Source organism: Pseudogemmobacter blasticus, from assembly GCF_003071405.1.
GTDB lineage: Bacteria > Pseudomonadota > Alphaproteobacteria > Rhodobacterales > Rhodobacteraceae > Pseudogemmobacter > Pseudogemmobacter blasticus.
The window spans coordinates 169,159-389,781 of the sequence record NZ_CP020470.1 but is presented as its reverse complement, the minus strand read 5'-3'; the positions used below and the strand labels follow the sequence as shown (position 1 = coordinate 389,781).

At 66.2% G+C, this 220,623-nt stretch carries 220 protein-coding genes, 5 tRNA genes and 1 pseudogene (2 of these 226 cut by a window edge); 91 read left to right on the top strand and 135 right to left on the bottom strand.

Annotation, left to right across the window (positions count from 1 at the left end; translation table 11 throughout):
- The 4 genes in view from glgA to B6K69_RS01905 are tightly spaced (at most 43 nt apart) and all read right to left on the bottom strand, a layout consistent with a single transcriptional unit that may run on beyond the window.
- Positions 1–1,411 carry the 5' portion of a glycogen synthase GlgA gene (glgA, locus tag B6K69_RS01920; protein ID WP_108642579.1) on the bottom strand. It extends 17 nt beyond the left edge of the window, so 1,411 of the gene's 1,428 nt are visible here — the first part of the coding sequence; its start codon is at positions 1,409–1,411; the stop codon falls past the left edge of the window.
- 43 nt (positions 1,412–1,454) lie between these two features.
- A complete protein-coding gene (glgC, locus tag B6K69_RS01915) occupies positions 1,455–2,726 on the bottom strand; it encodes a glucose-1-phosphate adenylyltransferase (RefSeq protein ID WP_108642578.1) in 1,272 nt (423 codons plus the stop codon).
- Between the two features lie 27 nt (positions 2,727–2,753).
- Positions 2,754–4,928, bottom strand: coding sequence for a 1,4-alpha-glucan branching protein GlgB (glgB, locus tag B6K69_RS01910; RefSeq protein ID WP_108642577.1), 2,175 nt, complete (start codon positions 4,926–4,928; stop codon positions 2,754–2,756).
- Positions 4,929–4,961: 33 nt separating this feature from the next.
- On the bottom strand, positions 4,962–7,355 hold the full coding sequence (locus tag B6K69_RS01905) for a glycogen/starch/alpha-glucan phosphorylase (RefSeq protein ID WP_108642576.1): 2,394 nt from the start codon (positions 7,353–7,355) through the stop codon (positions 4,962–4,964).
- A 483-nt stretch (positions 7,356–7,838) separates the two neighbouring features.
- Between B6K69_RS01905 and B6K69_RS01900 the strand changes: the two genes are divergently transcribed.
- The gene (locus tag B6K69_RS01900; protein WP_107672773.1) at positions 7,839–8,273 is read left to right on the top strand and encodes an RrF2 family transcriptional regulator; all 435 of its coding nucleotides are present in this window, start codon (positions 7,839–7,841) and stop codon (positions 8,271–8,273) included.
- A gap of 4 nt (positions 8,274–8,277) precedes the next feature.
- Here B6K69_RS01900 and cueR read toward each other — a convergent pair whose 3' ends face one another.
- Complete coding sequence (gene cueR, locus B6K69_RS01895) at positions 8,278–8,679, bottom strand: Cu(I)-responsive transcriptional regulator (RefSeq protein ID WP_108642575.1); 402 nt, start codon at positions 8,677–8,679, stop codon at positions 8,278–8,280.
- Positions 8,676–11,072 carry a heavy metal translocating P-type ATPase gene (locus B6K69_RS01890; protein ID WP_108642574.1) on the bottom strand — a complete coding sequence of 799 codons (2,397 nt, stop codon included), beginning with the start codon at positions 11,070–11,072 and terminating at the stop codon, positions 8,676–8,678. The genes cueR and B6K69_RS01890 overlap by 4 nt, the downstream gene beginning before the upstream one ends.
- Before the next feature lie 131 nt (positions 11,073–11,203).
- Between B6K69_RS01890 and B6K69_RS01885 the strand changes: the two genes are divergently transcribed.
- The 3 genes from B6K69_RS01885 (at position 11,204) to B6K69_RS01880 (ending at position 12,058) form a co-directional block, all read left to right on the top strand.
- The gene (locus B6K69_RS01885; protein ID WP_108642573.1) at positions 11,204–11,395 is read left to right on the top strand and encodes a heavy-metal-associated domain-containing protein; all 192 of its coding nucleotides are present in this window, start codon (positions 11,204–11,206) and stop codon (positions 11,393–11,395) included.
- A 130-nt stretch (positions 11,396–11,525) separates the two neighbouring features.
- Positions 11,526–11,648 (top strand): hypothetical protein, encoded by a 123-nt coding sequence (locus tag B6K69_RS18525; protein WP_257791673.1) that lies wholly within the window; start codon positions 11,526–11,528, stop codon positions 11,646–11,648.
- A gap of 68 nt (positions 11,649–11,716) precedes the next feature.
- Positions 11,717–12,058, top strand: coding sequence for a TfoX/Sxy family protein (locus B6K69_RS01880; protein WP_107672777.1), 342 nt, complete (start codon positions 11,717–11,719; stop codon positions 12,056–12,058).
- 39 nt (positions 12,059–12,097) lie between these two features.
- Here the strand turns inward: B6K69_RS01880 and ndk are convergent, their stop codons facing one another.
- Positions 12,098–12,520, bottom strand: a complete 423-nt coding sequence (gene ndk, locus B6K69_RS01875; RefSeq protein ID WP_108644732.1) for a nucleoside-diphosphate kinase — start codon at positions 12,518–12,520, stop codon at positions 12,098–12,100.
- Here ndk and B6K69_RS17970 point away from each other — a divergent pair.
- From B6K69_RS17970 to B6K69_RS01860, 4 genes are all read left to right on the top strand, one after another.
- Positions 12,513–12,701: a hypothetical protein gene (locus B6K69_RS17970; protein ID WP_123876514.1), complete on the top strand. Its 189-nt coding sequence runs from the start codon at positions 12,513–12,515 to the stop codon at positions 12,699–12,701. The genes ndk and B6K69_RS17970 overlap by 8 nt on opposite strands.
- A gap of 32 nt (positions 12,702–12,733) precedes the next feature.
- Positions 12,734–14,584 carry an ABC-F family ATP-binding cassette domain-containing protein gene (locus B6K69_RS01870; protein WP_108644731.1) on the top strand — a complete coding sequence of 617 codons (1,851 nt, stop codon included), beginning with the start codon at positions 12,734–12,736 and terminating at the stop codon, positions 14,582–14,584.
- Positions 14,585–14,637: 53 nt separating this feature from the next.
- The gene (locus tag B6K69_RS01865) at positions 14,638–15,270 is read left to right on the top strand and encodes a MarC family protein (protein ID WP_108642572.1); all 633 of its coding nucleotides are present in this window, start codon (positions 14,638–14,640) and stop codon (positions 15,268–15,270) included.
- A 66-nt stretch (positions 15,271–15,336) separates the two neighbouring features.
- Positions 15,337–15,912 (top strand): retropepsin-like aspartic protease family protein, encoded by a 576-nt coding sequence (locus B6K69_RS01860; RefSeq protein ID WP_108642571.1) that lies wholly within the window; start codon positions 15,337–15,339, stop codon positions 15,910–15,912.
- Here the strand turns inward: B6K69_RS01860 and B6K69_RS01855 are convergent.
- Together B6K69_RS01855 and B6K69_RS01850 are read right to left on the bottom strand one after the other, a co-directional pair.
- Complete coding sequence (locus B6K69_RS01855) at positions 15,909–16,382, bottom strand: DNA polymerase III subunit chi (RefSeq protein WP_107672780.1); 474 nt, start codon at positions 16,380–16,382, stop codon at positions 15,909–15,911. The two genes, B6K69_RS01860 and B6K69_RS01855, sit on opposite strands and share 4 nt — an antisense overlap.
- Positions 16,383–16,407: 25 nt before the next feature.
- A complete protein-coding gene (locus tag B6K69_RS01850) occupies positions 16,408–17,877 on the bottom strand; it encodes a leucyl aminopeptidase (RefSeq protein WP_108642570.1) in 1,470 nt (489 codons plus the stop codon).
- A gap of 194 nt (positions 17,878–18,071) precedes the next feature.
- On the opposite strand from B6K69_RS01850, the gene lptF reads away from it, so the two are divergent.
- From lptF to rsmA, 6 genes are all read left to right on the top strand, one after another.
- Complete coding sequence (gene lptF / locus B6K69_RS01845) at positions 18,072–19,238, top strand: LPS export ABC transporter permease LptF (protein ID WP_108644730.1); 1,167 nt, start codon at positions 18,072–18,074, stop codon at positions 19,236–19,238.
- Positions 19,235–20,329: an LPS export ABC transporter permease LptG gene (gene lptG / locus B6K69_RS01840; RefSeq protein WP_107672782.1), complete on the top strand. Its 1,095-nt coding sequence runs from the start codon at positions 19,235–19,237 to the stop codon at positions 20,327–20,329. Before lptF ends, lptG begins: the two co-directional genes overlap by 4 nt.
- A gap of 9 nt (positions 20,330–20,338) precedes the next feature.
- Complete coding sequence (locus tag B6K69_RS01835) at positions 20,339–22,498, top strand: LPS-assembly protein LptD (RefSeq protein WP_228156786.1); 2,160 nt, start codon at positions 20,339–20,341, stop codon at positions 22,496–22,498.
- 78 nt (positions 22,499–22,576) lie between these two features.
- Positions 22,577–23,812: a peptidylprolyl isomerase gene (locus tag B6K69_RS01830; protein WP_164681860.1), complete on the top strand. Its 1,236-nt coding sequence runs from the start codon at positions 22,577–22,579 to the stop codon at positions 23,810–23,812.
- Positions 23,809–24,783 (top strand): 4-hydroxythreonine-4-phosphate dehydrogenase PdxA, encoded by a 975-nt coding sequence (pdxA, locus tag B6K69_RS01825; RefSeq protein ID WP_108642568.1) that lies wholly within the window; start codon positions 23,809–23,811, stop codon positions 24,781–24,783. The genes B6K69_RS01830 and pdxA overlap by 4 nt, the downstream gene beginning before the upstream one ends.
- 59 nt (positions 24,784–24,842) lie before the next feature.
- Positions 24,843–25,679, top strand: coding sequence for a 16S rRNA (adenine(1518)-N(6)/adenine(1519)-N(6))-dimethyltransferase RsmA (gene rsmA, locus B6K69_RS01820; RefSeq protein WP_108642567.1), 837 nt, complete (start codon positions 24,843–24,845; stop codon positions 25,677–25,679).
- A 98-nt stretch (positions 25,680–25,777) separates the two neighbouring features.
- On the opposite strand, the gene B6K69_RS01815 is transcribed toward rsmA, so the two are convergent.
- The 7 genes from B6K69_RS01815 to B6K69_RS01785 form a co-directional block, all read right to left on the bottom strand.
- The gene (locus B6K69_RS01815; protein WP_108642566.1) at positions 25,778–26,560 is read right to left on the bottom strand and encodes a DUF4167 domain-containing protein; all 783 of its coding nucleotides are present in this window, start codon (positions 26,558–26,560) and stop codon (positions 25,778–25,780) included.
- A gap of 233 nt (positions 26,561–26,793) precedes the next feature.
- Positions 26,794–27,627 (bottom strand): peptide chain release factor N(5)-glutamine methyltransferase, encoded by an 834-nt coding sequence (prmC, locus tag B6K69_RS01810; RefSeq protein ID WP_108644728.1) that lies wholly within the window; start codon positions 27,625–27,627, stop codon positions 26,794–26,796.
- On the bottom strand, positions 27,627–28,682 hold the full coding sequence (gene prfA, locus B6K69_RS01805) for a peptide chain release factor 1 (RefSeq protein ID WP_108642565.1): 1,056 nt from the start codon (positions 28,680–28,682) through the stop codon (positions 27,627–27,629). The genes prmC and prfA overlap by 1 nt, the downstream gene beginning before the upstream one ends.
- Positions 28,683–28,761: 79 nt before the next feature.
- Complete coding sequence (locus B6K69_RS01800; RefSeq protein WP_108642564.1) at positions 28,762–29,220, bottom strand: DUF1499 domain-containing protein; 459 nt, start codon at positions 29,218–29,220, stop codon at positions 28,762–28,764.
- Positions 29,217–30,182 carry an agmatinase gene (speB, locus tag B6K69_RS01795; protein ID WP_108642563.1) on the bottom strand — a complete coding sequence of 322 codons (966 nt, stop codon included), beginning with the start codon at positions 30,180–30,182 and terminating at the stop codon, positions 29,217–29,219. Before speB ends, B6K69_RS01800 begins: the two co-directional genes overlap by 4 nt.
- Before the next feature lie 119 nt (positions 30,183–30,301).
- Positions 30,302–30,724, bottom strand: coding sequence for a DUF6636 domain-containing protein (locus tag B6K69_RS01790; protein ID WP_108642562.1), 423 nt, complete (start codon positions 30,722–30,724; stop codon positions 30,302–30,304).
- 109 nt (positions 30,725–30,833) lie between these two features.
- Entirely contained in the window at positions 30,834–32,003 is a 1,170-nt protein-coding gene (locus B6K69_RS01785; RefSeq protein WP_108642561.1) for a M20 aminoacylase family protein, read from the bottom strand.
- Positions 32,004–32,154: 151 nt separating this feature from the next.
- Here B6K69_RS01785 and mazG point away from each other — a divergent pair, with 151 nt between their 5' ends.
- The 3 genes from mazG (at position 32,155) to B6K69_RS01770 (ending at position 35,050) form a co-directional block, all read left to right on the top strand.
- Complete coding sequence (gene mazG / locus B6K69_RS01780) at positions 32,155–32,910, top strand: nucleoside triphosphate pyrophosphohydrolase (protein WP_236939039.1); 756 nt, start codon at positions 32,155–32,157, stop codon at positions 32,908–32,910.
- A 93-nt stretch (positions 32,911–33,003) separates the two neighbouring features.
- Positions 33,004–34,008, top strand: a complete 1,005-nt coding sequence (locus B6K69_RS01775) for a Fe(3+) ABC transporter substrate-binding protein (protein ID WP_108642559.1) — start codon at positions 33,004–33,006, stop codon at positions 34,006–34,008.
- A gap of 97 nt (positions 34,009–34,105) precedes the next feature.
- Positions 34,106–35,050 carry a nucleoside hydrolase gene (locus B6K69_RS01770; protein WP_108642558.1) on the top strand — a complete coding sequence of 315 codons (945 nt, stop codon included), beginning with the start codon at positions 34,106–34,108 and terminating at the stop codon, positions 35,048–35,050.
- Between the two features lie 64 nt (positions 35,051–35,114).
- Here the strand turns inward: B6K69_RS01770 and B6K69_RS01765 are convergent, their stop codons facing one another.
- The 3 genes from B6K69_RS01765 to fabD all read right to left on the bottom strand — a co-directional run bounded on the left by B6K69_RS01765 (position 35,115) and on the right by fabD (position 37,265).
- Positions 35,115–35,348 carry an acyl carrier protein gene (locus tag B6K69_RS01765; RefSeq protein WP_107672796.1) on the bottom strand — a complete coding sequence of 78 codons (234 nt, stop codon included), beginning with the start codon at positions 35,346–35,348 and terminating at the stop codon, positions 35,115–35,117.
- 166 nt (positions 35,349–35,514) lie between these two features.
- Entirely contained in the window at positions 35,515–36,252 is a 738-nt protein-coding gene (gene fabG, locus B6K69_RS01760) for a 3-oxoacyl-[acyl-carrier-protein] reductase (RefSeq protein ID WP_108642557.1), read from the bottom strand.
- 77 nt (positions 36,253–36,329) lie between these two features.
- The gene (fabD, locus tag B6K69_RS01755; RefSeq protein ID WP_107672798.1) at positions 36,330–37,265 is read right to left on the bottom strand and encodes an ACP S-malonyltransferase; all 936 of its coding nucleotides are present in this window, start codon (positions 37,263–37,265) and stop codon (positions 36,330–36,332) included.
- Between the two features lie 158 nt (positions 37,266–37,423).
- On the opposite strand from fabD, the gene B6K69_RS01750 reads away from it, so the two are divergent.
- Complete coding sequence (locus tag B6K69_RS01750) at positions 37,424–38,635, top strand: cytochrome b/b6 domain-containing protein (RefSeq protein WP_108644727.1); 1,212 nt, start codon at positions 37,424–37,426, stop codon at positions 38,633–38,635.
- Positions 38,636–38,672: 37 nt separating this feature from the next.
- Here the strand turns inward: B6K69_RS01750 and B6K69_RS01745 are convergent, their stop codons facing one another.
- Both B6K69_RS01745 and B6K69_RS01740 read right to left on the bottom strand, forming a co-directional pair.
- The gene (locus tag B6K69_RS01745) at positions 38,673–39,215 is read right to left on the bottom strand and encodes a hypothetical protein (RefSeq protein WP_123876513.1); all 543 of its coding nucleotides are present in this window, start codon (positions 39,213–39,215) and stop codon (positions 38,673–38,675) included.
- Positions 39,216–39,406: 191 nt separating this feature from the next.
- Entirely contained in the window at positions 39,407–39,982 is a 576-nt protein-coding gene (locus B6K69_RS01740) for a YceI family protein (RefSeq protein ID WP_107672913.1), read from the bottom strand.
- A 280-nt stretch (positions 39,983–40,262) separates the two neighbouring features.
- Here B6K69_RS01740 and rpsF point away from each other — a divergent pair, with 280 nt between their 5' ends.
- The 5 genes from rpsF to B6K69_RS01715 all read left to right on the top strand — a co-directional run bounded on the left by rpsF (position 40,263) and on the right by B6K69_RS01715 (position 43,762).
- On the top strand, positions 40,263–40,712 hold the full coding sequence (rpsF, locus tag B6K69_RS01735; RefSeq protein WP_107672800.1) for a 30S ribosomal protein S6: 450 nt from the start codon (positions 40,263–40,265) through the stop codon (positions 40,710–40,712).
- 20 nt (positions 40,713–40,732) lie between these two features.
- Positions 40,733–40,960: a 30S ribosomal protein S18 gene (rpsR, locus tag B6K69_RS01730; protein ID WP_103256213.1), complete on the top strand. Its 228-nt coding sequence runs from the start codon at positions 40,733–40,735 to the stop codon at positions 40,958–40,960.
- 12 nt (positions 40,961–40,972) lie between these two features.
- Positions 40,973–41,542 carry a 50S ribosomal protein L9 gene (rplI, locus tag B6K69_RS01725; RefSeq protein WP_107672801.1) on the top strand — a complete coding sequence of 190 codons (570 nt, stop codon included), beginning with the start codon at positions 40,973–40,975 and terminating at the stop codon, positions 41,540–41,542.
- Between the two features lie 197 nt (positions 41,543–41,739).
- Positions 41,740–42,753 (top strand): nucleotidyltransferase family protein, encoded by a 1,014-nt coding sequence (locus tag B6K69_RS01720; protein ID WP_108642555.1) that lies wholly within the window; start codon positions 41,740–41,742, stop codon positions 42,751–42,753.
- 55 nt (positions 42,754–42,808) lie between these two features.
- The gene (locus B6K69_RS01715) at positions 42,809–43,762 is read left to right on the top strand and encodes a DMT family transporter (protein ID WP_108642554.1); all 954 of its coding nucleotides are present in this window, start codon (positions 42,809–42,811) and stop codon (positions 43,760–43,762) included.
- Here the strand turns inward: B6K69_RS01715 and B6K69_RS18090 are convergent.
- The 4 genes from B6K69_RS18090 to B6K69_RS01700 form a co-directional block, all read right to left on the bottom strand.
- A complete protein-coding gene (locus B6K69_RS18090) occupies positions 43,759–43,908 on the bottom strand; it encodes a hypothetical protein (RefSeq protein ID WP_164681859.1) in 150 nt (49 codons plus the stop codon). The two genes, B6K69_RS01715 and B6K69_RS18090, sit on opposite strands and share 4 nt — an antisense overlap.
- Positions 43,905–44,402, bottom strand: coding sequence for a hypothetical protein (locus tag B6K69_RS01710; RefSeq protein WP_123876512.1), 498 nt, complete (start codon positions 44,400–44,402; stop codon positions 43,905–43,907). Before B6K69_RS01710 ends, B6K69_RS18090 begins: the two co-directional genes overlap by 4 nt.
- A 153-nt stretch (positions 44,403–44,555) precedes the next feature.
- Positions 44,556–45,965, bottom strand: a complete 1,410-nt coding sequence (gene glnA, locus B6K69_RS01705) for a type I glutamate--ammonia ligase (protein ID WP_107672805.1) — start codon at positions 45,963–45,965, stop codon at positions 44,556–44,558.
- 82 nt (positions 45,966–46,047) lie between these two features.
- On the bottom strand, positions 46,048–46,386 hold the full coding sequence (locus tag B6K69_RS01700) for a P-II family nitrogen regulator (protein ID WP_107672806.1): 339 nt from the start codon (positions 46,384–46,386) through the stop codon (positions 46,048–46,050).
- Between the two features lie 170 nt (positions 46,387–46,556).
- Here B6K69_RS01700 and B6K69_RS01695 point away from each other — a divergent pair, with 170 nt between their 5' ends.
- Positions 46,557–48,107, top strand: coding sequence for an NAD(P)H-hydrate dehydratase (locus tag B6K69_RS01695; RefSeq protein ID WP_108644726.1), 1,551 nt, complete (start codon positions 46,557–46,559; stop codon positions 48,105–48,107).
- Between the two features lie 5 nt (positions 48,108–48,112).
- On the opposite strand, the gene B6K69_RS01690 is transcribed toward B6K69_RS01695, so the two are convergent.
- Positions 48,113–48,421, bottom strand: coding sequence for a Hint domain-containing protein (locus tag B6K69_RS01690; RefSeq protein ID WP_228156785.1), 309 nt, complete (start codon positions 48,419–48,421; stop codon positions 48,113–48,115).
- 261 nt (positions 48,422–48,682) lie between these two features.
- On the opposite strand from B6K69_RS01690, the gene B6K69_RS01685 reads away from it, so the two are divergent.
- Both B6K69_RS01685 and tig read left to right on the top strand, forming a co-directional pair.
- Positions 48,683–48,767: transfer RNA gene (locus tag B6K69_RS01685), tRNA-Leu, on the top strand.
- Between the two features lie 25 nt (positions 48,768–48,792).
- Positions 48,793–50,127, top strand: a complete 1,335-nt coding sequence (gene tig / locus B6K69_RS01680) for a trigger factor (protein WP_108642552.1) — start codon at positions 48,793–48,795, stop codon at positions 50,125–50,127.
- A 62-nt stretch (positions 50,128–50,189) separates the two neighbouring features.
- Here tig and B6K69_RS01675 read toward each other — a convergent pair whose 3' ends face one another.
- Positions 50,190–50,798 carry an NAD(P)H-dependent oxidoreductase gene (locus tag B6K69_RS01675; RefSeq protein ID WP_206340531.1) on the bottom strand — a complete coding sequence of 203 codons (609 nt, stop codon included), beginning with the start codon at positions 50,796–50,798 and terminating at the stop codon, positions 50,190–50,192.
- Positions 50,795–51,583, bottom strand: a complete 789-nt coding sequence (locus B6K69_RS01670) for a heme-dependent oxidative N-demethylase family protein (RefSeq protein ID WP_108642551.1) — start codon at positions 51,581–51,583, stop codon at positions 50,795–50,797. Before B6K69_RS01670 ends, B6K69_RS01675 begins: the two co-directional genes overlap by 4 nt.
- Before the next feature lie 230 nt (positions 51,584–51,813).
- Here B6K69_RS01670 and B6K69_RS01665 point away from each other — a divergent pair, with 230 nt between their 5' ends.
- Positions 51,814–53,841 carry an elongation factor G gene (locus B6K69_RS01665; protein ID WP_108642550.1) on the top strand — a complete coding sequence of 676 codons (2,028 nt, stop codon included), beginning with the start codon at positions 51,814–51,816 and terminating at the stop codon, positions 53,839–53,841.
- Between the two features lie 103 nt (positions 53,842–53,944).
- Here the strand turns inward: B6K69_RS01665 and B6K69_RS01660 are convergent, their stop codons facing one another.
- On the bottom strand, positions 53,945–55,189 hold the full coding sequence (locus B6K69_RS01660; protein WP_108642549.1) for an Hsp70 family protein: 1,245 nt from the start codon (positions 55,187–55,189) through the stop codon (positions 53,945–53,947).
- A gap of 127 nt (positions 55,190–55,316) precedes the next feature.
- Here B6K69_RS01660 and B6K69_RS01655 point away from each other — a divergent pair, with 127 nt between their 5' ends.
- Complete coding sequence (locus B6K69_RS01655; protein WP_108642548.1) at positions 55,317–55,904, top strand: 3'-5' exonuclease; 588 nt, start codon at positions 55,317–55,319, stop codon at positions 55,902–55,904.
- Between the two features lie 28 nt (positions 55,905–55,932).
- Here the strand turns inward: B6K69_RS01655 and B6K69_RS01650 are convergent.
- The 6 genes from B6K69_RS01650 to tgt form a co-directional block, all read right to left on the bottom strand.
- Positions 55,933–56,008, bottom strand: a tRNA-Val gene (locus B6K69_RS01650).
- A 370-nt stretch (positions 56,009–56,378) separates the two neighbouring features.
- Positions 56,379–56,453: transfer RNA gene (locus B6K69_RS01645), tRNA-Val, on the bottom strand.
- Positions 56,454–56,466: 13 nt separating this feature from the next.
- Complete coding sequence (locus tag B6K69_RS01640; RefSeq protein WP_107672814.1) at positions 56,467–56,886, bottom strand: HU family DNA-binding protein; 420 nt, start codon at positions 56,884–56,886, stop codon at positions 56,467–56,469.
- 159 nt (positions 56,887–57,045) lie between these two features.
- Positions 57,046–59,454 carry an endopeptidase La gene (lon, locus tag B6K69_RS01635; protein ID WP_108642547.1) on the bottom strand — a complete coding sequence of 803 codons (2,409 nt, stop codon included), beginning with the start codon at positions 59,452–59,454 and terminating at the stop codon, positions 57,046–57,048.
- Between the two features lie 202 nt (positions 59,455–59,656).
- Positions 59,657–60,214, bottom strand: coding sequence for a hypothetical protein (locus B6K69_RS01630; RefSeq protein ID WP_123876511.1), 558 nt, complete (start codon positions 60,212–60,214; stop codon positions 59,657–59,659).
- 149 nt (positions 60,215–60,363) lie between these two features.
- Entirely contained in the window at positions 60,364–61,494 is a 1,131-nt protein-coding gene (gene tgt / locus B6K69_RS01620; protein ID WP_108644723.1) for a tRNA guanosine(34) transglycosylase Tgt, read from the bottom strand.
- Positions 61,495–61,658: 164 nt separating this feature from the next.
- Here tgt and B6K69_RS01615 point away from each other — a divergent pair, with 164 nt between their 5' ends.
- Genes B6K69_RS01615 through B6K69_RS01605 form a run of 3 tightly spaced genes read left to right on the top strand, consistent with a single transcriptional unit; the run spans position 61,659 to position 66,809 of the window.
- The gene (locus tag B6K69_RS01615) at positions 61,659–62,270 is read left to right on the top strand and encodes a TetR/AcrR family transcriptional regulator (RefSeq protein ID WP_107672817.1); all 612 of its coding nucleotides are present in this window, start codon (positions 61,659–61,661) and stop codon (positions 62,268–62,270) included.
- Between the two features lie 5 nt (positions 62,271–62,275).
- Positions 62,276–63,472 (top strand): efflux RND transporter periplasmic adaptor subunit, encoded by a 1,197-nt coding sequence (locus B6K69_RS01610; RefSeq protein WP_108642544.1) that lies wholly within the window; start codon positions 62,276–62,278, stop codon positions 63,470–63,472.
- A 13-nt stretch (positions 63,473–63,485) separates the two neighbouring features.
- Positions 63,486–66,809: an efflux RND transporter permease subunit gene (locus tag B6K69_RS01605; RefSeq protein ID WP_108642543.1), complete on the top strand. Its 3,324-nt coding sequence runs from the start codon at positions 63,486–63,488 to the stop codon at positions 66,807–66,809.
- Between the two features lie 120 nt (positions 66,810–66,929).
- On the opposite strand, the gene B6K69_RS01600 is transcribed toward B6K69_RS01605, so the two are convergent.
- The 13 genes from B6K69_RS01600 to B6K69_RS01540 form a co-directional block, all read right to left on the bottom strand.
- Positions 66,930–68,606: a hydantoinase B/oxoprolinase family protein gene (locus tag B6K69_RS01600; RefSeq protein WP_108642542.1), complete on the bottom strand. Its 1,677-nt coding sequence runs from the start codon at positions 68,604–68,606 to the stop codon at positions 66,930–66,932.
- Positions 68,603–70,624, bottom strand: a complete 2,022-nt coding sequence (locus B6K69_RS01595) for a hydantoinase/oxoprolinase family protein (RefSeq protein WP_108642541.1) — start codon at positions 70,622–70,624, stop codon at positions 68,603–68,605. Before B6K69_RS01595 ends, B6K69_RS01600 begins: the two co-directional genes overlap by 4 nt.
- 131 nt (positions 70,625–70,755) lie before the next feature.
- Positions 70,756–71,457, bottom strand: coding sequence for an ABC transporter ATP-binding protein (locus tag B6K69_RS01590; protein ID WP_164681991.1), 702 nt, complete (start codon positions 71,455–71,457; stop codon positions 70,756–70,758).
- The gene (locus B6K69_RS01585; protein WP_108642539.1) at positions 71,444–72,151 is read right to left on the bottom strand and encodes an ABC transporter ATP-binding protein; all 708 of its coding nucleotides are present in this window, start codon (positions 72,149–72,151) and stop codon (positions 71,444–71,446) included. Before B6K69_RS01585 ends, B6K69_RS01590 begins: the two co-directional genes overlap by 14 nt.
- Positions 72,148–73,080 carry a branched-chain amino acid ABC transporter permease gene (locus B6K69_RS01580; protein WP_108642538.1) on the bottom strand — a complete coding sequence of 311 codons (933 nt, stop codon included), beginning with the start codon at positions 73,078–73,080 and terminating at the stop codon, positions 72,148–72,150. The genes B6K69_RS01585 and B6K69_RS01580 overlap by 4 nt, the downstream gene beginning before the upstream one ends.
- A complete protein-coding gene (locus B6K69_RS01575; protein WP_108642537.1) occupies positions 73,077–73,958 on the bottom strand; it encodes a branched-chain amino acid ABC transporter permease in 882 nt (293 codons plus the stop codon). Before B6K69_RS01575 ends, B6K69_RS01580 begins: the two co-directional genes overlap by 4 nt.
- A gap of 83 nt (positions 73,959–74,041) precedes the next feature.
- Entirely contained in the window at positions 74,042–75,313 is a 1,272-nt protein-coding gene (locus B6K69_RS01570; RefSeq protein WP_108642536.1) for an ABC transporter substrate-binding protein, read from the bottom strand.
- 88 nt (positions 75,314–75,401) lie between these two features.
- Positions 75,402–76,766: a hypothetical protein gene (locus B6K69_RS01565; RefSeq protein ID WP_108642535.1), complete on the bottom strand. Its 1,365-nt coding sequence runs from the start codon at positions 76,764–76,766 to the stop codon at positions 75,402–75,404.
- The gene (locus B6K69_RS01560) at positions 76,763–77,344 is read right to left on the bottom strand and encodes an amino acid synthesis family protein (protein WP_108642534.1); all 582 of its coding nucleotides are present in this window, start codon (positions 77,342–77,344) and stop codon (positions 76,763–76,765) included. Before B6K69_RS01560 ends, B6K69_RS01565 begins: the two co-directional genes overlap by 4 nt.
- On the bottom strand, positions 77,337–78,176 hold the full coding sequence (locus B6K69_RS01555; RefSeq protein WP_108642533.1) for a UPF0280 family protein: 840 nt from the start codon (positions 78,174–78,176) through the stop codon (positions 77,337–77,339). Before B6K69_RS01555 ends, B6K69_RS01560 begins: the two co-directional genes overlap by 8 nt.
- The gene (locus B6K69_RS01550) at positions 78,173–79,624 is read right to left on the bottom strand and encodes a 6-hydroxynicotinate reductase (protein WP_108642532.1); all 1,452 of its coding nucleotides are present in this window, start codon (positions 79,622–79,624) and stop codon (positions 78,173–78,175) included. The genes B6K69_RS01555 and B6K69_RS01550 overlap by 4 nt, the downstream gene beginning before the upstream one ends.
- Before the next feature lie 85 nt (positions 79,625–79,709).
- Positions 79,710–82,391 carry a molybdopterin-dependent oxidoreductase gene (locus B6K69_RS01545; protein ID WP_108642531.1) on the bottom strand — a complete coding sequence of 894 codons (2,682 nt, stop codon included), beginning with the start codon at positions 82,389–82,391 and terminating at the stop codon, positions 79,710–79,712.
- Positions 82,388–83,200 carry an FAD binding domain-containing protein gene (locus B6K69_RS01540; RefSeq protein ID WP_108642530.1) on the bottom strand — a complete coding sequence of 271 codons (813 nt, stop codon included), beginning with the start codon at positions 83,198–83,200 and terminating at the stop codon, positions 82,388–82,390. Before B6K69_RS01540 ends, B6K69_RS01545 begins: the two co-directional genes overlap by 4 nt.
- An 86-nt stretch (positions 83,201–83,286) precedes the next feature.
- Between B6K69_RS01540 and B6K69_RS01535 the strand changes: the two genes are divergently transcribed.
- From B6K69_RS01535 to B6K69_RS01495, 9 genes are all read left to right on the top strand, one after another.
- Complete coding sequence (locus B6K69_RS01535; RefSeq protein ID WP_108642529.1) at positions 83,287–83,721, top strand: MarR family winged helix-turn-helix transcriptional regulator; 435 nt, start codon at positions 83,287–83,289, stop codon at positions 83,719–83,721.
- Positions 83,722–83,845: 124 nt separating this feature from the next.
- Positions 83,846–85,885 (top strand): NADH:flavin oxidoreductase, encoded by a 2,040-nt coding sequence (locus B6K69_RS01530; protein ID WP_108642528.1) that lies wholly within the window; start codon positions 83,846–83,848, stop codon positions 85,883–85,885.
- A gap of 48 nt (positions 85,886–85,933) precedes the next feature.
- The gene (locus B6K69_RS01525) at positions 85,934–86,815 is read left to right on the top strand and encodes a DMT family transporter (RefSeq protein WP_108642527.1); all 882 of its coding nucleotides are present in this window, start codon (positions 85,934–85,936) and stop codon (positions 86,813–86,815) included.
- 95 nt (positions 86,816–86,910) lie between these two features.
- Positions 86,911–88,050 carry an OmpP1/FadL family transporter gene (locus tag B6K69_RS01520; protein ID WP_107672835.1) on the top strand — a complete coding sequence of 380 codons (1,140 nt, stop codon included), beginning with the start codon at positions 86,911–86,913 and terminating at the stop codon, positions 88,048–88,050.
- A 112-nt stretch (positions 88,051–88,162) separates the two neighbouring features.
- A complete protein-coding gene (locus tag B6K69_RS01515) occupies positions 88,163–89,050 on the top strand; it encodes an ATPase (RefSeq protein WP_107672836.1) in 888 nt (295 codons plus the stop codon).
- A gap of 25 nt (positions 89,051–89,075) precedes the next feature.
- The gene (gene metA, locus B6K69_RS01510) at positions 89,076–89,993 is read left to right on the top strand and encodes a homoserine O-acetyltransferase MetA (protein ID WP_108642526.1); all 918 of its coding nucleotides are present in this window, start codon (positions 89,076–89,078) and stop codon (positions 89,991–89,993) included.
- Positions 89,983–90,927 (top strand): alpha/beta fold hydrolase, encoded by a 945-nt coding sequence (locus B6K69_RS01505; protein ID WP_228156784.1) that lies wholly within the window; start codon positions 89,983–89,985, stop codon positions 90,925–90,927. Before metA ends, B6K69_RS01505 begins: the two co-directional genes overlap by 11 nt.
- 41 nt (positions 90,928–90,968) lie before the next feature.
- The gene (gene ppk2 / locus B6K69_RS01500; protein ID WP_108642524.1) at positions 90,969–91,841 is read left to right on the top strand and encodes a polyphosphate kinase 2; all 873 of its coding nucleotides are present in this window, start codon (positions 90,969–90,971) and stop codon (positions 91,839–91,841) included.
- Positions 91,838–92,455 (top strand): TetR/AcrR family transcriptional regulator, encoded by a 618-nt coding sequence (locus B6K69_RS01495; protein ID WP_107672840.1) that lies wholly within the window; start codon positions 91,838–91,840, stop codon positions 92,453–92,455. Before ppk2 ends, B6K69_RS01495 begins: the two co-directional genes overlap by 4 nt.
- Positions 92,456–92,600: 145 nt before the next feature.
- Here the strand turns inward: B6K69_RS01495 and B6K69_RS01490 are convergent, their stop codons facing one another.
- From B6K69_RS01490 to B6K69_RS01470, 5 genes are all read right to left on the bottom strand, one after another.
- Positions 92,601–93,674 (bottom strand): ABC transporter ATP-binding protein, encoded by a 1,074-nt coding sequence (locus tag B6K69_RS01490; protein ID WP_206340552.1) that lies wholly within the window; start codon positions 93,672–93,674, stop codon positions 92,601–92,603.
- 23 nt (positions 93,675–93,697) lie between these two features.
- On the bottom strand, positions 93,698–94,507 hold the full coding sequence (locus B6K69_RS01485; protein ID WP_108642522.1) for an ABC transporter permease: 810 nt from the start codon (positions 94,505–94,507) through the stop codon (positions 93,698–93,700).
- A complete protein-coding gene (locus B6K69_RS01480) occupies positions 94,504–95,397 on the bottom strand; it encodes an ABC transporter permease (protein ID WP_108642521.1) in 894 nt (297 codons plus the stop codon). Before B6K69_RS01480 ends, B6K69_RS01485 begins: the two co-directional genes overlap by 4 nt.
- Before the next feature lie 150 nt (positions 95,398–95,547).
- Positions 95,548–95,808, bottom strand: a complete 261-nt coding sequence (locus B6K69_RS01475) for a hypothetical protein (protein ID WP_107672844.1) — start codon at positions 95,806–95,808, stop codon at positions 95,548–95,550.
- A 138-nt stretch (positions 95,809–95,946) separates the two neighbouring features.
- A complete protein-coding gene (locus tag B6K69_RS01470) occupies positions 95,947–97,347 on the bottom strand; it encodes an aminotransferase-like domain-containing protein (RefSeq protein WP_228156783.1) in 1,401 nt (466 codons plus the stop codon).
- 95 nt (positions 97,348–97,442) lie between these two features.
- On the opposite strand from B6K69_RS01470, the gene B6K69_RS01465 reads away from it, so the two are divergent.
- The gene (locus B6K69_RS01465; protein ID WP_228156782.1) at positions 97,443–97,664 is read left to right on the top strand and encodes a DUF1127 domain-containing protein; all 222 of its coding nucleotides are present in this window, start codon (positions 97,443–97,445) and stop codon (positions 97,662–97,664) included.
- Positions 97,665–97,791: 127 nt separating this feature from the next.
- Here the strand turns inward: B6K69_RS01465 and rpsI are convergent, their stop codons facing one another.
- The 4 genes from rpsI to B6K69_RS01445 form a co-directional block, all read right to left on the bottom strand.
- The gene (gene rpsI, locus B6K69_RS01460) at positions 97,792–98,280 is read right to left on the bottom strand and encodes a 30S ribosomal protein S9 (RefSeq protein ID WP_107672845.1); all 489 of its coding nucleotides are present in this window, start codon (positions 98,278–98,280) and stop codon (positions 97,792–97,794) included.
- 3 nt (positions 98,281–98,283) lie between these two features.
- The gene (gene rplM / locus B6K69_RS01455) at positions 98,284–98,748 is read right to left on the bottom strand and encodes a 50S ribosomal protein L13 (RefSeq protein ID WP_107672846.1); all 465 of its coding nucleotides are present in this window, start codon (positions 98,746–98,748) and stop codon (positions 98,284–98,286) included.
- A 203-nt stretch (positions 98,749–98,951) separates the two neighbouring features.
- Positions 98,952–99,740 carry an SseB family protein gene (locus B6K69_RS01450; RefSeq protein ID WP_108644722.1) on the bottom strand — a complete coding sequence of 263 codons (789 nt, stop codon included), beginning with the start codon at positions 99,738–99,740 and terminating at the stop codon, positions 98,952–98,954.
- A gap of 5 nt (positions 99,741–99,745) precedes the next feature.
- Positions 99,746–100,333: a uracil-DNA glycosylase family protein gene (locus tag B6K69_RS01445; protein WP_108642519.1), complete on the bottom strand. Its 588-nt coding sequence runs from the start codon at positions 100,331–100,333 to the stop codon at positions 99,746–99,748.
- Positions 100,334–100,485: 152 nt separating this feature from the next.
- On the opposite strand from B6K69_RS01445, the gene B6K69_RS01440 reads away from it, so the two are divergent.
- The 4 genes from B6K69_RS01440 (at position 100,486) to kdsA (ending at position 105,148) form a co-directional block, all read left to right on the top strand.
- The gene (locus tag B6K69_RS01440) at positions 100,486–101,697 is read left to right on the top strand and encodes a Na+/H+ antiporter NhaA (RefSeq protein ID WP_108642518.1); all 1,212 of its coding nucleotides are present in this window, start codon (positions 100,486–100,488) and stop codon (positions 101,695–101,697) included.
- A gap of 220 nt (positions 101,698–101,917) precedes the next feature.
- On the top strand, positions 101,918–102,568 hold the full coding sequence (locus tag B6K69_RS01435) for an ABC transporter ATP-binding protein (protein ID WP_107672848.1): 651 nt from the start codon (positions 101,918–101,920) through the stop codon (positions 102,566–102,568).
- Complete coding sequence (locus B6K69_RS01430; RefSeq protein ID WP_108642517.1) at positions 102,555–104,306, top strand: KpsE/RkpR family capsule polysaccharide export protein; 1,752 nt, start codon at positions 102,555–102,557, stop codon at positions 104,304–104,306. The genes B6K69_RS01435 and B6K69_RS01430 overlap by 14 nt, the downstream gene beginning before the upstream one ends.
- Before the next feature lie 11 nt (positions 104,307–104,317).
- Complete coding sequence (gene kdsA / locus B6K69_RS01425) at positions 104,318–105,148, top strand: 3-deoxy-8-phosphooctulonate synthase (protein WP_108642516.1); 831 nt, start codon at positions 104,318–104,320, stop codon at positions 105,146–105,148.
- A gap of 56 nt (positions 105,149–105,204) precedes the next feature.
- On the opposite strand, the gene B6K69_RS01420 is transcribed toward kdsA, so the two are convergent.
- Positions 105,205–105,897, bottom strand: a complete 693-nt coding sequence (locus B6K69_RS01420; protein WP_108644721.1) for an aspartate/glutamate racemase family protein — start codon at positions 105,895–105,897, stop codon at positions 105,205–105,207.
- Positions 105,897–107,072: a BaiN/RdsA family NAD(P)/FAD-dependent oxidoreductase gene (locus tag B6K69_RS01415; protein ID WP_164681857.1), complete on the bottom strand. Its 1,176-nt coding sequence runs from the start codon at positions 107,070–107,072 to the stop codon at positions 105,897–105,899. Before B6K69_RS01415 ends, B6K69_RS01420 begins: the two co-directional genes overlap by 1 nt.
- 81 nt (positions 107,073–107,153) lie before the next feature.
- Between B6K69_RS01415 and B6K69_RS01410 the strand changes: the two genes are divergently transcribed.
- Positions 107,154–107,228: transfer RNA gene (locus B6K69_RS01410), tRNA-Gln, on the top strand.
- Positions 107,229–107,290: 62 nt separating this feature from the next.
- Here the strand turns inward: B6K69_RS01410 and aroB are convergent.
- Both aroB and B6K69_RS01400 read right to left on the bottom strand, forming a co-directional pair.
- Positions 107,291–108,394 (bottom strand): 3-dehydroquinate synthase, encoded by a 1,104-nt coding sequence (gene aroB / locus B6K69_RS01405; protein ID WP_108642514.1) that lies wholly within the window; start codon positions 108,392–108,394, stop codon positions 107,291–107,293.
- A complete protein-coding gene (locus tag B6K69_RS01400; protein ID WP_108642513.1) occupies positions 108,391–108,951 on the bottom strand; it encodes a shikimate kinase in 561 nt (186 codons plus the stop codon). Before B6K69_RS01400 ends, aroB begins: the two co-directional genes overlap by 4 nt.
- A gap of 178 nt (positions 108,952–109,129) precedes the next feature.
- On the opposite strand from B6K69_RS01400, the gene B6K69_RS18520 reads away from it, so the two are divergent.
- Genes B6K69_RS18520 through B6K69_RS01385 form a run of 4 tightly spaced genes read left to right on the top strand, consistent with a single transcriptional unit; the run spans position 109,130 to position 113,109 of the window.
- On the top strand, positions 109,130–109,264 hold the full coding sequence (locus B6K69_RS18520; RefSeq protein ID WP_257791671.1) for a hypothetical protein: 135 nt from the start codon (positions 109,130–109,132) through the stop codon (positions 109,262–109,264).
- Positions 109,254–110,831: a hypothetical protein gene (locus B6K69_RS01395; protein WP_108642512.1), complete on the top strand. Its 1,578-nt coding sequence runs from the start codon at positions 109,254–109,256 to the stop codon at positions 110,829–110,831. Before B6K69_RS18520 ends, B6K69_RS01395 begins: the two co-directional genes overlap by 11 nt.
- A 5-nt stretch (positions 110,832–110,836) precedes the next feature.
- A complete protein-coding gene (locus tag B6K69_RS01390) occupies positions 110,837–111,787 on the top strand; it encodes a site-specific tyrosine recombinase XerD (protein WP_108642511.1) in 951 nt (316 codons plus the stop codon).
- Between the two features lie 32 nt (positions 111,788–111,819).
- Positions 111,820–113,109 (top strand): HlyC/CorC family transporter, encoded by a 1,290-nt coding sequence (locus B6K69_RS01385; protein ID WP_107672856.1) that lies wholly within the window; start codon positions 111,820–111,822, stop codon positions 113,107–113,109.
- Between the two features lie 7 nt (positions 113,110–113,116).
- Here B6K69_RS01385 and B6K69_RS01380 read toward each other — a convergent pair whose 3' ends face one another.
- Positions 113,117–114,733 carry a helicase HerA-like domain-containing protein gene (locus B6K69_RS01380; RefSeq protein ID WP_108642510.1) on the bottom strand — a complete coding sequence of 539 codons (1,617 nt, stop codon included), beginning with the start codon at positions 114,731–114,733 and terminating at the stop codon, positions 113,117–113,119.
- A 425-nt stretch (positions 114,734–115,158) separates the two neighbouring features.
- Between B6K69_RS01380 and B6K69_RS01375 the strand changes: the two genes are divergently transcribed.
- Positions 115,159–115,869, top strand: coding sequence for an invasion associated locus B family protein (locus B6K69_RS01375; protein ID WP_335602078.1), 711 nt, complete (start codon positions 115,159–115,161; stop codon positions 115,867–115,869).
- A 5-nt stretch (positions 115,870–115,874) separates the two neighbouring features.
- Here B6K69_RS01375 and B6K69_RS01370 read toward each other — a convergent pair whose 3' ends face one another.
- Genes B6K69_RS01370 through B6K69_RS01355 form a run of 4 tightly spaced genes read right to left on the bottom strand, consistent with a single transcriptional unit; the run spans position 115,875 to position 120,039 of the window.
- Positions 115,875–117,074, bottom strand: coding sequence for a beta-ketoacyl-[acyl-carrier-protein] synthase family protein (locus tag B6K69_RS01370; protein ID WP_108642509.1), 1,200 nt, complete (start codon positions 117,072–117,074; stop codon positions 115,875–115,877).
- Positions 117,071–117,334: an acyl carrier protein gene (locus tag B6K69_RS01365; protein WP_107672859.1), complete on the bottom strand. Its 264-nt coding sequence runs from the start codon at positions 117,332–117,334 to the stop codon at positions 117,071–117,073. Before B6K69_RS01365 ends, B6K69_RS01370 begins: the two co-directional genes overlap by 4 nt.
- An 11-nt stretch (positions 117,335–117,345) precedes the next feature.
- On the bottom strand, positions 117,346–118,437 hold the full coding sequence (gene lpxD / locus B6K69_RS01360) for a UDP-3-O-(3-hydroxymyristoyl)glucosamine N-acyltransferase (protein ID WP_108642508.1): 1,092 nt from the start codon (positions 118,435–118,437) through the stop codon (positions 117,346–117,348).
- 30 nt (positions 118,438–118,467) lie between these two features.
- Positions 118,468–120,039: a L,D-transpeptidase family protein gene (locus tag B6K69_RS01355; protein WP_228156781.1), complete on the bottom strand. Its 1,572-nt coding sequence runs from the start codon at positions 120,037–120,039 to the stop codon at positions 118,468–118,470.
- Between the two features lie 368 nt (positions 120,040–120,407).
- Here B6K69_RS01355 and mepK point away from each other — a divergent pair, with 368 nt between their 5' ends.
- A complete protein-coding gene (mepK, locus tag B6K69_RS01350; RefSeq protein WP_107672862.1) occupies positions 120,408–120,977 on the top strand; it encodes a peptidoglycan L,D-endopeptidase MepK in 570 nt (189 codons plus the stop codon).
- A 64-nt stretch (positions 120,978–121,041) separates the two neighbouring features.
- On the opposite strand, the gene B6K69_RS01345 is transcribed toward mepK, so the two are convergent.
- Both B6K69_RS01345 and B6K69_RS01340 read right to left on the bottom strand, forming a co-directional pair.
- Complete coding sequence (locus B6K69_RS01345) at positions 121,042–121,797, bottom strand: RlmE family RNA methyltransferase (RefSeq protein ID WP_107672863.1); 756 nt, start codon at positions 121,795–121,797, stop codon at positions 121,042–121,044.
- Positions 121,794–122,933 (bottom strand): Ppx/GppA phosphatase family protein, encoded by a 1,140-nt coding sequence (locus tag B6K69_RS01340; protein ID WP_107672864.1) that lies wholly within the window; start codon positions 122,931–122,933, stop codon positions 121,794–121,796. Before B6K69_RS01340 ends, B6K69_RS01345 begins: the two co-directional genes overlap by 4 nt.
- A gap of 240 nt (positions 122,934–123,173) precedes the next feature.
- Between B6K69_RS01340 and B6K69_RS01335 the strand changes: the two genes are divergently transcribed.
- From B6K69_RS01335 to B6K69_RS01325, 3 genes are read left to right on the top strand one after another with little or no spacing between them, the layout of a single operon-like run.
- Entirely contained in the window at positions 123,174–123,476 is a 303-nt protein-coding gene (locus B6K69_RS01335; protein WP_108642506.1) for a virulence factor, read from the top strand.
- 53 nt (positions 123,477–123,529) lie between these two features.
- Positions 123,530–124,456 (top strand): methylenetetrahydrofolate reductase, encoded by a 927-nt coding sequence (locus B6K69_RS01330; protein WP_108642505.1) that lies wholly within the window; start codon positions 123,530–123,532, stop codon positions 124,454–124,456.
- A 26-nt stretch (positions 124,457–124,482) separates the two neighbouring features.
- A complete protein-coding gene (locus tag B6K69_RS01325) occupies positions 124,483–125,463 on the top strand; it encodes a methyltetrahydrofolate cobalamin methyltransferase (protein ID WP_108642504.1) in 981 nt (326 codons plus the stop codon).
- Between the two features lie 13 nt (positions 125,464–125,476).
- Here the strand turns inward: B6K69_RS01325 and B6K69_RS01320 are convergent, their stop codons facing one another.
- Positions 125,477–126,193 (bottom strand): GNAT family N-acyltransferase, encoded by a 717-nt coding sequence (locus tag B6K69_RS01320; protein ID WP_108642503.1) that lies wholly within the window; start codon positions 126,191–126,193, stop codon positions 125,477–125,479.
- Positions 126,194–126,246: 53 nt separating this feature from the next.
- On the opposite strand from B6K69_RS01320, the gene msrB reads away from it, so the two are divergent.
- On the top strand, positions 126,247–126,642 hold the full coding sequence (gene msrB, locus B6K69_RS01315; protein ID WP_108642502.1) for a peptide-methionine (R)-S-oxide reductase MsrB: 396 nt from the start codon (positions 126,247–126,249) through the stop codon (positions 126,640–126,642).
- A 55-nt stretch (positions 126,643–126,697) separates the two neighbouring features.
- Here msrB and B6K69_RS01310 read toward each other — a convergent pair whose 3' ends face one another.
- A complete protein-coding gene (locus B6K69_RS01310) occupies positions 126,698–127,132 on the bottom strand; it encodes an outer membrane protein assembly factor BamE (protein WP_107672870.1) in 435 nt (144 codons plus the stop codon).
- A 215-nt stretch (positions 127,133–127,347) separates the two neighbouring features.
- Between B6K69_RS01310 and B6K69_RS01305 the strand changes: the two genes are divergently transcribed.
- From B6K69_RS01305 to B6K69_RS01270, 8 genes are all read left to right on the top strand, one after another.
- Positions 127,348–127,929, top strand: coding sequence for a YceD family protein (locus B6K69_RS01305; protein ID WP_108644719.1), 582 nt, complete (start codon positions 127,348–127,350; stop codon positions 127,927–127,929).
- 187 nt (positions 127,930–128,116) lie between these two features.
- Positions 128,117–128,323, top strand: a complete 207-nt coding sequence (gene rpmF, locus B6K69_RS01300; protein WP_107672871.1) for a 50S ribosomal protein L32 — start codon at positions 128,117–128,119, stop codon at positions 128,321–128,323.
- A gap of 26 nt (positions 128,324–128,349) precedes the next feature.
- Positions 128,350–129,477 (top strand): phosphate acyltransferase PlsX, encoded by a 1,128-nt coding sequence (plsX, locus tag B6K69_RS01295; RefSeq protein ID WP_108642501.1) that lies wholly within the window; start codon positions 128,350–128,352, stop codon positions 129,475–129,477.
- Positions 129,474–130,445 carry a beta-ketoacyl-ACP synthase III gene (locus B6K69_RS01290; protein ID WP_108642500.1) on the top strand — a complete coding sequence of 324 codons (972 nt, stop codon included), beginning with the start codon at positions 129,474–129,476 and terminating at the stop codon, positions 130,443–130,445. The genes plsX and B6K69_RS01290 overlap by 4 nt, the downstream gene beginning before the upstream one ends.
- A gap of 111 nt (positions 130,446–130,556) precedes the next feature.
- Positions 130,557–130,862: an integration host factor subunit alpha gene (gene ihfA / locus B6K69_RS01285; RefSeq protein ID WP_107672874.1), complete on the top strand. Its 306-nt coding sequence runs from the start codon at positions 130,557–130,559 to the stop codon at positions 130,860–130,862.
- A 12-nt stretch (positions 130,863–130,874) separates the two neighbouring features.
- Positions 130,875–132,032 (top strand): MerR family transcriptional regulator, encoded by a 1,158-nt coding sequence (locus tag B6K69_RS01280; protein WP_108642499.1) that lies wholly within the window; start codon positions 130,875–130,877, stop codon positions 132,030–132,032.
- Between the two features lie 101 nt (positions 132,033–132,133).
- A tRNA-Pro gene (locus B6K69_RS01275) sits at positions 132,134–132,211 on the top strand.
- Positions 132,212–132,281: 70 nt separating this feature from the next.
- Entirely contained in the window at positions 132,282–133,364 is a 1,083-nt protein-coding gene (locus B6K69_RS01270) for a 2'-deoxycytidine 5'-triphosphate deaminase (protein ID WP_164681856.1), read from the top strand.
- Here the strand turns inward: B6K69_RS01270 and B6K69_RS01265 are convergent.
- The 11 genes from B6K69_RS01265 to epmA form a co-directional block, all read right to left on the bottom strand.
- Positions 133,361–133,573, bottom strand: a complete 213-nt coding sequence (locus B6K69_RS01265; RefSeq protein ID WP_107672876.1) for a hypothetical protein — start codon at positions 133,571–133,573, stop codon at positions 133,361–133,363. The two genes, B6K69_RS01270 and B6K69_RS01265, sit on opposite strands and share 4 nt — an antisense overlap.
- A 5-nt stretch (positions 133,574–133,578) precedes the next feature.
- Positions 133,579–134,184 (bottom strand): SMC-Scp complex subunit ScpB, encoded by a 606-nt coding sequence (gene scpB, locus B6K69_RS01260; protein WP_108644718.1) that lies wholly within the window; start codon positions 134,182–134,184, stop codon positions 133,579–133,581.
- 50 nt (positions 134,185–134,234) lie between these two features.
- Positions 134,235–135,044 (bottom strand): segregation and condensation protein A, encoded by an 810-nt coding sequence (locus B6K69_RS01255; RefSeq protein WP_107672877.1) that lies wholly within the window; start codon positions 135,042–135,044, stop codon positions 134,235–134,237.
- On the bottom strand, positions 135,044–136,054 hold the full coding sequence (nagZ, locus tag B6K69_RS01250) for a beta-N-acetylhexosaminidase (RefSeq protein ID WP_108642497.1): 1,011 nt from the start codon (positions 136,052–136,054) through the stop codon (positions 135,044–135,046). The genes B6K69_RS01255 and nagZ overlap by 1 nt, the downstream gene beginning before the upstream one ends.
- Positions 136,051–136,998 carry an SPOR domain-containing protein gene (locus B6K69_RS01245; protein WP_108642496.1) on the bottom strand — a complete coding sequence of 316 codons (948 nt, stop codon included), beginning with the start codon at positions 136,996–136,998 and terminating at the stop codon, positions 136,051–136,053. Before B6K69_RS01245 ends, nagZ begins: the two co-directional genes overlap by 4 nt.
- Before the next feature lie 72 nt (positions 136,999–137,070).
- Positions 137,071–138,813 carry an arginine--tRNA ligase gene (gene argS / locus B6K69_RS01240; protein WP_108642495.1) on the bottom strand — a complete coding sequence of 581 codons (1,743 nt, stop codon included), beginning with the start codon at positions 138,811–138,813 and terminating at the stop codon, positions 137,071–137,073.
- 51 nt (positions 138,814–138,864) lie between these two features.
- Positions 138,865–139,350, bottom strand: a complete 486-nt coding sequence (locus B6K69_RS01235) for a holin family protein (protein ID WP_108642494.1) — start codon at positions 139,348–139,350, stop codon at positions 138,865–138,867.
- A complete protein-coding gene (locus tag B6K69_RS01230) occupies positions 139,341–139,952 on the bottom strand; it encodes a holin-associated N-acetylmuramidase (protein WP_108642493.1) in 612 nt (203 codons plus the stop codon). Before B6K69_RS01230 ends, B6K69_RS01235 begins: the two co-directional genes overlap by 10 nt.
- A gap of 88 nt (positions 139,953–140,040) precedes the next feature.
- A complete protein-coding gene (gene ccmE, locus B6K69_RS01225; RefSeq protein WP_108642492.1) occupies positions 140,041–140,535 on the bottom strand; it encodes a cytochrome c maturation protein CcmE in 495 nt (164 codons plus the stop codon).
- Between the two features lie 106 nt (positions 140,536–140,641).
- Complete coding sequence (argC, locus tag B6K69_RS01220; RefSeq protein WP_108642491.1) at positions 140,642–141,670, bottom strand: N-acetyl-gamma-glutamyl-phosphate reductase; 1,029 nt, start codon at positions 141,668–141,670, stop codon at positions 140,642–140,644.
- 159 nt (positions 141,671–141,829) lie between these two features.
- Positions 141,830–142,855, bottom strand: coding sequence for an EF-P lysine aminoacylase EpmA (gene epmA, locus B6K69_RS01215; RefSeq protein ID WP_108642490.1), 1,026 nt, complete (start codon positions 142,853–142,855; stop codon positions 141,830–141,832).
- A gap of 93 nt (positions 142,856–142,948) precedes the next feature.
- Between epmA and efp the strand changes: the two genes are divergently transcribed.
- A complete protein-coding gene (gene efp / locus B6K69_RS01210) occupies positions 142,949–143,515 on the top strand; it encodes an elongation factor P (protein ID WP_107672886.1) in 567 nt (188 codons plus the stop codon).
- A 56-nt stretch (positions 143,516–143,571) separates the two neighbouring features.
- Here the strand turns inward: efp and B6K69_RS01205 are convergent, their stop codons facing one another.
- Together B6K69_RS01205 and B6K69_RS01200 are read right to left on the bottom strand one after the other, a co-directional pair.
- Positions 143,572–144,315 carry a DUF1684 domain-containing protein gene (locus B6K69_RS01205; RefSeq protein WP_108642489.1) on the bottom strand — a complete coding sequence of 248 codons (744 nt, stop codon included), beginning with the start codon at positions 144,313–144,315 and terminating at the stop codon, positions 143,572–143,574.
- Positions 144,316–144,354: 39 nt separating this feature from the next.
- Positions 144,355–145,167 carry a glutamate racemase gene (locus B6K69_RS01200; protein ID WP_108642488.1) on the bottom strand — a complete coding sequence of 271 codons (813 nt, stop codon included), beginning with the start codon at positions 145,165–145,167 and terminating at the stop codon, positions 144,355–144,357.
- A gap of 197 nt (positions 145,168–145,364) precedes the next feature.
- On the opposite strand from B6K69_RS01200, the gene B6K69_RS01195 reads away from it, so the two are divergent.
- From B6K69_RS01195 to grxD, 6 genes are all read left to right on the top strand, one after another.
- Positions 145,365–146,258: a LysR family transcriptional regulator gene (locus B6K69_RS01195; protein ID WP_108644717.1), complete on the top strand. Its 894-nt coding sequence runs from the start codon at positions 145,365–145,367 to the stop codon at positions 146,256–146,258.
- Between the two features lie 358 nt (positions 146,259–146,616).
- The gene (gene purL / locus B6K69_RS01190; RefSeq protein WP_108642487.1) at positions 146,617–148,779 is read left to right on the top strand and encodes a phosphoribosylformylglycinamidine synthase subunit PurL; all 2,163 of its coding nucleotides are present in this window, start codon (positions 146,617–146,619) and stop codon (positions 148,777–148,779) included.
- Positions 148,779–149,249, top strand: coding sequence for a GNAT family N-acetyltransferase (locus B6K69_RS01185; protein ID WP_108642486.1), 471 nt, complete (start codon positions 148,779–148,781; stop codon positions 149,247–149,249). The genes purL and B6K69_RS01185 overlap by 1 nt, the downstream gene beginning before the upstream one ends.
- Positions 149,246–149,740 (top strand): GNAT family N-acetyltransferase, encoded by a 495-nt coding sequence (locus tag B6K69_RS01180; protein ID WP_164681855.1) that lies wholly within the window; start codon positions 149,246–149,248, stop codon positions 149,738–149,740. Before B6K69_RS01185 ends, B6K69_RS01180 begins: the two co-directional genes overlap by 4 nt.
- Positions 149,741–149,805: 65 nt before the next feature.
- The gene (locus tag B6K69_RS01175) at positions 149,806–150,048 is read left to right on the top strand and encodes a BolA/IbaG family iron-sulfur metabolism protein (RefSeq protein WP_107672891.1); all 243 of its coding nucleotides are present in this window, start codon (positions 149,806–149,808) and stop codon (positions 150,046–150,048) included.
- A gap of 11 nt (positions 150,049–150,059) precedes the next feature.
- Positions 150,060–150,419, top strand: a complete 360-nt coding sequence (gene grxD / locus B6K69_RS01170) for a Grx4 family monothiol glutaredoxin (protein WP_108642484.1) — start codon at positions 150,060–150,062, stop codon at positions 150,417–150,419.
- A 90-nt stretch (positions 150,420–150,509) separates the two neighbouring features.
- Here grxD and B6K69_RS01165 read toward each other — a convergent pair whose 3' ends face one another.
- The 3 genes from B6K69_RS01165 to B6K69_RS01155 are packed head-to-tail and all read right to left on the bottom strand — an operon-like array spanning position 150,510 to position 151,712.
- Positions 150,510–150,845 carry an MliC family protein gene (locus tag B6K69_RS01165; protein WP_108642483.1) on the bottom strand — a complete coding sequence of 112 codons (336 nt, stop codon included), beginning with the start codon at positions 150,843–150,845 and terminating at the stop codon, positions 150,510–150,512.
- Positions 150,842–151,216, bottom strand: a complete 375-nt coding sequence (locus B6K69_RS01160) for a cell division protein ZapA (protein ID WP_107672894.1) — start codon at positions 151,214–151,216, stop codon at positions 150,842–150,844. Before B6K69_RS01160 ends, B6K69_RS01165 begins: the two co-directional genes overlap by 4 nt.
- Positions 151,209–151,712, bottom strand: coding sequence for a hypothetical protein (locus tag B6K69_RS01155; RefSeq protein ID WP_108644716.1), 504 nt, complete (start codon positions 151,710–151,712; stop codon positions 151,209–151,211). The genes B6K69_RS01160 and B6K69_RS01155 overlap by 8 nt, the downstream gene beginning before the upstream one ends.
- Positions 151,713–151,929: 217 nt before the next feature.
- On the opposite strand from B6K69_RS01155, the gene tkt reads away from it, so the two are divergent.
- Positions 151,930–153,945 carry a transketolase gene (gene tkt, locus B6K69_RS01150; RefSeq protein WP_108642482.1) on the top strand — a complete coding sequence of 672 codons (2,016 nt, stop codon included), beginning with the start codon at positions 151,930–151,932 and terminating at the stop codon, positions 153,943–153,945.
- A 120-nt stretch (positions 153,946–154,065) separates the two neighbouring features.
- Entirely contained in the window at positions 154,066–154,425 is a 360-nt protein-coding gene (locus tag B6K69_RS01145) for a hypothetical protein (RefSeq protein WP_108642481.1), read from the top strand.
- Between the two features lie 18 nt (positions 154,426–154,443).
- Here the strand turns inward: B6K69_RS01145 and B6K69_RS01140 are convergent, their stop codons facing one another.
- Positions 154,444–154,923 (bottom strand): VOC family protein, encoded by a 480-nt coding sequence (locus B6K69_RS01140; protein ID WP_108642480.1) that lies wholly within the window; start codon positions 154,921–154,923, stop codon positions 154,444–154,446.
- A gap of 32 nt (positions 154,924–154,955) precedes the next feature.
- Entirely contained in the window at positions 154,956–156,080 is a 1,125-nt protein-coding gene (locus B6K69_RS01135; protein WP_108642479.1) for an anhydro-N-acetylmuramic acid kinase, read from the bottom strand.
- 57 nt (positions 156,081–156,137) lie between these two features.
- On the opposite strand from B6K69_RS01135, the gene tyrS reads away from it, so the two are divergent.
- On the top strand, positions 156,138–157,391 hold the full coding sequence (gene tyrS, locus B6K69_RS01130) for a tyrosine--tRNA ligase (RefSeq protein ID WP_108642478.1): 1,254 nt from the start codon (positions 156,138–156,140) through the stop codon (positions 157,389–157,391).
- Positions 157,392–157,393: 2 nt separating this feature from the next.
- A complete protein-coding gene (locus B6K69_RS01125; protein WP_108642477.1) occupies positions 157,394–157,900 on the top strand; it encodes a hypothetical protein in 507 nt (168 codons plus the stop codon).
- Between the two features lie 28 nt (positions 157,901–157,928).
- Here B6K69_RS01125 and B6K69_RS01120 read toward each other — a convergent pair whose 3' ends face one another.
- Together B6K69_RS01120 and B6K69_RS01115 are read right to left on the bottom strand one after the other, a co-directional pair.
- A complete protein-coding gene (locus B6K69_RS01120) occupies positions 157,929–158,486 on the bottom strand; it encodes a peptidylprolyl isomerase (protein WP_108642476.1) in 558 nt (185 codons plus the stop codon).
- On the bottom strand, positions 158,476–158,985 hold the full coding sequence (locus B6K69_RS01115; RefSeq protein WP_108642475.1) for a peptidylprolyl isomerase: 510 nt from the start codon (positions 158,983–158,985) through the stop codon (positions 158,476–158,478). The genes B6K69_RS01120 and B6K69_RS01115 overlap by 11 nt, the downstream gene beginning before the upstream one ends.
- Positions 158,986–159,121: 136 nt before the next feature.
- Here B6K69_RS01115 and B6K69_RS01110 point away from each other — a divergent pair, with 136 nt between their 5' ends.
- The 6 genes from B6K69_RS01110 (at position 159,122) to B6K69_RS01085 (ending at position 165,644) form a co-directional block, all read left to right on the top strand.
- Positions 159,122–160,312 carry a phosphoglycerate kinase gene (locus B6K69_RS01110; protein WP_108642474.1) on the top strand — a complete coding sequence of 397 codons (1,191 nt, stop codon included), beginning with the start codon at positions 159,122–159,124 and terminating at the stop codon, positions 160,310–160,312.
- A gap of 142 nt (positions 160,313–160,454) precedes the next feature.
- Positions 160,455–161,348, top strand: a complete 894-nt coding sequence (locus tag B6K69_RS01105) for a fructose bisphosphate aldolase (protein WP_108642473.1) — start codon at positions 160,455–160,457, stop codon at positions 161,346–161,348.
- Positions 161,349–161,459: 111 nt separating this feature from the next.
- On the top strand, positions 161,460–161,762 hold the full coding sequence (locus B6K69_RS01100) for an FtsB family cell division protein (protein WP_107673100.1): 303 nt from the start codon (positions 161,460–161,462) through the stop codon (positions 161,760–161,762).
- Positions 161,763–161,945: 183 nt separating this feature from the next.
- Positions 161,946–162,932 carry a pyruvate dehydrogenase (acetyl-transferring) E1 component subunit alpha gene (gene pdhA / locus B6K69_RS01095; RefSeq protein ID WP_108642472.1) on the top strand — a complete coding sequence of 329 codons (987 nt, stop codon included), beginning with the start codon at positions 161,946–161,948 and terminating at the stop codon, positions 162,930–162,932.
- A gap of 14 nt (positions 162,933–162,946) precedes the next feature.
- Positions 162,947–164,326 (top strand): pyruvate dehydrogenase complex E1 component subunit beta, encoded by a 1,380-nt coding sequence (locus B6K69_RS01090; RefSeq protein WP_108642471.1) that lies wholly within the window; start codon positions 162,947–162,949, stop codon positions 164,324–164,326.
- A 13-nt stretch (positions 164,327–164,339) separates the two neighbouring features.
- Complete coding sequence (locus tag B6K69_RS01085; RefSeq protein WP_108642470.1) at positions 164,340–165,644, top strand: pyruvate dehydrogenase complex dihydrolipoamide acetyltransferase; 1,305 nt, start codon at positions 164,340–164,342, stop codon at positions 165,642–165,644.
- Between the two features lie 87 nt (positions 165,645–165,731).
- On the opposite strand, the gene B6K69_RS01080 is transcribed toward B6K69_RS01085, so the two are convergent.
- The 24 genes from B6K69_RS01080 to B6K69_RS00965 form a co-directional block, all read right to left on the bottom strand.
- Positions 165,732–166,361, bottom strand: a complete 630-nt coding sequence (locus tag B6K69_RS01080) for a CDP-alcohol phosphatidyltransferase family protein (RefSeq protein WP_108642469.1) — start codon at positions 166,359–166,361, stop codon at positions 165,732–165,734.
- A complete protein-coding gene (locus B6K69_RS01075) occupies positions 166,358–167,239 on the bottom strand; it encodes a phosphatidate cytidylyltransferase (RefSeq protein WP_108644715.1) in 882 nt (293 codons plus the stop codon). The genes B6K69_RS01080 and B6K69_RS01075 overlap by 4 nt, the downstream gene beginning before the upstream one ends.
- Positions 167,240–167,313: 74 nt before the next feature.
- On the bottom strand, positions 167,314–167,976 hold the full coding sequence (locus tag B6K69_RS01070; RefSeq protein WP_108642468.1) for a lysophospholipid acyltransferase family protein: 663 nt from the start codon (positions 167,974–167,976) through the stop codon (positions 167,314–167,316).
- A 9-nt stretch (positions 167,977–167,985) separates the two neighbouring features.
- Positions 167,986–168,792: a serine O-acetyltransferase gene (gene cysE / locus B6K69_RS01065; RefSeq protein WP_107673094.1), complete on the bottom strand. Its 807-nt coding sequence runs from the start codon at positions 168,790–168,792 to the stop codon at positions 167,986–167,988.
- A gap of 92 nt (positions 168,793–168,884) precedes the next feature.
- Complete coding sequence (locus B6K69_RS01060; RefSeq protein ID WP_108642467.1) at positions 168,885–172,769, bottom strand: baseplate multidomain protein megatron; 3,885 nt, start codon at positions 172,767–172,769, stop codon at positions 168,885–168,887.
- A gap of 2 nt (positions 172,770–172,771) precedes the next feature.
- Positions 172,772–173,215 carry a C40 family peptidase gene (locus B6K69_RS01055; protein ID WP_108642466.1) on the bottom strand — a complete coding sequence of 148 codons (444 nt, stop codon included), beginning with the start codon at positions 173,213–173,215 and terminating at the stop codon, positions 172,772–172,774.
- A complete protein-coding gene (locus B6K69_RS01050; RefSeq protein WP_108642465.1) occupies positions 173,212–174,126 on the bottom strand; it encodes a DUF2163 domain-containing protein in 915 nt (304 codons plus the stop codon). The genes B6K69_RS01055 and B6K69_RS01050 overlap by 4 nt, the downstream gene beginning before the upstream one ends.
- Positions 174,123–174,755 (bottom strand): DUF2460 domain-containing protein, encoded by a 633-nt coding sequence (locus B6K69_RS01045; RefSeq protein ID WP_108642464.1) that lies wholly within the window; start codon positions 174,753–174,755, stop codon positions 174,123–174,125. Before B6K69_RS01045 ends, B6K69_RS01050 begins: the two co-directional genes overlap by 4 nt.
- Positions 174,756–174,760: 5 nt before the next feature.
- Positions 174,761–175,414 carry a phage tail tape measure protein gene (locus B6K69_RS01040; RefSeq protein WP_108642463.1) on the bottom strand — a complete coding sequence of 218 codons (654 nt, stop codon included), beginning with the start codon at positions 175,412–175,414 and terminating at the stop codon, positions 174,761–174,763.
- Positions 175,401–175,610 (bottom strand): rcc01693 family protein, encoded by a 210-nt coding sequence (locus B6K69_RS01035; protein WP_108644714.1) that lies wholly within the window; start codon positions 175,608–175,610, stop codon positions 175,401–175,403. The genes B6K69_RS01040 and B6K69_RS01035 overlap by 14 nt, the downstream gene beginning before the upstream one ends.
- Positions 175,610–175,930 (bottom strand): gene transfer agent family protein, encoded by a 321-nt coding sequence (locus B6K69_RS01030; protein ID WP_108642462.1) that lies wholly within the window; start codon positions 175,928–175,930, stop codon positions 175,610–175,612. The genes B6K69_RS01035 and B6K69_RS01030 overlap by 1 nt, the downstream gene beginning before the upstream one ends.
- Positions 175,930–176,343: a phage major tail protein, TP901-1 family gene (locus B6K69_RS01025; protein WP_108644713.1), complete on the bottom strand. Its 414-nt coding sequence runs from the start codon at positions 176,341–176,343 to the stop codon at positions 175,930–175,932. The genes B6K69_RS01030 and B6K69_RS01025 overlap by 1 nt, the downstream gene beginning before the upstream one ends.
- A gap of 40 nt (positions 176,344–176,383) precedes the next feature.
- Positions 176,384–176,779, bottom strand: a complete 396-nt coding sequence (locus B6K69_RS01020; protein ID WP_108642461.1) for a DUF3168 domain-containing protein — start codon at positions 176,777–176,779, stop codon at positions 176,384–176,386.
- Positions 176,776–177,114: a head-tail adaptor protein gene (locus B6K69_RS01015; RefSeq protein WP_107673086.1), complete on the bottom strand. Its 339-nt coding sequence runs from the start codon at positions 177,112–177,114 to the stop codon at positions 176,776–176,778. The genes B6K69_RS01020 and B6K69_RS01015 overlap by 4 nt, the downstream gene beginning before the upstream one ends.
- Complete coding sequence (locus B6K69_RS01010) at positions 177,111–177,713, bottom strand: head-tail connector protein (protein ID WP_108642460.1); 603 nt, start codon at positions 177,711–177,713, stop codon at positions 177,111–177,113. The genes B6K69_RS01015 and B6K69_RS01010 overlap by 4 nt, the downstream gene beginning before the upstream one ends.
- A gap of 81 nt (positions 177,714–177,794) precedes the next feature.
- Complete coding sequence (locus B6K69_RS01005; protein ID WP_108642459.1) at positions 177,795–178,991, bottom strand: phage major capsid protein; 1,197 nt, start codon at positions 178,989–178,991, stop codon at positions 177,795–177,797.
- Between the two features lie 39 nt (positions 178,992–179,030).
- Positions 179,031–179,585: an HK97 family phage prohead protease gene (locus tag B6K69_RS01000; protein WP_107673083.1), complete on the bottom strand. Its 555-nt coding sequence runs from the start codon at positions 179,583–179,585 to the stop codon at positions 179,031–179,033.
- Between the two features lie 4 nt (positions 179,586–179,589).
- Entirely contained in the window at positions 179,590–179,835 is a 246-nt protein-coding gene (locus B6K69_RS00995; RefSeq protein WP_107673082.1) for a GTA head formation protein, RCAP_rcc01685 family, read from the bottom strand.
- Positions 179,832–181,016, bottom strand: coding sequence for a phage portal protein (locus tag B6K69_RS00990; RefSeq protein WP_418260151.1), 1,185 nt, complete (start codon positions 181,014–181,016; stop codon positions 179,832–179,834). Before B6K69_RS00990 ends, B6K69_RS00995 begins: the two co-directional genes overlap by 4 nt.
- Positions 181,017–181,148: 132 nt before the next feature.
- Positions 181,149–182,492: a DNA-packaging protein gene (locus B6K69_RS00985; RefSeq protein ID WP_164681854.1), complete on the bottom strand. Its 1,344-nt coding sequence runs from the start codon at positions 182,490–182,492 to the stop codon at positions 181,149–181,151.
- The gene (locus B6K69_RS00980) at positions 182,443–182,769 is read right to left on the bottom strand and encodes a hypothetical protein (protein ID WP_107673080.1); all 327 of its coding nucleotides are present in this window, start codon (positions 182,767–182,769) and stop codon (positions 182,443–182,445) included. The genes B6K69_RS00985 and B6K69_RS00980 overlap by 50 nt, the downstream gene beginning before the upstream one ends.
- Before the next feature lie 206 nt (positions 182,770–182,975).
- Complete coding sequence (gene mltG, locus B6K69_RS00975; RefSeq protein ID WP_108642457.1) at positions 182,976–184,157, bottom strand: endolytic transglycosylase MltG; 1,182 nt, start codon at positions 184,155–184,157, stop codon at positions 182,976–182,978.
- 3 nt (positions 184,158–184,160) lie between these two features.
- A complete protein-coding gene (gene fabF, locus B6K69_RS00970) occupies positions 184,161–185,420 on the bottom strand; it encodes a beta-ketoacyl-ACP synthase II (protein WP_108642456.1) in 1,260 nt (419 codons plus the stop codon).
- A 205-nt stretch (positions 185,421–185,625) separates the two neighbouring features.
- Positions 185,626–186,573: an arginase family protein gene (locus B6K69_RS00965; RefSeq protein WP_108642455.1), complete on the bottom strand. Its 948-nt coding sequence runs from the start codon at positions 186,571–186,573 to the stop codon at positions 185,626–185,628.
- Positions 186,574–186,781: 208 nt separating this feature from the next.
- On the opposite strand from B6K69_RS00965, the gene B6K69_RS18085 reads away from it, so the two are divergent.
- The 4 genes from B6K69_RS18085 to B6K69_RS00950 all read left to right on the top strand — a co-directional run bounded on the left by B6K69_RS18085 (position 186,782) and on the right by B6K69_RS00950 (position 189,956).
- A complete protein-coding gene (locus tag B6K69_RS18085; RefSeq protein ID WP_164681853.1) occupies positions 186,782–186,949 on the top strand; it encodes a hypothetical protein in 168 nt (55 codons plus the stop codon).
- Positions 186,950–187,014: 65 nt separating this feature from the next.
- A complete protein-coding gene (locus tag B6K69_RS00960; protein WP_108642454.1) occupies positions 187,015–188,091 on the top strand; it encodes a flagellar motor switch protein FliG in 1,077 nt (358 codons plus the stop codon).
- An 84-nt stretch (positions 188,092–188,175) separates the two neighbouring features.
- Positions 188,176–189,066 carry a DMT family transporter gene (locus B6K69_RS00955; RefSeq protein ID WP_108642453.1) on the top strand — a complete coding sequence of 297 codons (891 nt, stop codon included), beginning with the start codon at positions 188,176–188,178 and terminating at the stop codon, positions 189,064–189,066.
- Positions 189,063–189,956: a lysophospholipid acyltransferase family protein gene (locus tag B6K69_RS00950; protein WP_107673074.1), complete on the top strand. Its 894-nt coding sequence runs from the start codon at positions 189,063–189,065 to the stop codon at positions 189,954–189,956. Before B6K69_RS00955 ends, B6K69_RS00950 begins: the two co-directional genes overlap by 4 nt.
- Positions 189,957–190,130: 174 nt before the next feature.
- Here B6K69_RS00950 and B6K69_RS00945 read toward each other — a convergent pair.
- A pseudogene (locus B6K69_RS00945) lies at positions 190,131–190,778 on the bottom strand (DUF1223 domain-containing protein); the annotation flags it as partial.
- A gap of 280 nt (positions 190,779–191,058) precedes the next feature.
- On the opposite strand from B6K69_RS00945, the gene acnA reads away from it, so the two are divergent.
- Positions 191,059–193,827, top strand: a complete 2,769-nt coding sequence (gene acnA, locus B6K69_RS00940) for an aconitate hydratase AcnA (RefSeq protein WP_108642452.1) — start codon at positions 191,059–191,061, stop codon at positions 193,825–193,827.
- A 90-nt stretch (positions 193,828–193,917) separates the two neighbouring features.
- Here acnA and B6K69_RS00935 read toward each other — a convergent pair whose 3' ends face one another.
- The 5 genes from B6K69_RS00935 to ccmA are packed head-to-tail and all read right to left on the bottom strand — an operon-like array spanning position 193,918 to position 196,674.
- Positions 193,918–194,448, bottom strand: coding sequence for a DsbE family thiol:disulfide interchange protein (locus B6K69_RS00935; protein WP_228156779.1), 531 nt, complete (start codon positions 194,446–194,448; stop codon positions 193,918–193,920).
- A complete protein-coding gene (gene ccmD / locus B6K69_RS00930) occupies positions 194,441–194,602 on the bottom strand; it encodes a heme exporter protein CcmD (protein WP_418260145.1) in 162 nt (53 codons plus the stop codon). The genes B6K69_RS00935 and ccmD overlap by 8 nt, the downstream gene beginning before the upstream one ends.
- The gene (locus B6K69_RS00925; protein WP_108642451.1) at positions 194,602–195,333 is read right to left on the bottom strand and encodes a heme ABC transporter permease; all 732 of its coding nucleotides are present in this window, start codon (positions 195,331–195,333) and stop codon (positions 194,602–194,604) included. The genes ccmD and B6K69_RS00925 overlap by 1 nt, the downstream gene beginning before the upstream one ends.
- A 55-nt stretch (positions 195,334–195,388) precedes the next feature.
- Positions 195,389–196,045, bottom strand: a complete 657-nt coding sequence (ccmB, locus tag B6K69_RS00920; protein WP_107673071.1) for a heme exporter protein CcmB — start codon at positions 196,043–196,045, stop codon at positions 195,389–195,391.
- Positions 196,042–196,674, bottom strand: a complete 633-nt coding sequence (ccmA, locus tag B6K69_RS00915; protein WP_107673070.1) for a heme ABC exporter ATP-binding protein CcmA — start codon at positions 196,672–196,674, stop codon at positions 196,042–196,044. Before ccmA ends, ccmB begins: the two co-directional genes overlap by 4 nt.
- A gap of 109 nt (positions 196,675–196,783) precedes the next feature.
- On the opposite strand from ccmA, the gene B6K69_RS00910 reads away from it, so the two are divergent.
- Positions 196,784–197,770 carry an aldo/keto reductase gene (locus B6K69_RS00910; RefSeq protein ID WP_108642450.1) on the top strand — a complete coding sequence of 329 codons (987 nt, stop codon included), beginning with the start codon at positions 196,784–196,786 and terminating at the stop codon, positions 197,768–197,770.
- Positions 197,771–197,845: 75 nt separating this feature from the next.
- Here the strand turns inward: B6K69_RS00910 and B6K69_RS00905 are convergent, their stop codons facing one another.
- Genes B6K69_RS00905 through yajC form a run of 4 tightly spaced genes read right to left on the bottom strand, consistent with a single transcriptional unit; the run spans position 197,846 to position 201,217 of the window.
- Positions 197,846–198,202 (bottom strand): Mth938-like domain-containing protein, encoded by a 357-nt coding sequence (locus B6K69_RS00905; protein WP_107673131.1) that lies wholly within the window; start codon positions 198,200–198,202, stop codon positions 197,846–197,848.
- A 22-nt stretch (positions 198,203–198,224) separates the two neighbouring features.
- Positions 198,225–199,196 carry a protein translocase subunit SecF gene (gene secF / locus B6K69_RS00900; RefSeq protein WP_108642449.1) on the bottom strand — a complete coding sequence of 324 codons (972 nt, stop codon included), beginning with the start codon at positions 199,194–199,196 and terminating at the stop codon, positions 198,225–198,227.
- Between the two features lie 13 nt (positions 199,197–199,209).
- The gene (gene secD, locus B6K69_RS00895; RefSeq protein ID WP_108642448.1) at positions 199,210–200,877 is read right to left on the bottom strand and encodes a protein translocase subunit SecD; all 1,668 of its coding nucleotides are present in this window, start codon (positions 200,875–200,877) and stop codon (positions 199,210–199,212) included.
- A gap of 10 nt (positions 200,878–200,887) precedes the next feature.
- Positions 200,888–201,217 (bottom strand): preprotein translocase subunit YajC, encoded by a 330-nt coding sequence (yajC, locus tag B6K69_RS00890; protein ID WP_107673066.1) that lies wholly within the window; start codon positions 201,215–201,217, stop codon positions 200,888–200,890.
- 260 nt (positions 201,218–201,477) lie between these two features.
- Here yajC and serS point away from each other — a divergent pair, with 260 nt between their 5' ends.
- Together serS and B6K69_RS00880 are read left to right on the top strand one after the other, a co-directional pair.
- Positions 201,478–202,767: a serine--tRNA ligase gene (serS, locus tag B6K69_RS00885; protein WP_108642447.1), complete on the top strand. Its 1,290-nt coding sequence runs from the start codon at positions 201,478–201,480 to the stop codon at positions 202,765–202,767.
- Positions 202,768–202,776: 9 nt separating this feature from the next.
- Positions 202,777–203,583 (top strand): glycosyltransferase family 25 protein, encoded by an 807-nt coding sequence (locus B6K69_RS00880; RefSeq protein WP_108642446.1) that lies wholly within the window; start codon positions 202,777–202,779, stop codon positions 203,581–203,583.
- Positions 203,584–203,594: 11 nt separating this feature from the next.
- On the opposite strand, the gene B6K69_RS00875 is transcribed toward B6K69_RS00880, so the two are convergent.
- The 6 genes from B6K69_RS00875 to B6K69_RS00850 form a co-directional block, all read right to left on the bottom strand.
- Complete coding sequence (locus B6K69_RS00875; protein WP_108642445.1) at positions 203,595–204,569, bottom strand: glycosyltransferase family 8 protein; 975 nt, start codon at positions 204,567–204,569, stop codon at positions 203,595–203,597.
- 15 nt (positions 204,570–204,584) lie between these two features.
- Entirely contained in the window at positions 204,585–206,060 is a 1,476-nt protein-coding gene (gene der, locus B6K69_RS00870; RefSeq protein ID WP_107673062.1) for a ribosome biogenesis GTPase Der, read from the bottom strand.
- Positions 206,061–206,103: 43 nt separating this feature from the next.
- Positions 206,104–207,489: an outer membrane protein assembly factor BamB family protein gene (locus B6K69_RS00865; protein ID WP_228156778.1), complete on the bottom strand. Its 1,386-nt coding sequence runs from the start codon at positions 207,487–207,489 to the stop codon at positions 206,104–206,106.
- A 50-nt stretch (positions 207,490–207,539) separates the two neighbouring features.
- Positions 207,540–208,211 carry a hypothetical protein gene (locus B6K69_RS00860; protein ID WP_108642444.1) on the bottom strand — a complete coding sequence of 224 codons (672 nt, stop codon included), beginning with the start codon at positions 208,209–208,211 and terminating at the stop codon, positions 207,540–207,542.
- Between the two features lie 72 nt (positions 208,212–208,283).
- Positions 208,284–211,640: a caspase family protein gene (locus B6K69_RS00855; protein WP_164681852.1), complete on the bottom strand. Its 3,357-nt coding sequence runs from the start codon at positions 211,638–211,640 to the stop codon at positions 208,284–208,286.
- A 110-nt stretch (positions 211,641–211,750) separates the two neighbouring features.
- Positions 211,751–213,583, bottom strand: coding sequence for an ABCB family ABC transporter ATP-binding protein/permease (locus B6K69_RS00850; protein ID WP_108642442.1), 1,833 nt, complete (start codon positions 213,581–213,583; stop codon positions 211,751–211,753).
- A gap of 84 nt (positions 213,584–213,667) precedes the next feature.
- On the opposite strand from B6K69_RS00850, the gene B6K69_RS00845 reads away from it, so the two are divergent.
- Positions 213,668–214,072 carry an ArsR/SmtB family transcription factor gene (locus B6K69_RS00845; protein ID WP_228156777.1) on the top strand — a complete coding sequence of 135 codons (405 nt, stop codon included), beginning with the start codon at positions 213,668–213,670 and terminating at the stop codon, positions 214,070–214,072.
- Here the strand turns inward: B6K69_RS00845 and B6K69_RS00840 are convergent.
- A complete protein-coding gene (locus tag B6K69_RS00840; protein ID WP_108642441.1) occupies positions 214,042–215,142 on the bottom strand; it encodes an Ig-like domain-containing protein in 1,101 nt (366 codons plus the stop codon). The genes B6K69_RS00845 and B6K69_RS00840 overlap by 31 nt on opposite strands.
- An 81-nt stretch (positions 215,143–215,223) precedes the next feature.
- Here B6K69_RS00840 and B6K69_RS00835 point away from each other — a divergent pair, with 81 nt between their 5' ends.
- Entirely contained in the window at positions 215,224–215,775 is a 552-nt protein-coding gene (locus tag B6K69_RS00835; protein ID WP_108642440.1) for an LOG family protein, read from the top strand.
- A gap of 75 nt (positions 215,776–215,850) precedes the next feature.
- Here B6K69_RS00835 and B6K69_RS00830 read toward each other — a convergent pair whose 3' ends face one another.
- The 4 genes from B6K69_RS00830 to B6K69_RS00815 all read right to left on the bottom strand — a co-directional run.
- Positions 215,851–216,453, bottom strand: coding sequence for a superoxide dismutase (locus B6K69_RS00830; RefSeq protein WP_108642439.1), 603 nt, complete (start codon positions 216,451–216,453; stop codon positions 215,851–215,853).
- A 181-nt stretch (positions 216,454–216,634) separates the two neighbouring features.
- A complete protein-coding gene (locus B6K69_RS00825; protein WP_108642438.1) occupies positions 216,635–217,051 on the bottom strand; it encodes a hypothetical protein in 417 nt (138 codons plus the stop codon).
- 99 nt (positions 217,052–217,150) lie between these two features.
- On the bottom strand, positions 217,151–217,702 hold the full coding sequence (locus B6K69_RS00820; protein ID WP_108642437.1) for a sarcosine oxidase subunit gamma: 552 nt from the start codon (positions 217,700–217,702) through the stop codon (positions 217,151–217,153).
- Positions 217,695–220,623: the 3' portion of a sarcosine oxidase subunit alpha family protein gene (locus B6K69_RS00815; protein ID WP_108644708.1), read on the bottom strand. Its footprint extends 83 nt past the window's final position; 2,929 of the gene's 3,012 nt are visible here — the last part of the coding sequence; its start codon lies off the right edge, out of view; it ends in the stop codon at positions 217,695–217,697. The genes B6K69_RS00820 and B6K69_RS00815 overlap by 8 nt, the downstream gene beginning before the upstream one ends.

Below are 220,623 nucleotides of genomic sequence, written 5' to 3'. Positions count from 1 at the left end.
CGTACAGGGCCGCATAGGCGGCGGCGCTGGTCTGCCAGCCCACCGGCGCGGCCATGGCATTCTGCTGCACGCGGCTCCAGGCCTTGCGGTCGCCATGCAGCGCCACCAGACGGCGCAAGGCCTGGCCCAAGGCCAGCGCATCCGTCGGCCAGAAGGTGATGCCGGTGGCCACACCCGTGGCCAGCGCGGCAGGCGAGGCGTTGATGACCGTATCGGCCAGCCCGCCCACCGCCGAGACGACCGGCAGCGCCCCATAGCGCAGCCCGTACATCTGCGTCAGGCCGCAGGGTTCGAACCGGCTGGGCACCAGCACGGCATCGGCGCCCTGGAACATGCGGTGGCTCAAGGCCTCGTCATAGCCGATGCGCACGCCGACCCGCCCGGCAAAGCGCGCGGCCAGCCCGCGCATCGCGGCCTCAAGCCCCGGATCGCCGGTGCCGATCACCGCCAGCCCGCCGCCGGCGGCCACGAAATCGGGCAGCACGGCAGGCAGCAGGTCAATGCTCTTCTGGTCGGTCAGCCGCGACACGACAATCGCCAGCGGCCCTGGCACCTCAAGCCCGAATTCGGCGCAAAGGGCGGCGCGGGCGGCGGCCTTGCCGGCCATGGCTTTCGGGGAATAGGGGTTCGCGGGTTCGATCTCGGGCGACCAAACCTCCAGATCGACGCCGTTCAGGATGCCCGAAACCACGCCCGCCCGCTGGGCGATCACCCCTTGCAGGCCCATGCCGAATTCCGGCCGCATCAGTTCGGCCGCATAGGTGGGCGAGACGGTGGTGATCCGGTCCGCGGTCACAAGGCCCGCCTTCAGGCTGGACAGCCCGCCGTAATATTCCAGCGCGCCGGGGTGGAAGGCGCCGAAGGGCAACCGCAGATCGCCCAGCAGCGCCGCCGGGCACTGGCCCTGAAAGGCGATGTTGTGGACGGTGATCACCGAACTGCACCCGCCGCTGCCGTGATAGGTCAGATAGGCCGGGGCCAGCGCCGCCTGCCAGTCATGCGCGTGCAGGATGTCGGGCCTCCAGCCCTCGATCCCTTCGCGGGCGATGCGCGCGCCGATCCAGCTCAGCGCGGCAAAGCGCTGGGGATTGTCCCAGTAATCGCCGCCCGGCCCGCTGTAGGGGCCACCTTCGCGGTCATACAGGTGTGGCGCGTCCAGCAGCAGCAGCGGCACACCGGCCACCTTGCCCTCAAGCACCCGGCCGGGGCCGCCCCACAGGGTTTCGTCGCGCATCACCTCGGGCCAGTCGGCCGCCATGCCGCGCAAGGGACGGTAGGCCGGGATCAGCACCCGCATGTCCCAGCCCGCCCCGGCCAGCGCGGCGGGCAAGGCGCCCACGACATCGGCCAGCCCGCCGGTCTTGATCAACGGCACACATTCCGATGCGACCGAAAGCACCCGCCCGCCCATCTGCTTTGGCCCCCTTGCCCGTTTCACGCCGCCTGCCCGGCCCTTACCCCAGGGCCCGGGCGCGCGCGTCCAGCATATCCTGCGTGATCAGCACGATACCAGTGTCGGTGCGGCGGAACCACCTGGCATCTTCCTTGGCGTCCTGCCCCACGACCAGACCTTCGGGCACGATCACCCCGGAATCGATGACGCAGTTCGACAGTTCCGCCTTGCGGTTGACGATCACGCGCGGCAGCGCCACCACATATTCCAGGCTAGAGAAGCTGTGCGTCCGCACCCCGGTGAACAGCAGCGAATTGCGGATTTCCGAGCCGGACACGATGCAATCGCCCGACACCAGCGATGAAATCGCCTGTCCGCGGCGGCCATCCTCGTTGTGGATGAACTTGGCGGGCGGCACGATTTCCGAATAGGTCCAGATCGGCCAGCTATTGTCGTAGATGTCCAGCTTCGGCACGAAATCGGTCAGGTCGATATTGGCCTGCCAGAAGGCATCAATCGTGCCCACATCGCGCCAGTAGGGTTCATCCTCAAGCCCGCTGGTCACGCAACTGTCGGCGAACTTGTGCGCCATCGCCTTGCCGTTCTTGACGATGTCGGGGATCAGGTCATTGCCGAAATCGTGGCTGGAGTTTTCATCCACCATGTCGCGGATCAGCAGGTCGCGCAGGAAGGCCCAGTCGAAGACATAGATCCCCATCGAGGCCAGCGCGTGATCGGGATCGCCGGGAATACCGGGCGGATCTTTCGGCTTTTCCAGAAACTGCGTGATGCGCATGTCCCGGTCGACGTGCATCACGCCGAAGGCGGTTGCTTCCATCCGGGGCACCGTCAGGCAGCCGATGGTCACGTCTGCGCCGGTCTCGACATGCTCGCGCAGCATGATTTCGTAATCCATCTTGTAGATGTGGTCGCCGGCCAGCACGACGACATACTTGATCCCGTAGCTGTCGATGATGTCGATGTTCTGCGCCAGCGCATCCGCCGTGCCGCGATACCAGTTCACCTCGTCCATGCGCTGCGATGCGGGCAGGATGTCCAGGTATTCGTTCCGCTCGGCCCGGAAGAAGCCCCAGCCGCGCTGGATGTGGCGGATCAGGCTGTGCGCCTTGTATTGCGTGGCAATGGCCATCTTGCGGATGCCGCTGTTCAGCGCATTCGACAGGGCAAAGTCGATGATGCGGGTCTTGCCGCCGAAATACACCGCCGGCTTGGCACGCCGGTCTGTCAGTTCCTTGAGCCGCGAACCGCGCCCCCCGGCCAGCACGAAGGCCATGGCCTGCGACGACAGTCTCTGGTTCGATCTTGGCTTCATCTGCGCACTCCCCCTGACAGATACCCGTCAACCCTGCATGAAATACACTGCCGACAAAGGCGGAAGCGTGACAAGCGCCGAATAGGGCCGTCCCTGCGACGGAACCGCCTCGGCCTTCACGCCGCCCATGTTGCCCCGGTTGCCCCCACCATAGACGGCGGAATCGGTGTTCATCACCTCGACCCATTTGCCCGCGGCGGGCAGGCCCAGCCGATAGCTGCGTTCGACCGGCGTCATGTTCACCGCCACCGCGACCATCGGGTCGCCCGCCCTGCCCTTGCGCAGCCAGGCATAGACCGACGCTTCGGCGTCATTGGCCTCGATCCACTCGAACCCCTCGGGGCGGCAGTCGTTGACATGCAGCGCCGGGGTCTTGCGGTAAAGGTGGTTCAGATCGCGCACCAGCGCCTGCACCCCGGCATGGGGCGGCAGGTCAAGCTGGTGCCAGTCCAGGCTTTGATTGTGGTTCCACTCGGCGCCCTGGGCGAATTCCTGGCCCATGAACAACAGCTTCTTGCCCGGATGGCCCCACATGTAGCCGTAGAAGGCCCGCAGGTTGGCGAATTTCTGATCGCCGTCGCCGGGCATCTTGGCCAACATGCTGCCCTTGCCGTGCACCACCTCGTCATGGCTGATCGGCAGGATGAAGTTCTCGGACCAGGCATAGACCAGCCCGAAGGTCATCTTGTGGTGGTGGTATTTGCGGAACAGCGGGTCTTTCTGCATGTAGGACAGGGTGTCGTTCATCCAGCCCATGTTCCACTTGAAGCCGAAGCCCAGCCCCCCCCAGTTGGCCGGCCGCGACACGCCCGGAAAGGCGGTGGATTCCTCGGCCACCGTCATCACGCCCGGACATTCGCCATAGGCGGTGATGTTCATCGCGCGCAGCACGTCGATGGCTTCGTAATTCTCGCGCCCGCCATCGCGGTTCGGGATCCATTCGCCCGCCTTGCGGCTGTAATCGCGATACAGCATCGAGGCCACCGCATCGACGCGCAGCCCGTCAACGTGGTATTCTTCCAGCCAATACAGGGCGTTGGAGACAAGAAAGTTCTTCACCTCGACCCGGCCATAGTTGTAGATCAGGGTGTTCCAGTCCTGATGGAACCCTTCGCGCGGGTCTTGATGTTCATAAAGCGCGGTGCCGTCGAACTGCGCCAGACCATGCGCGTCCGAAGGGAAATGCCCCGGAACCCAGTCCAGCAGCACGCCCAGCCCCTTGCGATGCGCCGCATCGACAAAGGCGCGGAATTCGGACGGCGTGCCGTGCCGGATGGTGGGCGCGAACAGCCCGACCGGCTGATAGCCCCAGCTTCCGTCGAACGGAAATTCGGAAACCGGCAGACATTCGATATGGGTGAACCCCATGTCGGCCACATAATCCACCAGTTGCTCGGCCAGTTCGGTATAGCTCAGCATCCGGTCCCCCGGCGCGCGGCGCCATGACCCCAGATGCACCTCATAGACCGAAATCGGCGCATCAATGCTGTTGTGGTTGTGCCGCGCCGCCATCCAGTCGGCATCGTGGAAGGCACCGCCGATCCGCCGCACGACCGAAGCCGTGGCCGGCGGATGTTCCGACCCGAACCCCGCCGGATCGGCCTTGAGCGGCAGCAGCACCCCACCGGGGCCGCGGATTTCGTATTTGTAGGCCTCGCCTTCGGTCAGACCGGGGACGAAGATTTCCCACACGCCCGTCGGCCCGCGCCGCCGCATCGGGTGGCGGCGGCCATCCCAGATGTTGAAGTTGCCAACAACGCTGACGCGCTCGGCGTTCGGGGCCCAGACAGCGAAATGCACGCCTTCAACGCCTTCATGCGTGATGCAATGCGCGCCCAGCACCTGCCAGAGCCGTTTGTGCGTCCCCTCGCCCAGCAGGTATTCGTCCATCTCGCCCAGCACCGGGCCAAAGCGGAACGGGTCTTCAAACTCCCATTCCGTGCCATGGCCCGAGGCGCGCAGCCGATAGGCCGCCTTGCGGGGCTGACGGTGGGTGAACAGCCCGGCGATGCCCGGATAGGGCGTGGCTTCCTCAACCTTCTTGCCGCTCAGCACCCAAAGGCGCTCGGCCCCCGGCACGAAGGCGGTGATGACCCAGTCGCTGCCCCGCTTGTGCGGCCCCAGCACCGAGAACGGATCGCCATGCCGCCCTTCGGCAATCGCCCAGGCGGCATCACTGTCCACATACTCTTCGCCCGTCATCCGCCGTCCCCCCAGCCCGTGCGTATGCCCCTGTCACAGGGCAGGCGTCACATCCCACACATCCTTCATGTAGCCGCGAATGGTCCGGTCCGACGAGAAGAATCCCGAACGGGCCGTATTCATCGCCGCCATGTGATACCAGCGCTGCGGGTCGGCATAGGCGGCCGAAACCCGGGCTTGCGCCGCGTGATAGGCGTCGAAGTCCGAGGCGACGAGGAAATAGTCGCTGTGCCACATGCCATGCACCAGCCCGTGATAGCGTTCGGGCTCATCGGGGCTGAACCGCCCTTCGGCAATCATCTGCAACACATCCTGCAACGGCTGGCTGGCCTCGATCGCCTTGCGGGCATGATCGGGGTCTTCGCGCCGTTTCCAGACCTCCTCGGCGGTCAGGCCGAACAGGAAGAAGTTGTCGGCCCCCACTTCTTGCAGGATTTCCACATTGGCCCCGTCCAGCGTGCCGATGGTGGGCGCACCGTTCATCATGAACTTCATGTTGCCGGTGCCCGACGCCTCTTTCCCCGCGGTCGAGATCTGTTCGGACAGGTCCGAGGCCGGGATCAGGTTTTCCGCCATGCTGACGTTGTAGTTCGGCGGATAGACGATCTTCAGCAGATCGCCGGTCTTTGGGTCGTTGTTCACCACCTGCGCCACGTCGTTGATCAGGCGGATGATCTCTTTCGCCACCGCATAGCCCGGCGCGGCCTTGCCGCCGAAGATGCGCACGCGCGGCACCGGGTTGCTGACCGCGCCGTTGCGGATGGCGTGCCAGTGGGCGATGCACTCCAGAATGTTCAGCAATTGGCGCTTGTATTCATGGATGCGCTTGACCTGAACGTCGAACAGCGCGTCCGGGCTGACCTTGACGCCGAATTCGCGGCCGATCCAGTTGCCCACCTCAACCTTGTTGGCCCGCTTGGCGGCGGCAAAGGCGTTACGGAAGCCCGCGTCATCGACATGGGTCTTCAGCCCGTCCAGCCGGTCAAGATCATCCTCCCAGCCCTCGCCGATGGTATCGGTGATCAGCCGCGCCAGACCGGGGTTCGACATTCGCAGCCAGCGACGCGGGGTCACGCCGTTGGTTTCATTGATGATCCTGCCGGGATGCAGGGCGTTCAACTCGGGGAACAGGGTCTTCTTCACCAGATCGGAATGCAGCGCCGAAACGCCGTTCACCTTATGGCTCATGATGAAGGCCAGTTCGCCCATCCGCACCTCATGGTGCTTGACGATGCCCACATAATGCGGGCGCGACGGATAGGTGCGGCGGTGCCAACTGTCGATCCGCTCGACAATCTGCATGTGGCGCGGCAGCACCGTGCCGAAGGTGAAGGTCGCCCATTTCTCCAGCGCCTCGGGCAGCAGCGTGTGGTTGGTATAGCCAAGGCAGGCCCGCGCGGTGTTCAGCGCATCCTCGAACGGCATCCCGTGCTCATCGGACAGAAGCCGTATCAGCTCCGGCCCGGCAATCGCCGGGTGGGTGTCGTTCATCTGGATGGCGACGTGCTTCGGCAGCGCCATCAGGTCGCTGTGCCGGTACAGATAGCGGCGCAGAATATCCTGCAGCGCGGCCGAGGTCAGGAAGAATTCCTGTTTCAGCCGCAGTTCCTTGCCCTGATAGGTGGTGTCGTCGGGGTAAAGCACCCGGCTCAGCGTGCGGGCCAGGTTTTCGGGCTCGGCCGCGGCGGCGTAGTCGCCGCGATTGAACCGCTCAAGGTCGAACATCGTGGTGGGCTTGGCGGCCCAGAGGCGCAGCGTATTGGCCCATTTGCCGCCCCAGCCGATTACCGGGGTGTCATGCGCCTCGGCGATCACCGTTTCGCCGGGCACCCAGATGTCCTTGCCGTCGCGGGTTTCGATCTGGCCCTTGAAGCCCACGGTATACGCGCTTTCGGGGCGCGGGAATTCCCAGGGGTGGGCCTGTTTCAGCCAGTCTTCCGGCGTTTCCACCTGACGCCCGCCCTCGAACCGCTGGCGGAACAGGCCGTGTTCATAGCGGATGCCATAGCCATAGGCCGGGCAGCCCACCGTGGCCATGCTTTCCATGAAGCAGGCCGCCAGCCGGCCCAGGCCACCGTTCCCAAGCGCGGCGTCGGGCTCATCCTCGATCAGCGATTTCAGATCCTGGCCGAAGCCGGCCATGGTCTGTTCGGCCGCCTCGTAAAGACCCAGGTTGATCGTGGCGTCTTCCAGCAACCGGCCGATCAGATATTCCATCGACAGGTAGTAAACGCGCTTGTGGTCCTCGGCCCAGGTGCGGCGCGTGCTGGCGAACCAGGGTTCGACGATCCGGTCGCGGATCGCATAGGACAGCGCCATCCGCCAGTCATAGCGGCTGGCGTTCGGGGCGTCCTTGCCCAGCGTGAAGGTCAGGTGATGAAGAACAGAGGCTTGCAGGCGTTCGGGGGAAAAGCTGAGATCGTTCACTTGGTTTCCTGCGAAGGGTACGGGTCAGGCCGCAGCCTAGGACGGACAGAAGGCCGGTCAAGCACAACAAGGCATCCCGCGCCGTCTGCCGGACCGTGGCAGCCCAAAGCGGTTTGATCCTAGCGCAGGACTTTCCGCAACGCATCAACAATTATCCATGTTGTTTCAAGGCAGGCCAGCGATCAAAACGGTTTGACCCCCGGCCGCAGGGATGCGGTGCCCTGCCCGATCCGTAAGCATCACGGCGCAAGACGTGGCGAGTCGCGAATGCATCCGCTGCCGGCTCCGGGCCGACGCCGCCCAGCCGGGGACGCGCAAACAGGCGCGGCATCTGGCCGCAATGCCCTTAAATTGCTGCGTGTTAGCGCAATATGACGCATCCCCTGCTCAGGAATCTTCCGTCATTAGTGAGGTAACTGATCTGCATCATTGTTCCCGCGCAGGCTGTTTTACATGCTTGCCAAGAAACCCTAGGAGAGGCCCATGCGCCTGACCATCCGAACCAGCCTTGCGATGCGCGCACTGATGTTCTGTGCGGTGAACGACGGCCGAACCGTGCGCCGTCAGGAAGTGGCCGAGGCCACCGGCGCCTCGGAAAACCATCTGGCGCAGGTGATCCACCTGCTGGCCCAGAAGAAGTTCCTGCACACGGTGCGGGGCCGCACCGGCGGGCTGACGCTGGCCCGGCCCGCCTCGATGATCACCGTGGGCGAGGTGTTCCGCGCCTTTGAAAAGGTCATCCCCTTTGCCGAATGTTTCAAGGGCGGCCCGCCGGATTGCCCGCTGGCGGAAGGCTGCCGCCTGAACTGCGTGATGGCCGAGGCGCTGGATGCGTTCTACGCGCGGCTGGACAAGACCACGGTGGCCGACCTGATCACCGAAAACGCCACGCTGGACCGCATCCTGCGCGTCGCCTGACCCGTCAGGCGCAGCAGGCCGGCCCTGTGGCCAGACCTGCCAGGATCGGGCAATCGGGCCGCGCATCGCCGGCGCAGGCATGGACAAGCTGCGTCAGCGTGGCCTGCATCGCCTGCAATTCGGCCAGCTTGGCCTCGATCCGTTCCAGATGCCGGCCGGCCAGTGCCTTCACATCGGCGCTGGCGCGATCCTTGTCCTCATACAGCGCCAGCAGCGACCGGCAGTCCTCGATGGAAAACCCCAGCGACCGCGCGCGGCCGATGAAGGCCAGCTTGTGCAGGTCGCTGTCGCGGAAGGCGCGATAGCCGTTCGAAGACCGCAGCGGCCGGATCAGCCCGATGTCTTCGTAATAGCGGATGGTCTTGGCCGGCAGGCCAGACTGCCGCGCCACTTCCGTGATGTTCATTCCACCCCCCTGACAAAGCGCAGACGCAAGGCATTGGTCAGCACCAGAACCGAAGACAGCGCCATGGCCCCCGCCGCCAGCATCGGCGAAAGCTGCGGCCCGCCAAAGGGCACAAGCACCCCGGCGGCCACCGGAATCAGCGCCACATTGTAGCCAAAGGCCCAGAACAGGTTCTGCCGGATGTTGCGCATCACCGCCCGGCTCAGGCGGATCGCGGTGGCCACCGCCAGCGGGTCGCCCCGCATCAGCACCACCTCGCCCGCCTCGATGGCGACATCGGTGCCGGTGCCCATGGCGATGCCCACCTCGGCCGCCGCCAGCGCCGGGGCATCGTTGATGCCATCCCCGACAAAGGCCCCGCCCCCGCGGCGGATCAGATCCAGCTTGCCTTCGGGCAGCACGCCTGCCTCAACCTCGGCAATGCCCAGACGGGCGGCCACCGCGCGGGCGGCGGCCGGCGTGTCACCGCTGATCATGGCCGGGGTCACGCCCAGCTCCTGCAAGGCCGCCACGGCGCGGGCGGCGGATGCGCGCGGCGCGTCGGCCACGGTGATCAGCCCCTGCACCTCGCCCTCGCGGGCGACGAACAGCAGGCTTTCCCCCTGCCCCGCCGCCGCATCGGCCAGCACCTGCAACCGCGCGGGAATGGCGGGGAACATCCGCGCCGCGCCCACCGACAGCCGCGCGCCCGCCACCCTGGCCTCGGCCCCCAGCCCCGGCAGGGCGCGGAAATCGCTGGCCTCGGGCACCTCGCCCGCCGCCGCCAGCACCGCCGCCGCCAACGGATGTTCGCTGTGCTGCTCGACCGCCGCCGCACCAGGCAGCACCCAGCCCGGCCCGTGTACCGCCGTCACCCTTGGCCGCCCTTCGGTCAGCGTGCCGGTCTTGTCGAAAGAGACGCGCGTCACGCCCGCCAGCCGCTGCAAGGCCTCGCCCCGGCGGAACAGCACGCCCAGTTCCGCCGCCCGGCCCGATCCGACCAGGATCGAGACCGGCACCGCCAGCCCCATGGCACAGGGGCAGGCAATGATCAGCACCGACACGCCCGAAACCAGCGCTCGCGCCATGTCGCCGGTCACCGCCAGCCAGACCGCCGCCGTCAGCAGCGCCACCGCCATCACCACCGGCACGAACCAAAGCGTCACCCGGTCCACCAGCGCCTGCACCGGCAGTTTCGACCCCTGCGCTTCTTCCACCAGCGCCACGATCCGCGCCAGCACCGTGCCCGCGCCCACCGCCCGCACCTCGGCCACCAGCGCGCCGGTGCCGTTGACCGTGCCCGCGCTGACCGCATCGCCCGGGATCTTGGCCACCGGAACCGGCTCGCCGGTCAGCATGGATTCGTCCACCGCCGACCCGCCCGAGACCACGACGCCATCCACCGGCACCCGTTCCCCCGGCCGCAGCGCAATGCGCATCCCCGGCATCAGGCTGGCCACCGGCACCTCGGTGCCGTCCTCCAGCCGGGCGACCTTGGGCTGCAGGCCCACCAGCCGCGCAATGGCCGCCCCCGCCTGCTCGCGCGCCCGCGCCTCCATCGCGCGGCCGATCAGGATCAGCACCACGATCACCGCCGCCGCCTCGAAATAGACGGCCCGAGAGGCCGCCGGCACCAGCGCCGGCGCGAACAGCACCACCGTGGAATAGGCCCAGGCCGCGCCGGTGCCCACCGCGACAAGGCTGTTCATGTCGGGGGCCCCGCGCAAAAGCGCCGGCACGCCTTTCAGATAGAACCGCCGCCCCGGCCCGATCAGCACCAGCGTAGCCAGCACGAACTGCATCAGCCACAGCACCTGCATCCCGATCTGCGCGTGCAGCCACATATGAAAGGCCGGGATCAGATGCCCGCCCATTTCGGTGACAAAGACCGGGGCCGCCAGCACCCCCGCCAGCGCCGCCGCGCCCCATAGCCGCCGTTCTTCGGCCCGCGGATCGGCAGGTGCGGCTTCGGCCAGTGGCGTGGCGGCAAAGCCCGCCTTGCGCACCGCCGCCGCCAGCGCCTCGGGCACGACGGGTTCCCACAGCGTCACCTGCGCGCGGCGGGTGGCAAGGTTGGCCACCGCCGCCGCCACGCCGGGCTGCGCCTTCAGCACCCGTTCCACCCGGCCGGTGCAGGCGGCACAGGTCATGCCGTCAACCGACAGGTCCACCACCACCGGACGCACCGGATAGCCCGCCTTCGCCAGCGCCGCCGCCATGCCCTCGCGCGTGGCGGGGGCGTGGAAGCGCACCACCGTTTCGCCCGTGCCGAAATTGGCGGCGGCCTTTTCCACACCGGGCTGCGCCTGCAACACCCGTTCGACCCGCGCCACGCAAGAGGCGCAGGTCATCCCCTCAAGCGTCAGCCGGGCGGTGTCTGAGGGCGGGTGGGAAATCGGGCCGGGCGCGGTCATGGAATGTCTCCTTGCCCAGCCCATATGGGGGTTCCAGTCACGGGAAGGTCAAGGCCCGCCGGGCCACAAAACTGGTGCTTGACCTTCCAGCGGCAGGAACCCCCATATGACCGGCAAGAAGGAGCCTGCCCATGACCACACTTTCCGTTCCCGACATGTCCTGCGGCCATTGCAAGGCCAGCGTCGAAGCCGCCCTTGCCCCGATCGCCACCGCCGTCACGGTGGACCTGACCACCCGTCAGGTCACCGCCGAAGGCGCCCCGGCCGAGAGGCTGGTTCAGGCGCTGGCCGAAATCGGCTTTCCGGCCACCGCGCTGGGCTAGATTTCCATCAATTTCCGGCGAGGAATGGCCGGCCCGGGCGGTATCCGTAGTATTGCCCACTTGACCGGGCCGCCGCGAAGGATTCATGCAATGCGACACCTTGAAGCAAGAGCCAGCGCGGAGCAGTCACATGGCCTCGAAACAGATTCAGCAAGGGTCCACCCCGGCCCCTTCGCAGCCGCAGCAGCAGGGCACCCCGATGCCGCAGCCGCAGGCCGGCAAGCCCGTCTATACCGACTGGGCGTCGATCTGACATCCCGTCCTTGACGGAACCGGGGCCAGCCGCAAGGCTGGCCCTGTTGCATTTCCGGGCAGATGACCATGGCCGATCCCGTTTCCTCGATCCCGAACCTTGGCCCCGCGTCGGAAGCGGCCTTTGCCCGCGCCGGCATCCATTCCGCCGACGAGATCCGCGCGCTGGGCGCGGACGAAGCCTATCGCCGCCTGCTGCTTTCGGGCGCGGCGCCGCATTTCATTGGCTATTACGTTCTGGTGATGGGCCTGCAGGGCCGGCCCTGGAACGATTGCCAGGGTGACGAGAAGAAGGCGCTGCGGCAGCGTTTCGATGCGATCAAGGCCAGCATGGCCGGAACCAAGGAAAAGGGCCGCTCCGATCTGGAGGCGGCCCTGTCCTATTTCGGTGTGGTGGAACGCCGGGGCTAGGGCCAAATTTCTTCGAAGAAATTTGCCCGGCGATCCCGCTCAGCCCACCAGTTCAAGGCCCGAGAAGAAGAAGGCGATCTCGCGCGCGGCCGAAGCCGGGCTGTCCGACCCGTGGACCGAGTTTTCGCCCTTGGACAGCGCGAATTCCTTGCGGATGGTGCCGGCATCGGCCTGCGCCGGATCGGTCGCGCCCATCACTTCGCGGTTCTTGGCAATGGCGCCTTCGCCTTCCAGCACCTGCACCACGACCGGCTCGCTGGCCATGTAGGCCACCAGCTCGCCATAGAAGCCGCGCTCCTTGTGCTCGGCATAGAATTCGCCGGCTTGCGCGGCGGTCAGGTGGATGCGCTTGGAAGCGACGACGCGCAGGCCGGCGTCTTCGAACTTGGCAACGATCTTGCCGGTCAGGTTGCGCTTGGTCGCATCGGGCTTGATGATCGACAGGGTGCGTTCGGTGGCCATCTGGCTCTCCATGATCTGGGGGCCGCTGTGGCCCGTTCGGATGGCGCGGCTGCTATCACGGGTTTCCGACAAAGGAAAGACAGCCGAAAAAGACCTGCCGCCGCCGGAAGACGTCAGGAAGACAAAAGGAAGACGCAGGAAAGACGGCCTTTTTGCCCCTGTCACCACCGGGTTCGATTGACCTTGCCCGCCGCCTGCGGCAAGGCAGGCGCCATGCTGCGCATCGAAGACATCACCTATTCCGTTGAAGGCCGCCCCCTGTTCGAGGGCGCCTCTGCCACCATTCCCACCGGCCACAAGGTCGGGCTTGTCGGCCGCAACGGCACCGGCAAGACCACGCTGTTCCGGCTGATCCGGGGCGAGCTGTCGCTGGAAGGCGGCGCAATCCAGTTGCCGGCCCGCGCCCGCATCGGCGGTGTGGCGCAGGAAGTGCCGTCCTCCGAAGTGTCGCTGCTGGATACGGTTCTGGCGGCGGATACCGAACGCGCGGCGCTGCTGGCGGAATCCGAAACCGCCACCGATGCCCACCGCATTTCCGACATCCAGACCCGGCTGCATGACATCGACGCCTGGTCGGGCGAGGCCCGCGCCGCCTCGATCCTGCGCGGTCTTGGATTCGAGCCAGAAAAACAACTTATGCCCTGTTCTGCCTTCTCTGGCGGCTGGCGGATGCGGGTGGCGCTGGCGGGCGTGCTGTTTGCCCAGCCCGACTATCTGCTGCTGGACGAACCGACCAATTACCTTGATCTGGAAGGGGCGCTGTGGCTGGAAAGCTATCTGACGAAATACCCCCATACGGTCATCGTCATCAGCCATGACCGCGGCCTGCTGAACCGCGCCGTGACCGGAATCCTGCATCTGGAAGACCGCAAACTGACCTATTACTCCGGGTCTTACGATACGTTTGCCGAAACCCGCGCCGCCCGGCTGGCGGTGATCGAGGCCGAGAACCGCAAGGCCGAAGCCCGCCGCGCCCATCTGCAAGGGTTCGTTGACCGCTTCCGCTATACCGCCTCGAAGGCGCGGCAGGCGCAGTCGCGGCTGAAGATGATCGAACGGCTGAAATTCGCCACCTCCCCGCAAGAGGCGGCGCTGGCCAAGTTCACCTTCCCCGAACCCGAAGAACTGTCGCCCCCCATCGTGACGCTGGACGGCGCCTCGGTCGGTTATGGCGGGCCGCCGGTGCTGCGCCAGCTTTCGCTGCGCATCGACCAGGATGACCGCATCGCCCTTCTGGGCCGCAACGGGGAAGGAAAATCAACCCTTTCCAAGCTGTTGGCGGGCAAACTTCAGACGACCACAGGCCGACTGACCAAATCTTCCAAGCTGCGGATCGGCTATTTCGCGCAGCATCAGGTGGATGAGCTCTACATCGACGAAACGCCGCTTCAACACATCGCGCGGCTGCGCCCGGCCGAGAACGGCCCACGCCATCGCGCGCGGCTGGCCGGGTTCGGCCTGCGGGCGGATCAGGCCGATACCAAGGTCGGGCGGTTGTCCGGTGGGCAGAAGGCGCGGCTGTCGCTGCTGCTGGCCACCATCGACGCGCCGCATCTGCTGATCCTTGACGAACCGACCAACCACCTGGACATCGAAAGCCGCGAAGCCCTGGTCGAGGCGCTGACCGACTATACCGGCGCGGTCGTGCTGGTCAGCCATGACATGCACCTGCTGAACCTGGTGGCCGATCGGCTGTGGCTGGTCAAGGATGGCACGGTCACGCCCTATTCCGAAGATCTGGAAACCTATCGCGCGCAGCTTCTGGCGGGCGAAGACGGTGTGAAATCTGCCGCGAAACCTGCTGAAAAGACAAAGAAAATCTCGCGCGATGATCTGCTTGCCCTGCGGGCCGACCTGCGCAAATGCGAGGAACGGCTGGAAAGGCTGGCCGAGATGCGCACCAAACTGACCCGGAAGATGGCCGAGCCCGATCTTTACGACGATGCCCGCAAGGCCGAGCTGGACCAGTGGACCGCCAAGTTCGCCGAGCTGGAAGAGGCCGAGGTCAAGGCCGAGGCGCTGTGGCTGGCCGCGCAGGAACGGCTGGACGCCGCCAAGACCTGAGCGCCCCAAGGTTCCGCTTTCCAAATCGCCCTGCCGCAGGCTAGCCTTTGGCCATGCTGGACAGTGCCTTCCTCATCACCGCCTTTGCCACGCTTTTCGTGGTGATCGACCCGCCGGGACTTGTGCCCATGTTCATTGCCCTGACACGGGGCAAATCCCCGGCACAGCGGCGGACGATGGCCCGCCGCGCCTGCCTGATCGCGGCCTTCCTGCTGACGGTTTTCGGGCTGGCCGGCGAATCGATCCTGAATTTCGTCGGCATTTCGATGTCGGCCTTCCGCATCGCGGGCGGCATCCTTTTGTTCCTGACCGCGCTGGACATGCTGTTCGAACGCCGCACCCAGCGGCGCGAGGGCCAGACGGCAGAACCCGACCACGACCCTTCGGTGTTCCCGCTGGCCACGCCGCTGATCGCCGGTCCGGGGGCGATTGCCACCATGATCCTGTTGGTGGGTCAGGCCGAAACGCAATCTGGCCCCGACTGGCGCGGTGCGGCCACGGTGATTGCGCTGATGCTGGTGATGATGGCCGTCACCTTCGCCTTCCTCCTTGCCTCGCCCCCGATGGAGCGGCTGCTGGGCCGGACCGGCACCATCGTGATCACCCGGCTGCTGGGGATGCTTCTGGCCGCGCTGTCGGTGCAGTTCGTGATCGACGGCATCCGCCAGACCGGGATTGTCGGCTGATCTTCCCTTTGCCGCCGGCCTTCCCCATATCGCTTCGGCCCCACTCGCTTCGGCAAGGAGACCCCGATGGATGGTGATACCCTTGGCCGGATGGCCTATCTCGTGCTGCTTCTGGTCGCCGTCGGCGGTTGGGTCATGGTGGAATACCGCAAGCGCCTTGGCATGGCGCTGCGCACGGCAATGGCCTGGGGGCTGATCTTTCTGGGTGTGATGGCGGGCTATGGGTTGTGGAACGACATCCGCCAGGACGTGCTGCCGCGCCAGATGATGACCGAAGGCGGCACGGTCGAACTGCCGCGCGCCCTTGACGGGCATTATTACGCCCAGGTCGACATCAACGGCACCGGCGTGCTGTTCCTGGCCGATACCGGGGCCAGCAACATGGTCCTGTCGCGCCGCGATGCCGAACGGCTGGGCATCAAGACCGAGTCGCTGGTCTTTGCCGGCCAGGCCTCAACCGCGAACGGCACGGTGCGCACGGCGCGGGTCACCCTGCCCGAAGTGGTGCTTGGCCCGTTCCGGGACAGTGACTTTGCCGCCTATGTGACCGACGGCGAGATGGATGTCTCGCTGCTGGGGATGGATTACCTGCGCCGCTTCCGGGTCGAGATCGACGGCGGCAAGATGATCCTGTCGCGCTAGGCGCCCGATGGGGCCGGGCTTTCGGCCTTCTTTTCCCACTTGCCGCTGGCATCGGCCCAGTATTGCGCCGGCAGGCCCGCGGCGGTAACGGCCTTCCATTGAACCCGCGCCGCCGCGACCTGGGCTTCGTCGGCGCCTTCGAACAGCAACCAGACCCGTTCCATCGCCTGCGCTTCGGCCAGATCCACCGGCAGGGCACGCAGCAGAAGCACCGCACAGGCGCCATTCACCGCCGCGCCCTGCCCCAGCAGCACCGGCTGATCGGCATCCTGCGGCCCGCCCGCCAGACCGTGCGGCAGGAAGCCGTCTTCGGGTTCCAGCCACAGCCGGCCGTCCAGACGTTCCAGCGCCGCGCGGTCGGCGTCGCGCACCATCACCCGCCAGCCCTGTTGCAAGGCGCGGTCGCACAGCATGGTGACAACCTCGTCCAGCGAAAAGCGCGTCAGGTGGTAGAAGTTCACGATGCCCATGGCGCGGTGTCCGGGTCAGGCCGGGTCAGCGTTCATAGCGGTCGCGGATCAGCCGGTTCAGCGCCAGAACGCCCCAGCCGGTGGCCCCCTTGCGCGACAGGGTCTGATCGGATTTCGCCAGCGTCACCCCGGCAATGTCGAGGTGAATCCAGGGCACGTCCGGCTTGACGAAACGCGCCAGGAACTGCGCGGCGGTGATCGCGCCGCCTTCGCGGCCGCCCACGTTCATCATGTCGGCGATCCGGCTTTTCAGCCGCGCGTCATAACCTTCGCCCATCGGCATCCGCCAGGCGCCCTCGCCCTCGGCCATGGCGGCCTTGAGGAAGGCCCCGCAGAGCGTATCATCGTTCGAAAAGACGCCGGCATTTTCGCCGCCAAGCGCCACGATGATGGCTCCGGTCAGCGTGGCCAGGTCGATCACCGCCTGCGGCTGGAAGCGTTCCTGCGCGTACCACAGCACATCGGCCAGCACCAAACGCCCCTCGGCATCGGTGTTGATGACCTCGATCGTGTCGCCCTTCATGCTGCGCACCACATCGCCCGGCCGCTGCGCGCGGCCATCGGGCATGTTCTCGACCAGCCCGACCAGACCCACGACATTGGCCTTGGCCTTGCGCAGCGCCAGCGCCCGCATGACGCCCGCCACCACGCCCGCGCCGCCCATGTCCATGGTCATCTCTTCCATGCCGCCCGCGGGCTTGATCGAGATGCCGCCGGTGTCGAAGACCACGCCCTTGCCCACCAGCGCCAGCGGCGCGACCGAAGCATCGGCGCCCTTCCACTGCATGACCACCACCTTGGAGGGGCTTTCCGATCCCTGCCCCACCCCAAGCAGCGCGCCCATGCCCAGACGGGACAGGTCTTCCTCCTCAAGCACCTCGACCTCGACCCCAAGCGCGGACAGGGCCGACAGCCGTTCGGCGAATTCGAAGGTGGTCAGCACATTGGCCGGTTCGTTCACCAGATCGCGGGTGAAACAGATACCTTCGGCCACCGCGAACAGAGGCGCGGCCTCGGCAGCGACCACCTCGGGCGAGGAAACCATCATCTGAACCGGACCAGCCGGCTTCTGCTCGCCACTTTTGTGTGCGGTGAAATCATAGGCCCGCAGCGCCAGGGCAAAGGCCACTTCGGCGGCGCGCGGATGCGTGTCGGCCAGCACGGTCAGCGGGGCTTCGCCCAGGGTGCGGCCAATGCTGCCGCCGGCGCGGCGGGCGCTGGCGGTATCGGTGCGCTTGGGCAGACGCACCAGTTGCAGCGCCTCGCAGGCCAGGCCGGCGGGAAAGGCCAGTTCCAGCGCATCGCCGGGCTTGAGCTTGCCGAAGGCATCGGAGGCCAGCGCCCGTGCCACCGCGCCCCGGCTGGCCCGGTCCAGCCGCCGCGCCGCCGCCCCCAGTGCCGTGCCCGGCTCGGCCAGCAGGGCGATGCGCCCTTCGGCCGTCAACAGGGCCTCGGCATCAACCTCACGGAACGGGATGGCAATGGGATGGGACATATCGGGTGTACCTTGCGGCTGAAGGATCATGGATGGCTTTGCGGCAATCCTGACACCGGGTCGGGGTCGGCGGGCCATTGCCGCAACGCTATCCAAGCGGCCCGGCAATGACCAGATAGGAGTTTTCCCTTGCCGGCAATTCGGCTAGGGTCCGGCCACCTCAACCGCAACATCTTGTGGAACCGCGGGCGGCCTTGTCCAGATTCGACCGTTACTTGTTGTCCAACCTGCTGCAGCTCTTCGGCTTTTTCAGCCTGGTGCTGGTGGCTGTCTATTGGGTCAACCGTGCCGTCGGCCTGTTCGACCAGTTGATCGGTGACGGACAATCGGCGCTGGTCTTTGTCGAGTTCTCGCTGTTGTCGCTGCCCAATGTCATTCGGCTGGTGCTGCCGATTTCTGCTTTTGCCGCCTGCCTTTACGCGGTGAACCGGCTGGCCCAGGAATCCGAGCTTGTGGTGATGCAGGCCACCGGCTTTTCCTCAATGCGGCTGGCGCGGCCGGTGCTGTTCTTCGGCCTTTGCGTCATGGCGATGCAGCTTGTGCTGTCCAACGTGCTGGTGCCGATGGCCCAGACACGGCTTCAGGAACGCAGCGCCGAGATCAATCAGGACATCACCGCGCGGTTCCTGAACGAAGGGCGCTTCATGCACCCGTCCAATGGCGTGACGCTGTATATCCGCGAAATCACCCCCTTGGGCGAATTGAACGACCTGTTCCTGTCGGACGAACGTATTCCTGAAGACACAGCCGAAGGCGCAACGCCGCCCGTGCGGTCGATCTACACCGCCCGCCGGGCCCTGATCGTGCGGGGGGTGAGCGCGCCGCAACTGGTGATGCTGGACGGGTCGATCCAGCAACTGACGCGCGACACGCCGCCCCGGGTGTCGATCACCCGGTTCACGACCTTCACGCTGGATCTGTCGGGCATCGTCCAGACCGGGGCGGACCGCCGCAAGGTGGTGGACGAGTTGTCCACCGCCGACCTTCTGGCCGCCGATCCCGCGCAGATCGAGGCGATGGCGACCAGCCGCGCCGCCTTTCTGGAAGAGGCGCATAGCCGCATTTCCACCCCGATGCTGGGCCTTGTCGCGCCGCTTGTCGGTTTTGCGGCGCTGATGCTGGGCGGCTTTTCCCGCTTTGGCCTGTGGCGGCAGATCGGGTTTGCCGTGCTGCTGATCATCGGGCTGCAACTTGTGAACACCGCCGCCTCGGGCGTGGTGCTGCGCAACGCCGCGGCCTGGCCGGTGATGTATGCAGCCCCGCTGGCGGGCGGCGTGGTGGCCTATGCCCTGCTGTGGCTGTCGCAGCAGCCCCGGCGGCGCCCGCGCCCCGGCGCAGCCAGCGAAGGGGCAGCGGCATGACACTTTCGCTTTATATCGCGCGGCGCTTCCTGATGGTCGTGGCCCAGGTGTTCCTGATCTTCTTCGGCATCCTGATGCTGATCGACATGATCGAGCAGTTGCGCAAGTTCTCGGGTCAGAACATCGGTCTGGGCGAAGCGGCGCATCTGTCGCTGCTGAACGTGCCCGAAACGCTGTATCGCATCCTGCCGCTGATCCTGATCATCGCCGCCATCACGCTGTTCCTTGCGCTGGCACGGTCCTCCGAACTGGTGGTGGTGCGCGCGGCGGGCCGGTCCGGGCTGCGCTTTCTGGCCACGCCGGTCATCGTGGCAACGGCCCTGGGCATGTTGACCGTGGCCGTCCTGAACCCGCTGGTGGCAGCCACGTCGAAAACCTACGAAGACCTCCGGTCGCGCTATCTGTCGGGGGGCGCGGTGTTGTCGGTGTCGGACACCGGGCTTTGGCTGCGGCAGGGGGGCGACTATGGCCAGACCGTCATCCAGGCGGCGCGGTCCAACCTGGACGGGACGGAGCTTTACAACGTCAGCTTCCTGACCTTCGGCCCTGCCGGCACCCCCGTCGCCCGGATCGAGGCCCGCGAGGCCCGGCTGGAAACCGGCGCTTGGCGGCTGGACGGGGCCAAGCACTGGGATCTTGACGCGCCGAACCCCGAACTTTCCGCCGAAAGCTGGCCGGATGGGACCAAACTTCCGTCAGACCTGACGCCCGAGCGAATCCGCGACAGTTTCGGCACCCCGTCGACCGTGCCGATCTGGCAGCTTCCCGGCTATATCAGCGGGCTTGAACGGGCGGGGTTTTCCTCGCGCTCTTACAAGCTGTGGTTCCAGATGGAACTGGCACAGCCGCTGCTGCTGACCGCGATGGTGCTGGTGGCGGCCGGGTTCACCATGCGCCCGACCCGCTTTGGCGGCACAGGAAAAATGGTGTTGCTGGCCATGCTGGCCGGGTTTGCCCTGTTCTTTTTGCGCAACTTTGCGCAGGCTCTGGGGGAAAGCGGCCAGATCCCGCTGGCGTTGGCGGCCTGGGGCCCGCCTGCGGCGGCGGTCATGCTGGCGCTTGGACTTCTCCTCCATCTGGAGGACGGCTAGAGCATGGGTATGGGACTAATCCGATTCCTTCGAACCCGCCTTCTCACGGCCGCTCTGGCCGCCCTCCTGCCGTTTGCCGCAACGGCGCAGGATGCGGACCGCGCCACCCTTGTCTCTGACCAGTTGGAAATTGCCGGCGACAGCCAGTTGATCGCGACCGGCAATGTCGAGGTGTTTTACCAGGGCTACCGGCTGCGGGCCAGCCGGGTGGTCTATGACCAGACCGGCGACCGGCTGGTGATCGACGGCCCGATCACCATGACCGATGCCAGCGGCGAGACGCTGATCCTTGCCTCGGCCGCCGATCTGTCGGCCGACATGACCGAAGGCATCCTCGACAGTGCCCGTCTGGTTCTGAACCAGCAGTTGCAACTGGCATCCAGCCGGATGATGCGGGTCGCCGGGCGCTATACCGCGCTGGACCGCGTCGTTGCCTCGTCCTGCAAGGTCTGCGCGTCAAGCCCGGTGCCGCTGTGGGAAATCCGCGCCCGCCGGGTGGTGCATGACGAGGTGGAGCGTCAGCTTTACTTCGATCACGCCCAGTTCCGCGTCGCGGGCGTTCCGGTGTTCTACATCCCGCGCCTGCGGATGCCCGACCCGACGCTTGAACGGGCACGGGGTTTCCTGTCGCCGACAATCCGCACCACGTCCGATCTGGGTTTCGGGATCAAGGTTCCCTATTTCATCCCGATCGGAACCAGCCGCGACCTGACGCTTGCGCCCTATATCACGTCGAAGGGCGCGCGGTCTGTTGACCTGCGCTATCGTCAGGCGTTCAGCAGCGGCTGGATCGAGCTGAACGGTGCGTTGTCGCGTGATGACCTGATGCCGGGCGACACCCGCGGTTATCTGAAGGCCATCGGCTATTTCAATCTGCCGGACAGTTTCATCCTGAGCTTTTCGGGCATCACCACCACCGACCCGGCCTATCTTCTGGATTACGGCATCACCGATGCCGACCGTCTGGACAGCCGGATCGAGTTGAGCCGCACTCGCCGCAACGGGTTCTTCTCGGCCCGGATCATCAGCTTCCAGACCCTGCGGGACACCGAAACGGCGGCGACCCTGCCGTCGCTGATGACGGATGTCACCTTCCATCGGCGCTTTTCGCTGGGCCCTCTGGGCGGCGAAGGCGGGCTTCGCCTGCAAAGCCACAGCCACCTGCGCAGTTCGTCCGATCCGCTGGATGGCAATGGAGACGGCATCGCCGACGGGCGCGATGTCAGCCGGCTGTCGGCCCGGATCGACTGGCGTCGCAGCTTCATCCTGCCTGCCGGGATCGAAGCCTCGCTTCTTGGCGAGGCGCAGGCCGATGCCTATACCATAGGGCAGGATGCCATCTATGCCGGCGAATACACCCGCGGCCACACCACCGCCGGAATCGAGCTGCGCTGGCCGCTGGTCAAGACTACCACCGCCGGTGCAACACATGTGATCGAGCCGGTGGTGCAACTGGTCTGGTCTTCGCGCAGCCGTGCCAACATCCCGAACGAAGACAGCACCCTGGTCGAGTTCGACGAAAACAGCCTGTTCTCGCTGGACCGCTTCCCCGGGGCCGATGCGGTTGAAAAGGGTGCGCGGCTGAACCTGGGCGTGACCTGGACGCGATATGACCCCGACGGCTGGTCCACGGCCGTCACTCTGGGCCGGGTGCTGCGGGAAAGGGATTACGGGCAGTTCGGCACCGCCTCGGGTCTGGATGGCCGGAATTCCGACTGGCTTCTGGCCGCAACGGCCGAATGGCAATCGGGGCTGGTCGTGACCGGGCGCATGGTCTTTGACGACAGCTTCAGCCTGTCCAAGGGCGAGGTGCGGCTGACCTTGGGCCGGGAACGGCTGGGGGTGTCGACCTCGGCCCTGTGGGCCGAAGCCGACCTGACCGAGAACCGCCCCGACCGGACGCGCGAATTCCGGTATGACGCGCGCTGGCGGATGACCGATGCCTGGACGCTGACCACCTCGGGCAGCTACGACTTCGAGGCCGAGCGCGGCACGCTGGCGGGCCTGGGTTTGGAATTCCGCAACGAATGTGTGGCGGTCGATCTTTCCCTCTCGCGTCGGTTCACGACCTCGACTAGTGTAACCCCGACGACGAGCTTCGACCTTTCGGTCGATCTTATCGGCTTTGGCGGCGGCAAGACGGCAGGCCCGTCGCGGCGCTGCTATTAGGGCAAAGACCCGCGGTTCAGGCGGGCGAACAGGTTGAACGGCGGGCGATCGATCAGGATGCAACGCAAGGCGGCACGGGTGAAGCAGACGAAACGGGTGGCAATGGCCGCCGCGCTGGCCGGAGTCATGGCCGGCCTTGGGATGGGCGCTCCGGTCGGAACCGGCAGCACGGGGGCCGCCCTGGCGCAGAACCTGTTCGCGCCCCGGCTTTATGTGAACGATCAGGCCATCTCGGAATACGAGATCCAGCAGCGCGTGATGTTCATGAAGGTGCTGCGCGCACCCGGCAACCTGCAGGAAGAAGCCGTCAAGGAGCTGATTTCCGACCGCCTTCGGATGTCCGAAGCCAAGCGTCTTGGCGTGAAGGCCACGGCAGAAGAAGTGACTGCCGGGATGACTGAATTTGCCGGCCGGGCCAACCTGACTGCCGAGCAACTGGTTGCCGAATTGCAGAAGGTGGGCATCGCGCCGGAAACCTTCCGCGATTTCGTCACGGCTGGCGTGGTCTGGCGCAAGATCGTGCGCGACCGCTTCCGCGGCCAGGTCTCGGTGTCCGAAGCCGACATCGACAAGGCGCTGGAGGCCACCGCCCGGCCCCGCGCCCTGCGGGTGCTGATGTCCGAACTGGTGATCCCGGCAGAACCCGGCAAGGAAGACGCCGCCCTGGCGCTGGCCACCCGGCTGAGCGGCGAGATCAAGACCGAAGGCGCCTTCGCCGCCGCCGCGCGCAGCTATTCCGCAGCGCCGACCGCCGCCAATGGCGGCCGGCTGGACTGGCTGTCGCTGTCGAACCTGCCGCCGTCGATTGCCGGGCAGATCCTTGGCCTTGGGCCGGGCGACACCTCGGCCCCGGTCGAAGTGCCCGGTGCCGTGGTGCTGTTCCAGCTTCGCGACGTGGCGCGCGACACCACCGCCGAACCTGTGAAGGTCTCGGTCGAATGGGCGGAATACCTGATCCCCGACGATGCGGCCGAAGTGGCCCGCCTGAAGGGCACGATCCGCACCTGCAACGAGCTGAACCGGGAAGCGCGCGGCCTGCCCGCGGACCGGCTGACCATCACCAAGGCCCCGATGTCCGAGGTGCCTAAGGATGTGGCGCTTGAGCTGGGCAAGCTGGATCTGGGTGAAATGTCCAGCGCGCTGACCCGTTCTGGCTATCGCCGGCTGATCATGCTGTGCGGCCGCCAGCAGGTGATGGACCCCGAACCCACGCGCGATCAGGTCCGCGATCAGGTGATGAACCAGAAGCTGTCCGGTCTGGCCGAAGGCTATCTGGCCGAATTGCGCGCCGCGGCCTTCATCCGCGAACCGTGAGCCGCGCCCCCGTTGTCCTGACCTCGGGCGATCCGTCCGGGATTGGCCCTGAACTGGCCGTCAAGGCGCGCGCCGTTCTGGGCGATAGCCTGCCCTTTGTCTGGCTGGGCGATCCGCGCCATCTGCCGGCCGGAACCGCGTTTCAGGAAGTGGCCAGCCCGGCCGCGGCGGCGGATGTGCCGCCGGGGGCGTTGCCGGTGCTGCCCCATCGTTTTGCCGCCCCGGCCCTGCCCGGCCAGCCTGACCCGGCCAATGCTTCGGGCGTTATCGAGGTCATCGCCCGCGCGGTGGACCTGGTGCAGTCAGGCGCGGCGCGGGCGTTGTGCACGGCGCCGATCCACAAGAAGGCGCTGAAGGATGGCGCCGGCTTCGCCTTTCCCGGCCATACCGAATATCTGGCCCATCTGGCCGGTGTCGGGCGCGTGGTGATGATGCTGGCCTGCCCCGGCCTGCGCGTGGTGCCGACCACCATCCATATCGCGCTGTCCGAGGTTCCGACGGCTCTGACCGAAGATCTTCTGGAAGACACGATCCGCATCACCCATGCCGCGCTGAAGGCCGATTTCGGCCTTGCCGCGCCGCGTCTGGCGGTGGCGGGGCTGAACCCCCATGCCGGCGAAGGCGGCGCCATGGGCTGGGAGGATGAGCGGATGATCCGCCCGTTGGTCGCCCGTCTGGCGGCCGAAGGCATGGCGATCCGTGGCCCGTTGCCGGCGGACACGATGTTTCATGCCGCCGCACGCGCCGGCTATGACGCGGCGATCTGCGCCTATCACGATCAGGCGCTGATCCCGATCAAGACCATCGACTTTGCCGGTGGGGTGAATGTGACGCTTGGTCTGCCCTTCGTGCGCACCTCGCCCGATCATGGCACGGCCTATGACATTGCGGGCAAGGGGGTGGCCGATCCGTCCAGCCTGATCGCGGCGCTGCGTCTGGCACAAGACATGGCCACGGCCCGCGGGCGGTAGCCGCCGGGGCACAGCCCCGGACACCGGGGTATTTGGACCAACTGGAAGGAGGCGGACAGATGGCGACGATCGACGGGCTGCCGCCCCTGCGCGAGGTGATCGCGGCGCATGATCTGGTGGCGAAGAAGCAGCTTGGCCAGAACTTCCTGCTGGACCTGAACCTGACGGCCAAGATCGCGCGCTGTGCGGGCGATCTGACCGGCTGCGATGTGCTGGAGGTGGGGCCGGGCCCCGGCGGGCTGACCCGTGGCCTGCTGGCCGAAGGCGCGCGGCATGTGGTGGCGGTGGAAAAGGACGCACGCGCCCTGCCCGCCCTGGCCGAGATTGCCGCGGCCTATCCGGGCCGGCTGACCGTGCTGCATGGCGATGCGCTGGACCTGGACCTGTCGGCCCATCTGAGGCCGCCGGTCAAGGTGGTGGCCAACCTGCCCTATAACGTGGGAACAGAGCTTCTGGTGCGCTGGCTGACGCCGTCTGTCTGGCCGCCGTTCTGGTCGTCGCTGACGCTGATGTTCCAGAAGGAAGTGGCCGAGCGTATCGTGGCGCGGCCCCGGGACGACCATTACGGACGGCTGGCCTTGCTGGCCCAGTGGCGGGCCGAAGCGAAGATCGTGATGAGCCTGCCGCCAGAAGCCTTTGTTCCCGCGCCAAAGGTTCATTCGGCGGTGGTGCACCTGACGGCCCTGCCCGCGCCGCGCTATCCGGCGACGGAAAAGCTGCTGATGCGGATCACCGCCATGGCCTTCAACCAGCGCCGCAAGATGCTGCGATCCTCGCTCAAGGGGCTGTCACCCGACATCGAGGACCGGCTTCTGGCGGCCGGAATCCCGCCCACGGCGCGGGCGGAAGAGATTTCTCTGGAAGCGTTCTGCACGCTAGCGCGCAGCTTCGACTGAGGCGCTGTCTTCAGCGAGAACCCGAAGATTTCCCCACAAGACTCTGACTTTTAAAAGCAATGGCGCGCGTCCCATTCAGACGCGCGCCACCTTTGGTGTCATTCTGCCGCTTCGGCCTTGGGCTTTCGCGGGCGCCGCGTCTTGGCTGCCGCGGCCGGTTCGGCCTCGGGGGCCGGGTCAGTAGCGGGGGCTGGCGCAAGGGCCGGTCCGCCGGTGATGAACTCGGGCAATGCGGGTGCGGCGACGGCGGTCTCGGCCTCGGGGCGGCGATTGTCGCGCTCGCGCCGTTCATAGGGCGGCGGCCGGTCGCCTTGCGGGCGGTTTTCGCGGGGGCGATCATCGCGCACGCGGTTGCCCTGCTGCGGACGGTCTTCGCGCGGGCGATCCTCGCGCGGACGGTTGTCCTCGCGGCGGTCGCGGCGGGCGGTTTCGGGGGTTTCGACCAGACCCGCCTCATCGGTCGCGCCGAACTCCACCACTTCGACGGCGGGCTGTTCTTCGGCCGCCGGATCACGGAAATCGGGCCGGTCGCGATAGTCGCGGTCACGATCCCGGAATTCGCGGTCACGGTTCTGGTTGCCGCCGTTGCCGTTCTGCTGGAACTGCGCCTGACGCGCCTCCTGCTCGGCGGCCATTTCCCGCTGCGCCTCGGCCAGAAGCCGCGTGTAATGCTCGGCATGTTGCGAGAAATTCTCGGCAGCCACACGGTCATTCGAGAGCTGCGCATCGCGGGCGAGCATCTGGTACTTCTCGATGATCTGCTGCGGCGTGCCGCGCACCTTGCCTTCCGGCCCGGAGCTGTCGAACACTCGGTTGATGATATTGCCAAGGGTGCGCGGGCGGTTCTGGTTGGAACGCGAGCGTTTCTTCGAAGAGCGCATCTTTGCCTTTGGTCCAGTGATCTGCCTTGGCCCGTTCTATGGGCCGCAGGGGGCCCTTGGAAATTCCGGCAGGATCGGGTTGATGCAGGGGCCGGGCCAATCGTGCCGAGCCGTCCTTGCATGACGCCTGCATAAACGCGCGGCTGGCGCAGTGGCAAGGTGATTCTGCCTCTCCGGTGCCAGATCGGCGGTTTTTTGACAGGATTCTTCGATTTGTCGCAGGATTTCGCAGGTCAGCGGCCCGCTGTGGCCAGGACCACCCGGTCGCGACCGTCGAAATCGGGCAGGATGCGGATCTGCCGCAGCCCCTGCCCGGCCAGCAATGCCGCCACCGACGCGCCTTGCGTCGGGCCGATTTCCAGTAGCAGCCGCCCGCCGGGCGTCAGATGCGCCGCCGCCCCGGCCGCAAGAGCGCGGTAGGCCGCCAGCCCGTCGCCGCCGGGTGTCAGCGCCATGCGGGGTTCGTGGTCGCGCACTTCGGGCGCCAAGCCGGGCATTTCAGCCTCGGCGATATAGGGCGGGTTCGATACGATCAGGTCAAACCGGCCCTCGATCGCGGAAAACCAGTCGGACAGCCCGAAGGCGGCGCGGTCTTCCAGCCCCAGACGGCGGGCATTGTCGGCCGCCACCTTCAGCGCGGCGGCCGAGGCATCGACGCCAAGGCCCGTCGCGCCGGGCCGGTCGGCCAGACAGGACAGCAGGATGCAGCCGGTGCCGGTGCCAAGGTCCAGCAGCCGGTCGAAGGGCTGCGACAGCGCCTCGGATATAAGGATTTCGGTTTCGGGGCGTGGGTCCAGTGTATCGGGGGTGACGCGGAAGCTGCGGCCCCAGAACAGACGCGCGCCCGTAATCTGGGCCACGGGCTTTCGGGTCAGCCGCGCCGCAAGCGCCGCCTCATAGGCCGCCACCTGCGGCGGGGTCATCGGGTCGGGCAAGGCCAGCGTCAGCCGTTCGGGCGGCAGGGTCAGGGCATGGGCCAGCAGACGGCGGGCATCGCCGGGGGCATCGTCAATTCCGGCGGCCCGCAGCCGGGGGATCGCAGCCCGCAGCGCCTCGGCCGCCGTGATCACGAGTCCATCTCCGCCAGTTTCGCGGCCTGATCATGCGAGATCAGCGCCTCGATCACCTCGGACAGGTCGCCAGCCATGATCTGCGGCAGGGCGTAAAGCGTCAGGTTGATGCGGTGATCGGTCATCCGGCCTTGCGGGAAGTTGTAGGTGCGGATGCGTTCGCTGCGGTCGCCCGAACCGACCTGCGCCTTGCGGTCAGCGGCGCGGCTCTGGGCCAGCCGTTCGCGTTCCGCCTCATACAGGCGGGCGCGCAGCACCTGCATGGCGATGGCGCGGTTCTGGTGCTGCGATTTCTCGGACGAGGTGACGACGATGCCGCTGGGAATATGGGTGATCCGCACCGCCGAGTCGGTGGTGTTGACGTGCTGTCCGCCCGCCCCCGAGGACCGCATCGTGTCGATGCGGATGTCCGAGGCGGGAATGTCGATGTCCACTTCCTCGGCTTCTGGCAGAACGGCGACGGTGGCCGCGCTGGTGTGGATGCGGCCGCCGGCTTCGGTTTCGGGCACCCGCTGAACGCGGTGAACACCGGATTCGTATTTCAGCCGGGCATAGACCCCTTCGCCCTGCACATGGGCGGTGAATTCCTTGATGCCCCCCAGATCCGAGGCGGTGCTTTCCAGCACCTCGAACCGCCAGCCCATGCGTTCGGCAAAGCGCTGATACATGCGGGCCAGATCGCCGGCGAACAGGCTGGCCTCTTCGCCGCCGGTGCCGGGGCGGATTTCCAGGATGGCCGGGCGGGCGTCGGCGGCGTCTTTCGGCAAGAGCGCGATGCGCAGCGCCTGTTCCATTTCCGGGATGCGGGCCTTGAGCCGGGGGATTTCCTCCTCGGCCAGCGCCTTCATCTCGGGGTCGGCCAGCATGGCTTCGGCCTCGGCCAGATCTGTCAGCGCCTGCCGATAGGCGCTGATCTCGTCCACCACAGGTTTCAGGTCGGAATATTCGCGGCTGATCCGGGCGATCTCGGCCGGGGCGGCCCCGGCGTTGAGCTGCGCTTCGAGAAACTCGAAACGCTGGGTGATCTGGGCAAGTCTGTCGAGCGGAACCATGGGCTGGGGGTTTGGCCCGGAAGCCCCCGCCGGTCAAGGGGCGGCAGGGGCACCGCGCCCCAAGGCTCCGGCGAAAGCGTCAGAGCCGCGACAGCCAGTCGGTCAGCCGTGCCGCGTTGACCCCCATGTCCGAGCGGCCGAAGCGCAGGCGGGCGTGGATGTAAAGACCATCGGGGCGAACCTCTGCGGTGGTATAGTCGGGGAACCCCCAAAGCAGGCTGCGGGTGATCCAGGTGATGCGCCCCTCGGACACGCTGCCGGCCAGCCGTTCGGTGCGCGGGCTGGCCATGGCCACGGCATCCAGCTTTGCCAGCAGGTCGGCGGGCGCGCCTTTGGTGGCCGAAAGCCGCAGCGTGGCCGCGCCTTCGGCGGGAACCACCTGATCCCAGGGGGTGCCGTCGGCCCACAGCGTGGCGGGCGGCGAGACGTTCCATTGCGCTGGATCGCTGGGCGCCAGCCGGACATAGGCCGTCAGCCCCAGAAAGGCGATGATCAGGAAAGCAAGCGTCAGTCCCATGGTGCGCACCAGCCGTTTCATCGTTGCGTCCTTGCCCAGTGATAAAGGCAGATCAGTTCATAGGCGACATGGGCGCCGGCGATGGCGGTCGCGCCGGTCGTGTCATAAGGGGGCGAGACTTCCACGATGTCGCCGCCAACCATGTTGATCCCGGCCAGATCGCGCAGCATCGCCGCCGCCTGCCAACTGGCCAGACCGCCCCAGACCGGCGTGCCGGTGCCGGGAGCGAAGGCCGGGTCAAGCGCGTCGATGTCGAAGGTAACATAGGTGGGCGCGTCACCCACGATGTCCCTGGCAGTGGCCACCACCCGTTCCACGCCCCATTCATGCGCCTCGCGGGATGTGATGACATTCACGCCAAGGTAATCCTCGGTCGTGGTGCGGATACCGATCTGCACGCTGCGTTTCGGATCGACGTAGCCCTGCTTCACCGCCTTGTACATCATCGTGCCGTGGTCGATGCGGGTCAGGTCGTCATCGGGCCAAAGGTCGGAATGGGCGTCGAAATGGATCACGCCCAAGGGGCCGAACTTCTCGGCATAGGCCTTGAGGATGGGGAAGGTGATGTAATGGTCGCCGCCCAGCGTGACCGTGCCCGCCCCGGCGGCCAGGATGGTGCGGATATGGGCGGTCAGGGTTTCGGGAAAGTCCGAGGTCTTGGCATAGTCGAAGGCCAGATCGCCGTAGTCGATCACCGCCATGTCTTCCAGCGGGTTGGTCGGCCAGCCATGCGGCGGGTCATAGGGTTGCAGGCTGGAGGCCTCGCGGATCGCGCGGGGGCCGAAGCGGGTGCCGGTGCGATGGGTCACCGCCTGATCGAAGGGCACGCCGGTGATCGCCAGATCAACGCCGGTCAGATCCTTGGTATAGGTCCGGCGCAGAAAGCTGGTCGCGCCGCCGAAGGCGTTTTCAAAGGCATAGCCGCGCAGCCCCTTGCGGGTGAAGGCGCTGTCCACTTCGGTCTTGGCATCTTCAAGGGCCATGGTCGGTGTCTCCGCTTGGCAGGCGTCGTCATTGGGTCAGGCGGAGACGTCGCGGATCCGGCACGGGAACAAGGCTTGCCGCCTTGGCGGGGCAAGGTCAAGCGCCCGTTCCGGCGGCGTCAGAACAGTTTCTGCTTCGCCTTGGCGACCGAGAAGCCGTGGCCCGCGGCATTGGTGCAGGTGATGCCCGTCTTGGCCGAGACACAACTGATGCCGCCCAGCGACAGCGCCTGGCCATAGGGCAGAACCGGATTGCGGGGGTCTTGAACCGTGTCACCCACACAGGCCAGAACGCCCTTGCCGGTGTTGTCCACCGCGAAGGAATGGCCCCAGTCCAGATCGCATCCCGCCGGAGCCTTGCGGTAGGTGGGGGTCAGTTCGATCACGTCACAGCGCGCCTCTGCGCCACCGTTCCATGTGTAAAGGGCGCAATGGATGTTGCCGGTGGGCGAACGGAATCCAAGGTAATCATCGGCGGTGGCAAGACCGGCTGACGCCGTGACAAGACCGGATGCAATGGTAAGGACGGCACAAAAACGCATGTCTGAAACCCTTCCCGGAAAAGAGAGGGCAGCGCGGCGCGCTGCCCTTCTGATCAGTGTCGCATGATAGTCCAGATCCGGGCAAGTCAGCCGGGCCTGACCTGCTGCCTTATTTTGCCGCCAGCGGCTGAGCCCGCTCGACCAGACGCACGAAGAAGCTGGCGCCAACAGGCGAGGCTTCATCGTTGAAGTCGAAGGCCGAATGGTGCAGCCCTGCCCCCGGCCCGGTGCCAAGGAACAGATAGGCGCCGGGGCGCGCCTCAAGCATGTAGGAGAAATCCTCGCTGCCCATCTCGCGGTTGGACCGGGCGTTGACGGCCTCGGCCCCCGAAATCTCGCGCGCGACTTCGGCGGCGAACTCGGCCTGGTCTTCGTGGTTGATGGTGGCGGGATAGCCCCAGTCATAATCAATCCGGGCCGTCACGCCATAGGCGGCGGCATGGCCTTCGACGATCTCGTAAAACCGCTTCTTCAGCAGCGCGCGCACATCGGGCTTGAAGCAGCGGATGGTGGCGCAGAACATCGCCTCTTCGGGGATGATGTTCGAGGCCGTGCCGGTGTGGATCTGGGTGACAGAGATCACCGCCTCGTCCAGCGCATAGACGTTGCGCGGGATGATGGTCTGGATCGCCTGCACCATGCCGACCACGGCCACCACCGGATCGACACATTCATGTGGCGTGGCGCCATGGCCGCCCTTGCCGGTGAGATAGACGAAGGCGGTGTCCACGCTGGCCATCAGCGGGCCGGGCGTGGTCTGGAAATGGCCGAAGGGCACGTTGGGCGAATTGTGGATGCCGTAGACCTGCGAGATGCCGAAGCGATCCATCATGCCTTCCTGCACCATGACCTGGCCGCCGCCGCCGTCTTCTTCGGCCGGCTGGAAGATCAGCGCCACCTTGCCGGCGAAATTCCGCGTCTCGGCCAGATACTTGGCAGCCCCCAGCAACATGGTGACATGCCCGTCATGGCCGCAGGCGTGCATCTTGCCCGGCACCGTGCTGGCATGGGGCGCGCCGGTGGTTTCCTCGATCGGCAGCGCGTCCATGTCGGCGCGCAGCCCGATCACCGGGCCGGGCCCCTTGCCGTTGATGATGGCAACGATGCCGGTCTTGGCGATTCCCTCGTGGATTTCGTCCACGCCGATCTCGCGCAGCCGGGCCGCGATCCAGGCCGCCGTATTGTGGCAGTCGAAGGCCAGTTCGGGGTGCTGGTGCAGATACCGCCGCCAGCCCTTCATTTCCTCGGCATAAGAGGCGATACGGTTGAGAACGGGCATGGTCGGGATTCCTTCTTGGGGTCGTCGTGTCAGGCTTTGATCAAATCGGAAAACAGGGTTGCCTGCAATGTCACTTCCCCCCCTTGACCGTGCCAAAAGCGACGCTCTGGTGCAGACACCCGGCGGCGACATCCGCCGCCTTCTGGAAATCATGGCGCGTCTGCGCGACCCGGAAACCGGCTGTCCCTGGGATGTGGAGCAGACCTTTGCCAGCATCGCCCGCTACACGCTGGAAGAGGCGCATGAGGTGGTGGACGCCATCGAGCGCGAGGATTGGGCCGAATTGCGCGGCGAACTGGGTGATCTGCTGCTACAGACGGTGTTCCACGCCCGAATGGCCGAAGAAGCCGGGCTGTTCGGCTTTTCCGATGTTGTGGCGGCGATCAGCGACAAGATGGTCGCCCGCCATCCGCATGTGTTCGGCGACGAAAGCCGCGACAAGACGGCCGAACAGCAGACCGTGGACTGGGAGGCGCTGAAGGCCCGCGAACGCGGCGCGCGGGCCCGGGTGCTGGACGGCGTGGCGCTGGCCCTGCCCTCCCTGACCCGCGCTGTCAAGTTGCAGAACCGCGCGGCACGGGTGGGCTTCGACTGGCCCTCGACCGAAGAGGTGCTGGACAAGCTGACCGAAGAGGCGCGCGAGGTGGTCGAAGCCCGCGAAACCCTGACGCAGGACGAGGTCAGCGAGGAAATCGGCGATCTTCTGTTCGTGATGGCCAATCTGGCCCGGCACCTGAAGGTGGACCCCGAAGCCGCCCTGCGCGCGGCCAACCAGAAGTTCACCCGCCGCTTTGCCCGCATCGAGGACTGGCTGACCGAGGCCGGCAAGACGCCCGCCCAATCGGATCTGACCGAGATGGATGCGCTGTGGAACCGCGCCAAGGCCGAGGAAAAGGCCCCGCGCTAGGGCGGCAAAATATCCGACCAATACACTCAGGCATTGACCCGTGGCGGAAAGTCATGTTTACCGGGCGCGAATAACCGACCAAAGGAGTCAACCATGTCTTTCCGCCTGCCGGCGCTTGCGCTGCTTCTTTCCTCGGCCCTGCCTGCCCTTGCCGATGAGATCAATGTCTATTCCCACCGCCAGCCGGAACTGATTCAGCCGCTGGTCGATGCCTTCACCGCCGAAACCGGCATCACGGTGAATGTGGCCTTCATCGACAAGGGCATGGCCGAACGTCTGGTGGCCGAGGGCGACCGCTCGCCGGCGGATGTGGTGCTGACCGTGGACATCGCGCGCCTCATGCAGATCGTCGAGGCGGGCGTGACGCAGCCCGTCACCTCGGCCGTGCTGGAGGCCGATATTCCGGCCACGCTGCGCGACCCGGAAAACCGCTGGTTCGGCCTGACGACGCGCGCGCGTATCGTCTATGCCGCCAAGGACCGCGTGCAGCCCGGCGACGTGACCACCTATGAAGACCTAGCCGATCCCAAGTGGAAGGGGCGCATCTGCACCCGTTCGGGTCTGTCCGACTATAACGTCGCCCTGACCTCGGCGATGATCGCCCATCACGGTGAGGATTACACCAAAGGCTGGCTGGAAGGCCTGAAGGCCAATCTGGCGCGCAAGCCGGAAGGTGGCGACCGGGATCAGGTGAAGGCCATCGCCGCCGGCCTGTGCGACATCGCCATCGGCAATACCTACTATATCGGCCAGATGCTGGCCGACCCCGAACAGGCCCCGGCTGCCGAAGCGGTGAACGTGCTGTTCCCGGTGTTCGAGGGCGACGGCACCCATGTGAACATTTCGGGCATGGCCATGACCAAGGCCGCCCCGAACCGCGAGGCGGCGCTGAAATTCATGGAATGGCTGACCACCGACGCGGCGCAGAAGATCTATGCCGAGACCAACAATGAATACCCGGTCAAGCCGGGGGTCGAACGGTCGGCGCTGGTGGCAAGCTGGGGCGATTTCACGCCCGACAGCAAGACCCTGGCCGAAATCGCCTCGTTGCGGCCCGCTGCGCTGAAACTGGTCGAAACGGTTGATTTCGACGGCTGACGCCGGGCGATCGCCCTGAACGCAACCACCGGGGGCCGCAGGCTGGACAAGCCGCGGCCCTTCGGCTTTCTTGGGCGGTCTGAGGAAGGACCCGCCCATGAAACACCCCCGCAAGATCATCATCGACACCGACCCCGGCCAGGATGACGCCGTGGCGATTCTGCTCGCCCTCGCCTCGCCCGAGGAGGTGCAGGTGCTGGGCATCACGGCGGTGGCTGGCAACGTGCCGCTGGCGCTGACGCAGAAGAACGCCCGCGTGATCTGCGAACTGGCCGGCCGTACCGAGGTGCCGGTCTTTGCCGGCTGCGACGCGCCGATGCAGCGCAAGCTGGTGACGGCGGAACATGTGCATGGCAAGACCGGGCTTGACGGCATCCCGCTGCCCGATCCGCAGATGCCGTTGCAGGACCAGCACGCCGTCGATTTCCTGATCGAGACCCTGCGCCGCGAAGCCCCCGGCAGCGTGACGCTGTGCCCGCTGGGGCCGCTGACCAATATCGCCACCGCCTTCGCCCGCGCGCCCGACATCGTGCCGCGCGTGGCCGAGATTGTGCTGATGGGCGGCGCCTATTTCGAGGTGGGCAACATCACCCCCGCAGCCGAATTCAACATTTACGTTGACCCGGAAGCCGCTGAAATCGTGTTCAAATCCGGCGTTCCAATTGTGGTGATGCCGCTGGATGTCACCCACAAGGCGCTGACATCGCGCGCCTGGGTCGAGGAGATGCGTGGCCTTGGCACCCGCGTCGGTCAGGCGGTGGCAAGCTGGACCGATTTCTTCGAACGCTTCGACACCGCGAAATATGGCAGCGAAGGCGCCCCGCTGCATGATCCTTGCGTGATCGCCTATCTGATCGACCCCGGCCTGTTCGCGGGGCGTCATATCAATGTCGAGATCGAAACCAAGTCCGCGCTGACGCTTGGCATGACGGTGGCCGACTGGTGGCGCGTCACCGACCGGCCGGCAAATGTGCTGTTCGTGGGCTCGGTTGATCGGGACGGTTTCTACCGCCTGCTGTCAGACCGTCTGGCGCGGTTCTGACGACTGCACAAATGAAAAGGGGCACCCGATACGGGTGCCCCGATCAGGCCCGAAGGGCCTTTAATCACACGGCCTTCGAGATGAAGCCGACGGCGTCGCCGAAGGTCTGGATGGTTTCGGCGGCGTCATCCGGGATCTCGATCCCGAACTCTTCCTCGAAGGCCATCACCAGTTCGACGGTGTCCAGCGAGTCCGCGCCGAGGTCGTCGATGAACGAGGCGTTCTCGACGACCTTGTCCTCTTCCACGCCCAGGTGCTCGACCACGATCTTCTTCACGCGCTCGGCGATATCGCTCATGTCTTCCTCTGCTTTCGTTCTCGGGGAGACCCCGGCTGATTATCCTGCCCGAAGCGGGCCGTCCTATTGCCCCGCTATGGGAGGCGCAGTTCCGGGCAACCGCCCGGGAATCTGGCGCGCGCTATAACAACAGCGCCGCGCCATGGCAAACCCTTTCGGTCTGCCGTCACACCATGGCCATGCCGCCGTTCACATGCAGCGTGGCCCCGGTCACATATCCGGCCTCCGGCGATACCAGATACAGCACCGCGGCGGCAATCTCCTGCGGGGTGCCCATACGGCCCGCCGGCACCGCGCCCAGGATGCCGGCCCGCTGCGCCTCGTTCAGCTTGTCGGTCATCGCGGTCTCGATAAACCCCGGCGCGACGCAATTCACCGTGATGCCACGGCTGGCCACCTCGGCCGCCAGCGACTTCGACATCCCCACCATGCCGGCCTTCGAGGCGGCATAGTTCACCTGCCCCGCGTTGCCGGTCTGGCCCACGACCGACGAGATGTTCACGATCCGGCCCCAGCGCGCCTTCATCATGCCTCGGATGGCGGCACGGCACAGCCGGAAGGTCGCGGTCAGGTTCACGTCGATCACCGCCTGCCAGTCAGCATCCGACATCCGCATGACCAGACCGTCACGGGTGATGCCGGCATTGTTCACCAGAATGTCGACAGCCCCCATCGCCTCGGCCGCGCGCTTGACCAGACCTTCCACCGCCTCGGCATCCGACAGGTTGCAGGGCAGCACATGCGCCCGCCCCCCCAGTTCGGCCGCCAGTGCCTCCAGCGGCTCGACCCTTGTGCCCGACAGGCCAACCGTCGCCCCCGCCGCATGAAGGGCGCGCGCGATGTCCGCGCCGATCCCGCCCGAAGCGCCGGTCACCAGCGCAGATTTTCCCGTCAGATCGAACATGTCCGAATCTCCTGCCTTCCAATTGGCTCAAATACCCTGGGGGTCCGGGGGCAAGGCCCCCGGCCTGCGCGCCGGCGTCAGCCCCTGACCGCCGCCACATCCTCGGGCGTGCCGATGGCCTTCAGCACCACCTCGCCCGAAGTGATGCGCTTGATCATTCCCGACAGCGCCTTGCCGGCCCCGATTTCCCAATATTCGGTGACGCCTGCGGTTTCCATCCACAGCACCGATTCCCGCCAGCGGACCGATCCGGTCACCTGCGCGACCAGCAGGTCGAAGAAACGGTCCGGCTCGGTCACCGCCTCGGCACGGACGTTCACCACGACCGGCACGCTGGGTTTGGAGATCACCACCGCCGACAGTGCCTCGGCCATGCGATGCGCGGCCGGCTGCATCAGGGCGCAATGGAAGGGGGCGCTGACCGGCAACAGAAGCGCACGCTTTGCGCCTTTGGCCTTGGCAATCTCGATCGCCCGCTCGACCGCGCCCTTGTGGCCGGAAACCACCACCTGTGCAGGGTCATTGTCATTCGCCGCCTGGCACACTTCGCCCTGCGCGGCCTCTTCCGCCACCGCCTGCGCGGTGGCGAAGTCCAGCCCCAGAAGCGCGGCCATCGCGCCCACACCCACCGGCACGGCTTCCTGCATCGCCTCGCCGCGCAGACGCAGCAGGCGGGCGGTGTCGCTCAGCGACAGGGCCCCCGCGGCACAGAGCGCGGAATATTCGCCCAAGCTGTGCCCGGCCACGAAATCGGCATGGCTTGCAACCGAGATACCTTCCGCCTCCAGCGCCCGCAGCGCCGCGATCGAGGTGGCCATCAGCGCCGGCTGGGCGTTCTGTGTCAGCGTCAGTTCGGCGATGTCGCCTTCCCAGATAAGCGCCGACAGCTTTTCGCCAAGCGCCGCATCCACCTCGTCGAACACCGCTTTTGCGGCGGGATAGGCGTCAGCCAGCGCGCGGCCCATGCCGATGGTCTGGGCGCCCTGACCGGGGAAAACGAATGCACGGCTCATGCTTGACCTCTTGAAACCTGTTTTCCCCGGCATAACCTGCGGCCGCCGGTCCCGCAATCGTGCAAAGCCGCGCACAGGGACTGTGCCCCGCCGCGCATGGCCAGTTCCGCAAAGCCTGCTACCTTGCGCCGAAACCGATTGCCAAGGACCAGCACCCCATGCCCGTACCGAATACGCCGCACAGCTACGGCAGCGTTGCCCGCACCTTTCACTGGCTGACCGCGCTTCTGATCATCGCGGCCTTTCCGCTGGGCATGATCGCCAGCGACATGCCCTATGACACGGCCGAGGCGCTGGCACGCAAGGCGCAACTGTTTTCAATCCACAAGACGCTGGGCGTGGCGGTCTTCCTGGTCGCCTCGGCGCGAATCCTCTGGGCCCTGACCCAGCCGCGCCCCGCGCCGCTGCACCCCGAGCGCCGGCTGGAAACCTTCCTGGCCGAACTGGTGCATTGGGCGCTTTACCTGTCGCTGGTCGTGGTGCCGCTGTCTGGTTGGATACACCATGCCGCCGTAGACGGTTTCGCCCCGATCCTGTGGCCGCTGGGCCAGGGTCTGCCCTTCGTTCCCAAGTCCGAGGTGATCTCGCATGGCGCCTCGACCGTGCATGGCATCTTTACCAAGGTGCTTCTGGCCTCGGTCGCGCTGCATGTTCTGGGCGCGCTGAAACATGTGCTGATCGACCGCGACGACACCCTTGCCCGGATGACCCGCGGCACGGCCTCAACCGCAACGACCGCGGCCCGGCATGGCCGCGCGCCGATGCTGGCCGCGCTGGCGATCTTTGCCGCCGGTCTTGGGCTGGCCTGGGCCGCATCCGAGCCGCCCGCCACGCCGCCGGTCCCCCCGGCCCCGCAGGCAGCCGCCGCGCCGGCGCCGGCCGGCAACTGGACGGTGGAGTCGGGCAGCCTGACCTTTGCGGTCAAGCAGATGGGCAGCGCCGTCAGCGGCACCCTGCCCGCCTGGACGGCCGACATCACCTATGATGACGCAACCGGCAGCGGCCGGGTGAGCGTCGGCATCGACACCAGGCAGATGACGCTGGGCGCCGTGACCGATCAGGCCAAGGGGGCCGATTTCTTCGACGTGGCCCAGCACCCGACCGCCACCTTCACCGCCGACATCGCGCGGACGGCTGACGGGCAAACGGAGAACGGGCACACGGCGACCGGCACCCTGACCCTGCGGGGGGTGGAACACCCTGTCACCCTGCCCTTCACGCTGACGCTGGACGGCGACACGGCCACCATGTCGGGCGAGACCACGCTGGACCGGCGCGATTTCGGCATGGGCGCAGGCTACAAGGACGAAAGCCAGGTCGGTTTTTCCGTCACCGTCTCGGTCAAGCTGACCGCGCGCAAGGCGCCCTGACCGAACGGCGGGCAGGCGCCCCCCCGGGTGCCTGCCGTCACCCCGTGATGCCGGCCTTGGCCTGACATTCGCTGGCCACGCTGGCGGCGGCGACATTGGCCGATCTGAGCGCATCGCTCGACGGGCTCAGCCGCAGCTCTTCGCGCTGGTTCCGGGTCAGGGCCATGGGCAAGGTCTCGACCATGCAGCGCTGCAACTGCCGCAACTGTCCGTCGCTTGCCGAGAATTGCCGCCCGGCCAGCAGCACGGCCGCATTGGCCTGTGCTTCGATGAAGGCCACATCCGCCTGCGGGGCCTCGAAGTCATAGTGCAACTGGCAGGTGGGCGGCGGCGCGGCGTGCGCACCCGCCATGGCCTGGCCCTGCCGGTCGATCAGCGTCTTGCACCCCCAGGCCTGCGCCACCGCAGGCATCAGGGCGTTGAGGTTTTCCCAGACCAGAAGATGGCTGTTGCCGCGAACCCCGTCGGTCGGGCTGATTTCGCTTGTGGTGGTGAACCGATACCAGTCGGCCACGGCATAGGTGATTGCCGCAGAGGCACCAACAGCCAGCAACCCGACCCCTATGGCAAAACGCGCCATTTGCCTCACCTTCACCAACACCAAGCCAAGGGCACCAAACACACGGCGCCGTTACATCATTTAACGCCAGCACGGGCCCGCAATCAACCGGCTTGCACGGCCACACGGGCGGATTTCACAGGGAAAAGGCCACCGGATCGCTCCGGTGGCCCCTGTTGTTCCGGTGTCTTGCCGGTGCGCAGGTCAGGCCGTCACTCGGCCTTCATCGCCTCGACCGAAATCTGGATCTGCACTTCGTCGCTGACATAGGGCGCGAACATGCCCAGATTGTAGTCCGACCGCAGCACGGTGGTCGTGGCCGAGAACCCGGCCCAGGGCTTTTTCTCCATCGGGTGTTCACCCGCCTGGTTCAGCACCGCCTCCAGCACGACCGGCTTGGTCACGCCGTTCAGCGTCAGGTCGCCGGTGATCTTGGCGGTCTTCTCGCCGGTCACTTCAATGCCGGTCGAGGTGAAGCTGACGGTCTTGTCCTCGGTCGCGCCGAAGAAATCGGGCGACATGAGGTGATCGAAGCGGGCCTGCCAGCCGGTCAGCATGGTGGTCACCGGGAAGCTGACCTTCACCGAGGATGCGGCCGGGTTGGCCTGATCGAACTGGATCTCGCCTTCAAAGCCCGAGAACATGCCGTAGCCGGTGGAAAAGCCGAGGTGGTTGTAGGAAAACACGATCTGGCTGTGGCTGGGGTCCAGCACATACTTTTCAGCCTCGGCAAAGGCCGGAGCCGAAACCAGCGCGGCGGCCAGCGCAAGGGGGGCGAAACGGATCATCAGAAACTCCTGCTGGATGATGCACATGCAGCATACCTGCCCGCACAGGCCGCACCGGGCAATCCGGCACACCCGAACAGGTCTTGCGCGGTGGTGAACATCACCTTGGCGTCAGATGCGCTGGACAGGGTGCCGCCCCCGCAGCCCTTGCATCCCGGCCGCCGATCTGTATAAGGCCCCATCCTTCCTGCATTCCCATGAACCGGCGATGCCTCTCGTGGACGGGCCGCAGGAAGGTTGGCCCGTTCTTTGAAGCCGCCCCGAGACGAAGGAAGACCGCATGCCGCTTTACGAGCATGTCTTCATTGCGCGTCAGGACTTGTCCAACACGCAGGCCGAAGGCCTTGTCGAACATTTCTCCACGGTCCTTTCGGACAACGGCGGCAAGGTCGTCGAATCCGAATACTGGGGCGTGAAGACCATGGCCTACAAGATCAACAAGAACCGCAAGGGCCACTATGCCCTGCTCCGGTCCGACGCTCCGGCGGCGGCTGTGCAGGAAATGGAACGCCTGATGCGCCTGCATGACGACGTGATGCGCGTGCTGACCATCAAGGTCGACAAGCACGCCGAAGGTCCGTCGGTCCAGATGCAGAAGCGCGATGAGCGTGAAGGCCGTGGCGACCGCGATGGCGACCGTGGCAGCTTTGGCGGCGAACGCCGCGAGCGCAGCTTTGGCGACCGCCCCGACCGTGGCGAACGCCCGTCGTTCGGCGCTCCGCGTCGTTGATCTGAGAAAGGACCACACCCATGGCGAACAAACCGTTTTTCCGCCGCCGCAAGGTTTGCCCCTTCTCGGGCGACAATGCTCCGGCGATCGACTACAAGGACACCCGTCTTCTGCAGCGCTACATCTCTGAGCGCGGCAAGATCGTGCCGTCCCGCATCACCGCAGTCTCGGCGAAGAAGCAGCGTGAACTGGCTCAGGCCATCAAGCGCGCCCGCTTCCTGGCCCTGCTGCCCTATGCCGTGAAATAAGGAGCACGACCGATGCAAGTGATCCTTCTTCAGCGCGTGGCCAAACTTGGCCAGATGGGCGAAGTCGTCAACGTCAAGGACGGCTATGCCCGCAACTACCTGCTGCCGCAGGGCAAGGCGCTGCGCGCCAACGAATCGAACGTGAAGGCGTTCGAGGCGAAGAAAGCCCAGTTGGAAGCCAACAACCTGGAAACCCGCAAGGAAGCCGAAGGCGTTGCCGCCAAGCTGGACGGCCAGACGTTCATCGTCATCCGTTCGGCATCGGAATCCGGTGCGCTTTACGGTTCGGTTTCGGCCCGTGACATTTCCGAAGCTGCGACCGCCGCCGGTTTCACCGTCGAGCGTGGCCAGGTCGAGATGGACAAGCCGATCAAGGACCTGGGTATCCACCCGGTGACCGTGGTTCTGCACCCCGAAGTGTCGGTCAAGGTCAGCGTGAACGTTGCCCGTTCGCCGGAAGAAGCCGAACTGCAAGCCTCGGGCAAGTCGATCCGCGATGCGGCGGCCGAAGCCGATGCGGCGGCCGACTTCGAGATCGCCGAACTGTTCGACGACATGGGTTCGGCCGCTTCGGACGAATAATCCTTTCCGGCCCTGCCGGATTGAAGCCGCGCCCCGGGCAACCGGGGCGCGGTTTTCGTTTGCGCGGGGCTGCGTGGGTTACAATTCTGGAATTCGTATCCCACACTATGTACTACACTGAGGCTGCACTGTAGTACACGATTGCCGAACGGATCGGCTTCATGTACTACACGGACATGACAGTGTAGTACAAAGCCATGCAGCGCCTTTCTTCCATTGCCCATGCCGCCTATCACGACTTGCTGATCTCGTTGCAGGACGATCAGGCCGCCGGCATCACCGGCATCCCGCGGCTGGAAACCCGCAATGGCCGCGCCTATTGGTATGAAATGTTCCGCATCGGCAGCGATGTACGCAAACGCTACATCGGGGAAGATACACCCGAAGTTGCGGCACGCATTGCCCGCCATAGAGAACTGGCCGAACTGGGCAAGGCCCGGGCCGAGGATCGAACCCGCCTGATCCGAATCCTGCGGGCCGAAGGGGCGCAGCCGATTGACCCGGCAACAGGGTCGATCCTGTCCGCGCTGGCGCGGGCGGGTACGTTCCGCCTGGGTGGCACCCTGGTCGGGACCAATGCCTTTCGTCTGTATGAAGGCGAGCTTGGCCTGCGCCTGCGCCAGACCGACCTGATGGCGACCGGGGACATCGACATCGCCCAGTTCGAACACCTGTCGCTGGCGCTGGAGGACCGGGTCGAAACCCCGCTTGCCGAGACCTTCCGCAGACTGGAATTCGAGCCAGCCCCATCACTGGACAGCCGCGCGGTCTGGCGCTGGCGGCAAACCCGGTCGAACACGATGGTCGAATTCCTGACCCCATCGTTCCGGCCCGAGGAGGACATCCGCGACCTGCCGGCGCTTGGCGTTTCGGCGCAGTCGCTGCATTTCCTGAACTACCTGATCGCGCAGCCGATCAAGGCGGCGGCGCTGTATCGGTCGGGGGTTCTGGTGCAGATCCCCCGCCCCGAGGCTTTTGCCATTCACAAGCTGATCGTCGCCGACCGCCGCCGGGGCGGGCCGGACCAGATCAAGTCGCGGAAGGACCGTGCGCAGGCGGCGCTGCTGGTCGAGATTCTGGCCGAGGACCGGCCCGATGAACTGCGCGAAGCCCATGAGGACGCGCTGTCGCGCGGCCCGCATTGGCGCGACCACATCGCCCGCAGTCTGGCGCGGATGCCGGAAACCGCCGCGCGTCTCGCCGCGCTTTGACCGCCGGTGTCGGCGGCAGGACAGAATCGGCCACCGGCGCGGCTAGCCTGCCTGAATGCGCGCCTCGGTCATCACCCAAGGCATCCTGGCCCTGTGCGCCGGGATCGCCATCTTCTCGGTTCAGGATCTGATCCTGAAACGGCTGTCGGGCGATTATCCGCTGCATCAGGCCATGGTCCTGCGTAGCCTGACCGCCCTGCCCTTTCATCTGGCGATCGTCTGGTGGTTCGACGGGCGGCTGTCCACCATCACCACCCCCGGCTGGTGGAAGATGCTGGCGCGCGGTCTGCTGAATTTCACCGCCTATACGGCCTATTACCTGGGCCTTGCTGCCCTGCCGATAGCCACGACCGTGGCGCTGTTCTTCACCGCGCCGCTGTTCATCACCCTGTCCACGGCGCTGTTCTTCCGCGAAAAGGTGCCCTTCGCCTCGGGCCTTGCGGTGGTGCTGGGGTTTACCGGCGTGCTGCTGATCGTGCGGCCGGGCGCGTCGGGCCTTGGCTGGACCGCGCTGCTGCCGATCCTGGGGGCGCTTGGCTATGCGCTGTCGATGGTGGTCGCCCGCCCGATGGGGCGCACGGAATCGGCCGCCGCCATGGCGTTCTGGGGCAATAGCTGCTTTCTTATCTGCGCGCTGGCCCTGTCGGCGGTCTTTGGCAGCGGCACCATGGTCGAGACAGCCGACCCTTCGCTGGCCTTCCTGACACGGGGCTGGATCATGCCGCCGCTGCGCGATCTGGCGCTGATGGTGTCCTGCGGCGTGATCGCGGCGGTGGGGCTGACCCTGCTGACCCATGCCTACCGGATTGCACCTTCGGCAGCGATTGCGCCCTTTGAATACAGCTTCATGTTCTGGGGGCTGCTCTGGGGCTGGAAGTTCTGGGGCGACCTGCCCGATGCGCTGGCCTGGGTTGGCATCGCGGTGATCATCGCCGCAGGGATCTACGTCATCCGCCAGCCTGCCCCCGAGACCGCGGCCCCGCCGGTGCCCGGGGGCGACCCGGCCTAGCCTTCTTCAACCAGCTTGCGGAGATCTTCGCCGTTCAGATGCGCCAGACCCGCGCGCACGGCGCCATAGGGCACGGCCAGCACCAGAAGGCCGTATCCAAGGCCCGTCGCTGCAATCCGGTGCGGCAGGCCGGGACTGTCGGTCAAGGGCGCCCCTTCGACCGGGAAATCCTGGGGAACACCGGGGCTTCCGCCGCGGCCTCTGCCGGGGTCGTCATCAAGGCCCGGATCGCGGCAAGATCGGGATCGGCCGAAGGATCGGCCCCCGTTGGCGCTGAGACAGTCCTGTCAGGAGCGGACAAAGCGATCAGGGGTTCGCCGGGCGTGGCGGTCTGCGGGTGGACAGTCTGCGCGGCCGTCTCCAGCAGCGCCGCCCCTGCCGCGATGCCCCGGCTGACCTGCTGATAAGTCGGCAGAACCCGCCCGATGCGGCCAAGCCGCGCCTCGGGGATCTGCCAGCGCCCGCTTGCCACCGTTTCCGAAAAGCCATGGCTCCAGACCGAGCAGCGCCGCAGCAGCCGGCCCAGGCTTTCACGCGCGAACAGCACGGACGCCAGCGCGAAAGCCCGTGGCTGCAAGGGCGGGTGCTGGCTGCCCTCGGCCCAGATACGGGGCCTTTTATCGGGTGATTTTCGGCTCATCGGATCAACCGCAAGCATGTGACGACGCCAGACTGCCACGGATGTTCCACAAAAGGCAGGCGGAAAATCATACCCCGGCCCGTGCGGCGGCCGGAAATGCGAAGGGCCGCCCTTGCGGGGCGGCCCTTGCTGCCGGTCCGGGGAAACCCCGTCTCAGCAGGAATAATACATCTGGTATTCCACCGGATGCGGGGTGTGTTCGAAGGCGTAAACCTCTTCCCACTTCAGCGCGATATAGCCTTCGAGCTGGTCCTTGGTGAACACGTCGCCGGCCAGCAGGAAGTCGTGATCCTTCTCCAGCTCTTCCAGCGCCTCGCGCAGGCTGCCGCAGACGGTCGGGATTTCGGCCAGTTCTTCCGGCGGCAGATCATACAGATCCTTGTCCGAAGCCGGACCCGGGTCGATCTTGTTCTTGATGCCATCAAGACCGGCCATCAGCAGGGCGGCGAAGGCCAGATAGGGGTTGGCCGCCGGATCGGGGAAGCGGGCTTCCACACGCTTGGCCTTGGGCGATTCGGTCCACGGAATACGGACGCAGCCACTGCGGTTGCGGGCCGAATAGGCGCGCAGAACCGGGGCCTCGAAGCCGGGGATCAGGCGCTTGTAGCTGTTGGTCGCCGGGTTGGTCAGCGCGTTCAGCGCCTTGGCGTGCTTCAGGATGCCGCCGATGAACCACAGGGCTTCCTGGCTCAGGTCGGCATACTTGTCGCCGGCGAACAGCGGCTTGCCGTTCTTCCAGATCGACATGTTGACGTGCATCCCGCTGCCGTTGTCACCCTTCATGGGCTTGGGCATGAAGGTCACGGTCTTGCCGTAGGCGTGGGCCACGTTGTGGATCACATACTTGTACTTCTGGATGTTGTCGGCCTGCTCGACCAGTCCGCCAAAGATCATCCCCAGCTCATGCTGGGCGGTCGCCACTTCGTGGTGGTGCTTGTCCACGCGCATACCCATGCGCTTCATGGTGGACAGCATCTCGCTGCGCAGGTCTTGCGCCGCATCGACCGGGTTCACCGGGAAGTAGCCGCCCTTGTGGCCGGCACGGTGCGCAAGGTTGCCGCCTTCAAAGGCCGCGTCGGTGTTCCAGGCAGCATCTTCCGAGTCGATCTGGAACGACACCTTCTGCGGCGTCACCGAATAGCGCACGTCGTCGAAGATGAAGAATTCGGCTTCCGGCCCGAAATAGGCCGCGTCGCCCACGCCCGAAGACTTGAGATAGGCTTCCGCCTTGACCGCGGTCTGACGCGGGCAGCGCGAATAGGCTTCGCCGGTGTCGGGTTCGACCACGTTGCAATGCACGCAGAGGGTTTTCTCGGCATAGAACGGGTCGATGTAGACGCTGGTCGGATCGGGGATCAGCTTCATGTCGGACTGGTCGATCGACTTCCAGCCGGCGATCGACGAGCCGTCGAACATGAAGCCTTCCTCGAAGAAGTCTTCATCCACAAGATCGGCCACCAGCGTGACGTGCTGCAGCTTGCCCTTGGGGTCGGTGAAACGGATGTCGACGTATTCGACTTCCTCGTCCTTGATCAGTTTCAGAGCTTTCGCAACTGCGCTCATCTGACTGCCTTTCGGTGCTTGGGTTACAGGTTCAGGCCGCGAAGGCCAGTTCAGGGATCATCTTTCGCGCGTCGTGCTGCGCTCAGACGGCATCATCGCCGGTTTCGCCGGTGCGGATGCGGATGGCTTGTTCGACAGGGGTGACGAAGATCTTGCCATCGCCGATCTTGTCGGTGCGCGCGGCCGAGACGATGGCCTGCACGGCGGCATCAACCATGTCGTCGGTCAGCACGACCTCGATCTTCACCTTGGGCAGGAAATCGACCACATATTCGGCACCGCGATAAAGTTCGGTATGGCCCTTCTGACGACCGAAGCCCTTGACCTCGGTGACGGAAAGACCCTGGATGCCGGCTTCCTGAAGCGCCTCCTTAACTTCATCAAGCTTGAACGGCTTGATGATCGCCTCAATCTTCTTCATGCGCCGACTCCCCCGTTTCTCGCTCTGTCTCTCACAGCACTTCCCTTGCAGGCCGACAATTGACTAGGGTGACAGCAAGGTCGCCCCGACTTGGAAATCCTTGGTGACTGCCTGTTTTTTAGGCAATGCGGCGCGAGAATGAGCAAGATGCGAACAGCTCGGAAAAGCCGATGACCGATCTTCTGACTGCGGCCCAGATGCGTGCACTTGAACAGGCTGCCATCGCCAGCGGCCGGGTGACCGGCCTTGAGCTGATGGAGCGCGCGGGCCGCGGCGTGGTCGAGGCGATCTTTCAGGAATGGCCCGCGTTGCGCGCCACCTCACACCGCGCGGTGGTGCTGTGCGGCCCCGGCAACAATGGCGGCGACGGCTTTGTCGTGGCCCGCCTGCTGCGGGAATCGGGTTGGGATGTGGCGGTGTTCCTGCACGGCGCCCCCGACCACCTGCCACCCGATGCGCGGGCGAATTACGACCGCTGGCGGGCGATTGGCACGGTCGCCCCGATTGACGCGCTGGACTGGCCGCTGCTGCGCCGAACCGACATCACCATTGACGCGCTGTTCGGTATCGGCCTGCAACGCCCGCTGGCGGCTGGTCTTTGGGGCGCGCTGGAAATGGCAAAAGAGGCCGGCACCCGGCTGGTGGCCATCGACCTGCCCTCAGGCCTGTGTGCCTGGTCAGGGCGGATGCGGGTCGAAGGGATTGGCCCAGATCACCCCGCCGACCTGACTGTGACGTTTCACAGCCGCAAGCCCGGCCATTTGCTGGCCGAAGGGCCCGCGCGCTGTGGCCGGCTTGTGGTGGCCCCGATCGGGCTTGAGGCCACCGCAGACCAACTGTCGCGGGATGACTCCGCCTGGTCCCCGATCGAGGAAACAGCCGTCGATCCCGGCGCGCTGGCCAAAGGCGCCGGGCACAAGTTCACCCATGGCCACTCCCTGATCCTGTCCGGTCCGCCCGGCCATGGCGGCGCCGCGCGACTTGCCGCCCGTGGCAGCCTGCGGATAGGGGCGGGGCTGGTGACGCTGGGCTGCCCGCCCGATGCCCTGCCCGAGACTGCCGCGCGGCTGGACGCGGTGATGCTGCGCCCGATTGCCGATGCCAATGCTTTGGCAAGGGTGCTGGAGGACCGGCGGATCAACGCGCTTTGCCTTGGGCCGGGGCTGGGAACGACCGCGCGTGAAGCCGCGCTGGTGGCCACCGCGCTGCAAGCGGCGCGGCCGCTGGTGCTGGATGCCGATGCGCTGACCCTCCTGTCACAGCGCCCTGACCTTTTCTCCGCCTTGCACGGTGGCTGCGTCCTGACACCGCACGCGGGAGAGTTCGCCCGTCTGTTCCCCGACATTTCAGAAAGGCTGGCCGCGCCGATAACCAGCGGACCGGCTTTCTCGAAGGTCGAGGCCACGCGCGAGGCGGCCGCGCGGGCGGGCTGTGTGGTTCTGTTCAAGGGGGCCGATACGGTGATCGCCGCGCCGTCGGGCCGGTGCGCCCTTAACGCGGCGGCCTATGACCGCGCCGCGCCCTGGCTGGCCACGGCCGGATCTGGCGACGTGCTGGCGGGGTTCCTGTGCGGGTTGATGGCGCGCGGCTTTCCCCCGTTCGACGCCGCCTGTACGGCGGCCTGGCTGCATGTGGAAGCCGCACGCAGCTTCGGCCCCGGCCTGATTGCCGAAGACCTGCCCGAAGTACTGCCAAGGGTCTTCCGCGCTTTGGGCGTCTGACTGCGCTAGCCCCGGCTTTCGGGACGGCAGCCCAATTCTCTTCCACCGGCATAGACGGTTTCTGCGCCATCAAAATGCAGGGCATAGACCCGCCGCATGGCGGCGACCTTGGGCAGGAAAGCCAATACAGGCGCGGCCTCGATCCGCATTTCAACCCCGCGCAACACCCGCGCGCCCGACCGGGTGATGATCCGGTCGCCGGGACACAGGAACTGCACCGGCAATTCACCGTCCAGCGTCAGCACCGGGGTGCCGGACAGGATGCCGGGCCAGGTGGCGGAACTGCTGACAGAAGCCGGGATGCGCTGGCCCATGATGCCGGTCCGTTGCGGGCGGGATTGCCCTTTTTGCCACCCTTCCCCCGGATGGTGGCAGCACTGGGCCACGGTCGGGCCGAAACGCAGGCCATTTCATGCCGAACCGCGGCGGTTGCGGCGAAAAAGCGGCAAACTTTTCCTCTCGCATCCGCCCCCCGCCTTTGTTAGAAGGACGCCGGATTTTCCGGGCCGCGCGGACCGTGCCTCCTGACCCAAAGGGGGCAAGGTGGCTTTGCGCGTTTCGGAAGGGCAAGACATGCGGGTGTGGCGGAATTGGCAGACGCACTGGATTTAGGTTCCAGCGCCGCAAGGCGTGGGGGTTCAAGTCCCTTCACCCGCACCAGGTTTGGACAGGAAGGACGACACGAATGCAGGTCACCGAGACCCTGAAAGACGGCCTGAAGCGCGGCTACACCATCACGGTGCCGGCGGCCGAGCTGGAGGCCAAGGTTCAGGAGAAGCTGGTCGAAGCCCAGCCCGACATTGAAATCAAGGGCTTCCGCAAGGGCAAGGTGCCGCTCGCGATCCTGAAGAAGCAGTTCGGCGCCCGCCTGATGGGCGACGCCATGCAGGATGCGATCGACGGCGCCATGAAGGGCCACTTCGAGGCCACCGGCGACCGTCCGGCGCTGCAACCCGAAGTCAAGATGGTTGGCGGCGAAACCTGGGCCGAAGGTCAGGATGTCGTGGTTGAACTCAGCTACGAAGCCCTGCCCGAGGTGCCGGAATTCGACGCCTCCAAGATCAAGCTGGAAAAGCTGATCGTGAAGGCCGATGACGCCGCCGTTGAAGAGGCGCTGAAGAATCTTGCCGAAAGCGCGCAATCCTTCGACGACCGCAAGAAGGGCGCCAAGGCCAAGGACGGCGACCAGATCGTGATCGACTTCAAGGGTTCGGTCGACGGCGAGGAATTCCAGGGCGGCAGCGCCGAGGATTACCCGCTGGTGCTGGGCTCCAAGTCCTTCATCCCCGGCTTCGAGGACCAGCTTGTCGGCGCCAAGGTCGGCGACGAGGTTTCGGTCAAGGTCACTTTCCCGGCCGAATACGGTGCCAAGCATCTGGCCGGCAAGGACGCGGTCTTTGCCTGCACCGTCAAGGCGGTGAAGGAACCGAAAGCCGCCGAGATCGACGACGAACTGGCCAAGAAGTTCGGCGCCGAGGATCTGGCCGCGCTGAAGACGCAGATCACCCAGCGTCTTGAAGCCGAATACACCGGCGCCTCGCGCGCCGTGCTGAAGCGGGCCCTGCTCGACAAGCTGGACGAACTGGTCAAGTTCGAACTGCCCTCGAAGCTGGTTGAAGCGGAAGCCGCCCAGATTGCGCACCAGCTGTGGCATGAAGAGCATCCCGAAGAGCATGGCCACAACCACGGCTCGATCGAGACCACGGATGAGCACAAGTCGCTGGCCGAACGCCGGGTTCGCCTTGGCCTGTTGCTTGCCGAAGTCGGCCGCAAGGCCGAAGTCACCGTGACCGACGCCGAAATGACCCAGGCCGTGCTGGCCGCTGCCCGTCAGTATCCGGGTCAGGAACGCCAGTACTTCGAATTCGTGCAGAAGAACCAGCAGGTGCAACAGCAACTGCGCGCGCCGATCTTCGAAGACAAGGTCGTGGACCTGATCGTCGGTCAGGCCAAGGTGACCGAGAAGGAAGTCTCGAAAGAGAAGCTCCAGAAGGCCATCGAGGCGCTGGACGAACTCTGATCGCGGGTATGGCCCTGCCGTGACCGAAAGGCCGCCCGACCGGGCGGCCTTTTTCATATTCGTCAGCCCAGCCGGGCCGCCAGCGCCGCGATCTGCCGGCGCATGTCGGCCTTGAACCGGGTCAGACGGGCCGGGGCAACCGACTCGGCCCGGTACAGCGCCCGCCAGACCAGCCGCGCCTTGGGGGCACAGGGCGCGACGATCCCCAGCCGCAGCACCCGCCGCAGCGGACGCCGCATCACCAGCCAGTCGAACCAGCCGGGCGCCCCCATGGTGGTGATCGCCAGCACCGCCTTCAGCCCGATCAGCCGCGGGATCATCGGCCCGAACCCCGGCGCATGGTCATAGGCCAGGCCGGGCGCCCAGACCCGGTCGAACCAGCCTTTCAGGATCGCGGGAAAACCGAACCACCAGGTCGGGAACACCAGGATAACCACTTCGGCCCAAGCCAGCTCTTCAAGTTCTCTGGAAGCCTCGCCACGGAAACCACTGTAATAGCTTTCCCTTTCGCCCCTTCTGAGACGCGGATCGAAGTCGCGCTCGTAAAGATCGCAGCGACGGACCTGCCATCCCGCAGACAGCGCCGCCGCCTCGGCTTCGGCCGCCAGATGCGCGCAAAGGCTGGCGTCTTGCGGATGGGCCAGCACCAGCAGGCAGCGGCGCCCGCTCAATGCACCGCCTCGCGCAAGGCGGCCTGCTCGGCCGGGCTCAGGGTGTCGGCCTTGACCACATAGGTGTGGATGCTGAACACGACCGCCCGCGTTTCCGGCAGCCGCAGCAGGCATTGCCGTTCACAGCGCACGAAGAAATGCCCCTCGGGGCGTGGCCGTTTCTCGCCCTCGCGCCGGGGCTGGTGCAATGCCCAATCGTCATAGGTCAGATAGTTCATCCGCCACAGCGGCTGTTCGGGGCGGATGGCATCAAACAGCCGCTGCACCCGGCGGGCCAAACCTTCGTCATAGGGCGGCACCGGCTCATGGATGCCCAGCAGGCCGCGCCCCAGCTTCTGCGCCAGCGTCCAGCTTGCCGGGAAGCACAGGATCGCCCCGGTCAGCCGGTGTTCGCCCCCTTCACCCGCCTCCAGCAGACACAGGTCTTCCTGCACCAACCGCCCCAGCGTGCGCAGCGGCATCGCCGGGTCCAGCGGCACCGCAACGCCATCCGGCCGCAGCGCTGCCGTTGGGCCGACCGTATAGCCCGGCGTCCGCGTCAGCCGGTCCAGCACCCGCCCATACAGCTCATCCGCCGCCGGCCGCCCTTCGGGCAGCAGCGCGTGAACGCGCGGTTCGGCTTCGCCAATCAGCCGGTCGCGCAGCGCCATCTGGCCGGCAAAGGCATCGTCCACCGCCAGCCAGTCATCGCCCTCGACCGGCAGAATTCCCGGCAGGCGGGCGGTGCGCGGGTCCATCCAGGGCAGGAACGGCAGGCGGGACTGGAAAACAGGTTCGTCTTGCATGACGGCACCCTAGCCGCGCCATAGGCAAACACAACCACACCCGCCACCCGCGACCTTGCGCCACGGCGTGCCGATTTCACGCGACACCGCCGTCTGGCGGATGCAAAGATACATCCATGGGACCGCAAGAACGGCGGCCCCCGAACCGGCGGCCGGGCAACGGGCCGCCAGAGATGCTCTGGATCCCGCGCCCTGCCCTCGCGCCGCCCCCGGCTCAAGGGAGGGACCAAATGAGCCACGATAGCCACGGCACCCGATGCGCCGCGCTGGTCGGCGCGCATGGCAGCGGCAAGACGACATTGTTCGAATCGCTGCTACATGCCGCCGGAACCACCGACCGGCGCGGAACCGTCAAGGAACGAACCACCGTGGGCGATGCCGCGCCCGAAGCGCGCGCCCGCGGGATTTCCACGGAGATGACCGTCGCCAACTGCCGCTTCATGGATGAGGACTGGACGCTGATCGACTGCCCCGGCTCGGTCGAACTGCTGTCCGACACCCGGGCTGCGATGTGCGTGGCCGACATCGTTGTCGTCGTTGCCGATCCCTTTCCCGACCGCGCGGTGGCGGTTTCACCGCTGTTGCGCTTTCTGGATGACCGGCGCATCCCGCATATGGTTTTCATCAACCGGCTTGACGCGCCCGAGGCGCATGTCCGCGCCACGTTCCACGCCTTGCAGGCACTGTCCGACCGCCCGCTTGCGCTGCGCGAGATCCCGATCCGCGACGAACACGGTCAGGTCACGGGGCTGATCGACCTGGTGTCCGAACGCGCCTGGCGCTGGAACCCGAACAAGCCGTCCGACCTGATTCCCCTGCCTGAAGCCATCCGCGCCGATGAAAGCCGGGAACGCGGCGGCTTGCTTGAGGCGCTGGCCGATTTCGATGACAGTATCATGGAACAGGTGCTGGACGACATGACCCCGGCCCCGCAAGAGATTTACGGCTCGCTTGCGCGCGATCTGGAGCAGGATCTGGTGGTGCCGGTATTCTTTGGCGCGGCCGAATTTGAAAACGGCGTGCGCCGGCTTTGGAAGGCGCTGCGGCATGACGCCCCCTCGCCCGCCGCCACCGCCGCCCGGCTGGGCCTGCCCGAAGGCAGCGGCCCGATGGTGCAGGTGTTCAAGACCTTCCAGTCCGGTCAGGCCGGCCGGTCTGCCCTGGCGCGCGTCTGGCGCGGCGAGGTGAAGGATGGCCAGACCCTTGGGCAGGATCGGGTCGGGTCCGTGTCGTCGGTGCTGGGCCGCAAGACCACACCGAAGGGCAGCGCCGGCCCCGGCGAGGTGGTGGTGCTGGGCCGCATGGCACAGGCCCGCGCCGGCGAAGTGCTGACCGAAGGCGCGTCGCAAGCGGTGGACTGGCCCGAACCGCCCGCCCCGCTGGCCGCCCTTGCCATCCGCGCCGAACACCCTTCGGACGAGGCGAAGCTGTCAACCGCGCTGGCGCGGCTGCTGGACGAAGACCCGGCCCTGTCCACCACCTGGGCCGCCGATACAGGGGAAACACTGTTGCAGGGCCAGGGTGACATCCATCTTCAGATCGCCCTGTCGCGACTGAAGTCCGAGGCGGGTCTTTCGGTGAAGACCGCCAAGCCAACGGTTTCCTACAGGGAAACCATCAGCAAGGCCGTCACCCAACATTCGCGGCACAAGAAACAGTCGGGCGGCCATGGCGAATTCGCCGACATCGTGGTCGAAATCGCGCCCCGGGCGCGCGGCGAAGGCTTTGCCTTCTCGGACCGGATCACCGGCGGCGTGGTGCCGAAGAACTATATCCCCGCCGTCCAGAAGGGCGCCGAGGCGGCATTGCAGCGCGGGACGCTGGGCTTTCCGGTCGTCGATGTCTCGGTGGTGCTGACCGATGGCAGCTACCATGCCGTCGACAGTTCGGACTTCGCGTTCCAGAAGGCAGGGGCAAAGGCGCTGCAAGAGGCGCTGCCCGGCTGCGGCCCGGTCCTGCTTGAGCCGGTGATGGAGGTGATCCTGTCTATCCCGTCCGAGTTCACCCCCCGCGCGCAGCGCATTGTCACCGCGCGGCGCGGCCAGTTGCTTGGCTTTGACGCCAAGGCCGGCTGGAAAGGTTGGGACGAGGTTTCGGCGCTGATCCCGCAAGGCGAACTTGACGGGATGATCACCGAGATCCGGTCGCAGACGCTGGGCGTGGGCTTCTACACCGCAGGCTTCGACCATCTGGAACAGCTTGCCGGCCGCGAGGCCGACCAGGTGATCGCGGCACGGGCCGAGGCGCTGAAGGCCTGAGCCGGCGGCGCCCTTGCGCCGGCACAAAGCGCATATCCTGACCGGGGGGCGGTTTCCCGCCCTCCGGCATGTTCTGGCGCCCGCCACGCGAAGCCGTGCGGCCTCAGCTCGCCAGGCCCGGCTCCCGCGCCGCCAGCGCAAGGCCATCGACCACGGCGGTGAAAGCCTCGGCGGTGCGGATCGCGGCGGCGGGGAACAGCGCCTGCATCTCTTGCCGGACCAGCCGCATCAGGCTTGAACCTCCAACAAGGATCACTTCGCCTACCGCCGCAGGATCGGCCCCGGCTAAGACCAGCGTTTCGGCCGCGGCCGCGCGCAGCGCGCTGCGATGGCGTGCCAGGGCAGCGTCCAGACTGTCGGGCGTCACCAGTGCAAAAAGACCCGGCTCTATCTCCGCCATGTCGATCCGGCCCGGCCCATCGTCGCGGTTCGCCGCGATCTTGCCGCGCTCAACCGCGAAGGCCAGCCCATGGCCCAACTCCCGATCCAGCACATCGCGAAACCGGGCCATCACGGCCGGCTCGACCGCCATCCTGACCAGATCGGCGGCCATCCGGCGGGTTTCCGGCGTATACAGGAACGGGATCTTGGCCCAGGTCGCAAGATCCACATAGGGCGCGCGCGGCACCGGCAGCAGGCCCGCTCCCATCTGCCGCCGCAACTGTCCCTCAAGCCCCAAGAGCGGCATGGCATGGGCCAGCGAGACCGCCTGATCGAAATCGGTCCCTCCCAGACGGATGCCATGGCTGGCCAGAATCTCGGGCTGACCGTCGCGGCTGCGGAACACCGAGAAATCCGAGGTGCCGCCACCGATATCAACGATCAGCCCCAGCCCCGTACCGGGCCGGTGGCTGGCCAGGGCGGCGGCTTCGGGTTCGGCCAGAAAGGCAACCTCTTCGAACCCGGCGGCGTGATAACAGGCCCGCAGATCGGCCTCGGCCTGCGCGTCCTTGGCGGGATCGGCGGTGTGGAAATGCACCGGGCGCCCGGACAGGGCCCGCCGCAGCCGCAAGCCCGTGGCCGTCTCGGCGCGGTCGCGGATCTCGGTCAGAAAGGCGGTGATGACATCGGCCAGCGTGCGCCGGCGTCCGGCAATCAGCCGCGATTCGTGCAGCAACGGCAGGCCAAGCACACTTTTCAACGCCCGCATGTAGCGCCCCTCGTCGCCGGCGATCAGGGCCTCGGCCGCTGCCGCGCCAATGCGCATCGGCCCGCCCTCCGCCGGAAAGAACACGGCCGTGGGCAGCGTGTCGGCCCCCTGTTCCAGCGGGATCCGATAGACCCCGCCGGGATAGGGCAGCGCCACCGCGGAATTCGAGGTGCCGAAGTCGATTGCCAGCCTGTGCATCCCAAGCCCCTGTGCGCGGAAAGCGCCCCGCGTAATCCAGCCGCCCCGGCGACGCAAGCGCCGAAGGGGCCGGGCTTGATCCCGGAACGGGCGGTGTCTAGGGTGCGCCATCGCAGAAAGGCCGCCGATGCCCCCCGTTTCAGACGCCCAGCCGTCGCTGCCCCAGGGCCCTTATCGTTTTGTCGCGCTGGATGTCGAAACCGCAAACGGCGATGCCGCAAGCATCTGCCAGATCGGCATCGCCTGCGTCACCGGGGACGACCGGATTGATGGCTGGTGCACCTATGTGAACCCCCGTGCGCCCTTTTCCCCGTTCAACACCCAGCTTCACGGCATCGGCCCGAACCATGTGCGCAATGCGCCGGACTTTGCCACGGTGATCGGCTGGCTGGCCCCATTGCTGGCGCGGCAGCCGGTGATCCAGCACAGCAGCTTTGACCGCCGGGCGATTCAGGGCGCCTGTGCCCTGTTGGGCCGCGAGGCCCCGCCCTGGCAATGGGGCGACAGTGTGCGGATCGCCCGCCGCGCCTGGCCCGAATTTACGGGCAATGGCGGCCATGGGCTGGCGCATCTGAAACAGCGGCTTGATCTGTGTTTCGACCATCATGACGCCGGCGAAGATGCGCGCGCCGCAGCCCTGGTGGTTCTGAAGGCCGAAAGGCACACCGGCGAAAGCTGCGACAGGTTTTTCGGATGGATGCGCGCTGAGGCGTAACAGCGGCGCGTCATTCGATGCCGCGAAATGGTGGGTGGTGAGGGACTCGAACCCCCGACATTCTCGGTGTAAACGAGACGCTCTACCAACTGAGCTAACCACCCGCGACGGTCCGTTTAACGGGGCGCAGCGCCGGACGCAAGCATGGCGCCGGAACATTGCGGGTGCGGCGTCAGGGCGAATGGACGGGCCGGCTACGGCGGTGTCATGCTGCCCGACATGGCGCGAAGGCCAAGCAGAACGCGGATCATCGTGGAAACCCTTGTGGTGGCCGCGATCTTCATCATCGTGCATCTGCCTATCTACCCGCCCTATGGCGAAAAGCCCGCAAGGACGCCGGCATCCGCCGAAGCCTGTGGCGCAAGCCTGGCCACACCCTGCCCTCCGCCCCCTAACCCGGACTGACCGAAGCCGGCATGACAGAGTGGCACAAAGACAAAGGCGCCCCCGGACAGGAGGCGCCTTTGAAAATAATGGTGGGCGATAACGGATTTGAACCGCTGACATCTTCGATGTGAACGAAGCGCTCTACCGCTGAGCTAATCGCCCGATGGGGCGGCTTTTAGCTATCCTCGCCGTCGTCCGCAAGAGCATCATTGTCATTGTTTTCGCGCTTCTTGTGCGGTCCGCGACGGATCTTCAGCGTCAGATGCGACGCGCCGTCCTTTTCAACCGTGCGCGCCACGCGCGAACGGCCGAATCCGGGCAGGTTCAGCTCTTCGCTGCGGCCAAGCGCATCGCCAAGCGCGGCAAGCGTTGCCTCGACAACGGCCTTCACGTCCTTTTTCTTGACGCCGGTTGCCTCTGTCACCTGGTCAACCAGACCCTTGATGCGAAGGCTGGGGCCGCGCACACGGACGACAGGCGTATCATCGACCTTTTTCGCCGCAGCCGCGGTTGCAGCAGGCTTGGCTGCGGGCTTGGCACGCACCGGCTTGGCCGCAGCTTTGGCAGCGGCTGGTTTCTTGGTGGTCGGAGCCATACTTCAGGAATCCTTTGCACATACAGATGCCGCGAAGACTACCTCTGTCGTGCAGGCGACGCCACCAGTTTAAGGCGGCATCCGCAGGCCTTGGGAAAAAATGAAAAGATGTGCCGGTTTCCCCGGCACATCTTCACCTTACAGTAAGATCGGCTTGCGCTAATGCGCGGTCTGCCCTGCCGCCCCTTCGGCCGCCTTCATGCGCGCCGCAGCCGCAGCCTCTTCGGCCACCTCATCCCACTCCACCGGCTCGGGCTGACGGACCAGAACCTGAGCCAGCACTTCGCGCACATGGCTGACGGGAATGATCTTGAGCCCTTCCTTCACGTTTGCGGGAATCTCGGCCAGATCCTTCTCGTTCTCTTCGGGAATGAAGACGGTCTTGATCCCGCCGCGCAGCGCGGCCAGCAGCTTTTCCTTCAACCCACCGATGGCCATGGCATTGCCACGCAGCGACACTTCGCCGGTCATGGCAATGTCCTTGCGCACCGGGATGCCGGTGATCACCGAAACGATCGACGTCACCATGGCAAGACCGGCCGACGGGCCATCCTTGGGCGTCGCGCCATCGGGGACGTGGACGTGAATGTCCATCGTCTCGAACTTGGGCGGCTTGACGCCAAGCTGCGGGCTGACCGAGCGGACATAGCTGGAGGCCGCCTCGATCGATTCCTTCATCACGTCGCCCAGCTTGCCGGTGGTCTTCATCCGGCCCTTGCCCGGGAGCTTCAGTGCCTCGATCTGCAGAAGATCGCCGCCGACGCTGGTCCAGGCCAGCCCGGTGACCACACCGATCTGGTCCTCCTTCTCGGCAAGACCATAGCGATAGCGCTGGACGCCAAGGTATTCCTCGGCCTTCTCGGGCGTCACCGTGACGGTCTTTTCCTTGCCTTTCAGGATCTCGGTCACCGCCTTGCGGGCCAGCTTGGCGATTTCACGCTCCAGGTTCCGCACCCCCGCCTCGCGGGTGTAATAGCGGATGACATGGGTCAGCGCCTCGTCCGTGACCGAGAACTCGCCCTTCTTCAACCCGTTGGCCTTGATCTGCTTGGTCAGCAGGTGCTGGCGGGCGATCTCGCGCTTTTCGTCCTCGGTGTAGCCGGCAAGCGGGATGATCTCCATCCGGTCCAGAAGCGGGCCCGGCATGTTGTAGCTGTTGGCCGTGGTGATGAACATCACGTTCGACAGGTCGTATTCCACCTCAAGATAGTGGTCGACGAAGGTGTTGTTCTGTTCCGGGTCCAGCACCTCAAGCAGGGCACTGGCCGGGTCGCCACGGAAATCCTGCCCCATCTTGTCGATTTCATCGAGCAGGATCAGCGGGTTGTTGGTCTTGGCCTTCTTCAGCGACTGAATGATCTTGCCGGGCATGGAACCGATGTAGGTCCGCCGGTGGCCGCGGATTTCGGATTCGTCCCGCACACCGCCCAGGCTGATGCGGATGAATTCGCGCCCCGTGGCCTTGGCGACAGACCGGCCAAGCGAGGTTTTCCCCACGCCGGGCGGGCCGACAAGGCACAGGATCGGTCCCTTGAGCTTGGTCGAACGGGCCTGCACGGCCAGATATTCGACGATGCGTTCCTTGACCTTTTCAAGACCGTAGTGATCGGTATCCAGCACCGCCTGCGCGGCGGTCAGGTCTTTCTTCATGCGGCTCTTGACGCCCCAAGGCACGCCCAGAAGCCAGTCAAGGTAGTTGCGAACCACGGTCGCCTCGGCCGACATCGGCGACATCGACTTCAGCTTCTTGACCTCGGCCTCGGCCTTCTCGCGGGCTTCCTTGGAAAGCGCGGTCTTGCGAATCCGCTCTTCCAGCTCGGCCACTTCATTCTGGCCGTCCTCGCCATCACCCAGCTCGCGCTGGATCGCCTTCATCTGTTCGTTCAGATAGTATTCGCGCTGCGTCTTCTCCATCTGGGTCTTGACGCGGCTCTTGATCTTCTTCTCGACCTGCAGGACCGACAGTTCGCCCTGCATCTGGCCGAAAACCTTTTCCAGACGCTCGGCCACGTTCAGCGTTTCCAGGATTTCCTGCTTCAGCGCCACGTCGATGCCCAGATGACCGGCCACAAGGTCGGCCAGCCGCGCGGGCTCGCGGGTTTCGGCAACCGCGGCAAGCGCCTCTTCGGGGATGTTCTTCTTGACCTTGGCGTAGCGTTCGAATTCCTCGCCCACAGCGCGCAGCAGCGCCTCGACGCTGGTCTTGTCGCCGGCGGTTTCTTCAAGCCGCTCGGCGCTGGCTTCGAAATAGGCCGGGTTGTCGATGAATTCGGTGATGCGCACGCGCACCTTGCCCTCGACCAGCACTTTCACCGTGCCATCGGGCAGTTTCAGCAGTTGCAGCACATTGGCCAGAACCCCGGTGCGATAGATGCCGTCCGAGGACGGATCGTCGATCGTCGGGTCGATCTGGCTGGACAGCAGGATCTGCTTGTCGTCCTGCATGACCTCTTCCAACGCGCGCACCGATTTCTCGCGGCCGACGAACAGCGGAACGATCATGTGGGGGAACACCACGATGTCACGCAGCGGCAGCACGGGGTAGCTGGAAGACAGGGATTCGTTCATTATCTATCCTTCGCTTTCGGCAGAAATGCCCGGCCCCGATCATCGGCAGCCACACATTCTCCAACGGATCTGGTCCACAAACTTGTTCCTACCGGCCCAAGAGTTCAAGGGCCAGCATGGTGTGCGCAATGCGTTTATTCATCGCTTTTGCGCGATCCCTTGGGGCGGGCCTGACTTTCGGCAGACCGCCTCTCCCCACATCTCAACCGGCGCGGCCGGCTTTGCGGATGCGCTCCAGCTCTTTCTCGATCACCTGCCGGCAGGTCGGACACACGCCGTAGTCAACAACTTCGGGATGCCGCAACCCGGTTTCGAACGGGTCCACCCACCCGTCCGTGCGGCGAAGGAAGCCGCAGAAGCTGCACTTGCAGTCCCAGGCGCCCTTTTCCCACCGCCAGCCGGGCCCCACCGCCGGAAGCGACCGCGCATCGCGCAGATCATGCGTCACCATCAGCCGGTCATGCCGCATAGGGGTGACGGTCATCCGCATGTCCCGCCGCTGCTCGGGGCTGTCGCAGCGGTATTCCATGCGAAAGCTGCGCTTGGTTTCCTGCACATCGTTCAGGATGTCCGCCATCACTTCTTGCGCTTCGGCGCCGGCGACATGGTCCATCAGATTACTGCCAAGAACCCGCGACGCCCGTGCCGGTCCACCAAGGTTTTCTGCGGCAAAATCATCCCAGTCGCCGCCGACCCACAGCAGGCGATACGCGCTGTCGAGCACATAAAATACTTGTTGAAACTTGACGATAGCGGCCACCCTCGGACGAAACCCGGTATGGCCGGGCTGTTTTCCGAGAAAGGGTAGAACGGGGAAAAGGGATTTCCAGAGTTGCCGGCGAAGTTTTTGAAACGGCTTGGAAAGCGCCGGAAATGCCTGCCTTCGGGGGGGCAGAAACGGGCGGCAGACTACAGCGGGGGAATGTCGCCCTCGGCCCGGCGGGCATGGAATTCCGCAACGAAGGCGGCCAGCCGCCCGGCGTCGATGGCATCGCGCAGGCCCTGCATCAACTGCTGGTAATAATGCAGGTTGTGCCAGGTCAGCAGCATCGAGGCGATGATCTCCTGCGCCTTGAACACATGGTGCAGATAGGCGCGCGAATAGCTGCGGCAGGCCGGACAGGTGCAACCTTCGTCCAGCGGGCGGGGATCGTCCTGGTGGCGGGCATTCTTGATGTTGACCTGGCCGCGCGGCGTCCAGGCCTGCCCGGTGCGCCCTGATCGCGACGGCAGCACACAATCCATCATGTCGATGCCGCGTTCAACCGCCCCGACAATGTCATCGGGCTTGCCCACCCCCATCAGGTAGCGGGGGCGGTCCTCGGGCAGGAAGCCGGGGGCGTAGTCCAGCACGCCGAACATCGCCTCCTGCCCCTCGCCCACGGCAAGGCCGCCGACGGCATAGCCGTCAAAGCCGATGGCTTTCAGCGCCGTCGCCGATTCCTCGCGCAGGTCGCGGTTGACGCCGCCCTGCATGATGCCGAACAGCGCATGGCCGGGCCGGTCGCCAAAGGCATCGCGCGACCGCTGTGCCCACCGCATCGACAGCCGCATGGATTTCGCCACCGCCTCATCGGTCGCCGGCAGCGCGGGACATTCGTCGAAACACATGACGATGTCGCTGCCCAGCAGCCGCTGGATTTCCATGCTGCGTTCGGGCGACAGGTGATGTTTCGATCCGTCCACATGGCTGCGGAAGGTCACACCGTCCTCGGTCAGCTTGCGCAGGTCTGCCAGGCTCATCACCTGGAAGCCGCCGCTGTCGGTCAGGATCGGACGCTCCCAGTTCATGAAGCGGTGCAGTCCGCCCAGCCGGGCGATGCGTTCGGCGGTGGGGCGCAGCATCAGATGATAGGTATTGCCCAGCAGAATGTCGGCGCCGGTGGCGCGCACGCTTTCGGGCAGCATGGCCTTGACGGTGCCTGCCGTGCCGACCGGCATGAAGGCCGGGGTGCGCACTTCGCCCCGCGGGGTCGAAATCACGCCGCTGCGGGCCCGGCCATCGCGCGCTTTGACCGTGAATCCGAACCGTTCCGTCATCGTCTTCCCCTGCTGAGCCGGCAAGGTCATGCGCGAAATCACGGCATTTGCCAAGGGCACGTCGCTTGCGCGCCTTTTGGCCCGGCAGGACACTTGACGTTTTGATTGGCTCCGATATGTCAATGAATGAACGTTCATTCCCTTGCCGGATACCTTCCCCACCCATGAATACGCTTGCCACCCTGCCCCAGGCCAATGATGCCCGCAGCGCCGAGATTCTGGCGCGCATCCGGGGTGCCTTTGCCGAAAAGGGTTTCGACGGCGCCTCGATGCAGGATCTGGCCCGCGCGGCCGGGATGAGCGTTGGTAACTTCTATCGCTACTTCCCGTCCAAGGACGCCATCGTCGCCGCAATGGTGGCCTTCGACATGGAAGAGATGCGCCGCGAGCTTGACGAGATTCACCGCTCTCCGGCGCCGATGGCGGCCATCCGCGCCAAGATCGTGACCAAGCTGGGGGAAGGCTGCCCGTCCGAGAATGGGCACCTCTGGGCCGAAATCAGCGCCGCCGCACAACGCAAGGGCGAAATCGCCCAGATCTGCGGTGGGTTGGAAGACATGGTGGCCGAGAACCTGCTGAAGATCTTTGCCCGCGTGACCGGCCTTGCCCCCGAAACCACCCGGGCGCGCTTTGGCGCCCATGCCCGTTTCGTGGTGATGATGGTGAAGGCTGCGGAAACGCGGAATCCTTCCGCAAAAGACCCCGACCTTGATGCCCTGATCCTGCGCAGCATTGACGCCACGCTGAACGAAATCACCGCAAGCACCGGACCCTGAACGCCATGCGCCTTCGCCCCCACGCCTTTGTTGCCGCCCTTGCCGCCGCTGCGCTGTCCTCGGCCCTGCCGGTTCGGGCCGAGACCGGCCCCGCAGACTCGGCAGCGGAGGCCGCCACCGAAATCAGCCTGCCAGCCATCACCGTTTCGACCGCGGCATCGCGCCGGATGTCGGACAGGATCATCGCATCCGGTCTGGTCGCCCCCATCGAGGAAGTGAATGTCCAGCCGTTGATCGAAGGCCAGCCGATCCAGTCGCTTCTGGCCGATGTCGGCGATGATGTGGCCGCCGGCCAGGTTCTGGCGCAGCTTTCAACCTCGACGCTGGAACTGCAACGCGCGCAGGCGATCGCCGGGGCGGCTTCGGCCAAGGCCACCATCGCGCAGGCCGAAGCGCAGCTTCTGGATGCTGAATCCTCCGCCGCCGAAGCCCAGCGGGTGGCCGACCGGACGCGCAAGCTGCATGAACAGGGCTCTGCCAGCCAGGCCGCGCTGGACACCGCCAATGCGACAGCGGTTTCGGCCACAGCGCGGGTCACCGTGGCGCGGCAATCGCTGGAAGCCGCCCGCGCGCAACTGGCGCTGACCGAGGCGCAGCTTGCAAATGTGGAACTGCAACTGACGCGCACCGATGTGAAGGCCCCCTACGCGGGCCGCGTCACCGCCCGCAACGCCACCATCGGCGCCATCGCCACCGCCGCGGGCCTGCCGATGTTCGTGCTGGAACGCGACGGCGCGCTGGAACTGCGCGTCGATGTGGCCGAGGCCGATCTGCTGCGGCTGAAGCCGGGCCAGCGTGCCAACCTGCGCGCGGCCGGCCTGTCCGTGCCGCTCAGCGGCACGGTGCGGCTGGTCGAGCCGTCGATTGACGCCACCACCCGGCTGGGCCGGGCGCGTCTGGCTGTCGATGCCCCGGCCAACCTGCGCGCCGGAATGTTCCTTGAGGCCGAGATCCTTGTCGCCGAGCATGACGCGCTGGCGGTGCCGGTCACCGCCGTCGGGTCGGAAGACGGCGCCTCGACGGTGATGCGGGTCAAGGACGGCACGGTCGAGCGGGTGATCGTCGAGACCGGCATCCGCGACGGCGGCTTCGTGGAAATCCTCTCGGGCCTTGGCGACGGTGACACGGTCGTCACCAAGGCGGGGTCTTTCGTGCGCAGCGGCGACCGGATCACCCCGGTCGACGCCCCGGCAACCAACTGAGGAGCGGCCCGCGATGAACTTCTCCGCCTGGGCGATCCGAAATCCGGTCGCGCCGCTGCTGGCCTTCTTCATGCTCCTGATCCTGGGCCTGCAATCGTTTCAGGCGCTGCCGATCACCCGTTTCCCGAACATCGACTTCCCGCTTGTCTCGGTCACCATCACCCAGTCTGGTGCCGCCCCGGCCGAACTGGAAACCCAGGTGACGAAAGAGGTCGAAGATGCGGTCTCCGGCATCACCGGGGTCAAGAACGTGGTTTCGAACATCTCGGACGGGGTTTCGACCACGCTGATCGAATTCCGCATGGAAAAGTCGACGGATGAGGCGGTTCAGGACACCAAGGACGCCATCGACCAGATCCTTGGCGATCTGCCCGCCGATGCCGATACGCCGATCGTCACCAAGATCGACGTGGAAGGTCAGGCGATCATGACCTTCGCCGTCACCGCACCCGCGATGACCTTTGAAGAGCTGAGCTGGTATGTCGATGACACCGTCACCCGCGCCCTGCAATCGAAACAGGGCATCGGCCGCATCAGCCGCTATGGCGGGGCCGACCGCGAGGTGCAGGTGCTGCTTGACCCGGTGAAGCTGGGCAGTTTCGGTCTGACGGCGCAGGCCGTGTCGGGGCAGTTGCGCGCCACCAACACCAACCTTGGCGCGGGCCGGGCCGAACTGGGCGAAGGCGAACAGGCGATCCGCCTGCTGGGCGATGCGCAGGATGTGGACCGGCTGTCGGCCACCACCATCGCCACGCCCTCGGGCCGCCATGTCAAACTGTCGGACCTGGGCCGGATCGTCGACACCTATGAAGAACTGCGGTCCTTCGCCAAGGTGAACGGCGAACAGGTGGTGGTCTTCGCAGTCTATCGGGCCAAAGGCGCCTCGGAAGTGTCGGTTGCTGAAACGGTCAACAAGACCATTGACGAGCTGAAGGCGCAAAGCCCCGGCGTGGGCTTCAAGCTGGTGGACGAGACGGTCTTCTACACCTACGGCAATTATGAAAGCGCGCTGAACACGCTGGTCGAAGGGTCGCTTCTGGCGGTTCTGGTGGTGCTGGCCTTCCTGCGCAACTGGCGGGCCACGCTGATTTCCGCCATTGCGCTGCCGCTGTCGGCCATTCCCACCTTCTGGGTGATGGACCTGATCGGGTTCTCGCTGAACCTGGTTTCCTTCCTGGCGCTGACGCTGGCCACGGGGATTCTGGTCGATGATGCCATCGTGGAAATCGAGAACATCACCCGGCACATCCGCATGGGAAAAACGCCCTATCGCGCGGCCATAGATGCGGCGGATGAAATCGGGCTGGCGGTGATCGCCACCACATCAACCATCATCGCGGTTTTCGTGCCGGTCAGCTTCATGGCCGGGATTCCGGGTCAGTATTTCCGGCAGTTCGGCCTGACGGTCGCCATTTCGGTGATGTTCTCGCTGTTAGTGGCGCGGCTGATCACGCCGATGATGGCAGCATATCTGATGCGGGCCAAGGATGCCGGCACCGAACATGCCCACCGTGACGGGCCCTTCATGCGCGGCTATCTGCGCGCCGTGCGGGCCGCGACCGGAACCTGGCGGATTTCGCGCAAGGTTTCCTTCGGCCGCTATTACCTGACGCTGCTGGGCGCGCTGGTCGTGGTGGTGATCTCGGTCATGGCGATGATGCGGGTGCCCGGCAGCTTCATGCCGCCGGAAGACGTGAGCCGCGTCTCGATCTCGGTCGAACTGCCACCCGGATCGACCCTGGACGAGACCGACCGCACCACCCAGGCCATGGTGGACAGCATCAGGGATATGGAGGGGATCGAGAACATCTTTGTCCTTGGCGGCGCCTCGCCCAAAGGCGACCGTGACATCCGCCGCGCCTCGATCACGGTGACCCTGGTCAAGATCGACCATTCCCTTCTGCTGAAACTGTCGCAACTGGGCCGAAAGATCCCCGTGCTGGGGGCCCTGGTGCCCGAGGTCGAAAACAAGGGCCGCAGTGTGCCGCAGAACGTGATCGAGGCCGAAATCTTCCGCCGTCTGGCCGCCGTGCCCGATGTGCGCGTGGTCAAGCTGAATGACCGCGGCGAACGCGACATTTCCTATTCCGTACTGGCCGCCAACGAGGCCGACCTGAACGGCGCGGTCAAGGCGCTGGAAGAGGCGCTGCGCGGCGATCCGAAACTGGCCAATGTCGCCAGTGAAGGCGCCCTGCCCCGCCCGGAAATCCAGATCACGCCCCGCAAGGACGAAGCCGCGCGGCTGGGTGTCACCACCTCGGACATTGCCGCCGTGGTGCGGGTGGCCACCATTGGCGACGTGGATGCGGCGCTACCGAAGATCTCCATCGACAACCGGCTGATCCCGGTGCGGGTGCGGCTGGCGGATTCCTCGCGCGAGGATCTGACGCGGATTTCCAGCCTCAAGGTCACCACCGCGACCGGGGCGCAGGTGCCGCTGTCGGCGGTGGCCGACATCCGCATCGCCGAAGGGCCCAGCACCATTGAACGGCTGAACAAGGAACGCCGCGCCACCCTGGGCGCGAACCTTCCCGTGGGTGTGGCCCTGGGGGAAGCCTCGGCCCGATTCAAGGAAATCGCCGATGCAACCAGACTGCCCCCGACCGCACGGCTCAAGGAATCCGGCGATGCCGAAATCCAGCAGGAACTGAACTCCAGTTTCGTCAAGGCCATGGTCCTGGGCATGATGCTGATGCTGACCGTGCTGATCCTGCTGTTCGGGTCGGTCATCCAGCCCTTCACCATCCTGTTCTCACTGCCGCTGGCCATCGGCGGGGTGGCCATCGCGCTGCTGTCCACCGGGTCGGCGCTGTCGATGCCGGTGCTGATCGGCCTGCTGATGCTGATGGGGATCGTGTCGAAGAACGCCATCCTGATCATCGACTTCGCCATCGAAATGCGCCGCCGCGGGTTTGACCGCTATCAGGCCGTGGTCGAGGCCGGGCACAAGCGGGCACAGCCCGTGGTGATGACCTCGATCGCCATGTCGGCGGGGATGCTGCCCTCGGCTCTTGGCGTGGGTGAAGGCGGCGCCTTCCGCGCACCGATGGCCACGGCGGTGATCGGCGGCATCATCGTCTCAACGGTGCTCAGCCTTGTCATCGTGCCGGCGTTCTATCTGGTGATGGACGACATCAGCCGGGTGCTGGGTCTGGTGTTCCGCCGCCTTGTCGGCAGCAAGGAAGAAGAACCGGACTCGCCTGCCCCCGACGTTCTGGCCGACCGCATCGCCCGCAACCGTGAAGAGATGGACCGGCTGGGCAACCGGCTGGCGGCGGTCGAGGATCGTCTTGGCGGCGCCCCCCGCTCCGGCACCACCCTGCATGTCGCGGAATAGACGCGGCCAACAGCCCAGACTTCGCCCGGAGTTTTCAAAACTCCGGTGCGGAGCCTTTGAAAGCTCCGGCCCGATTTCTTGCAAGAAATCGGGCTTGGGGCTGAAACCTTGGTGGTTACGTCATCGCGGCCAAAGGCGCGCGGCCTCATCCGCCGTGTAGCGGCCCAAGGCAACATCTTCGGCAACCCGGGCCGCATCACGCGCCGCCGGATCACCATAGCCACCGCCGCCGGGCGTGCGCACCCGCACACGGTCGCCGGGCTGCAGCACGATGTCCTGCGCCTTGGACAGGTGTTCTGGAATGACCACCCTGCCGCCCTGATGGATTTCCACCCGGTTCACCGCACCATCCTGCCCGCCAAGTGCCCCCTGCGGCCCGGTGCGGCCATGGTCCATCACGAAGGAGGCGCGTGCTGTGCCGCGCAGAAGCTCGATCTCGTAATCCAGCCCCATGCCGCCCCGGAACTGCCCCACCCCGCCGCTGCCTTCGTGCAGCGCGTAGCGGCGGTAAAGCACCGGGTATTTCTGTTCCATGATCTCGACCGGCGGCGCCTTGGAAATGCCGATTGTCGAACAGCCGTTCGCAATCCCGTCACCGCCGGCAAAACCGCCATAGCCACCGCCCGAGATCTGATACATCACATATCCCGATCCGGTTTCCGGGTCGTTGCCACCAAGGCCGAAGTTGCCGCTGGTGCCGGCGGGCGCCGCCGTCACCCGGTCCGGGATCGCCTGCACCAGCGCCGCGAACACCGCCTCGGCAATGCGCTGGCTGACCTCGGCCGCGCAGCCCGACACCGGGCGCGGATATTGCGCATCCAGAAAGGTGCCCTCGATGCCGGTCACGTTCAGCGGTTCAAAGGCCCCGGCGCTGATCGGCACATCGGGGAAGATATGGCGCATCGCCAGATAGACCGACGACAGCGTGGTCGCCCGGACCGAATTCATCGGGCCCATGCAGAGCGGCGACGACCCCGCGAAATCGAACGTCAGCCCGTCCCCCCGCCGGGTGACGGTCAACGCGATGGTCAGCGGTTCGTTCACCACGCCATCGCTGTCGATAAACGCCGTGGCCTGGTAGCTGCCAACGGGGATCAGCCCGATCATCGCCCGCATCTGCCGTGCTGCCAGATCGCGCATCCGCGCCACGGCCTCGGTCACGGTGTCGTCGCCATAGCGGTCCAGCAACTGGCCCAGCCGTTCGGCCCCCACCATCAGCGCGCTGGCCTGCGCCTTCACATCACCGATGCGCTGGTCAGCCACGCGGATGTTCGACTGGATGATGGCCCAGATTTCCGCGTCCAGTTGTCCCTTCTTGAACAGCTTGACCGGCGGCAGCCGCAGCCCTTCCTGTTCGGCGCTGATGGCGCTGGCCGAAAACCCGCCCGGCACCATGCCGCCGGTATCGGGCCAGTGCCCGGTGTTCGAAAGCCAGCACCAGATGCGCCCCTGCCGCCAGACCGGCATGGCGAAACGCACATCCATCAGATGCGTGCCGCCCAGATAGGGATCGTTGACGATATAGATGTCGCCGGGCTCGGGCGCGGCGGTGATACCGTCGCGGATGCGCTTCACCAGCGTGCGCGTTGAAAACTGCATCACCCCGACAAAGACCGGCAGACCCTTCGATCCTTGCGCGATCAGACTGCCGTCTTCCGCCGAATAGATCCCGTCCGAACGGTCGTCGGCCTCGGCAATCACCGGCGAAAACGCGGCGCGCGAAAAGGTCAGATCCATCTCGTCGCAGACCTGCTGCAAGCCCGCCTGAATCACGGCCAGTGTTACGGGGTCGATCATGCGCCCACCTCCACGATCAGGTTGCCATCGGCATCCGAGGTGACATGACAGCCCGGGTCAACCACCAGCGTCGTATCCATCTGCTCGATGATCGCCGGTCCTGTCAGCGACAGGTCCAGTGGCAGGTGATCGCGCCAGTAGACCGGGGTTTCCACCCACCCGCCGGCGAACCAGACAGGGCGGCTGCCCGCCGGTTCGGCCTTTGGCTTGCGCCCGGCCGGGTCGATCAGCCGTGACAGGTCCAACTCGGCCCGCCGTCCCGTCACACTGACGTTCAGGTTCATCACGCTGGCGCGGATTTCCGGCAGATCCACCTTGAACCGGGCATGATAGGCCGCCTCGAACAGGCGTTGCAGGTCTTGCCGCGTGGGGCGGGCGGTGGGCAAGGCCACCCGCAGCAGATGGGTCTGGCCAACGAACTGCATGTCGGCCGAATACTCGGCACGGATGTCGCGGACCTCGATCCGTTCTTCACCGATCAACCGCCGCCCCTCGGCCTCTTGCGCGGCCAGAACGGCGTGAACCTCGTCCATCTCCAGCGCATCCAGCGGCCGGTTCAGCGTGCGAACGAAATCGTGCCGCAGGTCGGCCACCACGCAGCCAAGCGCATTGGTGATGCCGGGCCGGGCCGGCACCAGCACCTTGGGAACCGCCAGTTCGCGGGCCAGCGCCACCGCGTGCAGCGGCCCCGCACCGCCGAAGGCGAACAGCGCGAAATCGCGCGGATCGGCGCCCAGCGAAATCGACACCATCCGCACGGCGCCCGCCATATGGGTATTGGCGATGCGCACCACCGCCTCTGCCGCCGCTTCGATTGACAGGCCCAGGGGCCGCCCGATCTGGTCGGCCATGGCCTGCCGCGCGGCCTCGGCCGCCTGGCCGAAGCGGGTGGCGGGCAAGCGGCCAAGGATCAGGTTCGCGTCCGAGATGGTGACGCGCGTGCCACCCCGGCCATAGCAGATGGGTCCGGGCGTGGACCCCGCGCTTTCCGGCCCCACCCGCAACATGCCGCTTTCATCGACCCGCGCGATCGACCCGCCCCCGGCGCCCACCGTCCGCACATCCACCATCGGCACATGGATCGGCATGGCATATTCCACCTCGATCTCGTTCGAGACCGGGGCCACCCCGTTGCGGATCATGGCAACATCCGTGCTGGTGCCGCCCATGTCATATGTCAGCAGGTTCGCCACACCGGCCCGCCGCCCGGTGGCGACCGCCGCCATCACGCCCGAGGCCGGGCCCGACATCACGGTCTTCACCGCCTCGCGCGCGACATGGGCCGCGCTAACCATGCCGCCGTTGCCGTTCATCACCAGCAGGTCGCGGGCATAGCCGCGCGCCTTCAACTCCCCCGCCAGACGCGCGATGTACCGCTCAAGAATGGGCTGAACGCTGGCGTTCACCGCGGCGGTCACCCCGCGCTCATATTCCCGCGCCTCGGACAGCAGGGCGTGGCCCAGGGTGATATAGCCATTCGGCCAAAGGCTTGCGGCAAGCTCGCCAGCCCGCAGTTCATGCGCGGGGTTGGCATAGGCATGAAGGAAATGGATCACCAGCGCCTCGCAGCCCTGATCGCGCAACTGCACGACGGCGGCTTGCAGCGCATCCTCATCCAGCGTCGTGACCACGCGGCCACGGGCATCCATCCGTTCGGGCACCTCCAGCCGCAGGTTGCGCGGAATGATGGGAACGAAGCCGCCCGACATGCCATAGGCGTTCGGCCGGGTGCGGCGCCCCAGTTCCAGCACATCGCGGAAGCCGGCTGTGGTGATCAGCCCGGTTTTCGCCAGTTGCCGTTCAAGCACCGCATTGGTGGTGGTGGTTGTGCCGTGGACGATCAGGTCAAGATCGGCCAGCCGCGCCCCGGCCGCGTCAAACGCAGCCAGCACACCGGGGGCCTGATTGGGCAGGCTGGTGGGCACCTTGGCCAGTTTCACCCCACCCGAGGCCGGATCGAAAATCACCAGATCGGTAAAGGTTCCGCCGACATCGACGCCGGCGACAAGGCCGGTCATCGGGTCTCTCCTGATTGGTGCGCGCGGCGATCAGACCGGCGACGATTACCCCCGGGAAATCGGGCCGGACCCTTCAAGGCGTCCGTGCCGGAGTTTTCGAAAACTCCGGGCTTGCGCGCACCGGCTGTCATTCAGACCCCCACATAGTCAAGAAACTGCCGCGCGCCCGGTTCCAGACGGCGCGCCTCGACCATCTCTTCCACCCGGCCATGCGCCATGAAGGCCAGGCGGTCGGCCATCTTCAGCACCGCCTCGACCCGCTGTTCGACCAGCACCACCGCCACCCCTTCGGCGCGCAGACGCAGCACGGCATCGCGGATCAGCGCGATCATGCTGGGCTGCAACCCTTCGGTCGGTTCGTCCAGCAGCAGCACCTTCGGTTCAAGACACAGCGCCCGGCCAATGGCCAGCATCTGCTGTTCGCCGCCTGACAGCGTGGTGGCGGGCTGGGCCAGACGTTCGCGCAACCGGGGAAACAGCGTCAGAACATGCTCGCGCACCTCGGCCCGGTTGCCACGGGTCAGGCCCCCGACCTCAAGGTTTTCGGCCACGGTCAGCGGGCCGAACAGGCGGCGGCCCTGCGGCACCCAGGCCAGCCCATGGCACGGAATCCGATGTGCCGGCAGCCCTTGCAGATCAACGCCGCCAAGCCGGACGCTGCCCTCGGCCAGCTCGACCAGCCCCATGATCGCCTTCAGAAGCGTGGTCTTTCCAGCGCCATTGCGGCCCATGAGACAGGTCACCTGCCCGGCCCGCGCCTCGAAATCGACACCGCGCAACACGGTCACCGGGCCATAGCCCGCAGTCAGCCCCTTCACCTCAAGCGCCAAGATAGGCCTCCTGCACGGCGGGGCTGGCGCGCACCTCGGCGGGCGTGCCGCGGGCCAGCACCTGACCGAAGTTCAGCACGGTGATCCGGTGGGCCAGGTCCATCACCACCTCCATGTTGTGCTCGATCAGCAGGACGGCCACCTCGGGCACCAGGCTGCGGACCAGATCCTTGAAATTGCCGATCTCGCCCGCGGCCAGCCCCTGTGTCGGTTCATCCAGGATCAGCACGCGCGGTTGCAGCGCCAGCCCCATGGCCAGTTCAAGCAACCTCTGGTGGCCGTATGACAGGGTTCCGGCGGTCTCGGCCGCCATGGACTCCAGCCCGACGCGGGCCAGCGCCACCGCCACCGCGCCGCGCAGGTCGCGCGCCGATCCGCGCCCGCCCTGCACCGCCAGCGCCACGTTGTCAAAGACCGACAGCCCCGGAAAGACCGAGGTGATCTGGAAGGTATAGGCAATGCCCTTGCGCACCCGGGCATGGGCCGGCAGGCGGGTGATGTCCTCGCCAACCAGCCGGATACTGCCCGCCTGCGCCGGCACCCGTCCGGACAGGAGCGAGACGAAGGTGGTCTTGCCAGCGCCATTGGGGCCGATCAGGGCGTGAATCTCTCCCGCCGCAAGGTCGAAATCCACCCCGTCCACGGCGCGCAGGCCGCCGAAATGCCGGGTCAGGCCGCGGGCTTCCAGAAGGCTCATGGCAGCCCCCGGAAGAAACGGTCGCGCAGCGCGCCAAGAATCCCCTTGGGCGCGAACAGGACAACAATCACCAGCACCGCACCCACAATGAACAGCCAGGCCGAGGTCAGGTCGTTTGCCACCTCGATCAGGGCGAACATCAGGACGGCCCCCAGCAGCGGCCCGGCCACGGTGCCCGCGCCACCCAGCAGAACGTAAAGCATTGGCAGGATGGAATACTGGATGGTGGCAAAGCTGGCCCCGGCATAGCCGAACAACACGCCATAGGCCGCCCCCGCCAGACCCGAGGCCGCCCCGGACAGCGCCAGAACCGCCAGCTTGGCGGTGAACGGGTTGATGCCCAGCATCCGCGCGCGTTCCTCATTCTCGCGCAGCGCCACCATCACGCGGCCAAAGCGCGACCGCACCAGCGCCAGCGTGGCAAGGAAGGTGGCCGAGAACAGCGCCCAGGCCGTCAGATAGCGCGGCAGGTCGGTGGAAAGATCGGCGCCGAACAGCATCCGCCCCGAGGCGGGCAGCGCAAAGCCTTCGTCCCCGCCGGTCACACCGTTGAAGTAAAGCAGCGTCAGATACCCCGCCTGCGCGAACATCAGCGTCACGATCATGAAGCTGACACCGGCAGTGCGCAGCGCCAGCAGCCCCGTGACCCCGGCGACGACACCGCCGCCCAGCAGGCCAAGGATCAGCCCCGGCGCGGCCCCAAGGCCCCAGTGCCAGATCGGCAGCCCGGCGGCATACATGCCGGCAGCGAAGAACAGCGCATGGCCCAGCGACAGCAGGCCGGTGTAGCCGAAGGCCAGATTGTAGCCCATGGCGAACACCGCCAGCACCATGATCCGCGCCATGTTGGTGGCATGATAGGGCGGCAGCAGGAAGCCAAGCGCCAGCAGCAGCGCAACAACAGCCAGATGGGACGCCCAGACCTTCATGCGCTGCGCGTCCCGAACAGGCCCTGCGGGCGAAAGACCAGCACCATCGCCACCAGCAGCGTGGCCAGGATCTTGGCCAGAGTCGGTGAAAAGAACATGCTGATCACACCATCCGACAGCCCGATCACCAGCGCCGCCACCAGCGTGCCGCGCAGGCTGCCAAGGCCGCCGATGATGACCACGATGAAGGACAGAAGCAGCGGGTCGCCCCCCATCAGGTAATGCGCCTGGGTGATCGGCACGATCAGCACGCCCGCCAGCGCCGCCAGCCCGGCGCCAAGCGCGAAGGTGCCCATATAGACGCGATCCACGTTGATGCCGAAGGCACGGGCCACGTCGCGGTCAACCTGCGTGGCGCGCATCACCAGACCGGCCTTCGTCCGGGTCATCAGCGCCCAGATGCCGGCCAGCACCACGCCGGCGGCCAGTACGACGAACAGCTTGTAGCCGGAATAGCCGAACCACGGCGTCTGCAGCCGCAGATCGAACGGCGCCGCCACGGGCCGGGCATCGGGGCCATAGAAGGTCAGCGCCGCCTGTTGCAGCATGTATAGCAGGCCGATGGTGGCGACGATGGTCGCCTCAGGGTCGTAGTTCAGCCGTTTCAGCACCAGCGCATCGGCCAGTGCCGCCAGCACCGCCACGGCCAGGGGTGCCACCGCCACGGCCACGGCAAAGGCCAGCCAGGCCGGCCCCGGCACCATCCCGGTCACGAACCAGGCGATCACCGCGCCCAGCATGAAGAACTCGCCATGGGCGACGTTCACCACCCGCATGACGCCGAACACCAGCGACAGGCCGGAAGCCGCCAGCGCAAGTACGGCGGCGGTCACCAGCCCTTCCATCAGGGCGAGCAGCAGGAAAGGTCCGAAGGCCATGGATCAGGACAAACCGTTGAGCGGAGAATAGGCGTGGGCAAAGGCGGAAGGGGCCATCACCCCCACCGCCCCGCCTGGCGGGATCAGAACGACATCGCGGTGTAATCCACCGCATCGGGGTAAAGCCCCTCGTCGATGGTGGTCGCGTGCACCTTGATCAGTTTGCCTGACTGAATCTGGCTGATGTACTGGCTGCCGAAAACCTGGTGCGTCTTGCCGTTGAACCGCTTGGCGCCCTGCGGATGTTCCAGCCCATAGGGCAGATCGGTGATCGCCTCCATCGCCTCAACCAGTTTCTGCCGGTCGGCCGGGCCGGTATAGCCCGCGGCCTCCATCGCGTTCTTGATGAAGTAAAGCGTCTCCCAGGTGCTGAACATATGGGCGTAGGTTGAGACATCCTTGGCGTCGCTCACGCTGGCGCCGTTGTCGTCCACCCCCACGGCGGCGCGATAGGCGGCCTCGTGTTCGCCGGCATCGGCCGGTTTCACCCGCGGATGGCCTTCCCAGAAATGGCTGCCCTCAAGGAACTCCAGCCCCGGAGTGGCGGTATCCACCGCCTCAAGGCTGTCGACGAAGCCGAACAGAGCCGGTTTCGCGCCGGTGCCGTAGAATTCGCCCAGCTCCTTGACGAAGGTCAGAACGGCCGGCCCGACCATGACGTGATACAGCACCTCGGTCTCGGCCGGGATCTGCGGGAAATAGCGGGTAAAGCTGGTTTCGGTCGGCGGAATGGCGATCTGTGCGATCACTTCGCCGCCCTGTTCGGCCATGGCCTTGGTAAAGAAATCGCGGTGATCGTGGCCGAAGGCATAGTCGGGGAACACCATGGTCACCTTCTTGCCCAGGTTCGCCGCCACCCAGGGCGCCATGGTGGAAATCTGCGCCCGCACATCAGTGATACCGGGTTGCAGCGTCCAGCGGTTCAGCGCGCCGCTGGCAACGTGGTAGCCTTCGGAACAGACCAGATAGGGCACCTTCAGCTCGCCCGCGCGCGGGGCAGACCCCATGACGACATGGGAAAACAGCGTGCCCATGACCAGATCGCAGCCCGCCTGCTGGGTCAGCTTGTCCACCACCTCGGCGCCGCGCTTGGGATCGGTCGCGTCATCTTCGAACACGATCTCGACCGGACGCCCGGCGATGCCGCCCGCATCATTGATCAGCTTCAGCGCGGCGGTCGCGGTGCGTTCATACCAGCGGCCATAGCTGGCGCCGATGCCTGTGCGGTGCAACTGGAACCCGATCTTGATCGGCGCGGCCTGCGCGCCCACCACGGCCGGCAGTGCCGAAGCCAGAAGCCCCGCCCCCGCACCTTTCAGCAGCGCCCGCCGCGACGGCATCAGGAAATTCGTCATCTCGTCTCTCCTCGTGTTGGGCGGGCCCCTCTTTCCGGGTGGCCTCGCGGTCAAGATTGTAGGTGCGCAAACGTCCTGTCCACAAAAATCACCCGACCCTTGCCGTGGACAGCAGCCACAGGCCAAGAACTGTATATCCGACCATCAATCCGGTCATCGGCAGATGCGCCAGCGCCCGCGTGCCCGGCCCCGCCAGCTTGCACGACAGCAGGACGGCCAGAAGATGCGCGCCCAGGATGGCCATGAACTGCGCGCCATAGATCAGCGGCATGATGCGCGGATCGGTCAGGAAGCCGAAGGACACATAGAACGGCGGCAGACCAAGGAAGCTGTCGCCGGTGAAGAACGGGTCATTCAGCGCGGCCAGCGTGTATTGCCCGGCGGTCAGCAGCATCACCAGATAATGCGCGGCATGATAGCCCGCCGCGATGGCCAGAAAGGACAGCATCAGCGGCCCCAGCGCAAAACCCGACCCGCCAAGGACGCGGCCCAGCCAGACCATGCCCGGCACGGCCAGCAGCGTGATGGCCCAGACCGCCAGCAGCCCCAGCGTATTGACCCAGACCACCGCCGACCGCCCCGTCGGTTCCAGCGGGTTTTCCCCGATCAGGGCCTGCCACCAGAAGGTTTCGTTCAGCCCGTCGAAGGTCAGCGCCGCAAGGACAAGGCACAGGAACACCACCGCCGAAGGCGCCAGCGGCGCCATGCGCAGCACCTGTGCGCCGGGCGGGCCAGCCATCAGCCGGGCGCGGTTTCCGTCAACCTCCAGCCACAGCGGCGCGATGCGGGCGATGAAGCCGAACAGAACGGTCAGGAACTCGCCCTTCTGCAACCAGTCCTCGCCTTCGGCCACGGCAAGAAGGAAGATCACGCCGTAATAGCAGGCGGCCACCGTCGCCAGCACCGCCGGATCGTCCGGGTAAAGCGAGATCATCTGGAACCAGGCAAACCCCGCATAGCCCAGCACTGCCGGAACATACCCCAGCCGGGCCAGTCCGATACTGCCGGTCCGCCCCAGCAGAAGCCGCGCAATCCGCACCGGCCCGGTCCAGGGGTTGATCGGCCGCCAGAGATTGCCGAAACCCATCGATCCCAGCGGCACCACGATCCAGACGCCGGTCCAGAACACCAGCGTCATCAGGTTGTGCATCGGGTCGCGGCTGCCGGTCCAGCCGATGAACAGCAAGGCCAGAAAGCCCAGGAACCCCAGATAGGAAGACAGGGTTTCCGGCACCAAAACCGGACGGTCCCACATCAGATGCGGCCGAAACGCCGGCAGGCGCGGCGCCACCGCCGCCAGAAGCGCGGTCAGCGCCACGGTCAGCGCGGCGGCGGTGATGTAATGCCCGGTCGGCAGCGTCAGAATGACCGAAGGCGGCAGGGCGCAGGCAAAGGCCACGCCGGGAACAAGCGCAAGGATCAGTGTCGGGGTCAGCAGGCCCCTCTGGATCATCGCAACCCGTCCTCTCCCTTGACCTGATCCACCTCCAGCCCGCCCATGCGGGAATGGACCCGGCCGCCGCGCGCCATGGCAAGCGCGAACAGCACCTCGTTCGCGCGCGGCCCATCCTCGCAGGCGATGGTGATCACGTCGAAGCGTGACCGGACATAAGCCGCGTTCAGATGGCCCAGCGGAATGTCCAGCGTGCTGCCAAGCCCGCCCACCTTCATGGCGCTTGGCACGATGGCGCGACATTCGCCCAGCCGGTCGCGCATCCCGTAGCCGCCCGAGACATGCCAGATCGCGCCGTGCTCATGTTCGCCGGCTTCGCCCACGATGGCGCCCTTGCCATAGGCATCAATGCCCTCGCGCCCGCCAAGCGCTGCGACCAGCCGGTCGGTCAGGCGCAGCGCCAGCGGCTTCAGCCATTCCATCGCCGGCTGAAGGTCGGGCTCGAAACGGCCGGCGAAAGGGTTGGAACAGATGGCATAGACCGCCCCCTTGACCGGGGCCGGGTCGGCCACGGGCCCGCCTTCGTGGAAGATTTCCTCCACCTGCACCACGATCTTGCGCAGCTTGAATTCAGACACCTGTCGCCTCCCTTTCCGGCAGCGCCAGCGCGCCGGTCATCCTGCACTCACCCTGAAGGAAAAGGGCCGCCCCTTCAATCAGCCCGCGCGCGGCAAAGTCCTGCGCCGCGCGAAGGCCGGCATCCAGCGCCCGGCCCCGGTCATCCGGCGACAGGGCCGGCACCGCGATGGTCACGGCCCGCGCTCCAAGATCGCTGTCGGTCTGCACCATGCAGGCCGGGCGCCGGCTAATGCCTGGATGCCCCGGCAGATCAACCGCATTGGCAATCATCGTCGCCGCCGCATCCGCCGCCGCCGCGCTGCGCGCCACCACCGTGACCGCCTCGGCAATGCCCAGCGACAGGCTGCGCCCGCGCCAGCCCGAGGTGGCGATGCCGCGCACAGGGTCTGCCGCGCGCACCGTCACCCGATCCATCCCCCCGGTCACCGCCAGCGCGCATGTCAGCGCCTGATCGGGGGCCAGCCAAAGCGCGATGTCGCCGCCATTGTTGGCATAGGCCCGCAAGATCCCGGGGCCGGCCAGCGCCGCGACGATCTCATCCGCCACCGCGCCCGCAACCGCGGCCATCGGGGTGATGAAGGCCGGGCGGAACGGCGCCACAGCCGCCGCCATGCACCGGGCAATGCGGCCCGACACGGCGGCTTCGGGCGACCGCAGCGCGGCAAGCTCTGACACCAGTTCCTCAAGCACGGTTGCGAAGCGTGCGGCAGCGCGGGCATGGGCGGCCTGCACCGCCGCCGCCGGCCCGAAGGCGGCCGCCACAATGTCGATCGGCCCGTGCTGCAAATGCAGCCGCCCGTCGGGCAGGCGCGCGGCAATCGCCCCGCTCATTGCCGGGGCCAGGGTTGCAGATGGGCCTCGGTCGGATATTCGCCGCCTTCGGCCATGGTTTCAGAGAGGCTGCGGATGCTGCCCTCATGCCCGCCCATGGCAATGTAATCGGCCCGAGGCAGGGTGAATTCCAGCGGGGCCACCAGCGCCGGCGTCGGCACATAGCCGAAGGCGCCCTTGGGCAGGCGCGTCACATCGACCATGAAGGTGATGCCGCCGCCCGGCCAGACATAGGTTTCGGCGCCGCCGCTGGTCAACCGGGTGATGCCGCCCTGCACCGATCGGGTCAGCCGCACCGGGTTCTTCGTCACCCCGGCGCGCAGACTGCCCCCCGCGCCCCCCATGAACAGCACGGTGCAAAGCGACGGTTCGCAATTCTCGTCGATCAGATCCACCGTCCGGCGCAGGCCTTCGGGCAGGTCGCGCGGCTGCGGACTCAGGTCGGCGTCCAGTTCGTAATAGGCAAACTCCTCGCCGGTGGTCGAGACCATCAGCAACGTCAGCCCCGGACGCGCCCCTTTTTTCGGGTTCCACTCACCCAGAATCTCCAGCGGATCGGTCAGCCGGGTGCCCCCCCAGCCAAGGCCCGGTTCCGAGACCCTGAAATAGCGCCCCGGCGTTGACCTCTGGCCCTTGATGCGGATGCCGGTCGGCGCCCAGCCCAGCACTTTGCCGGCCTGATGTTCACTGACCACGCCGGTGATGTGGTCATCGACCACCACCACCTCATCGACCAGCCCCTTCCATTGCGCCGCGAACATTCCGATGGTGGCCGAACCGCAGCCAACCCGCATCCGCCGTTCGGGCGTGCCGTCCACCACCGGCGGCTGGCCTGCCTGCACCACCACGATGGAACCGTGGTCAATCCGCATCTCGACCGCCTCGCCATTGCACAGCCGCAACAGCGCATCACAGGTGACCCGGCCTTCCGCCTTGGTGCCACCCGTCAGATGGTGCACACCGCCCAGCGACAGCATCTGGCTGCCGTATTCGGCGGTTGTGACATGGCCAACCGCCTCGCCGCCCACCCGCACGGTCGCGCCTTCGGGGCCAAGGAAACGGTCGGTGTCGATCTTCACCTTAACCCCGCAATAGGAAAAGATCGCCTCGGTGACCACGGTCACCATATCGGCCCCGTCGATGATGGAAGAGACGATGAAAGGCGCGGGCTTGTAATCCGGGTAGGTGGTCCCTGATCCGATGCCGGTCACGAAAGCATCGGCGGGCACGGGGCTGCCATCCCAGTCGCGCGCAGCAAAGGGCACGATGCGGCTGCCCGCGTCCAGCGCGTGGCTCAGCATCACCACCGGATCGCTGCGCACGATCCGGCCTGCGTGATTGGCATAGCGGTCGCAGGCGCCGGTCTGCCCGGGGGCGATGTAGCACATCACCGGGCAGGCATCGCAGCGGATCTTCTCGGCGGCCTCAGACAGTGGCGCATCGGTCATGGCGCAGCTCCGGGTGCGGCCGGAAGCCGGGGGTTTCACACCCCCGGACCCCCGTGGGATATTTGAGGACAGATGAAAGGGGCCTTCATTCCTGCCCCTCCATCGCGGCAAGGATGCGGTGCGGCAACGCAGGCGTGCGGGTCAGGACGGCGCCGGTGGCGTGGCGAATGGCGTTCAGGATGGCCGGGGCGGTGGGGATCAGGACGTGTTCCCCCAGACCCTTGGCCCCGAACGGACCTTCGGGATCGGGGATTTCCAGCAGGATGCTGTCGATGGGCGGCACATCGCCCGCGGTCGGGATCAGGTAGTCGTGCAGGTTCTCGGTCCGGCCGGACAGGTATTCCTCCATCAGTGCAAGGCCGATGCCCTGCGCGATTCCGCCCTCGATCTGGCCGGTCACCAGTTGCGGGTTGATCGCGCGGCCCAGATCATGCGCGGCGGTGATATGGTGCAGGGTGACCGTGCCAAGCGCGCGGTCCACCGAAAGCTCAACCAGTTGGGCGCCGTAGCCGTAAACGGCATAGGGCGTGCCCTGGCCATTCGCATCCAGCCCCGTTGTGGGCGGGTCATAGGTTTCTTCGGCAGACAGGGCATAGCCGCGGGCGTCAACCGGCAGAGCGGTAAGGTCGATGCGGCGCCGGACCGGGCCATCGGTAACGGTGATGCACCCCGGCGCAAGGTCTAGACGGGCACCCTGCCCCGCATTGGCCAGCCGCAGGGTCGCATGGCGCAAGGCGCGGCCCGCCTTTTCCGCCGCCCGCCCCGAAACGAAGGTCTGACGCGAGGCGCTGGTCTTGCCGGCGTCCGGCGTGATCGCGGTATCGCCGCCCAGCAGGCGCAGCGCGGCAACCGGCAGCCCCAGCGCATCGGCAGCGATCTGCGCAATCACCGTGTTCGAGCCTTGCCCGATGTCGGTTGCGCCCTGATGCAACACCACCTCACCGCCCGGCGTCATACCGATGCGGATGGTTGACGGGTTGGGCAAGGCGGTGTTGCCGCAGCCATACCAGCACGAGGCGACCCCCACCCCGCGCCCCGGCCCCTGCGCGGCCCAGTCCAGCGCGGCGCGCCAGCGCGGACGCAATGCCTCAAGACAGGGGCCGATGCCGACCGCCTGCAGGATCTGGCCCGTGGCGCTGCACTGACCGTCGCGCAGCGCGTTCAGGATGCGGAACTCCAGCCGGTCCAGCCCGGCCTTTTCCGCCAGCCGGTCATACAGCGTTTCCTGCCACAGCGCGCCCTGCGGCACGCCGAAGCCGCGAAACGCGCCCGAGACCGGGCCATGCGTATGCACGGCGCGGGCGCGGGCGGTGATGTTCGGCGTCAGATAGGGGCCGGACACATGAACCGGCACCCGGTTCGCCACAGTCGGCCCCCAACTGGAATAGGCCCCGGTGTTGAATCGCCCCTCGAACACGATGCCGGTGATGCGGCCACTGGCATCGCAGCCGATCCGCCCCGTCATCTCGGCCGGGTGGCGCTTGGTGGTCGAGGCCATGCTTTCGGCGCGGGAATAGATCATCCGCGCCGGCCGTCCGGTGCGCAGCGCCACCAGCCCGATCAGCGGCTGCACCGACAGATCAAGCTTCGAGCCGAAGCCGCCCCCCACGGCAGAGGGGATGATGCGCACCCGTTCGACCGGCAGGCCAAGGATCAGCGCGGTATCCTCGCGGTCCATCCCCGGCGCCTGGGTGCAGGCCCGGATCACCAGCGTGTCGCCCTCCATCCAGGCGACGCCGGCCTCGGGTTCGATATAGGCGTGTTCGACGTAAGACGTGGCGAAGCTGCCCTCGACCACATGCGCGCTGGCGGCCAGCGCCGCCTCGGCATTGCCCTTCTGCACCCGCCCCTCGATCAGCAGGTTCGCCTTGCGGTCGGGGTGCAGCAGGTGCGCACCTTCGGATTCGGCCTCGGCGGGTGTCAGCACCGGCGGCAGTGGCGTCCAGTCCACGGGAAAGCCGTCAAGGCTGGCCTCGGCACCCGGTTCAAAGGCCACCAGCGCCACACATTCGCCCCGGAACCGCGCGGGGGAACGGGCAATGGCGGGCTGGTCGGCAAAGGGCGGGATGACGGAAAAGGCGTTGCGGCCGGGAATGTCGGTAGCCGTAAAGACACCGGCCACGCCGGGCCGGGCCGCGAACCCGGCCAGATCGCCGAAGCGGAACGCCGCATGGGGATGGGGCGACCGCACCGCCCTGACCGTCAAGGCCCCGTCGGGGGCATGGTCGGCGCCGAAGCTGTCGCCCGCGACCTTGGCCGCACCATCCAGCCGGACCAGCGCCGCCCCCACCGCCTGCCCGGCCGGCGGCGCATCGGCGGCAACCGCGGGCGCCGCATCGCAGACGGCAGCAAGGATCTTGCGGTATCCGGTGCAGCGGCACAGCACACCGCCAAGCGCGTCCATCGCTTCGGCCTCGGTCGGGGTCGGGTTGCGGGCCAGCAGCTCTGCCCCCGCAATCAGCATCCCCGGCGTGCAGATGCCGCATTGCGCCGCGCCATGGCGCAGGAAGGCCGCGCGCAGCCGGGTCAGTTCCGGCGTTTCCCCTTCCACCGTCACGATCTCGGCCCCGTCGGCCTGCGCCGCCGGCACCAGACAGGAACAGACCGAGCGGCCGTTCAGCAGCACCGAACAGGCGCCGCAATCGCCGGCGTCGCACCCTACCTTTGTGCCCCGCGCCCCCAGCCGTTCGCGCAGCACTTCGGACAGCCGTTCGCCGGGGGGCGCCGCGACCTGCACCGCACGCCCGTTCAGGCGAAAGCCGATCATGCGCAGCTCTCCACCGCCCGGGCCACCAGCTCCCGCGCGGCGCGCCGGCGATAGGCCGCCGTGGCGCGCACATCGTCAATGGGCGACAGCGCCGCGTAATCCGCCTGTCGAGCCCGGTCCGCCGCCCCGGCCACCGGGCCAAGCAGCGCCGCCTCGACCGCAGGCAACCGGCTGGCCACCGGCCCGCAAGCGCCAACCGCCACTGCCGCCCGGGTGATACGGCCGCCGTCCACGGTCAGGCGCACCGCCGCCATGGCGATCGAAATCACCAGATAGGCCCGCGCCCCCAGCTTCTGAAAGGCCGACCGCCCGGTCAGGGCCGCTTCTGGGATCAGCACGGCGGCAAGAATTTCTCCGGCGCGCAGGTCCACCTTGCGCGGCCCCAGCAGGAACCGCGCCAGCGGCAGACGCCGTGCCCCGGCCGCAGTCAGCAGTTCAACCTCGGCGTCCAGCGCCAGAAGCGGCGGCACCCCATCAGCCGCGGGCGAGGCATTGCAAAGATTGCCGCCGATGGTGCCGACATTCTGGATCTGCCGCCCCCCCACCTGACGCGCCGCCTGTTGTAACGCCGCGCAGGCGGGCGGAAGGGCGGCCTCTGCGATCTCACTCCAGCTTGTGCAGGCCCCAAGGCGCAGGCCGCCCGAAAGGCTGATCCCGCGCAGCGCAGCCACCGAAGTCAGATCAACCACCGGCCCGACCATACGCGAACCCTGCCCCGGATACAGGTCTGTGCCGCCCGCCAGCACCCGTGCGCCGGATGCCACTGCGGGGAACACCTCGCTCAGGGTTGCGGGACGGAGATAGCCCATCTTGCCACCGGCTGGATTGTTCGCACACCAACAGGCTTCACGATCCGGCGGCACGCTGTCAACAGTCTTGCGCAAACGGGGAAGGCATGGGTATTTCTGATGCAATGGCCCTGCCCGGATATGACCTTGATGCACAGATCGGCTACCTGCTGCGGCGGGTCACGCAGCGGCATCTGGCGCTGTTCGGCCAGGCCATTCCAGAACTGACCACGATGCAATTTGCCGTTCTGGCGCGTCTGGCCGAACTGGGCCCCCTGTCGCAAAACCATCTGGGGCGCGAGGCGTCGATGGATGCCGCCACCATCAAGGGCGTCGTCGACCGGCTGATCCGGCAGGGGCTTGTGATCACCACACCCGATCCTGACGACCGCCGCCGCCTTACGGTCAGCCTGACAGAGACTGGCGCCACGCTGGTTACCTCTCTTGTTCCGGCCGCGCTTGCGGTGACCGAGGCCACGCTGGCCCCGCTGACGGCCGAAGAACGCGCGACGCTTTCCGCCCTTCTGGCACGTCTGGCCTGACAGCCGCCGCAGCGCAGCGCGAAATCCGACGCCCATCGGTCGTATTCCGCCATGAGCCGGGGCGCCCGCCGCGTCTAACCTGACCCGGCAACACCAGACCGCACGCACAGACCCGGGGGGTCCAATGTCGAACGATCCACTTCTGCAACCCTTCCAACTGCGCCACCTGCGCCTGCGCAACCGGATTCTGACCACCAGCCACGAGCCGGCCTATACCGAGGACGGTATGCCCAAGGATCGCTACCGGCTGTATCATCTGGAACGGGCAAAGGCCGGGGTTGCCATGGTGATGACGGCCGGTTCTGCCAGTGTCAGCCGCGACAGCCCGCCCGCCTTCGGCAATGTGCTGGTCTGGAAGGATGAGGTGGTGCCGTGGATGAAACGGCTGGCAGACGACTGCCACGAGGCCGGCGCGGCGGTGATGATCCAGGTAACGCACCTTGGCTATCGCACCCGCTGGGACAAGGGCGACTGGCTGCCGGTTCTGGGGGCAGGCCCGGCCCGCGAACCCGCGCACCGCGCCTTTCCCAAGGTGATCGAGGATTGGGACATCGACCGCATCATCACCGACTACGCCGATGGCGTGGAACGGATGCAGGCCGCCGGTCTGGACGGGGTGGAGTTCGAGGTCTACGGCCATCTGATGGACCAGATGTTCAGCCCGCTGACCAATGCGCTGGAGGGTGACTATGGCGGCAGCTTCGACAACCGCCTGCGCTTTGCAACCCAGGTTCTGGACGCCTGCCGCCGCCGTGTGGGACCGGATTTCCTTTTGGGAATCCGCTATGTGGCGGACGAAGATCATACAGGTGGCATCACCACCGAAGATGGCGTGGAACTGGCGCGGCGGTTCCGGGACGCCGGGCTGATCGACTTCGTGAACGTCATACGGGGGCGTATCCATACCGATGCCGCCCTGACCGGGGTGATCCCGGTGCAGGGTATGCGCAGCGCCCCGCATCTGGATTTCGCCGGCCGTATCCGGGCCGAAGTGGGGCTGCCCACCTTCCATGCCTCGCGGATTCCCGATGTGGCCACGGCCCGCCATGCGGTGGCGAATGGTCTGCTGGATATGGTCGGCATGACCCGCGCCCATATCGCCGACCCGCATATCGTGCGGAAGATCGCTGAAGGGCGCGAACATGACATCCGCCCCTGCGTCGGGGCCACCTATTGCCTGGACCGCATCTATCAGGGCGGCATGGCGCTGTGCATCCACAACCCCGCCACCGGACGCGAGGTCGAGGGGATGCCCCATGAGGCAGCCCCTGCGGCGGTCCGCAAGAAGGTTGTTGTCGTCGGGGCCGGCCCCGGGGGGCTGGAAGCCGCACGCGTTGCCGCCGAGCGCGGCCATGACGTGACCGTGTTCGAAGTGGCCGACCGCGCCGGCGGCCAGGTCCGCCTGACCGCGCAGACCAAACGACGGTCCGAAATGATTGGCATCATCGACTGGCGGATGGAGCAATGCGAGGCGAAGGGGGTAAAGTTCAACTTCAACACATGGGCGGAAGCCGATGATGTTGTGTCACTTTCTCCGGATGTTTTGATCGTTGCGACCGGCGGCCTGCCGCAAAAACCCACGCTGACAGCGGGCGATGACCTGACCGTGACCGCCTGGGACATCCTGTCGGGCGACGTGAAGCCGGGCAATTCCGTGCTGGTCTATGATGATGCCGGCGACCACGCCGCCTTGCAGGCCGCCGAAGTGCTGGCCGAAGCCGGTGCCACGGTCGAGGTGATGACGCCAGACCGCACTTTCTCGCCCGAGGTGATGGGCATGAACCTCGTACCCTATATGCGTGCCCTGCAAGGGAAATCCGTCACCTTCACCGTGACCTACCGCCTACAATCGGTGGCGCGCGACGGCAACCGGCTGAAGGCGGTGATCGGCTCGGACTACCTGCGTGATCTGGCGCAGGAACGTCATTTCGACCAGATCGTCGTGAACCACGGCACGGAACCCAATGCGGGGCTCTACTTCGATCTCAAGCCCCGGTCGGAAAACCTTGGTGCGGTTGATTATTCCGCCCTGATCGACGGCCGTCCTCAACCCCCCGGAAAAGGACCGAAAGGGTTTCGCCTCTACCGTATCGGCGATGCGGTCGAAGCGCGCAACACCCATGCCGCGATCTATGATGCCCTGCGCCTGATGAAGGACATCTGACCCGTCGCGACTCGACAAATGGCTGCGTGGCGGGCACATCTGCACGCCATGTCCGACCCGCACCGCCCCCTTGCCGCCGCCCTGTGGATGACAGGCTCCATCGCCTCGTTCTCGGCCATGGCGGTCGCGACGCGGGCGGTGAAGGTGCGGCATGAAACCTTCGAGATCCTTGCCTACCGCTCGATCCTGGGGCTGATGATCGTGCTGCTGGCGGCCACCCTGCTGGGCCGGCTGAACCGCATCAGCGCCAGGCGCTTTCCCAGCCATGTTCTGCGCAACGGGTTCCATTTCACCGGGCAGGCCCTGTGGTTCTGGGCGGTGACTCAAATCCCGCTGGCCCAGGTCTTCGCGCTGGAATTCACCTCGCCGCTCTGGGTCATCCTGCTGTCGCCGCTGGTGCTGGGCGAACGGCTGACGCGCCCGCGGCTTCTGGCGGCGGGGCTTGGCTTTGCAGGCATCCTGATCGTCGCCCGCCCCGACTTTGGCCACATCGAACCGGGCGTGATGGCCGCCGCCGGCTGCGCGGTGTTCTTTGCCGCCACCATGCTGATGACCAAGAAGCTGACGCGGGGCGAGGATATCCTGTCCATCCTGTTCTGGCTGACACTGCTGCAGGCGATCTTCGGCCTGGCGCTGTCCTTCCGCGATGGCGCCATCACCCTGCCCGACAGTGCCACCCTGCCCTGGCTTTTGCTGATCGGCCTTGCCGGGATCGTGGCGCATCTGTGCCTGACCACGGCGCTGTCGCTGGCACCGGCCAGTTTTGTGGGCCCGGTGGATTTCGCCCGCCTGCCGGTCATCGCCCTGATCGGCGCCGCCTTTTATGAAGAGCCGCTGGTCTGGACGCTGGCCCTGGGCGCGGCCCTGATCCTGACGGCAAACTACATCTCTCTCCGGGCGGAATCCCGTGCACCCAAGCCACAGCTATAATCTCACAAACCCGTGACGTTGCGTCATTGATTGACCCGTTTTGTCGTGCCCCCTAGCGTCAGCATCAGGGGAAATCCTTTCCAGGGATGAGGACAATGAAAAAACTGATGACAAGCGTCGCCGCACTGGCGGCAGCGGCGGGGATGGCAGAAGCAGGCGGGGTGGACCGTTCGGGCCAGTCCATCGGCATCATCTTCGAAAAGGGCAATTACGTCGAACTTAGCTACGGCGTGATCAATCCCAATGTGAGCGGCACTGATGTGGCTTCTCGCCCCACCGGCAGCGTGGCCGACAAACACACCCTTCCGGGACTGGCGCTGAATTACAAGTTCAACGACAACTTCTCGGCCGCGCTGATCTACGAACACGCTTATGGCGCCGACATCAACTATCCAATGGGTCAATCAATCTTGTTGGGCGGCACGTCGGCAGTGCTCGACTCTGAAGTTATCACCGGGATCCTGCGCTACAAGTTCGACGAGAACTGGTCAGTCCATGGCGGTATACGCGCTTCCAAGGCTTCGGGTGAAGTAACCCTGTCTGGCCTCGCCTACGACCCGCAGGGTCCGGCGAACCTGTCGGGCTACAACGTCTCATTCGACCCGGCTTGGGGCACCGGCTATCTGGTTGGCGCGGCCTATGAACGGCCTGACATCGCCCTGCGCGTCGCTTTGACTTACTTCTCCAAGGTGACCCATGATCTCGATACGGTCGAGACATTTGCATCGCCATTGGGGCCGATTCCGGCCGGCGTGCCTCTCGCCAGCGTATTGTCGGTCGATACGCCGCAGGCTGTGAACCTCGACTTCCAGTCGGGGGTGGCAAAAGACACACTGGTCTTCGGTACGATCCGTTGGGTGGACTGGTCAAACTTCCTGATCGACCCTGCCACATTCACTGCGGCAACTGGCGGCGGCCTTGTCAGCCTTGAAGATTCGACCACCTACACCCTGGGTGTCGGCCGCAAGTTCAGCGACAACTGGTCTGGCTCGGTCTTTGCCACCTACGAAGCCGGTGGCGATCCGCTGGTGTCGCCGCTGGCGCCGACCAATGGCTACAAGGGCATTGGCGTTGCTGCGGTTTACACGCAGGACAACATGAAGGTCACCATGGGCGTGCGCTATCTGAAACTGGGCGATGCCCAGCCTGAAACCGGCACCCCGGACGTGGCCCGTGCCAACATGACCGACAATGACGCCGTCGCTGTCGGTGTGCGGGTCGGCTTCAGCTTCTGATCGCTCTGCGCCTCACGCAGACCGGACCCGCCCCTTCGGGGGCGGGTTTTTCGTTGCGCCCCCCGGCCGGCAGCAGTAGCAAGACCCCGGACAGGCGGGCAAGGACGGTGCCATGATCTACAGCTCGGGGCAGGATTATCTTTCGGCATCGCACAAGCGGATCATGCTGTTCGGCATGTCTGGCCTGGGCAAGACCTACCTGTCGAACATGCTGCGCGACGAACCCTTGTCCAAGGGCGGCGGCTGGTTCCATTACTCGGTCGATTACCGCATCGGCACGCATTACATGGGCGAATTCATCGCCGACATGTTCAAGCGCGAAGCGATGAAGGTGCCGCTTCTGCGCGAGCTGATGATGACCGACAGCGTCTTCATCGCCTCCAACATCACCTTCAACAACCTGGCGCCGCTTTCCACCTATCTGGGCAAACCCGGCGATCCGGCCAAGGGCGGCCTGCCCTTTGCCGAATACATGAAGCGGCAGGACCAGCACCGTGAGGCCGAGGTGGCCGCCACGCTGGACAGCGCTCGCTTCATCGCGCGGGCCGAAGACATCTATGGTTACCGGAACTTTGTCTGCGATACCTCGGGCTCGATCTGCGAGGTGGTGAACCCGCATGACGCGCATGATCCGGTGATGACGCAGCTTGCCAGCACATTGCTGATGGTCTGGATTCGCGGCTCTGATGCCCATACGGCAGAACTGGTCCGCCGGTTCGACCGTGCGCCGAAGCCGATGTATTACCAGCCCGCCTTTCTTCATGAAATGTGGGAGGAATATCGGTCAGCCTTCGGAAAAACCGAAGAAACATGCGATCCCGATCACTTCGTGCGATGGACCTATGCCCGCGCTCTGGCGCACCGTCAGCCGCGCTATGCGGCCATGGCGAAATGGGGCGTCACCGTCACTGCCGAAGAAGTGGCCGAGGTGCGCAGCCCCGGCGATTTCGATGCCTTGATCGCCCGCGCCATTGACCGGCGCCTGCCGGTGCATATCTGACCCGCATCAAGGACCAGATCCCGAAATGCCCATCACCCTGCCTGAAACCCTGCCCGCGTTCGACGTTCTCCGAAAGGAAGGCGTCAGCGTCATGTCGCCCGAACGTGCGGCCCGGCAGGACATCCGCCCGCTGCGCATCGGCCTGCTGAACCTGATGCCGAAGAAGATCCAGACCGAGAACCAGTTTGCCCGGCTGATCGGCGCCACGCCGTTGCAGATCGACCTGCAACTGATCCGCATGACCGAACATCAGACCAGGAACACCGCCGCCGAGCATATGGCGACCTTCTACCGCCCTTTTCAGGAGGTGAAGCACGAGAAGTTCGACGGCCTGATCATCACCGGCGCCCCGATCGAGCATCTGCCCTTCGAGCAGGTCACCTACTGGGACGAACTGCGCGAGGTGATGGACTGGACCCAGACCAATGTCCATTCCACCTTCGGCGTCTGCTGGGGCGGCATGGCAATGATCTACCACTTCCATGGTGTGCAGAAACACATGCTGCCCGCCAAGGCCTTCGGCTGCTTCCGCCACCAGAATCTTGCCCCGACCTCGCCGCTGCTGCGCGGGTTTTCGGATGATTTCGTGATTCCGGTCAGCCGTTGGACCGAGATGCGCCAGTCGGAAATCGACGCCGCCCCCGGTCTGCGCACCCTTCTGGGCAGCGCCGAGACCGGGCCTTGCCTGGTGGACGATACCGGGCATCGCGCGCTGTATATCTTCAACCACTTCGAATACGACAGCGACACGCTGAAACAGGAATATGATCGCGACGTGGCAAATGCCACACCGATCAACGTGCCGCTGAACTACTATCCCGACGATGATCCTACGCGCCGCCCCCTGAACAGATGGCGGTCACATGCACATCTGCTGTACGGAAACTGGATCAACGAAATCTATCAGACAACGCCCTATGACATTGACAAGATTGGCCTTTAGCGGCGCCATCGGCGCGGTTGGGGCGGGCGTCCTGACCGCCGCCACCACCCTCCGCCTCCGCGCCCGCGACAAGCGCGCCTTGGTGGCCCACCCGCCGGAGGGCCGGCTGCTGACGGTCAACGGGTTGCAGGTTCATGCGGTGGAACGCGGGCGTGGCCCCGATCTACTGCTGATCCACGGCGCCTCCGGCTCATCGCGGGATTTCACCTTCTCGCTGCTGGACCGCCTGGCGCAGGATTTCCGCGTCATCGCGTTTGACCGGCCCGGGCTTGGCCATTCCGACCCGCTGCCGGGCGGCGACGCCAGCATCGCAGGCCAGATCGCGGTGCTGAAAGCCGCGGCCGACCAGTTGGGTGTGACCAACCCGCTTCTGGTGGGCCAAAGCTATGGCGGCACCGTGGCAACCGCTTGGGCGTTGCAGCATCCGGCCGCCGCGCTGGTCACGCTGGCCGCGCCTTCGCTGCCCTGGCCCGGGCATCTGGACATCTGGTATCGCCTGACCGCCCGACCGGTGCCGCGTGCGCTGCTGGTGCCGCTCGCCTCGGCCTGGGTGCCGGACATCTATGTCCAGCGCCAGATCGACGCCGTCTTTGCCCCGGCCCATGCCCCGGCGGGCTATCTTGACCACCTTGGCACCGACCTGACGCTGCGCCACAGCCAGCTTGCGGCCAATGTGGCCCAGATCAATGCTCTGCGCGACCAGATCGTCGCGATGGAGCCGCGCTATCCCGGCCTGACCCTGCCGATCGAGATGGTTCACGGCACCGCCGATACCATCGTGCCGCTCTCCATCCACTCCGGCCCGCTGGCCCCACGCCTGTCATCGGCCAGGCTGACGGTGATTGAGGGCGCCGGCCACATGCCGCACCACACCCACCCGCAGGTGGTGCTGGATGCCATCGCCCGCGCCGCCACCCGCGCCGGATTGCGATAGGCACGCGCCCCCGCCATACTGCCGGAAAAGGGAGACACGCCATGGACCTGCCGTTCGACGGTGCAATCAGCCGCTACTTCCAGGAAGGCGCCCCGAAAGAGGTGCGCAAGACCATTGAAAAGGCCGGCAAGGACGACATCCTGACCAAGTCCTACCCCTACAAGACCGACCTCAAGGGCAAGGATTACATCGCCCAGATGGACCGGCTGCAGATCGAACTTGCCAAGATGCAGAACGGGCTCAAGATCAGCGGCCAGCGTCTGATGGTGGTCTTCGAGGGCCGCGATGCCGCCGGAAAGGGCGGCACGATCAAGGCGGTAACAGAAAACCTGAACCCGCGCTCTGCCTATGTCGTGGCCCTTCCCAAGCCGACCGAACGCGAATCCCAGCAATGGTATTTCCAGCGCTATGTCGACTGGTTCCCCGCCAAGGGCGAAATCGCGCTTTATGACCGTAGCTGGTACAACCGCGCCATGATCGAACATGTCTTCGGCTTCTGCAAAGCCGAGGACCGCGCCCGCTTCTTCCGGCAATTGCCCGAGTTCGAACAGATGATCGTCGATGAAGGCATCATCCTGCTGAAGATCTGGCTGGAGGTCGGTCGGGCCGAGCAGCTCAAGCGCTTCCTTGACCGCGAGGGTGACCTGCTCAAGCAATGGAAGCTCAGCCAGATCGACGTGGACGGGCTGGCCAAATGGGATGACTATTGCAAGGCCATCGACGAGACGATGGACAAGACCAGCTTCAAGCACACGCCCTGGACGGTGATCCTGTCTGACGACAAGAAGCGCGCCCGTATCGCGGCGATCCAGACCATTCTTGGCGCCGTCGATTACAAGGGCAAGGACAAGGATGCCATCGGCAAGATCGACGGCAAGATCTGCGGCGGCCCGGACCTGCGGCCCAAGGACTGACGGTGAAACGCGGCTATCACCACGGTAACCTGCGTCAGGCGCTGGTCGAGGCGGCATTGGCGCTGATCGCGGAAAAGGGACCGCAGGGCTTTACCCTGTCCGAAGCGGCCAAGGCGGCGGATGTCACGCCGGCCGCCGTCTATCGCCACTTCACAGGCCGTGACGAACTGCTGGCCGAGGTGGCCCGGCAGGGCTTTGACATCTTCGCCGCCCTGCTGGAATACGCCCATGACGACGGCCGCCCCACCCCGATGGCCGCCTTCGAATCCACCGGCCGCGCCTATCTGGCATTTGCCCGCAAGTATCCCGGTCATTATCAGGCGATGTTCGAAAGCGGCCTGCAGCCGGGCAATCATCCCGACCTGGCCGTCGTCTCATCCAAGGCCCGCGCCATCATGGAACGCGCCGCCGAAACCCTGCTGACCACCCTGCCCGCCGACCGCCGGCCCCCCGCCCGCATGGTGGCGGCGCATGTCTGGGCGGCAAGCCACGGTGTTGTCGAACTGTTCCTGCGCGGCAACGGCGGCCCGCAACCCTGGCCGCCAGAAGACCTGCTGGAATCCGCCATTGGCATCTACCTGCGTGGCCTTGGCGTCCTGCCTGCGGATCGTTGAACACGGGCCGCAAGGCCCGCGCCTTTCATCTGTCGGCAAATATCCCCGCCGGAGGCACGCGCCCCAAGCCGGTTGTCGCGCGCCTTGCGCGCGACAGAGGCGAGAAACAATCGCACGGCCGCATTTTGCGGCCGCACGATTTTCCTCAGCGGAACAGGACCAGCGCCTCGGGGCTCCAGGCGACGCGCACTTTCGTGCCGACGTCCAGAACCGGGCGGCCCGGCACGTTTCGCATCGACAGCCGCACCTCGACATCCGTGCCGCCCAGATAGACATCGTAATAGGTCATGTCGCCGAAGTAGATCACCTCGTCGATCACGCCATCGGTCTCGCGATCATTCGCGGACTGGCCGGGATAAAGCAGCGTCAGCGTCTCGGGGCGCAGGCCGACGACCGGGGTTTCCCCCTTCGCCGGCGGGGCCTGATGGATGTCCAGCGCGACCTTGCCCAGCCCCTTGGCATCAACCTCGACCTTGTCGCCCGATTCCGACAGGATCGTGCAGGGGATGAAGTTCATCGTGCCGATGAAATCCGCCACCTTCTTGGAATTGGGCCGGCGATAAAGCGTCTCGGGATCGGCCAGTTGCGCGATCTCACCCTCGAACATCACCGCGATCCGGTCCGACATGACCAGCGCCTCTTCCTGGTCATGGGTGACCAGAATGAAGGTGATGCCGACCTGACGTTGCAGCTTGATCAGCTCAACCTGCATATGTTCGCGCATCTTCTTGTCCAGCGCGCTGAGCGGTTCATCCAGCAACAGCACCTTGGGCTTCAGGATCAGCGCCCGCGCCAGCGCAACCCGCTGCCGCTGCCCGCCCGACAGCGCATGTGCCGCCCGCTTGCCATAGCCCTTGAGGCCGACCATCTCCAGCGCCTCTTCCACCGCCTTGGCCTTTTCGGCCTTGGATCGCGGGTCGCGGCGCAGGCCGAAGCCGACGTTCTCTTCCACGCTCATATGCGGGAAGATGGCGTAGCTCTGGAACACCATGTTGGTCGGCCGGACGTTGGCCGGCACATCGGCCATGCTCTTGCCGTCGATCATCACCACGCCGGACGAGATGTCCTCGAAGCCTGCGATGGTGCGCAGAAGCGTGGTCTTGCCACAGCCGGACGGCCCCAGCAGCGAGAAGAACTCGCCTGCCTTGATGGTGCCATTGATGCCCCGCAGCGCATGGTAGTCGCCATAGTATTTATGGACGTCCTTGAACTCGATCATCGTGGGTTTGTCGGCGGAAAACGTCACAGGAAACCTCCGGAGTCCTTGCCACCCACGCGGGCAACGCCCCGGCGGCGGAAATATTCAGCGATTGTCAGAAGCAGGATCGACATGGCGACAAGGCATGTCCCCAGGGCCAGAACCATCGGCACCTTCGCCGGGAACCGGAACTGGCCGTAGATATAGACCGACAGCGCGGTGTCATTGCCGCCAAGGAAGTTGGCGATGATGTATTCGTCGATCGAGATGGTGAACGAGATCAGGAAGGACGAGATGATCCCCGGCATCACCAGCGGCAGCGTGATCAGCCGGAACGACGAGAGCGGGGTTTCGCCCAGGTCCAGCGCCGCCTCCTCGAAGGACACGTCGATGCTCTGGAACGCGGCCGTCATGATGGTGACCGAGAAGGGCAACGTGATCAGCACATGGCCCAGGATCACGGTGAACCACATCTGCGGCGCGCCCAGCCAGATCAGCACGATCAGCATCGACATCGCGATGATGATCTCGGGCAGCACCAGCGGCAGCAGGATCAGCCCCATCACGCCGGGCTTGCCCGGCCAGCGGTAGCGCACCGCCGCCCGTGCCGCCATGACACCAAGCGCGGTGGCGATCACCGCCGTCGAAAGCGAGATCTGAAGGCTGGTGCGCAACGCGCGCCACAGCGCCTGATCGGCCATCATTTCCGAGAACCACTTGGTGGTGAAGCCCGACAGCGGGAACGACACGACGGTGGCGTTGTTGAAGGCAAACAGCGGGAGGATCAGGATCGGGCCATAGAGGAACACCAGATACAGGATCGCATAGCTGCGCAGACCGGGAGCTGATTTCATTTCTTGCTCCCGATGAAGCGGCGGTTGAGCAGGACAAACAGGATGCTGATCACCGCGACCGTCGCCATGGCCGTTACGGCAACGGCCGAACCCATGGCGTGGTCGCGCTTCTTCAGCATCTCGACCTCGACAAGGTTGGCGATCATCGGGGTGGTCGAACCGCCCATCAGCTTGGCGGTCACATAGTCGCCGACCACAGGGATGAACACGATCAGCACCGCCGCCATCACCCCGGGCATCGACAGCGGCAGCGTCACCCGCAGGAAGGTGGTCCAGCGCGTTTCGCCCAGATCCTGCCCCGCCTCAAGCAGCGAGCGGTCAACCTTTTCCAGCGCGACAAAGATCGGCAGCACGGCAAAGGGGGCGAAGGCATGGCTCAGGGTGATGGTGATGGCCAGCGCCCCGTTCGACAGCAGGTTCATCGGTTCGATTCCGAAGATGCCGACGAAGTTGTCGAAGATGCCGTTGTAGCCAAGAATCGTGCGCCACAGGGCCAGACGGATGATGTAGCTGGTCCAGAACGGGATGGTGATCAGGAAGATCCACAGCGCCTTTTTCGAAGGCGCCACATAGAAGCTGACGAAATAGGCAATGGGATAGGCCATCAGCACGGTTGCCAGCGTGACGCAGACCGCGATGATCAGCGAGCGCAGCAGAACGACCCGATAGATCGGCTCGGACAGCACACGGGCAAAATTCTCGAAGGTGAAGTAGAGCTTCTCGGCATCGCCCGGCGCCAGCGGAACCCGCGCGCGGCCGCCTTCAAGCCCGGCGAAGGACAGCCCGACGATGACGATGAACGGCACCGCAAGAGCAAGCAGCGTGTAAAGGAATGGCGGAGAAACAAGCACCCAGCCTGCCCGCTTCTCGGCCTCGATCGAGTTCGCCATTACCCCCCCTACTGTACTGGCCCTTGCGGCCCTTGGTTTGATCAAATCCTGACGCCGGAAATTCGACTTTGCAACGGTGTTTTGCGGACAGACCGTGCAATAGCAAAGGGGCGGCTCAGGCCGCCCCCTGTATAACCGCTTGAATGACGATCAGCCTGCGATTTTTTCGATGGCGATCGCCCGTTTTTTCAGCTCGTCATAAAGCGTCGGCACGATGCGATGGCTGCCGACCGCCACCCGCAGCGCATCGGACAGGCGGGCTTCGCTGGCCTCAAGCCCGGCCACGCGCCAGACCATGCGGCGGGTCACGCCGTCATCATAGACAATTTCGGTGGCTCCGGCGCGTGTCTTGCGCCAGCCAAGAAAGTCTGCACCGCCATGCGGGGCGTGGAAAGACGCCTGTTGTCCCATGATCACTCACTTTACTGCTCATCGCCCGTTCGGGCTGTTGTTTGCGTGATCATGCGGGTGCCCGACCGTGCCGGTCAACGGTCAAGGGCGCAATTCGGCGTGAGCGAGTCCTTGGCGCAACAGTCGGTCGGTGTCGGCCTAGACAGCCAGATCGCCGGGCGGATTTGCCAGAAGCTTCACAAGCCGGTCGATGGCATCGGCATAAACCTCTTCCGGCAGGTTTCCGGCGACCGCGATTCGCACCGCATTGGGCGCGCGCCCCCCGACCAGCGCATATTCATCCGCCGGGCGCACCAATACGCCCGCAGCCTCGGCGGCCCGTGTGAAGGCCGACGCCCGCCAGCCGCGCGGCAATCCCAGCCAGACGAAGGGAACACCGGGCTGCCAGGCCAGATCAAAGGCGCCCAGCCGGTTCACCAGGGCTTGCAGGCGCTGCGCGAATTCGGCCTGCGCGCGGGCGCGGATCGTTTCGGCAGCACCGGTGCGAAACAGGTGCAGGCACAGGTCGGAGACCGGACGCGACAGCGCAAAATAGCCATGTTGCGCCGCAAGCCGCCCCGCCTCGCCCATGCCGGCGGGACAGACCACATAGCCGAACCGCAGCGCGGCCGAAATGGTCTTGGACAGGCCGCCGACATGCCATACCCGTTCCGGCGCCAGGGCGCGAAGGCTGGGAATGTTGCTTTCCGCCACCGAATAGCAATCGTCCTCAAGGATCTGCAGGTCGAAGGCGCGGGCGATCCGGGCCAGATCGGCCCGCCGTTCCAGCGGCATCCGCCCTGTGGTCGGGTTCTGCGCCTCGGTCGTCAGACACAACACCTGGGGACCATGGCGGCGGCAAGCGGCCTCCAGCGCCTCGGGCACGACGCCGTGGCGGTCGATCTCGACTCCCACCACCTCGGCCCGTGCCGCCCGCGCCGCCGAACGGAAGCCGGGATAGGCCAGTTCCTCGATCAGCACGACAGGCCGGTCGCCGCGCAGACAGCAATCGAAGATCAACCCGATGGCATTCTGCCCGCCATGGGTCAGCGCCACGTCCTCGGGGCCGATGGGGCCAAGGATCCGGTCGCCCAGCCAGCGCACGATTTCCGTCCGCAACGGCAATTCGGCGCGTTGCGAGGTGTAATCCAGCCAGCCCTGCCCGGTGGTTTCCGCCATGGCCCGCAAGGCGGTGCGAAAGGCTTCGGTCTGCCCGACCTCGGGCACTTGCGGCGGGCGCAGGTCCACCAGCCCGGTCGTGCCGCCCGAGACCCGCTCGGTATAAAGCGGCTGCGTCGGCCCCAGCCGGGGCGAGGTCGAGGCGACGAATGTGCCCCGGCCAACGGTCGCCTCAAGCAGCCCTTCCTGCGTGGCCAGCGCATAGGCGCGGGCCACGGTGCCCGGCGTCATGTTCAGCCGCCAGGCCAGATCGCGCACCGTTGGAAGCTGGGTGCCCGCCGGCAGATGCCCGGCCCGGATCGCTTCCCGCAGGGCGCGGCTCAGGCCCTGATACTTGGGCCCCGGAAAAGCCGCCAGGTCAGGTTTCCAATTTGTATCCATCACAAAGTATCTCTGGCGACTCATTCACGGACTTTGTTATAAAATTTGCAGCAGAGACACAAGATTGTATCAATACAAAAAGGATGGAGGCCACCGTGCCCCGCAGTTCAAGCCTCGCCCCTGCCCTGATCGCGCCCATGGCCCTGCCGCCGGCTTCGCGTCTGTTGGTCGGCCTTGCCCTGATCCTTGCTCGCTGGGACGACCGCGTCCGCAGCCGCCGCGCCCTGTCGAGGCTTGACACCCACATGCTGCGCGACATCGGCCTGACCGACGCCGCCCGGCAGGCCGAATGCCGCAAGCCGGCCTGGGCCGCCTGAAATTCCTTACGCTCCCCTGAGCGACTTCGGGCCGGGAAACCGGCCCGTTTTTTTTTGGCCAGTTTGGGCCGCACAAAACAAAAGGCCCGCCGGACGGCGGGCCTTTCGTATTTCGGATCGGGAAAGATCAGCGCTTCGAGAACTGGAAGCTGCGGCGAGCTTTCGGCTTGCCATACTTCTTGCGTTCCACGACGCGGCTGTCGCGGGTCAGGAAGCCGGCCGCCTTGAGCGCAGCGCGCAGGGACGGTTCATAGACCTGAAGCGCCTTCGAGATGCCGTGCTTCACCGCACCGGCCTGGCCGGACAGACCGCCGCCGGTCACGGTGGCCATCACGTCGAACTGGCCCTCCACATTGGCAACCGTGAACGGCTGCTTGAGGATCATCTGCAGCACCGGACGGGCGAAATAGGCCGCCATGTCCTTGCCGTTGACGGTGACCTTGCCCGAGCCGGGCTTGACCCAGACGCGGGCGATGGCGTCCTTGCGCTTGCCGGTGGCATAGCTGCGGCCGAACTTGTCGCGCACCGGGGCGCGCGGCGCGGCGGCCTCGGCCTCGACCGGGGCGGCGGCACCGACGGCGGCCTTCAGATCGTCGAGAGACTTGATGTCGGCCATGGTTTACGCGCTCCGGGTGTTCTTCGGGTTCAGCGCCTTCACGTCCAGGACGGTGGGCTGCTGGGCTTCATGGGGATGGGCGGCGCCGGCGTAGACGCGCAGGTTCGACATCTGCTGACGACCCAGACGGTTGCGGGTGATCATCCGCTCGACGGCCTTTTCGACCACACGCTCGGGGTGCGGGCCTTCCAGCACGGCCTTGGCGGTACGGCTCTTGATGCCGCCCGGGTGGCCGGTGTGCCAGTAGTAGACCTTGTCATTGCGCTTATTGCCGGTCATCTGCACCTTGTCGGCGTTGATGACGATGACATTGTCGCCCATGTCCATGTGGGGGGTGAACGTCGGCTTGTTCTTGCCGCGCAGGATGTTTGCGACGATCGTGGCAAGGCGGCCCAGAACGACGCCCTCGGCGTCGATCAGGATCCACTTCTTCTCGATGTCCGCAGGTGTTGCGGTATAGGTCTTCATCGGTGGTCCCATAAGGGTTGAGGCGAGGGAGCATCCCCCGCGAATTCGGATGCGGGCTTATCGCTGAACCCGCCGCCCCCGTCAAGCGCGGCACGGAACATAATATCAAGCGAATTCAATACCTTTGCATAAGCGGTATCATTATACCCCATACGCAGCCCACTGTTTTCCGCACAAATTCTGCTTTCGCCCTGTGGAACAGGTCAGCGCAGCTTCGGCGGGCTGTCGGGGTCCATGCCGGGCGGGACGGGAACCGTCTCGCGCCGAACCTCGGGCGCCTCGGGTTCCGGCAGGTCGAAGCGCAAGGCACAGTCTGCCATGGCCTGGGCGGCCGGATCACCAGCGGACAGGAAGGCCACGTCCACCTGCCCCGCTTCCAGACCCGAGAATACCAGCGTTTCCTGCACGGCCCGGGCCAGCGCCGGCTCGGCCCCCGGCACTGCGTCCAGAAAGGCCAGCATATGCCCCAGCCGCCCGCCGGAATGGCGCACCCCGGCCAGCAGCGCCGCCGTTGCCAACCCGCCGGCCCGTGCCAGCTTGGCATCCAGCCCCAGAACGAAGCCTTCGGGCAGCGAGGGCGCCACGAAGGACTCCGCCCGCAACTCGGCTTCTTCCGGCTCTGGCTCCAGCGCCTCGGCCAGCCAATCCAGCGCCTCGGGTGGCAGCAGCATTTCCGACGGGGCCACGCCAAGGTTGACCCCCAGCCCGATCCCCTGCCCCTTCAGCAGCCCGGCGATCACCCGCCCGGGCAGCGCCGCATAGGGCGCGATCCCGCCGGAAAACTCGGCCATCCGTTCTTCGCGGTCGAAAACCAGCACGACCGGGCCGGACTCAAGTTCGAACACGCGGGGGTCCAGCACCTCGGCCTCGGCCTCGCGTTCAAGCAGAAGGAACAGCTCACCATCCGCCAGCCGTTCATAGAAGCGCAGCAGCGCGGTTTCGTCCTCGGGATGGGCCGAAACCGCGGCATGTGCGGCGTCCAGCAGGGTCACAACGGTCATGGGGCCTCCAACACGGCGCGCACCCGGGCCCGCAACACGGGCAGAAGGTCGGCCGCGAACCAGGGATTGCGCGTCAGCCACCCGGTATTCCGCCAGGACGGATGCGGCAAGGGAAAGATGCCGTTTTCCGAATGTCTGCGCCAGTCCGCCACCGCCGCCGTCACGTCGCGCAGGCCCAGATGCCAGCGGATCGCATGGCCGCCCACCAGCAGACGCAACCGGACCTGAGGCAGCACGTCCATGACGCGCGCCCGCCAGGTCGCCGCGCACAGCGGCGGCGGCGGCAGATCGGCGCCGCGGGCATTGTACCCGGGAAAGCAGAACGCCATCGGCACAATCGCGACCCGTGTCCGGTCATAGAACTCGGGAGCCGACAGCCCGGTCCAGTCGCGCAGCCGGTCGCCAGAGGCATCGGTGAAGGGCCGTCCGCTGGCGTGAACCCGCGCGCCCGGCGCCTGCCCTGCGATCAGCAGCCGCGTCGTGGATGCGAACCAGACGACAGGGCGCGGCTCATGCGCCGTGGCGGTGGCGGCAAAGCGCGCGGCACAAAGCCTGCAGGCGCGAATGTCCTTGGCAAGGTCCATGCCGCGCAGGATAGCGCTGCCACCGCGCCAGCGCAAAACCCCGGTTTTGCCTTCCCCTGTGCAGCCCCGCCACAGCACACGACGATCCCGCCCCGCCCGCTTGCGAGGTGGGGTCGCAGAAGCTAGCGAGAAGGTCAGGAGACCCGCGGCCCATGTATCGAATCTCGCCCTTTGTCCGTCATTTCGCCCTGGCCCTGCTGGGGGGCGCCGGGATTGCCACGCTTTGGGTCAACCTGTCGCCGGGCAGCTATTACGACTTTGTCGAATGGCACATGGCCGAACTGTCCCTGCCGGGCTGGATCTGGGCGGGCACGGTGACGCTGACGCCCTTCATGGTGGTGACAGACATCCTGATGGCGCTGTTCTTCTTCTTCATCGGCAAGGAACTTTGGGAAGCGCTGATCCTGGAGCGCGGCGCGCTGTCGGGCGGGCGGGCGCTGCTGCCGGCAGGACTGGTGGTTTCGGGCATGATCGGGGCCGCGCTGATGTGGATCGTGCTGTCGGCCCTGATCGAAACCGCCGAGGAGGCCGGCTTCGCGACCGGCTGGCAGGTGCCGCTGGGGTCTGATGTGGTGTTGGCCTACCTGTTCGGCCGCCTTGCCTTCGGGTCGGGACATCCGGCGCTGCACCTGTTGCTGCTGCTGGCCATCGGCACCGATATTCTGGCGTTGCTGGTTCTGGGCCTGTCCAGCCCGCATCTGTCGTTGCGTCTGCTCTGGCTGGTGCTGCCTGTGGCGGCCTCGGGGGCGGTCTGGGCGCTTTACGGGCGCCGTCCGCCGCCCGGCACCAGCGAATTGCGCCGCCGGGCCGGCATGGCCCTGTGGCCCTATATGCTGGCCGGCGCGGCCAGTTGGTTCGGCGTCGCCGCCTCGGGCCTGCCCGCCACACTGGGCCTGTTGCCGGTGATTCCGGCCATCGCCCATGCCGACCGCAGCTTCGGCCTGTTCGCCGAGGCCGAAACCTTCCTGCACGATCCGCTGAACCGGCTGGCGCATCTTCTGATCCGGCCGGTCGCGGTGGTGCTGTTCCTGTTCGGGCTGGTGCGCGGCGGCGTGGACCTGCTGGCCTTTGCACCGACCACGCTTGTCACGCTGGGCAGCCTGTGGATCGGCCGCCCGCTGGGCATGGCGCTTGGGGCACTTGGTCTTGCCCTGGTCTTCGGCCTGCGCCTGCCGCCGCAGGTCAGGCTGCGCCACCTTGGGCTGATCCTGGTTATCCTTGGCTGCGGCTTCACCGTGCCGGCCATCGCCTTGGCCGCCGCCCTGCCTGGCGGCGCGATGCAGGAAGCGGCGCGCATGGGCTTGGCTCTCAGCCTGCTGGCAGGCCCGCTGGCCCTGCTTCTGGCGCGCAGCGGCGGACGGTGACGCTGCGGTCCCTGTTCACATTATCCTGACCGGCCATTGCCGTAACGCCCGTTTCAAGACATACTGTTGCCCAAATATCCGGTCACAGGAGTTGCCCGGACAGGCCGGGCAGTGGCTTTGATCCGGCTTTCTTGAGGGAACAAGGTCATCGCGAAATCAGGCGTGAATCCAGCCAGAATGACAAGGCGTTCAATGCCGCCCCGCGGTGCAAGACAGTGACATGATCGAGTTCAATAACGTCTCAAAATCCTTCTGGACCGGCGTCCAGCGCAAGGTCATTCTCGACCGTGCTTCCTTTCGCGTTGAAATGGGTCGGTCGCTGGGAATTCTGGCCCAGAACGGCACCGGAAAAACCACCCTCATCCAGATGATGGCCGGGCTGGAAAAGCCCGACGAAGGCACGATCACACGCACCTGCCGGGTGTCTTTTCCCCTTGGTTTCATGGGGGGCGTGTCGCGCCGACATTCCGCACACGAAAACAGCCGCTACATCGCCCGTCTTTACGGGCTTGACCCCGACTATGTCGAAAGTTTCTGCCGCTGGGTCTGCGACCTGGGCGAATATTTCGAGATGCCGATGTCGGTCTATTCTTCGGGGATGAAGGCGCGGTTCACCTTCTCGTTGATGCTGGCGCTGGAATTCGACATCTACCTGATCGACGAGGGTATGCCCTCGACGGCGGATGTTGCCTTCAACCGCAAGGCCGGCGCGATCCTGCGCGAACGGCTGCAGAAGGCGACCGTGGTGATCGTTTCACACTCGCCGCAAACGATCGAAAAGTTTTGCAAGCAGGCGGCCGTGTTGAAGAATGGCCGTCTTTATCAGTTCGACACCCTGGAAGAAGCGAGAAGCCTTTATGACTACGCTTAAGGTTCCCCGTTTCAACCTGAACCGCCCCGACCCGGATGCCGCGGCAGATCCCGCGCCGCGGCCCGCCGCTTCTGCAGCCTCTCCGGCTTCGACCTCGAAGGACAGCGACATGTCCTTCGATACGTTTGATGACGGGTTCGGCGATCAGGTCTTTCCGGGGTCTGCCGCGGCCGAACGTGCGGCTGCGGCCGGCGCAACGGCCCCACAGCCCGGGCCAGCGGATGCGGCCGAGGATGACGCCAACGTATCGCCGGAGGTTGCCGCAGAACTGGCCGCGATCCGCGCTGAAGGCCTGACGGGCCGGCAGTTGCGGGTTGCCCGCCGGTTGGCCCAACGGCGCAACATCGCGGCAACATCGGATTATGACGCCGTCCGCCTGCTGCGCGCTGCGGGCATCGACCCGTTCCAACGGCGTGCCATGCTGGAACTTGTCGGCACCGAACCCGCAACCGAGGCGGCCCCGGGCGGGGGGGGCGGCCAGCCGCCGGCCTCTGAAGGGCGCGCCCTGACACCGCTGCCCGGTGATGGCGTGAAGCTGCCGCAACGGACACGGCCGCCACAACCGCCGTCGACCGAGCGTGTCGAGGTGAACCACGCGGCCGAAATCCTGAAGATGCAGCAGGAAATCGCGCGCCGGCGCCGTCGCAAGCTGATGATGCTGGGTGGACGGCTGTTTGCTTTCGTGCTGCTGCCCACCATCGTTGCCTTCTGGTATTTCTCGCAGATTGCCACGCCGCTTTATGCAACCAAGTCGGAGTTCGTGATCCAGGCGGCCGATCCGCCGCAGGCCTCGGGTATGGGGGGGCTTCTTTCGGGAACGCCCATGGCCCATGCGCAGGATTCCATTGCCGTGCAGGGCTATCTGCAAAGCCGTGAGGCGTTGCAGCGACTTGAGGCCGACCATGGTTTCAAGGAGTATTTCCAGGGCAGCAACATCGACGCGCTGACGCGCCTGCCGCCGGATGCCTCGCTTGAGGATGCCTACGCGCTTTACAGCAAATATATCCTGATCTCCTACGACCCGACAGAAGGTCTGGTGCGGATGGAGGTTATGGCGGCCGATCCGAAGGTTTCGGCGGACTGGTCCAAGCAGTTGATTTCCTATGCGGAAGAACAGGTCGACAAGATGTCCCTGCGTCTGCGTGAGGATTCGATGAAAGGCGCGAAGGAACAGTATACCGAGGCCGAAACCGCCGTGATTGATGCCCAGCAGCGGCTGGTCGCACTGCAGGAGAAGTTCAACGTTCTTTCGTCTGAAACCGAGGTTCAACTGATTGCCACGCAGATCAGCCAGCTTGAATCGCAACTGACCACCGAGCAGTTGAATCTGGCGCAGATGGAGGCGAACGCAAACCCGAACCAGGCCCGGATGGAGCCCGTCAAGCGCCGGATCGCAACTCTGGAAGAGCAGATCGGCAACCTGCGTGCCAAGATGACGGTCAACGGTGAGGACAGCCAGTCGCTGGCCCGGATTCAGGGTGAGTTGCTGGTCGCCAAGGCCGATGTCGAGACCCGTCAACTGGTCCTGGCACAGGCGCTGCAATCCATGGAAAACTCGCGGATCGAGGCCAATCGTCAGGTGCGCTACCTGTCGCTGTCGGTCTCGCCGGTGCCGCCGGACGAGCCGACCTATCCGCGGGTGTTCGAGAACACGCTGGTTTCCATGCTGATCCTGCTGGGCATCTATCTGATGATCTCGATGACCGCCGCGATCCTGCGCGAACAGGTTTCTGCATAAGGAGCGTGGGAATGAAAACGGTGCAGATCGGCGGGCTGACCGTCGGAAATACGCAGGGGTTGACGGTCATCGCCGGCCCCTGCCAGCTTGAAAGTCTGGACCACGCCCAGATGATTGCCGGCACCCTTGCCGAAGCCTGCACCGCCGCAGGGGCGCAGTTCGTGTTCAAGGGCAGCTACGACAAGGCCAACCGCACCTCGCTTTCAGGCAAGCGCGGGCTGGGAATGGAGGCCGGGCTGAAGGTGCTGCAGGCCATCAAGGCGATGGGACTGCCGGTGCTGACCGATTTTCACGAACCCGCGCAGGCGGCTGAGGTGGCCTCGGTTGTTGACGTGTTGCAGATACCCGCGCTCTTGTGCCGGCAGACCGATCTGCTCTTGGCGGCGGGGGCCACCGGGGCCGCCGTGAACGTCAAGAAGGGCCAGTTCCTTGACCCTTATGGCATGGCCAATGTGGCCGCCAAGATCGCCTCGACCGGGAATGACCGCATCCTGCTGACCGAACGGGGCACGACCTTCGGCTACAATGGCCTTGTCGCCGACATGCGCGCCCTGCCGATCATGGGCCGCACGGGATACCCCGTGATCATGGACGCCACCCATGCCGTCGCTTTCCCCGGCGGGCTGGGCGACAGTTCCGGCGGCCAGCGGGAATTCGCGCCGGTTCTGGCCCGGGCGGCCGTGTCGCTGGGCATCGCCGGCGTCTTTCTGGAAACCCACGAAGACCCCGACCGGGCGCCTTCGGACGGGCCGAACATGATCCGCCTGTCGGACATGCCGGCGCTGATCGAAAGCCTTATGGCCTTCGACCGCCTTGCAAAGGCCAACCCGCTGCACGTCTGATTGGCACGGCAAGGGGGCGCGTCATCCGAAAACGCGCCGCCCCCCATTGGGACTCGTCACCGGGCCAGCGCAAGGTCGATGGCGGCTGCGCAATGGATCAGCGTTGTGTCGAAAACCGGCACCGACACGTTGCCCGCTGTCAACAGCATCCCCACCTCGGTGCAGCCCAGGATCAGGCTGTCGGCCCCCGCCTGCACCAGCCGCTCTGCGATGCCCACATAGACGCTGCGGCTGTCGTCGCGAATGATGTCGCGGCAAAGCTCTTCATAGATGATCCGATGCGTCTCGGCCCGGTCTGCCGCATCGGGCAATACCGGCATCACCCCAGCTGCGCGCAAGCGGTCGGTGTAGAAGCCCTGCTCCATGGTAAAAGCCGTCGCCATCAGGCCGGGCCGACGCAACCCCGCCGCCCGGATCGCCGCGGCCGTGGCATCGGCGATATGCAGCAGCGGGATCGAGACGCCCGCCATCATCTCATCGGCCAGCTTGTGCATGGTGTTGGTCGCCAGCACCAGAATCCCGGCACCGCCACGTTCCAAGGCCCGCGCCTCGGCGTTCAGGATACGCCCTGCCGCCGCCCAGTCGCCGGCGGCCTGCAGCGCCGCGATCGGGGCGAAATCCAGCGACCGGATCAGCAGCTCGGGCGAATGAAGCCCACCCAGCCGTTCGCGCATCAGGCGACACAGTTCACGATAGTAAAGCTGGGTCGAGGCGGCGGACATGCCGCCCAGAATACCGATGGTCTTCATCACGCCACCTGCCCCGCGGCCCAGCCACTGGACCAGGCCCATTGGAAGTTGTAGCCGCCCAACCAGCCGGTCACATCGACCACCTCGCCCACGAAATACAGGCCCGGCACGGCCTTCGCCTCCATCGTGCGGGCGTCAAGACCGTCGGTATCGACACCGCCCAGCGTCACCTCGGCCGTGCGGTAGCCTTCGCTGCCCACCGGCATCAGCCGCCAGTCGGCCAGCCCCGCCGCCACCCGGTCCAGCACCGCCCCCGGCATTTCGGCCAAGGGGCCGGAGAGGCCCGACACCTCGGCCAGATGGCGCGCAAGCCGTTCAGGCACCAGCCGCGCCAGCGCGCCGGCCAGATGCCCCTTGCCGCCACTGGCCTTGGCCGCCCGCAACACCGCCGCGCCGTCCTGGCCCGGGCAAAGATTGACCGAGATCGCCTGCCCCTCGCGCCAGTAGGACGAGATCTGCAGGATCGCCGGGCCGGACAGGCCGCGATGGGTGAACAAGACCGCTTCGTCAAAGCCGGTCTTGCCGCAGGACACCCTGCCCTGTACCGCCACACCGGCCAGCGGCTTCAGCCAGACCAGTTCCTGCTCGGCAAAAGTCAGCGGCACCAGCGCGGGGCGGGTCTCGGTCACGGCAAGGCCAAAGCTTTCCGCAACACGGTAGCCATAGCCTGAGGCCCCCATCTTTGGAATCGACTTGCCGCCCGTGGCGACGATCACCGCCGTTGCCTCTTGCACGCCGCGGTCCGTTTCCACCGCGAATCCCTTGCCGCGGCGCGCAACGGCCCCAAGCGAGCACCCGGTCCAGAGCGTGCCGCCGGCCGCCGCCAGATCACCCGTCAGCCAGTCCACCACCTGCGTCGCCGGACCATCGCAGAAAAGCTGCCCCAGCGTCTTTTCATGCCAGGCGATTCCCGCCGCATCCATGCGCGCAATGAAATCCCATTGGGTAAACCGCTTCAGGGCCGACAGCGCGAAGCGCGGGTTACGGCCCAGGTAGCGGTCGGCCGAAATCTCGAGATTCGTGAAGTTGCACCGCCCGCCGCCAGAGATTCGGATCTTCTCGGCCGGCTTGGCGGCATGGTCCACGACCAGCACCCGCCGCCCGCGCCGTGCCGCCTCTATCCCGGCAAAAAGCCCTGCCGCGCCGGCCCCCAGCACCATTACATCCCAGTCCAATTCATCCTCCAAGAGCCGCCGAAAAATCGCGTCTTCCCCCTTGCGGCCCGGAAAGCGCTTCGCTAAACACCGCCGCACGGTTGGGGCGTCGCCAAGTGGTAAGGCAGCGGTTTTTGGTACCGCCATTCCCAGGTTCGAATCCTGGCGCCCCAGCCAAATCCTTCCTGTGACGGAAGAAATCCGGGCCCCTTCTGGGGCCCGTTTTCATTTCCGCGCCGTCACGACATTGCGTCCCGCAGCACCGCCAGCACGGCGTCGGACGGCACATCCTCGGCCACGAAGGCCTGACCGATACCGCGCGCAAGAACGAAGCGCAGCCGGCCGTCGATCACCTTCTTGTCTTGCCCCATCAGCGCCAGCAACGCTTCGGGACCGGGCAGGTTGCCGGGGATGTCGCGGATGTCCACCTTCATGCCCATGGCGAGCAGATGCGCCCGCACACGACTGGGCGATTCCTGGCTGCACAGGCCAAGCCGTTGCGACAGTTCGAACGCCAGCGCGCAACCGATGGCTACGCCTTCTCCGTGCAGCAGTCGGTCGGAATAGCCGGTGGCCTTTTCCAGCGCGTGACAGAAGGTATGCCCAAGGTTCAGCAGCGCGCGCTCGCCCTCCTCGGTTTCGTCGCGCGAAACGATGCCCGCCTTCATCTCGACGCTGCGCGTCACCGCGCGCAACCGGGCCGAGACATCCCCCGCCGCCATGCCAGGGGCCGCAGCTTCCAGCCAGTCGAAGAATGGGGCATCGCCCAGAAGGCCGTATTTCACCACCTCGCCATAGCCGGCCAGGAAATCGCGCGGCGGCAGGCTGTCCAGCACGGAAATATCGGCCAGCACCAGGCTGGGCTGGTGGAAAGCCCCGACCAGGTTCTTGCCTTGCGCGGTGTTGATCCCGGTCTTGCCGCCAACGCTGGAATCAACCTGGGACAGCAGCGTGGTGGGAAGCTGCACGAAACGCACGCCCCGGCGCAGTACGGCGGCGGCAAAGCCGACCAGATCGCCGATCACCCCGCCGCCGAAGGCCACCACCACATCGCGGCGTTCCACCTTCTGCTCCAGCAGCCATTCGACGCAGCGCGCGAACTGCGGCCAGCCCTTGGTTCCCTCGCCCGGCGGCAGCGCCAGCGCGGAAACCTCGATCCCCTGCGCTTCCAGCGCGGCGGTCAGGCGGGCCAGATGCAGACCGGCCACCGTTTCGTCGGTCACCACCGCCACCCGCTTGCGGCGCAGCAACGGTGCGATTTCGGCTCCGGCGCGGTCAATCAGGCCTGGCCCGATCCGCACCTCATAGGACCGTTCACCCAGATCCACCGGCACCACGTTCATGCGTCGTCATCCTTTGCAGTTTCATCCAGCACATCGGGCCGGGTCTTCAGCGCCTCGACCACACGAACCGCCATCTGCTCGATCGAGTAGTCAGGCGAGGCATCGACGGCAAGATCGGCCATTTCATAGGCAGGCAACCTTGCTTCATACAATGTGCGCAGCGTTTCGTGCGGATTTGCCGTGCGCAACAGTGGTCGCGTCGTCTTGTGCCGCACCCTTTGCCACAAAAGCTCCAGATCGGCGCGCAGCCAGACCGAGACGCCCGAGGCGCGGATCTGGGCACGGTTCCGCTCGCTCAGAAAAGCGCCGCCGCCGGTTGACAGCACGCAAGGCGTGCCGCGCAACAACCGGCCGATCACCTCGAATTCGCGATCCCGGAAAAAGGGTTCCCCATCGCGTTCGAAAATCTCGGCGATGCTGCGGCTGGCGGCCTTGACGATTTCATCATCCGAATCAACGAAGGGCACCTTCAGAAGCCGCGCGACTGCCGTTCCGACCGCGGTCTTTCCTGCCCCCATCATCCCGACCATGACCACGGTCTTGTTCAGTTGCGGCATAACCTTTCACCATCTCGTGATCGGCGGGGCACAGCCTTGCCGATCAGGTGTATTCCTTGCCTCAATGGCGTGATCTTGATCGGAAAGCCATATATATAATCGACAGTCGCGACCCGACATCATACCCGGTCAACGGGACGGGGCGTCACGCAGAACGGGCAGGACAAGGACTTTGCAGATGGGGCGGATTCTGAAAGCACTGGTGGTGCTGGCAATTCTGGGCTTCGCGGGGCTGACGGTCTTTGCCTATCTCGGCGACCTTGCCCCCGCGCAGCAGGAGGTCACGAAACCCGTGGTTCTGGATGCGAACTAGGTTTGTCGCCGCAACCGGCCTTGCCACAGCCCTGTACGCGATCACCACGGCGTCCCTTGCGGCCGGCGATGACCCGCTGTCAGCAATCGACTGGCTGTCGCAATCGGTGACCACGCAGGTTTCCGCGGTGCAGCCGTCGGGGACGCCCCCTACTGTTGCCCGTCCGGGAGAGCCGCCCGTCAGTGCAGACGGCGCGCTGCCGGTGGATGTGGCGACAACGGCGCTGGATGCCCCCTCACCCGATGGCGTGGGTCTGATCGCGCCGGCGGTCTCGGGCCTGCCGCGCAACCTGTGGGGCGCCGGGCGCACGGATGAGATCGCGCAGGCGATCATCCGGGACCGCATGTCCAGCCTGCCCGCGTTACGGCAACTGTTCCTGACCATGCTGCTGGCCGAAGCCACCCCGCCCGCCGATTCCGAAGGCAAGGGCCGGTTGTTGCAGGCCCGCGTTGACAAGCTGATGCAGATCGGCGCGCTGGAACAGGCCGCTGCCCTGATCGAGATTTCCGGCGCAGAGACGCCTGACCTGTTCCGCAGGGCCTTCGACGTGGCACTGCTGACCGGCAACGAGGATCGCGCCTGCGCCAAGATGCAGGAAAGCCCCGGCCTTGCCCCCACCATTCAGGCGCGGGTCTTCTGTCTGGCGCGCGACGGGCAATGGGATGCGGCGGCGCTGACCCTGCAAACGGCGGCGGCACTGAAACAGATCAGCAGCGCGGGGGCCGAACTTCTGGCGCGGTTCCTGGACCCCGATCTGTTCGATGGCGAGCTGATGCCGCCGCCCCCGAACCCGGTCACACCGCTGGACTGGAAGATTTATTCGGCCATCGGGGAATCTCTTCCCACGGCATCGCTTCCCGTGGCGTTTTCCTATGCCGAGATCGGGCAGGAAGCCGGCTGGAAAGCCCAGATCGAGGCGGCCGAGCGACTGACCCGTGCGGGCACCATTGCCCCCAATGTCATCCTCGGGCTTTACACCGACCGCGACCCCGCCGCTTCGGGTGGAGTATGGGATCGGGTCGCCGCGTTCCAGGATTTCGACGCTGCGATGCAATCGCGTGATCCGCAGCGGGTGGCACAGACGTTGCCGGTGGTCTGGGCCCGGATGCAGGAGGTCGAACTCGAGGTTCCCTTCGCCATGCTCTACGGCCGCGATCTGGCGGCGATACCGCTGACGGGCGAGGCCGCAACGATTGCCTTCCGCGTGGAACTGTTGTCGCCGGTGGCCGAAACCGCCGCCGCGGCATGCGAGACGACCGACACGACCGAGCGGTTCCTGATCGCGCTGACCCGTGGTGATCTGAAGGGGGTGACCGCGCCCGACAGCATGGGCCGCGCCATTGCCCCCGCCTTCCTGAACCCGATGCCTTCGACCGAGACGCGGGCGCTGGTCGATGGGAACCGGACAGGCGAGGCAATCCTTCTGGCGATCGAGGAAATCGCGCGCGGGGTGGAGGGCGACCTTGCCAGCGTGACCCGTGGCCTGTCGCTGTTGCGCAGCGTCGGGCTTGAGGGCGTGGCACGGCGCACCGCGCTGGAACTGATGATCCTGGAACGGCGGGGCTAAGGCCCATGCCCCCCTCCAACCCGCTGCAATGGATTTCAACCTTTCTCGACGCCATTGCCGCCGAACAGGATGCCGCGCGCAATACCAGGCTGGCCTATGGGCGCGACCTCAAGGATTTTGCCGACTGGTGCAGCGGGCACGGCCACGATCTGGCAACGCTCGACCGCGAAACGGTGGAATCCTATCTGGTTTACTGTGACGCGCAGGGGCTGTCGCAGGCCACCCGCGCGCGGCGGCTGTCGTCCGTACGGCAGTTGTTTCGCTTTGCCTTTGACGAAGGCTGGCGCAGCGATAACCCTGCCCTGCGCATCGGTGGCCCCGGCAAGGCGCAGCGCCTGCCGCAAACGCTGGATCAGGCCGAAGTGGGCCGCCTGCTGGACGCCGCCCGCGCCCATGGCCGCACCGCAGCCGACCGGCTGCGAAACACCGCCCTGATGGAGTTGCTTTACGCCACCGGCCTGCGGGTTACGGAACTGGTGTCGCTGCCGCAGGCCGCGGTGCGCGGCGATCCGCGGATGATCCTTGTGCGCGGCAAGGGTGGCAAGGAACGCATGGTGCCGCTTTCGTCGCAGGCCCGAACGGCGATTGCCGACTGGCTGGCGCATCTGGATGCCGAAGCCGAGGCCCTGCGCAAGGCTGGCAAGCCGGTGCCGAAACACCTGTTCCCCGGCCCCGGGGCCGATGGCCACCTGACCCGGCAGAACTGCTTTGCCCTGCTCAAGGCCATGGCCGTGCGGGCCGGCGTTTCACCCGCCAAGGTGACGCCCCACGTCCTGCGCCATGCCTTTGCCACCCATCTTCTGGCTGGCGGGGCCGACCTGCGGGTGATCCAGACACTTCTGGGCCACGCCGACGTGGCAACGACCGAAATCTACACCCATGTGCTGGATGACCACCTCAAGGATCTGGTGCTGACCCGCCATCCGCTTGCGAAACCCCGCAAGCCACAGGCATAGTCGCTTTTCCCTTTTCGCAACCCGGATACCCGATGGACACCGCTTTCTGGATCACCTCCGCCATCGTTCTGGCGCTGATCGCCGCCTCGGCCTTCTTCTCGGGGTCTGAAACCGCGCTGACCGCCGCTTCGCGCGCGAAGCTGACCTCGCAGTCCGAGAAAGGGTCGCGTGGGGCAAGTGCCGCCCTGCGCATCACCGAAGACCGCGAGCGGATGATCGGCGCGCTGCTGCTGGGCAACAATGTGGTGAACATCCTTGCCGCCTCGCTGGCGACCGCGCTGCTGACCCGGATTTTCGGGGACAGTGGCGTGGCTTTGGCAACCATGGGCATGACGGTGCTGGTGCTGATCTTCGGCGAGGTGATGCCGAAGACGCTGGCCATCACCTTCCCCGAAGCGGTGGCCGTGCGGGTGGCGCCCCCGATCAGGGTGCTGATCCTGATCTTCTCGCCGCTGGTCGGGGTGGTGCGGGTGGTGGTGCGCGGATTGCTGCGGTTGCTGGGGGTGAAGGGCAACCCCGATGGCAACATGCTGGCGCTGCGCGAGGAAATTGCCGGAGCCATCGCCCTGGGCCATTCCGAGGGCGCGGTGCATCGGGAAGACCGTGACCGTCTGCTGGGCGCCCTGGATCTGGCCGACCGCACGGTGGACGAGATCATGCGCCACCGCCGCCAGATCGAGATGATCGACGCCGACCAGTCGCCCGATGCGATCCTGACGCAGGTGCTGTCATCACCGCATACCCGCCTGCCGGTGTTCCGGGAGTCCGAGGAGAACATCCTGGGCATCATCCACGCCAAGGATCTGCTGCGCGAGGTGGACCGGCTGATCCGTGGCGCCGAACGCCCCGCCGACGGGCTGGCCGCGCTGGACATCGCCAAGGTGGCGATGAAGCCCTACTTCATTCCCGAAACCACGCCGCTTGACGAACAGATGCGCCAGTTCCTGAAACGGCGCACCCATTTCGCGCTGGTGGTGGACGAATACGGCGGGTTGCAGGGGCTGATCACGCTGGAAGACATCCTTGAGGAAATCGTTGGCGAGATCACCGACGAATTCGACATCGTGGCCAAGGAAGGCCACCTCAAGGCAACCGAGGATGGCGGCTGGCTGGTCGATGGCGCCATGACGATCCGCGACCTGAACCGCGCGATGGACTGGTCGCTGCCCGATGACGAGGCGAACACCATCGCCGGCCTGGTCATCCACGAGGCGCGGATGATTCCGAACGAAGGCCAGGTCTTCGCCTTCCACGGCTTCCGCTTCGAGGTGGTGGCCAGGCGGGAAAACCGCCTGACCCGCCTGAAACTGCGCCGGCTCTGATCGCGCCTCAGCGCCGGCCGAAGAGCGTGCCCAGAACGCCGCGCACGATGGCCTGCCCGCTTTTTGTGCCCAACTGGCGGGCAAAGCTCTTGGCGAAGGTCTCGGTGATCGAATCCGACCGGCTTGACGTGCTGCGCGGCTTCGGCGTGTCGTACCCCTTGCCGTCATAGCGCCGGGCACGCTTGAATTCGTCCAGATCCAGCGACAGCCCGCCGCCGGCGCTGCCTTTGCTGGCCTTTGCCTCTTCCGCTTCGGCCGCGCGGGCGCTTTGCTCGGCCTTGCGCGCTAGCATCTCATAGGCGCTATCGCGGTCGATCACGGTGTCATACTTGCCCGCAACGGGCGAAGCCGCGATCACCTGCCCGCGCGCTGCATCGTCGCAGGGGCCAAGCCGGCTGGACGGCGGGCGCACCAGCGTGCGCTCGGCGATGCCCGGAATCCCCTTCAGTTCCAGGAAGGAGGTCACCGCCTCGCCCGTGCCGACATCGCGGATCGCATCCTCGATCTGGAACCGCGGGTTCGGGCGATAGGTCTGTGCAGCAAGGCGCAGGTCTTTCTGGTCCTTGGCGGTAAAGGCGCGCAGCGCGTGCTGCACGCGGTTGCCAAGCTGGCCAAGAATGTTCTCGGGCACGTCGGCGGGGTTCTGGGTGATGAAATAGACCCCCACCCCCTTGGACCGGATCAACCGCGCCACCTGTTCCACCTTGGCCACCAGCGCGCGGGGCGCCCCGTCGAACAGAAGATGCGCCTCGTCGAAAAAGAAGACGAGCCTGGGCTTTTCGGGATCGCCCACTTCGGGCAGCGTCTCGAACAGTTCCGACAGAAGCCACAGCAGGAAGGTGGCATAAAGCCGGGGGCTGTTCATCAGCCGGTCCGAGGCAAGGATCGAGATGCGGCCCGCCCCCTGTGCATCGGTCAGCATCAGGTCGGCCAGATCCAGCGCCGGTTCACCGAACAGCTTGGCCCCACCTTCGTTTTCCAGGACCAGCAGCCGGCGCTGGATGGCACCAACGGATTCCTTCGACACCAGCCCGTAACGGGCCGAAATCGCATCGCCGTTCTGCGCGACAAAGGTCAGCAGCGCCTGCAGGTCCTTCAGGTCCAGCAGCGGCAGCCCCTCTTCATCGGCCAGCCGGAAGGCGACGTTCAGCACGCCTTCCTGCGGATCGCTCAACTCCAGCAGCCGCGACAGCAGAAGCGGCCCCATCTCGGCCACAGTGGTGCGGATCGGATGGCCCTTTTCGCCGAACAGATCCCAGAACAACACCGGAAAGGCGCGGTAGCTGAGATCCAGCCCGATGGTGGCGGCCCGTTTGAGGAAGCCTTCATGCAGCTTGTACGTCTCGGACCCCGCCTGGCAGAGACCTGAAAGATCGCCCTTCACATCGGACAGGAAGACCGGCACGCCCGCTGCGGAAAAACCTTCCGCCAGAACCTGAAGTGTCACGGTCTTGCCGGTGCCGGTCGCCCCGGCGATCAGCCCGTGGCGGTTGCCAAATTTGAGCAGCAGGTTCTGCGGTGCCGCATAGCCCTCGCCGCCGCCGCCCACAAAGATCGTTCCGTCCGTCGTCACTGTGTCACTCCCGTCCGCAGCCCCCGATGGCCGCCGATGCCGCGCCACCATACAGCCTATTGCGCATCGTGCCAGTCTGGAACCCTTGTCGGAAGAACGGCGAAGTCCCGTTACGGAACCCGCGAACCGGCCCGGCGCATACCCCGGCTGCATGCCAAAAGGTGCCGTTTTCAAACATCTTTTTCTGGAACATCCGGTCAAAAGAATCTCGTTGACGCCTTCGTGAAACCGCAATAGCGTTCAGGCCACGAAGTCGGCCAGTCCGACAGGGAGCAAAGAAATCGCGCCTCAGGCGCCATCAAAGGGCCGGACTTCCGGCCCTTTGTCCATTTCAGCACTTCCCGCCCGGCACGGCCCCGCCGCTCTCGCTTTTCTCAACTGACACTTCGATCCGCGCATGTTAAGGACGCGCGCAACGCCGGGCGAAAATCCGGCCTGCGCGGCCTGCCGCGCCAAACCCGAAGGACCAACGTTTCATGATGATCAAACCGATCTCCCGCCTTGCCCTGCTTCTGGCTCTGGCAGCGCCGCTGCCTCTGGCCGCGCAGGAAACCACCGCCCCCGCAGAAGGCGCCGCTCCTGCCGAAGGTGCTGCTCCGGCGGCCGAAGGCACCACGCCGAACACCTCGGCCGCGGACGACCTTGCCCTGGGGGTTGAGGTCGGTGGCACGCCCAAGGTGGGCGACAGCTACACCGCCGCAACCTTCGACGCCTGGCAACAGCGCTGCGTGAAGACGGAAACCGGCACCGATCCCTGCCAGCTTTACCAACTGCTGAAGGACAAGGACGGCAACAACGTCGCCGAATTCTCGGTCTTCAACCTGCCGGCCGGCTCCAATGGCCCGGCAGTGGCCGGGGCGACCTTCATCGCACCGCTGGAAACCCTGCTGACCGAAGGCCTGCGGATCGAGGTCGACGGCTCGAAGCCGCGCGCCTATCCGTTCACCTTCTGCACCCAGATCGGCTGCGTCGCCCGTATCGGTTTCACCACCGAAGAGATCGACCAGTTCAAGAAGGGCGCCAAGGCCTCGGCCAGCATCACCCCCTTCGTCGCGCCCGACCAGAAGGTCGGTCTCGAAATCTCGCTCAAGGGCTTCACCGCCGGTCTTGAAGCGGTGATCAAGGCCAACAACGCCGCCGACGCCGCGGCTGAGGCCGCCGCAAAGGCCAAGCCCGCCACGCCCTGAGGTGATCAGAGAGCGCGGAGCGCAAGCACCGCGTTCAAGCCGCCAAAGGCAAAGGCATTCGACAGCGCCGCGCCCACCCGGGCGCGGCGCGCTTCGTTTGGAACATGGTCCAGATCACAGGCCGGATCAGGCTGGTCCAGCCCCAGCGTCGGGGCAATAATCCCGTCGCGCAGCGCCATGATCACGGCAAGCAACTCGATCGCGCCGGTTGCCCCGATGGCATGGCCATGCAGCGCCTTGGTCGAACTGACCATCAGACCCTCAGCCGCGGAACCAAAGGCCCTGCGGATGGCGGCCACCTCGCTGCGGTCATTGACCTGGGTGCCGGTGCCGTGGGCATTGACATAACCCACCTCGGAGGCGTCGATCCGGGCTTCGTCCAGCGCCGCCCGGATCGCCGCCGCCGCCCCATCGACCGACGGCACCACGATATCCGCCGCATCCGCCGTCATGCCGAAGCCGGAAATCTCGGCCAACGGCGTGGCACCACGGGCGGCGGCCCGGTCGGCATCTTCCAAAACGAAGACCGCTGCACCTTCGCCCATCACCAGACCGTTGCGGCGGGCATCGAAGGGGCGGCAGCCGTCCGGTGACAGGACGCGCAGCGATTCCCAGGCCTTGATGCCACCGAAGCACAGCATCGCCTCGGCCCCGCCCGCCAGCATTGCGGGTGCCTGCCCGTCGCGCACCATGCGGAAGGCCAGCCCCAGCGCATGATTGGAACTGGCGCAGGCCGAGGAGACAGCGAAGGACGGCCCGGTCAGCCCGTGCCGCATGGCCACATGCGACGCCGCCGCATTGACCATAAGCCGCGGCACCACCAGCGGCGGCACCCGGTTCTTTCCTTCGGCAAACACCGCCCGGTAATTGTCTTCCCAGGTGCCGATCCCGCCCGCCGCGCTGCCGATGATGGCGCCGGCGCCCTGCCCTGCACCTTCACCGGCCATGGCCAGCGCCTCGGCGGCAGCGGTCACCGCGAATTGGGTGAAGCGGTCATAAAGCGCAATCTCGTTGCGCGAAAACCGCGTCGCTTCATCCCAGCCCTGCACCTGCGCGCCAATCCGCACCGACAGCCGGTCCACGTCGCGAAAGGCCAGCGGCCCTATGCCCGACCGCCCCGCCGCCATGGCCGCCAACGTACCGGGCACATCGCCCGCCAGCGCGTTGACCGTGCCCGCCCCGGTGATGACAACCCGCTTCGTCATGCGGCCTTGCCAGCCACCAGCCCCTGCACCGCCGCCACGATGCTGGCGACCGAGGTGGTGTCGAACCCGCCCTGACCGGGTTCATTGGGATTGAAGGGCACCTGGATGTCAAAGGCCTCTTCAATGGCGAAGATCGCCTCGACCAGACCCAGACTGTCCAGTCCAAGGCTTTCGATGGTGGCCTCGGGCCCGATCTCGGACGGGTCGAGCAGTGCCTGTGTTGCCAGGATCTCGATCACGCGGGGGGCAATGTCCTGCATCTGGGAAACCTTCAGTCCTCGGACGGCGGCCTGGGCAGCGCCTTTTCGATTTCGGCCACCCGTGCCGCCAGCCGTGGCAGCCGGCGCAGTGCCTTCTGCATCTCGACATGGGTTTCCATCTTCACCGCCGGATAGCCCAGCAGCACCCGACCAGCCGGGGCATTGGTAAAGATCTTGGTGGCCCCGCCACAGATCACGTCATCGCCGACAAAGATATTGTCATTAACGCCGCACTGGCCGCCCATCACCACGCGGTCGCCGATCCGCGACGATCCGGCAATGCCGACCTGCCCGCACAGCAGACAGTCGCGCCCGACCTGAACATTGTGGCCGATGTGAACAAGGTTATCCAGCTTGGTGCCGCTGCCGATGCGTGTGTCGCGGATGGTGCCGCGGTCGATGCAGACATTGGCCCCGATCTCGACATCATCACCGATGGTCACCGCGCCCAGAGAATGGATCCGGGTCCAGCTTTGCGCGGTGATCGCGTCGCGTGTGCCCAAGGTTTCGCGGATCTCCTCGACGCCGGATTTCTCGGGCGTGACGAAACTGAACCCGTCCGAGCCGATCACCGCGCCCGGCTGGCAGATAAAGCGGTTACCGATGGTAACGCGGGCGCCGATCCGGGCGCCTTGCAGGATCAGCGCGTCCTCCCCAATGCGGGCGCCTTCTGCGATGGAGACGTGGCTTGCGATCCGGGCCTTTGCACCGATCACCACATCGCGGCCGATCACAACGAAAGGCCCGATCGCCGCACCCGCGCCGATCCGGGCCGAGGGATCGACGATGGCCATGGGATGCACACCGGGCGCAATCTCGGGGCCCGCGTCCAGAAGGCGTGTCAGCCCGGCCATGGCCAGCCGGCCGCGCGGTGCGAAAATCGCCGCCTGCAACCCCATCGCCTGCCAGTCTGCACCCGGCCACAACAGCGCTGCGCGGGCCTGCCCCTTGGCAAGGCCATCGGCGTATTTCGGGTCCATCGCCAGCGCCAGATCGTCCGGGCCAGCCGCCTGCGGCTCGGACGCGGCCGTCACGGCCAGATCCAGCGCCCCTTCGGCCTTGGCCCCCAGAGCGGTGGCAATTTCGCGGATCGTATGCGGCATCAACCCCTCCGGCGCAGTCCGGGGGATGGTCTACTGCGAATCCGCGCCCAACTCCACCCCGGCATCCGCCAAGGCCTGCCACAGCTTTGCGTCACGTCCGTAAACATCGCGGCGATACCCCATGCGGCCCTTCGCCTCGGGGTAAGCGGTGTAGTAGACAAGGTGAACAGGGACAGTTTTTTCAAACTTTACAGTCGTTTCCCGGCCAGACTTGAGATAGGCGTTGAACTCTTCCTCAACCGCGTCGGATTGCACCGACAACAAGGCATGTGCCAGATCGAACGGGTCCGCCACGCGGATGCAGCCATGGCTGTAGGCGCGAACGTCATTGTCGAACAGGGATTTCGACGGCGTATCATGCAGATAGATGTTGTACTGGTTGGGGAACATGAACTTCACCTTCCCCAGCGCGTTCCCGTCCGAGGGCGGCTGGCGCAGCGCAAAGGGGAAGTTGCGCGCGTTGTAGGCGGCAAAGTTGACCGCGCCACGCGACACCACCCGCCCGCTTCTGTCGACCACCTGAAGATGCCCAACCGCGTTGGGGTTTCGCTGCAGAAGCGGCAGGTATTCCTTGACGGTGATCGACCGCGGCACCCCCCAACTGGGGTTCACCACGATATGCTCCATCTCGTCGGAAAACTCGGGGCTGCGCTGGTCGGGCACGTCCTTGCCGATCACCACGCGGGTGCGGAACACCGTGCGGCCGTGGTCCACGATGCGGGCGGTGAAATCGGGCTGGTTCACCCAGATGTGGCGCACCGTGCGGTCGATGTGCAGCCAGCGTTCGCGCTCCATCGCGACGATCACCGACTTGAGCCGCGCGTCCGGTCCGATGTTGATCTCCGCCATCGTCGCCTCGCCCGCCACGCCGTCGGCGGGCAGGCCATGGGCCAACTGGAATGACTGCACCGCGCGCTGGATGCTGCGGTCATAGTCCCGTGTCGGTGTGCGGGCCAGATAGCCCATGGCGATCAGCCGGTCGCGCAGCGCCACCACACGGCCGCCACTGTCGCCGGGTGCCAGCGCCCCACCGGGCACCGGCGGCCCCCAGCCCCCCCGCGCCATGCGGTCCTCAAGCCCGATCTTGGCCTTCATCAACTGGGCATAGACATTCGAGGACGGGATCAGCCCGTGCAACACGGCGGCCGGGTCATCGCCGGCAATCGCGCGCAGCAGCTCTTGCGGATCGCGCAACGGAATCTCGCGCACGATGGTCGGGTCGATCTGACGGGGGACCAGCAGACCCGAGGTCAGATCACCTGCCCAGGCCAGATAGGACCGGGTCATCGCCACTTCCAGACGGCCAAGATCGCCTTCGGTCTGCGCGGCAGCAAAAGCCGCCCGCAATCCGGCCAGATCATAGCGGGCGGGTGGCAGGCCGTGGTCATGCGCGGTTTCAAGGGCCGCGAACAGGGCGGCCCGGCGCGCGGCATCCTCGGGGCCGGTCCAGAGCGTGTCATAGCCGGTCTGGCGATACCATTCCGCCACCGGCGCCTCGGCCGAAGCCGCCGCCGCCAGCGAGCGCGCAAAGGCACTGGTGGTTTCCGCCGCCAAAGGCGCGGACAGCGCCATCGACAACACCAGAGCGGCCGAACCCATCATCTGCCTTGCCCGGCCCCGGGCCCCGTCGCGCACCACCATTCCAGCCCCTGAAAATACTAAGGATTTTATCGGTTCGGCAAAGATCAGCCAATTTGCCGCGGCTGTCCATTCACATTCCCGTCCAATCGGGCTTGCCGGACAGGCGCTTGCTGACAATGCGACAGATTTGCCCGCAACCGTTGCGCCGGCGCCACGCGCCAGTCAGGTTCTGCCGATTCAGCGAATTTTTGCCGATTTCGTGTTGGCTGCCGAGAGAAGGGTTTTTGGCAGTTTCATTTCGGGCCGCATCTGCCGTAAGGTGCCGGCACTGGAAGAACAGTCAAGCACTGCTTCAAGCAGTCGAAGACTTGCACGGGACAGGCGACACAATGGCGGACTTCAGCTCCAACGGCATGACGCGGCGTGGACTTCTTGGTGTGTTCGCCGCGACAGTGGTAACTGCGGCACCTTTCTTCAGCAACGCGCCGGCCTACGCTCGCGGCGCAGGCGACATTCGCCGTCTTCGGATGTATTCCGGGCGCACAGGCGAAAGCATGGATACGATCTACTGGATCGAAGGGAAGTACATCCCCGAGGTCGTGAAGGAGATCAATCACTTCATGCGCGACTGGCGGACCGACGATGTGGTCAAGATGGACCCGCGCAATTTCGACATCATGGCCGCGGCGCATCGGCTGATGGATGTGAACGAACCCTATATGCTGCTCTCGGGCTATCGCAGCCCCAAGACCAACGCGATGCTGCGGTCGCGGTCGGGTGGCGTGGCCCGGAATTCCCTGCACATGAAGGGCATGGCCGCCGATCTGCGGCTGAATTCTCGCTCGGTCGGCCAGATGGCCAAGGCCGCTGCGGCCTGTGCTGCGGGTGGCGTCGGGCGCTATTCGCGGTCGAACTTCGTGCATATGGATTGCGGCGCAGTCCGCTCCTGGGGCGGCTGACCGCTTACTTGGCCGGAAAAACGGGCGCCCCTCGGGGCGCCTTTTTCATTTCATCCGCCGCGCCTCATTCCTCGACCGTCTCTTCGGCCACACCGCCCTTTTCGCGGCCGCGGAAACCCATGGCCACCACGAACTTCTCAGAGCTGTCGGCGCGGCTGGACGGCGGCTTGACGTTCGCCACCTTGCGGAAGTTCTGCTTCAGCATCTGCTGCATGGTGTTTTCGGCACCCCCGGCCAGAACCTTGGCGACAAAGGTGCCGCCGTCTTCCAGCACGTCAAAGGCAAAGGACAGCGCCGCCTCGACCAGCGCCACGATGCGCAGGTGGTCGGTCGGCTTGTGCCCGCTTGAGGCCGCCGCCATGTCGCTGAGAACCACATCGGCCCGACCGCCCAGCCAGCCCTTGACCAGTTCGTCCGCATCGTCCGAAAGGAAATCAAGCTGGTGCAATTCCACGCCGGGAATCGGTTCAACCTCTTGCAGATCGACACCCAGAATCCGTCCCACCGGCTTTTTCGTATTCTCGCCCAGGGCATTCACGCGCGGCACCGCCACCTGGCACCAGCCGCCGGGCGCGCAGCCCAGATCAACGACCCGGGCGCCGGGCTTCAGGAAGCCATACTTGTCGTCCAGTTCCATGATCTTGTAGGCCGCACGACCGCGATAGCCGTCGCGCTTGGCCCGCTGGACGTAAGGGTCGTTCAACTGCCGCTCAAGCCAGAGCGTGGACGAGAGCTTGCGCCCCTTCGCCGTTTTCACCCGCACCCGCAGGTCGCGCTGTCCGCGGCCCGAAGTTCCGCCAGATCCCGGTTTCTCGGTCATAGGTAAGGCCCGTCCTCCAAAACTCCATCCGCGCTCATCTGCGCGTAAAGCAGCCCCTCGCGCAGGCCGCGGTCCGCCACCGAAAGCCGGTCGGTCGGCCAAATCCGCATCAGCGCCTGCAAGATGGCCGCTCCCGACATGATCAGCGTGTGCCGGTCCCGACCGATGCGCGGATCGGTGCGCCGCCCTTCCGGGCCAAGCTGAAGATAGTCGCGGATCACCGTATCTATCTGGGTGCTTGTCATCTGCAACCCGTCCACCTTGGCGCGGTCATAGCGGCGCAAGCCCAGAAAGGACGCCGCGACCGTGGTAACCGTGCCGCTGGTGCCGATGATCTGGAACCCTTCGCGCTTGGCCTGCGCGTGATAGGGGCTGAAGCTGGCAAGGTTTTCCTCGAAGAACCAGCTCATCAGGGCAAAGCGTGCCGCGTCATCCTCGACATCGGCGAACTGATCTTTCAGGGTGGCCACCCCCAGCTTGACGCTGATCCAGTCCACCACACGCGCCACCGGCCCCTCGCCCTGGGCCGAGAACCCCATATGCAGCCGCATGATCGCCTTGGCGCGGTCATCGGGCGGCACGGCCGACAGGTCGATCCAGACAAGTTCCGTCGACCCGCCGCCGATGTCCACCACCAGAAGCTGCTCGGTCTCGGGCTTGACCAGCGGCGCGCAACTGATCACCGCCAGCCGCGCCTCTTCCTCGGGGCCGATGATTTCCAGCGCCAGCCCGGTTTCCCTCCGCACCTGACGGATGAAATCGCGGGCATTGCGGGCGCGGCGGCAGGCTTCTGTCGCCACCAGCCGCATCCGGGTGACGCCATGCCGCTCGATCTTCTTGCCACAGATCCGCAGCGCCTGGATCGTGCGGGCCATGGATGCCCGGCTCAGCCGGCCAGAGGCTTCCAGACCCGCCCCCAGTTGAACGGTCTTGGAAAAGCTGTCCATGACAAGAAACTGACTGCCCTTCGGCTGGGCAATCAGCATACGGCAACTGTTCGTGCCAAGGTCCAGGGCCGCATAAAGCGCAGGACCGATTTGATCAGGGGATGACGGATCGCCCTCGTGGGAGCGCGCGAACAGCGGCTCGACCAACGAAGAGGATGCGTCCGCCCCTGGGGGACGCACGGGCGTCATGATCGCCCTCCAACTCTGGTTGCCCCAAAGGTAGTCGCGCGACCGGGGGCTGGCAAGCCTTTGCATGACGGTGATGCGACATCCGTCCGCATTGAACCCGGTTTGGCCATGTTTTGCCCCCGACAGGGCCACGCACCGGCCGCTGGTCGCATCAGAGGGGCGCCATGTCGAAATCCGACTTCGCCTGTCGCGAAACGGCGTCTATCAACAGGGGAACATCCGCACAGGAATCGCCCCGAAATGCCCGAAGTGACCATCGTCTACTGGAGAGACATCCCCGCCCAGGTCATTGTCGGCAAGGGCCGGCGCGGGGCCAAGGTGCAACTGTCCGAGAGGTTCGAACAGGCCATCGACCGCTGCGCCATGAAGATCGGCGCCCGCAACGCCGATGCCTATCTGGCCGAATGGCGCAAGGCTGCCCCCTATGAGGTGGACGGCGATCAGGACGAGATTGCCCGCGACACCGCCGCCCGGCTGGAGGCCGAGTACGACACCGCCCGCCTGAAGACGCTGATCGACAGCGATGGCTGGGCCGCCACCTGATCATGCCGTCCCCCGTCCCCCCCTTGTCAGCCCCCACCCTGAAGGAGCGCCTGATGGCCCTGTTCCCCTTCCGCAAGAAAGCCGCCCCTGCTGCCGCGCCCGTCGGACAGGCCGCCCAGCTTGAAGCCTTTCTCAAGGGCTATTCGATCGAGGTAATGCCGCGCACCGCCGAGAAGGTTTCCGACTTCCGCGCCATCCTGCCCACCGGCACCCGCGTCTATGTCGCCCATATCGAGGGCACGCCGATCGAGGACATGGTGGCCACCGCGAAACGCATCGGCGACGAAGGCTTTGCCGTGATGCCGCATTTCCCGGCGCGGATCATCAAGGACAAGGCCACGCTGGTCGACTGGGTCGCCCGATACAAGGACGTGGGCGTCCGTCAGGGGCTGATCCTGGCCGGCGGTGTGCCGCAGCCGGTGGGCGATTTCTCGACCTCGATGCAGCTTCTCGAGTCTGGCGCCTTTGACGGGTTTGACCGGCTGCATGTGGCGGGGCACCCCGAAGGCAACAAGGACATTGACGCCGACGGATCGGACCGCATGGTGATGGAGGCCGCACGGTGGAAATCCGCCTTTGCCGAACGCACCGACGCACAGATGGCCATGGCAACGCAGTTCTGCTTTGACGCCCGGCCGGTGATCGACTGGGTCAAGCGGCTGGACAGCGAAGGCATCAAGCTGCCGGTTCATATCGGTGTGGCAGGCCCGGCAAAGCTGCAGACGCTGATCAAGTTCGCCATCGCCTGCGGCGTGGGCCCCTCGCTCAAGGTGCTGCAAAAGCGCGCGCTTGACGTGTCCAAGCTGCTGACCCCCTATGAGCCGACCGAATTCCTGGCAGAACTGGCCGCCCACAAGGCCGCGAATCCGAACTTCGGCATCGAACAGGTGCATTTCTTCCCGCTGGGGGGCATCAAGACCAACGCCGAATGGGTGACCGCAAATGGTGGCGCCTCGGGAAAACCGGCCTGCGCGGCCTGACGCAACACAAGACCAAAGGTTGAAAGATGACCCGCACCGTCCTTGAATCGAAAACGAAAACCGTCGTCATCGGTTTTGACGAACCCTTCTGCGTCATCGGCGAACGGATCAACCCGACCGGCCGCAAGAAGCTGGCGGCAGAGCTTGAGGTCGGCAATTTCGAGACGGTGATCAAGGACGCGCTGGAGCAGGTCGCCTGCGGCGCAACGGTGCTGGATGTGAACTCTGGCGCGGTGTTCACCAACAAGATGGCCGAAGATCCGCGCTATGCCGACAACAACTTCGTTGAACCGCCGCTGATGCGGGCACTGATCGAGATCGTGCAGCAGACGGTTGACGTGCCCCTGTGCATCGACAGCTCGGTTCCCGCCGCGCTGGAGGCCGGCCTTGCCGCCTGCGAAGGCCGCCCGCTGCTGAATTCGGTGACGGGTGAAGAAGAGCGGCTGGAGCTGGTCCTGCCGCTGGTCAAGAAATACAACGTGCCCGTGGTGGCGATCTCGAACGACGACACCGGCATCTCGCCCGACCCCGAGGTGCGGTTTGCCGTGGCGAAGAAGATCGTCGAGCGGGCCGCCGACTTCGGCATCCCGGCGCATGACATTGTGGTAGACCCGCTGGTGATGCCGGTTGGCGCCATGGCCAGCGCCGGGCAGCAGGTCTTTACCCTGGTGCGCCGCCTGCGCGACGAGTTGGGCGTGAACACCACCTGTGGCGCCTCGAACATCTCGTTCGGCCTGCCGCACCGGCATGGCATCAACGGGGCCTTCCTGCCCATGGCGATTGGCGCCGGCATGACCAGCGCCATCATGAACCCGGTCCGCCAGCAAGAGATGGAGGCGATCCGCGCCGCCAACTTCCTGATGAACCACGACGCCAACGGCGGCGAATGGATTCGCTTCGCCAAGGTGCTGGAAGCGGTCGAAGGCGGGCTGAGCTTCGCCGAAGCCTCGGCCGCGGCGCAATCCGCCGCCGGGGGCCGCCGTGGTGGCCGCCGCGGGCGCGGCTGACCATCTGCCGCTGTCAGATCCCCCTCAGGCTTGCCGCGCGGGCCTGAGGGACACCTGCCACCTCGACGCAGGTGAAGACGTGCAGCGTGTCCAGATCGCGGTCTGCCACCGCATGGTCGCTGACCCAGCCCCCCATGCCCAGATAACTGCGCAACAGCGGCGGCAGCCCCGCCAGCGCCGTGCGCCGGTCTGTGACCGGCCCCGCCAGCGCGGGATAATCCACGCCTTCCGCCGCCCGCCGGCCCGGCCGCAGCCCGACCGGCCCCAGATGCCGTTCGGCCAGCAGCGCCAGCGCGGCGCGATGCCGGGTCCAATCGGCCCCGGCAAACGACGTGCAACCGATCAGCCGCCCTGCCCCCGCCGCATCAACCAGCCGCGTCATGGCCGCCCAGGCCAGACGCAGCACGTCGGGATCGGCGGTTCCGGGGGCCAGACAGAACCGGCCCATTTCGGCAAAGGGGCGCGGATCGGCGGCCAGTGGCGACAGATCGTAGAACCGCGCCGCATAGCCCTGCCCCAGCGCCGCGCCAGAGGGCAGCAGGGCGACCCGGAACGTGGCGCAGACCGCATCGCCCGACTCCACCAGAACATGCTGGCAGCGTTCGTCCAGATCGTCATGATCATCCGCCCCGTCGCGGAACACCGCCCCCCGCAGCGCCAGCGCGCGCGACAGATCCTCGGGCCCCGCAGCCAGCCGCGCCACATATCTGCCCCGGATCAGCGGCTCCATCTTTAATCCGCGCTCCCGTGCCCTAGATTCCCCGTCAGAAGGAGTTCCCAAGGATGGACAAGATCGTCAAGACCGATGCCGAATGGCGGGCCCAACTGCCCGAGCTGGCCTACAAGGTCACCCGCAAGCACGCAACCGAACGGGCCTTCAGCCACGACGACTTCCCCAAGCAGCCGGGAATCTTTTCCTGCGTCTGCTGCGGTGAGCCCTTGTTCGATGCCGCGACCAAGTTCGATTCGGGCACCGGCTGGCCGTCGTTCTGGCAACCTGTCAGCGCCACGAATGTCGGGGAAAAGACCGACCGCAGCTTCTTCATGCGGCGAACCGAGGTGCATTGCGCCCGCTGCGAGGCGCATCTGGGCCATGTGTTCCCCGACGGCCCGGCCCCCACCGGCCTGCGCTACTGCATCAATGGCGTGGCGCTGCGCTTCGATCCCAAGGGCGAATAACGAAACGGGGCCGGTTGCGCTGGCAACCGGCCCCGGATTTCAGGCTGCATCTGCGTCAGTTGACGCCCATCTGGTCCAGGCTCATCCGGCCGAAGTTCGACAGAAGCTGCCCGATGAAGCTGACACCCTTGATATTGCTTGCCGTGACGCGGCGAGAGATTTCCACCACGCGGCCATCCTCAAGCCCGTAGCGACCGATGTTTTCCACAACGCCCGCTTCGGTGAAGGTGATGGCAACCACCTGACGGTCAATCTCTTCCGGTTCCTTGGGGCCAAGGTGCTTGAATCGGCTTTGCACATAGAACCAGCCGACATCGTTCAGCAGGCCTTGCGCCGAAGGACGGCCGATCTTTTCAGCCACCGTTTCACGCGTATCCACGCCCACCTTGATCTGCGCCAGATCCTGATCCACCGGCACATAGCCATGGTTGCGATAGACCGCCGTGCAGGCCGCCGCGACCAGCACCAGTGCCAACGCCGCCAGCCGCATATGCGGAACAAGCCGCCCAATGCCAAAGGCACCGCCGCCTGAGCGCCGCGCCTCTCTGGAACTGCCTGCCATCCCTGCCCCTTTTCTCCGGTACCCCGGAGCACCCGATTTTGCCTTGCACCTTGGGATAACAGATGCCACGCCCTATGTTCAAGAACGCAAGGAAGGGCATCTGCGTGCCTGTCCCTGCGGAATTCCCGACATCGGACCCCGCCATGACCAAGAAACCCGTCTCACAGCCCGTCACCACCGGCCCCGAAACCCCGGCGCCCTTGTTCCGCAGCGCGGCGCTGTCACACCGCCGCCCCACCGCGCTGCGCTGGACCGCCGGCCCGGACGCGCGTGCCGCCATGGCACAGGCACTTGACCTGCAGGGAATCGCGTCGCTGTCCTTCGAGGGCACGCTGCAACCCGAAGGCCGCGCCGATTTCCGGCTGGAAGGCCGGCTCACGGCCGCCGTGACCCAATCCTGTGTGGTGACACTTGCGCCGGTGCCGGCCCGGATCGACGAAGCCGTCCTGCGCCGCTATCTGGCCGACTACAGCCATCCTGAGGGGGAAGAGGTCGAGATGCCCGAGGACGACAGCGCCGACCCGCTGCCGACCCAGATCGACCTTGCCGAAGTTCTGACCGAGGCGCTGGCGCTGGCGCTGCCACCCTATCCGCGCGCCCCGGGCGCCGAACTGGGCGAGGCGGTCTTTGCGGAACCCGGCGTATCGCCGCTGCGTGACACGGATCTGCGCCCCTTCGCGGCCCTTGCCGGGCTGAAGATCAAGTCGGCCGACGATGCCGGCTGACCGTTCGGCCGGCACCCCGCCGCAGGCCACAAGTGCAGGCAGAAAAAGGACTTGCGCCCCGGCCGAATCCGAGTATGTTCCCCGCCTCATTCAGGCTGTGGCACAGCATCTGTAGGCTATTGCCTAAAGGTCTGTTTCTTGCAGCAAAATCAGGGGCCTGTCCCCTTCCAAGCCCAAAGGTCGAGACATGGCTGTCCCGCAGAACCGCACCACCCGTTCCCGCCGGAACATGCGCCGCGCTCATGACGCGCTGGTTGCCGCGAACCCCAACGAATGCCCGAACTGTGGCGAGCTGAAGCGCCCGCACCACGTTTGCGGCGCCTGCGGCCATTATGACGCCCGCGAAGTCGTGGCGGCGGCCAAGGAAGTGGATATCGACGAAGACGCGGCGTAAGCCTGCTTCTTCCCGCGCGCAGTCCCATGGCCAACGAGCGTCTCACGCCGGAAACCTCGGGTACCGAGCGCACCGTCATTTCCGTCGATGCGATGGGTGGCGACAAGGGGCCGGTGGCCGTGGTCGCCGGCCTTGTCGATTCGGTCGCGCGCAATCCAGACCTGCATGTCCTTCTGCATGGGGACGAGGCGCAGCTTGCGCCCCTTCTCGCGCGTGAACCCGCGCTGACCGGCCGTGTCACATTGCGCCATGCCGACCGCGTGGTCACGATGGACGACAAGCCCAGCCAGGTGATGCGCCATGGCCAGGGAACCTCGATGTGGGCCACCATCGACGCCGTGCGCGACGGTGAGGCCGGGGCCGCCGTATCCTGTGGCAACACCGGCGCGCTGATGGCGGTGTCGATGCTGCGTCTGCGCAAGCTGCCCGGCGTCAACCGCCCTGCCATCGCCTGCCTTTGGCCCAGCCGCAGCCCCGGCGGCTTTAACGTCATGCTTGACGTTGGCGCCGACGTGAAGGCCGAGGCGTCCGATCTGCTGCAATATGCCATCATGGGGGCTTCCTACGCCCGCAACGGCCTGTCGCTGGAACGGCCGCGTGTCGGTCTGCTGAATGTCGGGACCGAGGAACACAAGGGCCGCGCCGAGTTGAAGGAAGCGCTGGAACTGCTGGCCCGCAACGCCGAAGCCGGCGGCTATGAAAGCGTCGGTTTCGTCGAAGGCCTCGATATTCCGTCAGATCGTGTTGATGTGATCGTCACCGATGGCTTCACCGGCAACGTGGCGCTGAAAACCGGCGAAGGCACTGCCAAGCTGATTTCCGAACTGCTGCGCGAAGCCTTCGGTGCGGGCATTCTGTCGAAATTCGCGGCCCTTCTGGCGCTCAACTCTTTGAAACGGCTTCAAAAACGCATTGACCCCCGCCGTGTGAATGGCGGTGTTTTCCTGGGTCTCAACGGTACGGTGGTCAAGTCGCATGGCGGCGCCGATGCGACCGGCGTTTCCGCTGCGGTCGGGCTTGCCTATCGTCTTGCCCGCGCGGGCTTTCTTGAACGGCTTGCCGCACGGGTTGCATCCGCCGAAGCCGCGGGGCAGGATGCCTCCCCAGTGGAGACCGGAGCCGCCAAGCCGGCAGGGAGCAATCCAGAAGAATGACGATACGCGCCGTGGTCAGGGGCGTCGGGCATTATCTGCCCGACCGGGTTGTTCCCAACGCAGAATTCGAAAAGATCGTCGATACCTCCGACGAATGGATCCGGTCCCGGTCGGGCATCGAGCGGCGGCATTTCGCAGCCGAAGGCCAGACCACCTCGGACCTGGCCACCTGCGCCGCCCGGGCCGCGCTGGAAGATGCCGGTATGCAGGCCGACGAGATTGACGCCATCGTTCTGGCCACCTCGACCGCCGACCTGACCTTCCCCTCCGCCGCCACAATGGTGCAGGCCAACCTTGGCATGACCAAGGGCTTTGCCTTCGACGTGCAGGCCGTCTGTGCCGGTTTTGTCTTCGCGCTGGCCAATGCCAATGCGCTGATCCTGTCGGGTCAGGCGTCGCGGGTGCTGGTGATCGGCGCCGAAACCTTCTCGCGCCTGATGGACTGGACGGATCGCGGCACCTGCGTGCTGTTCGGTGACGGTGCCGGCGCGCTGATTCTGGAACGCGCCGAAGGGGCGGGCACGCCGGCGGATCGTGGCATCCTGTCCACCGACCTGAATTCGGACGGTCGCTACAAGGATCTGCTCTATGTGGACGGCGGCGCCTCGACCGGCACCACCGGGCATCTGCGGATGGAAGGCAAGGAAGTTTTCCGCCACGCGGTCGAGAAACTGGCAGAAACCGCCCATGCCGCGCTGGAAAAAGCCGGCCTGTCCAGCGCCGATGTTGACTGGATCGTGCCGCATCAGGCCAATATCCGCATCATCGAAGGCACCGCAAAACGGATGCAGGTGCCGATGGATCATGTGGTGGTCACCGTGCAGGACCACGGAAATACCTCGGCCGCCTCGATTCCCCTTGCCCTGTCGGTTGGCAAGGCGCGCGGCCAGATCAAGCCCGGCGACCTGCTGGTGACCGAGGCGATTGGCGGCGGTCTGGCCTGGGGCTCGGTCGTCCTGCGCTGGTAGGCGCGAAATCCGGCTTGTCAGGCTGCTTCAAGGCCCCGCGCCAAGCCTTTGATATTGACAAGGCAATTCCAACGGCCGCATCCTTCCGCGAAACCCGGGGGGATTTTGGGCATGAGCGAGAAGACCCTGACACGAATGGACCTGACCGAAGCGGTGTTCCGCGAGGTTGGCCTCAGCCGCAACGAATCTGCCAATCTGGTGGAATCGGTTCTGCAACACATGTCCGATGCGCTTGCGTCGGGCGAAACGGTCAAGATCTCGTCCTTCGGAACCTTCTCGGTGCGCGCCAAGTCGGCCCGCGTGGGGCGGAACCCGAAAACCGGCGACGAGGTGCCGATTTCGCCTCGCCGCGTGCTGTCGTTCCGGCCTTCACATCTGATGAAGGACCGCGTCGCAGCGGGCAAGAAGAAGAAATAAGGACCATCCCGAATGGACAAGTCGCCCGAGGCCTTCCGCACCATATCCGAGGTGGCCGAGGCTCTCGAAACGCCGGCCCATGTCCTGCGGTTCTGGGAAAGCCGTTTTCCGCAGATCAGACCCGTCAAGCGGGCCGGCGGTCGGCGCTATTACCGCCCTTCCGATATTGCGCTGCTGGCTGGCATCAAGCGGCTTCTGCATGACGAAGGGATGACGATCCGCGGCGTGCAGAAGATCCTGCGTGAGCAGGGTATCCGCCATGTCTCTGGCCTGGTCGAGGATCTGGGTCCGGTCGAGGAGTCGAGTCTGGTTAACGACACCGCACAGGAAGAGCGGGGGAATGAGCCAATACCCTTCCCCGGCCCCCTGCGCGACGGCAGTGCAACCGCCGAGGCTGATCCGGCAGCGTCCGAACCTGCCGACCAGGATGGCTTGAAAACCGCATTTCCCGAAACGCAGACAACCGAAGGCCCGGACGATGAGGGCGCTTTTGCGGATTTTGGGGTGGGACCGGACACGGATCAGGCCGGGTCCGACGTTCTTCAGGGCGCTGACGCGGTGCCATCGACGGCCGAAGTCGTAAATCTGTTTCCCGAAGAAGAAAGCGATACCAGCGTGCAATTCTCGCTGTTCGGCGATGAGGGCGAGGATCTGCCCGCCGCCAAGCCCGCCCTTCCGGCCGCGACCGGGCCTGATGCCTCTGCGCCGCCCGCGACACCCATACGCGCAGAGCCGCCGGCTGCTGAAGGCCTGCCCACCGTCGAGGATGTCGAGGAAGCCCCCTTTACCGAGGTGGACGATTGGGCATCCGCATCGGTTGACGATTTTGCTGCCGATCTGCCGGCCGAGGCCCCGTTCGAGGATGTCGCTGTTTCCAGTGAAGCTGCCGCAGCCCCCAAGGATCTAGTCCAGCCGGACGCGCCTCCCGTCCTTGCAGCGCCACTGGCCATTGACGGGGACGAGCCCGCCGCCGACCGTCCGGCCATCGCCGCCCGTGTGCGCCGCATGGCCGAATCGACGCTGGAGCTGGAGGAGCCGACGGCGACGCTGGCCGCCCGCCTGCGGGCGCTGCCGCTTGGCAGCCTTAACCCCAAGGCCAAGGCTCTGGCCGAGATTGCAGCGCGGGCTGCGGCCCTGCGCGCCCGTCTTGGGCCGCCGCACGCTTCCTGAAATGATCTGCACCGTCGCGGACTTGCGGTCTTCACACCGGAACGCCGTGATGCGTTTTCCCGCTTGCCCCTGCCCGGAAAACCGCTATGACAACGCCGTGTCGGGCCGTAGCGCAGCCTGGTTAGCGCGTCCGTCTGGGGGGCGGGAGGTCGAGAGTTCGAATCTCTCCGGCCCGACCACTGTAAAGCCGCCCGCCTGCCCTGCAGTGCGGGCGGTTTTTCATTCCGGCCAAGTACAGGGGGCCCCTGCGTGACCAATCCCGGCGTCCTGCCCGACCAAGCCATCCGCGATCTGATCGCAAGCGGTGCCATTGCCGCCGAACCTGCGGTGCTGGATGCGCAGGTGCAGCCCGCCAGCCTTGATCTACGCCTTGGCCCGGTCGCCTATCGCGTCCGCGCCTCGTTCCTTGCCGGGGCCGGGCGCCGGGTGGCCGACCGGCTGGAAGAATTCGAGATGCACCGCGTGAACCTGCGCGACGGGGCGGTGCTGGAAAAGGGCTGCGTCTATGTGGTGCCGCTGGCCGAGCGACTGTCGCTGCCCGCCGGCGTGACGGCTGTGGCGAATGCGAAGTCGTCAACCGGGCGGCTGGACCTGCTGACCCGCACGATCACCGATGGCGGCACCGAATTCGACCGTATCCCCGAAGGCTATACCGGCCCGCTTTATGCCGAGGTCTGCCCGCGATCTTTCTCAGTGCTGGTGCGCGAAGGCCAGCGGCTGAACCAGATCCGGTTCCGCTCGGGTCAGGCGATGCTGTCCGATGCCGAACTGACGGCGCTGCACGCTGCCGAACCGCTGGTGGACGGCACGCCAGTCATTTCCGAGGGCCTTGGCTTCTCGGTCGATCTTCTGCCCAAAAGTGGCACACTGGTCGGCTATCGCGCCAAGCCGCATACCGGTGTGGTCGATCTGGACCGCATCGGCCACTATCCCGCCCGTGAGTTCTGGGAAGAGGTACATGCCGAGGATGGCCGCATAATCCTGGACCCCGGCGCGTTCTACATCCTCGTCTCGCGCGAGGCGGTGACGATCCCGCCCGACTATGCCGCCGAAATGGCGCCCTATCTGGCGATGGTGGGCGAATTCCGCGTTCATTACGCCGGCTTTTTCGACCCCGGCTTCGGCCATGCCGCAGCGGGCGGCATTGGCAGCCGGGGTGTGCTGGAAGTGCGCTGCCACGAAGCCCCCTTCGTGCTGGAGCACGGTCAGGTGGTGGGCCGGCTGGTGTATGAAAAGATGTCGGCGCGCCCTGCCCGCCTTTACGGCGCGGGAATCGCGTCGAACTATCAGGGACAGGGCCTGAAACTGGCCAAGCAGTTTCGGACGGATTAGCGCCCGAAGCGCCGCAGCATCTGGGCGGCGCGGCGTGCCTGTTCGGCCAGCGTCCTTGATTGCCGCGCCTTCTGGCGTTCCTCGGGAGTCATCTGCGCGGCGGGTTTGCCCCGCCGGCTGGCATAGTCGATGCCGGTCTTGATGCCGCGGTTCATGATCTGGCGAAGAAACATGTTCACCAGTTGCGTCAGAAGCCGGTTGAAATCCATCACCCTCAATCCTCGAACAGTTCGCTTTGGCCGGTCGTCGCCTCGTCCTCGTCTCCAGCCCCGTCGGCAGGGCTGCCGAAGCCGGGCACCGGCCGGCTGTCCAGCAACCCGGCAGCCCGCAGTTCCTTGATTCCCGGCAGATCGCGCGCCGATTCCAGACCGAAGTGATCCAGGAACGCCTCGGTCACCACAAATGTCACCGGCCGCCCCGGTGTCATCCGCCGCCGGCCAAACCGGATCCATTCCATTTCCATCAACTGGTCGATGGTGCCCCGGCTGACCGCCACACCACGGATTTCCTCGATCTCGGCCCGCGTCACCGGCTGGTGATAGGCAATGATCGCCAGTGTCTCGATGGCGGCCCGGCTCAGCTTGCGGGTCTCGACCGTCTCGCGCCGCATCAGGAAACCCAGGTCCGCCGCCGTGCGGAAGGCATAGGCATCGCCTACCTTCACCAGATTGACGCCGCGCCCTTCATAGCGTTTGCGCAGATAGGCAAGGGCCTCGGCCGGATCCGATCCATGCGGCATCCGCCCCACCAGTTCGGCCACCGTCACGGGTTCGGCGCTGGCAAACAGAATGGCCTCGACCATCCGCTCCTGATCGCCCATGGGCGGCGCTTCGAACAGGCTGCGCTCATCGGTTCCGGCGTCGGTCTCGCTCACCCGTCACGTCTCCGGATCTGGATCGGCGCGAAGGTTTCCCCCTGCCGGATCGTCAACTGCCCGCGCTTGGCCATCTCCAGCACCGCCGCGAAATGCGCCGCCGTCGCGCTGCGCCGCGCCATGGGGGTGACGTTCCAGCCTTCGGGCAGAAAGGTCGTCAGTTCGGCCCACTCTCCGGCATAGCCGATCAGCCCCCGCATCCGGTCCAGCGCCTGCTCCATGGTGAAGACATGTTCGCGATCCATCACGAAGGGACGGAACTCATCCTTGGTGCGGAGCCGGGCATACCCGCGCATCAGATCCAGCAGGGTGGCGTCATAAACGATCTTGCGGTTCAGGCTCACGCCTTCGGGCAAGCCACGGGCAAAGAAATCACGGCCCAGCCGGTCACGCGCCATCAGTTGCGCCGCCGCCTCGCGCATGGCTGCCAGCCGTTCAAGCTGGAAGGCCAGATGCGCCGCCAGATCCTCGGCGCTGGGGCCTTCGTCGCTTGGGTCGGGGGGCAGCAGCAGGCGTGATTTCAGGAAGGCCAGCCAGGCCGCCATCACCAGATAATCCGCCGCCAGTTCGATCCGCAGCGTCCGTGCCTTTTCGACAAAGCCCAGATACTGCTCGGCCAGTTGCAGCACCGAAATCCGCCGCAGGTCCACCTTCTGCGTCCGGCTCAGGGTCAGCAGCAGGTCCAGCGGCCCCTCGAACCCCTCGACATCGACGATCAGCGCCTCGGCGGCCAGCCGTTCAGCCGCCGAAACCTCGGGCAGCAGCCGTTCTGGCGTGGTCCAGTCCTCGGCGATGGGATCGGGCATCAGGCGGTCCTGTGGATCAGACCCCGAAGGTCCGCCTCCATGGCCGCAATGTCAACCGCATCGGGGGGCAACCGCGCGGCCAGGGCGGCCCGCGCGCGTGCCTGGGTGGCCGGCCCCATCGTGCCCGCCGCCGCCGCCACTTCGATCATCTGCGCCAGATCGCCCTTGCAATGCAGCGCCAGATCGCAGCCCGCCGCGATCGAGGCCGCGGTACGCGACGAAAGCGACCCCTTCAGCGCCTCCATGTTCAGATCATCGGTCATCAACAGACCGGCAAAGCCGATTTCCTGCCGGATCAGCCGGATCATCTCGGGCGACTGGGTCGCCGGACGACGGTCGAACGCCTCAAAGACGATATGGGCCGTCATGGCCATCGGCAGATCGTTCAGCGCCCGGAACGGCGCGAAATCCACCGCGCGCACCTCGTCGGCGCTGGCGCGCACCACCGGCAGTTCCAGATGCGTATCCAGCGATGACCGGCCATGCCCCGGCATGTGCTTGATGACCGGCAGCACGCCGCCGGCCAGAAACCCGTCCGCCACCGCCCGGCCGATCCGCGCCACCAGCGCAGGGTCGCGGCCATAGCAGCGGTTCAGCAGAAACGGATGCGTGTCCGGCTGCGCCACATCGGCCACCGGGGCGCAGTTCGCGTCGATCCCCACCGCCCGCAGTTCGGCCGCCATGATCCGCGCCCGCGCGCCCATCACCGCCTCGGCCTCTTCCACGCTGGCACAGGCGGCCACGGTGTCGAACGGCGGCTGCCATTCGCGCCAGTGCGGTGCGCGCAACCGCTGCACCCGGCCGCCTTCCTGATCCACCAGAACAGGGGCGTCACGCCCCACTGTCGCGCGCAATTCGCCGGTCAGGCGGCGCAACTGGTCGGGTGTATCAACGTTGCGGGCAAAGATGATGAACCCGAAGGGATCGGCATCCCGAAAGAACGCCCGTTCAGCCGCGGTCAGCGTCAGCCCCGCCACCCCGAAGATCGCCGCACCCGTGCCGATATTCATCTATGCGCAACCGGAATACAGTTGGTGCCCTCTGCGGTCAGCGCCGCGCAGAAGCGGCGGGCGTCGGCCTCATCCTGAAACCCGACGGCGCGCAGCCGGAAGAACGTATTGCCGCCGCTCTCGGCCGCCTGGATGACCATCGACTTGTCGCCCATCAAGGCCGCGAAGCGCCCCGCGATGCGGGCCCATTCCGCGCGGGCATCGTCCTCGCTTTCATAAGCGCCGAACTGCACCAGCCTGGTGCCGGGTTTCAGGGTGGCCGGGTCCACCGTCTTGGGCGGCGCAACCGAGGCCGCAACGGATGTGTTGGGCGCAGCCACTCCACCGCCGCGGTCAGGCCGCGCCATCGGGCGGGGCGAGCGCGTGATCGCGCCCGGCGGGGGCGGCAGGCCCTGTGCATCCAGTGCCACGGTTTCGACCGCCTCTTCCGGCTGTCCCTCATCGGTGCCAAGCGCCTCGGCCAGCGCGGCAGCTACGGCCGCCCCGGTGGCAGGGGCTTCTTCGGCGGCCGCCAGCGGCGTCACCGGCATCAGCCCGGCAGAACTGCTGTCCAGCCGCGCCGGTGCGATCTCGCCCTCCAGCGGTGGCGGTGCCCCTGCCAGGCCCGCAGTGTCATCAAGCGACAACTCCACTGGCGAAGGCGCCAGCACCACCCGGTCAGAGGGCGATGCGGCCGATCCTTCGGCCACCACGGTATTCACCGCCAGACCCTGATAATCGACCACCTGACCGCCGGGATCTTCGGGCGCGATCCGCATGGCGCCCCCCATGGCCCGGATGACCGGCACGCCATTCACATCGCGCACGGCCAGCGCATAGCCCCACCAGCCAAGCCCGACAACCAGAGCCAGTGATCCCACTGCCCCCACGATATTGATGATCCGTTGCCCCCGGCCTTGGGCCGGATAGGCCGCATAATCTGCGCCGTATTCCGCGTCCGCCATGTTTGCCTCTGCCCGGGCGGGTTGATCCCGCCCTGTCACGCCTGCTCGTTTCCGGCCGAGGCGCTTGTCAGATCAGCGCATTTCTTCGACCGGCGTCACACCCAAGATACCCAAACCTGTGCAAATGACAACGCCCACGCTCCGCGCAAGGGCGATTTTCGCCTGTGAAACCGCGACATCCTCTTGAATGAAGCGCAGTTGCAGCTCGTCATTGCCCCGATTCCACAACCCATGCAGGTCCGAGGCCAGTTCATACAAGTAGAAGGCAACGCGGTGCGGTTCGTTGTTGCGGGCGGCGATTTCCACCAGGCGGGGCCATTCGGCGATCTTCTTCAGCAAAGCCTGCTCGGCCGGATGCGCCAGCCCGCTGTGGTCTGCGGCCAGCAGCGTGGCATCGTCCACCGCGATACCGGCATCCCGCGCCTTGCGCAGAACGCTGTTGATGCGGGCATTGGCATACTGGACGTAGAAAACCGGATTGTCCTTCGACTGCTCCAGCACCTTGTCGAAGTCGAAGTCCAGCGCCACGTCATTCTTGCGCGTCAGCATGATGAAGCGGGTAACATCGGCCCCCGCCATTTCCACCACGTCGCGCAGGGTGACAAAGGTGCCCGCACGCTTGGACATCTTGAACGGCTCGCCGTTCTTCCACAGCTTGACCAACTGGATCAGCTTGATGTCCAGCGGAACGGTGCTGTTGGAAAGCGCGGAAACGGCCGCCTTCATCCGCTTGACATAGCCGCCGTGATCGGCGCCGAAAATGTCGATCAACTGGTCGAAGCCACGCTTCACCTTGTTGTAGTGATAGGCGATGTCGGGGGCGAAATAGGTCCAGCTCCCGTCCGATTTCTTCACCGGGCGATCCACATCATCGCCATGCGCGGTGCTGCGGAACAGGGTCTGCACCCGCGGTTCCCAATCCTCGGGCTCCTTGCCCTTCGGCGGTTCCAGCGTGCCTTCGTAAATCAGGCCCTTCTCGCGCAGCTCCTCGATCGCGGCCTCGATCTCGCCGGTGCCATACAGCGCCTTTTCGCTGGAATAGACATCCATCCGCACGCCAAGCGCCGCCAGGTCCTCGCGGATCATCTGCATCATCATGGCGCTGGCAAAATCGCGCACCTCGGCCAGCCAGACCTGTTCGCCCTTGTCCAGCAGGCTGTCGCCGTATTTGGCCTTCAGCGCCTCACCCACCGGGATCAGATAGTCGCCCGGATACAATCCTTCACGGATTTCCGGCTCCAGCCCATGCGCCTCGCGGTAGCGTTCATAGGCGCTGCGGGCCAGCACATCGACCTGCGCGCCGCCATCGTTGATGTAATACTCGCGCGTCACATTCCAGCCGGCAAAGGCCAGCAGGTTCGACAGCGCATCGCCCACAACCGCGCCGCGCACATGGCCCACATGCATGGGCCCGGTCGGGTTTGCGCTGACGAATTCGACGTTCACCTTCTGCCCGGCACCGATGTCGGACCGGCCATAGCCGGTGCCCGCTTCAAGCACCTGACGCAACACGCCCTGCCAGACCGCCGGCGCCAGCCGCAGGTTCAGGAACCCCGGCCCTGCCACATCGGCCCCCTCGATCCGGGGATCGTCCAGCAGCCGCGCCGCCAGCCCTTCGGCGATCTCGCGCGGCGGCTTGCCGGCCGGCTTGGACAGCACCATGGCGGCGTTGGTCGCCATGTCGCCATGCGCCGCATCGCGCGGCGGTTCCACCGCCACATTCGAAAGGTCCAGCCCCGAAGGCAAAAGGCCCTCGGCCGTCATCCGGCCAAGGGCATCAACCACCGCACTGCGGATGTCCGCGAAGAGGTTCATCTGATCAAATCCCGTCTGATGCTCTGGCCTTGCCAGAGCCGCGACAGGAGGTCAAGCGCCCAGCCCGCCCGCGCGCCAGTCGTCAAGGGCCGCGTTCTCTTCCGTTGCGGCCGCCCCCGGCGCAAGTGGCGCCATCACCGGCCTGCTGCGAAAGTAATGCGTCTCGCGCGCGCCGAAATAGAAGGCCACGATCGCCCCCAGAAGCCACCACAGCGGTTCGGGCACGGCGTTCAGCCCCACCATCCGCGCGGCAAAGCCCACCGGATCGACCATGGCATAGACGAACAGCCCCAGCGTGCCGAACGCCAGGAACGGCCTTGGCAGCCGGTTCAGGCCGTTGATCACCCGGTCAAAGCCGCTCAACGCGGGGTGCTGGTATTCCTCGCCCAACTGCCGCAGCGCCGACATCTGCGCTTCGGCCGACAGTTCCATCCGTCTGGTGGCCGAGGGCACGAAAACCTCGGCCACGCCCTGTGCTGCCTGCCCCAGCGCCGAGACCGCGCCCGGGCTACCCAAAACGCGATCAATCACCCCCATTTCGCCACCCGCGCCCGGTGCTGCGCCTCGGTCAGATGATATTTCGGCGAAATGAACGCCTCGGCCCGCAGAATCCAGCCGCCCTTGCCGCCATCGGCCCGGCGCGCAAACTTGCGGCTGGCGGGGCGCGCATCGGCCAAGGAATAGTAATAGTTGCGCCGCGCAATCCCGTAGGCATCGACCAGATGGTCCGGGGCCGCCTCCCAGGCCAGTTGCGTCTGGCGAATGGTCTGCGGCCCGATCTCGCCATCGGCCTCGCAGGGATACCCCATCTGCGTCACCAGCTTTTGCAGGATCTTCACGGCCGCCGAACCCGCATTGACATACATGTCGAACACAGACGGCTGCAGCACTTCGGGCAAGGCGCCCAGGCCGGGACGGCGGAAGTAATGCTCGACATAGATGTCCTCCGCCTGGGTCCGGCTCAGGGCCCGCACATCGGCCAGATCAATCCGGCTGTCGCGGTTCACGTCAATCCCAAGCCGCCGCAGCGTGGCCAGCGTTACCCCATGTTTGGTTGGCCCGCCCGGATCATCGGGATCGTTCACGAAGCCGCCCTCGCGGGCGACAATCTCTTCGGCAATGTCCTTGACGCTGGTCATGCAGGCCTTCCCCGGCTGTCCTTGGCTGGGGGATAAGGCTGTCAGCAAAGCGTTAACGCCGCCTCGTGCCACCGTGCGGCAGGATGCATCAGCTTCCGCCGTGCATCACGGAGGGGTCAATATCGACACCCTGTTCTTTCAGCGCCTTGACCACTTCCTTGGGCTGATAGGTCTCGTCATGCTTGGCCATGATCTCGGTCGCTAGGAACACGCCATCCTTCATGGTGCCCGTCACGATGGTGCCCTGACCTTCGGTGAACAGATCCGGCGGCGGCGAATTGCCGACATAGCGCACCGGAACATCCGTCTTGGTGTCCGTCACCACGAAGCCGAACTGCATACCTTCGGGCGGGGTGCGGCTGCCCTGCTTGACCAGCCCGCCCAGGCGGAACACTTCGCTTTCACCGGGCTGTTCCTCGGCCACCTGCGTCGGGCTGCGGAAGAAATTGATACCGTCGCGCATGGCATAGCCGATCAGGCCCGTCGCCACGGCCATCGCCAGAAACGCCAGCAGGATCACCTGAATCCGGCGCTGCTTCTTCAGGCCCTTGAGACCGCGGAACTCCTGCTTCGTACCGTTCATGGTGCGCTTTCTTCCTTCCGAACGCCGGCCGTTTTGACACGTTCTAAATCGGAACGGCTTTGACCTTGGTCAAGACCGCGTGACCAAACGGTCGCAGCCGCGCCCCTTACGGGAACATCGGCGCCAGCATCAGCCCGGTCGTCTCTTCGATCCCAAGCACAAGGTTCGCGTTCTGGATCGCCTGGCCAGAGCTGCCCTTGGTCAGGTTGTCCAGCACCGCCACCACTACGGCACGGCCGGCGATCCGGTCGCCGATCACGCCGATATGGCAGAAGTTGCTGCCAGCAATATCCCGGGTGGACGGCAGAACGCCAAAGGGCAGAACGCGCAAGAAAGGTTCATTTTCATACGCCTTTTCAAGCGTCTGGTGCACGATCTTCGCATCTCCCTTCACATAGACCGTTGCCAGGATGCCCCGGTTCATCGGCAGCAGGTGCGGGGTGAACTGTACCCGCACCGGGCGACCGGCAACCTTGGAAAACTCCTGGTCGAACTCGCCCAGATGCCGGTGCTTGCCGCCCGCGGAATAGGTATGCGTGCCGCCCGACAGTTCAGCGTGCAGCAGGTTTTCCTTCAGGCTGCGCCCCGCACCCGACACGCCCGCCTTCAGGTCGATCAGGATGTCATCCAGATCAACCACCCCCGCCGCGATCAGCGGCCGCAGCGCAAACTGCCCCGTCGCCGCGTTGCAGCCGGTGCCGGCAATCAGCCGGCCCTTGCGAATGTCGTCGCGGTAGAATTCGGTGAGGCCGTAAACCGCCTCTTTCTGCAATTCGACGGCGGTATGCGGCTGGCCATACCACTTCTCGTACTCGGCCGGATCGCGCAGCCGGAAGTCGGCGCTCATATCAACAATTTTCAAATCTTTCGGCAGCCTTGCGATGACTTCCTGAGTGGTCGCATGAGGAAGCGCGCAGAAGCACAGATCGACTTGCGAGAAGTCGATCTCGTCAATCTTCACCAGCCGCGGCAGATCAAGGTGGCGCAGGAAGGGAAAGACCTCGGCCATGGTCATGCCGGCCTTGCGATCCGCCGACAGCGCCGTGATCCGCATCTGCGGATGCGTTGCGATCAGTCGGACAAGCTCGGCCCCCGTGTAGCCCGAGGCTCCAAGGATGGCGATCCGGTAGGTCATGGCAGGTGTCCCTTGCAGGCAAAAGATGCGCGGTTCTTTTGCGGCCATTGCACCCGCAATGCAAGCGCCCGCACAAGGCCGTGACCAAACCCGTCAGGCGGGCCTGCAAGGCGATGATTTCCCGAAGGCGGCCCCTGTCCCATTCCGGGACAGCACATGTCACCCGGCGGGCACCCACATGACCGCCTCGACCGACGGCGCGCCGGTGGCCAGCATCACCAGCCGGTCGAACCCCAGCGCGCAACCCGCCGCGGGCGGCATCAGCGCCAGCGCGGCAAGGAAGTCTTCATCAATCGGATAGGTCTCGCCATAGACCCGCGCCTTGATCGCCATCTCATCCTCGAACCGTGCCCGCTGTTCGACCGGATCGGTCAACTCGCCAAACCCGTTGGCCAGTTCCACGCCGCAGGCATAGACCTCGAACCGCTCGGCCACCCGCGGATCATCCGGGCAGCGCCGCGCCAGCGCCGCCTCGGCTGCGGGATAGCGGTCCAGCACCGTCAGCCGCCCCATGCCCAAACGCGGCTCAACCTTTTCCGAAAGGACGCGGGAAAACAGGTCAGACCAGCTTTCGCCCGGCCCCCGTGCAATCCCCGCGCGGTCCATCTGCGCCGCCAGGGCATCCGCATCGGGCGCCCCGTCCGCGGCCAGCGTGGCCAGAAGGTCGATGCCGGCATGGGCTGCAAAAGCCTCGGCCACCGAGACCCGTTCATAGGGCGCCGCCGGATCACAGGTCCGGTCGCGGAACCGCAGCGGCCCCTCGGCGGCAAGCTGCACCCAGGCGGCAATGTCCTGCATCAACCGCTCATAAGGTTCGCCCGTCCGGTACCATTCCAACATGGTGAATTCCGGGCTGTGCAGCGGGCCGCGTTCGCGGTTGCGCCAGACATGGCCGAAACTGTGGATGCGGGTCTCTCCTGCCGCCAGCAGCCGCTTCATGGCAAACTCGGGCGAGGTGTGCATGTAGCGGTCCATCCCCACCCCGTCATTGCCGATGGCGGTGGTGCGGAAGGCGTGCAGATGCGCCTCATTCCCCGGGCTGACCTGCAACGCGGCGGGGTCCACCTCGACAAAACCCTCGGCGGCCAGCCAGCCACGGATGGCCGCCTGAATACGGTTGCGGGCCAGCAGCAGCGGGCGGCGGTCAGCGTGGCGCGAGGGGTGCCACCAGGGGGTCTGGGTCATTACGGCGGTTCCGGCTGGAAATCTGGGGCAAGGTGCGCTAGAGGGCGCGTCAATCCGCGCGCCGCGCGCCCCATACCACAAGGATCACGCCACGTGAAAGTCATCGCCTCCTCGCTCCGCAAGGGCAATGTCGTCGAGATGGACGGCAAGCTCTATGTCGTCCTCAATGCCGTCAACTTCCACCCCGGCAAAGGCACGCCGACGACCAGCGTCGACATGCGCCGAATTTCGGACGGGGTGAAGGTCAGCGAGCGGTGGAAGACCACGGACGGCGTCGAGAAAGCCACCGTGGACGAGCGCGGTTATGATTTTCTGTACGAAGACGGCGAAGGCTTCCACTTCATGGAGCCGGAAAGCTACGATCAGGTCGTGGTCACTGCCGATGTGATGGGCGACAACAAGGTCTATCTGCAGGAAGGTATGCGCTGCTTCGTCAAGACCTTCGAGAACATTCCGATCGCCATCGAAATGCCGCAGAAGATCACCGTCGAGATCACCGAGACCGAGCCGGTGGTGAAGGGCCAGACCGCCAGCTCGTCCTACAAGCCGGCGATGACCTCGAACGGGCTGCGCGTGATGGTGCCGCCGCATATCGGGCCGGGCACGCGGATCGTCATCAACACCGACGATGACAGCTATGTGGAACGCGCCAAGGACTGAGTCCTGCGTCAGAACATTCTGCGCAAAAGGGGGCAGACCGCAGGGTCTGCCCCTTTTCAATCCGGGGCCTTCTCGCCTGCCTCGATGCGGAAAGGCAGCACATTTCCGGGCGGCGGCAACGGGCAGATCGCATAATCGGTGAAGCCGCAGGGGGGCGTGAAGGCGCGGTTGAAATCAAGGGTGATCTCGCCGCCGCCAATGTCTTCCCCGAACAGGAACCGCCCTGCCCCGTAGGTTTCGCCCGCCGTGGCATCGCGGAAGACGAACATCGGCTTGCCGGCCTTCCAATGCGTCGGCGTCAGGCTGACCTCGCGCCCCTGATGGTCAAAGCTGGCGCGATGGGTCAGCGTGACTTCGGCCCGGCTGCCATCCTTCATGGCCACGCTGGCGGTCTGCGGCGCCAGTTCCTGCCAGCGGGCGCGGATCACCCAACCGGGTGCGTCGGGGAAATGGCGCAAGGTAATCTGTGGCCGCAAGCTCAGATCCCGCACCCGCAACGCCGGCACCCCGTCAACGGTATGAAGCTCCAGCAAGAACGGATCGACCTGCAATTGCGGAAAGGCATCGGGCACCGGAAGGAACGGCTGTGGCCCCTGCCCCGGCCGGGCAAAGCTGGCGCCGGTCTGGCTGACTTTCAGCGTGCCAAGCAGATCGGGGCCGGACGGAAGGCGTATGTCCTGCGCGGCCCCAACCGCATGGATGCCGGGCGTCAGATCGATTCGGGCGATCAGGTTCAGCCAGCCATCGGGGGCAGTCAGCGCGGCAAGCCGGGCGGCGCGGTAGTCTTGCAGCGGGATCATGGCGTTTGGTTTGCCCTGGCAATGTGGGAGTATGGGCCCTCAGGCCGCTGAGAACACAATCCGGTGACGCAGGAACAGGGTTGCCTTGTTCGAAACGCTGGCGGGGTCGCCTGTCGTCAGGAACTTTGTCTCGGTCCCCGGCCCCACGAACTCCGGGCGGCGGGTCAGGTAATCGGCCAGCGACTCGGCCACCAGATTGGCCTGGGAATAGACCTTCACCTCGGGCCCAAGCGCATCCTGGAACGCCTGCTGCATCAGCGGATAATGGGTGCATCCCAGGATCGCCGCCTCGGGGCGCGGCATCCGGCGCTTCAGCGCCTCGACGTGGCTGCGCACCAGTGCCTCGGCCAGGATCTCGTCTCCCTGCTCGATGGCATCGACGACGCCGCCGCAGGGCTGCGCCTCGACATCCACACCGATGGCGCGGAAGGCCAGTTCGCGCTGGAAGGCGCGGGAGGCCACGGTGGCCGGCGTGGCGAACAGCGCGACGTGTTTAACCGCCACCTCGCGCGGGGGGCTGTTGTCGCCCCATTGCCGTTCGGTCAGCGCCTCGATCAAAGGCACGAAGACCCCCAGAACGCGCTTGTCCTTCGGAACCCAGGTTTCCTGCATCCGCTTCAGCGCAGCGGCGCTGGCGGTATTGCAGGCGAGGATGACCAGATCGCACCCCTCGTCCCATAGCCGTTCGGTTGCCGCACAGGTCAGGGCAAAGATGTCGTCAGAGGTGCGGACGCCATAGGGCGCGTGGGCATTGTCGCCGAAATAGACGAAGGGCACCTGCGGCAGGCGTCGCGCAACGGCATCCAGAACCGTCAGCCCCCCCAGACCCGAATCGAAAACGCCGACTGCCATCGCTGCCCCTTTCCTGCCTGCGGGTTCATGCCCGTCTTGCGCCGATCATAGGCCGAAGCGGCCCGCGCTGAAAGTCCCGTGACGCCACGGGTGCTGCATCTGCAAATTTTCCCCTCAGTCAGGGCTTTTATGATGGATCAGGTTTTCCTAAATCGCATGGCTTGTGTTACGGTTGCGCCGTTTTGAAGGATGGGCTGATGGACTGGGACAAGCTGAGGATTTTCCACGCGGTGGCTGACAAGGGCAGCCTGACCCACGCGGGCGAGGTGTTGCACCTTTCTCAATCGGCCGTCAGCCGGCAAATCCGTGCCCTGGAAGAAAGCCTGAACGTCACCCTGTTCCACCGCCACGCGCGGGGGCTGATCCTGACGGAACAGGGCGAATTGCTGTTCGATGCCACCACGCAGATGGTCAAGCGTCTGGATGCAGCGGCCGCGCGGATTCGCGACAGCGAGGACGAAGTGTTCGGCGAGTTGCGGGTGACAACGACCACCGGCTTCGGCACGCTCTGGCTGGCCCCGCGGCTGGCGCGGCTTTATGAACATTACCCTGCCCTGAAGATCGACCTGATGCTGGAAGAGCGTGTCCTTGACCTGCCCATGCGCGAGGCGGACGTGGCGATCCGCATGAAGGAACCCAGCCAGGCCGACCTGATCCGCAAACGGCTCATGCAGATCCGCATGCGCCTTTATGCAACGCCGGAATATCTGGCCGGGCATGGCACGCCGGACAAGATGGAAGACATGACGCAGCACCGGCTGATCTGCCAGCATCCGGGCACGCCGCAGGTGGCCTCGGGCGCCATGCTCGTGGCCGAACTGATGAGCCACGAGATCCCCTCGACGCTGCACGTCAACAACTACTTCGGCGTCTTGCAGGCGGTGCTGAACAATCTGGGGATCGGGGTGCTGCCCGATTACATCACCGAAGGTTTCCCGCATCTGGTGCGGGTGCTGCCGGATGTGGAAAGCGGGGAAGTGCCGGTGTTTCTGGCCTATCCTGAAGAGCTGCGCCATTCCAAGCGGGTCTCGGCCTTTCGGGACTTTGTGATGGATGAAATCCAGGATTATCGCAAACGCCAGCAGGGTTAGGGTCAGCCCATCGTCCAGCCATGCACCGAACGCATGGCGGACATGCTGCACCTGCGGCATTCCTGACCTTGCACGATTCACAAACAGCCCATAAATCGGGCGGCGAGACGATGTTCGAGGCAACTCCTGTCGTCTCATACCTCCCTGTTGGACTTAGGCCGGGCTTTTGCTCGGCCTCTCTTTTTTCCGGGCCTCGTTTGGCGCAGCCACGAGTTGCTGCCGGTGCAAGGTCAGGGCCGCCCCTGATACCTGTGAAAATGCGGGCACAACGGGCGCCGCCCCCCTTGCAGGGGCTTTCGCGCCGGGGCGGCATCGGATAGGACGCGCGCATCCCCTTGCCGCGACCGGAGGCCCCGTGATGAGCGAACCCCAGATCACCCCAGACCTTGTGGCGGCGCATGGGCTGAAGCCGGACGAATATCAGCGCATCCTGCAGATCATCGGGCGCGAACCGACCTTCACCGAACTGGGCATCTTCAGCGCGATGTGGAACGAGCACTGTTCCTACAAGTCGTCGAAGATCCACCTGCGCAAGCTGCCGACCACCGGCCCGCAGGTGATCTGCGGACCGGGTGAAAACGCCGGCGTGGTGGACATCGGCGATGGCGATGCGGTGATCTTCAAGATGGAGAGCCACAACCACCCCTCCTACATCGAACCGCATCAAGGCGCGGCAACCGGCGTGGGCGGCATCCTGCGCGATGTCTTCACGATGGGCGCGCGGCCGATCGCGGCCATGAACGCGCTGTCCTTCGGCCTGCCCAGCCATCCGAAGACGGCGCATCTGGTCAAGGGCGTGGTGGAAGGCGTGGGCGGCTACGGCAACGCCTTTGGCGTGCCGACGGTGGGCGGCGAGGTGCGGTTCCACAAATCCTATAACGGCAACTGTCTGGTGAACGCCTTTGCCGCCGGACTGGCCCGCACGGATGCGATCTTCTATTCCGCCGCCAGCGGCGTGGGGATGCCGGTGGTCTATCTGGGCGCCAAGACCGGCCGCGATGGCGTGGGCGGCGCCACCATGGCCAGCGCCGAATTTGACGAGACCATCGAGGAAAAGCGCCCCACGGTGCAGGTCGGCGACCCCTTCACCGAGAAATGCCTGCTGGAAGCCTGCCTTGAGCTGATGGCCAGCGGTGCGGTCATCTCGATTCAGGACATGGGCGCGGCGGGGCTGACCTGTTCCGCCGTGGAAATGGGTGACAAGGGCGGCCTTGGCATCCGGCTGCAACTGGATGACGTGCCCCAGCGCGAAACCAACATGACCGCCTATGAGATGATGCTGTCGGAAAGCCAGGAGCGGATGCTCATGGTGCTGAAGCCCGAGATGGAGACGGAAGCGCGGGCGATCTTCAGGAAATGGGATCTGGACTTCGCCATCGTCGGGGAAACCATTCCCGAAGACCGCTTCCTGATCCTGCACGGCAATGAGGTGAAGGCCGACCTGCCGTTGTCGAAACTGGCGTCCAGCGCGCCGGAATATGACCGGCCCTGGGTCGAGACGCCCCCCGCCCCCGCCCTGGTTCCCGTGCCCGAGATCGGCCTGCTGGATGGGCTGCGGGCGCTGATCGGCAGCCCGAACCACGCCCACAAGGGATGGGTCTATGAACAATACGATGCCCAGGTCGGCGCCGACACGCTGGTGACGCCCGGTCTGCCCGCCGGCGTGGTGCGTGTGCATGGCACCGGCAAGGCGCTGGCCTTCACCAGCGACGTGACCCCGCGCTACGTCAGGGCGAACCCTGTGCAGGGCGGCCGGCAGGCCGTGGCGGAAGCCTATCGCAACCTGACCGCCGTGGGCGCGCTGCCCCTGGCAACCACCGACAACCTGAACTTCGGCAATCCCGAAAAGCCCGAAATCATGGGGCAATTCGTCGGGGCGCTGAAAGGCATCGGTGAGGCCTGTATCGCGCTGGACATGCCGATCGTGTCGGGCAACGTCAGCCTTTACAACGAAACCGATGGCCAGCCGATCCTGCCCACGCCGACCATCGGCGCCGTGGGGCTGCTGAAATCTCTGGATGAGCTGATTGCTGGCAAGCCCGAAACCGGCGATCTGGCGGTGCTGGTGGGCGCGACCAAGGGCCATCTGGGCCAGTCGGCGCTGCTGGCGGAAGCCTTCGGCATTGAATCGGGCGATGCCCCGCCGGTAGATCTGGTGGCCGAACGCCGCAATGGCGAGTTCATCCGCGCCAACCGCAAGGCGCTGCGCGCCTGTACCGACCTTGGCGATGGCGGGCTGGCGCTGGCGGCCTTTGAAATGGCGGAAGCCGCGGGTCTGGGTGTCTGGATCGACGCCAACGACATCCCCTTCCTGTTCGGCGAGGATCAGGCCCGCTATCTGGTGGCGGTGGCACAGGCCGATCTGGCCGGGTTGCAGGCCGCGGCCAAGGCGGCCGGCGTGCCGCTTGCCCTGGTTGGCCAGTTCGGTGGCGAGACGGTGACGCTTGGCAGCGAATCCGCCCCGATGGCCGAATTGTCGAAGCTGTATCGCTCGGCCTTCGCGGCAGCTCTGGGCGTCTGATGCTGCGCCGGATCGGGCCTGACAGCCCGGACCTGCCCCGTATTGCGGCGTTGATCGCGGCGCATCCCCGGACCCTGTTGCAACAGACCGAAGCCGACGTGCAGGCGCTTGCGGCAGACCCGGACAGCCGGGTTCTGGTGTGGGACCGGGGCGAAGGTTTTGCCGGATTTGCCACCATCGAGGCGCTTTATCCGCAGGTGGTGTTCCTGACCAACCTGGCGCTGGCGCAGCCGGGGCGCGGCGACGGGGGCGCGCTGATCCGGGCCGCGCTGGACGTGGCTTTCGCCGACATGCGGGCGCATCGCCTGTTCTGCGACATTGCCTTTGACAATGCCGCGGGTCTGGCCGCCTTTGCCCGGGCCGGACTGGTGCGCGAAGGCACGATGCGCGAATGTTGGCTGCGGGCCGATGGCTGGGTGGATTGCCACGCCTATTCGATGCTGGCCCGGGAATGGAAGGCCCTGACATGACCCTTCGGAACGCGACTCCGGCCGACATCGGCTTCATCCGCAGCCTCACGACCCGGCCCGACTATGCGCCCTTCATTGGGGACAGCGATGAGGCCACCTTGCAGGGCTGGATCGACAGCCCCGAGGCGCGGGTGCTGATCTGGGACGAAGGCAAAGGCCCGGCGGGCTTTGCCATCTTTCGCGAGATCGGTGATCCGTCGGGGCGGGTGGAACTGTTCCGCATCGCGCTGGCGCAGGCCGGCGGCGGGCGGGGCGATGCCTTCTTCGCCGCGCTGGTGGACTATGGCTTTGCCACGCTTGGGGCGGCGCGGATCTGGCTGGATGCCAGCGGGGAAAACCCGCGCGCAATGAAAATCTACGAACGCGCCGGGTTCCGCCGCGAAGGGGTGCAGCGGGCGCAATGGTGGCGAACCTGCCTTGGCCGGGCGGTGGATCTGCATCTTTTCGGAATGATGCGGGACGAATGGCAGGCCGGACCGCCCCCACCCTGATGCCGCACTTGCAGGCCCTGCCCCTTGGACATACATCTTAGGCCAGTCAATGAATGAGGCCCGCAATGGCGATGGAAGCCGAAGACATCGAGGCGCTGATCCGCGCTTCCTTTCCCAAAGCAAAGATCACCGTGATCGACACGGCGGGCGACGGCAACCACTGGGCGGCGGAAGTGATCGACGAATCCTTCCGCGGCATGAACCGGGTGCAGCAGCAGCGCGCGGTCTATGCCAGCCTGAAAGGCAAGATGGACGGCGCGCATGGTGAACTACATGCGCTGGCGTTGACCACCAAAGCTCCGGACTGAAAGGACAAGGCATGAGCGCGCAGGATCAGATCCGCGAGACGATCACCAAGAACGACGTGGTGCTTTACATGAAGGGCACCAAGATGATGCCGCAATGCGGGTTCTCGTCCCGCGTTGCCGGGGTGCTGAACTATATGGGCGTCGACTATGTTGACGTGAACGTGCTGGCCGATGCCGATGTGCGGCAAGGCATCAAGGATTTCTCCGACTGGCCGACCATTCCGCAGCTTTATGTGAAGGGCGAATTCGTCGGCGGCTGCGACATCGTTACCGAGATGACGCTGTCGGGCGAGCTGGACGCGCTGTTTGAGGCCAAGGGCGTGGCCTATGACAAGGACGCGGCGAACAAGATCCGCGAAGCAAACGCCTGATTAACGCGGCAAATTCCTTCGAAGGAATTTGCAAAAAACTTCGAAGATTTTTGCGCCCGGCGGTCCCCGCCGGGCGTTTACTTTTCCGGTTCAGCCGGATTCCTTGCAGTTCTGCAGGATCGGCGTCTCTTCCCCGGCTTCCTTCCAGTACAGCGTCGCCTCGTCGCCCTTGGTCCACCAGACGTAGTTTGCACCGTCCGAAGGCCAGCCGTAGCGGGCCCCCGAGGCCGCAGGTTCATTGTAAAGGGTGATCTGGGTGCCCTCGACATGGATCACCGCCAGCGACAGGTCGGCGGCGTTGACATAGGTGGCCGGCACCATAACCCCGCGGTCGCAGGTGTAGCGCGTGGTCAGAACCTGGGTCTCCTCGGCAACCGCAGGAGCGGCAGCCAGGGCCGCCAGAAGCATCAGCGAGATCCGTTTCATGCGCGGGCCCTTTCTTCGGTGCGGTCGGCCAGCGCCTCGGCACGGGCAGCGATTTCGGCCAGCGTCTCGAAAATCTGCGGCGGCACCACCGGCACCTCAACCCGCTGCGCGGGCGGCGCGGGGCGGGCTTCCAGTTCGGCCACGCGGGCCCGCAACTGGCGCAACTCGTCTTCGCCGGCGGCGGTCTTGTCTGCCAGCATCAGCCCGGCCATCAGCAGCATCTTGGGTTCCGGCACCCGCCCCATCGCCGCGATCAGCGGTTGCGCTTCGGCATCCAGCATCTGGGCCGCCGCGCGCAGGAAATGCTCTTCGCCCGGCTGGCAGGACACCACAAAGGGCCGGCCACCGATAAGGACTTCGATCTCAGGCATTTTCCGCCTCCGTCAGATGTTCGTCGAGGGCGGCCGTCAGCTCATCCAGCTCGGCCAGTTCCGAAAGGCGCGTGGCGCGCAGCGCGTCAAGTTCGGCCAGCATGGCGCGGTTGATCTGCGCTGCATCCACGGTGCCGGCGTCCTGCGCTTCGCGCAGGCGGCGCAGTTCCTCGCGCAACAGCACCGCCGTCTTGCGCATACGCTGCAATTCCAGACCCTGCACATCAAGCTGGCGGGTCATCTTTTCGATCCGCTCATCCTGCGGGCTGCGGCCCGCAGCTTCGCGGTCGCGGATCGCGCGCAGGCGCTCACGCAATTGGGCTGATGTGGCCCGCTCGGCCGCAAGCTCGGTGCGGATCTGGTCAAGCTCCAGCGAAAGTGCGGCCACGGGAACAGCCGGCGGCGGGGCGACAGCGGGCGGCGGGCTGTCCAGCCCCCGACCGATACGGTCCAGCGCGGCGCTGATCCGGCGTTCAAGTTCGATGATATCCTGCATCCGCTGCCCCTTCCCGAATCCGTCGCTGCGGGGCTGTTCCGCCCCTTCGGACACGGCCTGCGAATCGCCCCGCAAACCTGCTTGGGCAATCTTATCGCGAAACCGGGGGAAAGCGGCCAGCCTTTCTTCCCAAGGCCTTGGCGAGCAAGCTTGATCTTGCCAAGGCGGGCCGGTATCGCGGAGGCAACCCTGTTGCAGCCCCGAAAGGACCGCCATCGTGGAAATCGCCGCCCTTCGCGCCCGCCACCCCGACCACTGGATGCGGGCAACCGCGATCCGCGCGCTGACGCTGGATGCCGTGGCCGCGGCCAATTCGGGCCATTCCGGTATGCCGATGGGCATGGCCGATGTGGCGACGGTGCTGTTCTCGAAACACCTGAAGTTCGATCCCAAAGCGCCCCGCTGGCCGGACCGCGACCGTTTCATCCTGTCGGCGGGCCATGGCTCGATGCTGATCTACAGCCTGCTGTACCTGACCGGCTATCAGGATGTGACGCTGGATCAGATCAAGAACTTCCGTCAATGGGGGTCCATCACCGCAGGCCACCCGGAATACGGCCATGTGGCCGGCGTTGAAACCACCACCGGCCCGCTGGGCCAGGGCATTTCCAACGCCGTGGGCTTTGCCATGGCCGAAGAACACCTGCGCGCCCGCTGGGGGGCCAAGGTGCAGGACCATTACACCTATGTCATCGCCGGTGACGGGTGCCTGATGGAAGGCGTCAGCCAGGAAGCCATCGGCATTGCCGGTCGTCACAAGTTGAGCCGGCTGATCGTGCTGTGGGACAACAACGACATCACCATCGACGGCAAGGTGTCGCTGTCGGACGTGACCGACCAGAAGGCCCGCTTCGCGGCCAGCGGCTGGGATGTGTTCGAATGTGACGGGCATGACCCGGATGACATTGACCGTGCCATCACCGCCGCAAAGGCCAGCGCCGGCCCGGCCATGATCGCCTGCAAGACGCATATCGCCATCGGCCATGCCGCGCAGGACACTTCGAAGGGCCATGGCGCGCTGACGGACAAGGCGCAACTGCAGGCCGCCAAGGACGCCTACGGCTGGCCCGGCGCCGCGTTCGAGGTGCCGAAGGACGTGAAGGCCTGGTGGGAATCGCTGGGGGCCAAGGGCGCAAAGGCCCGTGCCGACTGGGAAATCCGGCTGGCCACGCTGTCGACGGCCAAGCAGGCCGAGTTTGCGCGCATCTTCGCGGGCGAGCCGGCTCCGAAGCTGGGCGCGGCCATTCGCGCGGTAAAGAAGGCCGCGGTCGAGGCGCCGGCCAAGCTGGCCACCCGGTCGGCCAGCGAAAAGGTGCTGGCGGCGGTCAATCCGGTGATGACCGAGACCTTTGCCGGATCGGCCGATCTGACCGGATCGAACAACACCAAAACGTCTGATCTGGGTATGTTTGACGTAAGCTCCAGAGGCGGACGTTACATGTACTGGGGCATCCGCGAACACGGCATGGCGGCGGCGATGAACGGCATGGCGCTGCATGGCGGCGTGCGGCCCTATTCGGGCACGTTCATGGCCTTCACCGATTACGCCCGCCCGTCGATGCGGCTTTCGGCGCTGATGGGGCTGCCGGTCGTCTATGTGATGACGCATGACAGCATCGGTCTGGGCGAAGACGGCCCGACCCACCAGCCGGTCGAACATCTGGCGATCAGCCGCGCCACGCCGAACACGCTGGTGTTCCGGCCCGCCGATCTGGTGGAAGTGGCGGAATGCTGGGAACTGGCGCTGAGCCAGACCGGCACCCCGTCGGTTCTGGCGCTGAGCCGGCAGAACCTGGCGGCCGTTCGGACGGCGCACACCAACCAGAACCTTTCCGCCAAGGGCGCCTATGTGCTGGCCGAAGCCACCGGCAAGCGTCGGGTGATCCTGATCGCCACCGGGTCTGAAGTGGAGATCGCGCTGAAAGCCCGCGAGGCGCTGGAGGCGGAAGGGATCGGCACGCGCGTCGTCTCGATGCCGTCGATGGAACTGTTCGCTGCGCAGGACGAAGCATATCGCAAGAAGGTGCTTCCGGCAGGCCCGGTGCGCGTGGCCATCGAGGCCGGCGTGCGGCAGGGCTGGGATCGCTGGCTGCTGGGCGAACGCGGGCGTGACGGCAAGGCCGATTTCGTGGGCATGTCGTCCTTCGGCGCCTCGGCCCCCTATGAGCGGCTTTACAAGGAATTCGGCATCACCGCCGAAGCGGCCGTCGCGAAGGCGAAGGCGCTGCTCTGAGCCCAGATGCCCGGAGCGTTCAAACGCTCCGGGCCGGTCTCTTGAACGAACAATCCTGGCCTTTGGCTGTGTTCGCGGCCCCGCCGCTATGGGCGGGCGCCTGTTGTAGGGGTTATCTTCATGGCAAAAAGACTGGCATTTCTGCTGATCGCCGCTGGCCTGATCGGCTTTGGCGCCTGGCGTCAATTCGGCGCCCCTGACGTGCCGGCAGCGGACAGCGCCCGGTGCGAGGCCATTGTGGCCGAACTTTACCAAAGCAGCCCCGAGACCGTTGCGACGATGGCCGCAAGCTGCGGCGATGCCGGAATGGTGGCGATGATGGATGCGCGCAAGGCCGGCGACGGCGCGTCAGAGGCTGCGGCCTCGGTCGCGGCGGCGAACCGATCGGACATCGTGGGGACGCTGATCAACTGCGCCCTGATCGGGGCCGGGATCGGGGCGCTTGGCGCCGCCTTTGGTGCGGCCCGCCGCAAGGCCTGACGGCCGGGCGTCCCCGGGTCAGCCGCGACGGGCGGCGTCGATCCGGGCCACGTCCATCCTGGTCATTTCCATCATCGCGGCGAAGGCACGCGCCGCTTCGGCGCCGCCTGCGGCCAGCGCCTCGGTCAGGGTTTGCGGGGTGATCTGCCACGACAGGCCCCAGCGATCCTTGCACCAGCCGCAGGCGCTTTCCTGCCCGCCGTTGCCGACGATGGCGTTCCAGTAACGGTCTGTCTCGGCCTGATCCCGGGTGGCGATCTGGAACGAAAAGGCTTCGGACTGGCGGAAAGCCGGCCCGCCGTTCAGCCCAAGGCAGGGGATGCCAAGAACGGTGAACTGCACCGTCAGCACATCGCCCGCCTTGCCTGACGGGAAATCGGTTGGCGCGCGCAGGATGGACTGCACCGCACTGTCGGGGAAGGTTTCGGCGTAGAACCGCGCCGCCCCTTCGGCGTCATTGTCATACCAGAGGCAGATCGTGTTTCGGGCGATGGTCATGGCAACGCTCCTTTGTCTGAACGGCGCTGGGATCAGGCGTCGGGCCGGCTGACCTGTCCACCGCCGACATTGGCGGCCACGCCGGTGGTCGCGGGGCAGGACGTTGGCAGGCCGCGCAACACGCGGACGGCAAGGAAGGCAAAAGCCTGGGCTTCCAGCATATCCCCATTCAGGCCGGCTGTCTCAACCGGCTCAACCTTGCAGGGGAAGCCGCGCGACAAGTGGCGCATCATCACCGGGTTCAGCCGGCCGCCGCCGGTGACCAGCAGACGGCTGGCCGGGGCCGGAAAATGCTCGGCCCCCTTCACCACGGCAGCAGCGGCGGCGGCGGTCAGCGTGGCGGCGGCGGCGGGGGTGTCCAGCTTGCGAACGGATTCCAGCAGGCTGTTGAAATCGTTTCGATCCAGCGATTTGGGCGGCATCTTCAGGAAATAGGAATGATCGAGAAAGGCCTCGATCACCTGACGCTTGACCCGGCCTTTCGCGGCCACCGCCCCCCCTTCGTCGCAGTCCCGGCCCAGACGGCTGCGCATCAGGTCATTCAGGGGGGCATTGGCCGGGCCGGTGTCGAAGGCAAGAAGCGCGCCTTCGGCCTCGGGCGCGGCGGCGGCTGGGTTGACCCATGTCAGGTTGCCGACGCCGCCAAGGTTCAGGAAGGCCACGGGTTCGGTCGCCCCGATATAGCGGGCCAGCGCGAAGTGGTAGAACGGCGCCAGCGGCGCGCCCTGCCCGCCAAGCGCCACGTCGGATGACCGGAAATCCCATACGACAGGCAGACCCAGCACCTGCGCCAGCAAGGCGCCGTTGCCGGCCTGATGGGTGCCGCGTCCGCGCGGATCATGTGCAAGGGTCTGGCCGTGGAAGCCGACCAGCGCCGCGCCGTCAAAGCGTGACAGAAGTTCGGCATGGGCGGTTTCCACCACTTCCGCCGCCTCGGCCACGCCGGGTTCGCCCGGCCAGCGGCCAAGGGCAGCGCGCAGGGTGGCCTGTTCGGCGGGCGTATAGGGGCGATAGGCGTGGGGGCCGAATTCCAGCACGCGATGGCCATCGGTCAGGATCATCGCCGCATCGACGCCATCCAGCGAGGTGCCAGACATGGCGCCAAGCGCCCAGACCGGCGCCTGATCGGTGGTCTGGTCCGCCCTGCCCTTCGCCATCTTTCCCTTCGCTCCCTGCCCCGCTATACCGCTGCCATCTTTAAGCACGGGTGCCCCATGACCTACCATCCGAAATCCGACTTTCTGCGTGTGATGTTCGAGCGCGGCTTCGTGGCCGATTGCACCGATTATCAGGCGCTGGACGAGGCGTTTCGCAAGGGCGTGGTGCCGGCCTATATCGGCTATGATGCCACGGCGGCCAGCCTGCACGTTGGCCATCTGATGAACATCATGGTGCTGCGCTGGCTGCAGAAATGCGGCGGCAAGCCGATCACCCTGATGGGCGGCGGCACCACCAAGGTGGGCGACCCGTCCTTCCGCAGCGAGGAACGCCCGCTGCTGACGCCCGAGAGGATTGAGGAGAACATCGCCGGGCTGAAGCAGGTCTTCGCGCGGTATCTGGATTATTCGGACGCGCCCAATGGCGCGATCATGCTGAACAATGCCGAATGGCTGGACGGGCTGAACTACCTGGATTTCCTGCGCGACATCGGGCGGCATTTCAGCGTGAACCGGATGCTGTCGTTTGAATCGGTCAAGTCTCGGCTGGACCGGGAACAATCGTTGAGCTTCCTTGAGTTCAACTACATGATCCTGCAAGCCTATGATTTTCTTGAAATCCACCGCCGCTATGGCTGTCTGTTGCAGATGGGCGGGTCGGACCAGTGGGGCAATATCGTCAACGGGATCGACCTGACCCGCCGGGTGATTGATGCCGAGATCTACGGGCTGACCACGCCGCTTCTGACCACCAGCGACGGGCGCAAGATGGGCAAATCGGCCAGCGGCGCGGTCTGGCTGAACGGCGCGATGCTGTCGCCCTACGAATTCTGGCAGTTCTGGCGCAACACCACCGATGCCGACGTGGGCAAGTTCCTGAAGATCTTCACCGAGCTTCCGGTTGACGAATGTGACCGGCTGGGCGCGCTGCAAGGGTCGGAGATCAATCAGGCGAAGATCCTGCTGGCCAACCTGGCGACCGGCCTGCTGCATGGCGAAGAGGCCGCGCAGGCGGCCGAGCAGACCGCCCGCGAGGTGTTCGAGAAGGGCGGCGTGGGGGACGATCTGCCGACCGTCCGCGTCAGTGCTGCCGAGGTGGCGGATGAGGGCGTCGGGATCGTACAACTGTTCGTGCGCGCGGGGCTGGCCGGCAGCGGCAAGGATGCCAAGCGGCTGATCCTGGAAGGCGGCGCCCGAATGAACGACGAGATCGTCACCGATGCCGGGATGCGGCTGAAGGCGGGCGATCTGGCTGACCCTGTGAAGTTGACGGCGGGCCGCAAACGGCACGCCCTGGTGGTGTTGGACTGAAGATGATGCAGTGCAAGGTGATGTGTCTGGCGGCTGTTGCCGCAGTGGCTGTGGCCGGGGTGGCCATGGCCTGCCCGATGGAACGGGCGGTCTATGTCGAACCGGAAACCGGGGCGAAGCTGCACTTTCGGGCGGCCGAATCCTGGGAACAGGCCGGCATGACCAAGCATGTGATGGATCTTGACCTGCCCGATGGCCGCAAGCTGTGGGGCGTGGTCAGTGAAAACATGGGCACCAGCCGCGACACCGGCAACCTGTTCCTGGGATGCGAACGGCCCGGCCCTGACAGCACGTTGCCGACCGAGGCGGAAATGGCCGAGTGCCGGGTCTGGAGCGGTGTGGTCTATGCGCTGGCCGGCAGCCGGATCGCGGATACGCCCTATCCGCAGGACGAAGCCCCGCCGGCGCTGATCCTGTCGGATGTCGGGCGGCAGTTGCGCTATGCCGTGATGGACGGCCCGCAGGATGCGATGTGGGACCAGTTCAATCTGGAAAGCTGCACGGAATGACAAAGGGGGCCGACCGGCCCCCTTTTCGTTATTTCTGGACGGTGACCTTGGTCATCACATCCGGGTTGCTGGGCGGTTCGCCCCGCTTGATGGCATCCACCACATCCATGCCGGAAATCACCCGGCCCACGACGGTATATTGCCCATCAAGGAAGCTGCCGTCCCCGAACATGATGAAGAACTGGCTGTTGGCCGAGTTCGGGTCCTGGCTGCGGGCCATGCCGACGATGCCGCGCTGGAACGAGATGTTCGAGAATTCGGCCGGCAGATCGGGCAGGCTTGACCCGCCGGTGCCGGCATAGGCCAGATCGCCCCCGGCCTTGCCATTCTGCACGTCGCCGGTCTGGGCCATGAAGCCGTCGATGACGCGATGGAAAACCACGTTGTCATAGGCGCCCTGTTCGGCAAGCGCCGTGATCTGCGCCACATGCTTGGGCGCCACATCGGGCAGCAGGTCGATGACGACGGTGCCCTTGGCCTGGCCCGACACCTGAATCACCAGGTTGGGGCCTGCCAGATCGGGCACGTCCTGCGCCAGCGCGGGCGTGGCCAGCAGGAAGGCGGCGGCGATGATCTTACTGAACATCGGCAGCCACCCGGACGGTGATCATGCGGTCGGGGTTGGCCGGCGGTTCGCCCCGGGCGATCTTGTCGACATGTTCCATGCCCGAGATCACCCGGCCATAAACGGTGTATTGCCCGTTCAGGAAGTGGTTGTCGGCGAAGTTGATGAAGAACTGGCTGTTGGCCGAGTTCGGGTTCTGCGACCGGGCCGCGCCCAGCGTGCCGCGGTCATGCGGCAGCTTGGAAAATTCGGCCGGCAGATCGGGGTATTTGGAACCGCCGGTGCCGGCGCGGCGCGGATTGTAGTTGTTTTCCATGTTGGCGTTTTCCACATCGCCAGTCTGGGCCATGAACCCCTGGATCACGCGATGGAAGGCCACATTGTCATAGGCCTTGTCACGGGCCAGTTGCTTCATCCGCTCGGTATGCTTGGGGGCGACTTCGCTGAGCAGCTCGATCACCACTTCGCCGTCCTTCAGCGTCAGGATGATGGTGTTTTCGGGGTCCTTGATCTGGGCCATCCGTATTCTCCGGGTTTCATTTCGCGGCGAAAGGTAGCGACCGGTCGCCGCAAGGGGAAGGACAAAAGGGTGTGATCGGTTGACCTTGGGCATGTTTGGACGGAAAGAGGGGGCAACACCCAACAGGAGAACCGCGATGGCCTGGAATTCCCTTGATGATGTGGCGCTGGCCGGCAAGGTCGTGCTGACGCGCGTCGATATCAACGTGCCGATGGAAGACGGCAAGGTTACAGACACCACGCGGATCGACAAGATCCTGCCCACCGTCGAGGACATCATTGCCCGCGGTGGCAAGGTGGTTCTTCTGGCGCATTTCGACCGCCCCAAGGGCAAGGTGGTGCCCGAGATGAGCCTGGCGCAGGTGGTTCCCGCGCTGGAGACGGCGCTGAAGCGCAAGGTGGTGTTCGGCAGCGATTGCATCGGCGCCCCGGCTGAGGCCGCGATCGCGGCGGCGGCCCCCGGCGACGTGGTGCTGCTGGAAAACACCCGCTTCCATGCGGGCGAGGAAAAGAACGACCCCGCACTGGCGGCGGACTTCGCCAAGCTGGGCGATGTCTATGTGAACGATGCCTTCTCGGCCGCGCACCGCGCCCATGCGTCAACCGAAGGGCTGGCGCGGCTGTTGCCCAAGGCGGCGGGCCGGCTGATGGAGGCCGAGCTGAAGGCGCTGGATGCCGCCCTTGGCAACCCGGCGCGGCCTGTGATGGCGGTGGTTGGCGGCGCCAAGGTTTCGACCAAGCTGGAGCTGCTGGGCAACCTTGTCAGCAAGGTTGAGCATCTGGTGATCGGCGGCGGCATGGCCAACACCTTCCTGGTGGCGCAGGGCGTTGAAGTGGGCAAGTCGCTGGCCGAGCGCGACATGGCCGCCACCGCGCGCGAGATCATGGAAAAGGCCAAGGAAGCCGGGTGCAAGATCTATCTGCCGGTCGATGTGGTGGTGGCCAAGGAGTTCAAGGCCAATGCCCCGAGCAGCATCGTTGTGGTGACGGCCTGCCCGGAAGACGGCATGATTCTGGATGCGGGCAGCGAAACCGTGGCGCGGATCAAGGCGGCCATGGCGCATTGCGCGACGCTGATCTGGAACGGCCCGCTGGGCGCCTTTGAACTGACGCCGTTCGATGCCGCCACCAATGCCACGGCCAAGGAAGCGGCCCGGCTGACGGCGGCGGGGCACCTGATTTCGGTCGCGGGCGGCGGCGATACGGTGGCGGCGCTGAACCAGGCGGGCGCGGCCGAGGATTTCACCTTCATCTCGACCGCAGGCGGGGCCTTTCTGGAATGGATGGAAGGCAAGGTTCTGCCGGGCGTGGCCGCGCTGTCGGTCTGATCACGCCACAAGGGCACGGCAACCGGCGGCCGCTTCGCAAGAGGCGGCCGCTTTCTGCTGTCCTGTTAGCGCGACCGTAATTGCGAGGTTCCAGACTTGCCGTTATGCGGGGGAAAAAGCATGACAAAAGGGAACCGGACTGATGAGCAAGGCAGAGATGACGGCGCAGATCCGCGATGGACAGGGCTTCATTGCGGCGCTGGACCAGAGCGGCGGGTCAACCCCGAAGGCGCTGAAACTGTATGGCGTGGACGAAAGCGCCTGGACCGATGAAGCGGGGATGTTCGACCTGATCCATGCCATGCGGGCGCGGATCATCAAGTCGCCGGCGTTCGACGGATCGAAAGTGGTGGGGGCCATCCTGTTCGAACAGACGATGGACCGCACCATCGACGGCATTCCGACCGCCACCTACCTGTGGGACAAGCGCCGGGTGGTGCCGTTCCTGAAGATCGACAAGGGTCTGGAAGCCGAGGTGGACGGGTGCCAGTTGATGAAGCCGATGCCCGCGCTGGATGCGCTGCTGGCTAAGGCCGTGAAGGCGGGCATCTTCGGCACCAAGGAACGCAGCGTGATCTCGGCCGCCAATGCCAAGGGGATTCAGGCGGTGGTGGACCAGCAGTTCGCCGTGGGCGCGCAGGTGAGCGCGGCCGGGCTGATGCCGATCCTGGAACCGGAAGTCACGATCTCGATCGCCGACAAGGCCGAGGCGGAGGACCTGCTGCAAAAGGCTCTGCTGAAAGGGCTGGACGCACTGCCCGCCGGCCAGCGGGTCATGCTGAAGCTGAGCCTGCCGACCGTGGACAATTTCTATGCCCCGCTGGTGGATCATCCGGCGGTGCTGAAGGTGGTGGCGCTGTCGGGTGGCCACAGCCGCGATGCGGCGAACAAGATCCTGGCGCGCAACCGCGGCATCATCGCCAGCTTCAGCCGCGCCCTGAGCGAAGGCCTGTCGGCCAAGCAGTCGGATGCGGAATTCGACACGGTGCTGAAGTCGGCCGTTGATTCGATCCACACCGCATCCATCGCGGGCTGAGGCGAAAAATAAGGGAATCCCGCGCTTTGGGGGATTCCCTTGCCGTCTGTCTTGTGCCATGGTTTTCCAAAGGCCCCCGCATGAACGAGGGGCGGTTCGAGGCGGATCGGCATGACCCAGGCAGGCGCACGGCGCAATATCGGCGGGCTTATCTATTTTGCCCTGGCCTTTTCGCTGGGCGCCTATTTCACCTTTGCCGCCGTGCAGGGCGATTACGGCGTGTTCCGCCGGGTCGAGATCACTGCCGAAGCGGGGGAATTGCGGCTGGAGCGCGACAAGCTGGTTGGCGAGCTGGCCCAGATGCAGAACCTGACGCATCGCCTGTCGGATGCCTATCTGGACCTTGACCTGCTGGACCAGCAGGCGCGCGACGTGCTGGGTTACATGCGCGCAGACGAGATCACCATTCGCTGATCGGGTCCGGCCTGCGGCACGTCCCGCGCGCCCTGCCCTTGCCCGCCATTGCCGGAAATTGCTGTCCAAGCCATGCGCCGCCTGCATCCGCACGCGGCAAAAATTACGCTTTGACCAGCAAATCCCCGATGCTGTATGGATGGTTTAACGTTGAACCATTCCGTTGCGTGCTGGGAGGGCCCGATGGCGAAAACGCCCGAGAAGAGACCGAACGTCTCGAAGGACGATCTGCTGAAATACTACCGCGAGATGCTGCTGATACGGCGGTTCGAGGAAAAGGCCGGCCAGCTTTACGGCATGGGCCTGATCGGCGGCTTCTGCCACCTGTACATCGGGCAGGAAGCCGTGGTGGTGGGCCTGGAGGCCGCCGCGAAGGAAGGCGACAAGCGCATCACCAGCTATCGCGACCACGGCCACATGCTGGCCTGCGGCATGGACCCCAAGGGCGTGATGGCGGAACTGACCGGGCGCATCGGCGGCTATTCCAAGGGGAAAGGCGGCTCGATGCACATGTTCAGCAGGGAAAAGCACTTCTACGGCGGCCATGGCATCGTGGGCGCGCAGGTGCCGCTGGGTGCGGGCCTTGCCTTTGCCGACAAGTATCTGGGCAATGACAACGTGACCTTCGTCTATTTCGGCGACGGCGCGGCCAACCAGGGCCAGGTCTATGAGACCTACAACATGGCCGAGTTGTGGAGCCTGCCGGCGATCTTTGTCATCGAGAACAACCAGTATGCCATGGGCACCTCGATGAAGCGGGCGACGAAATCCACCACGCTTTACGGACGCGGCACCGCCTACGGTATTCCGGGCGAGCAGGTTGACGGCATGGATGTGCTGGCGGTCAAGGCCGCGGGCGAAAAGGCGGTGGCGCACTGCCGCGCGGGCAAGGGCCCCTATATCCTTGAAATGATGACCTATCGCTATCGCGGTCACTCGATGTCGGACCCGGCGAAGTATCGCACGCGGGAAGAGGTCGAGAAGATCAAGACCGAGAAGGATTGCATCGAACATGTCCGTGATCTGCTGACGCAGGGCGGCCTTGCCTCGGATGAGGATCTGAAGGCCATCGACAAGGAGATCAAGGCGCTGGTGAACGAGGCGGCCGAGTTCTCGAAGGAAAGCCCGGAGCCGCCGCTGAGCGAGCTTTGGACGGATATTACGGTTTAAGGGAGGGGAAGACGATGGCAACGCAAGTTCTGATGCCCGCGCTTTCTCCGACCATGGAGGAAGGCACGCTGGCCAAGTGGCTGGTGAAGGAAGGCGATGTGGTCAAATCCGGCCAGATCATCGCCGAGATCGAGACCGACAAGGCGACGATGGAATTCGAGGCGGCGGATGAAGGCACCGTCGGCAAGATCCTGGTGGCCGAAGGCACCGCCGGCGTGAAGGTGAACACGCCGATTGCGGTGCTGGTCGAGGAGGGCGAAAGCGCCTCGGACGCGACGCCTGCCCCGGCAGCAGCGGCACCTATGGCGACTGCTGCGGCGGCACCTGTCGCGGCGGTGGCGGCAGCCCCTGCCCCGGCGCCGGTTCAGGCCGCGTCAGGCTGGCCGCACAGCGACCTGCCCGAAGGCGTACCAACCAAGACCATGACCGTGCGCGAGGCGCTGCGCGAGGCGATGGCCGAGGAAATGCGCGCCGATCCGACCGTGTTCCTGATGGGCGAGGAAGTGGGCGAATATCAGGGCGCCTACAAGATTTCCCAGGGCTTGCTGGATGAGTTCGGCGCGAAGCGCGTCGTCGATACGCCAATCACCGAGATGGGCTTTGCCGGCATCGCCACGGGTGCCTCGTGGGGCGGGCTGAAGCCGATCGTCGAATTCATGACCTTCAACTTCGCCATGCAGGCGATTGACCACATCCTGAATTCGGCCGCGAAAACGCTGTACATGTCGGGTGGCCAGATGGGCAGCCCGATGGTGTTCCGCGGCCCGAACGGCGCGGCGGCACGGGTGGGCGCGCAGCACAGCCAGGACTATGCCGCCTGGTATGCCGCCATTCCGGGGCTGAAGGTCTGTATGCCCTATTCGGCGGCGGATGCAAAAGGTCTGCTGAAATCGGCGATCCGCGATCCGAACCCGGTGGTGTTCCTGGAAAACGAGATCCTTTACGGGCGGTCCTTCGACGTGCCGGCCGAGGGGGATTTCACCATTCCCTTCGGCAAGGCGTCGATCCTGCGGTCGGGCAGCGATGTGACGCTGGTTTCGTTCGGGATCGGCGTGGCCCATGCGCTGGCGGCGGCCGAGGAACTGGCCAAGGACGGCATCAGCGCCGAGGTCATCAACCTGCGGACGCTGCGGCCCATCGACTATGACACCGTGCTGGCCAGCGTGCAGAAGACCAACCGCTGCGTCACGGTGGAAGAAGGCTTCCCGGTGGGCAGCATCGGCGATCACCTGGCCTCGACCATCATGCAACGGGCGTTCGATTATCTGGACGCGCCCGTGGTGACCTGCACCGGCAAGGACGTGCCGATGCCCTATGCCGCGAACCTGGAGCGTCTGGCGCTGATCACGCCGGCCGAGGTGGTCGCGGCGGTCAAGTCCGTCTGCTATCGCTGAGGGGGAAAGAGATATGGCAACGCAAATCCTGATGCCCGCCCTTTCGCCGACGATGGAAGAGGGCACGCTGGCCAAATGGCTGGTGAAAGAGGGCGATGTGGTCAAATCCGGCCAGATCATCGCCGAGATCGAGACCGACAAGGCGACGATGGAGTTCGAGACGGCGGATGAAGGCACCGTCGGCAAGATCCTGGTGGCCGAAGGCACCGCCGGCGTGAAGGTGAACACGCCGATTGCGGTGCTGGTGGAAGAGGGCGAAAGCGCCTCGGACGCGGCGCCTGCCCCGGCCGCCGCTGCGGCCGCAGCCCCGGCTGTGGTTGCAACGGCGCCGGTCGCGGCCCCTGTGGCCGCCCCGGCCCCCGTCGCAACCGGAGGCCCGCGCGTCTTTGCCTCGCCGCTGGCGCGGCGGATCGCCAGGGACAAGGGTCTGGACCTGACGGCTGTCAAGGGATCGGGTCCGCATGGCCGGATCGTGAAGGCCGATGTCGAAGGCGCGACGCCCGGCACGGCGGCGGCGGCTTCGGCCGTTGCCCCGGCGCAGGTGGCGGAGCCGGCCCCGGCTGCGGCCAAGGCGGCGATGCCGACCGGCATGGCGGCGGAGACAGTGTTGAAGATGTATGCCGACCGCACCTTCACCGAGGTGCCGCTGGACGGTATGCGCCGCACCATCGCGGCCCGGCTGACCGAAGCCAAGCAGACCATCCCGCATTTCTACCTGCGCCGCGAGGTGCGGCTGGATGCGCTGATGGCCTTCCGCGAACAGCTCAACAAGGGGCTGGAAGCGCGCGGCGTGAAGCTGTCGGTCAACGACTTCATCATCAAGGCCTGCGCGGTGGCGCTGCAGGCGGTGCCGGACGCCAATGCCGTCTGGGCGGGGGACCGTATCCTGAAGCTGAAACCTTCGGATGTGGCCGTCGCCGTTGCGGTTGAAGGCGGCCTGTTCACCCCGGTGCTGCGCGATGCCGAGGCGAAGACGCTGAGCACGCTGTCGGCCGAGATGAAGGATCTGGCCACGCGGGCGAAGACCAAGAAGCTGGCCCCCCATGAATATCAGGGCGGCAGTTTCGCGATCTCGAACCTGGGGATGATGGGGATCGAGAATTTCGATGCCGTCATCAACCCGCCGCACGGGGCCATTCTGGCCGTGGGGGCCGGGGTGAAGAAGCCTGTGGTGCTGAAGGACGGCTCGGTCGGGGTTGCGACCGTGATGTCGATGACCCTGTCGGTCGATCACCGGGTGATCGACGGCGCACTGGGGGCCGAATTCCTGAAGGTGGTGGTCGAGGGGCTGGAAAACCCGATCTCGCTTCTGGCCTGAGGCGGGAGAGGCGGGGGTTTCACACTCCCGCACCCCCGTGGGATATTTGGGGACAGATGAAAGGGGGCGGTTGCGCCCCCTTTTGCATCAGCGCCGGTTCAGGCTGCGATGCAGGCGAAGCGCGCGACGCAGGATCGTCGCGGCGGTGCCGGCCAGGATGATCCAGAGCGCCAGCGAAAGAGTCCAGGCCGGCGCGTAAAGGGCCGCGGCAAGGCAACCGATGGTCAGCGCGGCCATGCGCTGCGGTTTCGCCATCGGACCGGAGAAATCAGGCGGCAGACCCTCGGCCCGGCCAAGCTCGCGCAGATAGGCGGTGGTCACGGCCAGCACGGCGCAAGCAAGGCCAAGCGCGGGCTGACCGGCCGCAATGCCAGCCCCCCAGAGGAACAGGATGTCCGCGGCGCGATCCGGGGCCTCGTTCCAGAACGGTCCGGTGGGGCCGGACCTGCCCCCTTCGATCGCCACCATGCCATCCATCAGATTGCACAGGAGGCGGGCCTGGATGGTTCCTGCTGCAAGAAGCAGAAGCAGTGCTTCCAGCAGCCGCCCGCTGTTCGCAGCGCCACAGAAGCACAGCAGGCCAAGCAGAGCAAACCCGACCGAAGCGGCAGAAATCTGGTTCGGCGTGATGCGCGAAGCCGCAAGCCGCGCGGCAAGACACTTGGCCCAGGCCGTGTCGCGCGAAGTCAGCGGACGGCGCGACGACGGTCCGGTCATGTCGTCGACCAGAAGTAACGGGTGAGATGGAAGAAGATTGGCGCGGCGAAGATCACGCTGTCCAGCCGATCAATGAAGCCGCCATGGCCGGCGATCAGATGGCCCCAATCCTTGATACCCTTGTCACGCTTGATGGCCGACATCACCAGCCCGCCGAAGAATCCCATCAGGGTGATGACAAGGCTCATCCCCGCCGCCTGCATCGGGGTGAAGGGCGTCAGCCACCAGAGCCCCGTTCCCGCAAGAACGGCCGAGGCGGTGCCGCCGACAAACCCCTCCCAGGTTTTCGAGGGTGAGAGTGCCGGCGCGATCGGGTGGCGGCCCAGAAGCTTGCCCCAGACATATTGCATCACATCCGAGAACTGCACGACGAAGATCAGGAAGGCGATCAGCAACACGTCGCGGCCTTCGAAGCCCGGAATCTGCAGCGACAGCAGCGCCGGCACATGGCTGATGCAATAGATGCAGATCATCAGCGCCCATTGCGTTTCCGCGACCCGGTCAAGGAAACGGTCCGGCTTGCCCCGCAGGGCCGAAACCACGGGCAACAGCAGGAAAACATAGACCGGGACAAAGATGGAATAGAAGCCGTACCAGTCCATTGCGACCAGGCCGAACTGCACCGGCAGGATCAGGAAGAAGGCCGCGGCAAGCGACCAGTGATCGGCCACCGATTTTGTGGTGAGCGACAGGAACTCCCGCAAGGCCGAGAAGGAGAGCATCGCGAAAAGGACCACCACCCCGACACGGCCGGCGATGAAGGCAATGGACATGAGAAACACCATCGCCCACCAGGCCGCGATGCGGGCATTCAGGTTCTCGATCACCGGATTTGATCCGTCCGGCGCAAGGGTTTCGCGCAGAACCTGGCCAATCATGGTGGCAAGTAGCAGAAGCACGCCGACGCCCAGAAGCAGGATGGCAAGATCCGGGCCAGCGGTGGCGGAAGGGGTCACGATCTGGGCTCCTTCAGATCAAGGAGCGCGGTCGCAGCGCGGGCAAGGAAGGCGTCTTTCGGCTCATCCGGCGCGATGCGGATCGCGGGACCGAAGGTAACGGTGCAGATCAGCGGAACCGGCACGATCTCGCCCTTGGGCATGACGTGGTTGAGGTTCGACATCCAGACCGGAACAAGATCAATGTCAGGGCGCTGGCGGGCAAGGTGGTAAAGACCGGACTTGAAGGGAAGCAAGGGTTCGTCCGAAGTGTTCCTCTTGCCCTCGGGGAACAGGATCAGCGCAGAGCCCTCATCCAACGCCGTGACCATCTGTTCCACTGGGTCGGTCGTCCGTGCCTCGGGCCGGCGGTCGATCAGCACCGCGCGGAACACGTCCCGGCCCGCAAAAGCCCGAAGCGGCGATGTCAGCCAGTAGTCCAGCGCCGCCACCGGCCGGGTGCGCCGCCGCAGCGCGGGCGGCAGGACCGTCCAGATCAGGACGAAATCCGCATTCGATGTGTGATTGGCGAAATAGACCCTTGGTCCGGCTGCGGGCAGCGACCCCGACCATATGGCGCGCGGTGCCGTCACGAAGCGGGCGAAAAGCGAAATGGCTCCGCCCGCCCATCTGGCCAGAGTGGCCCGTGCAATCGCCTTTGCCCGTTCCGCGAACGTCATCAAGTGCGATCAGCCAGGCAGGATCAACTGATCCATGGTCAGCGCCGGCTGATCGCAGCCGGCCTTGCCAACAACCCGGGCAGGCACCCCCGCGACGGTGCTGTTCGGAGGAACCTCCTCCAGCACCACCGAACCGGCCGCGATGCGTGAGCAATGACCGACCCGGATATTGCCAAGCACCTTGGCCCCCGCCCCGATCAGCACGCCATTGCCGATCTTGGGGTGGCGGTCGCCATCTTCCTTCCCGGTCCCGCCCAGCGTGACCGAGTGGAGCATGGACACATTGTCACCGACAACGGCGGTTTCCCCGATGACAATGGAATGAGCATGGTCGATCATGATGCCGCGCCCGATCACCGCCGCGGGGTGAATATCCACGCCGAACGCCTCGGACACCCGCATCTGCACGAAATAGGCCATGTCGATCCGGCCGCGCTGCCACAGCCAGTGGCCAACGCGATAGGCCTGCACCGCCTGATAGCCCTTGAAGAACAACACCGGCTGCAGGAAGCGGTGGCAGGCCGGGTCGCGCTCATAGACGGCCATCAGGTCGGCCCGGGCGGCAGCGCCAAGCGCGGCATCATCGGCATAGGCCTCATCCGCGATCTCGCGCAGGATCTGCTCGCTCATCTCTCCCGAGGCGAGTTTCAGCGAGAACCGATAGGCCAGCGCGCGTTCAAAGCTGGCATGGTGCAGCAGGCCGGAATGGATCAGGGCACCCAGCAAAGGCTCGGACCGGATGGCATCCTCGGCTTCATCGCAAATCCGGGTCCAGACCGGATCTACCGTCGCAACACGCTGTCTCGTTTCCGCCATTCCTGCCCCCTTAGGCACCCGGCCCCAGCCGATGCGCCAAGTATGGGTCAAGTCCCGCCCGGCCACAATCGGCAAACCTCTGGATTGCGGGCTCAGGCCGGAACGAAAACCTGCCGGAATGGCCCAGGCCCGAAACGGGACGAGACCTGGGCCACGGCCAGGCTGAACCCCGATGACACCCCGTCGCGGGCCTGGGCGGATGCGGGGTATTCGAACAAGCACGCCGTGGCTGTATATTCCGCGCGGATGGCCGCCCCCACCATGACGCGGACAAGATAGGTCTCCGTCTCCTCGCCCAATGGCACGTCGCCGGCGTTCCAGCCATCGCCATCAAGCCGGGTCCGCCGGACCCACCTTGCGGTGACGGGTGTCCCCGATCGTCCGGTCGCGCGCAGATGGGCCACGGAATAGGGCCGAAGCCCAACGCCATCAAAGGCAAGCGTGGCCTCGACGATGTTCGGATCGTCATACCCGCGCAGCGCGGCGCCGATGCGATAATGCCGGGCCAGACCAAGGGCGCTGACCGGCAGGTCGATCTGCGACAGGCTCCGGTCCAGAAGCACCACGGTGCTGCCAGCCGGCCACGGCCGCAACATGGCCTCGCCGGTGCCAAGTTGGCCCCTCAGGCGCAGGCTGAGGTCATAGGTATCCTCAGCCACCAGTGTTGCAGAGGCGAACTGGAAGATTTCCCAGCCGGAAGCCCCGCCATCCCCGATCGCCATCGCATTTGCGCCGTTGAGGACATCCAGCGCCGAGGCCGCCGAGAGCCTGCCCCCCACGACCTTCACCCGCAGCGCCGGGCCCCGATCCCAAAGACCGGCCGGAAAGGCAGGCAGTTCCGACTCGGTCACCCCCACAATCGACGGCGCCGCGACAAGACGGTTCAGCTCGAACCCGCTGTCGCTGGCCGAGGACCAGACGGCCACACTGCCCGGCCAGGGATCGGCCGCCACCGCGACATAAGGCGCGTGGGGCTTTTCCTCGCCGGTGAGGATCGGCAGATCAAGGAAGACCGGAAAGACCGGAACCGGCGCGACGAACGCCCGTGCCGAAGGCGTATCCTCAAGACCCGGTCGGCGCTCGTAAAGACTGCCCTCGACGCGCACGGCTTCGATCAGCCGCACATCGCCATGGTCGATGCGATCCACCCGATAGGTGCTGCCGTCCGGCAATTCGATCCGGTCCCCCGCCCCCAGTTGGCGTGACGATTGCGGCAGCGCCAGCCGCACCGCATCGCGGGCAACCCGCGACTCGGACAGCCAGCGCAGCACAATCTCGGATGCCTCGCCCGCGGTCAGCACCAGTTGCATGTCGGACGCCATCACCGAAGGCCGGGTCTCGTCAGGAATACGCGCCTCAGCAGCGCGGATCTCGTAATCCCCGTCGCTTTCGACATGCCCAAGCCGCACGAACCCGGCCATTTCCGGTTCGGAGGCACGCAGATGCTCAACCACGCCGTCCAGATCATCGGACACCGCCAGAGTGCCGTCCGCGATCTGGTGATCAACGCCCGGCCGACGGGGCAGAAAGCGCAAGGTTCCGTCGCGCTCGACCGCATCAAAGGCGAAGGCCGCGGCCAGGGGCTGCAAGGTCGCCCGGGCCGTCTGGTTTTCGGCATGGGCATAGCCGCGCACCACCCCGAAAAGGGCCTTGGTATCGACCGCATCACCCCCGCTCCTGGCGCAGATCTCCTGAACAACGGCGGCCAGCGGCTGGTTCGTCGCCCGGCCGTTCAGCCAATGCCCCCGCCCATAGGCCGCCCCGTCGCTCCAAAGGTCGCTGCGGGATGGAAAGGCGGGAAACGGACGGCTGTCCCAGGCCCAGGCATGGCAGCGGGCAAGATCGACCATCCGCCCCTCATAGGCCGATGCCGCCGGGTTGTTCGCCGGATCGGCCCAGAACTCGGCCATCGCGCGGTAATACTGCATCTGGATCACGTCGTCGCGAAACCCAAGCGAGGCCCTCGGCAGCGCGGATTCAGACGAATGGATGTCCAGAAAGCGGTTGGGCTGGTTGGTCGCCTTGTCGATGGCCGCGCAGCCGTATTCGGTAAACCGGATCGGTTTCGATCCGGGCACCCAGCCTGTCGGCACCGCAGCCCGGACGCCTGCGGTCCGCGGATAATGCTCGTTTTCCCACCAGCCCTTCAGATCCTTGGCCCGGAACACCCAGGGCTCGCCATGGGCGCCATCGGTGATCGGCAGGCGCACCTGCGCGGCCTCTCCGGCCGGGCTGTCGTAATACCAGTCAAAGGCCTCGCCGCCCGCGATGTTGGACTTCAGATAGCCAAGGTCATGGATCGCCCCCCAGCCGGCATCCGCGTGATCGGTCCCGTCGCGCCAATCCGACATCGGCAGGTAGTTATCGATGCCCACAAAGTCGATCGCCGGATCGGACCAAAGCGGATCAAGCGGGAAATGGACATCTTCCCCAACGACATAGCTGCCGTATTCGGTCCAGTCCGCCGCATAGGTCAACTTGCAGTCTGCCCCCAGAACCTGCCGCACCTCCGCCGCAAGCTGCCGCAGGGCCGCAACCGCCGGAAAGCCGCCGGCCCCGTCGCGAAGCCGCGTCATCCCCGGCAGCTCGGACCCGATGCAGAAGGCATCCACCCCGCCCGCCGCCTTGCACAGCGTGGCATAGTGCAAAACGAAGCGGCGGAACGACCATTCGTCAGGGCCATGATAAAGAACATCGCGGCCTGAAATGACAAAATCCGCCGGCTTTGCCGTTCCGAAGAAGGCGTCGACCTCTGCCGCAACAGCCGCGCTTGCATCCGGCGACCCCGCCCGCCCCGGCGCCGTGGAACAGGTGATCCGTCCTCGCCAGGGCAAGGCGGGCTGGCTTGCCGCACCGGACCACGGGTCCGCAAGGCCATTGCCGGACACCTGATCCATCAGGATGAACGGGTAGAACATCACCTCGCGCCCCGCAGCCCTGACGGCGCGGATCGCTTCGATCACCGCCGCATCCGCAGGCGTGCCCCCATAGATCGACCGCCCTTCGATCCGCGGCACTTCAAGCGCCTCTGCCCGCCGGATACCGCCGGATCGCCAGGGCATCCGCACACCGTCATGTGCCACCTGTTCGACCTTGGGCCGGATCTTGCAGACCCCGCAGCGCAGGTCACTGCCGAACCACGATGCCACAAGCGAAACCGAACCAACATTCGGCAACTCGGACGTCAGATGGTCGAAGCTGGTCAGGAAGTCGCTGCGCCCCGAGGCCGAATTGACATTGGCCGTCCGGTTCCGGCCCGGACCGTGCGCATAATGCACCTCGGAAGTCGCCAGCGCATATTCCCCAGTGCCCGGAATCAGTGCGACCGCCCTGATCACATCGGCAAGGGTCGGCTCGCCCCCATGCGCGGCACGAACCACCTCAAAGGTGAACTGGGGAATCCGGCTGCCATAAGGTGTCAGGTCAAGATCCTCGAACACCACATAGGCCAGCCCCCGATAGGCCGGTGCCTGCCCTGCCCCTTCGATGGCCTCGATCTTGGAATCCGGCAACTGGTCCTCGGTCCCCCTGTAGACCCGGTAGGACAGCGTCGAGAGATCAACCTCCGCCCCATCCGCCCAGATCCGCCCGACCTTGAGGATTTCCCCTTCGCACAGGCCAATCGCCAGGCTGACGGAATAGCTGTACTGCGTGACCGAAGGTCTGCCCCCCTTGCCCCCGCGGCTGCTGTTGGCATGTTCCACGAACTGCGAAGACCAGATCGCCTGCCCCGCAACCCGCATCCGGCCCCAGACCCGGGCGACGGGCGCCCCCTCGCTTGCCCCGGTCAATCGCAGCCGGTCGATCCGGCCAATCTCAACCGGGTCCGAGCCGCCGCCCAGAATACGCTGGTCGATGGCGCGGCCAAGGGTTGCGCCGATGGCCCGCCCGATCACCGCGCCTGACAGGCCAAGGATCGTTCCGCCAAAGCCGGCCCCGATCGCCGCGCCCGCCGCCGAAAGGAGAAGCGTCGCCATGGTCAGTTGTCTCCTTCGGGAAAGGCAAAGCGGGCCGCGATCCGGCGCGCCCAGGGTGCGCTCAGCGCACTTTCGGTCACATCATGTCCGCTGTAGGCGTGAATGAACCGTGGCACCGGCCCAAGCGCCGACTGCACGCCCAGATGCCTGGCCGGCCCCCGGTCACAAACCCGGAACAGCAGGACATCGCCCACGGCGGCGCTTGCGCCGTCCTTCTCCACCAGCCAGACCCGCGCCGCAGCCAACAGCGTTTCGCGGCGGTCCGCCTCGGCCCAATCGGGCCTGTAGGCCGGCACAAGGCAGGGCTCGGCGCCGTAAAGCGCGCGCCAGATGCCGCGGATCAGGCCAAGGCAATCCGACCCCGCGCCGCGCGTGCTGGCCTGATGGACATAGGGCGTGCCAAGCCAGAGCCGGGCTTCGGCGGCGGCCCGTTCTCCTGCCGTCATCCCTTGATCTCGCCCAGAAGGTCACGCACGGTCCGACTGCCCCCGTCGGCCGGCTGGCCGGGGCGCGGATAGGCGGTCAGCCAGTCCTCGCCGGGAATATGCGGAAAGCCGCGAAAGTTCAGAAAATTGGCGAATTTGGCGCGGCAGGTGGCCGCCCGCTTGTCACAGCCAGCGGTCAGCCGGACCCGGTCCCCCGCAGCCAGCGGCGCGCGGATCGACTGCCACAGCTCGATCTGCCGCGCGCGGCCATTCTGGCGGTCGCCCCGGATCATCCCCCAAAGACCCGCGGCCTGTCCGGTCAGGACATCCAGCCGCCCCCCCTCGAACCACCGCGGGTCAAAGCCGGCCGCGCCCGGAAACTCCAGCACCCGCTGGTCCCGGTCCAGCGTGCCCACCTCCCATTCCGCGAAATACCCCGGCAGCGACAGATCAAAGCCGCAGCGCCCGTCTCCCAGAACGGCGTTGCAGGTCCGGGTATAGGCCAGACCCGTGACCTGGTTCAGCGGCTCGGTCAGCCCCCGCAACTCGGCCCGGAACTCGGCCCCCTTGCGCAGCACTTCGCCCAGGGTGCCCCGGAACAGGTCGGCCCGCTCCTCTGGCCGCGCCCAGTTGACCAGCCAGACCCGCACCTCCGCCCCGTCGAAACGCCCCGCCGACAGATCGGCCTCGCAGATGGCGTCATCCGACAACGCGCCCACCGCCTCGCTGTTGTCGACCGACAGGCCCGTCGCCTGCTGCAAGGCCCGGGCGTTCAGCCCGGTGTCGGCCTTGCAGACGATCCCGTCGATCGTCAGCGGCTGATCGTGATCTGTGAACCCCAGCACCATCCCGTCCCGCCGCCGCAGCACCCAGGCGCGGCAAACCGTGGTCGTGCCGCCCTGCAGATGCAGGTCAAGCGCCGCCGCCGTCATTGCCGCACCTCCACCACGGGAACGCTGGGCACATCGCCCGCCTGAAACGACGCCACCGAAACCTGGATGCGGTCGGTGTCGAAGCGGACCGGCACGTCAAACTCGAACCCGGCGGTGATCCGGGCGCCAAGCGGCGGCGCGGTGGCAAAGCGGATTTCGCCCGAGGCAGGGTCAACCGTGAACTCCAGCCCCTCGACCTTGGGGTCGCCTGCGACCGCCACCAGAACCGATCCCGCAACCGGCTTGCGAACCGGACGGGCATAGCTTTCCGCGCCCGACCGATAGGTCTTGACCAGTTGGAACACCTCCGCCAGCCCGTCGCCCACCCCGATCTCCTGATCGTCGCAACTGACCGCCCGCGTGGCCGGGCCAGACCTGTAATCCGCCCAGTCCTTCCAGCGGAACCCGTGCAACTGCCCGGACCGTGCCTCGAAAAACGCGATCAGCGTCCCGATGTCATCCAGCGACCGCAGCCCAAGACCCGCGTCATAGCGGCGGCGGCTGTGGGCCCAGGGCGTGTTGCGCTCTTCATGCCCGTTCTGCAGCGTCACGATCTCGGTGCGCCGCTCGGGGCCGCCGACCGAACCGAAGCTCAGGTTGGCCGGGAAACGGATGTCGTGGAATGCCATTCTTCTCACCTGTTGCGTTGACCGCGGGCCAGCGCGCGGCCCACCTGCGCCGCGACCTGGGATTGGCTGCGTTCGAAGCCGCGCACATCGGGCGTGGTGATGTTCATCACCACTGTAACAGGCCGCCCGCCGCCGGCGGCCTGCACACCCAGCCGCCCGTCCGCCCCGCGCGTCAGCGGCATGATCGCCTCGGGACCGGCCTCGCCCATCAGCCCGCGCCCGCCCCGCATGGCAAAGCTGACGGGCGAGGCGACAATCCCGCCCTGCGCAAACGGCATCACGCGCCCCTGCGAAAAGCTGCCGCCCTTTTCAAAGGGCATCAGCCCGCCCATCACCGCGCTGACCCCTTGCGCCAGCGCCCCGCCAAAGGCGTTGGTGACCGGCTTCATCGCGATGGCGTAGATCGTGTCGACCATGGTCTTCGCCACGTTTTGCAAGGCGTCCGACAGTTTCATCCCGTCAAACACCAGCCCGTCGAAGGCCCGCCGCAACCCGCCCGACAGGCCGGATGACAGCGTGCTCACCTCGCGATTGGTGAAGACCGCGGTTTCCCGCATCCGGGCCAGTTCGCCGTCAAAGACGGCCACCACCGCTGCCGAGCTGCCAAGCTGGGCATCCAGCGCCGCCAGTTGGTCGGTCAGCAGATCAATCCGCTCCATTCCCTGCTCCCTTGGTCACGTCCGGAAAGGCGGCGGCCAGTTCGGCCAGCCGCGCCCGTGTCAGCGGGGCCGCGCCCTGCTCGATGCCCAGCATGATCCGCAGCTCCACCGGCGTCAGGCGCCAGAACACCGCGGGCTCAAGCCCCAGCCCGTTCAACCCCGCCCGCATCAGGCCGGGCCAATCCAGGCCGGTCATCATCCCGCCTCGGGCAAGGCAAAGGCGCGCGCCAGCAGTTCCGCCGCCGCGCGTGCCGCCGCCACCGGCCCCCCGCCGATCTCGGCCGTCATCAGATCGGCCGCCGTGCCGGGCCAGCCGCCGCCCCGCAGCCCCGCCACCACCAGTGCCAGCACGTCGCGCGACGAAAACCGCCCGCCCTCGAACCGCGCGACCAGATCCAGCAGCGACTCCGCCGCCAATCCGGCCTCCAGCTCTGCCAGGGCGCCCAGCGTCAGCCGCGCCACATGCGGCTTGCCGTCGAGAACGATCTCGACCTCTCCCGCCCAGGGGTTCGCCATCAGAGCGCCGTGAACGTCAGCAAACCGGCCGAGGCAAGCGCGACCTCATAGGTCGCCTCGCCATTATGGCTGCCGGCATATTCCAGCGCGGTAATCTGGAATGGCCCCTCGACGATGCCGAAGCCGGGGATGATCACCTGAAACCCCGGAATCTCGCCCGAGAAGAACACCTGCCGCGCCCGCTCATCGGTATTCGCTTCGCGAAACACCCCCGACCCCGAAATGACCGCCGACTTCACCCCCGCACCGGCCAGCAATTCGCGCCAGCCACCTTGCGACTCCAGACTGGTCACCTCCACCGTCTCGGCATTGAAACTCAGCCGCGTTGCGCGCAGGCCGGCGATGGTTTCAAACTGCCCGTCTCCGGTCTGGTCGATCTTGATCAGCAGGTCTTTTCCGGCCTGAACAGCCATGGTCATCTCCTTGAAAAGGTTGTTGTCTTGGCGTGCGCCGTCAAAGCTCGATCCGGGCGCGGAAGGTCAGGTCGATCCGGCGCACCGCGCCTTCGTCAATCCGCCGCGCCGTGGCGCGTTGAAACGTCAGGTTCACCAGCCGCCCCCGGGCCAGGGCCAGCACCGCGCCCGCCAGCGTATCGCTGATCGCGCCGGCAATGGTCTTTGCCGCCAGAAAGCCGGTGCCGTCGCTGATCACGCTGACCGCCAGCACATGTTCGGCGCCGGGTCCGGTCTGGTCGCTGGCGTCGCGCACTTCCTCCGGCCCCAGCAGCACGAAGGTGCCCGCCGGCGACGGCGGCACCGCGTCATGGATCGCCACCCCGGCCAGGGCCGGGGCATCGCTCAGCGCCTGAAACACCGCCGCCTGCAAGGCGGCCGCTGCACCATAGCTCATTTCGGGGCCTCCTCCCGGCAATGGCAGGTCAGCCAGCGCCCGGCCGGATCACGCTCGGCCACCGCCAGAATGGTGAAGATCCGGCTGCCTTCGCGGAACCTCTGGTCCGGGCGCGGCCGGTTCGGCGCGCCTGGCAAGGCCGCCCGCACCGTGATGCGGCAGGCAACCGAACTCAGCACCACCTCTTCGCCAGCTGGATCGCGCCCCGCCCCGGCCACCACCTCGGCCCAAAGCGTGGCCACCGGCTGCCAGACCGTGGCAAAGCCGCCCGCCCCGTCGGCCACGCGCTCGGCGCCCTCCAGAACCAGCGCGCGGTTCAGGTGCGGCACCTTCATCTCCGCCCCCTTCCACCCAGGAGTCTGACCGCCCGCCAGCGTTCGATCAGCGTGGCAACGGCAAACGGCAGCCCGGCCTGCCCGCTACCATCATCATGACGATGCTCGTAGAACTCGGCCGCCAGCAGCAGCACCGCCTGCCGCAGATCGGCGGGCACCTCCGTCCAGCCCAGGCCGAACCCGGCATCAAAGGCGATCACGCCCCGCCCCCCGGTCGGGATCACCGGCAGCGCCATTCCGGCGGCAACCAGCCGGGGCCGGTGCAGATCGACCTCCAGCCGATAGCTGTCCGGCGAAACCACCGTCTGCCCGCCGTCCGCCGCCACCAGCGTCACCGCCGCGATCCGCGCCACCGGCCCCAGCGGAAGCGCCTGCTCAACCGGATCGCGCCACCCGGCCAAGGCCCATTCGAAGCGCCGTTCCAGCAGCGCCTTGGCCGTCCGCCCCTCGATGACCGAGATCGCGGCGCGAAGATGGCTTTCCAGAAGCCCGTCCTGCGCCGGCGCCAGCGCAAACCCGCTGCCCAGCCGCAGATGCTCCTTCAAGGCCTCGACCGGCAGGGCCGCCCCCGGCACCGCCGTCACTTCGGTCAACATCATGTCTTTCCCCCGATCCCGCCGATGAACTGAAACCGGCGCGGGACGCGCGACCCTGCGCGCGCCCCGCGCCGGGCCGCCGCCTTACGAAACGGCTACTTTCAGCAGCTTGATCGCGGCATAGTCGGTGACATCGCCCCCCACGCGCTTGCTGGCATAGAACAGCACATGCGGCTTGGCGCTGAACGGATCGCGCAGGATGCGCAGGTCGGGGCGTTCAGCCACCGTATAGCCAGCGGCGAAATCACCGAAGGCAATCGGATAGCTGTTCGCCGCGACATCCGGCATGTCCTCGCAGATCAGCACCGGATAGCCCATCAGCCGCGCGGGTTCGCCCGCCTGCAGGCTGTCGCCCCACATGAAGCGGCCGTCGGCATCCTTCATCTTCCGCACCGCGCCGGCGGTCTTGGAGTTCATCAGGAAGGTGCCGTTCGCGCGATAATCCGCGCCCAGGGCATAGACCAGGTTCACGATGCAGTCGCTGGCATTGGTGGTGGCGAAATCCGCCGCCGCCCCGGTGGGCACATAGCCCAGGCTGCCCCAGGCCCAGCTTGCATTCGCCACCTTGCCCGGCAGCAGAATCCCCTTCGGCTTGTCCACGCCATCGCCGCTGATGAAGGCCGCCGCCTCGGCGCGGATGAAGCGCGTGGCGATCTTGCCGGCCAACCAGCCTTCCACGTCAAAGGCGCTGTCATCCAGCAGGCGCTGGCTGGCCTTCGGCATCGCGCTCAGCTCATGCAGCCGGATCGAGATGCGCTCGATGGTCGGCGTCGCCGTTTCCGCCGCCGCGCCGCTTTCCGTCGCCCAGCCCGACCCCACTTCGCTGCGGTCGATCAGCACGTCGAACGAGGTCGCCTCGACCTGCACGACATTGGCCACCGCCCGCAGCGACGAGGTGGACACCAGCATCGACCGGATGCTGTCCGCCGTCTGCGGATCGACCAGATAGCCGCCATCCGCGGCCACCGCGCCGGACATGGCCTTGCCATCCAGCACCAGGCCGCGCAGCCCGTCATCGTCGCCGGTCCGCAGATAGGCGTTGAACGCCTTCTTGTGCGGAACGTCCAGCTCCACCGCGGTCGAAAGGGCCGGGCGTCCGTAGGTCATCGTTTTCCGATCCAGCATGGTCAGTCGCTCTTCCTGATGTTGCAGCGCTTTCTTCACGTCACCCTGAAAGCTGTTGAATTCCTTCAGGAAGCCGGACATCGCGGTTTTCACCTCCGCGGCCGGCGAATGGGCCTGGGGCATGGCTTCCCCGGCCCGAGACTCTCTCTCGGTCATCCTTCGATCCCTTCTGTTCAGCTTCAGTTCCGGACGCGCTCAGCGCCCGGCCAGGCTCCGGCGCGCCTCGTCAAAGACACCGGCCAACTCGTGGAAAAGGCCCGACAGATCGTCGGATTTCGCCGCCACCCGCGCCTGCGGCAGCATCGGAAAGGTCACCAGCGACACTTCCCACAGGTCCAGCTCCTGCAACAGGCGCTGTCCCTTGCCGTCGCGTTCCGCCCGGACGGTGCGATAGCCGATCGACAGCCCGTCGATCGCCCCCGCCGCCAGCAGGGCCGCCACTTCGCGGCCCTTGCCGATCTCGGTCAACAGGCGCCCCTTCACCCGCAGGCCGGTGGCATCCTCCCGCACCTCGTCCCACACGCCGATGGGCTGGCCCGGATCATGCTGCCACAGCATCTTGACCCGCCCGCCCGCCGCCCCCAGCCGTTTCAACGACGCGGCATAAGCCCCCTGCGCCACCACATCCCCGCCCTGGTCGCGCAGGCCGAAAATGGAGGCATAGCCCGTCACGACATGCCCCTCCGTCACCGTCAATCCCGCCTCGGGACGGTGGAATTTCCGCTCCGGGGCGCCATATCCGCCGTTCATCGCCTCACCTCATTGCTGCCCTGATCAGCGCCTCGGCCCCCTGCGTCAGCAGAAAGGCCGCGACCCCGTAAACCCCCAGCCAGATGCGCCGCTCCAGCCGTTCCAGCGCGGCGTCGATCTGCGCCAGCCGGTAATCCAGCGCCGACCACCGCTCCTCCATCACCCGTTCATTGGCCTCGATCCGGGCCTGCGCCGCATCGAAACTGTCGAACAGGAAGCGCGACCCCGCGCCTTCCTTGCGCAGGTTCATTCCGCCTCCGGCAATCGCGGCAGCCCCAGCAGGGCCCGCTTCTCGGCCACGGTCAGGAAATCGGCCGCCCCCACGCGGGTCCATTGCTGGTCGCGCTCGATGGCCAGCGCCGGGATCTGGTCCAGATCCGGCCGCAGCTCCACCGTCTCGCCGGTGAACCCGGCCAGCCAGTGCGACAGCGCCGCCAGCACCCGCTGCGCCAGCGGCAGCACGGTCAGCCGATAGAAGGCGCGGTTCGCCTCCTGATAATTGGCATAGGTGGCGTCGCCCGGAATCCCCATCAGCATCGGCGGCACGCCGAAGGCGATGGCGATTTCCCGCGCCGCCGCCTGCTTGGTCTCGTGGAACTCCATGTCGCTGGGGCTGAACCCCATCGGCTTCCAGTCCAGACCGCCCTCCAGCAGCATCGGCCGCCCGGCATTGCGCGCGCCCTGATGATGCGCCTCCATCTCGCTGACCAGCCGGTCATACTGGTCCGGCGTCAGCACAGACCCGCCATCCGTGCCCTTGTAGACAATCGCCCCCGAAGGCCGCGCGGCATTGTCCAGCAGCGCCTTTGACCAGGCACTGGCGCTGTTGTGCACGTCGATCGCCACCGCCGCCGCCTGCAGGGGCGACAGCCCGTAATGGTCATCCTGCGGGTGAAAGCTGCGGATGTGGCAGATCGGGCTCTGCCCCTCGCTCACCGCAAAGCGGTGCGTCCTGCCCCCCACGGCATAATCATAGGCCACCGGCCAGCCATCCGGTCCCGGCACCAGCGCCATCCGGTCGCTGCGCAACACATGCAGCTCGCCCGGCATCGCCGAAGGCCCCGGCACCGCCTCGACATAGGCGTTGCCCGACAAGAGCAGATGCCCGAACACCGCCTCCATCAGTTCGGCCCGGCCCTGCCCGCCATTCGGGCGCGCCAGCAGCGCCAGCAGCGGATGTTGGTCGAACCGCCGCTCGGCATCCTGGCACAGCACCGGCAAGGCCGCCGCCGCCTCGGCAATAAGCCGCACCGCCCGGAACCCGATGGGATTGCCCTGAAACCCCGCCTTCGCCAGCGACACCGCATCGCGCGGGCTCCAGGCCACACGGCCCGACCCGGCCCAGGCGATCACCCGCCCGGTGGCGCTGGCCTTCTTCTCCGGCATCGCGGCAGGCTCCGCCTGCCCGGCCCGTTTCAGGAAATCGAACACCTCGGTCGCTCCTTTCGTCGCATGACAGCACCCCCGCCGCCCCGCCCGGGCCGACGAACCTGCCATTTCATCTGTCCAGAAATATCCCGGGGTCCGGGGCAGCGCCCCGGGGTCCGCCAAGGGCCCCGGCCCTCAGATCGTTCGCACCGCCGGCCGGCCGATCCGGCCCGTCGGATCGACCATCAGCTCGGTCAGCGCCCAGACCAGCGCATCCAGCCGGTCCGGGCTGCCAGAGCCCTCCCATCCCGTCCGCGCCATCTTCATCATCTGCCCCTCCAGCGCCTGCAGGCCCCGGACATGCGCCACCCGGCCCTGCTCATACAGCGCCGCCACCGGCTCGGCGCGCAGCATCTTGCCCCGCATCGCCCGCACCTCGCGGATCGGCGCCAGCGGATCGCTCTGCCGCACCACCTGCGCCACCAGATCGCCCCCCTGGTTGACCTCGACCACCAGCCGCTCGGCCCCGAACTCCTCCAGCGCGGCCAGCGCGGCCCGCGCCCAGCCATCGGGCGAGGCGCCCTTCACGCTGCGGTCGGCCAGCACAACCGCCCGCCATGCGGCCGGCGGGCCGCGCAGATCGGCGCCCACCACCACGATGCCACATTCGTCGCTGGCCTTGGTCGCGGTTACCGGCGGGTCCACCGCCACCACAACCCGGCTTGGCCGCACCTCCGGCGCCGCCTGCGCCGCCGCGATCATCGCCGGCGTCCACAGCGCCCCCTCGGCCTCTTCCACCAGCACCCCCTCCAGCTCCTGCCGGCCCAGGCTGGTGCCGGCATAGCGCGCCTGCACCTCGGCCAGGAAACTCTCGGCCAGCCAGGCGCGGTTCGCCTCGGTCGGGGCATGGGTGATCACGGTGGACGGGTTCTTCAGGATCGCCTTCAGCACATCGACATTGCGCGGCGTGGTCGTCACCACCTGCTGCGGGTTGCGGCCCAGCCGCAAGGCGAACTGAAGCTGGTCCCAGGCCTCGCGCCCCTTCGACCACTTCGCCAGCTCATCCGCCCAGGCCGCATCGAACTGCGGGCCGCGCAAGGATTCAGGGTCATGCGCCGAAAACACCTGCGCCTCCGCCCCGTTCGGCCAGACCAGAGTCTTGCGCCCCGCCACCCACTCCGGCCGCCGGTCGGGCGGCGAACAGGCCAGGATGCCGCTGTCGCCCATCACCATCACCTCGCGCGCCTGGTCCACCGTCTCGGCCACCAGCGCCAGCCGCGACGCCCGCCCCGCCGCCAGCGGCGTGCCGCCTTCGACCATCGACCGCACCCATTCCGATCCGGCCCGCGTCTTGCCCGCCCCGCGCCCACCCATGACGACCCAGGTCTTCCAGGCCCCGGCCGGCGGCACCTGATGCGGCAGCGCCCAGAATTCAAAGATCCAGGGCAGCGCCAGCAGGGCGTTCTCGCTCAGCCCCGCCAGAAAGCCGTCAATCTCCTCTTGCGTCGCGGAGGCAAGCCAGACGGCGCCCGATTTCATCGCGTGCGGCGTCGAGGTCCAGCTCGCCCCGGGCTCCGACATCCCCGGCGATCTGCTTGCGGAGTTTCTCGACATTCCTGCGTCCCTCCAGGACCTGTTTGCTCATGTCCACCAGATCGCGGACCGCGGCCTTGCCGGCCTTCGCCGCCTCGAACTGGCCGTCGCGGATCGCCGTCAGCGCCGCATTCAGATCGCCCACCGCGATGCGGAACAGCTCTTCCGTCAGCCGCAGGCCCTCGTCCGGTTCCGCCTCGCCGTCGCTGAACCTGATCGTCATCGGTTATCCCGCCCGCCTTTCCCATGCCGCCCCCTGCATGACCGCAACGAAAAAGCGGCACGGGGTTGCCCCCGGCCGCTTCCGACACCTCTACCATCATGCCGCAAGGTCTACATCGGACCGCACGCCAAGTCAAGATGAAAACACAGCAATATCAGATGCTTGGGCGATCTGTGCGTTAACCTTTCGTTAACCTCGCCCCGCCCTCAGTCGCTGCCCCCGCTCTCGGGCTGGCCCTGCGCCGCGCGCTCGGCCTCGATCTTGCGCCACTTCTCGACGTTGCGGTTATGCTCTTCCAGCGTCTTGGCGAAGACATGCCCGCCCGTGCCATCGGCCACGAAGAACAGATACTCCGTCTTCTCGGGGTTCAGCGCCGCCTCGATCGAGGCCCGCCCCGGGTTGGCGATCGGGGTCGGCGGCAGCCCGTCGATGACATAGGTGTTGTAGGGCGTCGCGCGCCGCAACTCGCTTTGGCGCAGCCCCCGGCCCAAGGCGCCCTTGCCGCCGGTCACGCCATAGATCACCGTCGGGTCGGTCTGCAGCCGCATCCCCTGCTCCAGCCGGTTGATGAAGACGCTGGCCACCGTCCGGCGCTCGGCCGCGATTCCGGTTTCCTTCTCCACGATCGAGGCCATAATCAGCGCCTCTTCCACCGTGTCATAGGGCAGATCGGCCGAGCGGGTCGGCCAAAGCTGGGTCAGCAGCTTGCCTTGCGCCTCGGTCATCCGGGCAATCAGCGCCACCCGGTCGCCACCCTTGTCTACATCATAGGAATCCGGAGCCAAGGCCCCCTCTGCCGGCACATCGGCAATGTCGCCGCTCAGGAAATCGGCCTGCTTCAGCTCCTGCACCACCTGCCAGCTTGTCACGCCTTCGGCCAGGGTGACGCGATAACGCATGTCCGGGCTTTCCAGCGCCTTTGCATATTCCGCCGGCACCTCCCCGGCGCCGGGGCTGAACTTCACCACCTCGACAAAGGCATTGGTCGCCGGGTCCAGCTCGCGCAGGATCACATCCGCCGTGGTCACCCCGATACGGAAGTTGATCTCCTGCCCGCAGGTCGATTGCCCGCCCGCGGTGATCGCCGCCAGCACGTCCGACATCGAAGCGCCCGGCTTGATCAGATACGAGCCGAACTTCAGGTCTTTCGACTTTTCGGCATATTCCGCCCCGATGCGGAAGATCCGTGCATCGCTGACCGCGCCACGTTCCTCAAGGTTGCGGCTGACCGCCGCCAGCGAGGCCCCGCGCTCCACCTGAACGCAGATCGCATCGGCCAGCGGCCCCGGCGTCACAAATTCGTTGCGGCCCCAGGCCACCAGCGCCGCCGCTGCAATCAGCAGCACGAAGAACAGCGTCAGCGCGTTCGAGGCGATGGAGCGCCACATCCCTCAGCGCACCTTGCCCAGGATCACGCTGGCATTGGTGCCGCCAAAGCCGAAGCTGTTGGACAGGGCCACGTCAATCTTGCGCTTGACCGCCTTGTTCGGCGCCAGGTCCAGCTTGGGCGTCACCGCCGGGTTGTCCAGGTTGATCGTCGGCGGGGCAATCTGGTCACGGATCGCCAGGATGCAGAAGATCGCCTCGACCGCGCCCGCCGCGCCCAGAAGGTGGCCGATGCTGGATTTGGTCGAAGACATGGTGGCCTTGGCCGCCGCCTCGCCCATCAGCCGCTCGACCGCGCCCAGTTCGATGGTGTCGGCCATGGTGCTGGTGCCATGGGCGTTGATGTAGTCGATGTCAGACGGCTGCAACCCGGCCCGCGCCAGCGCGGCCTGCATACTGCGATAGCCGCCGTCGCCGTCCTCGGACGGGGCGGTGATGTGATAGGCATCGCCCGACAGGCCATAGCCCAGCACCTCGGCATAGATCTTCGCGCCGCGCGCCTTGGCGTGTTCGTATTCCTCCAGCACCACGATGCCCGCCCCTTCGCCCATGACAAACCCGTCACGGTCGGCATCATAGGGGCGGCTGGCCTTTTCCGGCTCATGCGCGCGCTTGGTGGACAGCGCCTTGCAGGCGTTGAAGCCCGCGATGCCGATCTCGCTGATCGGCGCCTCGGCGCCCCCGGCCACCATCACATCGGCATCCCCCAGCATGATCAGCCGCGCCGCATCGCCAATGGCATGGGCGCCGGTCGAACAGGCCGTCACCACCGCATGGTTCGGCCCCTTGAAGCCGAAGCGGATGGACACCTGCCCCGAGACCAGGTTGATCAGGCTGCCCGGAATGAAGAAGGGCGACACCCGCTTCGGACCCTTCTCCTTGATCAGGATCGCCGTCTCGGCAATCGTCGTCAGCCCGCCGATGCCCGACCCGATCATCACCCCGGTCCGCAGACGGCCCTCTTCATCCTCGGGCTGCCAGCCGGCATCGCGGACCGCCTGCGTGGCGGCGGCAAGGCCGTACAGGATGAAATCGTCCACCTTGCGGCGGTCCTTCGGCTCCATCCAGTCATCGGGGTTGAAGGTGCCGTCGCTGCCATCGCCATAGGGAATTTCGCAGGCGTATTGCGTCACCACGTTCGAGGCATCGAACCGCGTGATCGGCCCCGCCCCGGACTGGCCGGCGACAAGGCGCTTCCAGGTCTCTTCCACCCCGCAGGCCAGCGGTGTGACCATGCCCAGACCCGTGACGACAACCCGGCGCATCCAATTCCTCCGAAGCAAGACCTGTTCTTGCGGGGTGATACACGCCCCCCTTTTCCCGCGCAACCGACCCTGCGGAACCGGGGCCGGTTCCCGCCGGGGGCCGCAAAACGGCGGCCTCGTCCGGCGGCACGGCGCGATGCAAGGCATTTCAAGGCGTTACGGGAACGACGCCCGAAGTCGCCCCCGTTTGCCCCCTGGGCGCCCCTCAGCCCTGCCGCGCCACGATGCCCATCACCGCGGCCAGAAGCTGCGCCGCCAGCATGGCGCCCAGCCCGTCCACATCCCGGTCGGGCATGAATTCCACCATGTCGAAGCCGACGATCCGCGCCTTTTCCGACACGCCCGCCACCAGTTCCAGCACCTGCCAGTAGGACAGACCGCCCGCCGTCCGGCCGATCACCGCCGGCATGATCGCCGGGTCCAGCGCATCGACATCGAAACAGACGATGACATTCGCCCCTTCGGGGATCAGGTCGATGGCCGGCCCCACGCCCGCCCGCGCCACCTGCCCCGCCGGCACGAAGGCAACACCCCAGTCGGTGGCCTCCTGCACATCCGACAGCCGGGCCGACCCGATGCCCCGGCTGCCCACCTGCACGATGCCCTCGACATGCGCCATCTCGGACGCGCGGCGCATGGTGGAAGACAGGCCGTAACGCTCGCCGCCCACCTCATCGCGCCAGTCGATATGGGCGTCGATCTGCAAGATCCAGTAGGTCTGCCCCCGTGCGCCAAAGGCCTCGATCATCGGGATCGGCAGCGAATCGTCGCCCCCGATCAGGAAGGGCACTCCGCCGCGATCCAGGACCGAGGACACCGCCCCGAAGATCCGCGCCCGGTTGCCCACCGGATCGGCCTCATCCTGCGGCAGATCCCCGGCATCGACGGCATCCACCCCGGCCGGGAACACCGGACCGCCAAGGTCAAAGTTCATATGCGCCAGATTGGCCGCGTAAGGCGCCGCCGCCGCCCGGATCGCCGCCGGCCCGCCCGCGCAATAGAACCCGACCGAAGGGTAAGGCGTGCAGCCATCCGCGCCGATCAGCGCGATTTTCGCCGGCAGGCGCGACAGGTCGCGACACCGCGGCAGGCCCAGGAAGGTGTCCACCGTGCCGGTGCCGAACATCGTGCCCAAGGTCTTGTTGCCCGCCATTATCCTGCCCTTCCCTGCAACCCAGACGGGCAGGATGCGCGCGCGCCTCCACAGTGGCAAGCCCGCAGCGGCGGCACAGGCAACGGTTTGCCCCACCCGCCCGCACCAAAGGCAAAACCCGGCATTGACGTGCCGGAATCCGTGTTACCTTTGATTCAGGGCACAGCCTGCCCCTGCCCGCCCCACCAGACCGTCAAGGAGGACGACCATGACCACAAGGACGACCCTCGCCGCGCTGACGCTGGCCCTGCTGCCAACCTGGGCCGCCGCCGAAGGCTGCCATGGCGGCATGAAGGAAGTGACCGCCTCAAGCTGTGCCGAAGGCATGGTCTGGGATGCCGTCAAGGGCACCTGCGTCCAGCAGCCCACAAGCTGACGGAAAGCCCGCATTAACCGCCCTGCGCCATCCTGCCCCCGGACCGAACGGAATCGGAGGATGGAATGGCCGCGAACGGGTTGCCGCTTGCCCGCATCACGCCCGCCCAACGGGCGGTGACGCTGGACGATGGTCCGCGCCGGATGCTGACGCCGCGTGAAAAGGCGGCGGTCATCGTGCGCTATCTGCTGGGCGAAGGCACCGCCCTGCCCCTGGCCCAGTTGCCAGATCCGATGCAGGCTGCGCTGGCCGAACAGATGGGCGCCATGCGGCTGGTGGACCGGCAGACGCTGGATCAGGTGGTGCAGGATTTCATGGCCGAACTTGATCAGGTGGGGCTGGCCTTCCCCGGCGGGCTGGAAGGCGCCCTGTCGGTGATGGACGGGCATATCTCGCAGACCGCGGCCAGCCGGCTGCGCCGCAAGGCAGGCGTTTCGGCCAAGGGTGACCCCTGGGAACGGCTGGTCGGCCTGCCGGCCGAAAAGCTGGTCCCCGTGATCGAGGATGAGGCGGTCGAGGTGGCGGCGGTGATCCTGTCCAAGCTGCCGGTGCCGCGCGCGGCCGAAATCCTGGGGCGGCTGCCGGGTGAAAAGGCGCGGCGCATCGCCTATGCCGTCTCGCTGACCGGCAACACAGACCCGGAAACCGTGCGCCGGATCGGGCTTGCCGTGCTGGGCCAGATGGACAGCCAGCCGCCCCGCGCCTTTGACCGCGACCCGGTGGAACGGGTGGGGGCGATCCTCAACATCTCGGCCGCCGCCACGCGCGAGGCGGTCTTGCAGGGGCTTGAGGATGCCGATGCCGGCTTTGCCGAACAGGTGCGGCGGGCCATCTTCACCTGGCCGCATGTCCCGGCGCGGATTTCGCCGCGCGACATCCCCAAGATCATCCGCATCGTCGATCAGGCGCAACTGGTGACCGCCATCGCCTTCGCCCAAGGCCGGCCCGAGTTCGAGGCGACGGGGGAATTCATCCTCGCCAACATCTCGCAACGCATGGCGCAAGGCATCCGGGAAGAGGTCGCCACGCGCGGCCGCATCAAGGAAAAGGACGGCGAAGAGGCGATGAACGCGATCATCGGCGCGATCCGCACGCTGGAAGCCTCGGGCGAGGTGGTGATGATCCAGCCCGAAGAGGACTGATCCGCCAGCGGGTGAAAACCCTTTCCGCTGGCCCCGGACCGCAGCCCTTGCCGCCGGCGGCGCTGCGGCCTAGGGTCCGCGCCCATGACACATGCCCAGAACCCTGCCCGCGGGATCGCCCTGATGATCCTGGCGATCCTTCTGTTCACCGCGATGGATGCCGCAGCGAAAGGGCTGATCCAGCGTTATCCGGCGCCGCAGGTGGTCTGGGCGCGGTTTGCCGGGCAGTTCCTGATCGTGGCGCTGGTGCTGAACCGGCGCGTGCCGGTGCTGGTGCGCACGCGCCATCCGGTGCTGCACCTGTGGCGCTGCCTGTTCCAGATGGGCGCAACCGCCTTCTTCTTCCTGTCGCTGACGCATATCGGCCTGGCCGAGGCCACCGCGCTGACCGACCTGAACCCGGTGCTGATCACGCTGGGCGCGGCGCTGTTCCTGGGCGAAAAGCTGGGGCCGCGGCGGATTGCGGGGGTGGTGGCGGCGCTGGTGGGCGCGATGATCATCATCCGCCCCGGCGCCGGTGTCTTCACGCCCTGGGCGCTGCTGCCGCTGGGGGCGGCGCTGTCCTATACCGGCAACGCCATCCTGACGCGGCGGCTGGGGCCGTCGGAATCGCCCTGGACCTCGATGATCTGGGCGGCGGGCTTCGGAACCCTTGTCGCGGCCCTGGCCCTGCCCTTCGTCTGGACGCCGGTCGCCCCGGAGGATCTGGCGATCTTCGCGCTGATCGGGATGCTGGGCACCGCGGCGCAACTGTGCCTGATCCGCAGCTTCTCGATTGCCGAAGCGGGCGTCGTGGCGCCCTTCGCCTATCTGGGAATCGTCTTCGCCACCTTCTGGGGCGGCCTCTTCTATGGCGAACTGCCCGACCAGTGGACGGTGATCGGGGCGCTTGTGATCGTGGGGGCGGGTCTTTATGTCTGGCACCGCGAAACCAACGCCGCCCGACAGGAGCGTGCGGCCCAGGACCGCAGATGAGCCAGACCGAAGAGCCCCGGCCGTTCCGGCCCGACCATTACCTTACCAACCTTGCGGTGCGCGGGCTGATCCGGCTGGCGCTGCTGTTTCCCTATCGGTTGCGGGTATGGTTCCTGGGCTGGCTGATGCGGCGTGTGATCGGGCCGCTGGCGGGCTACCGCGCGCGGGCGCTGGACAATCTGGCCGCCATATGGCCCGACCTGCCCGAAGCCGAACGCCGCGCCCTGGCCGACCAGTCGCTCGACAATGCCGGGCGCACGGTGATCGAGAACTACTCCACCGCCGAATTCACCGCCCGCGCCGCCAAGCTGGTGCCCGAAGGCCCCGGCTTCGCCGCACTTGAAGCCGCCCGCGCGGCGGGGCGCCCCGCGATCCTGGTCTCGGGCCATTTCGGCAATTACGAAGCCGCCCGCGCCGCGCTGGTGGCGCGCGGGTTCCAGATCGGCGGCCTCTACCGCAACCTGTCGAACCCCTATTTCAACGAACATTACGTCCGCACCATGCAGGCCTTCGGAGGCCCGGTCTTCCCGCAGGGCCGGGCCGGCACGGCGGGCTTCGTCCGCCACCTGCGGGCGGGCGGGCAACTGGTGCTGCTGTTCGATCAGGACGTACCCTCGGGCGAGCTGATCCCCTTCCTCGGGCGCCCCGCCCGCACGGCCCTTTCGGCGGCCGAACTGGCGCTGCGGCTGGGGGCGGACCTGATCCCCTTCTTCGCCACCCGCCAGCCTGACGGGCTGAGCTTCCGCATCGAACTCGATGCCCCCGTGCCACCGTCAGACCCGCTGACCATGACACAGGCGATCACGGCCTCGCTGGAACAGCGCGTGCGCGCCCATCCGGGGCAATGGTTCTGGATTCACAAGCGCTGGAAAGGCGCCCCGACCGGCTGACAGCCGCCGCGCCTATTCGGACGGGGCAGCGCCGCCCGATGTCGAAAGATCCGCCTCGGGGGCACGGTCCGGCGCCCCGACAAAGCCCGCCTCCATGCTGGGCGGGGCATCCTTCGCACTGACAATCGCCTTGGTGGCGGCGTCGCTTTCGGATTTCTGCACCGGGTCCGGCCGCGCGGCGGCCAGAATCAGCGACGGGCCTTCGCTTTGCAGGATCACCACCGCCGGTTCGCTGCCCGGCGCATCGGCCATCACATCCAGCGGCCCGGTCCCCGCCCATTCGCCCAGCAGCTCCCAACTGGTCACCACATTGCGATAGGTGATGGTGCGGCCGGCGTTTTCACCGCGTTCGATCGTCACCGTCTCTTCCGGCATGTAGCGCACCAATTGCACCCGCACCGGGGTGGTCAGCGCCGGGCTGGCCTCGGCCCGGATCACCAGCCGTTCCCCCTGCCGTTCCACATGCAGCGTCACCGGGCTGACCAGCGCCCTGTGCCGCCCCAGACGTTCCACCGTCTCGTCCGGGTCATAACCTTCCACCCGGTCCAGCCCGCCGACAATGAACTGCGGCGTATAGATGGTGCGCGACCCCACGGCCCGGGCATAGGCCTTCTGCCGGTCGGTAAAGCGCGGCTGGGCGAACTTGTCTTCCCAGCCGATGTAATCCCAGTAATCGACATGCAGCGACAGCGGCAGAACGCCGGGCTGGGCGGCAAGCTCGGCCACAAAATCATCGGCAGGCGGACAGGACGAGCACCCTTGCGAGGTGTAAAGCTCGACGATGACGACATTTTCCGCTTGTGCCGTGGCAGCCGCAGCCATCCACAGGCCGCAGGCGGCACTGACCAATTGTCGCATCATAGTCTTACCGGTCCCCTGATCCAGTTGATTGCTTATAGGAAAGGCCAGCCTGCCCTTCCAATCAAGGTTTTGCGAGTGTTAGGCGTGAAGACATCACGTCCTGCTGCGAATCGGCCCGCAGCGGGCATTGAATCGGGTCTGGATTTTTGGCATACATTTGTATACAATGATCGGGACTCGACCGGATCACCCCGGAAACGCAGCGAATATTCCAGACGCCCCCAGCCACGGAGCCAGATAGATGACCGTCACCGTCGGACACGACAGCAAGAAAACCCGCAAGACGCTGACCGCAGGCGGACAGACTGTTTCCTATTACTCGATCCCCGCCGCCGAAGCCGCCGGTCTGGGCGAGTTTTCCCGGCTGCCGGCCAGCCTCAAGGTGGTGCTGGAAAACATGCTGCGCTTCGAAGACGGCAAGACCGTCACCGTGGACGACATCAAGGCCTTCTCCGACTGGGGCAAGAAGGGCGGCCAGAACCCGATCGAGATCGCCTATCGCCCGGCCCGCGTGCTGATGCAGGATTTCACCGGAGTTCCGGCGGTGGTTGACCTTGCCGCGATGCGCGACGGCATCAAGGCGCTTGGCGGCAACGCCCAGAAGATCAACCCGCTGAACCCGGTCGATCTGGTCATCGACCATTCGGTGATGATCGACGAATTCGGCCATCCCCGCGCCTTCCAGATGAACGTCGACCGCGAATATGAGCGGAACATGGAACGCTACGTGTTCCTGAAATGGGGCCAGAACGCCTTCAACAACTTCCGCGTGGTGCCCCCCGGCACCGGCATCTGCCACCAGGTCAACCTGGAATACCTGGCGCAGACCGTCTGGACCGACACCGACCAGGACGGCAACATGGTGGCATACCCCGACACGCTGGTCGGCACCGACAGCCACACCACCATGGTCAACGGCCTGGCCGTCCTTGGCTGGGGCGTCGGCGGGATCGAGGCCGAGGCGGCGATGCTGGGCCAGCCGGTTTCCATGCTGATCCCCGAAGTCGTCGGCTTCAAGCTGACCGGCCAGATGGTCGAAGGCACCACCGCCACCGACCTTGTGCTCAAGGTCGTGCAGATGCTGCGCAAGCATGGCGTGGTGAACAAGTTCGTCGAATTCTACGGCGACGGCCTTGACCGCCTGCCGCTGGCCGACCGCGCGACCATCGCCAACATGGCCCCGGAATACGGCGCCACCTGCGGCTTCTTCCCGATCGACGATGAAACCCTGCGCTACCTGCACATGACGGGCCGCGACGAATCGCGGATCGCTCTGGTCGAGGCCTATGCCAAGGCCAACGGCATGTGGCGCGGCGCGGATTACGAACCGATCTACACCAGCACCCTGCATCTCGACATGGGCAGCATCGTTCCGGCAATCTCGGGTCCGAAGCGCCCGCAGGATTACCTGCCGCTCTCCGGCGCCGCCTCCGCCTTCGGCGACTATATCCGCGGCATCCGCAAGGCCCCCGAGGCGCCCAAACTGGAAAAGGCCGAAATGGTGTCCGAATGCGGCCACCCTGCCCCGGCCGATCTGCCCGGCGATCACTTCGGCCTGTCCTCGGCCGCCGTCGAAGGCCAGGATTACAAGCTGCGCGACGGTTCGGTCGTGATCGCCTCGATCACCTCCTGCACCAACACCTCGAACCCCTATGTGCTGGTCGGCGCGGGCCTTGTGGCGCGCAAGGCGCGCGCGCTGGGGCTGGACCGCAAGCCCTGGGTGAAAACCTCGCTGGCGCCCGGATCGCAGGTCGTGTCCGAATATCTTGAAGCCGCCGGCCTTCAGGAAGACCTGGATGCCGTGGGCTTCAACCTGGTGGGCTACGGCTGCACCACCTGCATCGGCAACTCGGGCCCCCTCCAGCCCGAGATTTCCAAGGCGATCAACGAAGGCGATCTGGTCGCCGCCGCCGTCCTGTCGGGCAACCGCAACTTCGAAGGCCGCATCAGCCCCGACGTGCGCGCCAACTATCTGGCCAGCCCGCCGCTGGTGGTGGCCTATGCCCTGGCCGGCGACATGAACATCGACCTGACGAAAGACCCGCTTGGCACCGGCAAGGATGGCAAGCCGGTCTATCTGCGCGACATCTGGCCCACGAACAAGGAAATCGCCGACATCGTTCATGCGGTGGTCACGCGCGAGGCGTTCCAGAAGAAATACGCCGACGTGTTCAAGGGCGATGCCAAGTGGCAGGGCGTCAAGGTGACCGACTCGGAAACCTATGACTGGCCGGCCTCCTCGACCTACATCCAGAACCCGCCCTATTTCCGCGGCATGTCCAAGACGCCGGGCGTGATCAGGAACATCGAAGGCGCCCGCGTTCTGGCGCTGCTGGGCGACATGATCACCACCGACCACATCAGCCCGGCCGGGTCGTTCAAGCCCACCACGCCGGCCGGCAAATACCTGACCGAACGTCAGGTGCCCGTCAGCGAGTTCAACTCCTACGGCTCGCGTCGCGGCAACCATGAGGTGATGATGCGCGGCACCTTCGCCAACATCCGCATCAAGAACGAGATGCTGGATGGCGTCGAGGGCGGCTACACCCTTGGGCCGGACGGGCAGCAGACCTCGATCTACGACGCCTCGATGGCCTATCAGGCAGCCGGCACCCCGCTGGTGATCTTCGGCGGCATCGAATACGGCGCCGGTTCGTCGCGCGACTGGGCGGCCAAGGGCACGGCCCTTCTGGGCGTCAAGGCCGTGATCGCCGAGTCGTTCGAACGGATTCACCGCTCCAACCTCGTCGGCATGGGCGTCATCCCCTTCGAATTCACCGAAGGCATGACCCGCAAGAGCCTTGGCCTGAAGGGCGACGAGGTGATCAGCATCGAAGGTCTGGACGGAGATCTGAAACCGCTCAGCCTGGTGCCCTGCACCATCCGCTATGCCGATGGCACCACCAAGACCATCCAGATCAAGTGCCGGATAGATACCGCGATCGAGATCGAATACGTCGAAAACGGCGGCGTGCTGCATTATGTGCTGCGCGATCTGGCGGCCTCGTAAGAGGCTGCCCCGCCAGGGCGCGGACGAAAACGAAAGGCCGGGGGAAACCCCGGCCTTTTCTCTTGCCCTGCCCGTAGCGCGGAACGGCGGCTATTTCAGCGCATCTTCCAGCGCGGGAACGAACCGCTTTTCGTAATCGGTGCCAACCAGCGGGCCCACGAACTTGAACAGGATGGTCCCGTCGCCATCGACAATGAAGGTCTCCGGCGGGTTGGTCACACCCCATTCCACCCGGTTGCGCCCGTTCGGATCGGTGGCCAGCGCGAAGAACGGGTTGCCCTCCTCGGCCAGATAGGCCGTGGCGTCGGCCTCCTTGTCCATCATGTTCACGCCCGCGACGCGGATGCCCTTTTCGGCCATCGCATTCAGCACCGGATGCTCGGCCCGGCAGGGTGGGCACCACGAGGCCCAGAAATTGACAACCGTCACCTCGCCCTTGCGCAGATCGGCATCGGTCAGTTGCGTCACCCCCGGCAGGCCGGTCCCCGGCAGCACCGGGGCGGGCTTGCCGATAAAGACGCTGTGCAGCTCGCCGGGGTTTTCGCGCTGCATCCCCACATAGAACATGGCTGCCAGCCCGGCAAAGATCACCGGCGGCAGCGCCATCATCCACCTAGCCATCGACAGCCTCCGCAGCCCGCGCCTCAACCTCGGCCAGGGCACGCCGCATCCGGGCGCCCTGCCACAGCGACAGCAGCACCACCCCCGCCAAGAGCGCGATCGTCACCCCGTAAGAGGTCAGCACCGCGAAGGCATATTTCCCAAGCTCGGGCATCAGGCCAGCCTTTCCCGCGACACCAGCGCCGACAGGCGGCGGGCGCGAATTTCGGTGCGGGTGCGCAGCAGCACCAGCGCCAGGAACAGGAAGATGAAGCCGAAGATGCAGACCACCAGCGGCTGATAGAAGGCCGGGTCCAGCGGGTCTTTCTCGCCCACCTTGAGGATGGTCGAATCCTGATGCAGCCCCTGGTTCCAGAACTTGACCGCATAGCGCGACAACAGCGCGAAGACCGATCCCACAACGCACAGGACCGAGGTCAGGTCGGCGGCGGTATCGGGGTTCTCGACCGCGTTCCACAGCGCGATATAGCCCAGATAGAACAGCGCCAGAATCAGGAAGCTGGTCAGACGCGGGTCCCAGGCCCACCAGGTGCCCCACATCGGCTGGCCCCACAGCGCGCCGGTCGCCAGCGCGATCAGCGTGAAGGTCAGGCCCACCGGCGCCGCCGCCTTGGCCGCCAGCGCGCTGACATGGTGGCGCCGGATCACCCAGATCAGGCTGGTCACCAGCATCATCACCCAGGCATTGATCGCCATCATCGCGGCGGGCACATGCAGGAACATGATCTTGACGGTCGATCCCTGCTTGTAATCGTCCGGCGTGAAGAAAAAGCCCCAGACCAGCCCGAAGCCCAGGCACAGCACGGTCAGCCCCGTCACCCAGGGCAAGGCCCAGGCCGAGGTCTGCATGAACTTCTTCGGGTTGGCGTATTCCCAGATCGACATGATGTTCCGTTACTTGGCGAAAGGGGCGGGCTCAACTCAATAACATGTGCGCGGGCTACCGCAAATTGACGCGGATCGCCGCGGCTGCGGCAAAGGGCAGCAAGGCGGCCGATCCGGCGGTGATCGCGGCCAGCAGCGCCAGCGGGGTGCCCGGGTCCATGCCCATCGCGCCGCGCTTCACCACCTCGGCCCCGAAGATCAGCGTCGGCACATAGAGCGGCAGCACCAGCAGGCTCAGAAGCAGCCCGCCGCGCTTCAGCCCCACGGTCAGCGCGGCCCCGAAGGCGCCGATGATGCTCAGCGCCGGCGTGCCCAGCCCCAGCGAGACGACCAGCCAGAAATAGCCATCGGCCGGCAGGAACAGCAGCAGCCCCAGCACGGGCGAAACCAGCGTCAGCGGCAGGCCCGTCACCAGCCAATGCGCGGCGGCCTTCACGGCCACCGCCCCTTCCAGCGGCAGCGGCGCGGTGGCCAGCAGGTCCAGCGACCCGTCCTCGAAATCCAGCGCGAAGATGCGGTCAAGGCTCAGCAGGCAGGCCAGCAGCGCCCCCACCCACAGGATGCCGGGGGCAATGGTGGCCAGCGTGCCGCCCTCCGGCCCCACCCCCAGCGGCACCAGCACCGCAACCAGCAGGAAGAAGGCCAGCCCAAGGCCGAAGCCGCCCCCGGCGCGGAAGGCAAGGCGCAGGTCGCGGACCAGCAGCGCGATCATGCGAAAGCCTCGTCAAAGCCGCCGGCCACGGCGGGCGCCGCGCCGTCCGACCGGAACGGCGACAGGTCCAGCACCTCGGCCTCGGGCAGGCCAAGGTCGATATGGGTGGCCATCAGCGCCGCGCCGCCCCCGGCCAGATGGGCGCGGATCACATCGGCGAACAGCGCGACCGAGGCCGCATCCAGCGAAACGGTCGGCTCATCCAGCACCCAGATCGGGCGGCCCGTCACCAGAAGCCGCGCAAGGCCCAGCCGGCGCTTCTGCCCCGCCGACAGGTTGGCGGCCCGGCGGTCGGCCAGCGCGGCAAGGTTCATCCGCTGCAAGGCCTGCGCCACCGCCGCCGCGCCGGTGCCATAGACCGCCGCCCAGAAGGCCAGGTTTTCCGCAACCGTCAGCACGGCTTTCAGCCCGTCGGCATGGCTGGCATAGGCCAGGCTTTCCGGCGGCGCCGAAATCGTGCCCGCCACGGCGGGTTGCAGCCCGGCCAGCGTGCGCAGAAGCGTGGTCTTGCCCACGCCGTTCGGCCCCCGCAGCACCAGCGCCCGCCCCGGCTGCAACCGGAAGCCCACGCCCTGCAGCACGACCAGCCCGCCGCGCGCCACCGCCAGATCGGAAACCACGAAATCCATGGGGCACAGCCGTATCGCAAAGCGGCCCGGCACAAAACCCCCTGCCCCATGGAAAGCCCCGCCCGTTACCGCTATCTCTGCCGCCAGCAGGAACGTGAGGAGACCCGCGATGCACAGCAATTCCTTTGGCCGCACGGGGCGGACCGTCACCCGCATCGGCTTTGGCGCCTGGGCCATCGGCGGCACCTGGGGCGAAGTGTCGCCGGATGCGGCGCGCGCCGCGCTCCATGCCGCGCTCGATGCGGGCATGACCTTCATCGACACCGCCGATGTCTATGGCGATGGCCGGTCGGAACGGATCATCGCCGAAGTGCTGGCCGAACGCGGCGGCACGCGGCCCTTCGTGGCCACCAAGGCCGGGCGCCGGCTGTCGCCGCATGTGGCCGAAGACTATGATCTGGACCATCTGGCCGCCTTCGTGGACCGCTCGCGCCGCAACCTGCAAATGGACCGGCTGGATCTGGTGCAACTGCATTGCCCGCCGACGCCGGTCTATTTCTCGTCCCGCGCCTTCGATGCGCTGGATGAACTGAAATCGCGCGGCTGGATCGCCGATTACGGCGTCTCGGTCGAAACCGTGGACGAGGCACGTCAGGCCCTGCATCACCCCGGCGTGGTGTCGGTGCAGATCATCTACAACCTGTTCCGCCCCCGCCCCGCCGAGGTGTTCTTCCGCGAGGCGCAGGCCGCAAACGTGGCCGTCATCGCGCGGGTGCCGCTGGCCTCGGGGCTGCTGACCGGCAAGATGACCGCGGCCAGCACCTTCGCCACCGATGACCACCGCAGTTTCAACCGCGACGGTCAGGCCTTCGACAAGGGCGAAACCTTCTCGGGCGTGCCCTTCGAGGTGGCGCTGGAAGCGGTCGAGGAACTGCGCCCGCTGGTGCCGCAGGGCGCCAGCATGGCCGCCTTCGCGCTGCGCTGGATTCTGATGGAACAGGCGGTGACCGTGGTCATTCCGGGCGCGAAATCCGCCGCGCAGGCCCAGGCCAATGCGGCGGCCGATGCGCTGGCCCCCCTGCCGGCCGAAACCCTGCAAGCCGCGCGCGCGGTCTATGACCGGCTGGTGGCGCCGCATGTCCACCATCTGTGGTAAGATCCTGTTTCTTCAAGGAAATCGGCCCGGCCCCTTCCAAGGGTCCGGGCCGGCGTTCTTGAAACCTCCGGGCGTTCAGCCCACCGGCAGCAGCGCGGCGGCGATGCGGCGGCCTTCGCCCAGCAGCACGTTGTAGGTGCGGCACGCGGCGGGTGAGGCCATGACCTCAACCCCGATGTCCGCCGCCTCCAGCGCCTCGCGGAAGGCGCGCGGCGGGTGGGCGATCTGCGCGCCCATCCCCAGCAGCAGCACGTCGATCCGCCCCGCCAGCGCCAGCGGCGTGGCGGTATCCTCAAGCCCCGCCCACGGCCCGGCATCCCAGGGCGTAATCAGGCAGGCCCCGCGCAGCACATGCGGGCCAACCCGGAAAAAGCCCGGCCCATACCCCTCGATGGGCAGGGCCGAGCCATAGCTGACCTCGGTCAGGCGCAGGGCCCCCGATTCAGACCCAACTTCAGGCATCGACGTTGGCGAATTCGCTGTTGTCTTTCTTCTTCGGCTTGTCGCCGCGATCGACACCCAGCATCAGCACGATGTTCTTGGCCATGTAGAGCGTGGAATAGGTGCCCAGGAACACCCCCAGAACCATGGCGAAAACAAAGCCCCGGATCACGTCGCCACCAAAGATCAGCAGCACGATCAGCGCAATCAGCGTCGTGGTCGAGGTCATGATCGTCCGGCTCAGCGTTTCGTTGGCCGTCAGGTTCATCATCTCGCGCAGCGGCATGGTCTTGTACTTGGCCAGATTCTCGCGCAGCCGGTCGAAGATCACCACCGTGTCGTTGACCGAATAGCCAAGAATGGTCAGCAGCGCCGCCACGATGGACAGGTCGAACTTGAGCTGGAACAGCGAGAAGATCCCCACCGTCACCACCACGTCATGCAGCAGCGAGGCCACGGTGCCCACGGCGAACTGCCATTCGAACCGCATCCAGACATAAAGCATGATGCCGAAAGACCCGGCCGCCACGGCAAGCAGCGCCTTCCAGATCAGCTCCTGGCTGACCTTGGGGCCAACCGATTCCACGGAAGCGAAGACCACGTTCGGATCATGCGCCTTCAGTGCGGCCTCAACTTCGGAAATCACTTCCGGCGTGACCGCCTCTTCGCCCTCGCGCGCGCCAAGGCGCACCTGGGCAACATGCTGGTCATCGCGGAAGCTGGGGTCGGTCACCTCGGTGATGGTGACATCGCCCACATCCAGCGCCGCCAGCGCCGTCCGATAGGCGCCGACATCCACCGGCGTGGTCGATTCCGTGCGGATCGTGGTGCCGCCCAGGAAATCGACGCCAAAGTTCAGCCCCTTCACCGCGACGATGCCCAGCGAGGCCACCATCAGGAAGATCGACAGGCCGAAGGTCAGCCACTGCCAGCGGAAAAAGTCGATGCTGGTCTTTTCGGGAACAAGTTTCAGACGCCAGGCCATGTGCTTTTCTCCCTCAGACCACAATCGTCTTCGGACGCTTGCGGTTGATATAGATCTCGATCACCAGCCGGGTCACATAGACGGCGGTGAACACCGAGGTGATGATGCCCAGCGTCATGGTCACGGCAAAGCCGCGCACCGGGCCCGATCCGATCCAGAACATGATGCCACCGATCAGCAGCCCCGTCAGGTTGGCGTCCATGATGGCCGAGAAGGCCCGATCAAAGCCCGCCTGAATGGCCCGTGGCGGGCTCAGCCCGGCGCGCAGCTCCTCGCGCACGCGCTCGAAGATCAGCACGTTGGCGTCAACCGCCATGCCCATGGTCAGCACGATGCCGGCGATGCCGGGCAGCGTCAGCGTGGCCCCGATCGACGACAGGATCGCCACCAGAAGCAGCACGTTCACCGCCAGCGCCACATTGGCGAACCAGCCGAACAGGCCATAAGAGGCCACCATGTAGATCACCACCGCCACCATGCCGATGATCGCGGCGGTCTTGCCGGCGGCCACCGAATCGGCGCCCAGTTCCGGGCCGATGGTGCGTTCTTCCAGGAAGGTCAGGCTGGCCGGCAGGGCGCCCGCGCGCAGCAGCACGGCCAGTTCGGTCGATTCCTCGACATTGAAATTCCCGGTGATGATGCCGTTGCCGCCGGGAATGTGGCTCTGGATCACCGGGGCCGAAATGACCTGCTGGTCCAGCACAATGGCGAAAGGCGCGCCGATATTTGCGGCGGTATAGTCGCCGAACTTGCGCGCGCCCGCCCCGTCAAACCGGAAGCTGACCGCCGGGCGGCCGTTCTGGTCGAACGACGGCTGGGCATCGACAAGCTGCTCGCCGGTCACCACCGGCGTTTCCTCGACAATGTAGTAAAGCCCGGGCTGTTCGCGCGCCGGCAGCAGCAGGTTGCGCGGGCCGGGGTCGGCGCCGGCATCCGTGGTGGTGCGGATCACCGGGTTGAAGGTCAGCTTGGCCGTGGTGCCGATCAGGCTTTTCAGCTCGGCCGCCGACCCGATGCCCGGCACCTGGATCAGGATGCGGTCGCTGCCCTGACGCAGGATCGTCGGTTCGCGCGTGCCCACCTCGTCCACCCGGTTGCGGATGATCTCAAGGCTTTGCTGCACCGTGCGGTCGTCCGAGGCGGTCCGTTCGGCCTCGGACAGCTTCACCAGGATGTCGCTGCCTTCCGCCGTCACGTCGATGTCGTTCGCGCCCACGCCGGTCAGCGTATAGACCGGCGTCGCCAGCGCCTTCACGGCGGCAAGCGCGGCCTCCATCCCGGCCGGGTTGGAAATCGTGATGCGCAGCTCGTCCTCGGGCGACGGCGCGCGGCGCACGGCCCCTACCTGATCGCGCAAGCCGCGCAGCGCATCGCGGGCCTCGGGCCACAGCCCGTCGATCCGCGCCTTGTACACATCCTGCACCTCGACCCGCGCCAGCAGGTGCGCCCCGCCCCGCAGGTCCAGCCCCAGCGGCATCAGCGACGACGGCAGGAACGACGGCCATTCGGCCAGCGCGGCATTCTGCTCGGGCGTCGCCACGCCGCCGGCCTTTTCGATGGCGGCGGCGGCGTCATTATGCGTTTCGACCCGGCCGTAGAAGGCATTGGGCATTGCGGCAATCGCGCCCCAAAGGCAGACCGCAAGGATCAGAAGGCGCTTCCACAGCGCGGTCGGGGTCATGGTGCGTGCCTCAGCTTGCGGCGGGTTCGGTCTTGTTCAGCACGGTCGCGATGGTGTGGCGCATCACCTTGACCTTCACACCATCGGCGATTTCCACCTCGACGATGCCGTCTTCCTGTACCTTCACCACCTTGCCCAGAATGCCGCCCTGGGTGACGATCTGGTCGCCCCGGCGCAGCGCATCCACCATGGCCTTGTGCTCTTTCAGCTTCTTTTGCTGCGGACGGATCAGCAGGAAATACATGATCCCGAAGATCAGGATCAGCGGCATGAAGCTGGTCAGGGCGGAAGCGGCACCGGGGGCGCCGGCGGCCTGGGCGAAGGCGGGGGTTGCGAACATGGATCACCTCTCTGGCGGACACGGGCGCCTCCCCCTTGGCAGGGCTGCGGGCCGGGTCGGTTTGCGCCCATGTAAGGTGTTTTCGCGCCCGATGCCAGAGGCAGGGCCGTGCAAGCCCCCTGCCCCGGTTCCCTGCAGCCTGAACACCGCGTGAACGCAGCCCCGCCGCGCCATGCCAGCCCCCGGACAACCGCCCTTTCCCAGACCCGGCCCTTCTGGCATAACCCGCCCCGATCCCATCGGGCCGAAAGACCAACGCCATGCACGACATCCGCCAGATCCGCGAAAACCCCGCCGCCTTCGATGCGGCCCTTGCCCGCCGCGGCCTGCCCGCCGCCTCGCCGGAACTGCTGGCGCTGGATGCCGACCGCCGCGCCAAAATTCTGGCCGCCGAAACGGCGACGGCGGATCAGAACCGCGCCTCGAAAGAGGTGGGCGCCGCCAAGGCGCGCGGCGACGATGCCGAATTCGAACGCCTGCGCGCCCTGGTGGCCGACAAGAAGGCCGAAATCTCCCGCCTCACCGCCGAGGCGGCCGAGGAAGACGCGCGCCTGCGCGATCTGCTGATGCGCCTGCCCAACCTGCCGCTGGACGAGGTGCCCGATGGCGCCGATGAAGACGACAACGTGGAAATCCGCCGCTGGGGCACCCCGCGCAGCTTCGACTTCAAGCCCTTGGAACATTTCGAAATTCCGGGCGTGAAACCGGGAATGGATTTCGAGACGGCGGCGAAACTGTCGGGCGCGCGCTTCGTGGTGCTGAAGGGCGCGGTGATCCGCGTCCACCGCGCGCTGGCCCAGTTCATGCTGGACACCCATATCGAAGACCACGGCCTGCAAGAGACCTGGACCCCTGTTCTGGTCAAGGACGAGGCGATGTATGGCACCAACCAACTGCCCAAGTTCGCCGAGGACAGCTACCAGACCACCAACGGCTGGTGGCTGATCCCCACCGCCGAGGTGACGCTGACCAACTCGGTCGCGGGCGACATCCTGGACGAAGCCCGCCTGCCGATCCGCATGACCGCCCATACCCAGTGCTTCCGCTCCGAAGCCGGCAGCGCCGGCAAGGATACCACTGGGATGTTGCGCCAGCACCAGTTCGAAAAGGTCGAGATGGTGACGATCTGCACCCCCGACACGGCGCTGGCCGAACATGACCGCATGACGCGCTGCGCCGAGGCCATTCTGGAAAAGCTGGGCATCCCCTATCGCACCATCGTGCTTTGCACCGGCGACATGGGCTTCGGCGCGCAGAAGACCCATGACCTTGAGGCCTGGCTGCCGGGACAGAATCGGTTCCGCGAAATCTCCAGCGTCTCCACCTGCGGCACCTTCCAGGCGCGGCGGATGAACGCGCGCTTCCGCCCCGCCGGCGGCAAGCCGGATTTCGTGGCCACACTGAACGGCTCGGGCCTGGCGGTCGGGCGTTGCCTGATTGCCGTGCTGGAAAACGGCCAGCAGGCCGACGGCTCGGTTGATCTGCCGGCGGTGCTGCACCCCTATCTGGGCGGCAAGACCCGCATCTCGGCCAGCGGCGACCTGATCTGACACCCCGGTATGCGTGCCAGCCCCCCTTGGTCGCCTGCCCCTGACAGATCGCCCTGGCCGATCTTCGTGCTCTCCCTGCCCGATGCCACCGACCGGCGGCACCGGATTTCCTCGCAGCTTGCGGCGCTGGGGCTGACCTTCCGCTTCCATGACGGGATCGACGGCCGCCGCGGCCTGCCGCCCGAACATGAGCCGCAGATCGACCGCGCCGCCGCCCGCCTGCGCATGGGGCGGCGCATGACCGATGGCGAATTCGCCTGCGCCCTGTCCCATCAGGCGATCTATCGCCGGATCATCGCCGAAGGCCTGCCCGGCGCCGTGGTGCTTGAGGATGATGCCACCCTGACCCCGGGTTTTGCCGCCTTCCTGCGCAACCGCTGCCACGACGCGGCCCCGATCATCCAGCTTGAACACCTGTTTGCAGATGTCTGGCGCTGGCCCCGCCCGCGCCCGTTGCACCCCGATCTGCCCGGGGTCCGGCTGGCGCTGCTTTGCCACAATGCCTGCATGGCCTCGGCCTACAGCATCAGCCGCGACGCCGCCGCCCATGTCCTGCGCGAATCCACACCGCTGGCCGGCGTTGCCGACTGGCCCTGCGACGTGGCGGTGCTGGGCGCGGCGGTCACGCTGCCGATGCTGGTCACCTCACCACAGGTCCAGGACTCTCAGCTTGAGGCCGAACGGGCCGGAACGGTGATCGAGGCAGAGCAGGCCGCCACCCCCCGAGCCACCCGTCGCCCGCCCGCAAAGCGGTTCCTCAGCGCGGCCTACTGGCGGCGGTGGGCCCGCAAGCGGATGATGCGCCGGGTGTCCTGAGCGGCGGACGGTCAGACCGGCGGCGGCGCCTTCAGCGCGGCAAGGCAAGGCGCGATGATCCGGTCGCGCGTGATCCGCTCGGCCTGCCTCTGCATCAGGTATTTGCGCCGCCGCAGCAGAAGGCCGAACACCCGCCGCCTGCGGCGTTCCAGCAGGCGCAGCCGGTCGCGCAGCGACAGCCGGCGCTCGACCGGGGCCGGAATCAACCCCGCCAGCGCCGCCGCATGGGCCTGCCAGATTTCGCCCAGAAACACCGTCGCCGCCCAGGGCTTGTGCTGGCCGCAATAGTGCAGGACGCCCGGCCTCCAGTCATCGGGCAGGTCTCGCCCTTCCCTCAATTCCTGCTCGACCACGATAAGCAGCAGGTTCCAAGTCGCTTCCAGCCATTTCACCCGGCCCCGCAGCACATGGTTCAGGGCGCTCTGGTCGGCAAAACACGTCTCGCGGTCGGGATGCCGCGCCCAGTCCAGACAGGCGTCCGCAATCCCCTCGGACCGCCAGAGATCAAGATCCATCACCAGCAGGCCCGAATTGAAATAGGCATCGGCCGGCAGGTCCAGCGCGATCAGCTCTTCGGGCTTGGACCGCAAAACCCCCGCATCACGAACCGCGGCAACCGGGCTGCCCGCAAGATCGGCTGCCCAAATCCCGGCAATCGAGCGGACGGCCAGCATGTCGCAATCCATGTAGATCACCCGCGACAGATGCGGCAGCATCTCGGGGATCAGCACACGCAGATAAGAGGCGGGGGTGATGTAACTGTTCTCCTGCCTGCGCACCCCCTCCAGCCGCGCCGGATCAACCGGCAGAACCGTGACCGGGCAACCAATCCGCCGGGCCACGGCCTGAAGCATGTCGCGCCCGCGTGGCGAGATTCCATGATCTAGAACGGTAAATTCGGTGCCGGGATCGAAACGCGCCACCGATGCAATCAGAACTGCGACACCCGTGACGTAATTCTCGTCACTTCCGGTCACAATATGCATGTGCCTGCCTGCCTGCTACTTCCTGTCAAGCTTGGGTTTGTCGGTATGCTTGCGCAACCGGCTGGGGGTATGGAACTTGCGTTCCTTCCACGGGTTCGCGTCGCCCTGGCTGCGGAAATACAGCCGGATCGGCGTGCCCGGCATGTCGAAATGGTCGCGCAACCCGTTCACCAGATAGCGCTTGTAGCTTTCGGGCAGCTCATCGGGGCGCGAACACTTGATGACAAAGCCCGGCGGCCGGGTCTTGGCCTGGGTGATGTAGCGCAGCTTGATCCGGTGCCCGCCCGGCGCGGGCGGCGGATGCGCCTCGGTCATGGCGCCCAGCCAGGTGTTCAGCCGGTTGGTCGGGATGCGGCGGTTCCAGGTGTCATGCGCCTTGAGAATGGCCTCGTGCAGGCGGTCCATGCCGCGCCCGGTCTTGCCGCTGATGGTAACCAGCGGCGCCCCGCGAAGCTGCGGCAGCAGCCGTTCGAACATCTCTTTCAGATCGGCCAGCTTTTCCTGCCGCTCGGTCTCCAGATCCCATTTGTTCACCGCCACCACCACGGCGCGGCCCTCGGTTTCCGCGAAATCGGCGATGCGCAGATCCTGCGTCTCGAAGGGAATCTCGTTGTCCAGCAGGACAACCACCACCTCGGCAAAGCGCACGGCGCGCAGGCCATCGGCCACCGACAGCTTTTCCAGCTTTTCGGTGATGCGGGCCTTCTTGCGCATCCCCGCCGTATCCCATATCCGCACCGGCGTTCCCATCCAGTCGCTGCGGATGGAAATGGCGTCGCGGGTGATGCCGGCCTCGGGGCCGGTCAACATGCGGTCTTCGCCCAGGATGCGGTTGACCAGCGTGGACTTGCCGGCGTTCGGCCGGCCGATGACGGCAATCTGCAACGGCTTCTTCAGCGTGGGCCGGTGGGCGAATTCGTCCACCTCCAGCTCCGCCTCCTCCTCCGAGATGTCCACCTCGGTCTCGGGCAGGATCTCGGCCTCGCGCGGGGCGAACTCGGCCTCGAAGGGGCGCAGCGCGTGATAAAGGTCGTCCATCCCCTCGCCATGTTCGGCGGACAGGCGGATCGGGTCGCCCAGACCCAGCGACCAGGCCTCCAGCGCGCCGGAATCCCCGGCCTTGCCTTCGGACTTGTTCACCCCCACCAGAACGCGGGCGTTCTTCTTGCGCAGGATGTCGGCAAAGGTCTCGTCGCTGGGGGTCACCCCCACCCGTCCGTCGATCAGGAACAGGCAGACATCGGCCATTTCCACCGCGCGTTCGGTCAGGCGGCGCATCCGGCCCTGCAGGCTGTCGTCGGTGATTTCCTCCAGCCCCGCCGTGTCGATCACGGTGAACCGCAGGTCGAACAGCCGCGCGTCGCCTTCGCGCAGATCGCGCGTGACGCCCGGCTGGTCATCGACCAGCGCCAGCTTGCGGCCGACCAGCCGGTTGAACAGGGTGGACTTGCCCACATTGGGCCGCCCGACGATGGCAAGCGTGAAGCTCATGGGATGCGCCCTTTGAAAGCCGCCCCCTTACACCGTGGCCGCGTCAGCGGAAAGCCAGAAGTTGCCCGCTGCCCGAAACAACGTACAGCGTGCCGCCCGCAACGGCCGGCTGGGTGGCCGCCCCGCCGGGGATTTCGACACTGGAAACCAGTTGGCCATTGGTCGGGCTGAAGCCGCGCAGGATACCGTCGGACGAGGCGACCCAAAGCCGCCCGCCCGCCAGAACCGGCCCGTAATGGGCATAGATGGCCTTGCGCTTCTTCACCTTGTCGGTGTCGAAATAGGGCATCTCGACCGACCAGATGCTGTCGCCGGTGGCCGCATCCAGCCGCACCAGACGCGCCTCGTCATTCACCAGGAAGACCGACCCGCCCGCCACGACCAGCGGACCCATGGCCCCCTCGCCCGCAGACCACAGCGTTTCGCCATTGCCAGCGTCAATCGCCACCGTCCGCCCCGACCCGGTGCCCGCATAAAGCGTGCCACCGACCAGCACACCGTCGCCGGTCACATCGGGCGTGATGGCGAAGGCGCGGCCGATCCGCTTGCCCGCGACCGAAGCCTGCCAGACCCGCGTGCCGCCGCCCACCTTGAGAACCGCCAGCAACTCGCCCGAGGCCTGCGGGAAGATCACCGAACGATCGCCCACAGTGGGGGCCGCGCTGCCCAGATAGCCGGTCTTGCCCGGGGTGCCGAACACCTGCCAGACCACCTTGCCGCTGTCCGCCGAAATCGCCCAGGCGCTGCCGTCGCGGCCCGAGACATAGACCGTGCCATCCTCGACCGCCGGGGCGCCGATCACCGGCGCATCGACGCGCTGGCGCCAGACCACGCCGCCGCTGGCGCTGTCCAGCGCAACAACCTCGCCATAGGCGGTGGTCACGAACAGCCGGTTGCCCGCCGCGGCCAGCCCGCCGCCCGACACCCCGGCGCCGCGGTCGAAGGCCGCCGCAAGGTCAGCCTGCCACAACAGCCCGCCGCCCGTGGACACCGCCGACACGACCGACCCGGCATCCATGGTGAACACACGCCCGCCCGACACGACCGGCGCCGCCGAAATCCGCGACCGCTTGCTGGACCCCTGGCCGATGTTGGCCGCAAAGACCAGCACCGGCGCGGCCGACAGGGCCGCATGGGGGGCGGCATGGCGGGCATTGCCGCCGCGCTGCGCCCAATCGCCATTGACCTGCACCTTCGGCAGCGAAATCGGCTTGCTCACCGAAGCGGGCTGCGATGACGGTGCCCGCGGGGCCGGCTGGCCCTGCACCGGGATGCTGTCCTCCAGCGGCGCGCGGACCGGGAAGCGTTCCCCCGAAAGGATCACCTCACGCGGGGCGCAGCCGGTCAGCACAAGGGCCATCGCGGTTGCCACCAGGGCCGCGGCACGCGCCTTGGGGGCGACGGTGGAGTTCAAGCTGTTCCGACGCATGATCACGCCCGCGCCCCTTCTGTTTTTACTGCCACCCTTGCGGGCCGACTTCAGCCGCCCGCCGGGGCGGCGTTCCCTGCGGCCACGGGCGTTCCGCCCAGGGCCGTCACCACCTGCGCCGCGCGGGCCCGCAGGGCCCCCGACGAATCCTGATCCTGTGCCAGCGTGTTCAGCGCCGCGATGGCCTCATCCGCCTTGCCCTCTTCGATCAGAAGATAGGCCAGTTGTTCGGCCGCCAGCGCCCGATAGGGCCGCCCCGCCGCGGCAATCGCCTCCAGCGCGCTGCGCCGCTCGGCCAGCGGCTGATCGGCCCCCGCCACGGCCACCCGCCGCAGCACCGCCAGATCGCGCCAGACCGGCGGCATCTTGCCGTCCGCGATCACCGCATCCAGCGCCGCCAAGGCGCCCGCCTTGTCTTCCGTGGGGTCCGAGGCCAGGATCAGATCCCGCAGCCGCGCCTGATCGGCGCTGACCGAAAGGCCGGCCAGCGCGGCGCGGCGTTCCTCGGGGCTGCTCATGTCCAGCGCGTCGATCACGCCATCGCCAAAGCCCCGGGCCAAGGATTCGGCCTGCGACTTGCGCCACTCGATCACGCCCGACCCGACGACAACCACCAGGATCAGCACGCCGCCGATCCAGCCATAGCGTTTGTAGACCCGGAACAGACGGTCCCGCCGGACCTCTTCGGTCACTTCATCAATGAAGCTTTCGTTATTGCTCAACGCGGGCCTCTTGTCGTCTTTGACCCTCGTCTTACAGGCAAAGGCCCAAGGTTGCCAAGCCCCGCCCCGCGCTTAGGGCTGGGCCAGCGCATCGCGGTAAGACTGGATGGTTTCCTCATAGCCTTCGGGCAACTGGCCCTGCGCCTGCAAGCCTTCCAGCAGCGCCAGCGCCTCGGCGATCTGCGGCTTGGGGTCGGCCTGATAGCCCGACAGGCGGGCATGTGCGGTGGCCAGGTCGATCACATTCCAGACATTGCCGGTCTCGGCATCGCGGACCCAGGCCAGGATCGCCAGCGCCTGTTCCTCATAGGGGCGGCCAGAGTCCAGCGCGTTCTGGTAGTAATAGCTGTCGGCCAGCTTCTGCAACGCATAGCCCAGCGCCCGCTGGTCAATGACCGACCCCGGCGCCTGCCCGGCCAGCCATTGCCGCAGCGCCACCGCCGCCTCGAAATCGGGGCGGGCGCCGGCATGGTCCTGCAAGGCGGTCTTGGCCTCGCCCGACCGCTCCAGCGCCAGCGCGTAATCATTGGCATAGCCGGTGTTATAGGGGTCGGCCTTGGTCAGCCGATAGCCCACATCCGCCATTGCCCGGAACGCCTCAACCGCCGAGGCCTGGTCATTGACCGCCACGAAGGCATCGCCCAGCCGGTTCGCCGCGACCAGCCTGTCGCGCAGGAAAAGCGGATCGTCGGGCCGCATCGCCAGCAGCCTGTCGGTCACCGCCAGCGACGCCTGCGCCACCGGCACCGCCTCGGGGGCCCGCCCCAGTTTCAGCAGCGCGCTGACCAACTGGTTCTCCGCAATCGTCAGGTCGCGCAGGAAGGCAATGTCCTCGGGCGCCTCGGCCACCAGCGCCTCGGCAATCTGCACCGCCTCGGTCAGCACCCCATGCGCCGCCCCGGGATCGCCCTGCGCGAACTGGATGTCCGAGATGTTCAGCAGCGTCAGCCCCAGATCGCGGCGGTATTGCAGCACCGAAGGATCGGCCGCGCTGATCCGGCGCCGCAGATCCAGCGTCTCGCCTAGCAGCGCCAGCGCCCCGGGGCCATCGGCCTTGGCCCAAAGCGCCAGCGCCGATTTCTCGATCCCATAGGCCAGATCGCTTTGCCGCGGCAGGTTCGACGGGTCCAGCGCCACGATCGACGCCCGCAGATCGCGCGCTTTCTCATAGGATTGCAGCGCGCCGTCGATGTCGCCCTCGCGCTGGTGCAGCTCGCCCACGCGGATATAGGCCACCGACAGATCGCGCGCCCAGCCGCTGTTCGACGGGTCAATGGCATATAGCCGCTCGCGCGTGTCCAGCGCCTGCTGATGCGACATCAGCGCCGACCCCACATCGCCCATCGCGGCGTGAATGTCGCCGATCCGCTCATAGGTCACGGACATATCGCGCTGCCGCATCAGGTTGTTGGGGTCTTTCTGCGCCAGATCCTCGCGGATCTTCAGCGATTCGAAAAAGATCGCCAGCGCCGAATCGTAATCCCCCTCGGCCGACATCATGTCGCCCAGCCGCTCATAGCCGACCGACAGGCTGAAGGCGAAATCCGTGTCGTCGGGAAATTCGTTGGCAAGCTGCTGCGAAATCCGCATCGACACGTCAAAGGCATCGCGGGCGCGGGCATTGTCGCCCAGCGCGGAATAGACATCACCGATGCGTTCCTGCGTGAAGCTCACATCGCGCATGTACAGGATCAGCGTCGGATCGGTCTCCAGCAGCCGCTCCGCAATCGCCAGCGCCTCGGTATAGGCTTCCAGCGCGCCGGGGTAATCGGCCAGCGCATAGCGCACCTCGCCCAGCTTGTTGCGCATCACCTCAAGGTCGCGCATCAGGTCCACGTCGTCGGGGTTGCGGTCGGTTTGCAGCCGGGTCAGTTCCAGCCCGCGCACGATGGCCTCTTCCGCCTCGTGCAGATAGCCCTGCTGTTGCAGCACCGAACCGACCGCGTTCAGCGAAAAGATCACCTCGCGCGTCCAGCCCAGATCCAGCGGATCGGCCTTGGCCTGACTTTGTGCGAATTCAGACCGCGTCATCTGCGCGCCCAGCGCGCCGAAACTGTTGCCGGCAATCATGTAAAGATCGCCCAGATCCTGCAGCGCCAGCAGATAGGCCATCTTGGTTTCACGGTCGGGCAGATCGGCCGACACCTCGGCATAAAGTTCAACCGCCTTGGTCAGGTCGCCAATCGCCAGATCATAGCGCAGGTCGGTGCGCGCGGCATTGGCGTTCAGCAGATGGGTCGAGGCTTCCGACAGCGTGCGGGTCAGATAGTTGTTCTTGATCGCGCCCCGGGCCTGACTGTCGATGCCGGCCGCTTCGGTCAGCAGCGCACGCGCGGCATCCACCGCCCCAAGGCTGAGCTGCTCTTCCGCCTGCGCCCGCAGATCGGCCACCCTTGGGTCATCGCTGGCATATTTCACCAGCTCCGACTGGAAGGCATGGTAGGACCGTGCCGCCTCTTCCAGCATCCGCCGCCGGTCGTCGGGGTTCTGCTTGTCCAGCCCGCCGGAAATCAGCGCGGCATACAGCGGGGCCAGCGGCATGGAATTGGCGGCGGCCACCGTCTCGACCTCGGTCCGCAGGTCCGGGGTCAGCCCGGCCATCGCCATCAGCAACTGGTCGCGTTCGGGCAGATCGCCCTTGTCGGTGATGAACACCAGCTCCGGCAGGCCGCTTTCGATATAGGGAAGCTGCTTGCCGCGCGAGCGGTCATAGACATCCTGCTGCACCAGCGTCAGCGCGGATTTCAGCTCCACCCCCTTGGTGCCGAAATGGCGCAGCAGCGCGCTGGTAAAGGGCGAATTCTTGCCCTCGCCGTCCGAGGCGGTTTCCCCCGGCGCGGCGGCAAAGGCGAACAACACCCCGTCCGACCGCCCGATCCGGCCCAGACCGGGCGTCGGCTTCGGCGCCTCGGGCGGATCGCCCGCCAGCGCCACCGCGCCGCGACTGTCATCCCCGCCCCCGCCAGTGCCGGCAAAAGGGTCATCCCGGCAGGCGTCCAGCAGCATGATCGAGACATCGGCCACATCATGCAGCACCGCCTGCACCTCGGACAGCGGCAACGAGGTTTCCTTCAGCTTGGCGGAAGACGCCGCATCGGCATCGGTGGGCAGCAGGTAATTCACCCCGTCGATGGCCACGCCATGCCCGGCATAGAACACCAGCGCCACATCGGCGCCCTTGGCATCCTCGCGGAAATCCTCCAACGCGCGGCGCATCCGCTTCAGGTCGCGGTCGGTTTCCAGAAACACCTCGAAGCCCAGCCCGTCGAGCAATTCCTCCATCGCGCGGGCATCGCTGACCGGATTGTCCAACTGGCGCAGGTTTCGGTAATCCTCGGCCGCCAGCACCAGCGCCACGCGCCGCTCGGCCAGCGCCGCCGAAGCGAGGCCAAGGAAAAGGCATAAGGCAAGGAAAGCGCGGCGCAGCATCGCGTTAACCCTTCGGTCACTGCGCATAATCTGTCCAGCCCGCGCGGCCCGGTCAAAGGAAAAATGCCGTCACCAAGGGCAGGATGACCTGACCCTCCCCACGCCCCGGTTCAAGCCGCCACGGCCTCTTCCTCGGCCACCTGCTGCGCCCACATCGCGGCATAGCGGCCCCCGCGCGCCACCAGTTCCTCATGCCGGCCACGTTCGATGACCCGGCCTTCCTCCATCACCAGGATCTGATCGGCATCGGCAATGGTCGACAGACGGTGCGCGATCATGATCACGCTGCGCCCCTGCCCCATCTCGTTCAGGCTTTCCTGAATCGATTTCTCGGTCTGGGTGTCCAGCGCACTGGTCGCTTCGTCCAGGATCAGGATCGGCGGGTTCTTCAGCAGGGTGCGCGCGATGCCCACACGCTGCTTTTCACCGCCCGACAGTTTCAGCCCGCGTTCGCCCACCCGGGTTTCATAGCCTTCGGGCAGCGAGATGATGAAATCATGAATGCGCGCGGCACGGGCCGCCGCCACGATCTCGGCCTCGGTCGCACCGTCGCGGCCATAGGCGATGTTGTAGCGGATGGTGTCGTTGAACAGCACCGTATCCTGCGGCACCACGCCGATGGCCGCATGGATCGAGCCTTGGGTCACCTCGCGCAGATCCTGCCCGTCAATGCGGATCGCCCCGCCGGTCACATCGTAGAAGCGGAACATCAGCCGCGCCACGGTGGACTTGCCGCTGCCGGAATGGCCGACCAGCGCCAGCCGTTCGCCGGGCGCCACGCGGAAGGACACGCCCTTCAGGATTTCGCGCGACGGCTCATAGGCAAAGCGCACATCGTCGAACACGATCTCGCCGCCGCTGACCGCCAGCGCCCTGGCGTCCGGCTGGTCCACCACCTCGGCGGGCTGGCCCAGAAGGCCGAACATCTCGCCCATGTCCACCAGCGCCTGCCGGATTTCGCGATAGACCGTGCCAAGAAAGTTCAGCGGCATGGTGATCTGGATCATGTAGGCGTTGACCATGACGAAATCGCCCACGGTCAGAGTGCCCGCCTGCACCCCGCGCGCCGCCATCACCATGACGATGACAAGACCGCTGGTGATCAGGAACGACTGCCCCGCGTTCAGCAAGGCCAGCGACTGCCCGGTTTTCACCGCCGCAACCTCATATCCCTGCATGGCCGCGTCATAGCGGCGTGCCTCGCGGCCCTCGGCGGCAAAGTATTTCACCGTCTCATAGTTCAGCAGGCTGTCGATGGCCTTCTGATTGGCATCGGTGTCCTGATCGTTCATCTGCTGGCGGATCTTCACCCGCCATTCGGTGACCTTCAGCGTGAAGGTCACATAAAGCGCGATGGTGACCATCACCACGACCGCATATTGCCAGCCGAACACCACCGCGAAGATGATCGAGACCATGGACAGTTCCAGGATCAGCGGCCCGATGGAAAACAGCATGAAGCGCAGCAGGAAGTCGACGCCCTTCACCCCCCGCTCGATGATGCGGCTCAGACCGCCCGTCTTGCGGGTGATGTGATAGCGCAGCGACAGCCGGTGAATATGGGTAAAGGTTTCCAGCGCCAGCTTGCGCAGCGCCCGTTGCCCCACCCGCACGAAGACCGCATCGCGCAATTCGCCGAACAGCACCGCCCCCAGCCGCGCCATCCCATAGGCCACCGTCAGCCCCACCGCGCCCAGCGTCATCATCCAGACCGGGTCTTTCCCGCCCTCCGCGCTCAGCGTGTCCACCGTCAGCTTGTAAAGATAGGGCGTGACGATCGACACCAGCTTGGCCGCCATCAGGAACAGCAGCGCCATCACAACGCGGCGCTTCACCCATGTCTCGCCCTCGGGCCAGAGATAGGGCACCACACGGGCCATGGTCTGCCAGCCCGAAGCGGGGCGCGCGGGCTTGTCATCGGTCGGGGGAAGGCTGGGGGGCATCGGGTAATTCGTCCTGTTCGCGACGGCGGTTGATTTTGCAGCCATCGCCGGGTATCAACGTTTCAAGACTTCATGAATAGTTGAATGATGGAACAGAGTAAAGCCCTTGCCGCCCTGTCCGCGCTGGCCCATGGCGACCGGCTCGACCTGATCCGCCTGCTGGTGCAGACGGGCGACGGCGGCCTGCCCGCGGGCGAAATCGCGCGGACGCTGGGGCTCTCGGCCTCGCGGCTGTCGTTCCACCTGTCCGCGCTGGAACAGGCCGGGCTGCTGCGGTCGCAGAAGGTGGCGCGCAACGTGATCTATGCCGTCGATGCCGCCGGGCTTGGCGCCATCATCGCCTATCTCCTGAACGATTGCTGCATGGAACACCCCGAGGTGGTGGCCTGTTGCCGCCACGACCGGCCCGACATCCCGGCCGAGGCACGGCTGCGCCGGCCCTTCCGCCTGCCCGAAGGTCAGGGCGCCGAGGGCAGCACGAAGACCTGACCGGGATAGATCAGGTCCGGGTCGCGGATGCGGTCGCGGTTGGCCTCGAACACCTGCACATAAAGCACGCCATCGCCCCATTGGCCCTTGGCAATGGCCCAAAGCGTATTGCCCGGCTGCACCGTCACGCTGACGGGCGGCGGCGGGTCGCCTGCGGCGGGCGCCGCTTCGGTCCCGTCCACCGGGGCCAGCGCGGGGGTTGCCCGCGCGCTTTCGGCCAGCGCCTCGGGCGTTTCGCGGCGGAACGGGGTTTCAAACCGGGCCGCCACCTTGCCCGTCGCATCGGTCAGGTCGGCGCGCAGCGTGTAAAGCCCCGGCGCGATGCCGGTCAGCCCCGCCAGCCAGCGCCCGCCCGCTGGCACCGTGACCTCGGCCTTCAGGGCATTGTCCAGGTAAAGCCGCACCTGCCGGCCCGCCTGCCCCGCCCCACCGATCTGCACCACATCGCCGGGCACATAGGCGATGGTTTCCACCGTCACCCCCGTCGCAGGCGCCGTGCCCGGGTCCGGCGGCAACAGGGTTGCCCCCTCGGACGACACAAGCAGCGCCGGCGGCGCTTCGGTCGCCGCAGTCTCAGACGGCCCGGCAATCGGCCCCAGCGCCACCATCTGCGTCGCCGGCACCTCGCGCCCGTCGGGATGCACCTCGACCAGCGTCAGCAGCGACGGCGCAGGTGTCGCGGGCAAGGTGGTCAGCAGGGCGAATTCGCCGGAAGCCCCGGCCGTGCCGCTGGCCACCATCACCCCGTCCAGCGTGACCCGCACCTCGGCCCCCGGCGTGGCGGTGCCGGCAATGGTGGCCGTCCCGTCCGGCACCACCCGCCAGACGCCGATCGCCGGCCCACTGGCCACCGGCCCCTCCGGCCCCGCCTCAAGTGACGCCGCCAGCGGCAGCGCGGGTGACGCGGCCGGGGTCGCGGCATCGGCGACCGGCGCCACGGCTTCCGCCTGCGGCGCCCGGTTGTCGCGCCAGCTCAGGCCCCAGTAGGTGGCCACCAGCACCGCCGCCAGCGCAGCCCCCGTCGCCATGCCGGCCGCGAAACTTGCGCCATAGCTTGCCCGACCCGCCATTCCGTCCCACTCCGGCTTCCCCTTGCAAGGAAACCCCGATACTACCCTGAAAGGCAATCCCTTTCCCGAAGGCCGCCCCTCATGCCCATCCATTCGATCTGTGTTTTCTGCGGCGCCCGCCCGGGCCGCAACCCCGCCCATGCCGAAGCCGCCCGCGACACCGGCCACATGCTGGCCCGCAACGACTGGCGGCTGGTCTATGGCGCCGGCGATGTCGGCCTGATGGGCGAAGTGGCCCGCAGCGCCCAGACCGCCGGCGCCGCCACCTTCGGCGTGATCCCCACCCACCTGATCCGGGCCGAGGTCGGCAAGCGCGATCTGACCCGCTTTGTCGTCACCGAGGACATGCACGAACGCAAGAAGGTGATGTTCATGAACTCGGACGCCGTGGTGGTGCTGCCCGGCGGGGCCGGCAGTCTGGATGAATTCTTTGAAGTGCTGACCTGGGCGCAGATCGGCCTGCACCGCAAGCCGATCTTCCTGCTGGATCAGGACGGCTACTGGAAACCGCTGAACGCCCTGATCAGCCATATCGTGGCCGAAGGCTTCGCCGACCCGTCGGTGACAGCACTTTACACCACCGTGCCGGATGTCCCGGCACTGGAATCGGCGCTGAAGGCGGCCTTCGCCTGATCCGCCCACAGCGCAAGCAAAAGGCCCGCCGGAACTGCATCCGGCGGGCCTTTGCATGGCTGGGTTGTGCCGGCCTTACAGCTTGGCGGCAACCGCTTCCCAGTTGACCAGCTTCTCAAGGAAGTTGGTCAGATAGGCCGGGCGCTTGTTGCGGAAGTCGATGTAGTAGGAATGTTCCCACACATCGCAGCCCAGCAGCGCGGTCTGGCCAAAGCACAGCGGGTTCACGCCGTTCTCGGTCTTGGTCACCTTCAGCGACCCGTCCTTGTCCTTCACCAGCCAGGCCCAGCCCGAACCGAACTGGCCCGCCCCAGCGGCGGCGAAATCTTCCTTGAACTTGGCAACCGAACCGAAATTTTCCGCAAGCGCCAGCTCCAGCTCGCCCGGCATCTTCTTGTTTTCGCCCGGCCCCATCACTTCCCAGAACAGCGTATGGTTCCAGTGCTGCGACGCGTTGTTGAACAGGCCGCTCTGCGCCACCGCACCGGCCTGATAGGTGTCGGTGATGATGTCTTCCAGGCTCATCGCCTCATATTCCGACGCGATCAACAGCTTGTTGCCGTTGTCGACATAGGCCTTGTGGTGAATGTCGTGGTGGTATTCCAGCGTTTCCTTCGACATGCCAAGCGACGCCAGAGCATCATGGGCATAGGGCAGATCAGGCAGCGTGAAAGCCATAGGTGAGTCTCCTGTTCGGAAATTGCGCTTGTCCTGAATAAGGGACCGGATCGGTGGAAGGTCAAGGCTTGACGCCCGGAAACCCGAGTCTTTCTCTGGGTCGCATCGCAGGGCCGGGGCGGCTGCCCTAGCGCGGCAAGAACCGCGCCGCCTTGCCCGGGCAGAAACAGCCCGTCGCCGTTCAGCTTTTCATAACCTCGCAGGTGCCCTGCGACTGCATGGTCCTGCTGTAGCCATGCACCAACGCCCGCACCTGGGCGGTCTTCTTCGATTTGAACACCGAAAGCGAGTAGGTCAGAAGATACCCGCCCCCCCGTTCCGCCGGCAGCTTGATCTGCCAGGACAGGCTCAGCCGTTCCGCTGTTTCTGCCTTGACCGGCACCGTGATCGGCTTGCCGAATTTGTACATGATCCCGTTGTCATTCACCGTGGCCTCGGCTGCACCCGGCTTGTGGGACACGATCACGGTATTCGGGATCCAGCCCCGGTTCACCCTCTGGTCCTCGATCTTGCATTTATAGACCACATCCGCCGATGCGGCACCGGCCACCTGCGCCGCAAAAACCAACCCCAAGACACTGCCCTTGATGAAATTCATGATTCAACCCCTGAGACATGTGCTCAGGTGTCAAGGGCAAGCCGATTCCTGTCAATACGGCTGTAAGCAGGCGGGCCGGACCGGCCCGCCGCCCGCGGATCAGGCCAGTTCAGATCCGGGCTGCGCCGAATGGGTCAGGACACCCATCACATAGCCCGCGACCGAGCGGAACACGACCAGCGTATAGCCGCCCTCGCCCGCCCAGAAGGCGCCGGCAACCTGCGCGATCCGGCTGCGCCGCAATTCGCCCGGTGCCATCGCGTCCAGATCGGCCGGCGCCAGCTTGCGCAGCACCTGATCGGCCTTGTCGCCCTCGATGCGGAACACCGCACGGGCGTCGGACACGTCCACCGCCAGGAAATGCTGGCCCTTGAGCGCGGCCTCGATCCCGGCCAGCGCCCGGCCCACCTCGGCATGGGGCAGGATCAGCAGATATTCGTCCGGGCTCATCCAGCCGCAGCCGCGATCCTTGGCCCAATCCATCTGCCGCCGCGCCGGCAGCCCGGTTCCAACCGCAGCGCGCACCGCCGCCTCAAGCCCCGGCACATCGGGCTTGGCCCGCAGCGTGATCATGCCCAGCGGCCCGATCTCGCGCACGGTCGCAAAGCCCTCGAACACCGCGCCCCCCAGGGCGGACACCGGCTCAGCCATTCTGCTTCTCCCCGTTCGGGTCCAGGAACACCGGGTTCACCACCCGCGCCGCCACCGTGCCGCCCGCCATCGTGTTGAACTCGACCACCTCGCCCATCCGCTGCGGCCCATGGCGCAACAGCCCCATGGCAATGCCCTTCTGCAGCGTCGGCGAATGATAGGTCGAGGTGACGCGGCCCTGCGCCTTGCGGAAGCCGTATTCGTTCGTCCCCTCGTCCAGCACATAGGCGCCATCGGGGATGACCGATCCGTCCAGCGTCTCGAAACCGACCAGCTTCCAGCGGTCGGGACTGGCCAGATAGGTCCGCTCCTGCCCGCGCTTGCCCAGGAAATCGGCCTTCTTCTTGGAAATCGCCCAGTCCAGCCCCAGATCCTGCGGGATCACCGTGCCATCCGTTTCGTCGCCGATCATGATAAAGCCCTTCTCGGCCCGCATGATGTGCATCGCCTCGGTGCCATAGGGCATCACGCCGAACTCGGCCCCCGCCTCGACCAGCTTTTCCCACAGCGCCAGACCATGGCCGGCCGGCGCCGCGATTTCATAGGACAATTCGCCCGAGAAGCTGATCCGGTGCACCCGCGCCGGGATGCCCGCCAGCTCGCCCTCGGCAAAGGTCATGAAGGGCATCGTCTCTTTCGAGACATCCATTCCCCCCAGCTTTTCCAGAACCAGCCGCGCCTTGGGACCGGCCACCGCGATCTGGGCATATTGCTCGGTCACGTTGGCGGTGTAGACCTTCCAGTCCCACCACTCGCATTGCAGCCAGTCTTCCATCCAGCCATGGATGCGATCCGCGCCGCCGCTGGTGGTGTGGCACAGCCAGGTATCCTCGGCCAGACGCACCACCACGCCGTCATCCGACAGGAAGCCCTGCTCGTTGCACATCAGCCCATAGCGGCACTTGCCCACCGGCAGGCTGGACATGACGTTGGTATAGAGCATGTCCAGGAAACGGCCCGCATCCGGCCCGCGCACGATGATCTTGCCCAGCGTCGAGGCATCCAGCAGCCCCACATTGGCGCGGGTGTTCAGGATTTCCCGGTTCACCGCCTGTTCATGCGTCTCGCCGGCGCGCGGATAGCAATAGGGCCGCCGCCACAGGCCGACGGGTTCCAGATAGGCCCCCTGCGCCTCGTGCCAGCCCTGCATGGGCGTGCGGCGCAGCGGCTGGAAGATCTCGCCCCGCGCCTCGCCCACCAGCGCGCCGATGGTGACCGGCGTATAGGGCGGGCGGAAGGTGGTGGTGCCGACGGCGGGAATGTCTTCATTCAACGCATCCGCAAGGATCGCCAGACCGTTGATGTTGCTCAGTTTTCCCTGATCCGTCGCCATGCCAAGCGTGGTGTAGCGCTTGGTGTGTTCAACCGACTGATAGCCCTCGCGCGCCGCAAGCTGCACGTCCGAGACCTTCACGTCATTCTGGAAATCCAGCCACATCTTCATGCGCAGGCTGGCCTTGGCGCCCTGCGGCATCATCCAGACCGGCTCGATCATGGCTTCTTCCACGGCCTCGGCCTTGCCGATCGGCGTCGTCCTGGCCTTCAGGTCCAGCGACTTCACCGCCGCCACCCCGGCCTCGGCCGCATCGGCCAGCGCCTCGGCCCCGGTCAGCGCCCCGTTGGCCGCCCCGGCCGCGATCACCAGCGCGCTGCCGTCCTGCGTCAGCGGCGGGCGGGCCGCATCGGGGCGGAACATCGCCCGCGCACGGTCCCAGGTCAGCTTGCCGCCGCAATGGCTCCACAGATGCACCACCGGCGACCAGCCGCCCGACATGGCGACGGCATCGCAGGCAATCTCTTCCAGCACGGCGCCCTCGCCCGCCATCAGGCCCAGCGCCACGCCGGTCACCCGCTTGCCGCCCTTGACCTTGACGATGGCCCGCCCGGCTTCCACCCGGATGCCCATCGCGCGCGCCTTCTGCGGCAGCGCGCCATTGGCCTGCGGCCGGGCATCCACGATCACCGGCACCTCAAGCCCCGCCTCCTTCAGCGCAATCGCGGTGCGGTAGGCATCATCGTTGTTGGTGACAACAACCGTGCGGTCGCCGGGCGAAACCGCCCAGTTCCCCACATAATCCCGCACCGCCGAGGCCAGCATCACCCCGGGAATGTCATTGCCGGCAAAGGCCAGCGGACGTTCCAGCGCGCCGGTCGCCGACAGGACGCGCGTCGCGCGGATGCGCCACAGCCGCTTGCGCGGACGGCCATCGCCGGGCGTATGGTCGGCCACCCGCTCTTCGGCCAGCACATAGCCATGGTCATAGACCCCGGCCACCATGCAGCGGGTCTTGAGCGTGACGTTCTCCATCTTGCCAAGGGCATCCAGCGTGGCCCTGATCCACTCTTCCGCCGGCTTGCCGTCGATCACATCGCCATCGACCGGCGCCCGGCCGCCCCAATGCGCGGTCTGTTCCAGCAGCATGACCCGCGCCCCCGCGGCGCCGGCAATCAACGCGGCCTGAAGGCCGGCGATCCCGCCGCCCGCGACCAGCAGGTCGCAATGGGCATAGACCTGTTCATAACGGTCGGCATCCGGTTCGGCCGGCGCCTTCCCCAACCCCGCCGAGCGGCGGATGATCGGCTCGAACAGGTGTTTCCACGCCGGGCGCGGATGGATGAAGGTCTTGTAATAGAACCCCGCCGGCAGGAAGCGCGCGGCAAGGTTGTTCACCGCGCCGATGTCATAATCGAGGCTGGGCCAATGGTTCTGGCTGGCCGCGACAAGTCCGTCGAAGGCCTCGGTCGTGGTGGTGCGCTGGTTCGGTTCGGCCCGCGCGCCGGTGCCCAGGTTGACCAGCGCGTTCGGTTCCTCCGCCCCGCTGGCAACAATGCCGCGCGGGCGGTGATACTTGAAACTGCGCCCGACCAGCATCTGGTCATTGGCCAGCAGCGCCGCCGACAGCGTGTCGCCGCGATAGCCG

What these genes read in the sequence shown, in the direction of transcription:
- yajC (WP_107673066.1), bottom strand. Translation starts at nt 201,217, where the DNA reads ATGTTCGCAACCCCCGCCTTCGCCCAGGCCGCCGGCGCCCCCGGTGCC.
- B6K69_RS01115 (WP_108642475.1), bottom strand. Translation starts at nt 158,985, where the DNA reads ATGGCCCAGATCAAGGACCCCGAAAACACCATCATCCTGACGCTGAAG.
- B6K69_RS01580 (WP_108642538.1), bottom strand. Translation starts at nt 73,080, where the DNA reads ATGAAGGTCTGGGCGTCCCATCTGGCTGTTGTTGCGCTGCTGCTGGCG.
- B6K69_RS01355 (WP_228156781.1), bottom strand. Translation starts at nt 120,039, where the DNA reads ATGATGGGTTCGGCCGCTCTGGTGTTGTCGATGGCGCTGTCCGCGCCT.
- B6K69_RS01195 (WP_108644717.1), top strand. Translation starts at nt 145,365, where the DNA reads ATGGACTGGGACAAGCTGAGGATTTTCCACGCGGTGGCTGACAAGGGC.
- tyrS (WP_108642478.1), top strand. Translation starts at nt 156,138, where the DNA reads ATGACCTACCATCCGAAATCCGACTTTCTGCGTGTGATGTTCGAGCGC.
- B6K69_RS01700 (WP_107672806.1), bottom strand. Translation starts at nt 46,386, where the DNA reads ATGAAGAAGATTGAGGCGATCATCAAGCCGTTCAAGCTTGATGAAGTT.
- aroB (WP_108642514.1), bottom strand. Translation starts at nt 108,394, where the DNA reads ATGAACGTGGTGCCGGTGGATCTGGGTGAACGGTCCTATGAGGTGCGG.
- tgt (WP_108644723.1), bottom strand. Translation starts at nt 61,494, where the DNA reads ATGACGGAACGGTTCGGATTCACGGTCAAAGCGCGCGATGGCCGGGCC.
- B6K69_RS01790 (WP_108642562.1), bottom strand. Translation starts at nt 30,724, where the DNA reads ATGCGTTTTTGTGCCGTCCTTACCATTGCATCCGGTCTTGTCACGGCG.
- B6K69_RS01565 (WP_108642535.1), bottom strand. Translation starts at nt 76,766, where the DNA reads ATGATCCAGAGGGGCCTGCTGACCCCGACACTGATCCTTGCGCTTGTT.
- B6K69_RS01440 (WP_108642518.1), top strand. Translation starts at nt 100,486, where the DNA reads ATGTATCGAATCTCGCCCTTTGTCCGTCATTTCGCCCTGGCCCTGCTG.
- B6K69_RS01430 (WP_108642517.1), top strand. Translation starts at nt 102,555, where the DNA reads ATGACTACGCTTAAGGTTCCCCGTTTCAACCTGAACCGCCCCGACCCG.
- B6K69_RS00960 (WP_108642454.1), top strand. Translation starts at nt 187,015, where the DNA reads ATGGCCGCGAACGGGTTGCCGCTTGCCCGCATCACGCCCGCCCAACGG.
- B6K69_RS01110 (WP_108642474.1), top strand. Translation starts at nt 159,122, where the DNA reads ATGGCCTGGAATTCCCTTGATGATGTGGCGCTGGCCGGCAAGGTCGTG.
- B6K69_RS01000 (WP_107673083.1), bottom strand. Translation starts at nt 179,585, where the DNA reads ATGAACGGCGGATATGGCGCCCCGGAGCGGAAATTCCACCGTCCCGAG.
- B6K69_RS01020 (WP_108642461.1), bottom strand. Translation starts at nt 176,779, where the DNA reads ATGAGCTATGGTGCAGCGGCCGCCTTGCAGGCGGCGGTGTTTCAGGCG.
- B6K69_RS01525 (WP_108642527.1), top strand. Translation starts at nt 85,934, where the DNA reads ATGTCCGACCCGCACCGCCCCCTTGCCGCCGCCCTGTGGATGACAGGC.
- B6K69_RS01865 (WP_108642572.1), top strand. Translation starts at nt 14,638, where the DNA reads ATGCTGGACAGTGCCTTCCTCATCACCGCCTTTGCCACGCTTTTCGTG.
- B6K69_RS00935 (WP_228156779.1), bottom strand. Translation starts at nt 194,448, where the DNA reads ATGGCTAGGTGGATGATGGCGCTGCCGCCGGTGATCTTTGCCGGGCTG.
- B6K69_RS01765 (WP_107672796.1), bottom strand. Translation starts at nt 35,348, where the DNA reads ATGAGCGATATCGCCGAGCGCGTGAAGAAGATCGTGGTCGAGCACCTG.
- B6K69_RS01335 (WP_108642506.1), top strand. Translation starts at nt 123,174, where the DNA reads ATGCCCGAAGTGACCATCGTCTACTGGAGAGACATCCCCGCCCAGGTC.
- B6K69_RS00950 (WP_107673074.1), top strand. Translation starts at nt 189,063, where the DNA reads ATGAGCCAGACCGAAGAGCCCCGGCCGTTCCGGCCCGACCATTACCTT.
- B6K69_RS01245 (WP_108642496.1), bottom strand. Translation starts at nt 136,998, where the DNA reads ATGGCGGACGCGGAATACGGCGCAGATTATGCGGCCTATCCGGCCCAA.
- B6K69_RS01655 (WP_108642548.1), top strand. Translation starts at nt 55,317, where the DNA reads ATGCCCCCCGTTTCAGACGCCCAGCCGTCGCTGCCCCAGGGCCCTTAT.
- B6K69_RS01785 (WP_108642561.1), bottom strand. Translation starts at nt 32,003, where the DNA reads ATGCCCGTTCTCAACCGTATCGCCTCTTATGCCGAGGAAATGAAGGGC.
- secD (WP_108642448.1), bottom strand. Translation starts at nt 200,877, where the DNA reads ATGACCCCGACCGCGCTGTGGAAGCGCCTTCTGATCCTTGCGGTCTGC.
- B6K69_RS01520 (WP_107672835.1), top strand. Translation starts at nt 86,911, where the DNA reads ATGAAAAAACTGATGACAAGCGTCGCCGCACTGGCGGCAGCGGCGGGG.
- B6K69_RS01100 (WP_107673100.1), top strand. Translation starts at nt 161,460, where the DNA reads ATGACCCAGGCAGGCGCACGGCGCAATATCGGCGGGCTTATCTATTTT.
- B6K69_RS01885 (WP_108642573.1), top strand. Translation starts at nt 11,204, where the DNA reads ATGACCACACTTTCCGTTCCCGACATGTCCTGCGGCCATTGCAAGGCC.
- B6K69_RS01370 (WP_108642509.1), bottom strand. Translation starts at nt 117,074, where the DNA reads ATGACGAAGCGGGTTGTCATCACCGGGGCGGGCACGGTCAACGCGCTG.
- B6K69_RS01025 (WP_108644713.1), bottom strand. Translation starts at nt 176,343, where the DNA reads ATGGCTGTTCAGGCCGGAAAAGACCTGCTGATCAAGATCGACCAGACC.
- B6K69_RS00830 (WP_108642439.1), bottom strand. Translation starts at nt 216,453, where the DNA reads ATGGCTTTCACGCTGCCTGATCTGCCCTATGCCCATGATGCTCTGGCG.
- B6K69_RS01850 (WP_108642570.1), bottom strand. Translation starts at nt 17,877, where the DNA reads ATGTCCCATCCCATTGCCATCCCGTTCCGTGAGGTTGATGCCGAGGCC.
- fabG (WP_108642557.1), bottom strand. Translation starts at nt 36,252, where the DNA reads ATGTTCGATCTGACGGGAAAATCTGCGCTGGTGACCGGCGCTTCGGGC.
- ccmB (WP_107673071.1), bottom strand. Translation starts at nt 196,045, where the DNA reads ATGATCGCGCTGCTGGTCCGCGACCTGCGCCTTGCCTTCCGCGCCGGG.
- purL (WP_108642487.1), top strand. Translation starts at nt 146,617, where the DNA reads ATGAGCGAACCCCAGATCACCCCAGACCTTGTGGCGGCGCATGGGCTG.
- B6K69_RS01800 (WP_108642564.1), bottom strand. Translation starts at nt 29,220, where the DNA reads ATGAAACGGCTGGTGCGCACCATGGGACTGACGCTTGCTTTCCTGATC.
- B6K69_RS01400 (WP_108642513.1), bottom strand. Translation starts at nt 108,951, where the DNA reads ATGCCGCAACTGAACAAGACCGTGGTCATGGTCGGGATGATGGGGGCA.
- B6K69_RS01610 (WP_108642544.1), top strand. Translation starts at nt 62,276, where the DNA reads ATGCGCCTTCGCCCCCACGCCTTTGTTGCCGCCCTTGCCGCCGCTGCG.
- B6K69_RS01550 (WP_108642532.1), bottom strand. Translation starts at nt 79,624, where the DNA reads ATGACCGATGCGCCACTGTCTGAGGCCGCCGAGAAGATCCGCTGCGAT.
- B6K69_RS01595 (WP_108642541.1), bottom strand. Translation starts at nt 70,624, where the DNA reads ATGACCGGCCTTGTCGCCGGCGTCGATGTCGGCGGAACCTTTACCGAT.
- pdhA (WP_108642472.1), top strand. Translation starts at nt 161,946, where the DNA reads ATGGCGAAAACGCCCGAGAAGAGACCGAACGTCTCGAAGGACGATCTG.
- B6K69_RS00875 (WP_108642445.1), bottom strand. Translation starts at nt 204,569, where the DNA reads ATGCATATTGTGACCGGAAGTGACGAGAATTACGTCACGGGTGTCGCA.
- B6K69_RS00845 (WP_228156777.1), top strand. Translation starts at nt 213,668, where the DNA reads ATGATGGAACAGAGTAAAGCCCTTGCCGCCCTGTCCGCGCTGGCCCAT.
- B6K69_RS01140 (WP_108642480.1), bottom strand. Translation starts at nt 154,923, where the DNA reads ATGACCATCGCCCGAAACACGATCTGCCTCTGGTATGACAATGACGCC.
- B6K69_RS01545 (WP_108642531.1), bottom strand. Translation starts at nt 82,391, where the DNA reads ATGATCGGCTTTCGCCTGAACGGGCGTGCGGTGCAGGTCGCGGCGCCC.
- argC (WP_108642491.1), bottom strand. Translation starts at nt 141,670, where the DNA reads ATGACCTACCGGATCGCCATCCTTGGAGCCTCGGGCTACACGGGGGCC.
- acnA (WP_108642452.1), top strand. Translation starts at nt 191,059, where the DNA reads ATGACCGTCACCGTCGGACACGACAGCAAGAAAACCCGCAAGACGCTG.
- B6K69_RS01890 (WP_108642574.1), bottom strand. Translation starts at nt 11,072, where the DNA reads ATGACCGCGCCCGGCCCGATTTCCCACCCGCCCTCAGACACCGCCCGG.
- B6K69_RS01470 (WP_228156783.1), bottom strand. Translation starts at nt 97,347, where the DNA reads ATGGATACAAATTGGAAACCTGACCTGGCGGCTTTTCCGGGGCCCAAG.
- ndk (WP_108644732.1), bottom strand. Translation starts at nt 12,520, where the DNA reads ATGGCCACCGAACGCACCCTGTCGATCATCAAGCCCGATGCGACCAAG.
- B6K69_RS01090 (WP_108642471.1), top strand. Translation starts at nt 162,947, where the DNA reads ATGGCAACGCAAGTTCTGATGCCCGCGCTTTCTCCGACCATGGAGGAA.
- B6K69_RS00985 (WP_164681854.1), bottom strand. Translation starts at nt 182,492, where the DNA reads ATGAAATCGGGCGCCGTCTGGCTTGCCTCCGCGACGCAAGAGGAGATT.
- B6K69_RS00965 (WP_108642455.1), bottom strand. Translation starts at nt 186,573, where the DNA reads ATGGCGGGCAACAAGACCTTGGGCACGATGTTCGGCACCGGCACGGTG.
- B6K69_RS01690 (WP_228156785.1), bottom strand. Translation starts at nt 48,421, where the DNA reads ATGGGCCAGCGCATCCCGGCTTCTGTCAGCAGTTCCGCCACCTGGCCC.
- B6K69_RS01290 (WP_108642500.1), top strand. Translation starts at nt 129,474, where the DNA reads ATGACGATACGCGCCGTGGTCAGGGGCGTCGGGCATTATCTGCCCGAC.
- B6K69_RS01515 (WP_107672836.1), top strand. Translation starts at nt 88,163, where the DNA reads ATGATCTACAGCTCGGGGCAGGATTATCTTTCGGCATCGCACAAGCGG.
- B6K69_RS00820 (WP_108642437.1), bottom strand. Translation starts at nt 217,702, where the DNA reads ATGGCTGAGCCGGTGTCCGCCCTGGGGGGCGCGGTGTTCGAGGGCTTT.
- secF (WP_108642449.1), bottom strand. Translation starts at nt 199,196, where the DNA reads ATGGCCTGGCGTCTGAAACTTGTTCCCGAAAAGACCAGCATCGACTTT.
- B6K69_RS01575 (WP_108642537.1), bottom strand. Translation starts at nt 73,958, where the DNA reads ATGGCCTTCGGACCTTTCCTGCTGCTCGCCCTGATGGAAGGGCTGGTG.
- B6K69_RS01480 (WP_108642521.1), bottom strand. Translation starts at nt 95,397, where the DNA reads ATGGCGAACTCGATCGAGGCCGAGAAGCGGGCAGGCTGGGTGCTTGTT.
- B6K69_RS01670 (WP_108642551.1), bottom strand. Translation starts at nt 51,583, where the DNA reads ATGCAAGACGAACCTGTTTTCCAGTCCCGCCTGCCGTTCCTGCCCTGG.
- B6K69_RS00910 (WP_108642450.1), top strand. Translation starts at nt 196,784, where the DNA reads ATGCACAGCAATTCCTTTGGCCGCACGGGGCGGACCGTCACCCGCATC.
- B6K69_RS01050 (WP_108642465.1), bottom strand. Translation starts at nt 174,126, where the DNA reads ATGACGGCGGCGGCGCTTGACCTGCATCTGCAGGGCGGCACGACCACG.
- B6K69_RS01080 (WP_108642469.1), bottom strand. Translation starts at nt 166,361, where the DNA reads ATGACCGGACCGTCGTCGCGCCGTCCGCTGACTTCGCGCGACACGGCC.
- B6K69_RS01055 (WP_108642466.1), bottom strand. Translation starts at nt 173,215, where the DNA reads ATGACGGCAGGAGAACGGGCCGCCGCCGAAGCCCGGCTCTGGCTTGGC.
- B6K69_RS01060 (WP_108642467.1), bottom strand. Translation starts at nt 172,769, where the DNA reads ATGGCGACGCTTCTCCTTTCGGCGGCGGGCGCGGCGATCGGGGCCGGC.
- B6K69_RS18520 (WP_257791671.1), top strand. Translation starts at nt 109,130, where the DNA reads ATGGGGCGGATTCTGAAAGCACTGGTGGTGCTGGCAATTCTGGGCTTC.
- B6K69_RS00880 (WP_108642446.1), top strand. Translation starts at nt 202,777, where the DNA reads ATGCGTGCCAGCCCCCCTTGGTCGCCTGCCCCTGACAGATCGCCCTGG.
- rplI (WP_107672801.1), top strand. Translation starts at nt 40,973, where the DNA reads ATGCAAGTGATCCTTCTTCAGCGCGTGGCCAAACTTGGCCAGATGGGC.
- B6K69_RS01435 (WP_107672848.1), top strand. Translation starts at nt 101,918, where the DNA reads ATGATCGAGTTCAATAACGTCTCAAAATCCTTCTGGACCGGCGTCCAG.
- B6K69_RS01745 (WP_123876513.1), bottom strand. Translation starts at nt 39,215, where the DNA reads ATGGCGCGTTTTGCCATAGGGGTCGGGTTGCTGGCTGTTGGTGCCTCT.
- B6K69_RS01135 (WP_108642479.1), bottom strand. Translation starts at nt 156,080, where the DNA reads ATGGCGAAGGGCAGGGCGGACCAGACCACCGATCAGGCGCCGGTCTGG.
- B6K69_RS01695 (WP_108644726.1), top strand. Translation starts at nt 46,557, where the DNA reads ATGACCGATCTTCTGACTGCGGCCCAGATGCGTGCACTTGAACAGGCT.
- B6K69_RS01770 (WP_108642558.1), top strand. Translation starts at nt 34,106, where the DNA reads ATGAAACACCCCCGCAAGATCATCATCGACACCGACCCCGGCCAGGAT.
- B6K69_RS01380 (WP_108642510.1), bottom strand. Translation starts at nt 114,733, where the DNA reads ATGGTGGCGCGGCATCGGCGGCCATCGGGGGCTGCGGACGGGAGTGAC.
- B6K69_RS01530 (WP_108642528.1), top strand. Translation starts at nt 83,846, where the DNA reads ATGTCGAACGATCCACTTCTGCAACCCTTCCAACTGCGCCACCTGCGC.
- B6K69_RS01085 (WP_108642470.1), top strand. Translation starts at nt 164,340, where the DNA reads ATGGCAACGCAAATCCTGATGCCCGCCCTTTCGCCGACGATGGAAGAG.
- B6K69_RS01075 (WP_108644715.1), bottom strand. Translation starts at nt 167,239, where the DNA reads ATGATTGGCCAGGTTCTGCGCGAAACCCTTGCGCCGGACGGATCAAAT.
- B6K69_RS01145 (WP_108642481.1), top strand. Translation starts at nt 154,066, where the DNA reads ATGGCAAAAAGACTGGCATTTCTGCTGATCGCCGCTGGCCTGATCGGC.
- fabD (WP_107672798.1), bottom strand. Translation starts at nt 37,265, where the DNA reads ATGAGCCGTGCATTCGTTTTCCCCGGTCAGGGCGCCCAGACCATCGGC.
- scpB (WP_108644718.1), bottom strand. Translation starts at nt 134,184, where the DNA reads ATGGGCGATCAGGAGCGGATGGTCGAGGCCATTCTGTTTGCCAGCGCC.
- serS (WP_108642447.1), top strand. Translation starts at nt 201,478, where the DNA reads ATGCACGACATCCGCCAGATCCGCGAAAACCCCGCCGCCTTCGATGCG.
- B6K69_RS01860 (WP_108642571.1), top strand. Translation starts at nt 15,337, where the DNA reads ATGGATGGTGATACCCTTGGCCGGATGGCCTATCTCGTGCTGCTTCTG.
- B6K69_RS01200 (WP_108642488.1), bottom strand. Translation starts at nt 145,167, where the DNA reads ATGGCAGTCGGCGTTTTCGATTCGGGTCTGGGGGGGCTGACGGTTCTG.
- cysE (WP_107673094.1), bottom strand. Translation starts at nt 168,792, where the DNA reads ATGGCGGAAACGAGACAGCGTGTTGCGACGGTAGATCCGGTCTGGACC.
- B6K69_RS01125 (WP_108642477.1), top strand. Translation starts at nt 157,394, where the DNA reads ATGATGCAGTGCAAGGTGATGTGTCTGGCGGCTGTTGCCGCAGTGGCT.
- B6K69_RS01175 (WP_107672891.1), top strand. Translation starts at nt 149,806, where the DNA reads ATGGCGATGGAAGCCGAAGACATCGAGGCGCTGATCCGCGCTTCCTTT.
- cueR (WP_108642575.1), bottom strand. Translation starts at nt 8,679, where the DNA reads ATGAACATCACGGAAGTGGCGCGGCAGTCTGGCCTGCCGGCCAAGACC.
- B6K69_RS01005 (WP_108642459.1), bottom strand. Translation starts at nt 178,991, where the DNA reads ATGACCGAGAGAGAGTCTCGGGCCGGGGAAGCCATGCCCCAGGCCCAT.
- ccmE (WP_108642492.1), bottom strand. Translation starts at nt 140,535, where the DNA reads ATGAACGGTACGAAGCAGGAGTTCCGCGGTCTCAAGGGCCTGAAGAAG.
- B6K69_RS01395 (WP_108642512.1), top strand. Translation starts at nt 109,254, where the DNA reads ATGCGAACTAGGTTTGTCGCCGCAACCGGCCTTGCCACAGCCCTGTAC.
- grxD (WP_108642484.1), top strand. Translation starts at nt 150,060, where the DNA reads ATGAGCGCGCAGGATCAGATCCGCGAGACGATCACCAAGAACGACGTG.
- B6K69_RS01555 (WP_108642533.1), bottom strand. Translation starts at nt 78,176, where the DNA reads ATGAGCGGGGCGATTGCCGCGCGCCTGCCCGACGGGCGGCTGCATTTG.
- B6K69_RS01570 (WP_108642536.1), bottom strand. Translation starts at nt 75,313, where the DNA reads ATGACGAATTTCCTGATGCCGTCGCGGCGGGCGCTGCTGAAAGGTGCG.
- B6K69_RS01035 (WP_108644714.1), bottom strand. Translation starts at nt 175,610, where the DNA reads ATGACCGGCCTGGATTGGCCCGGCCTGATGCGGGCGGGGTTGAACGGG.
- argS (WP_108642495.1), bottom strand. Translation starts at nt 138,813, where the DNA reads ATGAACCTCTTCGCGGACATCCGCAGTGCGGTGGTTGATGCCCTTGGC.
- B6K69_RS01165 (WP_108642483.1), bottom strand. Translation starts at nt 150,845, where the DNA reads ATGAAACGGATCTCGCTGATGCTTCTGGCGGCCCTGGCTGCCGCTCCT.
- B6K69_RS00850 (WP_108642442.1), bottom strand. Translation starts at nt 213,583, where the DNA reads ATGCCCCCCAGCCTTCCCCCGACCGATGACAAGCCCGCGCGCCCCGCT.
- lptG (WP_107672782.1), top strand. Translation starts at nt 19,235, where the DNA reads ATGACACTTTCGCTTTATATCGCGCGGCGCTTCCTGATGGTCGTGGCC.
- B6K69_RS01715 (WP_108642554.1), top strand. Translation starts at nt 42,809, where the DNA reads ATGCGCGCCTCGGTCATCACCCAAGGCATCCTGGCCCTGTGCGCCGGG.
- B6K69_RS00835 (WP_108642440.1), top strand. Translation starts at nt 215,224, where the DNA reads ATGCCCATCCATTCGATCTGTGTTTTCTGCGGCGCCCGCCCGGGCCGC.
- msrB (WP_108642502.1), top strand. Translation starts at nt 126,247, where the DNA reads ATGGACAAGATCGTCAAGACCGATGCCGAATGGCGGGCCCAACTGCCC.
- B6K69_RS01105 (WP_108642473.1), top strand. Translation starts at nt 160,455, where the DNA reads ATGAGCAAGGCAGAGATGACGGCGCAGATCCGCGATGGACAGGGCTTC.
- B6K69_RS01030 (WP_108642462.1), bottom strand. Translation starts at nt 175,930, where the DNA reads ATGGCGAACCCCTGGGCGGGAGAGGTCGAGATCGTTCTCGACGGCAAG.
- B6K69_RS01160 (WP_107672894.1), bottom strand. Translation starts at nt 151,216, where the DNA reads ATGCCTGAGATCGAAGTCCTTATCGGTGGCCGGCCCTTTGTGGTGTCC.
- B6K69_RS00855 (WP_164681852.1), bottom strand. Translation starts at nt 211,640, where the DNA reads ATGCTGCGCCGCGCTTTCCTTGCCTTATGCCTTTTCCTTGGCCTCGCT.
- mepK (WP_107672862.1), top strand. Translation starts at nt 120,408, where the DNA reads ATGGCGGACTTCAGCTCCAACGGCATGACGCGGCGTGGACTTCTTGGT.
- B6K69_RS01155 (WP_108644716.1), bottom strand. Translation starts at nt 151,712, where the DNA reads ATGCAGGATATCATCGAACTTGAACGCCGGATCAGCGCCGCGCTGGAC.
- B6K69_RS01870 (WP_108644731.1), top strand. Translation starts at nt 12,734, where the DNA reads ATGCTGCGCATCGAAGACATCACCTATTCCGTTGAAGGCCGCCCCCTG.
- B6K69_RS01180 (WP_164681855.1), top strand. Translation starts at nt 149,246, where the DNA reads ATGACCCTTCGGAACGCGACTCCGGCCGACATCGGCTTCATCCGCAGC.
- lon (WP_108642547.1), bottom strand. Translation starts at nt 59,454, where the DNA reads ATGAACGAATCCCTGTCTTCCAGCTACCCCGTGCTGCCGCTGCGTGAC.
- ihfA (WP_107672874.1), top strand. Translation starts at nt 130,557, where the DNA reads ATGAGCGAGAAGACCCTGACACGAATGGACCTGACCGAAGCGGTGTTC.
- B6K69_RS01615 (WP_107672817.1), top strand. Translation starts at nt 61,659, where the DNA reads ATGAATACGCTTGCCACCCTGCCCCAGGCCAATGATGCCCGCAGCGCC.
- B6K69_RS01040 (WP_108642463.1), bottom strand. Translation starts at nt 175,414, where the DNA reads ATGGAGCGGATTGATCTGCTGACCGACCAACTGGCGGCGCTGGATGCC.
- B6K69_RS01900 (WP_107672773.1), top strand. Translation starts at nt 7,839, where the DNA reads ATGCGCCTGACCATCCGAACCAGCCTTGCGATGCGCGCACTGATGTTC.
- B6K69_RS01325 (WP_108642504.1), top strand. Translation starts at nt 124,483, where the DNA reads ATGACCCGCACCGTCCTTGAATCGAAAACGAAAACCGTCGTCATCGGT.
- B6K69_RS01320 (WP_108642503.1), bottom strand. Translation starts at nt 126,193, where the DNA reads ATGGAGCCGCTGATCCGGGGCAGATATGTGGCGCGGCTGGCTGCGGGG.
- lpxD (WP_108642508.1), bottom strand. Translation starts at nt 118,437, where the DNA reads ATGCCGCATACGATCCGCGAAATTGCCACCGCTCTGGGGGCCAAGGCC.
- B6K69_RS01330 (WP_108642505.1), top strand. Translation starts at nt 123,530, where the DNA reads ATGGCCCTGTTCCCCTTCCGCAAGAAAGCCGCCCCTGCTGCCGCGCCC.
- tig (WP_108642552.1), top strand. Translation starts at nt 48,793, where the DNA reads ATGCAGGTCACCGAGACCCTGAAAGACGGCCTGAAGCGCGGCTACACC.
- B6K69_RS01665 (WP_108642550.1), top strand. Translation starts at nt 51,814, where the DNA reads ATGAGCCACGATAGCCACGGCACCCGATGCGCCGCGCTGGTCGGCGCG.
- kdsA (WP_108642516.1), top strand. Translation starts at nt 104,318, where the DNA reads ATGAAAACGGTGCAGATCGGCGGGCTGACCGTCGGAAATACGCAGGGG.
- B6K69_RS00825 (WP_108642438.1), bottom strand. Translation starts at nt 217,051, where the DNA reads ATGAATTTCATCAAGGGCAGTGTCTTGGGGTTGGTTTTTGCGGCGCAG.
- B6K69_RS01265 (WP_107672876.1), bottom strand. Translation starts at nt 133,573, where the DNA reads ATGGATTTCAACCGGCTTCTGACGCAACTGGTGAACATGTTTCTTCGC.
- B6K69_RS01445 (WP_108642519.1), bottom strand. Translation starts at nt 100,333, where the DNA reads ATGGACCTTGCCAAGGACATTCGCGCCTGCAGGCTTTGTGCCGCGCGC.
- B6K69_RS01815 (WP_108642566.1), bottom strand. Translation starts at nt 26,560, where the DNA reads ATGCGCTCTTCGAAGAAACGCTCGCGTTCCAACCAGAACCGCCCGCGC.
- mazG (WP_236939039.1), top strand. Translation starts at nt 32,155, where the DNA reads ATGGCGCGTCTGCGCGACCCGGAAACCGGCTGTCCCTGGGATGTGGAG.
- B6K69_RS01540 (WP_108642530.1), bottom strand. Translation starts at nt 83,200, where the DNA reads ATGGGCTATCTCCGTCCCGCAACCCTGAGCGAGGTGTTCCCCGCAGTG.
- B6K69_RS01305 (WP_108644719.1), top strand. Translation starts at nt 127,348, where the DNA reads ATGACCAAGAAACCCGTCTCACAGCCCGTCACCACCGGCCCCGAAACC.
- B6K69_RS01070 (WP_108642468.1), bottom strand. Translation starts at nt 167,976, where the DNA reads ATGACGTTCGCGGAACGGGCAAAGGCGATTGCACGGGCCACTCTGGCC.
- rplM (WP_107672846.1), bottom strand. Translation starts at nt 98,748, where the DNA reads ATGAAGACCTATACCGCAACACCTGCGGACATCGAGAAGAAGTGGATC.
- rpsR (WP_103256213.1), top strand. Translation starts at nt 40,733, where the DNA reads ATGGCGAACAAACCGTTTTTCCGCCGCCGCAAGGTTTGCCCCTTCTCG.
- der (WP_107673062.1), bottom strand. Translation starts at nt 206,060, where the DNA reads ATGAGCTTCACGCTTGCCATCGTCGGGCGGCCCAATGTGGGCAAGTCC.
- B6K69_RS01775 (WP_108642559.1), top strand. Translation starts at nt 33,004, where the DNA reads ATGTCTTTCCGCCTGCCGGCGCTTGCGCTGCTTCTTTCCTCGGCCCTG.
- B6K69_RS01045 (WP_108642464.1), bottom strand. Translation starts at nt 174,755, where the DNA reads ATGGCATTCCACGACATCCGTTTCCCGGCCAACCTGAGCTTCGGTTCG.
- B6K69_RS01605 (WP_108642543.1), top strand. Translation starts at nt 63,486, where the DNA reads ATGAACTTCTCCGCCTGGGCGATCCGAAATCCGGTCGCGCCGCTGCTG.
- B6K69_RS00980 (WP_107673080.1), bottom strand. Translation starts at nt 182,769, where the DNA reads ATGACGATCAGGTTCAGCGACGGCGAGGCGGAACCGGACGAGGGCCTG.
- B6K69_RS01420 (WP_108644721.1), bottom strand. Translation starts at nt 105,897, where the DNA reads ATGAAGACCATCGGTATTCTGGGCGGCATGTCCGCCGCCTCGACCCAG.
- B6K69_RS01375 (WP_335602078.1), top strand. Translation starts at nt 115,159, where the DNA reads ATGATGATCAAACCGATCTCCCGCCTTGCCCTGCTTCTGGCTCTGGCA.
- B6K69_RS01880 (WP_107672777.1), top strand. Translation starts at nt 11,717, where the DNA reads ATGGCCGATCCCGTTTCCTCGATCCCGAACCTTGGCCCCGCGTCGGAA.
- B6K69_RS01750 (WP_108644727.1), top strand. Translation starts at nt 37,424, where the DNA reads ATGCCCGTACCGAATACGCCGCACAGCTACGGCAGCGTTGCCCGCACC.
- epmA (WP_108642490.1), bottom strand. Translation starts at nt 142,855, where the DNA reads ATGACCCAGACCCCCTGGTGGCACCCCTCGCGCCACGCTGACCGCCGC.
- B6K69_RS01365 (WP_107672859.1), bottom strand. Translation starts at nt 117,334, where the DNA reads ATGCAGGACATTGCCCCCCGCGTGATCGAGATCCTGGCAACACAGGCA.
- B6K69_RS01120 (WP_108642476.1), bottom strand. Translation starts at nt 158,486, where the DNA reads ATGTTCAGTAAGATCATCGCCGCCGCCTTCCTGCTGGCCACGCCCGCG.
- B6K69_RS01185 (WP_108642486.1), top strand. Translation starts at nt 148,779, where the DNA reads ATGCTGCGCCGGATCGGGCCTGACAGCCCGGACCTGCCCCGTATTGCG.
- ppk2 (WP_108642524.1), top strand. Translation starts at nt 90,969, where the DNA reads ATGGACCTGCCGTTCGACGGTGCAATCAGCCGCTACTTCCAGGAAGGC.
- B6K69_RS01340 (WP_107672864.1), bottom strand. Translation starts at nt 122,933, where the DNA reads ATGACGCCCGTGCGTCCCCCAGGGGCGGACGCATCCTCTTCGTTGGTC.
- B6K69_RS01600 (WP_108642542.1), bottom strand. Translation starts at nt 68,606, where the DNA reads ATGATCGACCCCGTAACACTGGCCGTGATTCAGGCGGGCTTGCAGCAG.
- B6K69_RS01640 (WP_107672814.1), bottom strand. Translation starts at nt 56,886, where the DNA reads ATGGCTCCGACCACCAAGAAACCAGCCGCTGCCAAAGCTGCGGCCAAG.
- B6K69_RS01720 (WP_108642555.1), top strand. Translation starts at nt 41,740, where the DNA reads ATGCAGCGCCTTTCTTCCATTGCCCATGCCGCCTATCACGACTTGCTG.
- B6K69_RS01015 (WP_107673086.1), bottom strand. Translation starts at nt 177,114, where the DNA reads ATGAAGGTGCCGCACCTGAACCGCGCGCTGGTTCTGGAGGGCGCCGAG.
- B6K69_RS01390 (WP_108642511.1), top strand. Translation starts at nt 110,837, where the DNA reads ATGCCCCCCTCCAACCCGCTGCAATGGATTTCAACCTTTCTCGACGCC.
- B6K69_RS01385 (WP_107672856.1), top strand. Translation starts at nt 111,820, where the DNA reads ATGGACACCGCTTTCTGGATCACCTCCGCCATCGTTCTGGCGCTGATC.
- B6K69_RS01230 (WP_108642493.1), bottom strand. Translation starts at nt 139,952, where the DNA reads ATGACCAGCGTCAAGGACATTGCCGAAGAGATTGTCGCCCGCGAGGGC.
- B6K69_RS00955 (WP_108642453.1), top strand. Translation starts at nt 188,176, where the DNA reads ATGACACATGCCCAGAACCCTGCCCGCGGGATCGCCCTGATGATCCTG.
- ccmD (WP_418260145.1), bottom strand. Translation starts at nt 194,602, where the DNA reads ATGCCCGAGCTTGGGAAATATGCCTTCGCGGTGCTGACCTCTTACGGG.
- B6K69_RS18525 (WP_257791673.1), top strand. Translation starts at nt 11,526, where the DNA reads ATGGCCTCGAAACAGATTCAGCAAGGGTCCACCCCGGCCCCTTCGCAG.
- metA (WP_108642526.1), top strand. Translation starts at nt 89,076, where the DNA reads ATGCCCATCACCCTGCCTGAAACCCTGCCCGCGTTCGACGTTCTCCGA.
- B6K69_RS01485 (WP_108642522.1), bottom strand. Translation starts at nt 94,507, where the DNA reads ATGAAATCAGCTCCCGGTCTGCGCAGCTATGCGATCCTGTATCTGGTG.
- B6K69_RS01710 (WP_123876512.1), bottom strand. Translation starts at nt 44,402, where the DNA reads ATGAGCCGAAAATCACCCGATAAAAGGCCCCGTATCTGGGCCGAGGGC.
- rpmF (WP_107672871.1), top strand. Translation starts at nt 128,117, where the DNA reads ATGGCTGTCCCGCAGAACCGCACCACCCGTTCCCGCCGGAACATGCGC.
- prfA (WP_108642565.1), bottom strand. Translation starts at nt 28,682, where the DNA reads ATGGTTCCGCTCGACAGACTTGCCCAGATCACCCAGCGTTTCGAGTTT.
- B6K69_RS01310 (WP_107672870.1), bottom strand. Translation starts at nt 127,132, where the DNA reads ATGCGGCTGGCGGCGTTGGCACTGGTGCTGGTCGCGGCGGCCTGCACG.
- plsX (WP_108642501.1), top strand. Translation starts at nt 128,350, where the DNA reads ATGGCCAACGAGCGTCTCACGCCGGAAACCTCGGGTACCGAGCGCACC.
- B6K69_RS01660 (WP_108642549.1), bottom strand. Translation starts at nt 55,189, where the DNA reads ATGCACAGGCTGGCAATCGACTTCGGCACCTCGAATTCCGCGGTGGCG.
- glnA (WP_107672805.1), bottom strand. Translation starts at nt 45,965, where the DNA reads ATGAGCGCAGTTGCGAAAGCTCTGAAACTGATCAAGGACGAGGAAGTC.
- B6K69_RS00865 (WP_228156778.1), bottom strand. Translation starts at nt 207,489, where the DNA reads ATGCGTCGGAACAGCTTGAACTCCACCGTCGCCCCCAAGGCGCGTGCC.
- B6K69_RS01205 (WP_108642489.1), bottom strand. Translation starts at nt 144,315, where the DNA reads ATGATCCCGCTGCAAGACTACCGCGCCGCCCGGCTTGCCGCGCTGACT.
- B6K69_RS01010 (WP_108642460.1), bottom strand. Translation starts at nt 177,713, where the DNA reads ATGATGTTGACCGAAGTGACGGCGGTGCCGGGGGCGGCCCTGCCGGTC.
- B6K69_RS01255 (WP_107672877.1), bottom strand. Translation starts at nt 135,044, where the DNA reads ATGCCCGATCCCATCGCCGAGGACTGGACCACGCCAGAACGGCTGCTG.
- B6K69_RS01345 (WP_107672863.1), bottom strand. Translation starts at nt 121,797, where the DNA reads ATGACCGAGAAACCGGGATCTGGCGGAACTTCGGGCCGCGGACAGCGC.
- B6K69_RS00925 (WP_108642451.1), bottom strand. Translation starts at nt 195,333, where the DNA reads ATGTCGATCTGGGAATACGCCAACCCGAAGAAGTTCATGCAGACCTCG.
- rsmA (WP_108642567.1), top strand. Translation starts at nt 24,843, where the DNA reads ATGGCGACGATCGACGGGCTGCCGCCCCTGCGCGAGGTGATCGCGGCG.
- B6K69_RS01835 (WP_228156786.1), top strand. Translation starts at nt 20,339, where the DNA reads ATGGGACTAATCCGATTCCTTCGAACCCGCCTTCTCACGGCCGCTCTG.
- B6K69_RS01235 (WP_108642494.1), bottom strand. Translation starts at nt 139,350, where the DNA reads ATGGGGGTGATTGATCGCGTTTTGGGTAGCCCGGGCGCGGTCTCGGCG.
- B6K69_RS01490 (WP_206340552.1), bottom strand. Translation starts at nt 93,674, where the DNA reads ATGATCGAGTTCAAGGACGTCCATAAATACTATGGCGACTACCATGCG.
- rpsF (WP_107672800.1), top strand. Translation starts at nt 40,263, where the DNA reads ATGCCGCTTTACGAGCATGTCTTCATTGCGCGTCAGGACTTGTCCAAC.
- B6K69_RS01280 (WP_108642499.1), top strand. Translation starts at nt 130,875, where the DNA reads ATGGACAAGTCGCCCGAGGCCTTCCGCACCATATCCGAGGTGGCCGAG.
- nagZ (WP_108642497.1), bottom strand. Translation starts at nt 136,054, where the DNA reads ATGAATATCGGCACGGGTGCGGCGATCTTCGGGGTGGCGGGGCTGACG.
- rpsI (WP_107672845.1), bottom strand. Translation starts at nt 98,280, where the DNA reads ATGGCCGACATCAAGTCTCTCGACGATCTGAAGGCCGCCGTCGGTGCC.
- B6K69_RS00995 (WP_107673082.1), bottom strand. Translation starts at nt 179,835, where the DNA reads ATGAACCTGCGCAAGGAAGGCGCGGGGTCGCGCTTCCTGTTCGACAGT.
- B6K69_RS01475 (WP_107672844.1), bottom strand. Translation starts at nt 95,808, where the DNA reads ATGGGACAACAGGCGTCTTTCCACGCCCCGCATGGCGGTGCAGACTTT.
- ccmA (WP_107673070.1), bottom strand. Translation starts at nt 196,674, where the DNA reads ATGGATTTCGTGGTTTCCGATCTGGCGGTGGCGCGCGGCGGGCTGGTC.
- mltG (WP_108642457.1), bottom strand. Translation starts at nt 184,157, where the DNA reads ATGTGGCGCTCCATCGCCTCGAACGCGCTGACGCTGTTCTTCGTGCTG.
- glgC (WP_108642578.1), bottom strand. Translation starts at nt 2,726, where the DNA reads ATGAAGCCAAGATCGAACCAGAGACTGTCGTCGCAGGCCATGGCCTTC.
- speB (WP_108642563.1), bottom strand. Translation starts at nt 30,182, where the DNA reads ATGGCCCTTGAAGATGCCAAGACCGAAGTGGACAGCGCCTTCACCCGC.
- B6K69_RS01740 (WP_107672913.1), bottom strand. Translation starts at nt 39,982, where the DNA reads ATGATCCGTTTCGCCCCCCTTGCGCTGGCCGCCGCGCTGGTTTCGGCT.
- B6K69_RS18085 (WP_164681853.1), top strand. Translation starts at nt 186,782, where the DNA reads ATGACCACAAGGACGACCCTCGCCGCGCTGACGCTGGCCCTGCTGCCA.
- B6K69_RS00840 (WP_108642441.1), bottom strand. Translation starts at nt 215,142, where the DNA reads ATGGCGGGTCGGGCAAGCTATGGCGCAAGTTTCGCGGCCGGCATGGCG.
- B6K69_RS01855 (WP_107672780.1), bottom strand. Translation starts at nt 16,382, where the DNA reads ATGGGCATCGTGAACTTCTACCACCTGACGCGCTTTTCGCTGGACGAG.
- glgB (WP_108642577.1), bottom strand. Translation starts at nt 4,928, where the DNA reads ATGACGGGCGAAGAGTATGTGGACAGTGATGCCGCCTGGGCGATTGCC.
- fabF (WP_108642456.1), bottom strand. Translation starts at nt 185,420, where the DNA reads ATGCGCCGGGTTGTCGTCACGGGTCTGGGCATGGTCACACCGCTGGCC.
- B6K69_RS01585 (WP_108642539.1), bottom strand. Translation starts at nt 72,151, where the DNA reads ATGAGCCTTCTGGAAGCCCGCGGCCTGACCCGGCATTTCGGCGGCCTG.
- B6K69_RS01535 (WP_108642529.1), top strand. Translation starts at nt 83,287, where the DNA reads ATGGGTATTTCTGATGCAATGGCCCTGCCCGGATATGACCTTGATGCA.